General features: G+C 65.8%; 190 protein-coding genes, 2 tRNA genes, 3 pseudogenes and 1 riboswitch (1 of these 196 cut by a window edge). Of the genes and pseudogenes, 71 read left to right on the forward strand and 124 right to left on the reverse strand.

Annotated elements, in window-relative coordinates:
- Together CVV68_RS05895 and CVV68_RS05900 are read right to left on the reverse strand one after the other, a co-directional pair.
- On the reverse strand, window positions 1-412 hold a 412-nt coding region (locus tag CVV68_RS05895), incomplete at its 3' end, for an IS110 family transposase (protein ID WP_211320732.1).
- A gap of 282 nt (window positions 413-694) precedes the next feature.
- Window positions 695-1,183, reverse strand: a complete 489-nt coding sequence (locus CVV68_RS05900) for a transposase (protein ID WP_110500088.1) — start codon at window positions 1,181-1,183, stop codon at window positions 695-697.
- A gap of 15 nt (window positions 1,184-1,198) precedes the next feature.
- On the opposite strand from CVV68_RS05900, the pseudogene CVV68_RS05905 reads away from it, so the two are divergent.
- Both CVV68_RS05905 and CVV68_RS05910 read left to right on the forward strand, forming a co-directional pair.
- Window positions 1,199-1,990, forward strand: a pseudogene (locus CVV68_RS05905) (Na+/H+ antiporter NhaA); the annotation flags it as partial.
- A gap of 68 nt (window positions 1,991-2,058) precedes the next feature.
- The gene (locus tag CVV68_RS05910) at window positions 2,059-2,508 is read left to right on the forward strand and encodes a VanZ family protein (protein ID WP_110500090.1); all 450 of its coding nucleotides are present in this window, start codon (window positions 2,059-2,061) and stop codon (window positions 2,506-2,508) included.
- A gap of 53 nt (window positions 2,509-2,561) precedes the next feature.
- Here the strand turns inward: CVV68_RS05910 and sufU are convergent, their stop codons facing one another.
- The 3 genes from sufU to rfbA all read right to left on the reverse strand — a co-directional run bounded on the left by sufU (window position 2,562) and on the right by rfbA (window position 5,341).
- Window positions 2,562-3,035, reverse strand: a complete 474-nt coding sequence (gene sufU / locus CVV68_RS05915; protein ID WP_110500091.1) for a Fe-S cluster assembly sulfur transfer protein SufU — start codon at window positions 3,033-3,035, stop codon at window positions 2,562-2,564.
- 3 nt (window positions 3,036-3,038) lie between these two features.
- On the reverse strand, window positions 3,039-4,349 hold the full coding sequence (locus CVV68_RS05920; RefSeq protein ID WP_245933373.1) for a SufS family cysteine desulfurase: 1,311 nt from the start codon (window positions 4,347-4,349) through the stop codon (window positions 3,039-3,041).
- Between the two features lie 131 nt (window positions 4,350-4,480).
- Window positions 4,481-5,341: a glucose-1-phosphate thymidylyltransferase RfbA gene (gene rfbA / locus CVV68_RS05925; protein ID WP_110500093.1), complete on the reverse strand. Its 861-nt coding sequence runs from the start codon at window positions 5,339-5,341 to the stop codon at window positions 4,481-4,483.
- 52 nt (window positions 5,342-5,393) lie between these two features.
- On the opposite strand from rfbA, the gene rfbB reads away from it, so the two are divergent.
- From rfbB to CVV68_RS05970, 9 genes are all read left to right on the forward strand, one after another.
- A complete protein-coding gene (gene rfbB / locus CVV68_RS05930; protein WP_110500094.1) occupies window positions 5,394-6,428 on the forward strand; it encodes a dTDP-glucose 4,6-dehydratase in 1,035 nt (344 codons plus the stop codon).
- On the forward strand, window positions 6,425-7,846 hold the full coding sequence (locus CVV68_RS05935; protein ID WP_110500095.1) for a sugar nucleotide-binding protein: 1,422 nt from the start codon (window positions 6,425-6,427) through the stop codon (window positions 7,844-7,846). The genes rfbB and CVV68_RS05935 overlap by 4 nt, the downstream gene beginning before the upstream one ends.
- Window positions 7,843-9,048 (forward strand): L-2-hydroxyglutarate dehydrogenase, encoded by a 1,206-nt coding sequence (gene lhgD / locus CVV68_RS05940; protein WP_110500096.1) that lies wholly within the window; start codon window positions 7,843-7,845, stop codon window positions 9,046-9,048. Before CVV68_RS05935 ends, lhgD begins: the two co-directional genes overlap by 4 nt.
- Window positions 9,045-10,247 carry an EfeM/EfeO family lipoprotein gene (locus CVV68_RS05945; protein ID WP_110500097.1) on the forward strand — a complete coding sequence of 401 codons (1,203 nt, stop codon included), beginning with the start codon at window positions 9,045-9,047 and terminating at the stop codon, window positions 10,245-10,247. Before lhgD ends, CVV68_RS05945 begins: the two co-directional genes overlap by 4 nt.
- A gap of 13 nt (window positions 10,248-10,260) precedes the next feature.
- Window positions 10,261-11,478, forward strand: a complete 1,218-nt coding sequence (locus CVV68_RS05950) for a Dyp-type peroxidase (RefSeq protein WP_110500098.1) — start codon at window positions 10,261-10,263, stop codon at window positions 11,476-11,478.
- A 350-nt stretch (window positions 11,479-11,828) separates the two neighbouring features.
- Window positions 11,829-14,573 (forward strand): WecB/TagA/CpsF family glycosyltransferase, encoded by a 2,745-nt coding sequence (locus tag CVV68_RS05955; RefSeq protein ID WP_110500099.1) that lies wholly within the window; start codon window positions 11,829-11,831, stop codon window positions 14,571-14,573.
- Between the two features lie 274 nt (window positions 14,574-14,847).
- Window positions 14,848-19,866, forward strand: a complete 5,019-nt coding sequence (locus CVV68_RS05960) for a DUF4082 domain-containing protein (RefSeq protein WP_245933374.1) — start codon at window positions 14,848-14,850, stop codon at window positions 19,864-19,866.
- Window positions 19,867-19,888: 22 nt separating this feature from the next.
- A complete protein-coding gene (locus CVV68_RS05965) occupies window positions 19,889-21,313 on the forward strand; it encodes a glycoside hydrolase (RefSeq protein ID WP_110500100.1) in 1,425 nt (474 codons plus the stop codon).
- Between the two features lie 165 nt (window positions 21,314-21,478).
- Window positions 21,479-23,479, forward strand: a complete 2,001-nt coding sequence (locus tag CVV68_RS05970) for a DUF4082 domain-containing protein (protein ID WP_110500101.1) — start codon at window positions 21,479-21,481, stop codon at window positions 23,477-23,479.
- A gap of 238 nt (window positions 23,480-23,717) precedes the next feature.
- Here CVV68_RS05970 and CVV68_RS05975 read toward each other — a convergent pair whose 3' ends face one another.
- From CVV68_RS05975 to CVV68_RS06105, 25 genes are all read right to left on the reverse strand, one after another.
- Window positions 23,718-24,560, reverse strand: coding sequence for a chain-length determining protein (locus CVV68_RS05975; protein WP_110500102.1), 843 nt, complete (start codon window positions 24,558-24,560; stop codon window positions 23,718-23,720).
- Window positions 24,557-25,651 carry an O-antigen ligase family protein gene (locus CVV68_RS05980; protein WP_245933375.1) on the reverse strand — a complete coding sequence of 365 codons (1,095 nt, stop codon included), beginning with the start codon at window positions 25,649-25,651 and terminating at the stop codon, window positions 24,557-24,559. The genes CVV68_RS05975 and CVV68_RS05980 overlap by 4 nt, the downstream gene beginning before the upstream one ends.
- A gap of 326 nt (window positions 25,652-25,977) precedes the next feature.
- Window positions 25,978-27,252: a CgeB family protein gene (locus tag CVV68_RS05985; RefSeq protein WP_110500104.1), complete on the reverse strand. Its 1,275-nt coding sequence runs from the start codon at window positions 27,250-27,252 to the stop codon at window positions 25,978-25,980.
- Window positions 27,253-27,352: 100 nt separating this feature from the next.
- Entirely contained in the window at window positions 27,353-28,339 is a 987-nt protein-coding gene (locus CVV68_RS05990; RefSeq protein WP_245933376.1) for a glycosyltransferase family 2 protein, read from the reverse strand.
- Between the two features lie 202 nt (window positions 28,340-28,541).
- On the reverse strand, window positions 28,542-30,053 hold the full coding sequence (locus tag CVV68_RS05995; protein WP_110500106.1) for an oligosaccharide flippase family protein: 1,512 nt from the start codon (window positions 30,051-30,053) through the stop codon (window positions 28,542-28,544).
- Between the two features lie 82 nt (window positions 30,054-30,135).
- Window positions 30,136-31,203 (reverse strand): glycosyltransferase family 2 protein, encoded by a 1,068-nt coding sequence (locus tag CVV68_RS06000; RefSeq protein ID WP_110500107.1) that lies wholly within the window; start codon window positions 31,201-31,203, stop codon window positions 30,136-30,138.
- Entirely contained in the window at window positions 31,200-32,321 is a 1,122-nt protein-coding gene (locus CVV68_RS06005; RefSeq protein WP_110500108.1) for a DegT/DnrJ/EryC1/StrS family aminotransferase, read from the reverse strand. Before CVV68_RS06005 ends, CVV68_RS06000 begins: the two co-directional genes overlap by 4 nt.
- A gap of 1 nt (window position 32,322) precedes the next feature.
- Complete coding sequence (locus CVV68_RS06010; protein WP_110500109.1) at window positions 32,323-33,000, reverse strand: acetyltransferase; 678 nt, start codon at window positions 32,998-33,000, stop codon at window positions 32,323-32,325.
- A gap of 5 nt (window positions 33,001-33,005) precedes the next feature.
- The gene (locus CVV68_RS06015) at window positions 33,006-34,178 is read right to left on the reverse strand and encodes a DegT/DnrJ/EryC1/StrS family aminotransferase (protein ID WP_245933377.1); all 1,173 of its coding nucleotides are present in this window, start codon (window positions 34,176-34,178) and stop codon (window positions 33,006-33,008) included.
- Window positions 34,175-35,185 carry an NAD-dependent epimerase/dehydratase family protein gene (locus tag CVV68_RS06020; RefSeq protein ID WP_110500110.1) on the reverse strand — a complete coding sequence of 337 codons (1,011 nt, stop codon included), beginning with the start codon at window positions 35,183-35,185 and terminating at the stop codon, window positions 34,175-34,177. Before CVV68_RS06020 ends, CVV68_RS06015 begins: the two co-directional genes overlap by 4 nt.
- Window positions 35,182-36,285, reverse strand: coding sequence for a Gfo/Idh/MocA family protein (locus CVV68_RS06025; protein WP_110500111.1), 1,104 nt, complete (start codon window positions 36,283-36,285; stop codon window positions 35,182-35,184). The genes CVV68_RS06020 and CVV68_RS06025 overlap by 4 nt, the downstream gene beginning before the upstream one ends.
- A gap of 52 nt (window positions 36,286-36,337) precedes the next feature.
- Entirely contained in the window at window positions 36,338-37,729 is a 1,392-nt protein-coding gene (locus CVV68_RS06030; RefSeq protein WP_170133098.1) for a sugar transferase, read from the reverse strand.
- A gap of 785 nt (window positions 37,730-38,514) precedes the next feature.
- Window positions 38,515-41,259, reverse strand: coding sequence for a helix-turn-helix transcriptional regulator (locus tag CVV68_RS06040; RefSeq protein ID WP_110500114.1), 2,745 nt, complete (start codon window positions 41,257-41,259; stop codon window positions 38,515-38,517).
- Window positions 41,256-43,871 carry a LuxR C-terminal-related transcriptional regulator gene (locus tag CVV68_RS06045; protein WP_170133099.1) on the reverse strand — a complete coding sequence of 872 codons (2,616 nt, stop codon included), beginning with the start codon at window positions 43,869-43,871 and terminating at the stop codon, window positions 41,256-41,258. The genes CVV68_RS06040 and CVV68_RS06045 overlap by 4 nt, the downstream gene beginning before the upstream one ends.
- Window positions 43,872-44,143: 272 nt before the next feature.
- Entirely contained in the window at window positions 44,144-44,728 is a 585-nt protein-coding gene (pth, locus tag CVV68_RS06050) for an aminoacyl-tRNA hydrolase (RefSeq protein ID WP_110500116.1), read from the reverse strand.
- 10 nt (window positions 44,729-44,738) lie between these two features.
- Window positions 44,739-45,317, reverse strand: a complete 579-nt coding sequence (locus tag CVV68_RS06055; protein ID WP_110500117.1) for a 50S ribosomal protein L25/general stress protein Ctc — start codon at window positions 45,315-45,317, stop codon at window positions 44,739-44,741.
- Window positions 45,318-45,599: 282 nt separating this feature from the next.
- Window positions 45,600-46,580, reverse strand: a complete 981-nt coding sequence (locus CVV68_RS06060; protein ID WP_110500118.1) for a ribose-phosphate diphosphokinase — start codon at window positions 46,578-46,580, stop codon at window positions 45,600-45,602.
- Window positions 46,581-46,619: 39 nt separating this feature from the next.
- Window positions 46,620-48,068: a bifunctional UDP-N-acetylglucosamine diphosphorylase/glucosamine-1-phosphate N-acetyltransferase GlmU gene (gene glmU / locus CVV68_RS06065; protein ID WP_110500119.1), complete on the reverse strand. Its 1,449-nt coding sequence runs from the start codon at window positions 48,066-48,068 to the stop codon at window positions 46,620-46,622.
- Between the two features lie 192 nt (window positions 48,069-48,260).
- A tRNA-Gln gene (locus CVV68_RS06070) sits at window positions 48,261-48,332 on the reverse strand.
- 413 nt (window positions 48,333-48,745) lie between these two features.
- Window positions 48,746-49,582, reverse strand: coding sequence for a putative endonuclease domain-containing protein (locus tag CVV68_RS06080; RefSeq protein ID WP_110500121.1), 837 nt, complete (start codon window positions 49,580-49,582; stop codon window positions 48,746-48,748).
- Between the two features lie 391 nt (window positions 49,583-49,973).
- Window positions 49,974-51,752, reverse strand: coding sequence for an ABC-F family ATP-binding cassette domain-containing protein (locus CVV68_RS06085; RefSeq protein WP_110500122.1), 1,779 nt, complete (start codon window positions 51,750-51,752; stop codon window positions 49,974-49,976).
- Between the two features lie 24 nt (window positions 51,753-51,776).
- Window positions 51,777-52,850 carry a 4-(cytidine 5'-diphospho)-2-C-methyl-D-erythritol kinase gene (locus tag CVV68_RS06090; protein ID WP_245933378.1) on the reverse strand — a complete coding sequence of 358 codons (1,074 nt, stop codon included), beginning with the start codon at window positions 52,848-52,850 and terminating at the stop codon, window positions 51,777-51,779.
- The gene (rsmA, locus tag CVV68_RS06095) at window positions 52,851-53,729 is read right to left on the reverse strand and encodes a 16S rRNA (adenine(1518)-N(6)/adenine(1519)-N(6))-dimethyltransferase RsmA (RefSeq protein ID WP_110500124.1); all 879 of its coding nucleotides are present in this window, start codon (window positions 53,727-53,729) and stop codon (window positions 52,851-52,853) included.
- Window positions 53,730-53,849: 120 nt separating this feature from the next.
- Window positions 53,850-55,022 (reverse strand): resuscitation-promoting factor, encoded by a 1,173-nt coding sequence (locus CVV68_RS06100; protein WP_110500125.1) that lies wholly within the window; start codon window positions 55,020-55,022, stop codon window positions 53,850-53,852.
- A 242-nt stretch (window positions 55,023-55,264) separates the two neighbouring features.
- Window positions 55,265-56,248, reverse strand: a complete 984-nt coding sequence (locus tag CVV68_RS06105) for a TatD family hydrolase (RefSeq protein ID WP_110500126.1) — start codon at window positions 56,246-56,248, stop codon at window positions 55,265-55,267.
- Window positions 56,249-56,408: 160 nt separating this feature from the next.
- Between CVV68_RS06105 and CVV68_RS06110 the strand changes: the two genes are divergently transcribed.
- The 3 genes from CVV68_RS06110 to CVV68_RS06120 are packed head-to-tail and all read left to right on the forward strand — an operon-like array spanning window position 56,409 to window position 61,437.
- Complete coding sequence (locus CVV68_RS06110; RefSeq protein ID WP_245933379.1) at window positions 56,409-57,530, forward strand: AAA family ATPase; 1,122 nt, start codon at window positions 56,409-56,411, stop codon at window positions 57,528-57,530.
- Complete coding sequence (locus CVV68_RS06115; protein WP_110500127.1) at window positions 57,530-58,936, forward strand: DUF58 domain-containing protein; 1,407 nt, start codon at window positions 57,530-57,532, stop codon at window positions 58,934-58,936. The genes CVV68_RS06110 and CVV68_RS06115 overlap by 1 nt, the downstream gene beginning before the upstream one ends.
- Window positions 58,933-61,437, forward strand: coding sequence for a transglutaminase TgpA family protein (locus tag CVV68_RS06120; RefSeq protein ID WP_110500128.1), 2,505 nt, complete (start codon window positions 58,933-58,935; stop codon window positions 61,435-61,437). Before CVV68_RS06115 ends, CVV68_RS06120 begins: the two co-directional genes overlap by 4 nt.
- Window positions 61,438-61,443: 6 nt before the next feature.
- Here the strand turns inward: CVV68_RS06120 and CVV68_RS06125 are convergent, their stop codons facing one another.
- Window positions 61,444-62,940 (reverse strand): NAD-dependent succinate-semialdehyde dehydrogenase, encoded by a 1,497-nt coding sequence (locus tag CVV68_RS06125; RefSeq protein ID WP_110500129.1) that lies wholly within the window; start codon window positions 62,938-62,940, stop codon window positions 61,444-61,446.
- Window positions 62,941-63,519: 579 nt separating this feature from the next.
- On the opposite strand from CVV68_RS06125, the gene CVV68_RS06130 reads away from it, so the two are divergent.
- Entirely contained in the window at window positions 63,520-64,977 is a 1,458-nt protein-coding gene (locus CVV68_RS06130; protein ID WP_110500272.1) for a catalase, read from the forward strand.
- Between the two features lie 35 nt (window positions 64,978-65,012).
- Here CVV68_RS06130 and rsmI read toward each other — a convergent pair whose 3' ends face one another.
- On the reverse strand, window positions 65,013-65,963 hold the full coding sequence (gene rsmI, locus CVV68_RS06135; RefSeq protein WP_110500130.1) for a 16S rRNA (cytidine(1402)-2'-O)-methyltransferase: 951 nt from the start codon (window positions 65,961-65,963) through the stop codon (window positions 65,013-65,015).
- 46 nt (window positions 65,964-66,009) lie between these two features.
- On the opposite strand from rsmI, the gene CVV68_RS06140 reads away from it, so the two are divergent.
- The gene (locus CVV68_RS06140; protein ID WP_110500131.1) at window positions 66,010-67,701 is read left to right on the forward strand and encodes a dolichyl-phosphate-mannose--protein mannosyltransferase; all 1,692 of its coding nucleotides are present in this window, start codon (window positions 66,010-66,012) and stop codon (window positions 67,699-67,701) included.
- 279 nt (window positions 67,702-67,980) lie between these two features.
- On the opposite strand, the gene CVV68_RS06145 is transcribed toward CVV68_RS06140, so the two are convergent.
- From CVV68_RS06145 to CVV68_RS06160, 4 genes are all read right to left on the reverse strand, one after another.
- Window positions 67,981-68,280: a helix-turn-helix domain-containing protein gene (locus CVV68_RS06145; RefSeq protein ID WP_110500132.1), complete on the reverse strand. Its 300-nt coding sequence runs from the start codon at window positions 68,278-68,280 to the stop codon at window positions 67,981-67,983.
- A complete protein-coding gene (locus CVV68_RS06150) occupies window positions 68,277-68,666 on the reverse strand; it encodes a type II toxin-antitoxin system RelE/ParE family toxin (RefSeq protein ID WP_110500133.1) in 390 nt (129 codons plus the stop codon). Before CVV68_RS06150 ends, CVV68_RS06145 begins: the two co-directional genes overlap by 4 nt.
- 350 nt (window positions 68,667-69,016) lie before the next feature.
- The gene (locus CVV68_RS06155) at window positions 69,017-70,345 is read right to left on the reverse strand and encodes a TIGR01906 family membrane protein (protein WP_245933380.1); all 1,329 of its coding nucleotides are present in this window, start codon (window positions 70,343-70,345) and stop codon (window positions 69,017-69,019) included.
- An 86-nt stretch (window positions 70,346-70,431) separates the two neighbouring features.
- On the reverse strand, window positions 70,432-71,424 hold the full coding sequence (locus tag CVV68_RS06160) for a stage II sporulation protein M (RefSeq protein WP_211320734.1): 993 nt from the start codon (window positions 71,422-71,424) through the stop codon (window positions 70,432-70,434).
- Window positions 71,425-71,490: 66 nt separating this feature from the next.
- Between CVV68_RS06160 and CVV68_RS06165 the strand changes: the two genes are divergently transcribed.
- Window positions 71,491-72,279, forward strand: a complete 789-nt coding sequence (locus CVV68_RS06165; RefSeq protein WP_110500134.1) for an RDD family protein — start codon at window positions 71,491-71,493, stop codon at window positions 72,277-72,279.
- A 31-nt stretch (window positions 72,280-72,310) separates the two neighbouring features.
- Here CVV68_RS06165 and CVV68_RS06170 read toward each other — a convergent pair whose 3' ends face one another.
- The 6 genes from CVV68_RS06170 to CVV68_RS06195 all read right to left on the reverse strand — a co-directional run bounded on the left by CVV68_RS06170 (window position 72,311) and on the right by CVV68_RS06195 (window position 77,667).
- Window positions 72,311-73,555, reverse strand: a complete 1,245-nt coding sequence (locus CVV68_RS06170) for a L,D-transpeptidase (RefSeq protein WP_110500135.1) — start codon at window positions 73,553-73,555, stop codon at window positions 72,311-72,313.
- 358 nt (window positions 73,556-73,913) lie between these two features.
- Window positions 73,914-74,180: a type II toxin-antitoxin system RelE family toxin gene (locus CVV68_RS06175; protein WP_110500136.1), complete on the reverse strand. Its 267-nt coding sequence runs from the start codon at window positions 74,178-74,180 to the stop codon at window positions 73,914-73,916.
- Window positions 74,177-74,446, reverse strand: coding sequence for a type II toxin-antitoxin system Phd/YefM family antitoxin (locus CVV68_RS06180; protein WP_110500137.1), 270 nt, complete (start codon window positions 74,444-74,446; stop codon window positions 74,177-74,179). Before CVV68_RS06180 ends, CVV68_RS06175 begins: the two co-directional genes overlap by 4 nt.
- A gap of 124 nt (window positions 74,447-74,570) precedes the next feature.
- A complete protein-coding gene (locus CVV68_RS06185; protein WP_110500138.1) occupies window positions 74,571-75,473 on the reverse strand; it encodes a diacylglycerol/lipid kinase family protein in 903 nt (300 codons plus the stop codon).
- The gene (locus CVV68_RS06190) at window positions 75,470-77,047 is read right to left on the reverse strand and encodes a glycerol-3-phosphate dehydrogenase/oxidase (protein WP_110500139.1); all 1,578 of its coding nucleotides are present in this window, start codon (window positions 77,045-77,047) and stop codon (window positions 75,470-75,472) included. Before CVV68_RS06190 ends, CVV68_RS06185 begins: the two co-directional genes overlap by 4 nt.
- Entirely contained in the window at window positions 77,044-77,667 is a 624-nt protein-coding gene (locus CVV68_RS06195) for a TetR/AcrR family transcriptional regulator (protein ID WP_110500140.1), read from the reverse strand. Before CVV68_RS06195 ends, CVV68_RS06190 begins: the two co-directional genes overlap by 4 nt.
- Window positions 77,668-77,684: 17 nt before the next feature.
- Here CVV68_RS06195 and CVV68_RS06200 point away from each other — a divergent pair, with 17 nt between their 5' ends.
- Together CVV68_RS06200 and CVV68_RS06205 are read left to right on the forward strand one after the other, a co-directional pair.
- Complete coding sequence (locus CVV68_RS06200; RefSeq protein ID WP_110500141.1) at window positions 77,685-79,361, forward strand: FAD-binding oxidoreductase; 1,677 nt, start codon at window positions 77,685-77,687, stop codon at window positions 79,359-79,361.
- The gene (locus CVV68_RS06205) at window positions 79,358-80,191 is read left to right on the forward strand and encodes an SDR family oxidoreductase (protein WP_110500142.1); all 834 of its coding nucleotides are present in this window, start codon (window positions 79,358-79,360) and stop codon (window positions 80,189-80,191) included. Before CVV68_RS06200 ends, CVV68_RS06205 begins: the two co-directional genes overlap by 4 nt.
- On the opposite strand, the gene CVV68_RS06210 is transcribed toward CVV68_RS06205, so the two are convergent.
- From CVV68_RS06210 to CVV68_RS06225, 4 genes are all read right to left on the reverse strand, one after another.
- On the reverse strand, window positions 80,175-81,092 hold the full coding sequence (locus CVV68_RS06210) for an MBL fold metallo-hydrolase (protein ID WP_110500275.1): 918 nt from the start codon (window positions 81,090-81,092) through the stop codon (window positions 80,175-80,177). The genes CVV68_RS06205 and CVV68_RS06210 overlap by 17 nt on opposite strands.
- 39 nt (window positions 81,093-81,131) lie before the next feature.
- Window positions 81,132-82,640: an adenosylhomocysteinase gene (ahcY, locus tag CVV68_RS06215; RefSeq protein WP_110500143.1), complete on the reverse strand. Its 1,509-nt coding sequence runs from the start codon at window positions 82,638-82,640 to the stop codon at window positions 81,132-81,134.
- A 91-nt stretch (window positions 82,641-82,731) separates the two neighbouring features.
- Window positions 82,732-82,911 carry a hypothetical protein gene (locus tag CVV68_RS06220; protein ID WP_110500144.1) on the reverse strand — a complete coding sequence of 60 codons (180 nt, stop codon included), beginning with the start codon at window positions 82,909-82,911 and terminating at the stop codon, window positions 82,732-82,734.
- 150 nt (window positions 82,912-83,061) lie between these two features.
- Window positions 83,062-83,472: a DUF3499 domain-containing protein gene (locus CVV68_RS06225; RefSeq protein ID WP_245933381.1), complete on the reverse strand. Its 411-nt coding sequence runs from the start codon at window positions 83,470-83,472 to the stop codon at window positions 83,062-83,064.
- Window positions 83,473-83,547: 75 nt separating this feature from the next.
- Here CVV68_RS06225 and CVV68_RS06230 point away from each other — a divergent pair, with 75 nt between their 5' ends.
- Window positions 83,548-84,069 carry a metallopeptidase family protein gene (locus CVV68_RS06230; protein ID WP_170133100.1) on the forward strand — a complete coding sequence of 174 codons (522 nt, stop codon included), beginning with the start codon at window positions 83,548-83,550 and terminating at the stop codon, window positions 84,067-84,069.
- A gap of 563 nt (window positions 84,070-84,632) precedes the next feature.
- Here the strand turns inward: CVV68_RS06230 and CVV68_RS06235 are convergent.
- The 3 genes from CVV68_RS06235 to CVV68_RS06245 are packed head-to-tail and all read right to left on the reverse strand — an operon-like array spanning window position 84,633 to window position 90,671.
- Window positions 84,633-86,636, reverse strand: a complete 2,004-nt coding sequence (locus CVV68_RS06235; protein WP_110500147.1) for a DUF5719 family protein — start codon at window positions 86,634-86,636, stop codon at window positions 84,633-84,635.
- Window positions 86,629-90,102: a glycosyltransferase family 2 protein gene (locus CVV68_RS06240; protein WP_110500148.1), complete on the reverse strand. Its 3,474-nt coding sequence runs from the start codon at window positions 90,100-90,102 to the stop codon at window positions 86,629-86,631. Before CVV68_RS06240 ends, CVV68_RS06235 begins: the two co-directional genes overlap by 8 nt.
- A gap of 29 nt (window positions 90,103-90,131) precedes the next feature.
- A complete protein-coding gene (locus CVV68_RS06245) occupies window positions 90,132-90,671 on the reverse strand; it encodes a WhiB family transcriptional regulator (RefSeq protein WP_110500149.1) in 540 nt (179 codons plus the stop codon).
- Between the two features lie 396 nt (window positions 90,672-91,067).
- Here CVV68_RS06245 and CVV68_RS06250 point away from each other — a divergent pair, with 396 nt between their 5' ends.
- Entirely contained in the window at window positions 91,068-91,982 is a 915-nt protein-coding gene (locus tag CVV68_RS06250) for a TIGR03089 family protein (RefSeq protein ID WP_110500150.1), read from the forward strand.
- A gap of 120 nt (window positions 91,983-92,102) precedes the next feature.
- Here the strand turns inward: CVV68_RS06250 and CVV68_RS06255 are convergent, their stop codons facing one another.
- Window positions 92,103-92,606 carry a GtrA family protein gene (locus CVV68_RS06255; protein WP_110500151.1) on the reverse strand — a complete coding sequence of 168 codons (504 nt, stop codon included), beginning with the start codon at window positions 92,604-92,606 and terminating at the stop codon, window positions 92,103-92,105.
- Window positions 92,607-92,804: 198 nt separating this feature from the next.
- On the opposite strand from CVV68_RS06255, the gene CVV68_RS06260 reads away from it, so the two are divergent.
- The 5 genes from CVV68_RS06260 (at window position 92,805) to CVV68_RS06280 (ending at window position 98,602) form a co-directional block, all read left to right on the forward strand.
- Complete coding sequence (locus CVV68_RS06260) at window positions 92,805-93,959, forward strand: 5-(carboxyamino)imidazole ribonucleotide synthase (protein WP_110500152.1); 1,155 nt, start codon at window positions 92,805-92,807, stop codon at window positions 93,957-93,959.
- 19 nt (window positions 93,960-93,978) lie between these two features.
- On the forward strand, window positions 93,979-94,533 hold the full coding sequence (purE, locus tag CVV68_RS06265; RefSeq protein ID WP_110500153.1) for a 5-(carboxyamino)imidazole ribonucleotide mutase: 555 nt from the start codon (window positions 93,979-93,981) through the stop codon (window positions 94,531-94,533).
- A 9-nt stretch (window positions 94,534-94,542) separates the two neighbouring features.
- Complete coding sequence (locus CVV68_RS06270; protein WP_110500154.1) at window positions 94,543-96,156, forward strand: LCP family protein; 1,614 nt, start codon at window positions 94,543-94,545, stop codon at window positions 96,154-96,156.
- A gap of 49 nt (window positions 96,157-96,205) precedes the next feature.
- Window positions 96,206-97,468, forward strand: coding sequence for a mannose-6-phosphate isomerase, class I (gene manA, locus CVV68_RS06275; protein ID WP_110500155.1), 1,263 nt, complete (start codon window positions 96,206-96,208; stop codon window positions 97,466-97,468).
- A gap of 141 nt (window positions 97,469-97,609) precedes the next feature.
- Window positions 97,610-98,602, forward strand: coding sequence for a hypothetical protein (locus CVV68_RS06280; protein WP_110500156.1), 993 nt, complete (start codon window positions 97,610-97,612; stop codon window positions 98,600-98,602).
- Window positions 98,603-98,659: 57 nt separating this feature from the next.
- Here the strand turns inward: CVV68_RS06280 and CVV68_RS06285 are convergent, their stop codons facing one another.
- Window positions 98,660-99,667 carry a lipid II:glycine glycyltransferase FemX gene (locus tag CVV68_RS06285; RefSeq protein WP_110500157.1) on the reverse strand — a complete coding sequence of 336 codons (1,008 nt, stop codon included), beginning with the start codon at window positions 99,665-99,667 and terminating at the stop codon, window positions 98,660-98,662.
- A gap of 641 nt (window positions 99,668-100,308) precedes the next feature.
- The gene (glpX, locus tag CVV68_RS06290) at window positions 100,309-101,346 is read right to left on the reverse strand and encodes a class II fructose-bisphosphatase (RefSeq protein ID WP_245933382.1); all 1,038 of its coding nucleotides are present in this window, start codon (window positions 101,344-101,346) and stop codon (window positions 100,309-100,311) included.
- A gap of 197 nt (window positions 101,347-101,543) precedes the next feature.
- On the opposite strand from glpX, the gene CVV68_RS06295 reads away from it, so the two are divergent.
- The 6 genes from CVV68_RS06295 (at window position 101,544) to CVV68_RS06320 (ending at window position 107,631) form a co-directional block, all read left to right on the forward strand.
- Complete coding sequence (locus CVV68_RS06295; RefSeq protein ID WP_110500159.1) at window positions 101,544-102,164, forward strand: DUF4245 domain-containing protein; 621 nt, start codon at window positions 101,544-101,546, stop codon at window positions 102,162-102,164.
- A 32-nt stretch (window positions 102,165-102,196) separates the two neighbouring features.
- A complete protein-coding gene (locus tag CVV68_RS06300; protein ID WP_110500276.1) occupies window positions 102,197-102,820 on the forward strand; it encodes a carbonic anhydrase in 624 nt (207 codons plus the stop codon).
- A 116-nt stretch (window positions 102,821-102,936) separates the two neighbouring features.
- Complete coding sequence (locus CVV68_RS06305; protein WP_110500160.1) at window positions 102,937-104,367, forward strand: class II fumarate hydratase; 1,431 nt, start codon at window positions 102,937-102,939, stop codon at window positions 104,365-104,367.
- A gap of 437 nt (window positions 104,368-104,804) precedes the next feature.
- The gene (locus CVV68_RS06310) at window positions 104,805-105,479 is read left to right on the forward strand and encodes a TetR/AcrR family transcriptional regulator (protein ID WP_211320736.1); all 675 of its coding nucleotides are present in this window, start codon (window positions 104,805-104,807) and stop codon (window positions 105,477-105,479) included.
- Window positions 105,476-107,158: an MDR family MFS transporter gene (locus CVV68_RS06315; RefSeq protein WP_110500162.1), complete on the forward strand. Its 1,683-nt coding sequence runs from the start codon at window positions 105,476-105,478 to the stop codon at window positions 107,156-107,158. The genes CVV68_RS06310 and CVV68_RS06315 overlap by 4 nt, the downstream gene beginning before the upstream one ends.
- A gap of 107 nt (window positions 107,159-107,265) precedes the next feature.
- Entirely contained in the window at window positions 107,266-107,631 is a 366-nt protein-coding gene (locus tag CVV68_RS06320) for a hypothetical protein (RefSeq protein WP_110500163.1), read from the forward strand.
- A gap of 56 nt (window positions 107,632-107,687) precedes the next feature.
- Here the strand turns inward: CVV68_RS06320 and CVV68_RS06325 are convergent, their stop codons facing one another.
- The gene (locus CVV68_RS06325; RefSeq protein ID WP_110500164.1) at window positions 107,688-108,158 is read right to left on the reverse strand and encodes an NUDIX hydrolase; all 471 of its coding nucleotides are present in this window, start codon (window positions 108,156-108,158) and stop codon (window positions 107,688-107,690) included.
- A 43-nt stretch (window positions 108,159-108,201) separates the two neighbouring features.
- Window positions 108,202-108,564, reverse strand: a pseudogene (locus CVV68_RS06330) (citrate:proton symporter); the annotation flags it as partial.
- Between the two features lie 96 nt (window positions 108,565-108,660).
- Here CVV68_RS06330 and CVV68_RS24885 point away from each other — a divergent pair.
- A pseudogene (locus CVV68_RS24885) lies at window positions 108,661-108,720 on the forward strand (hypothetical protein); the annotation flags it as partial.
- A gap of 125 nt (window positions 108,721-108,845) precedes the next feature.
- On the opposite strand, the gene CVV68_RS06335 reads toward CVV68_RS24885, so the two are convergent.
- Window positions 108,846-109,358 (reverse strand): prepilin peptidase, encoded by a 513-nt coding sequence (locus CVV68_RS06335; protein WP_110500165.1) that lies wholly within the window; start codon window positions 109,356-109,358, stop codon window positions 108,846-108,848.
- 68 nt (window positions 109,359-109,426) lie between these two features.
- Between CVV68_RS06335 and CVV68_RS06340 the strand changes: the two genes are divergently transcribed.
- Complete coding sequence (locus CVV68_RS06340) at window positions 109,427-110,215, forward strand: hypothetical protein (RefSeq protein WP_110500166.1); 789 nt, start codon at window positions 109,427-109,429, stop codon at window positions 110,213-110,215.
- A gap of 74 nt (window positions 110,216-110,289) precedes the next feature.
- Here CVV68_RS06340 and CVV68_RS06345 read toward each other — a convergent pair whose 3' ends face one another.
- The 4 genes from CVV68_RS06345 to CVV68_RS06360 form a co-directional block, all read right to left on the reverse strand.
- A complete protein-coding gene (locus CVV68_RS06345) occupies window positions 110,290-111,264 on the reverse strand; it encodes a DMT family transporter (RefSeq protein ID WP_110500167.1) in 975 nt (324 codons plus the stop codon).
- A 161-nt stretch (window positions 111,265-111,425) separates the two neighbouring features.
- The gene (gene phoH2 / locus CVV68_RS06350) at window positions 111,426-112,754 is read right to left on the reverse strand and encodes an RNA 5'-3' helicase PhoH2 (protein WP_110500277.1); all 1,329 of its coding nucleotides are present in this window, start codon (window positions 112,752-112,754) and stop codon (window positions 111,426-111,428) included.
- Between the two features lie 166 nt (window positions 112,755-112,920).
- A complete protein-coding gene (locus tag CVV68_RS06355) occupies window positions 112,921-113,541 on the reverse strand; it encodes a YoaK family protein (protein WP_245933383.1) in 621 nt (206 codons plus the stop codon).
- A gap of 53 nt (window positions 113,542-113,594) precedes the next feature.
- Window positions 113,595-114,377, reverse strand: coding sequence for an isoprenyl transferase (locus CVV68_RS06360; RefSeq protein ID WP_110500169.1), 783 nt, complete (start codon window positions 114,375-114,377; stop codon window positions 113,595-113,597).
- Between the two features lie 155 nt (window positions 114,378-114,532).
- On the opposite strand from CVV68_RS06360, the gene trhA reads away from it, so the two are divergent.
- Entirely contained in the window at window positions 114,533-115,180 is a 648-nt protein-coding gene (trhA, locus tag CVV68_RS06365) for a PAQR family membrane homeostasis protein TrhA (protein WP_110500278.1), read from the forward strand.
- A gap of 57 nt (window positions 115,181-115,237) precedes the next feature.
- On the opposite strand, the gene CVV68_RS06370 is transcribed toward trhA, so the two are convergent.
- From CVV68_RS06370 to mca, 3 genes are read right to left on the reverse strand one after another with little or no spacing between them, the layout of a single operon-like run.
- On the reverse strand, window positions 115,238-117,493 hold the full coding sequence (locus tag CVV68_RS06370) for a thioredoxin domain-containing protein (RefSeq protein ID WP_110500170.1): 2,256 nt from the start codon (window positions 117,491-117,493) through the stop codon (window positions 115,238-115,240).
- Between the two features lie 21 nt (window positions 117,494-117,514).
- Window positions 117,515-117,874 (reverse strand): hypothetical protein, encoded by a 360-nt coding sequence (locus CVV68_RS06375; RefSeq protein ID WP_110500171.1) that lies wholly within the window; start codon window positions 117,872-117,874, stop codon window positions 117,515-117,517.
- 58 nt (window positions 117,875-117,932) lie between these two features.
- Window positions 117,933-118,835, reverse strand: a complete 903-nt coding sequence (mca, locus tag CVV68_RS06380; protein ID WP_438502615.1) for a mycothiol conjugate amidase Mca — start codon at window positions 118,833-118,835, stop codon at window positions 117,933-117,935.
- A gap of 145 nt (window positions 118,836-118,980) precedes the next feature.
- Here mca and CVV68_RS06385 point away from each other — a divergent pair, with 145 nt between their 5' ends.
- Window positions 118,981-119,418 (forward strand): DUF4307 domain-containing protein, encoded by a 438-nt coding sequence (locus CVV68_RS06385; protein ID WP_170133102.1) that lies wholly within the window; start codon window positions 118,981-118,983, stop codon window positions 119,416-119,418.
- Window positions 119,419-119,613: 195 nt separating this feature from the next.
- Window positions 119,614-120,105, forward strand: coding sequence for a transcription elongation factor GreA (greA, locus tag CVV68_RS06390; RefSeq protein ID WP_110500174.1), 492 nt, complete (start codon window positions 119,614-119,616; stop codon window positions 120,103-120,105).
- 85 nt (window positions 120,106-120,190) lie between these two features.
- Here the strand turns inward: greA and ilvA are convergent, their stop codons facing one another.
- From ilvA to CVV68_RS06405, 3 genes are all read right to left on the reverse strand, one after another.
- On the reverse strand, window positions 120,191-121,429 hold the full coding sequence (gene ilvA, locus CVV68_RS06395) for a threonine ammonia-lyase (protein WP_110500175.1): 1,239 nt from the start codon (window positions 121,427-121,429) through the stop codon (window positions 120,191-120,193).
- A gap of 50 nt (window positions 121,430-121,479) precedes the next feature.
- Window positions 121,480-122,781, reverse strand: a complete 1,302-nt coding sequence (locus CVV68_RS06400) for an AI-2E family transporter (protein WP_110500176.1) — start codon at window positions 122,779-122,781, stop codon at window positions 121,480-121,482.
- Between the two features lie 68 nt (window positions 122,782-122,849).
- On the reverse strand, window positions 122,850-123,782 hold the full coding sequence (locus CVV68_RS06405) for an aldose 1-epimerase family protein (RefSeq protein WP_110500177.1): 933 nt from the start codon (window positions 123,780-123,782) through the stop codon (window positions 122,850-122,852).
- Window positions 123,783-123,866: 84 nt separating this feature from the next.
- On the opposite strand from CVV68_RS06405, the gene CVV68_RS06410 reads away from it, so the two are divergent.
- From CVV68_RS06410 to galK, 3 genes are read left to right on the forward strand one after another with little or no spacing between them, the layout of a single operon-like run.
- Window positions 123,867-124,766, forward strand: a complete 900-nt coding sequence (locus CVV68_RS06410; RefSeq protein WP_146238839.1) for a DeoR/GlpR family DNA-binding transcription regulator — start codon at window positions 123,867-123,869, stop codon at window positions 124,764-124,766.
- Window positions 124,763-125,917, forward strand: coding sequence for a galactose-1-phosphate uridylyltransferase (gene galT, locus CVV68_RS06415; protein ID WP_110500178.1), 1,155 nt, complete (start codon window positions 124,763-124,765; stop codon window positions 125,915-125,917). Before CVV68_RS06410 ends, galT begins: the two co-directional genes overlap by 4 nt.
- Window positions 125,914-127,149, forward strand: coding sequence for a galactokinase (gene galK / locus CVV68_RS06420; protein WP_110500179.1), 1,236 nt, complete (start codon window positions 125,914-125,916; stop codon window positions 127,147-127,149). The genes galT and galK overlap by 4 nt, the downstream gene beginning before the upstream one ends.
- 121 nt (window positions 127,150-127,270) lie before the next feature.
- Here the strand turns inward: galK and CVV68_RS06425 are convergent, their stop codons facing one another.
- The 10 genes from CVV68_RS06425 to eno all read right to left on the reverse strand — a co-directional run bounded on the left by CVV68_RS06425 (window position 127,271) and on the right by eno (window position 138,200).
- Window positions 127,271-128,458, reverse strand: a complete 1,188-nt coding sequence (locus tag CVV68_RS06425; RefSeq protein WP_110500180.1) for a TerC family protein — start codon at window positions 128,456-128,458, stop codon at window positions 127,271-127,273.
- Window positions 128,459-128,588: 130 nt separating this feature from the next.
- Complete coding sequence (locus CVV68_RS06430; RefSeq protein ID WP_110500181.1) at window positions 128,589-129,434, reverse strand: Bax inhibitor-1/YccA family protein; 846 nt, start codon at window positions 129,432-129,434, stop codon at window positions 128,589-128,591.
- Window positions 129,435-129,572: 138 nt separating this feature from the next.
- Window positions 129,573-129,645 (reverse strand) — tRNA-Leu (locus CVV68_RS06435).
- 65 nt (window positions 129,646-129,710) lie between these two features.
- Window positions 129,711-130,211, reverse strand: a complete 501-nt coding sequence (locus tag CVV68_RS06440) for a GNAT family N-acetyltransferase (RefSeq protein ID WP_110500182.1) — start codon at window positions 130,209-130,211, stop codon at window positions 129,711-129,713.
- Window positions 130,212-130,739: 528 nt separating this feature from the next.
- On the reverse strand, window positions 130,740-132,191 hold the full coding sequence (locus tag CVV68_RS06445) for an NAD(P)/FAD-dependent oxidoreductase (RefSeq protein WP_110500183.1): 1,452 nt from the start codon (window positions 132,189-132,191) through the stop codon (window positions 130,740-130,742).
- 260 nt (window positions 132,192-132,451) lie between these two features.
- Window positions 132,452-133,993, reverse strand: a complete 1,542-nt coding sequence (locus CVV68_RS06455; RefSeq protein WP_245933384.1) for a S8 family peptidase — start codon at window positions 133,991-133,993, stop codon at window positions 132,452-132,454.
- A 32-nt stretch (window positions 133,994-134,025) separates the two neighbouring features.
- On the reverse strand, window positions 134,026-135,000 hold the full coding sequence (locus CVV68_RS06460; RefSeq protein ID WP_110500184.1) for a Ppx/GppA phosphatase family protein: 975 nt from the start codon (window positions 134,998-135,000) through the stop codon (window positions 134,026-134,028).
- 102 nt (window positions 135,001-135,102) lie between these two features.
- Window positions 135,103-135,843 carry a DUF501 domain-containing protein gene (locus CVV68_RS06465; RefSeq protein WP_110500185.1) on the reverse strand — a complete coding sequence of 247 codons (741 nt, stop codon included), beginning with the start codon at window positions 135,841-135,843 and terminating at the stop codon, window positions 135,103-135,105.
- Between the two features lie 225 nt (window positions 135,844-136,068).
- Complete coding sequence (locus tag CVV68_RS06470; RefSeq protein WP_110500186.1) at window positions 136,069-136,800, reverse strand: FtsB family cell division protein; 732 nt, start codon at window positions 136,798-136,800, stop codon at window positions 136,069-136,071.
- A 119-nt stretch (window positions 136,801-136,919) separates the two neighbouring features.
- A complete protein-coding gene (eno, locus tag CVV68_RS06475) occupies window positions 136,920-138,200 on the reverse strand; it encodes a phosphopyruvate hydratase (RefSeq protein WP_110500187.1) in 1,281 nt (426 codons plus the stop codon).
- 435 nt (window positions 138,201-138,635) lie between these two features.
- Between eno and CVV68_RS06480 the strand changes: the two genes are divergently transcribed.
- Window positions 138,636-139,481, forward strand: coding sequence for a PadR family transcriptional regulator (locus tag CVV68_RS06480; protein ID WP_110500280.1), 846 nt, complete (start codon window positions 138,636-138,638; stop codon window positions 139,479-139,481).
- An 88-nt stretch (window positions 139,482-139,569) separates the two neighbouring features.
- Here the strand turns inward: CVV68_RS06480 and CVV68_RS06485 are convergent, their stop codons facing one another.
- From CVV68_RS06485 to CVV68_RS06545, 13 genes are all read right to left on the reverse strand, one after another.
- On the reverse strand, window positions 139,570-140,400 hold the full coding sequence (locus tag CVV68_RS06485; RefSeq protein WP_110500188.1) for a MazG nucleotide pyrophosphohydrolase domain-containing protein: 831 nt from the start codon (window positions 140,398-140,400) through the stop codon (window positions 139,570-139,572).
- Window positions 140,387-141,541, reverse strand: a complete 1,155-nt coding sequence (locus CVV68_RS06490) for an adenosine deaminase (protein WP_110500281.1) — start codon at window positions 141,539-141,541, stop codon at window positions 140,387-140,389. The genes CVV68_RS06485 and CVV68_RS06490 overlap by 14 nt, the downstream gene beginning before the upstream one ends.
- A 34-nt stretch (window positions 141,542-141,575) precedes the next feature.
- Window positions 141,576-142,691, reverse strand: coding sequence for a DedA family protein (locus tag CVV68_RS23810; RefSeq protein ID WP_245933385.1), 1,116 nt, complete (start codon window positions 142,689-142,691; stop codon window positions 141,576-141,578).
- Between the two features lie 370 nt (window positions 142,692-143,061).
- Window positions 143,062-144,381, reverse strand: a complete 1,320-nt coding sequence (locus CVV68_RS06500; RefSeq protein WP_110500189.1) for a thymidine phosphorylase — start codon at window positions 144,379-144,381, stop codon at window positions 143,062-143,064.
- Entirely contained in the window at window positions 144,378-144,863 is a 486-nt protein-coding gene (locus CVV68_RS06505) for a cytidine deaminase (protein ID WP_110500282.1), read from the reverse strand. Before CVV68_RS06505 ends, CVV68_RS06500 begins: the two co-directional genes overlap by 4 nt.
- An 18-nt stretch (window positions 144,864-144,881) precedes the next feature.
- Window positions 144,882-146,177 (reverse strand): ABC transporter permease, encoded by a 1,296-nt coding sequence (locus CVV68_RS06510; protein WP_110500190.1) that lies wholly within the window; start codon window positions 146,175-146,177, stop codon window positions 144,882-144,884.
- Complete coding sequence (locus CVV68_RS06515; protein WP_110500191.1) at window positions 146,174-147,382, reverse strand: ABC transporter permease; 1,209 nt, start codon at window positions 147,380-147,382, stop codon at window positions 146,174-146,176. The genes CVV68_RS06510 and CVV68_RS06515 overlap by 4 nt, the downstream gene beginning before the upstream one ends.
- On the reverse strand, window positions 147,379-148,971 hold the full coding sequence (locus CVV68_RS06520) for an ABC transporter ATP-binding protein (RefSeq protein ID WP_110500192.1): 1,593 nt from the start codon (window positions 148,969-148,971) through the stop codon (window positions 147,379-147,381). The genes CVV68_RS06515 and CVV68_RS06520 overlap by 4 nt, the downstream gene beginning before the upstream one ends.
- A 149-nt stretch (window positions 148,972-149,120) precedes the next feature.
- A complete protein-coding gene (locus CVV68_RS06525; RefSeq protein ID WP_110500193.1) occupies window positions 149,121-150,251 on the reverse strand; it encodes a BMP family lipoprotein in 1,131 nt (376 codons plus the stop codon).
- A gap of 154 nt (window positions 150,252-150,405) precedes the next feature.
- Window positions 150,406-151,425: an NADP-dependent oxidoreductase gene (locus CVV68_RS06530; RefSeq protein ID WP_110500194.1), complete on the reverse strand. Its 1,020-nt coding sequence runs from the start codon at window positions 151,423-151,425 to the stop codon at window positions 150,406-150,408.
- Window positions 151,422-151,856, reverse strand: coding sequence for an organic hydroperoxide resistance protein (locus tag CVV68_RS06535; protein WP_110500195.1), 435 nt, complete (start codon window positions 151,854-151,856; stop codon window positions 151,422-151,424). The genes CVV68_RS06530 and CVV68_RS06535 overlap by 4 nt, the downstream gene beginning before the upstream one ends.
- A 24-nt stretch (window positions 151,857-151,880) precedes the next feature.
- On the reverse strand, window positions 151,881-152,396 hold the full coding sequence (locus tag CVV68_RS06540) for a MarR family winged helix-turn-helix transcriptional regulator (RefSeq protein WP_110500196.1): 516 nt from the start codon (window positions 152,394-152,396) through the stop codon (window positions 151,881-151,883).
- A gap of 1,013 nt (window positions 152,397-153,409) precedes the next feature.
- Window positions 153,410-154,609, reverse strand: coding sequence for an amidohydrolase (locus tag CVV68_RS06545; RefSeq protein WP_110500197.1), 1,200 nt, complete (start codon window positions 154,607-154,609; stop codon window positions 153,410-153,412).
- A 111-nt stretch (window positions 154,610-154,720) separates the two neighbouring features.
- Here CVV68_RS06545 and CVV68_RS06550 point away from each other — a divergent pair, with 111 nt between their 5' ends.
- A complete protein-coding gene (locus CVV68_RS06550) occupies window positions 154,721-155,026 on the forward strand; it encodes a hypothetical protein (protein WP_110500198.1) in 306 nt (101 codons plus the stop codon).
- A gap of 27 nt (window positions 155,027-155,053) precedes the next feature.
- Here CVV68_RS06550 and CVV68_RS06555 read toward each other — a convergent pair whose 3' ends face one another.
- Window positions 155,054-156,199, reverse strand: coding sequence for a mannose-1-phosphate guanylyltransferase (locus CVV68_RS06555; RefSeq protein ID WP_110500199.1), 1,146 nt, complete (start codon window positions 156,197-156,199; stop codon window positions 155,054-155,056).
- 288 nt (window positions 156,200-156,487) lie between these two features.
- Between CVV68_RS06555 and sdhC the strand changes: the two genes are divergently transcribed.
- From sdhC to CVV68_RS06575, 4 genes are all read left to right on the forward strand, one after another.
- The gene (gene sdhC / locus CVV68_RS06560) at window positions 156,488-156,880 is read left to right on the forward strand and encodes a succinate dehydrogenase, cytochrome b556 subunit (protein WP_110500200.1); all 393 of its coding nucleotides are present in this window, start codon (window positions 156,488-156,490) and stop codon (window positions 156,878-156,880) included.
- Window positions 156,881-157,348: a succinate dehydrogenase hydrophobic membrane anchor subunit gene (locus tag CVV68_RS06565; RefSeq protein ID WP_110500201.1), complete on the forward strand. Its 468-nt coding sequence runs from the start codon at window positions 156,881-156,883 to the stop codon at window positions 157,346-157,348.
- 97 nt (window positions 157,349-157,445) lie between these two features.
- Window positions 157,446-159,245 (forward strand): succinate dehydrogenase flavoprotein subunit, encoded by a 1,800-nt coding sequence (sdhA, locus tag CVV68_RS06570; RefSeq protein ID WP_110500202.1) that lies wholly within the window; start codon window positions 157,446-157,448, stop codon window positions 159,243-159,245.
- A complete protein-coding gene (locus CVV68_RS06575) occupies window positions 159,245-160,042 on the forward strand; it encodes a succinate dehydrogenase iron-sulfur subunit (protein WP_110500203.1) in 798 nt (265 codons plus the stop codon). The genes sdhA and CVV68_RS06575 overlap by 1 nt, the downstream gene beginning before the upstream one ends.
- Window positions 160,043-160,170: 128 nt before the next feature.
- Here CVV68_RS06575 and CVV68_RS06580 read toward each other — a convergent pair whose 3' ends face one another.
- From CVV68_RS06580 to CVV68_RS06600, 5 genes are read right to left on the reverse strand one after another with little or no spacing between them, the layout of a single operon-like run.
- Window positions 160,171-161,265, reverse strand: coding sequence for a YihY/virulence factor BrkB family protein (locus tag CVV68_RS06580; RefSeq protein WP_146238841.1), 1,095 nt, complete (start codon window positions 161,263-161,265; stop codon window positions 160,171-160,173).
- Window positions 161,243-161,800 (reverse strand): 2'-5' RNA ligase family protein, encoded by a 558-nt coding sequence (locus tag CVV68_RS06585; protein ID WP_110500205.1) that lies wholly within the window; start codon window positions 161,798-161,800, stop codon window positions 161,243-161,245. The genes CVV68_RS06580 and CVV68_RS06585 overlap by 23 nt, the downstream gene beginning before the upstream one ends.
- A 2-nt stretch (window positions 161,801-161,802) precedes the next feature.
- Complete coding sequence (trpS, locus tag CVV68_RS06590) at window positions 161,803-162,831, reverse strand: tryptophan--tRNA ligase (RefSeq protein ID WP_110500206.1); 1,029 nt, start codon at window positions 162,829-162,831, stop codon at window positions 161,803-161,805.
- Window positions 162,832-162,847: 16 nt separating this feature from the next.
- Window positions 162,848-163,699, reverse strand: a complete 852-nt coding sequence (locus CVV68_RS06595) for an exodeoxyribonuclease III (protein ID WP_438502614.1) — start codon at window positions 163,697-163,699, stop codon at window positions 162,848-162,850.
- 27 nt (window positions 163,700-163,726) lie between these two features.
- Window positions 163,727-164,338 (reverse strand): hypothetical protein, encoded by a 612-nt coding sequence (locus CVV68_RS06600; RefSeq protein WP_211320738.1) that lies wholly within the window; start codon window positions 164,336-164,338, stop codon window positions 163,727-163,729.
- Window positions 164,339-164,802: 464 nt separating this feature from the next.
- Between CVV68_RS06600 and CVV68_RS06605 the strand changes: the two genes are divergently transcribed.
- Complete coding sequence (locus tag CVV68_RS06605; RefSeq protein ID WP_110500208.1) at window positions 164,803-165,831, forward strand: M12 family metallopeptidase; 1,029 nt, start codon at window positions 164,803-164,805, stop codon at window positions 165,829-165,831.
- 228 nt (window positions 165,832-166,059) lie between these two features.
- Here CVV68_RS06605 and CVV68_RS06610 read toward each other — a convergent pair whose 3' ends face one another.
- A complete protein-coding gene (locus tag CVV68_RS06610) occupies window positions 166,060-166,932 on the reverse strand; it encodes a bifunctional methylenetetrahydrofolate dehydrogenase/methenyltetrahydrofolate cyclohydrolase (RefSeq protein ID WP_110500209.1) in 873 nt (290 codons plus the stop codon).
- Between the two features lie 4 nt (window positions 166,933-166,936).
- The gene (gene glyA / locus CVV68_RS06615) at window positions 166,937-168,223 is read right to left on the reverse strand and encodes a serine hydroxymethyltransferase (RefSeq protein WP_110500210.1); all 1,287 of its coding nucleotides are present in this window, start codon (window positions 168,221-168,223) and stop codon (window positions 166,937-166,939) included.
- Between the two features lie 175 nt (window positions 168,224-168,398).
- Window positions 168,399-168,487, reverse strand: a riboswitch (ZMP/ZTP riboswitch).
- Between the two features lie 40 nt (window positions 168,488-168,527).
- Between glyA and purU the strand changes: the two genes are divergently transcribed.
- The 6 genes from purU (at window position 168,528) to CVV68_RS06645 (ending at window position 176,032) form a co-directional block, all read left to right on the forward strand.
- A complete protein-coding gene (purU, locus tag CVV68_RS06620; protein WP_110500211.1) occupies window positions 168,528-169,403 on the forward strand; it encodes a formyltetrahydrofolate deformylase in 876 nt (291 codons plus the stop codon).
- A gap of 328 nt (window positions 169,404-169,731) precedes the next feature.
- Window positions 169,732-170,724, forward strand: coding sequence for an aldo/keto reductase (locus tag CVV68_RS06625; protein WP_110500212.1), 993 nt, complete (start codon window positions 169,732-169,734; stop codon window positions 170,722-170,724).
- A 176-nt stretch (window positions 170,725-170,900) separates the two neighbouring features.
- Window positions 170,901-171,659: a LamB/YcsF family protein gene (locus CVV68_RS06630; protein WP_110500213.1), complete on the forward strand. Its 759-nt coding sequence runs from the start codon at window positions 170,901-170,903 to the stop codon at window positions 171,657-171,659.
- The gene (locus CVV68_RS06635) at window positions 171,656-173,437 is read left to right on the forward strand and encodes a 5-oxoprolinase subunit B/C family protein (protein ID WP_110500214.1); all 1,782 of its coding nucleotides are present in this window, start codon (window positions 171,656-171,658) and stop codon (window positions 173,435-173,437) included. Before CVV68_RS06630 ends, CVV68_RS06635 begins: the two co-directional genes overlap by 4 nt.
- On the forward strand, window positions 173,437-175,203 hold the full coding sequence (locus tag CVV68_RS06640; protein WP_110500215.1) for an ATP-binding protein: 1,767 nt from the start codon (window positions 173,437-173,439) through the stop codon (window positions 175,201-175,203). The genes CVV68_RS06635 and CVV68_RS06640 overlap by 1 nt, the downstream gene beginning before the upstream one ends.
- A gap of 130 nt (window positions 175,204-175,333) precedes the next feature.
- Window positions 175,334-176,032, forward strand: a complete 699-nt coding sequence (locus tag CVV68_RS06645) for a GntR family transcriptional regulator (protein ID WP_110500216.1) — start codon at window positions 175,334-175,336, stop codon at window positions 176,030-176,032.
- Window positions 176,033-176,035: 3 nt separating this feature from the next.
- On the opposite strand, the gene CVV68_RS06650 is transcribed toward CVV68_RS06645, so the two are convergent.
- The 4 genes from CVV68_RS06650 to CVV68_RS06665 all read right to left on the reverse strand — a co-directional run bounded on the left by CVV68_RS06650 (window position 176,036) and on the right by CVV68_RS06665 (window position 181,475).
- On the reverse strand, window positions 176,036-176,848 hold the full coding sequence (locus CVV68_RS06650; RefSeq protein WP_110500217.1) for a putative hydro-lyase: 813 nt from the start codon (window positions 176,846-176,848) through the stop codon (window positions 176,036-176,038).
- Between the two features lie 34 nt (window positions 176,849-176,882).
- Window positions 176,883-178,103 (reverse strand): NRAMP family divalent metal transporter, encoded by a 1,221-nt coding sequence (locus CVV68_RS06655; protein WP_110500218.1) that lies wholly within the window; start codon window positions 178,101-178,103, stop codon window positions 176,883-176,885.
- A gap of 225 nt (window positions 178,104-178,328) precedes the next feature.
- Complete coding sequence (locus tag CVV68_RS06660; protein WP_245933386.1) at window positions 178,329-179,978, reverse strand: flavin monoamine oxidase family protein; 1,650 nt, start codon at window positions 179,976-179,978, stop codon at window positions 178,329-178,331.
- A 3-nt stretch (window positions 179,979-179,981) separates the two neighbouring features.
- Window positions 179,982-181,475 carry an amino acid permease gene (locus CVV68_RS06665; protein ID WP_245933396.1) on the reverse strand — a complete coding sequence of 498 codons (1,494 nt, stop codon included), beginning with the start codon at window positions 181,473-181,475 and terminating at the stop codon, window positions 179,982-179,984.
- A gap of 446 nt (window positions 181,476-181,921) precedes the next feature.
- On the opposite strand from CVV68_RS06665, the gene CVV68_RS06670 reads away from it, so the two are divergent.
- Window positions 181,922-183,529: a PucR family transcriptional regulator gene (locus CVV68_RS06670; protein WP_110500220.1), complete on the forward strand. Its 1,608-nt coding sequence runs from the start codon at window positions 181,922-181,924 to the stop codon at window positions 183,527-183,529.
- Between the two features lie 76 nt (window positions 183,530-183,605).
- Here CVV68_RS06670 and CVV68_RS06675 read toward each other — a convergent pair whose 3' ends face one another.
- Entirely contained in the window at window positions 183,606-184,406 is an 801-nt protein-coding gene (locus CVV68_RS06675) for a nitrilase-related carbon-nitrogen hydrolase (protein WP_110500221.1), read from the reverse strand.
- 196 nt (window positions 184,407-184,602) lie between these two features.
- Here CVV68_RS06675 and CVV68_RS06680 point away from each other — a divergent pair, with 196 nt between their 5' ends.
- The 6 genes from CVV68_RS06680 to CVV68_RS06705 all read left to right on the forward strand — a co-directional run bounded on the left by CVV68_RS06680 (window position 184,603) and on the right by CVV68_RS06705 (window position 191,830).
- On the forward strand, window positions 184,603-185,121 hold the full coding sequence (locus CVV68_RS06680; RefSeq protein WP_110500222.1) for a gamma carbonic anhydrase family protein: 519 nt from the start codon (window positions 184,603-184,605) through the stop codon (window positions 185,119-185,121).
- A gap of 94 nt (window positions 185,122-185,215) precedes the next feature.
- Window positions 185,216-186,421: an ROK family transcriptional regulator gene (locus CVV68_RS06685; RefSeq protein ID WP_110500223.1), complete on the forward strand. Its 1,206-nt coding sequence runs from the start codon at window positions 185,216-185,218 to the stop codon at window positions 186,419-186,421.
- Window positions 186,422-186,606: 185 nt separating this feature from the next.
- Window positions 186,607-188,151, forward strand: coding sequence for a multiple monosaccharide ABC transporter ATP-binding protein (gene mmsA / locus CVV68_RS06690; RefSeq protein WP_110500224.1), 1,545 nt, complete (start codon window positions 186,607-186,609; stop codon window positions 188,149-188,151).
- Between the two features lie 27 nt (window positions 188,152-188,178).
- Window positions 188,179-189,447, forward strand: a complete 1,269-nt coding sequence (gene mmsB / locus CVV68_RS06695) for a multiple monosaccharide ABC transporter permease (protein WP_110500225.1) — start codon at window positions 188,179-188,181, stop codon at window positions 189,445-189,447.
- Between the two features lie 52 nt (window positions 189,448-189,499).
- Window positions 189,500-190,600, forward strand: coding sequence for a substrate-binding domain-containing protein (locus CVV68_RS06700; RefSeq protein ID WP_110500226.1), 1,101 nt, complete (start codon window positions 189,500-189,502; stop codon window positions 190,598-190,600).
- A gap of 132 nt (window positions 190,601-190,732) precedes the next feature.
- The gene (locus tag CVV68_RS06705) at window positions 190,733-191,830 is read left to right on the forward strand and encodes a Gfo/Idh/MocA family protein (RefSeq protein ID WP_110500227.1); all 1,098 of its coding nucleotides are present in this window, start codon (window positions 190,733-190,735) and stop codon (window positions 191,828-191,830) included.
- A 279-nt stretch (window positions 191,831-192,109) separates the two neighbouring features.
- On the opposite strand, the gene CVV68_RS06710 is transcribed toward CVV68_RS06705, so the two are convergent.
- The 6 genes from CVV68_RS06710 to CVV68_RS06735 form a co-directional block, all read right to left on the reverse strand.
- Window positions 192,110-192,823: an ABC transporter ATP-binding protein gene (locus CVV68_RS06710; RefSeq protein ID WP_110500228.1), complete on the reverse strand. Its 714-nt coding sequence runs from the start codon at window positions 192,821-192,823 to the stop codon at window positions 192,110-192,112.
- Window positions 192,810-193,691 (reverse strand): ABC transporter ATP-binding protein, encoded by an 882-nt coding sequence (locus CVV68_RS06715; RefSeq protein ID WP_110500229.1) that lies wholly within the window; start codon window positions 193,689-193,691, stop codon window positions 192,810-192,812. The genes CVV68_RS06710 and CVV68_RS06715 overlap by 14 nt, the downstream gene beginning before the upstream one ends.
- A complete protein-coding gene (locus CVV68_RS06720) occupies window positions 193,688-194,905 on the reverse strand; it encodes a branched-chain amino acid ABC transporter permease (RefSeq protein ID WP_110500230.1) in 1,218 nt (405 codons plus the stop codon). Before CVV68_RS06720 ends, CVV68_RS06715 begins: the two co-directional genes overlap by 4 nt.
- On the reverse strand, window positions 194,902-195,912 hold the full coding sequence (locus tag CVV68_RS06725) for a branched-chain amino acid ABC transporter permease (protein WP_110500231.1): 1,011 nt from the start codon (window positions 195,910-195,912) through the stop codon (window positions 194,902-194,904). Before CVV68_RS06725 ends, CVV68_RS06720 begins: the two co-directional genes overlap by 4 nt.
- Window positions 195,913-196,044: 132 nt before the next feature.
- On the reverse strand, window positions 196,045-197,262 hold the full coding sequence (locus CVV68_RS06730) for a branched-chain amino acid ABC transporter substrate-binding protein (protein WP_245933388.1): 1,218 nt from the start codon (window positions 197,260-197,262) through the stop codon (window positions 196,045-196,047).
- Between the two features lie 252 nt (window positions 197,263-197,514).
- Complete coding sequence (locus CVV68_RS06735) at window positions 197,515-199,734, reverse strand: NADP-dependent isocitrate dehydrogenase (protein WP_110500233.1); 2,220 nt, start codon at window positions 199,732-199,734, stop codon at window positions 197,515-197,517.
- 171 nt (window positions 199,735-199,905) lie between these two features.
- Between CVV68_RS06735 and CVV68_RS06740 the strand changes: the two genes are divergently transcribed.
- Window positions 199,906-200,412, forward strand: coding sequence for a ferritin (locus CVV68_RS06740; protein WP_110500234.1), 507 nt, complete (start codon window positions 199,906-199,908; stop codon window positions 200,410-200,412).
- Between the two features lie 84 nt (window positions 200,413-200,496).
- Here the strand turns inward: CVV68_RS06740 and CVV68_RS06745 are convergent, their stop codons facing one another.
- The 3 genes from CVV68_RS06745 to purH form a co-directional block, all read right to left on the reverse strand.
- On the reverse strand, window positions 200,497-200,910 hold the full coding sequence (locus CVV68_RS06745) for a hypothetical protein (RefSeq protein ID WP_110500235.1): 414 nt from the start codon (window positions 200,908-200,910) through the stop codon (window positions 200,497-200,499).
- A 9-nt stretch (window positions 200,911-200,919) separates the two neighbouring features.
- Window positions 200,920-201,099, reverse strand: a complete 180-nt coding sequence (locus CVV68_RS06750; protein WP_110500236.1) for a hypothetical protein — start codon at window positions 201,097-201,099, stop codon at window positions 200,920-200,922.
- 301 nt (window positions 201,100-201,400) lie between these two features.
- Window positions 201,401-203,068, reverse strand: coding sequence for a bifunctional phosphoribosylaminoimidazolecarboxamide formyltransferase/IMP cyclohydrolase (gene purH, locus CVV68_RS06755; protein ID WP_110500237.1), 1,668 nt, complete (start codon window positions 203,066-203,068; stop codon window positions 201,401-201,403).
- Window positions 203,069-203,143: 75 nt separating this feature from the next.
- Between purH and CVV68_RS06760 the strand changes: the two genes are divergently transcribed.
- On the forward strand, window positions 203,144-204,781 hold the full coding sequence (locus CVV68_RS06760; RefSeq protein WP_110500238.1) for a glycoside hydrolase family 3 protein: 1,638 nt from the start codon (window positions 203,144-203,146) through the stop codon (window positions 204,779-204,781).
- A 317-nt stretch (window positions 204,782-205,098) separates the two neighbouring features.
- On the opposite strand, the gene CVV68_RS06765 is transcribed toward CVV68_RS06760, so the two are convergent.
- Window positions 205,099-205,983, reverse strand: coding sequence for a MurR/RpiR family transcriptional regulator (locus CVV68_RS06765; protein ID WP_110500239.1), 885 nt, complete (start codon window positions 205,981-205,983; stop codon window positions 205,099-205,101).
- Window positions 205,984-206,113: 130 nt separating this feature from the next.
- Between CVV68_RS06765 and murQ the strand changes: the two genes are divergently transcribed.
- From murQ to CVV68_RS06790, 5 genes are all read left to right on the forward strand, one after another.
- A complete protein-coding gene (gene murQ / locus CVV68_RS06770) occupies window positions 206,114-207,157 on the forward strand; it encodes an N-acetylmuramic acid 6-phosphate etherase (RefSeq protein ID WP_245933389.1) in 1,044 nt (347 codons plus the stop codon).
- Window positions 207,158-207,180: 23 nt separating this feature from the next.
- Window positions 207,181-208,257, forward strand: a complete 1,077-nt coding sequence (locus tag CVV68_RS06775) for a serine hydrolase domain-containing protein (protein WP_110500241.1) — start codon at window positions 207,181-207,183, stop codon at window positions 208,255-208,257.
- 15 nt (window positions 208,258-208,272) lie between these two features.
- Window positions 208,273-209,625: an MFS transporter gene (locus tag CVV68_RS06780; RefSeq protein ID WP_110500242.1), complete on the forward strand. Its 1,353-nt coding sequence runs from the start codon at window positions 208,273-208,275 to the stop codon at window positions 209,623-209,625.
- A 139-nt stretch (window positions 209,626-209,764) separates the two neighbouring features.
- Window positions 209,765-210,067, forward strand: coding sequence for a hypothetical protein (locus tag CVV68_RS06785; protein WP_110500243.1), 303 nt, complete (start codon window positions 209,765-209,767; stop codon window positions 210,065-210,067).
- A 129-nt stretch (window positions 210,068-210,196) separates the two neighbouring features.
- Window positions 210,197-210,820, forward strand: a complete 624-nt coding sequence (locus tag CVV68_RS06790; RefSeq protein ID WP_110500244.1) for a DedA family protein — start codon at window positions 210,197-210,199, stop codon at window positions 210,818-210,820.
- Between the two features lie 105 nt (window positions 210,821-210,925).
- Here CVV68_RS06790 and purN read toward each other — a convergent pair whose 3' ends face one another.
- From purN to moaA, 9 genes are all read right to left on the reverse strand, one after another.
- Complete coding sequence (purN, locus tag CVV68_RS06795; protein ID WP_110500245.1) at window positions 210,926-211,489, reverse strand: phosphoribosylglycinamide formyltransferase; 564 nt, start codon at window positions 211,487-211,489, stop codon at window positions 210,926-210,928.
- A gap of 34 nt (window positions 211,490-211,523) precedes the next feature.
- Window positions 211,524-212,834, reverse strand: a complete 1,311-nt coding sequence (locus CVV68_RS06800; protein ID WP_110500246.1) for a cell division protein PerM — start codon at window positions 212,832-212,834, stop codon at window positions 211,524-211,526.
- Window positions 212,835-213,033: 199 nt separating this feature from the next.
- Window positions 213,034-213,237 carry a cold-shock protein gene (locus CVV68_RS06805; RefSeq protein ID WP_038467205.1) on the reverse strand — a complete coding sequence of 68 codons (204 nt, stop codon included), beginning with the start codon at window positions 213,235-213,237 and terminating at the stop codon, window positions 213,034-213,036.
- 415 nt (window positions 213,238-213,652) lie between these two features.
- Window positions 213,653-215,353, reverse strand: coding sequence for an acyl-CoA dehydrogenase family protein (locus CVV68_RS06810; RefSeq protein ID WP_110500247.1), 1,701 nt, complete (start codon window positions 215,351-215,353; stop codon window positions 213,653-213,655).
- Between the two features lie 48 nt (window positions 215,354-215,401).
- Entirely contained in the window at window positions 215,402-216,112 is a 711-nt protein-coding gene (locus CVV68_RS06815) for an alpha/beta fold hydrolase (RefSeq protein WP_110500248.1), read from the reverse strand.
- 192 nt (window positions 216,113-216,304) lie between these two features.
- A complete protein-coding gene (locus tag CVV68_RS06820) occupies window positions 216,305-216,889 on the reverse strand; it encodes a hypothetical protein (RefSeq protein WP_211320739.1) in 585 nt (194 codons plus the stop codon).
- Between the two features lie 84 nt (window positions 216,890-216,973).
- Window positions 216,974-219,289: an FdhF/YdeP family oxidoreductase gene (locus CVV68_RS06825; protein ID WP_110500249.1), complete on the reverse strand. Its 2,316-nt coding sequence runs from the start codon at window positions 219,287-219,289 to the stop codon at window positions 216,974-216,976.
- Window positions 219,290-219,514: 225 nt separating this feature from the next.
- Window positions 219,515-221,047 carry a GntT/GntP/DsdX family permease gene (locus CVV68_RS06830; RefSeq protein WP_211320744.1) on the reverse strand — a complete coding sequence of 511 codons (1,533 nt, stop codon included), beginning with the start codon at window positions 221,045-221,047 and terminating at the stop codon, window positions 219,515-219,517.
- Between the two features lie 242 nt (window positions 221,048-221,289).
- Complete coding sequence (moaA, locus tag CVV68_RS06835; RefSeq protein ID WP_110500250.1) at window positions 221,290-222,330, reverse strand: GTP 3',8-cyclase MoaA; 1,041 nt, start codon at window positions 222,328-222,330, stop codon at window positions 221,290-221,292.
- A 562-nt stretch (window positions 222,331-222,892) separates the two neighbouring features.
- Here moaA and CVV68_RS06840 point away from each other — a divergent pair.
- From CVV68_RS06840 to CVV68_RS06850, 3 genes are all read left to right on the forward strand, one after another.
- Entirely contained in the window at window positions 222,893-225,307 is a 2,415-nt protein-coding gene (locus CVV68_RS06840) for a DEAD/DEAH box helicase (RefSeq protein WP_245933390.1), read from the forward strand.
- Window positions 225,270-225,587 (forward strand): type II toxin -antitoxin system TacA 1-like antitoxin, encoded by a 318-nt coding sequence (locus CVV68_RS24890; protein WP_110500252.1) that lies wholly within the window; start codon window positions 225,270-225,272, stop codon window positions 225,585-225,587. The genes CVV68_RS06840 and CVV68_RS24890 overlap by 38 nt, the downstream gene beginning before the upstream one ends.
- A 715-nt stretch (window positions 225,588-226,302) precedes the next feature.
- Window positions 226,303-226,965: a DNA alkylation repair protein gene (locus CVV68_RS06850; RefSeq protein WP_110500287.1), complete on the forward strand. Its 663-nt coding sequence runs from the start codon at window positions 226,303-226,305 to the stop codon at window positions 226,963-226,965.
- An 84-nt stretch (window positions 226,966-227,049) separates the two neighbouring features.
- Here CVV68_RS06850 and CVV68_RS06855 read toward each other — a convergent pair whose 3' ends face one another.
- Together CVV68_RS06855 and CVV68_RS06860 are read right to left on the reverse strand one after the other, a co-directional pair.
- Window positions 227,050-227,487, reverse strand: a complete 438-nt coding sequence (locus CVV68_RS06855; RefSeq protein ID WP_211320740.1) for a MarR family winged helix-turn-helix transcriptional regulator — start codon at window positions 227,485-227,487, stop codon at window positions 227,050-227,052.
- A 120-nt stretch (window positions 227,488-227,607) separates the two neighbouring features.
- Window positions 227,608-228,684 carry an alkene reductase gene (locus CVV68_RS06860; RefSeq protein WP_110500253.1) on the reverse strand — a complete coding sequence of 359 codons (1,077 nt, stop codon included), beginning with the start codon at window positions 228,682-228,684 and terminating at the stop codon, window positions 227,608-227,610.
- Between the two features lie 172 nt (window positions 228,685-228,856).
- Between CVV68_RS06860 and CVV68_RS06865 the strand changes: the two genes are divergently transcribed.
- Window positions 228,857-229,819, forward strand: coding sequence for an aminoglycoside phosphotransferase family protein (locus tag CVV68_RS06865; RefSeq protein ID WP_110500254.1), 963 nt, complete (start codon window positions 228,857-228,859; stop codon window positions 229,817-229,819).
- On the opposite strand, the gene pcp is transcribed toward CVV68_RS06865, so the two are convergent.
- Both pcp and CVV68_RS06875 read right to left on the reverse strand, forming a co-directional pair.
- On the reverse strand, window positions 229,791-230,429 hold the full coding sequence (gene pcp / locus CVV68_RS06870) for a pyroglutamyl-peptidase I (RefSeq protein ID WP_110500255.1): 639 nt from the start codon (window positions 230,427-230,429) through the stop codon (window positions 229,791-229,793). The genes CVV68_RS06865 and pcp overlap by 29 nt on opposite strands.
- Window positions 230,430-230,598: 169 nt before the next feature.
- Window positions 230,599-230,686: the end of a hypothetical protein gene (locus CVV68_RS06875; protein WP_110500256.1), read on the reverse strand. 1,478 nt of this gene lie beyond the right edge of the window; only the last 88 of its 1,566 coding nucleotides appear in the window; the start codon falls outside the window, past its right edge; it ends in the stop codon at window positions 230,599-230,601.

The following is a 230,686-nucleotide window of genomic DNA, read 5'->3' on the forward strand; positions in this document are numbered from 1 at the left end:
TGCTGCCCAAAAACGCCAAGCCACCAAAAATTGAGATCCAACCGCTCACCAAACCGGATCGGTGGAATGAGGCTAAGACGGCCGCGAAGGCAACCACGCAAGCAGCCGCCGCGCTCGCGACAGTGTGCAAGCCCCTCACTGCGCAGCCAACCAACACCTTCCCCGGAACCACCGTTGTGGCCTGGGCCACGGCGACGGGCAGGGCGCCGATGGTGGAGGGCTGGTCCACGACCAGCAGCACGGTGCCCTTGCCGGCGACGGCCTTGATGATGGAGCACAGTTTCGCCTCGTCCTGGGGCAGTGCCCGGTCGAGAGGTTTCTTGCCCTTGCGGTCGATGGCGTCGGCGTGGTGATTGCTCTTGCCGACGTCGACACCGATGAAAATGTCAACTTGTTCGTGGTCCTTGATCAACGCAAACCTCCCAGAAATTGTGTTGTGCAATTCGGTGTTGGCTTGTCCTGCGGCGGCAAGGCTCGGCATCTTTCGTTACGGCTGACCTACACGGTGTTTCATTGTGCTGGTCCGGTCCCCATTAGCGATATCCCTGGCGCCTGGCGAATCCCGGTGACAACACCCCCCGGATCATTGATGACTGGGGGACTTAATCATGCCGGGACCGACAGGCCAACAACCCCAATTCATACTCGTTTAGGGGCTACTTAAAAAACATCTGATGGGGCTAGGACGTCAAGATTACGTCGTTTGGGAAGTCGTGGGGAATGCTGCTTCTTCCGAATAGGGGACGCGGTTCTGCAGGCGGTAGTGCAGACATCCCAGGAGCCTGTTGTAGAGGTTGCGTTGGGCGGCTGTATGGGTGTCGCCTCGCTTCTTGCGTCGATCGTAGTGGGCGCGAGCACCGGGTGATGCCGTGAGCGCAGAAAACGCCCAGACATAGCCGGCTGCAGCGAGCCGGTTATTCTTGACCCGGCAGGCGATGACAGCATGGCTTTTGCCACTGGCCCTGGTGACTGGTGCTGCTCCCGAGTAGGCCTCCAGCGAGGAGGCGTTGGAGAACCGGTCAGGGTCGTCACCAATTTCTGCCAGAATGCGTGCTCCGGTGGCGTTGCCTAAACCTGGCATGCTGGTAATGATCGTGGCGTCCGCATGCCTCAGGAAGAGCTGTTCGGTTCTGCGGGTCAGGTCATCAACGGTCTCCCTGGCTGCATCCATTTCTCCCAGCATTGCGGTGAGCTGGGGGCCGTGGTGGACGACCTCATCGCCATCGCCATCATCGCCGTCTTCTACCCCGGCGAGCTGCACCTGCAATTCCTGGCCCTGACCGCCCTGCCGCTGCTGGCGTTCACGTGGCTGGTGCAAAAGCGCATCCACTCCTGGTACCTGCTGCTCCCGCTGGCCCTGGCCGCCTGGGCCCTGGTGCACGCCTCGGGCATCCATGCCACGGTGGCCGGCGTGCTGCTGGGCTTCGCCGTCCCGGTGGTCCGCTCCGCCAAGCGCGGCGGCCCCGATGCCGGCCCCGGCCTGGCCGAACACTTCGAGCATTTGGTCCGGCCGCTGTCCGCCGGGGTTGCCGTGCCGCTGTTTGCGTTCTTCTCCGCGGGAGTGGCGCTGGGCGGGCTGTCCGGGCTGAAGTCCGCCTTCACCGACACCGTGGCGATCGGCATTGTGGTGGCGCTGGTGGCAGGCAAGTTCATCGGCGTCCTGGGTTCCACGTGGCTGGTCACCAAGACCACCAAAGCCACGCTCGATGACGGACTGGCCTGGATCGATGTGGCCGGCCTGGCGCTGCTGGCCGGGGTGGGCTTCACGGTGTCCCTGTTGATCAGCGAGCTCAGCTTTGGTGACGGCAGCCCCCATTTCAACCACGCCAAAGTCGCCATCCTGGCCGGATCCGTCATTGCGGCGCTCCTGGCCTCCGTGGTGCTGCGCATCAGGAACAAGCACTACCGGCGCCTGGCACTGCTCGAATCAGCCGATGACGACGGCGATGGCGTCCCCGACGTCTTCCAGGTCGACGGGGACGGCAGCTGAGCCAGCCGACACGGAGGTTTAGTTTGTCGAAACCCCGCGGCCGCACACGAGACCCTACACTGGGGATTGTGAAGCCCTCCCGCCACCACGTGACCATGGTTCTTGCCGTGCTGTACTTCATGGCCCTTGCGGCCATGGTGTTTTGGCCGTCCCCCGTGGACCGGCCAGTTGACGGTGCACTAATGCAGGTCATTGCCTGGTTGCACAGTCACGGCCTTCCCCAGTGGTTCATCGGCTACCGGAAGGTTGAATTTGCGGCGAACATCCTTTTGTTTGTTCCATTTGGCTTCATAATCGCCGTACGGCTGCACCGCATATATTGGTGGGTGGCCGTGGCGGCAGCAGCGGTGGTGTCCGGCCTAATTGAACTGACACAGGCAATGCTCCTGCCCGAGAGAGTCCCTGCATGGAGCGACATCGTGGCCAACACCTCAGGGGCACTAATCGGCGCAGTGCTCGTCCTCACGCTGCGGGCGGTCTTCACCCGCAGCAACAAGCGGGCAGACGCCCGACAGTAAAATTCTCTAATCTCGGCACCGCCGAGCTAACGCTCGGCGGTGCCGATTGGCAGCTACCCCGTCTGGTTCAGTGCGTCCTCTGCCGCCACCCAGGCGAGCATGGCGCACTTGACACGGGCCGGAAACTTGGAGACCCCGGAGAGCGCTGCGGCGTCGCCGAGCACCTCCTCGTCGGCTTCCAGCTTGCCGCGTGAGCGCATCACCTCGCGGAAGGAGTCGATGAGCCCCTGCACTTCACCGGCGCCCAGTCCCACCACCAATTCACTGAGGATGGACGCGGAGGCCATCGAGATGGAACAGCCATCCCCCGCCCAGTGGATCCCGGAAACCGCCCGCCCCGAACCGGTGCCGGCCGTTTCCACCCGGAGCGTGATCTCATCCCCGCAGACCGGATTCAATTGGTGGCACTGCCCCACACCGGCCGGCAGATGCAGGCCCTGGAGCTGGTCGTCGGCCAGGTCCGCGCCCGTGCGGGTCTTGGCCTGCTCAAGGATGATTTGCTGGTACAGCGAATCCAATGCACTCATTTTCTAGGCTCCGGTAATTCCAAAGTAGGGGCGCACCCCGGCCACTGCGGTCAGGAACGCATCCACCTCATCGGTGGTGTTGTACAGGTACGTGCTGGCACGGGTGGAGGCGCTCAGCCCCAGCCTCCGGTGCAGCGGCTGCGCGCAGTGATGGCCCACGCGGACGGCGATGCCGGAAGCGTCCAGGAACTGGCCGACGTCGTGCGCGTGGACGCCGTCCACCTCAAAGGCGGCCAGGCCGGCACGGGCCGTGCCGGCCGAAGGGCCCAGGACACGGATCCCGGGAATGTCCTCCAGCCCGGCGACCATGCGCTGGCCCAGGGCCGACTCCCACTGGTGGATCCGCTCCATGCCGGTTTCGCTAAGGTAGTTCACTGCGGCGGCGAAGGCGGCGGCTTGGGAGATGGCCTGGGTGCCGGCCTCAAAACGCTGCGGCGACGGCAGGTATCCCGCGCGCTCCATGGTAACGGTGGTGATCATTGAGCCGCCGGTCAGAAACGGCGGCATGGCGTCCAGGAGTTCCGCGCGCCCGTAGACGGCGCCGATCCCTGTGGGCGCCAGCATCTTGTGCCCGGAGAACACGGCAAAGTCCACGTCCAGGGCCTTCACGTCCAGGACCAGGTGCGGCGCGGACTGGCAGGCGTCGAGCACCACCAGGGCGCCGACGTCGTGCGCCATGCGGGTCAACTCCACGACAGGATTGATGACGCCGGTGACGTTTGAAACGTGCGTGAACGCGAAAACCTTGGTGCGGGAGGTGAACAGTGCGGCCGCCGCCTCCATGTCCAGCAGGCCGTCCTCCATGATGGGGATGAACGTCAGCGTTGCCCCGGTGCGCCGGCACAGCTCCTGCCACGGGACGAGGTTGGCGTGGTGCTCCATCTCCGTCACCAGCACCTCATCCCCGGGCCCGACGGCGAACTGCCGCGCTTCGGCGGGGACGTCGCCAACGCTGGCGTTGCCGAAGGAGTAGGCAATCAGGTTCAGGCCCGCGGTGGCGTTGGCCGTCCAGACAAGCTCGTTTTCGGCCGCCCCGATAAAGGCGGCCACAGTGGCGCGGGCGTCCTCAAAGACGTCGGTGGCGGCCACGGCCAAGGTGTGGGCGCCGCGGTGCACGGCTGAGTTGCGCTGCTCATAGAATTCCTGCTCGGCTTCCATGACGCTGACGGGCTTTTGCGAGGTGGCCCCGGAATCCAGGTACACCAGCGCATTGCCATTGACCTGTTGGTCAAGGATGGGGAAGTCGTTGCGGATGCGGCGCACCTCCACGTCCGTCAACGGTCCGTCATGGAAGTGGTCAGCGGATTTCAACACCAAAACGCATGCTCCTTGCTTGCTGTGCCGGGCCGGGGCCGGCCGGGCCATTGAATTGGACAAATAAGTCACATTCAATGCACTTAATTATCGCACCGATTGAACGCGTCCCTGTCCGTCGCGCGGTCCGTTTAGCCCAGCAACTGGAGCAGGTAGCTCCCGTAGCCGCTTTTGACCAGTTTTTCGGCGCGCTCGCGCAGCTCGTCGTCGCTGAGGAATCCCTGCCGCCAGGCAACCTCCTCCGGCGCACCGATCTTCAGGCCCTGCCGGTTCTCCACCGTGCGCACAAAAGTAGACGCGTCATTGAGGTCGCTAAACGTACCGGTATCCAGCCAGGCCGTGCCACGCGGCAGCAGTTCTACGTGCAGGTCACCGCGCTCCAAATAAGCCCGGTTCACATCCGTGATCTCCAGCTCCCCGCGCGGGGACGGCCTGAGCTCCTTGGCGATGGTGATGACGTCATTGTCGTAGAAATACAGGCCGGGCACGGCGTAGTTGCTGCGGGGGTTCGCCGGTTTTTCCTCGAGTGAGACCACCTTGCCGGCGGCGTCGAAGTCCACCACGCCGTAGGCGGCGGGGTCCTTGACCCAGTAGCCGAAGATGGAGCCGCCGGTGAGGTATTCATGCTTTTGCAGCTGGGTGCCCAGGCCCGGGCCGTAGAAAATGTTGTCGCCGAGCACCAGGGCCACGGTCTGGTGGCCGATATGCTCCTCGCCGAGGATGAAGGCCTGGGCCAGCCCGTCAGGGGATGGCTGCTGCCGGTACGTGAGGTTGACACCGAATTGCGACCCGTCGCCCAAGAGGCGCTGGAACTGTTCGGCGTCGTGCGGGGTGGTGATGATCAGGATGTCCCGGATGCCGGCCAGGATCAGCGTGGAGAGCGGGTAGTAGATCATCGGCTTGTCATAGACGGGCACCAGCTGCTTGCTGATGCCCAAGGTGATCGGGTGAAGCCGCGAACCGGTGCCCCCGGCAAGAATAATTCCGCGCATTTGTTACCGACCTTTCCCGGCCCCTGGGCAGCTCGGCGCTACGCTGGGGTTCATGCAGAGACTTTTGGTGACCGGCGGGGCCGGTTTTATTGGGTCCAACTTTATCCACTATGTCATGGCCCACACGGATTTTGCGGTGACGGTGCTGGACAAGTTGACGTATGCGGGGAACCGGGCGTCGCTGGCGGGGCTGGACGCGGGCCGGTTCACCCTGGTGGAGGGGGACATTTGCGACGCCGCCCTGGTGGATTCGCTGGTGGCGGGGGCGGATGCTGTGGTGCATTACGCGGCGGAGTCCCATAATGACAACTCCCTGGCCGATCCGTCGCCGTTTGTGCAGACAAACCTGGTAGGGACCTTCACCCTGTTGGAGGCGGTGCGCCGGCACGGCACCCGTTTCCACCACATCTCCACCGACGAGGTCTACGGGGATCTGGAACTCGATGACCCGGAACGGTTCACCGAATCGACGCCTTACAACCCCTCGAGCCCGTATTCGGCCACGAAGGCCGGCTCGGACCTGCTGGTGCGGGCCTGGGTGCGCTCCTTCGGGATCGAGGCGACGATCAGCAACTGCTCGAACAACTACGGCCCGTTCCAGCACGTGGAGAAGTTCATCCCGCGCCAGATCACCAACGTGATCGACGGGATCCGGCCCCGCCTATACGGGGCGGGTGCGAACGTGCGGGACTGGATCCACGCGGACGACCATTCCTCGGCCGTGCTGGCCATCCTGGACAAGGGCGCGGCCGGGGAGACATACCTGATCGGGGCCGACGGCGAGCACAACAACAAGGACGTGATCGAGCGGATCCTCACCGTCATGGGCAGGGACGCCGGCGACTACGACCATGTCAGCGACCGTCCCGGACACGACCTTCGCTACGCGATCGATCCGACCCGGCTGCGCACCGAACTCGGGTGGGTCCCCGCCCGTGCCGATTTCGACGCCGGACTCGCCGCCACCATCGACTGGTACCGGGCCAACGAGCCCTGGTGGCGGCCGCAAAAAGCCGCCACCGAAAACAAATACGCGACCCAGGGCGAACACGTCCAAACACCCGCCGGTGGGACGGCCCGCCGATGAATTCCCTGGAGTTTTCCAAGCCGCTCGGTTCCCGCCCGACGCCGATTCCCGGCATGGTGCTGTTTGACCTGCCTGTTCATGGGGACAACCGGGGCTGGTTCAAGGAGAACTGGCAGCGGGAGAAGATGGCGGGCCCCGGGCTGCCGGATTTCGGGCCGGTGCAAAACAACATCTCCTTCAATGAAACCGCCGGGACCACCCGAGGCATCCACGCCGAACCCTGGGACAAGTTCATCTCCGTCGCCACCGGGTCCGTGTTTGGCGCTTGGGTGGACCTGCGCGAAGGGGACACGTTCGGGACCGTTTTCACCGCCGTCATTGACCCCTCCACCGCCATCTTCGTCCCGGCCGGGGTCGGCAACGCGTTCCAAACGCTGCAGGACAACACCGCCTACACGTACCTGGTCAACGCCCACTGGTCCACGGAGGCGACTTACACTTTCCTGAACCTGGCCGATGAAACCGCCGCCATCGCCTGGCCCATACCGCTGGAGGTCGCGGAGGTCTCCGAAAAGGACCGCGCCCATCCCCGCCTCGCCGACGTGGAGCCCATGCGCGGGAAGCGCACCCTGATCCTGGGCGCCAACGGCCAGCTCGGCCGGGCTCTGGAGAAGCTGTACCGGGGCGACGCGGACGTGGACTTTCGCACCCGGAGGGAACTTGACCTCGCCGCTCCGGAGCCTTTCGCCGGGATTGATTTCTCCCGCTACGCCACGGTCATCAATGCCGCGGCGTACACCTCCGTCGACGCAGCCGAAACCCCGGCCGGGCGCGCGGCGGCGTGGGCCGTGAACGCCACCGCCGTCGCCACGCTGGCACGGGCCTGCACCGTCCACCGCACCACCCTGGTCCAAGTCTCCAGCGACTACGTCTTCGACGGCACCATCGAAGTCCACGAGGAGGACGAACCCCTCTCCCCCCTGGGCGTGTACGGCCAGTCCAAGGCCGCCGGGGACACCGCCGCGGCCACCACGCCCAGGCACTACATCCTGCGCACCAGCTGGGTCATCGGGGAGGGCAGCAACTTCGTCGCCACCATGGCCAACCTCGCCGGCCGGAACATCCGCCCGGCCGTGGTCAACGACCAATACGGCCGGCTGACCTTCACCGAAGACCTCGCCGCCGCCATCCACCACCTGCTCACCACCGGGGCACCCTTTGGCACCTACAACATCTCCAACACCGGACCCGTCCAGACCTGGGCAGACATCGCCGGGGACGTCTACGAACTCCTCGGCCGCCCCCGCGACCACGTCACCGGCATCCCCGCCGCCGAGTACTTCGCCGACAAACCCGACACCGCACCCCGCCCCACCCACTCCAGCCTCAACCTCACCAAACTCCAGGACACAGGATTCATGCCGCCCCCGGCGCGCGAACGCCTCGCCCAATACCTCAGCGCACGGCGGGAACCGTGAGGACGGGCAGGGCCGCCGTCGTCGGAGGAGGCATCATTGGCACCGCCGTTGCGAGGGAACTCCTGCTGGGCGGTACGGCGTCGGAAGTGACCTTGTTTGAAAAGGAAGCCGAGCTGTCCTATCACCAAACGGGGCACAACAGCGGGGTGGTCCATGCCGGACTCTATTACGAGCCCGGCGGGCTGAAGGCCACGCTGTGCCGCCGCGGCGTGGGCCTGCTGCGGGACCTTGCGTCCCGGCGGGAGGTCCCGTTTGAGGAATGCGGGAAGGTGGTGGTGGCCCGGGACGCGGTGGAACTTCAGCGGCTGCAAGCCATCTTCCAGCGTGCCGTTGCGAACGGGGTGCCGGACGTCCGCATGGTTGACGGCAGGGAACTGGCCGACATCGAGCCACATGCCGTGGGCGTCGCCGCGCTTCACTCCCCCACCACCGCCATTACCGACTACCGTGCGGTCACCGCTGCCCTGGCAGGTGAGTTCACGGAGGGCGGCGGGGTAGTCCGGCTGAACAGCCTGGTGCGCGAAGTGGTGGAATCCGGCAACGGGGTGCAGGTTGAACTGGATTCCGGGCTGGAGGACTTTGACCTTGTCATCAACTGCGCGGGGCTGCAGTCGGACCGGCTGGCGAAGAGCTCAGGGGACGCCAGGGAACCCCGGATCGTGCCGTTCTTTGGCGAGTACTTCCTGCTCCGGCCCGAACGGAGCAGTCTGGTCAACGGGTTGATCTACCCGGTGCCCGATCCGCGGTACCCCTTTCTGGGCGTTCACCTGACCAAGCGCGTGGACGGGGCCGTCATGGTGGGCCCCAACGCCTTCCTTGCTGGCGGGCGTGAGGCCTACCGCGGCCTGCAGTTCTCCCCGGGCGACCTGGCCGACGTGGCCGGATTCCCCGGATTCTGGCGCTTCGCCGCCGGAAACGTGCCTGCCGCGGTCCGCGAGATGCGCACCGTGCTGAGCAGGCGCGCCTTTGTGGGGGCGGCCAGGGCCTATGTGCCGGAGCTGGCCATGGCCGACGTCGTTCCCGGCCACCGTGGCATCCGCGCCCAGGCGATGAACGCCGACGGCAGTCTGGTGGACGACTTTGTCATCACCGGAAGCAGGCGCATCCTGCACGTGCGCAACGCCCCGTCGCCGGGGGCGACGTCGTCGTTGGCGATCGCGGAGCACATTGTGCGGCAGGCCACGGCGAGGCTGGTCGAATGAACCAGGAAGTGACGCTCCGCCGGCAATGGATCGCGACGGGCGTGGCGGTGGTTGCCTCCGCCGCTGTCATTGCCATTGCTGCGACGGGAGCCCGGTCAGAGCCTCCCGCCACCCCTGAACAATCCACGGCCGTAGTCAGCGTGAGCGACGCGGCGTGCGGTTCCGGAGCCGGGGCACGATCCGCGGGACCTGTAACGTTCACGCTCCGGAACGATTCCAAATGGCCGACGGAGGTTTACCTCGTCAAGCAGCCTGGCCTCGGCACCTTGTTTCGATCGGTGATTCTTGGGCCCGGCGTCTCCTTGAATGAACGCGCCGTGCTGGGTCCCGGCAGCTATTCCTTCCAGTGCCTTCAGGGAGGCCAGGTTCGCTCAATCTCCCTCCCCTTCGCCGTCACCGGCGAGGTGTCTTCGGATGATACTCCTGCCATCAAGCAGGCCTCCTCGGGTGAACTGCAGCAGTCCAACAACCTTTATCTCCGGTATGCCTCGCAGACGCTTGGGACCATGGCCCCGCAGTTGCGCGGGCTCACGGCGGCCCTGGCATCCGGCAACCTTGCTTCCGCCCGCCTTTATTGGCTGGACGCACGCCAAACCTGGGCTGGACTCGGCGCAGCATATGGCAGTTTCGGTGACGCCGGGGACAACATACAGGGCGTTCGCAATCCTGCACTGGCACCGGCGAACGATCCGGCTTTTACCGGCCTGGGACGCATCGAATACGGGCTCTACCATAGGGACTCCGCACAGGCACTTAAAGAGGCGGCGGTCAAATTGGACAAAGATGTGGCCGCCCTTGCCGGGCAGCTGCGCACGCTGCCGCTTGTTCCCGGCTCGCTGCCGCTCCGTGCCCACGAAATCCTGGAAGACACTTTGCGTGACACGCTGTCGGGGCAGGACGACCAAGGAGCCGGTATGGCGTTCGCGATCACGTCGGCGGATGTGTTGGCCACCCGCGCAACGGTCGCGGACTTGGCCGGACCTCTGGAGTCCCGCCGCCCCGGCATCACGGCCACGATCAACACCACGCTCGATGCCGTCAACACCGCTCTGGCACCACTCCACAGGAACAATTCCTGGATCACGCTCGCCGACGCCACGCCGAGCCAGCGCCGGTCCGTCAACGCAGCGGTTTCTTCCGCCCTTGAAGCACTGGCGGACATACCCCAATTACTCGCACTGCCACAAGGCAGTGAATAGGAAGGGCTCAGGCATGTCACCGGAATCCATACCCTCCCGGCGCAGGGACTTCCTGCGCGGCGCGTTAACCACGGGAACGGCGGCTGCCGCTGCCGCAGCAATTGCTGCGGCAGCACCCCCAGCACACGCAGTCGGTGCCACGGCAGCATTTCCCTTTGAAGGGGAACACCAGGCCGGGGTGTATCTTCCGGCCAAACCACAGGCTGCCTCTACTTTCGCCGTCTTCGCATTGACTGCCACGGACAAGGCAGGGTTGAAGGCGTTGCTGCAGGCCGTCACGGACCGTGTCCGGATCCTCACTGCGGGCGGCACTCCAACTCCTGCCGGTTCGGGCGCGCCACCAGCGGATTCCGGCGTGCTCGGACCCGCCATGCCGTCTGACGGGCTGACGGTGACCGTCGGGCTGGGCCACGGCGCCTTCGACAGCCGGTTCGGCCTCGCATCGATGAAACCGCAAGGTCTGGGACCCCTGCGCATCTTCCCGGACGACGTTGCCGACCCTGCCTGGCTGGGCGGAGACGTTCTCCTGCAGATCTGTGCCAACTCACCGGATACTGTGCACCACGCCCTCCGGGACATCACCCGGCACACCCGTGCCTGGATCCAGCCCCAGTGGCAGATCAACGGCTTTGTCTCGCCTCCCCGCCCATCCGGTACCCCGCGAAACCTGTTCGGCTACAAGGACGGGATCGCGAACCCCTCCGAGCCGGATGGGCTTGTGTGGATCACGCCTGGTTCCGGGCAGCCGGAGTGGGCCGTCGGCGGCACCTTCATCGTGGTCCGGCTCATCCGCATGCTCGTCGAATTTTGGGACCGCGTTTCCGTCAACGAGCAAAACACGATGATCGGCCGTCGCCGCGACTCCGGAGCGCCCCTGGACGGCTCCTTGGAAAGGGACACGCCACAGTATGCAAAAGACCCCAACGGCGTTGTCATCCCGCTGGCCGCGCACATTCGGCTGGCCAATCCACGGACGCCCGCGTCTGACGGCACCAGGTTATTGCGCCGTGGGTACAACTATGTCCTGGGCCAGGACCCGACGGGCAACCAAAACGTGGGTCTCATCTTTGCGTGCTACCAGGCCAACATCCAAAAACAGTTTGAGGCGGTTCAGGAGCGGTTGGCTGGCGAGCCGATGACCGACTACATCCAGGCATTCGGCGGCCAGTACTTCATCGGCCTGCCCGGAGTCACCGGCAATGGCTTCCTGGGTGCGGGCCTGTTCAGCTGACACAAAAGTAAAAACCCCGGCACCGGAGGCGGTAGCCACGGCGTCGAAGGGCGTTGCACGGCAGGCCGTGAGAGGCAACGGCCTGGGGGTGGGAACCTGCGGTGGAGGTACAACCGAGTACTCCGGACCCAAATCCAAGTACCCGCCGGTGTTTGCAAGTAGTTCACCACTCTGGCGCGGCCCATCCGGAATCCCTAGGATCGAGATCACCAGGGTCGGCTCGGGATCGTCGCTTGCGCGGCTTGTCCACACGACCCTGGCCAGGCAGTGCTGCACGGATCTATGAGGAAAAACCTAACTCGGGGGGGTGGCATGTTTCACGACATCCATGGCTGTTTGGCGCCGTCAGCATGAGTGGCCGGCAAGAATCCGGGAACACCGCCCTGCTGACGGAGCGTGGAAATGCCGTCACCGGCAGCCCGTACAGCCGTCCGGCCCGGGCGATCCTGGGCGGGACCAATGTTGACCTGCGCGGTTTCGATGACGCCGTGGCGGAAATCATCTCGGCCGCCAGGCGCCGCCACGGGAATCCCCTGGCCGTGGTGTCCGCGAACCTTGACCACGTGTTGCACTTCGGGACGGGCGGCCGATGGGGCGGGACCCTGGAAAAGGCCTCCGCCTTGGACTGGCTCACCTTGTTGGACGGGGCGCCCCTGCGGGCCAAGGCCACCGCATTGACAGGCCAATCCTGGCCCCGGCTGGCGGGCAGCGACTTGATCCACCCGCTATTGGATGAGGCCGAAGCCAATGGATTGCGGGTGGCCTTTCTTGGGGGCTCCGCCCATACCCACCAGTTGCTGAAGAAGCAGCTGCAGGACACCAGGCCGGCGCTGCGGGTATCCGGCTGGTGGGCCCCCAACAGGGCCGAACTGACCGCCCCGGAGTTCTCCGAGCGGCTGGCAGGGGAGGTGGCACAGTCCGGAACCGACATGCTGGTGGTGGGGTTGGGCAAACCCCTGCAGGAACTGTGGATAGGGCAGTACGGCGCCTTGACCGGAGCCCCCGTGATGCTGGCTTTCGGGGCCGTGGTGGATTTTCTGGCCGGCCGGATCAAACGTGCTCCGCAGTCCGTTGCCAATGCCGGAATGGAATGGGCCTGGCGCTTGGCCCTGGAGCCGCGCCGACTGGCCAACAGGTATCTAGTGCAAGGACCCGAAGCCTATATGCGCATGAACCGGCACAGCAGCCTTTACGAATCCAAGGCAACACCGGCGCAGGGCCTCCCGGCACCGGTTGTTGCGGCCGCCGGCCAAACTGTACCCGCCCGGGAGAACAGGGCGGTCCGGCAACCGGGCACCTTCGTCGCCCTAGCGGACCTGGCAGATGTCACAGCGGTGCTTGTCACCTACAACAACGCCGGGGACATCGACCCGCTGCTTCAGTGCCTGCGGGGCGAGGCGGCCACCCAGTCATTGAAGGTGGTCATTGCCGACAACGGTTCAACGGACGGAACGCTCGAACGGGTCGGTGCCCATGCCGACGTCGTCCTGGTGAAGACCGGCGGAAACCTTGGCTATGCCGGCGGCATCAATGCCGCCCTTCGCAATGCCGGCGCCCACGGGGACGTGCTGGTCCTAAACCCCGATCTTCGCATCGTCCCTGGCGCCATAGCCGCCCTCCGGCGCAGACTAGCGGAGTCCGGAGTAGGCATCGTGGTGCCCAAGCTGTTGGATGATGACGGCACCACCTACCCGTCGCTGCGGCGCGAGCCCGGCACCTTAAAGTCGATGGGCGACGCCCTCATGGGCCAACGGCTGCCGGGACGCCCCGACTGGCTTTCGGAGATTGACTACAACACCGAAAGCTACCATTTCCCCCACACCCTCGACTGGGCCACAGGCGCCGCCTTGCTGATTTCCGCTAACGCCGTGGCCGACGTCGGCGACTGGGACGAAAGGTATTTCCTGTATTCGGAAGAAACAGACTACTGTCGCCGGGTGCGCCAAACCGGCCGCACCATTTGGTTTGAACCGGCAGCCGTCATGTCACACAGTCGGGGAGGTTCCGGGGCGTCCGCCGACTTGGTGGCACTCATGGCCGTCAACCGTGTTCGCTATGCCCAGGCACATCATTCCAAGGCGTACGCCCGAGCCGTCAGGACCATTGCGGCCGCCGGGGAATTGGCCCGCATTTACAAGCCCGGAAACCGCAAGGCATTCCTGGCGCTCACGGGGCTGCTTCCTTGGTCTCGGCTCCCCCGCGCCGTTTCGGCGCCAGTCCCGGCGCAAGGACACCCTTCCGTGCAGGCTGCCGATTTCCCTCCCGGTGCCGTGATCATTCCCGCGCACAACGAGGCCGCGGTGATCGCCAGGACACTGCAACCCCTCGCGGCCCTGGCAGAATCGGGCGCCATCGAGGTCATCGTGGCCTGCAACGGCTGCTCGGATGACACCGCCGCCATTGCCGCACGGTTCCCCGGCGTCTCCGTGCTGGACCTGCCCGAACCATCCAAGACGGGTGCCCTGAATGCGGCCGACGCCATGTGTTCGCGCTGGCCCCGCTTGTATCTGGATGCCGACATTGAGATGACCGCCGGTGCACTCGCCACGGTGTTTGAGCATTTGGCCGGCCCGGGCGCGCTGGCGGCCCGGCCGGCATTCCGCTACGACACCAGTGGCGCGGACCCCATCGTACGGGCCTACTACCGGACCCGGCTGCGAATCCCGGACATGAGCGAACATCTTTGGGGAGCAGGGGCCTACGGCGTCAGCGCCGAAGGCCACAGGCGCTTCGGGCAGTTTCCCGCGGCCACCGGGGATGACGCCTACGTGGACTCGCTGTTTGGTCCCCACGAGAAGGCCATCCTGGCGACAACTCCCGTGGTGGTGCGAACCCCCAAATCGGCACAGGAATTACTGAAGACCCTGCAGCGCGTTTACCGCGGAAATCGCGATCTTCAACTGGGCCAAAGCCGTGGCTCGGCCCTCGGAACTCTGGCGAGAACGGCCACCGGGCCCCAGGCTTTGGTGGACGCCGGAATCTATGCCTCCATTGCGGTGCTGGGCAAATTGCGGAATGGAAAATCATTGACAACATCCGGTGGTTGGGACCGGGACGAAAGCAGCCGTGGAGCCCTTGATCGCGAAACCAAGTAATCCAAATAGCAATCCAAGTAGCGGTTTCCAAAAAATTGCGTAGGCCACCACTCTGGTGGGACTCCGCATGTCAGCTTAGAGTCCAAAGTGTCTTTTCGCAGTTGTGATGATTGCGCACCTTGCAGGCATTGCCCATGTTCGGAAGGCCGATATGAGGTTCCGGGACAAGGGAATAACAAAGCTTTTTTGAGCACGAAAATGCGTTGCCGAAACCGTTCAGTAATTGGGTCTCGACTTACGTTTGGCAGAAGCTAATACGATTTAGGGGTCAATAATGAGGGTGCCAAGAATCCTTGCCGGGTCCAAACTGATTCGGCATGCCGTCCTACCCACCATTCTGGCGATGCTGCTGGTGGGACTTCCGGCTGTGGCAGACCACGGTCTTGGCACCATCACAGTGGCCCAAGCGGCCGCCGATCCGTGCGCCCCCCTGTTGAATGCAGTCGCCTGCGAAAATTCCAAGGCGGGCTCCCCAAGAAGCGAGTGGACCGTATCCGGGGCAGGAGACGCAACGATCCAGGGCTACGGCGTTGCTATGAGCGTCAATGTCGGGGAAACCGAACAGTTCAAGGTCAAAACGACGGCGGCAGCCTACCGCATCGACATCTACCGGCTCGGATACTACCAGGGGCTCGGTGCACGCAAAGTGGCCGCAGGCATCCTGCCGACGGCAACGCTGCCCCAAACCCAACCCGCGTGCCAACAATTCTCCGACACAGGACTCGTTGACTGCGGCAATTGGGCGGTTTCGGCATCGTGGACGGTCCCGTCAACGGCTGTGTCCGGCGTTTATCTTGCCCGTCTGGTCCGGACAGATAACAGTGGCGCCTCCATCATCCCCTTTGTGGTTCGCAACGACGCCAGCACCTCCGACGTCGTCTTCCAAACCTCCGACGAGACGTGGCAGGCCTACAACACCTACGGCGGCAACAGCCTCTATCAATGCACCGTATCCTGCCCGCCGGGTAATCCGGAGGCCTACAAGGCCGCATTCAAAGTCTCCTACAACAGGCCCTTCAACTCGGCAGCCGACGATCAGGACCGAAGCTGGGTCACCTACGCCGAAATTCCCATGATTATGTTCATGGAACAAAACGGTTACGACGTCAGCTACATTTCGGGGCTCGACACCGGCACCCGCGGGAACCTGCTTCTGAACCACAAGACGTTTCTTTCCGTGGGACACGACGAATATTGGTCGGGCCAGCAACGCACAAATGTGGAGAACGCCCGGGACCACGGCGTGAACTTGGCGTTCTTCAGCGGAAATGAAGTCTTTTGGCGAACACGTTGGGAACCCAGCAAGGCCGGGACGGTCACGGCCAACAGGACCTTGGTGGCCTACAAGGACACCCACTTCAACGCGCCCACTGATCCCGTCGAGTGGACGGGATCTTGGGTTGACCCTCGATACGGAACCGCAACGGGCGGCGGCAACCCGCAAAATGCCCTCACCGGCCAGCTATTCCTGGTGAACACCGGGACGACCGACATCGTGGTCCCGGCCGACTATGCCAAGCTGCGCTTGTGGCGTTCCACGGACATCGCCAACTTGACCGGAACCCAGAGCAAGACCCTGGGAGCCGGGCTTGGGACCCTTGGTTATGAGTGGGATGTTGATGCCGACGACGGATTCCGGCCAGCCGGCTTGATCCGCATGTCATCAACCACCTTCACCGCACCGGAGGTGTTTACGGACTATGGCTCCAACGTGGCCCCCGGTACGGTGACACACAACCTGACCCTGTACAAGGCAAACAGCGGGGCATTGGTATTCGGGGCCGGAACCGTCCAGTGGTCGTGGGGGCTGAACAACTTCACAACAGGTGGCAACACCGACCTGAACATGCAACAAGCAACCGTCAACCTCTTCGCAGACATGCAGACCCAGCCGGCAACGCCCATGGTCGGATTGGTCCTGAGCGGACCCTCCACCGACACGGTGGCACCAACGTCCACAGTAACCTCCCCTGCCGCCGGCAGCGCCATCGCGGACGGTGCCACCATAACAATCACTGGCACCGCCACAGACACCGGCGGCGGCGTGGTTGCCGGCGTCGAGGTCTCCACCGACGGCGGAACAACCTGGCACCCGGCCACCGGCACGACAAATTGGTCATATAAATGGGACGCCGCGCACGGCTATCCCGGAACCACCATCAAGGTCCGGGCCTCAGATGACAGCGGCAATGTGGAGCAACCGGGCGCAGGACGTGCCTTGGGCGTCAACTGCCCTTGCAGCCTCAAGGGCCTCGGAGCAACCCCTGCCGTCCCCGATTCCGGCGACACGAGTGCCACCGAGGTCGGTGCCAAGTTCACCTCTGACGTCAATGGAACCCTGTCCGGTGTCCGTTTCTACAAGGCGACAGCCAACAAGGGCACCCACATTGGAAATGTCTGGTCCTCCTCGGGCGCATTGCTGGCCACTGCCACCTTCACGGGAGAATCGGCCAGCGGCTGGCAAACGGCGACGTTCAGTAAACCGTTGGCCGTCACGGCAAACACCTCCTACGTGGTTTCCTACTTCGCGCCCCAGGGGCACTACACGCAGGACTCCGGATACTTCTATCCAAACCCGTCACCATTTCCTGCCGGCAGCGGCAGCGTGGACAGCCCACCCTTGCATTTCCCCAGGAGCACGTCGTCCAACCCCAACGGTTTCTACGCTTACTCCAGCTCGTCAAGGTTCCCCGACAGCGTTTATCAGGCGGAATATTACTGGGTGGATGTGATCTTCAACCCCACTGTCGCGGCAGCCCCGGCAGTCTCGACCACCGCCCCGGCCAGCAACGCAACGGGAGTGGCCCTGGCAGCCCAGGCCGCGGCAACCTTCAACCAGGCCGTGACCGCATCAAGCGTCACGTTCACACTGAAGGACCCCACGGGTGCCTCCGTGCCCGGAGCCACCAACTACACCGCAGCCACCAACACCGCCACCTTCACCCCGACTTCGGCGCTTGCCTACAGCACCGCCTACACGGCCACGATCTCCGGCGCCACCAACGCCACCGGCCAAACCATGACAGCACCCTATTCGTGGACCTTCACCACGGTGGCACCGCCACCACCACCCACCGTCACCACCACGACACCGGCAAACAACGCAGGAAACGCCGCCATTGCCGCACCTGCCACAGCAACCTTTAGCCAGGCCGTGACAGCTGCCAGCGTCACGTTCACACTGAAGGACCCCTCGGGTGCCTCCGTGCCCGGAGCCACCAACTACACCGCAGCCACCAACACCGCCACCTTCACCCCGACCTCGGCGCTTGCCTACAGCACCGCCTACACGGCCACGATCTCCGGCGCCACCAACGCCACCGGCCAAACCATGGCTTCTCCCTACAGTTGGACATTCACCACGGTGGCACCGCCACCACCACCCACCGTCTCCACCACGACACCGGCAAACAACGCAGGAAACGCCGCCGTCTTAACGACGCCCACAGCGGTCTTCAACACCAGTGTTGTCGCCGCAAGCATCTCCTTCACGCTCACCGACCCTGCCGGCGCCGCCGTCACCGGATCGGGCAGCTACACCACAGCCACCAACAGCGCCACCTTCACGCCGTCTGCTGCGCTGGCTTACAGCTCCACCTACACGGCCACGGTCTCCGGCGCCACCAACGCCACCGGTCAATCCATGGCTTCTCCCTACAGTTGGACATTCACCACGGTGGCAGCACCACCACCGCCCACCGTCACCACCACGACGCCGGCAAACAACGCGACGGGGGCCACTCCGGCTACGGCACCGACAGCCACCTTTAGCCAGGCAGTGGCATCCAACAGCGTGGTGTTTACGCTCAAGGATCCTGCAGGGGTTTCCGTACCGGGCACCACCAGCTACGTGGCCGCAACGAACACCGCCACATTCACGCCATCGGCTGCTTTGGCTTTCAGCAGCAGCTACACGGCAACCATTTCCGGCGCCACAAACACCACCGGCCAAACCATGACTTCTCCCTACAGTTGGACATTCACCACTTCTGCGGCCTCAGTCTGCCCGTGCAGCATCTTCAGCAGTACGGCGACACCTTCGACTGTCAATACTGCTGACGGAAGCGCTGTCCAGCTCGGCATGAAGTTCCGCTCCGACGTCCCGGGAAACGTCACCGGCATCCGCTTCTACAAAGGCAGTTCCAACACCGGCTCCCACACCGGCTACCTCTGGTCGGGCACCGGCTCCCTGCTTGGCTCCCTGACGTTCACCAATGAGACGGCCAGTGGTTGGCAGCAGGCGAACTTCACGTCCCCTGTCGCGATCGCAGCGAACACCACATACGTTGTGACGTACTACGCACCCAACGGTTTCTATTCTTCCAACGGCAACTACTTTGCCGCCGCCGTCGACAAGGGTCCCCTTCATGCCCTCGCGGATGGCACGGACGGGGGCAACGGGGTCTACAGGTACGGCAATGCTGCTTTCCCAACGGCTACGTGGAACAAAACCAATTACTGGGTGGATGTCGTCATGACCGCCACATCGCTTCCAGCGCCAGCCGTCACCGATACATTGCCTGCGAACAATGCGGTTGGAAATTCCTCGAGCACGACCCCGACGGCGACATTCAACCAGGCTGTGACTCCGTCCAGCTTGACCTTCACCCTGAAGGACGCCGCAGGGACAACCGTGCCCGGAACGACTTCCTACCTCACGGCCACCAACACCGCGAAGTTTGCCCCGTCGTCGGCCTTGGCGTTCAACACCACCTACACGGCCACGGTCTCCGGTGCCACCAACAGCACCGGGCAATCCATGGCCGCACCCTACAGTTGGTCATTCACCACCACCGCGGCCGAGCTGTGCCCCTGCAGCGTGTTCAGTTCAACCGAGGTCCCGGACACGATTGCAGATGGTGATCCCCAGGCCGTGCAGGTGGGCATGAAATTCCGTTCCGACGTCGCCGGCCTGGTTACGGGTGTCCGCTTCTACAAGGCCGCCAGCAACACCGGGGTGCATACGGGCTACCTGTGGTCGGGAACAGGCTCGCTCCTGGGATCCGTGACCTTCTCCAATGAAACGGCCACAGGCTGGCAACAGGCCAGCTTTGACACGGCCGTGCCCATCGCGGCCAACACCACCTACGTGGTCTCCTATTTCGCCCCCGCCGGCCACTACTCTTCCAACGGCGCGTTCTTCACCACGGCCGTGACCAACGGGCATCTCCAAGGACTGGCCAACGGAACCGACGGTCCCAACGGCGTGTATCGCTACGGCGATTCCGCATTCCCCACGGGCAGCTACAACAGCTCCAACTACTGGGTCGACGTCACGATGGCAGCGGGCTAGGGCCCAAGGTCCGGTTCAGGAGATGAGAAGATTCGCCACCGGGAAGCGGCTGTTGGGGGTTCTCATTGTCATCGCAATGATCCTGCCCGGGTGTTCAGCGCAGCGGCCCTCCCCGCCTTCTGAGGAGTCTTCCGCCTCCCAGGACAAGCGTGCCCAGGCCGACCCGGAAATCCTGCAGGCAGTGGACGGATTGGGAGTGAACGCCAACGTCCACAGCTGGAACAACGGTGAACTCAAACCGGCAATCGACACCATCGCGCAAATGGGGCCTCTAACGTGGCGGGTCATTGTCGAACGGGCCGACTGGGAGCCCGTGAGGCATGGCACGGACGCTTCGGTATTTGATTGGGACTACTATGAAAAGATCTACACCGCCGGCAAAATGGCCGACCTTTTCAGCACGATCGCCTACATCAATTCCAAACCGGGCCAAAAGGTCAGCGTCAACGTCATGGGTGGCGTGCCGCAGTGGATGGGAGGCACCGAGATCAAGCCCGAGTTTGAAGACTACTGGGTGCGAATGATCGCCTCCATGGTGTATTTCGCTCGCGAAAACCGCAAGTTGGACTTCACCTTGCTAAGCCCCTTGAACGAGACGGACTTGAATGGGATTGAGGGTCCCCTGGTCGGCCCCGAACAGTATGTCCGCCTCATGCACAAGCTCTCGGATGCTCTGGACAAACTAGGCCTTTCAGACATCCGTTTTGTCGGACCGGACACCGCAAATGCGGACAAGGCCGTCCAGGAGTATTTGCCCCCCATGTCCAAGGACCGCGTTGTCATGGACCGGACAGTGCATTTTGGCATCCACAGCTATGACGGTACGACCGCAAACGCGGCGAAACCGTTGGGCAACGCCGCCTCGTCCCCGACCAACGTGTGGGTTACCGAATTTGCCGGACCGTGTCCGGGGTGTGACGACGGCGCGCCCAATCCGGGGAACTGGGACACAGCCCAAGACACTGCAGGACTGGCTATCAGCTTGCTCCGCAGCGGCGTGTCGGGACTTCAGTTCTACGACGCATGGGATGGCTACTATGAACACCATGGAAGCGTCGGATACTGGGGGCTGCTGGCCTACGATGAAGCGTCGCACAGCTACTCACCCCGAAAGAACTACTATGTCCTGCGCCAGCTCTTTGAGTTCGTCCGTCCAGGTTCACATCTCATCGACTGCACCAGCAGCGTGCAAGACGTGCAACTTGTCTGTCTACTGGAGCCCGGCACCTCGCAGCTGGTTATCTATGGATCCAACGCTGGCAATCGGAAGGCCACAGTCCAGATAAGTGCGCCTGCCGCGGATGCGGCCGCGGACGTGTCCTTCTCCCAGACCGATGCAACATCGAACTTGGTGTCGAATCCCAATGTCGGCTTCGCCAACGGAAGCACCAGCGTCGTCGTCGCTCCCCGCAGTGTCTTCACCTTGGCAAGCCAACCGGGCCGCTAGTCCCAGAGCAGCACTCGACGTGCGCTGTTCGTGCGGAGGCCCGCCTGTTGCCCAGGGGAAATCAACCATCCAAATGTGACGGTGGGCACACCACCACATGTTACGATTTGATCACGGGGGGATGCTGCCTAGGTCTAATCGACTACCACTCAGGACAATCCCAAAATGCAAAAAAAGTCTGCAAAACCGGAGCGCCAGTGGCCATCACACGGCCAGGGACGCAGCGGTCGAACTACAACCGCCATCGTCGCCGTCGCGGCGTTGGCCCTCCTCGTGCCATTTTTGGTCACCACAACCAGCTCGTATTCGCCCAGCGCCGCGGCAAGCGTGACAGTTCTGGGCAATGAAGTGCCCAAGACCCTTGTTGACCCTGACAGGGCTTCCGTGGAACTTGGCGCCCGATTCTCCACCACTGAGGATGGCACCGTCACCGCCATCCGCTTCTACAAGACCCGTTCAAATAGTGGCCCCCACGTTGCCAATTTGTGGTCACCCCAAGGGAAGATCCTTGCTACGGCCACATTGCCCAGCGCGGAAGAAACGACTTCCGGGTGGCAAACTGTGGTGCTGCCGGTACCCGTAAAAATCGACAAGGGCCAAAAGTACGTGGCCTCGTATATAGCACCACGAGGCCGCTATTCGGCAGACGATCACGGCTTGGACAATGCCAAGACAAACGGGCCGTTGACAATCCCCGCAGGCGGCGGCGTGTACGCCTACGGCACGGGCGGAACATACCCGAACAAGAACTACGAGAACTCAAACTACTTCGTTGACGTGACGTTCGAACCGTCAACAACCTCGGGCACCACTGCGCCCCCAACGTCCACGTCCACCCCGACGACGATGCCGACTCCCACAGCCACCACCACGGCCGTTCCCACCCCGACTCCGACGGAACCGAGCCCCACTCCATCAGCCCCACCAACCACACTGCCGCCTACCACTGCCCCCCCGACTGGCACGCTGCCATCTGGCGTGACGGTTCGTGCCGTTGACGGCGGTGTCGGCTACTACAAGAAATTCAACAATCCATTGCCGAGCACCATGGACTACTTCCCGGTAGGCGTTTGGTACGAAAGCGTCGTGGAGCCATCAGACACGGTCAAGGACACGGCCGCCGGCATCAACACCTACGTCGAGCTCACCGAGGATTCCAATGTGAACCAGATCCGGCAAGCTGGAATGAGCCTCATACCCAGCTGGGCCAACCCCTTGGCCTCGGGAACGTTGCTCCCTGACGAAGCCGACATGTGGGGCGGGCCAGGAACAGCAGCCTGGACGGGAAATTGGCCCGGCCAAGGCGACATCTGCTCTCCGGCACAAGCCCAATGCGGATACACAATTATGGCTCAGCACAAGGCAGAGGCCCCCGCAGGAAACATGCTCTTGGCCAACTATGGCAAAGGCGTGACGTTCTGGGAATCTGACAGCCAGGCGGCAAAATTCGTCAACGACTACCCGCATGTCATCTCCGATGACAACTACTGGTTCACTGACCCCTATATCTGTGGCATTAGCGAGGGAGGAACGCTCGTATCGCCGCAGCGTCAGCTGACAAAGGACGAGTGCCGACGAGCTTCCAACTACGGGTGGACTGTCGAGAAGGTCCGTTCATTGGTCAGCCCCAAGGGCTCCAAACCCGTGTGGGGCTTTGTTGAGGTTGGGCACCCCTTCACGGACAACAGTGCACCCACCAACACCGGCCCCCAAATCAAGGCTGCCGTCTGGAGCAGCATCATCCATGGGGCTCGTGGGATCATCTATTTCAACCACAACTTTGGCGGAACGTGCATATCCCAACACGTACTCCGTGACCAGTGCGGGACCCAGGTGCTGCCCTACGTCACGGCTGTGGATGCCCAAATCAAGTCCCTGGCGCCAGTATTGAACTCGCCGTTCCTGGACGGCGCGGCGACATCGACCGGGGCCGTCGACACGAGCGTGAGGGTCTATGGCGGAAACCTATATGTCTTGGCCGGATCCGCGAAGAACACGAACCAGCAGGTGACACTTTCAATCAAGTGCAGCAATGCCACCTCTGCCGCCGTACTCGGGGAAAACAGGTCGGTGTCGGTGACCAACGGGGTCATCAGTGACGTATTTGCGGACGGAAATGCGGTGCATATCTATCAATTGAACGGCACGAACACCTGCGGATTGTGAGGACTAATGCCTCGGTCTCTCCTGGGATCGCCAACTTGACGCTAAAATCCCATCCGGCCGGATAACGGAGGCCTTTGCTGGAGGGCGGTTGGACCGGCCATGCACGCTTGGCTGGTCCAACCGCCCTTCAGGGCCCGTGAGGGAAACCCAACAGCTATCCGCTCTAGCCACCATCGCCCATCCAACCCGCAACCGAGGCCCCCCGTCGCCTCACATGGACGTGAGAAAGCCTCACATCCTAATCTGCGAGCTCCCTGGAGCCCCTCCTGCTGCCGACTCGAGCCAGTTGTTCCTCGCCACTGTTCTTGAGCTTGTGGCCATTTGTGCGCATGGCGCTGGAAATGTCGATAGGTCCGGTCTGATCCGCAGACGATCCAGGATGGCGGGCCGGGTCTCCGCCGGGTCCAACGGCGCTCAAGGGCTTGGCGGCTAACTCCCGTTTTTTGTCCCTTCCCCGTTCAAATGCGCGTGCGGCCGAAACGGCACCAAACATCAATACGGCGCCGCCCAGAAACACCACGACAAGCGAGCGCAAGCGACTGCTGAACTGTTCAACCGCTTGGTCTGGCGACACGACGACCAACGAAGTATAAGTGTATTGATCCGAGGCGCCGTTTACCTTTTGCAGCTCATAGAGGTTCGTTTCAAGCTCTTTCCCCAAGGCCCTTGCCGTGGCGACAGACCCTGCCGGAGTCGCGGCCGTTCCGACAATGTCAATCAAAAATGAACTTTGGCCGGAAACGCTACGAGTCACGGTGTACTTGGGACTCAATCCTTCGGCGACAAGCTTTTGCCCCATGACCGGATCGTTCAGCCTGGTAATGACCACCTGCACGATCAACGAAGGGTCCGAGGAACGCAGGTATGGATTGTTGCTATTTAGCTTGCCAAGCTTTGGATCCTGGAGAATCTGGTCCTGGGACGGGATGCTTGGGTTGATCAGGGCATACGTCATGGTGGAATCGTATGATCGCGGCGCGAATTGAAAGACGTACACGCTCGCAAGCAGGGTGAGGATGACGACTGGCAGGGTAATTATCTTGTGACTCCAAAGAGTCTTGAGAACAGCAAGCGGGCTCATGACCCACCCTTTCCTTGAGACCGGTTTTTGAAATTTGTTGCTGCTATTTCTTCGCTTGCATTAAGCGACATCTCCTTCTTGACAAGAATCCAGCCGGCGCCTCCGAGCCCGACCAGTACAGGGTAAACCATGGCGAATGTTGGGAAGGCCAATGAATCAAAGGTCAACGAGCAAATGCCCGCAGCCACGCAGCCTCCCGCCAACGCTCCGACCAGGCTCCTGAGGCTCTCCCCCTTGGCCGCCCGGGCGGCCAATACGCTGGTCAGGCCCGGAAACATGAGGTAAACCACGATGCACACGAGTCCTATAGCGCCCATTGAAACCACGACATTGAGATACTGGTTGTCCAAAATATACAGGGCGTTGTCCGGCAAGTAGGTGCCGGGTCCGGTGCCCACCCATGGATGATTGACGAACATTCTGGCCACCCGGGGATAGTTGTCTGTCCGGGTGGTGATTGAGGGATCCGAATCGCCTGCCGTGAAGGAGCTGGTGAGTGTGCTGATCAATCCGGGAATGGCCAAGAACAGCCCGCAGAGCGCAATAGGGGCGACAACCAGGGCCCACCGCCTTGCGTTGAGCGGCAGGAAGGGGATGAAAATACCTACGGCAATGACCAAGGCAAGTATTCCCGATCGCGACACTGTCGATGCGACGGCGAAAATCAGGAGCGCTGTGCCTGTCCAGTGAAACCATTTCCGGCCGGTCTTGTCAAAGATTCCGCGCCAGATACTCAGTGGCAGGAGAATGGCCGAGACCACGGCCAATTCAATGGAGTGGAAAGTGCTGCCTGCCACCCTCACCATGAACCCACGGTTCTGAAACGGGGTGGCTCCCCCGTTGTCCGTGAAACCTGGCATCACGGCCTGGATCCATTCCATTGGATTGATCCGCAGGAAGAACTGGATGACGGCCACAATGCTGCAAAAGAAAGCGCCCAAAAGGATGATCCGCACAACTTCCATGGCGTCGTTCATCGACTTGACTGCTTCAGTGATCACCAGAATTAGCGCTGACGACCCCATGAGCAGGATCATCCAGCGATCGGCCGATGCACGCCCTGCAACGGTGCTCCCGCCCGTCAGGCCCATGTAAAGAGCCACGTAGCTGATGCAGGTGCCCACCCAGAGGACCCCAATGCTGAGTCTTCCGGGATTGCGGTATCCGAGAGGGTCGTGCAAGCCAAAAAGGACCGAACAAATCCACAAGCAAAACAAGATCACGGCCAGGATAAGTGGCACCGTCCCCGCCGCACCAAGCGGCTTCAGCACCATGTTGTGGGGAAAGACAAAAATGCTTACAATCACAAACAGCAAATACTTGGACACTCTCGGAGGCGCGTTGAAGTCCAGCACGAACTCATCCGGGCCGGCGTGCCGCACCCACCCGATGCCTTTGGTCACGAACCCCTGATCGCTCATGGTTGCCCAACCCGTCCCCCCACAGTCGGCGGATCCTCCATGGAACAGGAGTCCTCAATGACCCGGCAGAGCAATTCCGAAGACTCCTGCCAACTAATTTGTACACTCGCAGCGGCGGCCTTCGCCCTGGCCGCAATATCCGGATAAGCAATCGCTGCCTCCAGCGCAGAGGCGAGGTGGTATGGGGTGGCTGTCGCCCACACGGCGTGGGGACTGTCCAGATCCAACCGGGCCAATGCCGAGTCATTCATGACAGGAATATTGCCAGCCGAAATCAGCTCCCCCGCAACTAGTGAAATGTTGGTGAATGACATGACCAAGCTTGCCACGGTGGTGTTGTAGAGATCGTTGAGTTCCCCTGGCGGCAGGTTGCCGTGACTGACCACTGGAACGTCCCACCCGGCGACATTGTCACCATATACATGGATCACCTGGCCTGGATTGTTTCGCCCGAATATCTCCAGCGCTTTTTTCCCCAACAAATATCCGCGCCTATCGGCGGATTTCTTCGCGTAGAAAACCACGCCGTTTCTCGCACCACCATTGGCCGGCCGGGGAGTCGCATGGTAAATGTGGTTGTCGCAGCCAAATGGCACCGTGGCGTGAATAGGGGCACCGCATTCGCTCCGGATGGAACCGGCAACCATGTCACCCAGCGCGATGTTTTTGAACCCAAATCTATAAGTGTCCTCGGCCAACGCGTAGAGAGCCCCCCTGGGGTAGAAATAGGGCTCAAAGTCTTGGATGAAATAAAATTTGTGTGGAACGGCACTCATCCGCGACGCCACAACGTGTGCCGATTGCCAAGAGCTGGCAATGACTACGTCAAGAAAGCCAGTCGGAGCTGTTGCACTTAAAACGTCGGCACCCAGCCACGGCCAACCATTTCGAATTACCCCTTCATGATGACTTACGTCATCAGAATTCTTGTCGTATAAAAGGATGGTGCAATGATGCCCTTGCTCCATCATGGCGGCGATCATTCGAAATAGGGTTGTGTGCCCCCCTGACCCTTGTTGCGGCGGGGCGCAAACCCACCCAATATTGAGCTTGCCGCCGGCACCACCCCCCGCTTCTTTGGCGCCCAAATCAGGGAAAGCCATCATGCCAGAATCCGCCACGTCGCCGTCCCTCAGTGGGAAGTCGAGTTCGCCCAGCTGCAATCGGTCTGCCAACCTTTCAATGCTCCGTTTACAGACGCGTCGGGCGACGCTGCCCGTTCCGTGCAGGCGCAGCTGATCAACCAACCGACCTAAGGATTGCTTGGCCATTCCAAAGCTCCATCCATTCAAGAAGATACCCAAACTTGTTCAACATTCCCCGACCCTTGGCCTGCTCCACCACTGACGCGGGGCAGGCCACGGCTGCCTGCTAGAGGCCGGTGGCCTTCCATCGGAATCGCCGATAGTCGTTTCCCAACCGATACGCTGCGGCCCGGGCGAGCAAGACCGGCGAACGCCTTGAGCCGCTCGCCCCCAATTCCAGTGATCTTTGGAGGGTTGGACCATGTGGCAACCGGGTCAGGTCGCCGGCAATCGTGTGGGCAAACTCCAAATATCCGCGAACTTCGGCCGAGTCACCGCGGCCCCTGACAAAAGCTTGGCAGGCCCGCGCCACGGCTTCGTTGGCGACAGCGTGCAGAGACGTCTCCAGCCTCCTCGAAGCCGTTGCCTGGTGCCCTTCACCATCCGTGAAGAGCATTCGGAAGGCGGCGGCCCGCTCGTCAAGGTCAGTCATCAAGTCGACCTTCCTTGCGGACAAGCTGCCCGAATGTTCCCGGTGCCACGCCTGGTCCGCGCCGTCTATCCACCCGACGTCGGAGGCTCGGGCAATCCTCAACCACATTTCCATGTCATGGGTGTGCGCCAACTCTCGCTGGCCGCCGACGTGGCGAACCACGGAAGTTCGCATAAGCACCTCGGGCGATGTAATGCAGTTCACGCCCAGAACGCAGCGGTAGTCCAGCCAGCTTTCCCCGGCCCAGATAATCCACGAGCGAACCTTCCGACGGAACCAGGGGCGGCGAAGCTCACCTTCAAAGTGGATTGGGTGTCCATACACCAAGCCAACCCGTGGAAATGCCTGCGCAAGGTGGACGGCACGGGCGAGGGATCCCGGGGTCAAGACATCATCGGCGTCCAGGCGAACGAGGAATTCTCCTGTTGCCACAGCCAGCCCATCATTGAAGGTGCCTACCGGGCCGGTGTTCTTCACGTGGCCCAAAACGCGTACCCGGTTGTCCTTCCTTGACAATGCCTGCGCCTGCGCCAGCGAATCGTCGGTGGAAGCATCATCGACGATGATCACCTCTACGTTCACGCCGGACTGTTCCAGGGCACTATTAACTGAGAAGGGCAAGAATCTCGCGTAATTAAAGCAAGGAATAACGACGCTTACCGTAGCTGCGCCCGGGAGCATGGGTGGAATGTCCCTGCTTCGTACTTGTGCCATCGGCGCCGGTGCACTCGCCGGTTGAAAAATGCTCATGAGACCAGCCACGATTCACCACTCCCCCAAAGGAACCGAATTTCGAAATTCTTGGTCAAAAAGGACAAATAACCTACTGGGAAACGTCAAGATCGGCCTTCCTTTCAACGAGGGATTCGGATGAATCGGCTACGTCGGGGACCAAAATTTCCTGAATCCTTCCTGCTTCCGCTGTGGCGTTGGCGATCTTAAGGAACCACCGGCCAATCAGCAAGGCATAAAGGCCGCCTCCTGCGAGTCCCCCCACGATCAGAGAAACGACAGGATAATGAAACATTCCGGCAACGAAGTACCCCGCCAAACCTGCTGGAAATGCTGCCAACAGCGGCGGCCAAATAGCGCCCCATAGAACCGCATACCTCACTCTTACAGACCGAAGGGCAATTAGGTAGGCCGGGAGAACCACAAAAATTCCAATGGCCACATGTGCCCAGCCGCCGCCGACTATGCCATAAGAATGTGTTCCCACTATCATCGTCGGGATCAGTGCCGCGAACCAGACAATTTGCACCGTCAGCACTTGCCCGGATTTGCCCCTGGCAAGCAGGAACGAGGCGACGACATCGAAGAGTAGTCGCAGGGCGCCGAACAACCCAAGCGCCGCAAGAACCGGACCGGCTGTACCCCATTTTTCACCGTAAACGAAGACAATCAAGGGTTTGGCCAGTACGGCAAGGAACAGCCCCGCCGGCAGTCCAATGCCCCATGTCAACGCGAGGGCGGTCGCCAGGTTATCGCTGTCCCGGCTGGCTGAGCTGCGTGAAAAAACGGGCAGCGTCACAGACCTGATGACCTGTCCCAAAGCGCTCATCGGCCAATTTGAAATATTGAAGGCCAGAACATAGAAGCCCAGGGCCAGGGGACCGGCCCAATGGGCGATGACAACATTGTCCACGCTCAACAGTGACCACGACAGTAGATTTGCGGCAGCGACGGGTATTCCAAACCTGAGCACGGGGCCAACCAGCGACCTGTCAATGCCAAATTTGACCTTTTGGCGCGCAAGAACATACTGGAGAACCAAGGCGCAGCTCTGAGCCAATATTCTGGAGTAGGCCAGGGATATGACTCCCATGCCAAGGTTGAGCAAAACCAGGGTGGAAACCGTGTTGACAACAAAGTCCACCATTGAAACAAGGAATAGCTTCTTCTGCTCAAGATTTCGCTGCAATTTTGCAAAGGGTACTATCCCGACGCCGCTCAGCAGCAAGGTGAACGACAAGATGAATATGACATCGACCGCTTCAGGACTTGCCAAAGAATTCGCTACGGCACGACTGGAGACAGCCATGCTTGCCGCGAAGGTCAGACCCGTGATCAAGCCAAGTGTCGCCACCGTCGGTGCACGTTTTTCCGGGTCCTCGCATCGGATGAGGTCTGCGCTCATGCCGAAGTCTGCCAGGGTCATGAGCGCCGTCTGCACTGTCAGGGCAACTGCGTAGACACCGAACTCTTCAGGAGAAAGTATGCGAGCGAGCACGATGCCCATCGACAACGTTCCCAGCCGCATGACGAGGTTGCTGACGCTGCTCCATGCGAGGGCATTCTTGACTGTGGGCACCGACGGAGCTGGCTTACGGTTCATTTGGGACCGCACTTAAGGACCAGGTTGCCGGTTGCCAACAACAGGCGCCTGCTAATGCCAGCGCGCAGATCCGTGGATTCACTCATATCCCGTACCGCCGCCACAGCCTCCACCGCATGGACCACCTGAGCCGGTCCATTGCCAAATATGATTTGCGGGCAAGCGGGTGGGGCCCTTTGGCTTGGCCCTGCCCTCGGCCGGGCAGCCACGCCAATCGTCGGATTTCCGCCCCGCCGTCGTTGAAACCCGCAGCGAGAGCTGCCAGCTCTCGCTGCCCGGCGCCCCCATAGGCGCCCCCGGAGTGAAAGGCGACTGCCGCCGTCCGGGACGACTCGCGGGCCAGGGCCGAGCGGACCTTGGCTTTCATCTTGGGTTCGTTGTGCAGTTGGGAACCGTAGGCCGAAAAGAACGCTTCGAACACCCCCGACCTGCCTTGGAAATCAGCCACGATCCCCTTGAAGTCAGTCATGTGCATGTTGTTTCCATGCACCCGGTAAAAAGCTTGGTCCGGGCCGTTGACTCGGCCAACGGAACCGAACATGGCGGCCTGCATCCACAGCAGCATGTCTGCTGCGTGCGGGTGTTCTGCGTCATAGCCAACCAGGTGATCCATGACGTCCCGCCGGATCATTGCCTCGGGATTGACGATGAGGTTTGTGCCCCTGGTGCAGATTCTCTGAACCCATTCCTCCCCCTCCCAAATTGTCCAGCTACGAACGCGGGTGCGTGCCACGGGGGCGTGTGACTCAAAGGATGGGGCATAGCCATAGACAAGTCCAACTTCGGGGTGGGCCTGCATTAGGGCTGCAGAACGCCCCAACGATCCCGGCGCCAGGATGTCGTCCGCCGAGAGCAGCACAACATAGTCACCCAACACACGCTTGAGTCCGTCGTTGTACGTGGCAATGTGGCCTTGGTTGGCCTCATGCGCAACCACCGTGATCCTTGAATCGGCGGCCTCAAGCTCCCGTGCAATCTGGACGCTGCCGTCTGGCGACGCGTCGTCGACGATAATGATCTCAACGTCGACTCCTGGCTGGGCCAGGACACCTGCCACGGCATCAGGGAGAAAGTGTCCATAGTTGTAACAGGGAATGACCACTGAAATCAGGGCCTTGGACGTGGCGGACTGGGGGCGGACGATCTTCATGGCCTGGCCTCCGTCCTTATCGCCTGCGCGAGCGTCCCGACAACCCGTTCCTGCTGCTCCGCGGTGATGTGCGGAAAAATCGGCATCGACAGGATCCGGCCAGCGGCAGCCTCGGCTACGGGGAAGTCGCCGGTTCCGCGGCCCAGGTAGGAGAAGGCCTTGGTCAGGTGCACGGGTGTCGGGTAGTGGATGCCGGCGCCGATTCCCTCCGCATGCAGGGCATCGAGCACGGCATCCCGGTTGTCGACCTGCACCACATACAGGTGCCAAACATCTTCATTTCCCGGCGCGGACGCCGGCACCGTGACCCCGGGCACGTCCACGAGAAGCAGGCCGTAGCGGGCTGCCGCCCCACGGCGCAGCGCATTCCACCCGGTCAGCTTCCGCAGCTTGGCGCGCAGGACCACGGCCTGGATCGTGTCCAGCCTGGAGTTCATGCCGACGACGTCGTGCACGTACTTGCTGGAGCTGCCGTGCCCGCCGAGCATCCGCACCTGGGCGGCAATGTCCGGATCCGACGTCGTCACCGCACCCGCGTCTCCGGCGGCCCCCAGATTCTTGCCCGGGTAAAAACTGGTGGCTGCGGCTCGGCCAAAGGATCCTGACACCTGCCCGTTGCGGCGGGCACCCTGCGACTGTGCAGCATCCTCCACCACCACAGCGCCGCACAAGTCGGCGATTTCCAGGATCCGCTCCATGGGTGCCAGCTGCCCGAAGAGGTGCACCGGCACAATGGCCCGCGTCCGGGGGGTGACGGCGTTGGCAACACGGTCCGGGTCGATGAGCAGGTGTTCCGGGTCAACGTCCACCAGCACCGGAACGGCGCCTATCCGGGCCACTGCCTCCGCGGTCGCCACGAAAGTGTTGGCCGGCAAAATGACCTCGTCCCCGCCCTTCACCCCACAGGCGCGCAGCGCCAGCTCCAGCGCATCCGTGCCGTTGCCGGTGCCGATGCAGTGCCCGGTGCCCGTGAAGTCCGCGTATTCCTGTTCAAACCGACCCACCGCCGGCCCGCCGATGAAGGCCGCCGACCGCAGGACGTCCTCAATTTCGTCGCGGATGTCATCGAAAATATCGGCCTGCTGGGCTTGCAGGTCCACCAAGGGAATGGTTTCCATGTCAGGCCTTCCCTTCCATGTCCACGGGCACGCGCCTTGCCGTGCCCGGGGGGTTCATCAGGCGGGCCGGTACGCCCACCCAGGTTTCGCCGTCGGGCACGTCCTGCACGACGGCGGCTCCCATGCCCACCGTTGCACCCGCACCAATGCTGCACTCTTCACGCACACTGGCGTTCATGCCGAGGTAGGCCCCTCGGCCGATCCGGACGCCGCCGCCCAGGGATACCCCCGCGGTGAGCGTGGCGAAGTCGGCCACCTGATTGTCATGGGTAAACGTCACCTGGGGCATGGCCACCACGTGCTCTCCGAGCCGGACGCCCGCCGTCAACACCACATTGGCCAGCAGGATGCTTCCCAGGCCTATGACCGAGCTGTCGGAAACCACTGCCGTTCGGTCTATGACCCTGGCATACCTGTCCGCGCCGACCCCCAAGTCCTCAAGCCTGCGCACGATTCCCTCCCGGGAGGCGCCCTTGCCGGCACAGACGACGAACTTCTCCTCCGGGAAGGCGGCCGCGTCGTCGATCCGGCCCAGCACGGGCACACCGTCAGGCGCCGTGCCGGCCAGTGCCGGATCATCGTCCAGGTATCCGCGGATGGAATAGCTTTCGCCTCCGTGGATCGACGCGATCACTTCGCGGGCCAATCCGCTGGCCGCAACCAAAATCAATTCAGTCACCGTGGTCAGTCCCTTCCCGCGGAACGGACGGCGTCGATCACGCGGTCCTGCTCGTGGTTGGTCAGCTGATGGAAAACGGGCAGTATCAGCGTGTTGTCGGTGAGGCGCTCGGTCACGGACAAATCAGCGTCCCCTGTATCCACCCCGGCGTAGGCAGGCTGGCGGTGGGACGCCATGATGCCGCGCCGCGCGGAGATGCCGCACTGCGCCAGGTGCGCGAGGACGTCCTCGCGTCCACTGCCAAACTCCGGAAGCACCTCGAGCCAAAACGATTGGAAGTTGCTGGTTCCGTGGTCCGGGTCGCGGGAGAGCCGCAGTCCGGGAACGTCAGCCAGCCCCGCCGAGTACCGGGCCACGATCTCACGGCGCCGCTGCACCGCGACGGCCAGCCTGCCCAGTTGAACAATTCCCACTGCCGCCTGCATGTCCGTCATGCGATAGTTGAAGCCAATTTCCGTGTATTCCTCCTGCGGTGCCAGCACGGAGGAATGCCGCTCCTTGGCCGAGGCACTCATGGCGTGCTCGCGCAGCTTCGAGGCCCGCTTTGCCCAGCCTGCGTGGACCGTGGTGAGCATCCCGCCCTCGCCCGTGGTGAGGATCTTGCGCGGATGGAAAGACCATGCGGCCACACTTGCCCCCGCACCCACTGCCAGCCCATGATAGGTGGAGCCGGCCCCGCAGGCGGCATCCTCGACAACCTCAATTCCGAGAGGGTCGCACAGGGCACGGATGGGATACAGGTCAACGGGCATGCCACCCTGATCCACCACGATCACCGCCCGCGTCGCGGGTGTGAGCGCCGCGGCGATGGTCGCCGCCGTGACGTTGCCCGTTTCCGCGTCCACGTCCGCAAAGACCGGGCGCGCCCCCACATATGTTGGCGCATTGGCCGTGGCGATGAAGGAGAAGGAGGGAACGACTACGTCGTCCCCCGCCTGAACGCCGGCCACCACCAGGGCGAGGTGCAGCGCCGTGGTGCAGTTTGAGGTGGCGACAGCGAATGACGCGTCCTGCGCCTGCGCGAATTCCGCCTCAAACTGGGCAACCTTGGGCCCCTGCGCCACCCAGCCGGACGCTATGACCTGGGCAACGGCGTCGGCCTCCTCCATGCCGAGCCAGGGCTTCATGACATTGATCCGCGGCAGGGCGGCGACATCTGTGGTGCCGTGCGCGGTCATCGCGAACCCGCCGCCCCGGCGGCCACCGGACGGCCGGCCGCGATCTCGTCCCGCAGCGGAAGCCACCAGTCAACCAGGCTGCGCAAGCCGTCTTCCAGCCCCGTGGTCGCCTGGAAGCCCAGGTCCCGCCGGGCCGCCTTAACATCGGCGAGCCGCCGGGCAACGCCGTTGATGGCCCGTTCGGGACCGTGCTCGACCCCGAGGGGCGAATCCATGGACCGCAGCAGCGCCTCTGCGAGGCCAAGGAGGCTGGTCTCGGTACCGCTGGCAATGTTGTAGGCGCCTTCGGTGATGCCGCTGCCGGCGGCAAGGATGTTGGCCCGGGCAATGTCCTCGGTGTACACAAAGTCCATGGTTTGCTGCCCGTCCCCGAAAATCAGCGGCGGCATGCCATCGACGATGCGCTCCATCCAGCGCACCAGGACCTCGGTGTAGAGGCCGTGGACGTCCATCCGCGGGCCATAGACGTTGAAGTACCGCAGCAGGACGTAGTCCAGGCCGCTCATGGCCTTGAAGCTTCGTGCCATGCCTTCGTTGAAGGACTTGGCTGCGCCGTAAAAGGTGTCGTTGTTGTGGTGGTGGTGGCGTTCGGTGGTGGGAAATTCCTCCGCCATGCCATATACGGAAGCACTGGAAGCGACAATGACCTTGTCCACCTTGTGCTCCGCGGCGGCCTCAAGCACCGTGAACGTCCCGTCCACCAGCACCTCCAAGGCCAGCCGAGGCTCCTCGGCGCACTGGGTGATGCGGATCGCCGCCTGGTGGAACACGATATCCTTGCCGCGCGTGAGGTCGTGCACGGCATCGCGGTCCCGCAGGTCCGCATCGACCAGGCTGACCCGGCCCGAGGCCAGAGCCGCATCCAGGTTGGCCCTGCGTCCGCGCACCAGGTTGTCCAGGACATCCACATGCTCCGCCCCGGCGTCGAGCAGTTGGTCAACAATGGTTGAGCCGATGGTTCCGGCCCCTCCCGTCACCAGTACGGTTGCCCCTTGCAAATTGCTCATCGTGTTCCCTCCAGTTGAACGTCGCTGTTTGCAACAAAACTTTTCTCGCCGTCGTTTTCCAGGCTGCGGCTGGCGGCCTCCAGGACGTTGAGTACGCGCAATCCCGCAATACCGCTGGTCCGGGACGGCCTGCCTTCCCGGATGCTGGCGGCAAATTCGGCCACCATCAGTCCAAGGGCTTCCTTTTCCGGCAGCGCAGGCGACCAGGTGTCCCCAAGCCGGTAGGAAATAGCCTGTGCAGTGCGCTGGGCGGCGGTGGTGGACGCTTTCTCAAAGTTGACGCCACGGTCATAGACGCTGATGCGCTGCTGCGGGTTCAGGTCGTCCCACACCAGCGTCCGCTTGGTCCCGCCAATGACCATCTGGCGGATTTTCGTGGGGCTGAGCCAGTTGACATTGATGTGTGCCATGGCGTTGTTGGGAAGCGCGAACGTCAGATGGCCCACACAGGACTTGCCGGTGCCCAGCGGGTCGGCGCCGTGGGCGGCCACCGACTCCGGTTGCAGCCCGCCGGGCATGATGAAGTCAATGACCGAAAGGTCGTGCGGGGCCAGGTCCCAGAAGACGTCGACGTCTGGCTGGACCAGGCCAAGGTTGATCCGCACCGAGTCAATGAACAGGATGTCCCCCAGCTCGCCGTCTTCAACGAGCTGGCGGATCTTGATGGCGGCCGGCGTGTAGCAGTAGGTGTGGTCCGCCATGAGCGTCAGTCCGCGGGCCGCTGCCAGGTCCACCATCGCCAGCCCCAGCTCTCGGCTTGCCGCCAGGGGCTTCTCCACCAAGACGTGTTTTCCGGCGTCGAGTGCCTGCAAGGCCACCATGTGGTGGGTGCGGGCGGGCGTGGCAATGGCGACAGCGTCGACGTCCGTGCCAGCCAGCAGCTCGTCCAATGAGGAAAAGACGGGAACATCACCGAGCGGGCCGGCGATCTTCAGTGCCCGGGACACGTCCATGTCCACAATCCCGGACAATTCCCAGTCCGGGCTTGCTTTGAAGTTCCGGGCAAGGTTCGGGCCCCAGTACCCTGCGCCGATGACGGCGACTTTCAGGCGGGACCCGCCCTTCCGGTTCTGTTGCAGGGAATCTGTTGCTGAGACCATGACACTATCCATTTCTTTTTTGTGGGTGATACCGCAGGGAGGGGCGCGCAGCCTAATAGGCTCCCTCGGACGCACAGACTGCCTTGGCCGTGCGCCACAGAATGATGAGGTCGCCGGTCAGCGACCAGTTCTCCACGTAGTAGAGGTCCAGCCGGACAGCTTCGTCCCAGGCAAGGTTGGAGCGTCCGTTGATCTGCCACAGCCCCGTGATCCCCGGCTTGATCAACAGACGGCGGTGGGTGGGGGCCTGGTATTGGGCAACCTCCGTGGCCAGTGGAGGCCGTGGCCCCACAAGGCTCATGTTGCCCACCAACACGTTCCAAAACTGCGGCAGCTCGTCGAAGGAGAACTTGCGCATCCAGCGACCGCACTTGGTGATGCGTGGATCCGCCGCCATCTTGAACAGAAGCCCGGCGCCCTGATTGCTGCCGGCCAGTTTTTCAAGCTGCGCATCGGCGTCGACCACCATGGACCGAAACTTGATCATTTTAAAGGTTTCGCCGTTGCGGCCAATGCGTTCCTGGTGGAAGAGAGCCGGACCGCTGCTGTCCAGCCGGACAACGATGCCCAGCACCAGCAGGAGGGGGGCCAGAACCAGGAGAGCCATGGAAGACAGGAACACATCGGCGACCCGCTTGTAAACATGCTTTCCCCCCGAATACTGGGGCATTTCCACGTGCATGAGGGGGAGTCCTTCCACTGGGCGGAAATGGACGCGGGGGCCTGCAACATTGGTCAGGCTCGAGGCCAAGACCAATTCCGTGGCCAGGTCTCCGAGCCTCCACCCAAGTTCCTGAATGGTCCTAGGCCCACCGGGCAGGTTGCCGGCCACGATGACGGTGTCGGCTTCGGAAAGTCGGATAACCCTGGCGATGTCCGCCAAGTTGGAGTGCACGGGCACGCGGTACCAGGACTGGTCAATTTCGGTGTCCAGGTCAAGGGAGGTTACAGCCACGCCCGCCACCCGGTATCCGGTGGAAAGATTTGCCTGGAGCTGCGAGATTACGTACCGGACATCGTCCGTGGAGCCAAGGACCACGGCATTGGAAAGGTACCCCCCCACGGCACGCTGTCTGGCAATCCAGCGGCGCCACAACCAGCGGGCCAAAACCAAAAGCGCCATGCCCAGCGGCAAGGCAATCGCGAAGAATCCACGGACAACGTCGAGCTGAAAAACCACCATGATGATGGCCAGCAGCCCAAATGACCTCAGGGCCGACTGCATCACGCGCTTGTATTCGGTCGCCCCGGCGCCAAGCACCTGCCGCTCACGTGTCCGGAACAAGGCCAGGTCCGCATTCCAGAGAATAAGGATCAACAGGCTGATAGCTGCGTACTCGAAGGGCGGCACCTGCGCGGCGATGCTGTTGCTGTCCATGCCGAAGCGGCCAAAGTAGGCAATTGCCACCACCAGGGCCGTGACGGCCATATCCGTAACGCGCAAGCCGCGCGCATACACTGCAGGCCAATTTGCCCCCATTTTCCCGGCCAAGGCGGGGATGTTCTGAGGCTCTTTCTCCCATGCGGTGTGCTTGGGGCGTTCCTTGCTTCCAGTGGTGGATGGAACGTGCGCCGGAGACAGCGCGGACCGTGACTTCCCTACGGTCGGACGGCTTCTGAGATCGCTCACAGGTTCCTCGCTGCCATGTCCACGGCGACAAGTGGAACCGCCTGCTGGTGGAAATTTGGGGGAGCCGACGGCGGCTGGGGGAAAGCCTTGGTCTCAGAAGGCTTATCCGCCGCCGACTCCGAATGTGGAGCTTGATGGTTTACATCAAGCAGTGTGACCGACCGGGAGGTCGACAAGGCGGCTGAAGCCCCGCGGTGCCAGTTGGCCCCCAGTTCGATCCGGCCCATGGAGCGGCCGGGCAGTTCAAAGGATTCACCAAGGTTCAAAGAAGTTTTCGGCCGCATGGCCTTGGGGAAGATCGTCAATGCCTGCGCGTACACCGAAACCGGAGCGGCCGTTCCCGGCCGACTCGGTACTGCGAACGTGGTGGATTGAGACCCGTCCATGGTGAGACCTTCTTTGTGTGAGACCTTTGATTGCTGTCTCCAATTCAAGTCCAGCCAAGAACGTTCCACACGAGTGTCCAGTACTCGAATCTTGGCATTTCATTTATGCAAGTACCCACGTACTACTCAGGTAGCACCCTGGTACCACTCGGTAGTACTTGACTTCAGCAGCAAGGCCCGGGCGGCAGGCCGTCGTGGCGTCACCCCCTGGCGTCACCCGATGGCGGAGGGCAGCTCATCGCGGCTTGAAATGCCCAATTTCCCATACGCCCGGTAGAGGTGTCCCTCCACGGTGCGCAATGACACCATGAGTTCTTCGGCAATCTGCCGGTCACTCAGACCTGCCGCCGCCATCGAGGAGACCTCACGTTCACGGCGGGTCAGCTGGACAGCCTGCCGGCCGTCCGGGCTCGAAGCCTGGGCAGTTACTATGCCGTTGCCGGGGACTTGCACACCCAGGCCCTCCGCCACTTTTCGCAGGCTGGCGCGGGCGCTGCGCACTTCATGGCGCGATCCCGAGGAGCCCAGCAGCGGGACCGAGCGTTCCAGCGCCTGCTCGGCAAAGCCAAACAATCCCGCCGCACCCAGTGTCTCGCCGGCCGCGGCCAACAGCTGTCCGTCCCCACTTTCGAGTGCCCGGGCATACTGGCCCAGGGCCGTGGCCCATGGCCCTTCAACACCCGCAGCCACCCTCCCCAGCCTAGGCACCACGCCTTCATCCCCCAGTTCCAGGGCGATGGCCAGGGCGTTCAGTTCCAAGGTGGTCGAACCGCCGGCGAGCGCCGCATCGGCAAGACCGACCAGCTCAGCCGGCGCTCCGGCGTCGTGCCCCAACAAGTACCGCGCACCGGCCATGTATGCCCTTTCGTCGGACAAGACCAAAAACATGCCGGCGCCTTCCACATGGGCGTCCACAAGCTGCTGCGCCAGCTGCGAATTACCGAGCCTCGCGGCCGCGTAGGCGGCCATGGCGGTGCAAAATCCCAGCAGCTGCTGGGGATCGCTGAGCATCAGGGCGTCAACCCCGGCGCGTAGCACGTCCAGGGCATCGGCGGTCTTGCCGCCACGCAACAACGCCATGCCGCGGACCACGCTGGCACCGCCGCCAAAGGAAAACACCACTGGACCGGCGTCGACCGAGAATTCCTCCAACACCCCTGCCGCCGCCTGCCAGTCCCCGCAGAACATGGCCGCGGCAACAAGGCGGAGCATGATGGTCTCCGGAAGGAAGAACACGTCATTTTCCTCCGAGTGCTCAATGGCGTAGGCCTCGGCGGCCCGCTCCATGCCCTGTTGCGGAAAGCCCTGGGCCGTGAGCCGCTCGGCGTCCATGGTCAGCGCCATGGCACGGTTGAGCCGGTGCGATGCGGGCGAAAGCCCGTCAGCCGTTGCCAGCAGCTGTGTCAGGCCGACCATTTCCGAGTACCGGCCTTCACGCGAAAAGGCCATGAGTTCCAGCAGCAGAGCCCCCGATTCAGTGTGGGACCTGATGGAGGCGCCCTCCCTGGGATTCGCCAGCGCCAGCGCCGCGCCCCTGCTTCGCAGAGCGGCGGCATCGGCGGCGACGGCCGCCACAGGCATGCCCAGGGCGTTCCTGGTGACGGAGCGCAACAAGCTGCCGAACATCAGGTCCTCAAGGTTGTCCGGTTCCTCCGGCAGCGTTTCCATGTGGGAAAAGGCACCCTGGTAGTCGCCAAGGTTGAATTTGGCGCGGGCCCTGACCATGGCTGCCCGGAGCCTGTATTCCTCGTCATGGATGCGGTCTGCGAGTTCCAGGGCCGTGGCGGACTGGTACAGCTTGGTGGCAAAGATGGCTGCGCGGAGCACTTTCTCACTCGAGACCTCCACTCCGATTTCCGCTGCCCAAAGGACCCGCCGCAGCAGCGCCTCCTTGCTGAGCGAACCCTCGTCAAGCTTGCTGATGAGCCGCTCGTGGAGCAGGCGGCTTTGCGCCAGGGGCACCATGCCGCGGATGACTTCCCCGTAGATGGGGTTGGCCAGGACAAGCACCCGTGACGGGGGCGCGAGGTAGCTGACCAGCCGCCACTCCAGCAGCTCCTGGACGGCGGGCCGGCCCACCAGCTCCTCGATGGTGAAAGCAGCCATGGGCTCGGAAAGCGCCACCAGGTTCAGTGCGTCCTGCCCTTCGCGTGAGAGCCCCCGCAGCTCCCTCCGGACGGCCTCATTAAGGTCGTGGCTGTGGGTTGGCGCGTTTTGGTCCCCCACCCAGATGCCGCGCCGCTTCACCAGGAATCCGCGTTCCACGGCTTCGGTGACCAGCAGCCGCAGGAACAGGGGGTTTCCCGCGGACCTCGACCAGTAGTGCCAGCTGCTTGCCGGCAGGACGGGACCGCCGAGCATCGCCTCACAAAACGCATGCGCCCGGTTCTGGTCAAGGGGCAGCAGCACAATGTTTTCGGCCATCCCCGTTTCCCACAATTTGGGCAGGGGTTCCGGCAGGCTGTGCCTGCTGGAGTGGGAAGCAACCAGGTTGACCATGCCCGATTGCACCAGGCTGACCATCACCTCGGCCGTCGCGGCGTCCATGGAATGGGCATCGTCAATGACGACAATGGGCAGTTCCTGGCTGCCGGCGCCGTCCGGGACAATGGCATCCTGCATGCGCTGAAGCTGCGCAAAAACGCACCGCAGCACCACCATCCTGGGACTGACCTCCCCGGCGCCGGCACCGGCCAGGAACGGGGCCATGACACCGAAGGGCACCTTTGCCAGCGACGTCGAGCCGTGGATGGACAGGACCGGCACCCGGTCCCTTGCTGCGGCAGTGAGTTCATGCAGGATCGTTGAGGCGCCCAGCCCGCTGTCGGACGTCAGGAAGACAGCCCGGCCCTCCCCGGAACGCAGGGCGGAGGTAATGTCCGCCAGCTCCTCCTCCCGGCAGAATGGCGGTTGCAGCAGTGCCCCCTGGCTCGGACGGGGCCCGTTGGGTCCCGTCACAAATTCATCTCCCGCTCCAATTCTGCCCGTGAAGCAATGCCCATTTTCGCAAACACCTGGTACAGGTGCCCCTCCACCGTCCTGACGGAGACCCCGATCCTGGAGGCAATGTCGCGATTGGCCATTCCTCGGACCGCCAGCCCGGCGACCTGGCGCTCCCGCGCGGTCAAGGGAACCACCCCGTGGTGCGGCACAATGGGCAGGACCGGCACCTCCGGCATCAGCAGGTCCAGCCGGTGCTGTGCCTCGCGGGCCAGGCGCATCTCGCCCGCGTTCCGGGCCAGATCCAGGGCCACCACCGCGCAGCGGGATTCCACGGCGGACAGTTCCAGCGCGTGCGCGCCTTCCGCTGCCTGCAGCGCCAGCGCCGCGCGGCCCTCCCGATGCGACCGGGCCAGCGCAACATTGACGGCAGCCATGGGTCCCTGGCGCTTGAGCGAGGACTCCTCCAGAAGCCTGTACTGTTCGTTGTTGCCATGGGTCGTGGCGCCGAAAAGGTTGATGGAGGCCGTGGTGAACCGGCCCTTGGCAATGTCGATTTCCGCACTGGCCACCAGCTGTGCCGCGGCGGTGGGATCATCGAGCCAGCGCAGTGCCATGAGCTGGAAGAACTCGGCCATGGAGCGGTTCATCCACAGCGTGAAAACCGCGGATTCCCGGGCCTTCGCCAGATACCGCCGGGCGTTCGCGACGTCATTGGTTTGCGCAAAGGCCAACGCAAGCGCTGAATAGGCCAGCTCCAGGCTGTTGTACGTGTCGCGGACCTCCAGCTGGGCCGCCGCAGTCAGCAGCACGTCCGCCGCCTGGGTTCCGCGTCCGGCGTAAGTGTAGGCAATGCCCAGGGCCAGTTCGATTGCACCGCCGCGGTATTGGGCCACGCCGGCCGAAAACTCGACGGCCTGCTTCAAGACCGCCTCACAGCTCCGCCACTGCCCACTCCACGTCAGCGCCAGGACCATGCCCTGCCAGTGCCAGTCGCCCATGCGAAGGTCCAGTCCGTGCTCTTCAACCTCGGCCTCTATGGCAGCTGAAAGTTCCACGGCGTCGAGCTCGCGTCCCGTCGCAGCCAAGGTGAGGGCCAGCAGGCTGGAACAGTTGAGACGGTATTCCCGGTCCGTTGGGTCGTTGCTGCCGGATTCAAGCTCCTCTGACACCTGGGCAAACTCCCCGCGGTGCACCTGGAACTCAAAGCGGGCCAGGTTCAGGTACTTTTCCGCCTGGACCGTTTCTTCCCCTGCCGCACTTTGAATGCGCCATGCCACCTCGGCGAGGACTTCCTCAATGCGCGAATAGCCATCGGGCACCCACAGCAGCGCCCTTGTCAGTTCCATGGCCCACGAAGCGTAGTCTGACGGGCTCAGCGCGGACAGGAGTTCCGGGCCAACGGAGTCGAGCGCACTGACGGCCCTGGGGTAGTTGGCAAGGAGGTAATAGGTCCGGCTGCGCGCCTGGGCAGCGGACACTTCCAGCCGGTGTCCGCGGGGGATCTGTGCACAACAAGCAAGGGCAAGCTGGGGGTCAAAGAAGTGGACTGCCGCTTGAGCCGCTGCCAGCGCCACCTCGGGTTCAAGGACCATGCCGGCATCGTTCACCCATCCGGCAAATGTTAGCAGTTGCTGCTTGTCCATGGTGGCCGGGTCCAACGCCAACACCCCGGACATCTCCTGAAAGTATCCGGCCTTTTCAGCGGCCGTAAGCCGATTCCTGATGGTTTCACCCATGTACGGTTCCGCCAGGGCGACCATGTTGTTGCTGCCGAGGCCAATGGCGAGGAACCCGCGTTCCTCCAGTTCGGTCACCGACTCCGGGCCCAAGGCGCGCATGGCAACAGAGAGAGGCACCTTCCGCAGGAGGGAGAATTTTTCAAGGCCGGTCCGCACGGATTCCGGCTGGCGGGCCATCCGCGATTCCACCAGTTGCTCCAAAAGGCTCCCGGAAGAGACGTTCTGGTGCCCGCCCAGCACCCAAATGCCCCCGTGCCGGCGCAGCGCGCCGGTGTTGAGGTGTTCACTGACCAGCGCCTGCAGGACCAGCGGGTTGCCGGAGCTGGACGCATAAAAAACGGCGACCACGGACTCCGCGACGGCGCCTTCCAAGGCCCGTGCCAGCAGGGCCCGCACTTCCGCCCGAGAAAAGACGTCAAGCCGCTGCGTCGCCAACAGCCCGTCCTTGACCATCCACACCAGGTCTTCCGGCAGGTCGGCGCTGGTGCGGGCCAGGACCAGCAGCTTGGCCGTGCCGCTGAGCACCAGCTGCATCAACACGCCCATGCTTGCCGTGTCGATGCCGGGCAGTTCGTCCAGGACGATGACCGTGGGCCGCCCCTTGGCGTCCTGCCTGACCAGCTCGAGCAGGCCATGCAGGACAGCAGCCGGTGATTCCGTCTGGTGGTCGACCAGCCGCGCAAGGTGCATGCTGAAGATGCCGTACGGGACTTCTGAGTCATTGCTGGCACCAAAAACCCGCACCACATGTGTTGTGGCGGAAATCCGCGCAGCGACCGCCCGTGACAAGGTGGTTTTCCCCACGCCGCGGGGACCAATGACCGCCGCACCGTGGAGGCCGGGATCCTCAAGGTGTGCAACGACGGCGTCCACGGGCTCCTGTCGCACCAAGGAAGACCACCTGTGCCTTTCCCCGGCACCCATGGCTCTTCTCTGAGACCGCCGCTCCCCCCAAAGACCCGGCTGAGGCGAAGCGTCTCCCCGCACGCTTGTCATGCTCACACATCCCCTAAGTCACGCAGCACCCGCATGAGATGGAAATCATTTCACGCGGCGGTGATTTAGCCTGATTATAACAGCGATGTGGGCTCGACTGGAGAATCGGTGACGTCAAATAGGCCCGCCGCCGGCGCGCAGTGCCGCGCCGGGGCTCGTTCCGGTCAGGGTTTGGCGTCGTGGAATTTCTGCTGTGTGGCCGCCAGGCCCTCCGTGATGAGCAGTTCAGTGGCATCCGCCACGGCGTCGATGAGGAACGGCAGGTCCTTGGCCTCGGTGGAGGAAAAGTCCCGCAGCACATGACTGGCCGCATCCGCGCGCCCGGGTGGGCGGCCCACGCCGGCCCGGATGCGGTAGTAATCCTTCGTGTCCAGCGTCCGGGAAATGTCGCGCAGGCCGTTGTGCCCGCCTTCGCTTCCGCCCTGTTTTAACTTGACCGTGTTAAAGGGGATGTCGATTTCATCGTGGATGGCGACGACATGGTCCGGAGGCAGATTGTAGAACTTGGCCAGCGACGCCGTCGGGCCTCCGCTGAGGTTCATGAAGACGGTGGGCTTGGCCAGGATGAGCTTGGCGCCGCCCACGCCGAGCCGGCCGGTGGCGACGAGCGCACGCGCCTTGTGGGTCTTGAACGTGGCGCCGAGGCGGGATGCAAGTTCTTCAACCACCATGTAGCCAATGTTGTGCCGGTTGCGGCTGTAGCCGGGCCCGGGATTCCCGAGCCCGACTACAAGCCAAGTGTCGTCCATGTGCAGGAGACTACTCTGCGGCAGCTGCTTCGGTTTCTTCGGCCTCGGCCACGACGGCGGGCTCGGCCAGGTGCACGATCAGCAGCGAGGGGTCGGTTAGCATCTCGACGTTGGCCGGCAGGACCAGGTCGGCGGCGTGCACGTGCTGGCCGGCGGTGCGTCCCGTCACGTCAACCTCAACGCGGACGGGCAGGTGCGTGGCGTCGGCGGAGAGGCTGACAACCACTTCCTCCTGGTTCACGACGACGGACGGTGCCGGCTCGCCAACGATGACGACGGGGACGTCAACGGTGACCTTCTCGCCCTTCTTCACGGTCAGCAGGTCAATGTGCTCGACGATCTGCAGGACCGGGTCACGCTGGACGTCCTTGACCAAGGCCAGGTGTTCCTTGCCGTCAACCGTGATGGTCAGCAGGGCGTTGGCGCCGCGGATGGCGCGGACGGTGGAACGCTCCGGCAGGACGATGTGCAGCGGTGCGGCGCCGTGGCCGTAAATGACCGCGGGGATCTGGTCGGCGCGGCGGATGCGGCGGGCAGCGCCCTTGCCGAATTCGCTGCGGACTTCAGCGGTGAGGTTCAAGTCAGACATGAAAAAGCTCCTTCTATTCTTTGGTGTGGGCGTGGACTAAACAGGTCAACACAATCCGTCAAAGATTCAGGAGCTGTGGGACCCAGTCGATCACGGACGCTTTAAGGGCGTCCCTCGCCAAGGTTTACTGTGCAAGTTTAGCAGGTTCCGGTGGTCGAGGCTGGCGGAAACCGAGTCGGCCCGGATCTGACACCCTTCACTGGACAGTAGTGGCGGCTTTGGCCGCTGAAAGCAGCCACTACTGTCCAGTCGCGGCAATTGTGGCCGGACCGCTGCCGAATGTTAGGCGTTGCCGTCGAAGAGGCTGGTGACCGAGCCGTCCTCGAAGACTTCCTTGATGGCCCGGGCCAGCAGGGGCGCAATGGAGAGCACCGTCAGCGTGGGAAACCGCTTCTCCGCCGGGATGGGCAGCGTGTCGGTGACCACCACTTCCCGGGCGCCACAGTTGGCGAGGCGCTCGGAGGCCGGGGCGGAGAACACGGCGTGGGTGGCGGCGATGATGACGTCCTTGGCGCCGGCGTCCTTGAGCACGCGCACGGCGCCTGCGATGGTGCCGCCCGTGTCGATCATGTCGTCAATGAGCACGCAGGTGCGTCCCTTGACCTGGCCCACCACGGTCTTGGAGACGGCCTGGTTCGGCACCGTCAAGTCGCGCGACTTGTGCACGAACGCGAGCGGCGCGCCGCCCAGTCGTTCGGCCCACTGCTCAGCCACGCGCACGCGTCCCGTGTCGGGCGAAACCACTGTGACGGCGTCGTCCCCCACCATTTTGCGGATGTGTTCGGCCAGCAGCGGGATGGCGAACAGGTGGTCCACGGGTCCGTCGAAGAAGCCCTGGATCTGGGCGGTGTGCAGGTCCACGCTCATGATGCGGTCGGCGCCGGCGGTCTTGTAGAGGTCCGCGACCAGGCGGGCGGAGATCGGCTCGCGGCCGCGGCCCTTCTTGTCCTGGCGGGCGTAGGGGTAGAACGGGGCCACCACCGTGATGCGGCGGGCCGAGGCGCGCTTCATCGAGTCCACCATGATGAGCTGTTCCATGAGCCAGTTGTTCAGCGGCGCCGGGTGGGCCTGGATGATGAACACTTCCTTGCCGCGCACGCTCTCCCCCGAGCGGACGTAGATCTCACCGTTGGCGAAGTCGTAGGCGGACATGGGCAGGAGCTCCGTGTCCAGGCAGCGCGCCACTTCCTCGGCCAGCTCGGGGTGGGCGCGGCCGGACGCCAACACCAGTTTCTTGTCGCCGTTGTAGCTAAGTTCGCTCATGGGATCGCTTTCTCGCGGTGGTGGGGTCGGTGAGAAGTCTTAGTTGGATTTTGCGGCCGCAGCCGCCGAAACGCTGCCGGGGCGGTGCGCCTCGGTCCAGCCCTCGGCGTTGCGCTGCGGGGCCACCGTCAGCGTCAGCGCGCCGGCCGGGACGTCCTTGCGCACAATCGCGCCGGCCCCGGTGAATGCGCCGTCCCCCACGGTCACCGGAGCCACGAAGACGGTGTTGGAACCGGTCCGCACGCCCGAGCCGATCACCGTGCGGTGCTTGTTCACGCCGTCAAAGTTGGCGGTGATGTTTCCGCAGCCAATGTTGGTGTCCTCGCCAATTTCGGCGTCGCCGGCGTACCCCAGGTGCGAGAGCTTGGAGCCGCGGCCGATCGTGACATTCTTCGTCTCGTAGAAGGCGCCGATCTTGCCCTCCGCGCCCAGGACCGTGCCGGGACGCAGATATGTGAACGGGCCCACGTGCGCGCCCGCACCGATGATGGCGCCGGAACCGTGCGTGCGCGTGACCTCTGCCCCTTCGGCGATTTCGACGTCCGTGAGCGTTGAATCCGGACCGACGACGGCGTCGCGCGCCACCGTCGTTTTCCCGTGCAGCTGGGTGCCGGGCAGGATGGTGACGTCCTCGTCAAGTTCCACGGTGGAGTCGATCCATGTGGTGGCGGGGTCGATGACGGTGACGCCGCCGCGCATCCACGATTCGACGGTGCGGCGGTTGTGTTCGGCGCCCAGCGCGGCGAGCTGGACGCGGTCGTTGGCGCCCTCCACCTGCCACCGGTCCGTGGTGACCACGGCGGCAACGCGGCCGCCGCGCGCCCGGGCCAGGCCCAGCACATCGGTGAGGTACATCTCGCCCTGGCTGTTGTCCGTGGTGACGCCCCTGAGCGCTTCGCGGAGCACCTTGGCGTCAAAGGCGTAGATGCCGGAATTGATCTCCCGGATGCCGCGCTCTTCTTCGGTGGCGTCCTTGTGCTCACGGATGCCCAGGACGGTGCCGTCCGTGGTGTCGCGGAGGATGCGGCCGTAACCGGCGGCGTCGTCCAGTACTGCCGTGAGGACGGTCACGGCATTGGTGTCCCTTTCGTGCGTGGCGGTCAGCTCTTCGAGAAGACCGGTGGTGAGCAGCGGCACGTCGCCGTAGGTGACCACCACGGTTCCTTCGGTTTCCGCTTCCGCGTCCAATGCTGCCAGCGCTGCCTGGACCGCGCGGCCGGTGCCGGGGATTTCGTCCTGGTCCACGATCAGTGCGGTGTTGTCCAGCTCTGCGATATGGGCGGCCACCTGGTCGCGCTCAAACCGGACCACCACGGCCAGACGTTCCGGGTTCAGGCCCTGCGCCGCGGCCAATGCATGGCCCACCATGGATATGCCGCCAATGGGGTGCAAAATCTTGGGTAGGCGGGACTTCATCCGGGTCCCGGCGCCGGCTGCCAGCACAATGACTGCGGCGGGATTGGATGAATTGGTGTCTTGGGGGCTCACTAAGTGGCACTCCTGCCCGGACCATGTCCGTGATCAAACCTACGCAAATGGAAACAAGTCCATGCTACCCGTTCACGCAGGGGTGCCCGTTCACTGCCCGTTAACATCCCATGCAGGGAAAGGCCACGGCGGGGAAGGAACCCGGCGCATGGCATCCGGTGTCAGGGATGGCCGGCTGCCGGCTTCAGCGTGTTCCGCCCATAGGATTCGAACCTATACTCCACAGCTCCAAAGGCTGGGGTGCTGCCATTACACCAGGGCGGAATGTGCGCCGCTGCCATTACGCGCAGCCCACGAGAATATAGTGTGCCACGGCGGGGACATATTTTGCGACTTGGGCCCTTCTATCGGCTGCATTGTCCACCGCGCCGCTGGAGGAATATGCACAAGCTGACATCCTCGCCCGTAGCCATTTATTCCCCCGCCAGAAGGATTCGAGGCGGCATCACCGTCGCGCATGCGCCAGACCTATCGCAGGTTTCGCGCATGGGCAAAACCTCGTACGACAGCTTCAACCATGCACCAGACTCGGTGTGGGTTAGGCGCATGATTACCTCTGCGCAGAACTGGAAGTGAGTTTCACGCCGGTGCAAAGCGGACCTTGGGTGTGCGCTAAATTCGTGCACGAGTTCGACGCAGACGTGCAGCGTACTCATTGCGAGCGCCAAACTCACCCTTCAATTTTGCGCACCTTGGATTCTGTCAAGCGCCTGGCTGATCCAATTCATCATGATGTCCGGCCGGTGAAGCACAATGTACGCCGGTATGCGCAGGCACCACCGCCCCTTGACCACCAGCAGATTGTCACGTCGCAGGTCCTCTTCCCACCCTTCAGGCGTATTGTGGTACGTTTCGCCATCCGTTTCTACGCCCAGAATCCCTTCCACCAGCAGGTCCAGGTGCCCCACGTCCTTGACATGAAACTGCCCCTGCACGTTGTAGCCGGCTTTCCGCATGTAGTAGCGGCCCACTGTTTCGGCGATCGATTGGGACTGGGGATCCATCATGTCGATGATGGCGCGGGCTGCAGTGTCTTCACGGCCCGAAAATTCCTTGCGGAGCTCGGGGATGGTGCACTTGCCAAGCACCACCGCAGATTCCAGAACTGCCAGGGCTTCCACCTCGGTCCCACATTTCACGCACTGGCGGAGGATGTCCATGAGGGTTTGACCGCCCCGGACCCGATGGACGACGCAGCCTGGCACCGGCCGGCCGTGGGCCACGGCAACGTGGGTCTGCTCGGGTTCCCTGATGACCCACAACCCGATCTTCTTCGCCTTGTTTAGGCAGGTCCGCCGTCCTTGGTGCTGGGCCAGGAAGACGTCCAGCGGATCTGCGTGTGGAAGGCCGAAATGGCCCGGTGCAACAGTCTTGATGCGCCCCTGCAGCTCTGCCTGCCGCAGTTCCCAGTCGGTACATCCGGCGGCTACCAGGTCCTTGCGCCGGGCCACGGTTGCGAACGTGGCCTTGATGTACTCTTCCGGGCTCTTTTTCTTTGGGTCTTGGCTGCTCATGCCTCAATTTTGGCCGCGGCGTCAGGCCGCAAGCCGTCCGACGGGCCGAATGTGGACGCTTCGCCGGGCGTTGCCCCCTGTGGAGGGATGTTGACCACAGCCATGCGCACAACTGCGTGCCACATCATGCGCTCGGGAAAAGCCGGACCGCCGCAACGTCAGACAGGCGCAGGACTCATGGCGGGTTCTGCGCGGGAGATACTCTGCGCAGGACTCATGGCGGGTTCGGCGCCTGCGCCAAGAGCACCAAATTCCACTCCTGGCCGCTGCTTGGGCACTTCGGAGGCCTCCAGCCATTCCAGCTCGAGCGCCACTCCGGCTCGAGCGCCACTTCAGAAGTGGCGCAGCGGCGAGCGCCCACCCTGCGCAGCTTCAAAGTTGGGCGTATTTGCTACTCGAGCACTTCGGAGGCCTCCAGCCATTCCAGCTCAAGCCCCGCCTTTTCGCCGGCCAGCGCAGCCAGTTTCGCGTTCAGCTCGTCCAGGGCATCGTACTCGCCCACCTTGGACGACATCTGCGAGTGCACCTTGGCCTCGGCGGCGGCCACCTTGCCCAGCTGGCGCTCCACGCGGTTCAGCTTCTTGCGGGCATCGCGCTTCTCGCCTTCCGACGGCCCCGACGCGGCACCGGACCCGGCAGTGGCCGGCTTGGAGGCGGCGGACAGCGCCTCCTCGCGCAGCTGCAGGTACTGGTCCACGCCGCCGGGCAGCCCGCGCAGCTTTCCGTCGCCCAGCATCGCCATCTGGTGGTCGGTGACACGCTCCAGCAGGTACCTGTCGTGAGAAACCACCACCAGGGTCCCCGGCCAGCCGTCCAGCACGTCCTCCACCGCGGCCAGGGTGTCCGTGTCCAAGTCATTCGTGGGCTCGTCGAGCATGAGCACGTTTGGTTCACCCACGAGCAGGCGCAGCAGCTGCAGGCGGCGGCGCTCACCACCGGACAAATCACGCACCGGCGTCCACTGCTTGTCCTTCGTGAAGCCCAGCTGCTCCACCAGCGCCCCGGCGCTCATGTCCTTGCCGCCCACCTCGAAGGAGCGCTTCTCCCGCTCAATGACCTCCAGCACGCGCAGGTCCAGGACGTCGTCCAGCTCCCGGACCTCCTGCGTCAACACGGCCGTCTGCACGGTCTTGCCGCGCTTGAGCCGGCCGGACGACGGCTCAACCTCGCCGTTGAGCAGCCGCAGCAGGGTGGTCTTGCCCGCACCGTTCACCCCGACCAGCCCCAGCCGCTCCCCGGGCGCCAGCCGCAGGGTGATGTCCTTGAAGATCTCCTTGTCGCCATAGGACAGTGAGACGTTTTCCAGGTCGAGCACGTCCTTGCCCTGCCGGGCCGTGGCCATGCGCGACAGCGCCACGGTGTCCCTTGGTTCGGGGACGTCGGCAATGAGGTCATTGGCCGCCTCGATGCGGAACTTCGGCTTCGCCGTGCGGGCCGGGGCTCCGCGGCGAAGCCACGCCAGCTCCTTCTTGACCAGTTGCACGCGCTTGGATTCAATGACGGAGTTCATGCGGTCACGTTCGGCGCGGGCCAGCACGTACGCGGCATATCCGCCGTCGAACGGGTCAATGATGCCGTCATGGACCTCCCAGGTGCGGTTGCAGACCTCGTCGAGGAACCAGCGGTCGTGGGTGACGACGACGAAGGCGCCCTCGTTGGCCCGCCAGCGCTGCTGCAGGTGCTTGGCCAGCCAAGCCACACCCTCCACATCCAGGTGGTTGGTGGGCTCGTCCAGCATGATGACGTCGTCGCCGCCGATGAGCAGCTTGGCCAGGGCCACGCGCCGCTTCTGCCCGCCGGAAAGGGAATGGATGTTCGCGTGCCAGTCCACCTCGCCCACCAGCGCGCCCATGATCTCCCGGATTTTCCGGTTGGATGCCCACTCGTGGTCGGCGGCCTCGCCCACGATCGCGAAACCCACGGTACTCTCGCCGTCGAGCACGTCCGACTGGTCCAGGTAGCCAATGTGCACGCCGGCGCGGACGGTCACGCGCCCGGAATCCGCCGTTTGCCGCCCGGCCAGCAGGCGCATCAGCGTGGATTTGCCGTCCCCGTTGCGGCCCACGATGCCGATGCGGTCACCGTCTTCGAGCCCCACCGTGACACTGTCCAGGACAGTGCGGGTGGCAAAGGCGATGCTGAGATTTTCTCCACCAAGGAGGTGTGCCACGTCAAACCACTTTCATTAAGGTATTCATGCGTCAACAATTCGTTGTGCCCCGTGCACGGGCCCTTCCACGGCTTGTGCGTCAAGGCCGTCGCCCGCCAGCTGCGCCACCAGCTCCAGCGCATGCGCCGGGTCGCGGGCCAGCATGGCCACCGTCGGCCCCGACCCCGAGACCAGGGTGGCCAGCGCACCCAGCCGGGTCCCGGCGTCGAGCACGTCCGCCAGGCCCGGGGCCAAGTGCACGGCGGCGCGCTGCAGGTCATTTTCCAGGCACGGAGCCAGCAGGGCCGGGTCCGCCGCGCGCAGGGCCGCCAATATCCGCGGATCAACCTGGTCCGGCTCGACCGGATCCTCCCCCGCACGCAGCGAGTCAAGGGTGCCGTAGACCACGGGGGTGGACAGGCCAAAGTCGGACTGCACCAGGACCCAGTGCAGCGGTTCCGGGGCCAGGGCGGAGGTGAGCCTGTCCCCCACCCCAAGTCCGACGGCGGCACCCCCCAGCAGTGCGAACGGCACGTCCGCGCCGAGCTCGGCCCCGAGGAGGGACAGCTCCTCGCGGGAGAGGCCCGTGTGCCAAAGCGCGTCGCAAGCCACGAGGGCCGCTGCCGCGTCCGCCGAACCCCCGCCCATGCCGCCGGCAATGGGCACGTGCTTGCTGATTTCCAGGTGCACCCCACACGCGTTTTCGCTGATGTCCGCCACGAGCAGGGCGGCGCGGACCGCCAGGTTCCTCCCGTCCAGCGGAATGCCTGCGAGGAGCTCCGGGGCAAGTGAGCTGCCGGGGCTGATGCTGACGGTGACGTCGGAGGGCGGCGTGCCGGGCTTGGCAGTGGCCTGGACTTCCTCGTACAGGGACACGGCCAGGTAGGTGCTGGCCACCGTGTGGTAGCCGTCGTCGCGCAAGGGTCCGACGCGGAAGGAGGCGTTGATCTTGCCGGGGGCCTGGACCCGGACGTGCTTGGGCCGGCCCGTCCAGTCGTATTCGGCGCCGAGGGATTCTGGGAAGACGTCCGCCGGGCCGGGCCGTCGGCCCGCATTGCCCCGCCGGCCTTCCGCGGCGCCGCCAGCTGAGCTGTCCCTGCCCGGGTTCATTGCTTCCATTTACGCCGTCATGGGAAGCTTGGCCTCGGCGATGCGGGCAAAGGCCGCCACGTCGATCACTTCGCCGCGTGCGGTGGGGTCCACGCCGGCCACGCGCAGGAAGCGTTCGGCCTCGGCCGCGCCGCCGGCCCAGCCCGCCAGGGCCGCCCGGAGCGTCTTGCGGCGCTGGGCGAACGCCGCGTCGATCACGGCGAACACCTGCTCGCGGCTGGCGCGGGTGACGGGGGGTTCACGGCGGACAAATTCCACCAGCCCCGACGAGATCTTCGGCGCCGGCCAAAACACGTTCATGCCAATGACGCCGGCCTTGCGCATCTGCGAATACCACGCACCCTTGACCGATGGCACACCATAGGTCTTGGACCCGGGCCCGGCCACCATGCGGTCTGCCACCTCATCCTGGACCATGACCAGCCCGTGCCGCAGCGACGGGAAGTGTTCGAGCAGGTGCAGGACCACAGGCACGGCCACGTTGTACGGCAGATTGGCCACGAGGGCCGTGGGCTCCCCCGGAAGCTCGGTGATGCGCATCGCGTCGGAAAGCACGACGTCGAGATTTCCCGCTTTTTCGGGGCGGAACGCGACCACGGTTTCGGGGAGCCGTGCGGCCAGGACGGGGTCGATCTCCACGGCCACCACGCGGGCGGCGGCGTCGAGCAGCCCCAGTGTCAGGGACCCCAGTCCGGGGCCTACCTCCAGCACTGTTTCCGCCGGGTCCACCTTGGCGGCGGCCACGATCCGGCGGATGGTGTTGCCGTCAATGACAAAGTTCTGGCCCAGCGTCTTGGTGGGGCGAACACCGATTTCCTCCGCAAGGCGGCGGATCTCGGTGGCACCGAGAAGCGGCTGGGTCGCGGGGCTGGGTTGGGGGGAGGTCACTGCACAATCGTATCCGCTCCCGGTGCTGCGTCCCGTCGAGGCAGTTGAACCGCCGTTAATGAAAGCGCCCCCACAGCTTTGGGAGCCTGCGGGGAGCACTGTGAAGAGAAGGAGAAGGTGCTATCCGGCGGCGCCGGCGCAGCCCCACGGGCCCAGGCCGCGCTCGGCATAAACCTTGTTGGCAATGGCGATCTGCTGTGCCTTGGTGGCCAGGCTGGCGTTGGGCGCGTAGGCGCCGCCGCCGGCACCGATCCAGGTCTGGATGTCGAACTGCAGGCCGCCGTAGTAACCGTTTCCTGTGTTGATGGCCCAGTTGCCTCCGGCCTCGCACTGGGCAATGGCATCCCACATGGCCGTGTTGGCCATGGCCGGGGCCTTGGCTCCGGTGTTGGCGGCCGCGGCGGGGGCCGGGGCCGGGGCGGGGGCCTTCGGTGCGGGGCGGGCCTTGCTTCCCACGGTGACCTGTGCGGCAACCGGTTCAGACAGAACCTTGGCGCCGGTCTTGCTGCGGTTGACCACAGTGCCGTCAACGGACACGGTGCGGAACGTCGTTTCCAGCATTCCCGCCGCGCCGGCACGGACCGTCTTCTTCTGGTCCTTGAACATGGCCGGGTCGAGCGTCTGCACCGTCTGGAACGGGAGCGCCGACTTTTCGGATGCGGTCCCTGAGTTGTTGACGCGGGAAACCTTGATCACCATGTTCTCCACCACGTTGGCCACGGCGGGCGCCGAGACCAGGTCCGTGGCGGCAACCTTGACGCCGGATTCCGACAGCACGCCCGAGACGGTCCGGGCGGTGGTGGTCTTCACGGTCTTCTTGCCGTCGGCAACGACGGTGACCTGCTTGGGGGTGATGATGCTGATGTCGCTGGCGCTGGCCAACAGGGCATCGGCCGGAGCCGAGACGCGGGCGTTGGCGGCGATCCCTAGCTGGTTGATCAGGCCGCTGATCTTGTTCGAGGTGGTGGTGACCGTGCGCTCCGTGCCATCGAGGTTCACTGTGATGTCCTTGGCCGTGTCAACGCTTATGGTCGTGCCGTTTTCCACCTGTGAGTCCAGGGCCGGGGTGACCCTGTCCTTCGGGCCGACCGTGACGTGGGCCTTATCCAGGACATCCGCCACGGAGCCGCCAAAGGTGGAAACTGAACTTGCCGAGCCGTCCACCGTGAGGCTGATGGACTTGTTGGCGCTGATGAACGTCATGAGCCCGGCCACGAGGGCCAGGAGCACTGCGGCCTGCCCGGCAATCTTCAAAAAGTTCAGCTTGCCATTGGTGGCGAAGAGGTTGGTCACTTGTTCCCGTTACTACTAGAGCACCCGGGCACGGGGAGTGGCGGAGCATTTTTGCACGGTCCTGCCCTTGCGTCAGGTGCACTGCAAAAATGTCCGTCGCGAACGGTTGCGGCAGGATCCAATTGAACGGTGGATCCCGCTGCTTCTCATCCGTAGGCCTTCCCCGACCCCGGCTAATAGTCCCCCAGCGTAACCTGATCGTTACCAATAAGACAAGGTTTGGTAACGCTCAGAGGTCCTTCTCACACGTTCCAGGAGCCATAAACGGCCTCCGTGTTGGCCCGCAAAAGCTGGCCGAGGCTATCCAGTCCCCGGCCCATCAATTGTCCCATGCTTTGCACCGTGTACGGCAGCATATAGCTGGCGTTGGGGCGTCCCCTGTGCGGATGCGGCGTCAAAAATGGGGCATCGGTTTCCACCAGGAGCAATGCCGGATCGGCCACCACAAGTGCCTCGCGCAAATTCCCTGCATTTTTAAAGGTTAGGGTGCCCGAAAACGACATGTACCAGCCGTTATCGTTACAAATTTTGGCCAGTTCGGCGTCCCCGGAGAAGCAGTGAAAAACCACGCACGACGGCGGCCCCTCCTCCCTTAAAACCGCCACCACATCGCTGTGGGCGTCGCGGTCGTGGATCTGCAGCGCCAGGCCGCGCTTTTTGGCAATCTCGATGTGGCGGCGGAATGAATACAACTGACTGGCAATGCCGTCGGGCCCGGTCCGGAAATAGTCCAGGCCCGTCTCCCCGATGGCCCTGATGCGCGGGTGGGCGGCGAGGGCGTCAATCTCCTCCAGCGCGGCGTCCAGCGCGGTGGTCCCGCCGCCGGCGGGACCACCGCCGGCAGTCCCTCCGCCAGCTCCGCCCGCACCGCCGGCGCCGCCGCCTGCCAGGCCGGCCAGGCCCGGCGCGTCGTTGGGATGGATGGCCACGGCGCCCAGGACGCGGGGATCCAGGTCTACGGCCCGCACGGTGAAGCGCGACGATTCCAGGTCGCAGCCCACCTGCACGGCACCGGCAATGCCGACCTCCTCGGCCGCATCCAGGGCATCCTTCAATGCGACGGGCGAGTCGCCAAAGTCAAAGTGCGTGTGGTTGTCATACACCGGCACGGGCAGCGGCGCCGGGGCGGGCGCGAACCCCGGGCGCCGTTTTCCGGCGTCGGGCGTGCCGTCCTGGGCGGGTGATTCGTCGCGGCGATAGGGGCGGGGCACGTCAGGGGAGCACATATTTGGCAATTTTACCCATGTTTATGCACGGGCTGGCGGTCATGTCCGGCGCAAACCCGGCATACTAGTAGCGTGGGTCACAGGCAGACACACACTGGCTCCAACGACCACTTCGGTCACACGGGCCTGACTCTGGTCAGACGGACCTGAAAGGTTGGGCATGCACCCGCGAGAGACTCTGACGGCGGCAAAAACGTCCGGCTCGGACACGGCCGGGATGCCGGGCACGGCCCCACAGCAAAACCACCAGGACCGGCAGCCGGCGCAGCCCACCACGCCGCCACGGCAGCAGGCCATGGACGCCGGCAGGTTTGCCGGGCTCAGCCGGGACATCATGGCGGCCATGAACACCGTGATCGACGGCAAGGAAGAGGCCGTGGAGCTGGCCTTGACAGTGCTGCTGGCACGCGGGCACCTGCTGCTTGAAGATGTGCCCGGCGTCGGCAAGACCCTCCTGGCCAAGACGCTGGCCCGCACCGTGGACTGCACGGTCAACCGCATCCAGTTCACCCCGGACCTGCTTCCCAGCGACATCACCGGCGTGTCCATCTACAACCAGTCGGCACAAAGCTTTGAGTTCCGCCCCGGCGCCATCTTCGCCAACCTGGTCATTGGCGACGAGATCAACCGCGCGTCCGCCAAGACCCAGTCGGCGCTGCTGGAGTCCATGGAGGAGCACCAGGTCACGGTGGACGGGACGTCGTACCGGCTGGCGGAGCCGTTCATGGTCATCGCCACACAGAACCCCATCGAGATGGAAGGGACCTACCCTCTCCCCGAGGCGCAGCGGGACCGCTTCATGGCCCGCATCTCCATGGGCTACCCGGATACGACGGCGGAACTCGCCATGCTGGAAACCCACCAGTCCGTCAACCCACTGGAGGCGGTGCGGGCCGTGGCCACCACAGCCGATGTGGCGGCGATGCTGGACGTCGTGGCGTCAACGCATGTTTCCAGTGCCGTCAAGGAGTACACCGTGGCGCTGGGCCAGGCGACCCGCAGCAGCGACCAGCTCCGGCTCGGCGCCAGCCCGCGCGCGCTGCTGCAGCTGCTGCGGGCGGCCAAGGCGTCGGCGGCCCTGGCCGGCCGCGGCTTTGTCCTTCCCGACGACATCCGCAACCTGGCCGAGCCCGTCCTGGCCCACCGCCTGATCGTGGAGCGCAAGGCCGCGAGCATGGGCACCACGGCGGCGCACGTCATTGCCGACGCGCTCGCCCGGATCCCGGTCCCGGCACAGCCCGGCACGGCACAGCCCGGAAAGAGCAACGGCGCGGCACCGTGATGAGCTGGATTCCGGAGCGGATTTTCCGGCCCCGCGGCTGGGTGATGATGGCCATGGGCCTGCTCGCCCTGCTGCTGGCCCAGTGGCTGGGCCGCCGCGACCTGCTGGTGGTGGCCGTGTTCCTGCTGGCCCTGCCGCCCCTGGCCAGCGCGGGCCTGCGCCTGCTGGCCCCCGGCTTCAGCGTCAAGCGCCGCTTTTCCCCGGCCTTTGTGGAGGCAGGCACGACGGCGTCCGTCACCCTGGAGGTGCACGGCACCACCCCCGGCGGGGCGAGCGCGCGCATCACCGAACAGCTGCCCGCCCACCTCATCGACGTCCCGCGCTTTGACTACCCCAGCCCGGTCAGCCCGCGCAGCCTGCTCAGCCGCTACAGCTACAACCTGCACCCCACCCGCCGCGGCGTGTTCACCATCGGCCCGCTGACCGCCAGGTTCGGCGACCCGTTCGACGTCGCCCTGCTCACGCGCGACCTCGACCCCGGCGAGTTGCTCACGGTGGCACCGGCCGCCGTCGTGCTGCCGGAAATCTCCCTGACCGGCGGCCGCGGGCAGGACGGCTCGCGGATGACCCGCCAGCAGGCCAACCCGAGCGACGACGACGTCATGACCCGCGAATACCGCCACGGGGATCCGCTCCGGCGCGTGCACTGGCCCGCCACGGCCCGGCAGGGCAAGCTGATGGTCCGCGCCGAGGAGTCCGTGACCACCCCGGAGGCCGCCCTGGTCCTGGACCAGCGCATGTGGGCGTATGGCGGCGCGGCGAAAATGCCCCGCAGGGCGGACACCCTGGCCAGCACTCCGGCGTTTGAATGGGCGGTGACGGCGGCCGTCTCCATTGCCGTGCACTTGGTGGAACGCTCCTACTCCCTGAGGGTGCTCGACGACCAGGGCCGCCCCGGCTTCCAGTCATCCCGCTCGGCCAACGAACCCGACCGGGAAGATTTTTCCGGCCAGTCCGGTGCCCTCGCCGTGGCCCAGTCGCTGGCCGCGTTGGAGCTGGCGGTCCCTGCCCGCGCCGAGGAGCAGGCCCCGCTGGCCGACACGCTGGCGGACAAGCTCATCCAGACCCGCCGGCGCGGTCCGGTGATTGCCGTCACCGGCCTGCTCACGGACGCCGACGCCATGGTCCTTGCCGCCGCCGTCGAAGCCGCCGAGGGCGCCTATGCCCTGGTGGTCTGCCCGGACCCCGCTCAGATGTCCGGGCCGCTGAACATTTTGCGCCGGGCCGGCTGGCAGGCGCTGGCGCTCACGCCGAACACCCCGCTCTTGCAGGCGTGGGTGGACATTGACGCGCCGGAGCCCCTGCCGTCACCCTCCACGGGCAGCCTGCACCACGTCCCCGCCGCACCGCGGCCGGCCGTTGGCGCAACATCCGCCGCCGCACCGTCCCCGGGGGCCAAGCCGTGACCGGCACCGTCGCGGGGACCCACCCTCCCCACGGCACGCACGACGGCGGCCGGCCGGGTTCCGGCCCCGGCGGCGGTCGGGAGCGTGGCTGGCGGTCCGCCGTGCACAGCTTCCTGGGCCGCCCGGAAACCGGGCCCGCCCGCTGGGTGCTTGCCGTGGCTGTCCTTGGCGCGGTCATGGGCACGTCGCTGGGCTTCCGCAACGTCATGCTGGACTTCAGCTGGCTGCCCAAGGCCTTCCTGGTCGCCGCGCTGACCGTCCTGCTCCCGGCCCTGGTCCGCCGCTATCCGCGGCTGGCCGCCTACGCCCCCATCGCTGCGCTGCTGGGCTGGTTCATGGGGCTGACGCTGGCCTTCTTCCCCGGCACCGCCTACCTGGGAGTGATCCCGTCCACGCGCACCGTGGGCGCCGCCGTGGACCTGGCAACGGAGGCCTCGGCCACCATCATGGTGAACAACACCCCCGTGCCGCCGGACACCGGGCTGGTGTTTGTCATCTGTGCCGGCGTCGGATTCGCCGCGCTGCTGGTGGACACACTGGCCGTCACCGTTGCCATGCCCGCCGCCGCGGCCGCCGGGCTGGTGCTGCTGCTGCTGCCCGGGTCGCTGACCACGCAGGACGGGATCGGCACCTCCGGATTCATCGGCGCGGGGGCGGGCTACCTGCTGCTGCTGGGGTGCTGCCGGTGGTACGCGCCGGACGGCAAGCTGCGGCCCGCCGCCAACCGGGCCAGCAGCGGGACCCTCACCCGGGCAACCGTGCTGGGGACCGCCGTCGTACTGGTGGCGATGGTGCTCCCGGCCGCCATCCCGGGCTTCGACCAGGGCTCCTTTCCGCAGGGCTCGCGCCTGGGTTCGCCGGGGAACGTGGCCGGGCTGGATCCGATGATTTCCCTCGGCAACGACCTGAGGGCGCAGTCGGGCGCGGTGAACCTGACGTATTTGAGCAACTCGGACGTGCCACTGTACGTACGGATGAGCACGCTGGAGGACTTTTCGGGCAAGACCTGGAAGCCTTCCGCGGTCCCGAAGGGCCTGTCGCCGGTGCTGAGCGGGCTTCTGCCCAAGTTTGGGCCCAACCCGGCCGTTCCCGTGGTGCAGACCAAGACCTGGGTGGACGTGGTAAACCTGTCCAGCACCTGGCTGCCGGCGCCGCTGAGCACCACGGAGGTAGTGGACCTGCGCGGGGAGTGGACGTGGAATCCGTCCACGCAGACCATTAACGCCGACGGCAGCAGCACGCGGAGCCAGTCGTACATGGTCACCAGTGAAATGCCCGTGCTGACGCCGGCCCTGCTGGAGGCCGCCACCCAGAAGCCCGACGCCGGCCTGGACCCGGTCTTCACCGCGCTGCCCAACAACGTCCCGTCCATCATCAAGAAGACGGCGGAGGAGGTCACGAAGGGCAAGTCCACCCCCTACGACCGCGCCATGGCCATCCAGGACTACCTGCGCTCCAGCGTCTTTAGCTACAGCGAGAAAACGCCCGTGGACAAGGGCTATGACGGCGCCGGCATGAACGTCCTGGCCAAGTTCCTGGAAGTCAAGGCCGGCTATTGCGTGCACTTTTCCGCCACCATGGCCGTCATGGCCCGCGAGTTGGGCATCCCGTCGCGCATCGCCGTCGGCTACGCCCCGGGCGACCGGACCACGGAAACGGCCGTGGTGGACGGGCAGTCGCTGCAGGGCTACCAGGTGGCCGGCCGCGACGCCCACGCCTGGCCCGAGCTGTACTTCGAGGGCCTGGGCTGGGTGCCGTTTGAGCCGACGCCCTCACGCGGGGCCGTGCCGTCCTACGCGCGCGACGACACCTCCAACACGTCAAATCCCGGACGCAATGACTTCCTCAACGGCGCCAATGCCAATCCCACCGCTGCCGCAGCGCCGACCGCTGTCGCCACGGCTTCCGGCACCGCCGCCGCCGCGGCACCTGTGGCCCCGACCCCGCGGCCGGCCCGGATCAGCGCGACGCTGGTGGGCGTGCTGCTGGTCCTGCTGGCGCTGGCCTCCCCCGCCTTCACCCGCATCCAGGTACGACGCCGGCGCCTGGCCCTGGTGCGGGGGTCCGGGAGGCGGGGAACCGGGAGCCGCGGTGCCGGCGGGCGGGGGTCCGCTGCGGACCCGCGGGACGCGCCGGAGTTGCTGGCGTGGCGTGAATTCATCGACGCGGCCGTGGACCATGGGTACAACCATGACCCGTCCCTGACACCGTCGATGCAGGCCGCGGGGATTGCCCGGCTGGCCGGCCTTGACCCTTCGGATTCCGGTGGTGGCGCAGCGTCCGGCCCCAGAGTCCTTACCCTGACGGCCGCCGACGTGCTGCGCAACGCCTATGAAAACGCCGTCTACGGACCCCCGGCCGCTGCAACGGGCGGCACCGGCCGGGACGACCTCGCAGACGCCCTGGAAGATGTCGGCGGGCGCCTGAAAAGCCGGGCCGACGCCTGGACGCAGGTCCGCGCGGTCCTGCTCCCGCCGTCGCTCTTCAGGAAGACCCGTTGAAGGCGGTCAGGCGTTGTCCGGGTTCGGGAAGCCGATGTACTGGGTGTACTGGTATTCCTCGATGCCTTCCAGGCTGCCCTCGCGGCCCAGTCCGGACTGCTTGACGCCGCCAAACGGTGCGGCGGCGTTGGAGATGACGCCGGCGTTCAGGCCCATCATGCCGGTCTCGATGCGGTTGGCCATGCGCAGTCCGCGGGCGTAGTCCCGGGTGAAGACGTAGGCGACCAGGCCGTACTCGGTGTCGTTGGCCAGGGCCACCGCCTCGTCCTCGTTTTTGAACGTGACGATCGGGGCCACCGGGCCAAAGATCTCCTCGCTCAGGATGCGGGCGCCGGGCTCCACCCCCTGCAGCACGGTGGGCTGGTAGAAGTAGCCGGGGCCGTCCACCAGCGCCCCACCTACGACGGCGCGGGCGCCGTCGGCAATGGCATCCGTGACGAGGGAGTGGACCTTGTCGCGGCTCTTGGCATCGATCAGCGGCCCCACCTTGGTTTCCGGCTCGGTGCCGCGGCCAACCGCCGCCCCGGCCATCTTTGCGGCGAACCTGGTGGCGAATTCCTCCGCGACGGATTCGTGCACCAGGAAGCGGTTGGCGGCGGTGCAGGCCTCGCCCATGTTGCGCATCTTGGCGGCCATGGCGCCCTCGACGGCAGCGTCCAGGTCGGCGTCGTCAAACACCACGAACGGGGCGTTGCCGCCGAGTTCCATGGAGGTGCGCAGCACGTTGTTGGACGCGTCGGCCAGCAGTCGGCGGCCCACAGGCGTGGATCCGGTGAAGGAGAGCTTGCGCAGGCGCGTGTCCTGGATCAGCGGTCCCGTCACGGCTCCGGCGGTCGAGGTCGCGATCACGTTGAGCACCCCGGCCGGCAGTCCGGCGTCGAGCAGGATCTGGGCGAAGAGCTGGCTGGTCAGCGGCGTGAGGTTGGCGGGCTTGAGCACCATGGTGCAGCCCGCGGCGATGGCTGGCGCGATCTTGCGGGTGGCCATGGCGAGCGGGAAGTTCCAGGGGGTGATGAGCAGGCAGGGGCCCACGGGCTTTTTCTGCACCAGGATCTGGGCGGTGCCTTCCGGGTTCCCGGAATAGCGGCCGAAGGAGCGCACGGCCTCCTCGGAGAACCAGCGCAGGAATTCGGAGCCGTACTTCACCTCGCCCGCGGACTCGGCCAGCGGCTTGCCCATTTCCAGGGTCATCAGGAGCGCAAAGTCGTCGGCGCGGGCCGTGACCAGGTCAAAGGCGCGGCGCAGGATCTCGGCGCGTTCGCGGGGCGCGGTGGCGGCCCATTCATCCTGGACAGCGACGGCGGCATCCAGGGCTGCGGCGCCATCCTCGGCCCCGGCATCGGCGAGCGTCAGCAGGACCCTGCCCGTGGACGGGTCCTCGACGTCGAAGGTCTTGCCGGAGGCGGCCGCGCGCCATTCCCCGTTGATCAGCAGCCCGGTGGGGACGCCTGCCAGCAGGGCGCTTTCGCGTTCGGTCAGTTCGGTGGCAGCGGTCACGGTCATGATGACTCCTTCGTCTGTCGGCTGGCCCGGGCTTGGTGCGCGGGGCAGCAGCGTGGTGCTATGAGGTTCACGGTAGTTCTCCTGCGCCAACGGTGTCTACGCATGCGCGCACTACTGGACAGCCGCTGACTGTGCATTTGTCCAACGACCGGTGGATGGTTTCACGCCCACGGAGTGGAGACCCTCGGTGAACTGTGATTTGAAGCCGGCGGGCCGGACGAACATGCTGCCTCTCAAGATGACCATTCAAGATGACGGCGGGCAAGCGATTCAGTCTGCCCCCGATCCCTTCCACCGGTCCGCACCAGGCCGACCCCACAAATCACCACGGCGGGATATTGCCAAGTCCGTCCCGAAAGGGTCCGCGAAACGGATGGTCCTTTCACTCATTCAATGGATTTTCGAATGCTGCTCGAAGGCTCGCCGCGCACTCTTGACCGGCAACCGAAAAGGGAGAAAGGTGGGCCTTGGCGTCTCATCGACGATTGCCTGAGCCCGCCAGCCTGATTCCATTTTGAATCGTGTGACCCACCAACGGACCAACCAGTCTCTAAGCATCAGCCAAAATTAGGGATGAGCATGACTGACGAAAATTTCACCACCAACAATGCCGGCATTCCGGTTGAGAGCGACGAGCATTCCCTCACGGTGGGACCTGACGGACCGATTCTCCTGCAGGACCACTATCTCCTCGAAAAAATGGCGCAGTTCAACCGTGAACGTGTGCCCGAACGGCAGCCCCACGCCAAGGGCGCCGGTGCTTTTGGCACCTTCGAGGTGACCGCGGATGTCAGCGCGTACACGAAGGCTGACCTGTTCCAGCCCGGCCGGAAGACGGAGTTGCTGGCCAGGTTTTCCACCGTGGCCGGGGAGCGTGGCAGCCCTGACACCTGGCGTGACCCCCGCGGCTTTGCCATCAAGTTCTATACGAGCCACGGGAACTACGACATGGTGGGCAACAATACACCGGTCTTCTTCATGCGCGATCCCATGAAATTCCAGGACTTCATCCGGTCCCAGAAACGCCGTGCGGATACCAACATGCGCGACAACGACATGCAGTGGGACTATTGGACGCTGGCGCCTGAATCGGCCCATCAGGTGACGTGGCTGATGGGCGACCGGGGCATACCCAGTTCCTGGCGGCACATGGACGGGTTCTCCAGCCATACGTACATGTGGGTCAATGCCACCGGTGAAAAATTCTGGGTCAGGTACCACTTCAAAACCGACCAGGGAATCGGGTTCCTCTTACAGGAGGAAGCGGACCGGCTGGCCGGCGTCGATGGCGATTTCCATACCCGAGACCTGCACGATGCGATTGCGCGCCAGGATTTTCCCAGCTGGACGTTGAAGATGCAGGTCATGCCGTTCGAGGAGGCCAAGACCTACCGCTTCAACCCATTTGACCTGACCAAATCGATTTCACAGAAGGACTACCCGCTGATCGAGGTGGGCAAAATGACGCTGAACCGGAACCCGGCCGACTTCCACACGGAGATCGAGCAGGCGGCCTTCGAGCCCAACAACATGGTGCCGGGCATCGGGCCAAGCCCGGACAAAATGCTGCTGGGCCGGTTGTTCTCCTACGCGGATGCGCACCGCTACCGCATAGGGACCAACTACAACGAGTTGCCGGTTAATTCCCCTCATGCGGCACAGTTGCGCAGCTATTCCAAAGACGGGAACATGCGGCACCACAATCCTGGCGACCCTGTCTACGCCCCAAACTCGAAGGGCGGCCCCAGCGCCGACACCGAACGGTATGGCGAGCCTGCCGGCTGGCAGTCGGACGGCGGCATGGTGCGCGCCGCGGCCACACTGCATGCTGAGGACGACGACTATGGCCAGCCGGGAACGCTGATCCGGGAGGTTCTTGACGACGCGGCCAGGGAACGGCTGGTCAACAACATCGTGGGTCATCTGCTCAATGGGGTCAGTGAGCAGGTGCTGCGCCAGGCCTTTGACTACTGGCACAAGATCGACCGGGGTGTCGGCGACCGGGTGGAAGCGGGAGTCCGCAGTCAGCAAAAGTAAAAGTGGTTATCCATTTCGTGGACCCTCAACGGACGCTACCCGCGGGCGGCGAGCACGGCGCTGTACAGCTCGCGCTTGCTGACATGGACGTCGTGGGCGATGACCGCCACGGCTTCCTTCATGCGCATTCCCTGGCCCATCAGCTCGTTCACGGCAGCCACGTGGTCCTCGGCCGTGCCGGGATCGGAGGCGGGGGCGCCCGCCACCACAATGGCAATCTCGCCGCGGATCTCCGCGGCCTCCGCCCATTCCAGCAGGCCCGAAAGCGGCTTGCGGATCACTTCCTCATACGTTTTGGTCAGTTCCCGGCACACGGCTCCCCGGCGTGCCGGGCCGAACGCGGTGTGCAGCGCGCGCAGCATGGTTTCCAGGCGGTGCGGTGCCTCAAAAAACACCATGGTGCGCGGTTCCAGGGCAAGGTCGTGCAGCCGCGACGCGCGCTCCCCTGACTTGCGCGGCAGGAATCCCTCAAAGCAGAAGCGGTCGGTGGGCAGGCCGGAGAGGGCCAGCGCCGTCAGCACGGCGGAGGGTCCGGGCGCCACAGTCACCCGCACGCCGGCGGCGACGGCGGCTTCCACCAGCCGGAAGCCGGGATCGGACACGGAGGGCATGCCGGCGTCGGTCACCATGAGCAGGACCTTGCCGGCCTGCACCTGGGCCAGCAGCTCGGGGGTCTTGGCAGCCTCGTTGTGCTCGTGGTAGCTGACAATCCGACCGGAGACGGTGACGTCCAGCGAGGTGACCAGCCGGTGCAGCCGGCGGGTGTCCTCGGCCGCCACGATGTCCGCGTTTCCGAGCCAGGAAACCAGCCGGGCGGAGGCGTCGCCCATGTTGCCGATGGGGGTGGCCGCCAGGACGATGTAGCCCTCCCCTTGGGCCGCTGCGGGTGCAAGCGACGAATCCAGCGCCGCATCGGCCAAGGCGTCCGCCGAAGCATCCGGCTCCGTGTCGGTGCCGGCAGGTTCCAGATCCAGGTTTTCTTCCATAACACCAGCGTAGTTGGCCCGGGCAACTGCCACTCACTTGGGTACCATGGGCAGGGTGCACAACATTGCCGCGGAAGCCGACGCCCCCGCCCCGGAGCTCCCCGCAGCATCCCCCGAGCCGCCTGCCCCGCGCTGGCTCCAGGACCCCGCGCAAGCGTTCACGCAGACTGCCCTGGCCCGGAGGCTGAGCGGCATCCGGGCCAGCTTCCACCAAACACCGGCAAGCCTGCGCCTCTGGTTTTGGCTCGCCCCCGCACTCGCCGCCCTCATCGGCGGTGTCCTGCGCTTTGTCCGCCTCGGCCAGCCCCACTCCCTGGTTTTTGACGAAACCTACTATGTCAAGGACGCCTACAGCTACCTGCAAAGCGGCTACGAACGCAACTGGGCGGAGAAGGCCAACGACCTCTTTAACAAGGGCGACTTCAGCGGCCTGCAAAACACGCCGGAGTATGTGGTGCATCCGCCCGTAGGCAAGTGGATGATCGCGTTCGGCATGTGGCTGTTTGGCCCGGACAGCACGTTCGGCTGGCGGTTCTCGGCGGCGCTGGTGGGGACCCTGTCCATCTTCCTGCTCGCACTCATCGCGCAAAAGATGTTCCGCTCAACCATCCTGGGTGCCGTGGCGGGCCTGCTCTTCGCCGTCGACGGGCACGCCATTGTCCAGTCGCGCACCTCCCTGCTGGACATCTTCGTCATGTTTTGGGCGCTGGTGGCCTTTGGAGCCCTGCTGATGGACCGTGATGACGGACGACGCCGGCTGGCCGCCCGCCTCGCCCGCCTCACCTCCCCGGACGGCCGGGTCCCGGGGAAGCACCTGCTGTACGGTCCGTGGCTGGGCATGCGCTGGTGGCGGCTGGCGGCCGGAATCTCACTGGGCCTGTGCACGGGCACCAAGTGGTCCGGGGTGTTTTTCCTGGCAGCCTTTGGCCTGATGACCGTGGTGTGGGACATGAGCGCCCGGCGCATCGCCGGGATCAGGTACTGGGTCACGGGCGCCATTGTCAAGGACGGCGTTGTCGCCTTCGCCAGCATGGTCCCGGTTGCCGCGGCCACCTACCTGGCCACGTGGACGGGCTGGTTCCTGTCCAAGGACGCCTACGACCGCAACTGGGCCGCCTCCAACCCGAGCGAAGCGTGGGGGTGGGTTCCGGCGTCGCTGCGGTCCTTGTGGCATTACCACCTGACGGCCTACAACTTCCACACCGGGCTCGAGACGGACCACCCGTACAAGGCGAATGCGTGGTCGTGGCTGGTCATGGGCCGCCCCACGTCCTTCTACGCGCAGTATCCGCTCAAGGGCGAGTCCGGCTGCACCGTGGACAAGTGCGCTGCCATGGTCACGAGCCTCGGCAACCCGCTGATCTGGTGGGGCGGCACGCTGGCCCTGCTGTTCCTGATCGGTATCTGGGCCGGCCGGCGCGACTGGCGTTCCGCCGCCATCCTGGTCGGCTTCGCCGCAGGCTACGTGCCATGGCTGCTCTACGCGGAACGGACCATCTTCTTCTTTTACGCCATCGCGTACGAGCCCTACATGATCCTTGCCGTCACCATGGTGCTGGGCATGATCATGGGCAAGGCGGGTGATCCCCCGTGGCGCCGGCAGCAGGGCGCGCTGCACGCCGGCATCTTCGTGGTGCTGGCAGTGGCCCTGAGCGCCTACTTCTACCCCCTGTGGTCCGCCGAGGTCATCCCCTACGAATACTGGCGCCAGCACATGTGGATGCCCAGCTGGATCTAAGTCCGGTGGTCGAGCCGGCCGGGAACTCGACTTGCGTCTGCGTTGATCTCAGCATCTCCAGGCAACGGCGACACGCCCGCCTGCAGAAACCTTTCCCCTGGATTACTTTCCACTCAGATGATGGATAGCGAAAGTTTGCGGAAGAGGTGGTAGCAGCTGCTGGCGGCTGCGCTGCCAATGACAGCCATACCAAAGGCAGGACCATGACAGGTACAAGCTGGACCAAAGTGGCCGTATTTGGTAGTTCGTGATCCCGATCGCTGGCTGGATCGTCCAGGTTCACGCCGCAATTCGCAGCGTGCCCCCAAGGGCGTGGGCTATCCTCGCCAGCATGACGCCGCCCGGGGCCTGGGCGCCGTTCTCAATGGCGGAGATAACCGCCTGGCGGGTGCCCGCACGCCGCGCCAGCTCAGTCTGCGACAGGCCGGCCGCTGTGCGGGCGTTGTAGACCAGCTCGGCGAGCTCCAGCCGGGCCTCCGCCTCGACGGACGCGGCATCGTACGCCGCCCGATCCGCGCGGCTCATGGCGGACAGGGAATCGTCCCGGACCTGATCCCAGGGTGTTGTGGGCTGAGTCATAGTTTCTTCCTTCCCTTCCTAGCGGTGCCCTCTTGTGGTGCGGTCGTGGCGTCCTGTGCTGCAACGCGGGCTGCCTCGTGGGCAGCCTGCGCCCGCCGGGCCCGCAGGATCTCCGCCCGCTCGTTCATACGCTGCTTCCGGAACGTTGTCAGTGTCACAGCCTGGCGTTCCGGATCGAGAACGTAAGTGATGCGGCGGGCAATGTTCTCGGCGGTGAACCTCAGCTCAAGCAATCCCTCGCCCAATGGCTTTGCGTGCGGCATCCGCAGCATGTGCCCTTGAAGTGCCAGTCGTTCAAAAATCCTGTCCGTTGCTGCCTTGCCCGCCGGGGACAGCCCTAGGTGCCAGGTGCGGACTTCGCCGGACAAGAGAACAGTCCATCTCATACACCGAATATATCATAAAGAGACTATCTGACATAGAAGATATTCGACGATGAAAAGGACTCCGTGACCACCTATTTAAGGGTTCCAAAGGCGGTGGCTCGGCGGCCTCGCATGAGACCCGCACGGTCCTGATGGCGTTTGCGGACGTGGATATCGCCGCCCCTGCGACATTCGTTGGCGGGGCGAGCTCGCAGTCATGTGGGCCGACTCCGACGTGAACACGGGCCGACGCCGGCACGACTTTGGCAGGGGAAAATGCCGCCGTTTTTCGCATTTTGCCGCCGCTGAAACGGCGGCATTTTGCGGGAGCGGCGGCATTTCCCGCATTGGCAGGCCAGGCTCGGGGCGGCTTACTGCGCGGCTGCCCTCCGGCCGGGGCGCTTGGCCCGGGTCACTGCCTGGCGTCGGTCCTTGGTGGGCCAGGTGAAGGCCAGGGTCAGGGAGGAAACCACCAGCACAAATGCGCCGATGAAGATTCCACCGTCGGACCAGAACTGGCTTGGGAAGAGGCGGATCAACGTGTCGTCCGTGTAGAACGTCCAGGTGCCGTTGGCGAAGAAGACCTTGTGGAAGTCGGTGAAGAACGTCTCCCAGCCCATGAGCGCCAAAACACCCAGGGCAATGATCAGCACCAGCGTGGCGATGGAGCCGGCAAACAGGCCCCGCCGGACCCCGCCCACGCTCCGCCGGGACAAGTAGATGATGCCAATGACCATGACGATGGCCAGCACCAGGCCCAGCAGGAAGGCAAGGTCGATGAGCGATTTAACGTCCGCCATGTGTGCCACTTCGCGTTCCAGGAACAGCGGGACACCCTTGTCGTTGACCAGCCCGCCCAGGTACCGCGGACCGGCAAAGTTCAGCAGGTAGTCAACAGTGTACGAGCCGTAGGTGAGGCGGTCGTCCGTCGAGAAACCAAACGAATCCGCGGGGAAGCCCGGGCGGTGGTATTCCACCCACAGGAAAGCATTGGTGGTGACGAGCCTGATGGCCAGCACCAGCAGCACCACCGGGTAGAAAACCGCCAGTAGCACCTGGAAAACGCGGGGCAGCACGGGCTTGGTGTTGGCGGCCTGCTCGCGGGCGGCCACGCGGCGGTCCACTTCCTCCTGCGGCGGGCGGACCTGCAGCATGGTGGTGGGCGACTGCTCAACGAAGACTTCCGGCTTCGCTTCGGCAACAGGGCCGGCCTTGGCAGCGGGCCCAGGCTTGGCAGCGGGGGCGCTGACGGCAGCCGGGGCAGGCTTGGCGGCTTGGGTGGAAGGCGCGGTCACCGCGGCAGCAGCAGTTGTCGCAGCGGGCTCCGCCTTCGCGGCGGAGGGCGAAGCAGCCGCCGCAGGGGTGCTTGACGCCGCAGGTTCCGTCTTGGCAGCGGCAGTTGAGGCAGTGGGCCCGGTCTCGGCAGCAGACCCGGACTCAGCCTCCGAAGGCCACTTGGGCATCCGCGTGGCCGGGCGCATGGGCTCGGGATCCCCGTCGGCGGGCATGTCGATCTTGATTCTGCTGCCGGCGGGCTTCTCGGAGTAAGGGGCACCGCCAACGCGTGGACCGCCGTCGGCCGGGGCGGGCGCCCCCTCCGGCGCGGCAACTGAAGCAGCGCCCGACGGCGCGGCTGGCATGGCAGCGGTTGCGGGTGTTGCTGAGGCGGGTGGCACTTCCGGGTGCTGGTTCTCTGTCACACCGGCAAGAATACCGGCCGAAGCTGACCGGGGGCTGCTGCCACCCCGGGCAGTGGCCAAACTGACACCGCGCTCAGAGGTGGGGTTCAGGCGGAAATCGCGGCAGCACCGGCGTCGTCCGCGGAAAGGTCCCCGCGCTCCCCGCCCAGCCAGGCACGGCGTCCCAGCACCAGGGTGTAGGCCCAGTACGCGGTCAGGACTAGTGCGCCAATGCTGATTTTGACCCAGACGGGCAGCGGGCTGGGGGTGACGTAGGCTTCCACCAGCCCGGAGATGAACAGGACAAAGACCAGTCCGACGGCGGTGGTCACCAGGGAGCGGCCCTCCAGTGCCAGGGCGTCGAGCCGGCGGCGGGGGCCGGGGCTCACCCAGGCCCAGAAGATGCGCAGGCCCGCGGCGGAGGCGATGAAGATGGCGGTCATTTCCATGAGGCCGTGCGGGAGGATGTAGCTGAAGAACGTGTCGGCGCGGCCGTAGGCGAACATGACGCCGGCGGTCATGCCCACGTTTTGGGCGTTCATGAACAGCGAGTACGGCACGAACACCCCCGTGATGCCCAGGGCGACGCATTGGGCGGCGATCCAGGCGTTGTTGGTCCACACGGAACCGGCAAAGGAGGCGGCGGGGTTTTCGGAGTAGTAGTCGACAAAGTCGTGGTTGACCAGCTGCTCGAGGCGGGCGTCGCTGCCCATGGCCGCGAGCACGGCGGGGTTCCCGGCCGCCCACGCCGCGAAGAGCGCAGCGATGACCATGAAAACAGCGCCCACAATGACGGTCAGCCAGCGCAGCCGGTAAAACGCCGCCGGCAGGGAGATGGCAAAGAAGCGGGCCACGTCCACAAACACATTGGACTTCGCCCCGGTGAACCGGGTGCGGGCGTTGGCCAGGATGGCGGAGAGGGAAGCGGAGAGGGCGCTTTCGGCGGCCAAGGAGCGGATCAGGGACAGCTGGGCGGAGGTGCTTTGGTACAGCTCCAGGAGTTCATCCGCTTCGGCACCGGTGAGCCGGCGTTTCCGGGCAAGGGCATTCAGCCGCTCCCATTGCGGGCGGTGCACTGCGGTCAACGCGTCCAGGTCCACCCCGCCAGCCTACCGGGAAAGGCGAGCGGCGGCCCGCGGCACGGCCGGGCTTACTAGACTTGCCTTATGTCCGCGATTATCACCGGCGAGGCCGTTGTCCTGGAACTTCGCCCCGCGTCGTTTGCCGCCAGGTCGCTGGGTTCAGCCATCGACGTCCTGGTGACCATTGCGCTGATCATCGGCGCCGTGTTCGTGATGGGCGCGGTGCCGAACTTCCTGGACCTGGCCGCGGCCCGCGCCATTGTCCTGGTGACACTGGTGGGCATTGTGGTGGTGCTGCCCATCGCCGTGGAGACCGTTACCCGCGGCAAATCCGTGGGCAAGCTGGCCATGGGGCTGCGGATAGTGCGCGACGACGGAGGCTCCATCCGCTTCCGGCAGGCCTTGATCCGTGGTCTCCTGGCGGTGTTTGAGATCTACATGTCCCTGGGCTCCGTGGCATTCCTGGCGTGCCTGTTCAACGACAAGTCCAAGCGTCTGGGCGACATGATGGCCGGTACGTACGCCATCCGCGACCGGGCGCCGAAGTCCCTGCCGCTGCAGGTGCACACCGTGCCGGCCCTGGCATCGTGGGCGCAGCTGGCGGACATCGGCCGGCTGCCGGACCCGCTGGCGCGCCGCATTTCCGTGTTCCTGCGCCAGGGCGGGCAAATGGCCGCCGCATCGCGCTCATCCATGGCTGTTGCCTTGGCCAATGAGGCTTCTCCCCACGTGGCGCCGCTGCCGCCGGCCGGCACTCCCCCGGAGGTCTTCCTGGCCGCTTTGATTTCCGAACGTCGGGACCGGGAGTTCAAGCGGCTTTCGGCCGCGGAGGAGCAGGCCACGCGGTTGCGCGCCCGGATCAACGCCGGCTGATACCCGCCGGACGCGTTTCCGGCATTGACTGTTACTTGTTGCCGTACTGGGCGAACGGGATGTTCCAGTCGCCGAAGCCGTCGGTGGGCGCGATGGTGTTGGTGGGGTCCGGCGTGCCGACCATGTGGACGAGGTCGCCGGGCAACATGTTGTTGAACACCCAGGAGGCGCCCTCACGGTCAAGGCCGATGCAGCCGTGCGAGAGGTTGACCTTGCCCAGGTACGGGATGGCCACGGGCGCGGCCAGGTGGATGAAGATGCCGCTGTTGGCCAGGCGCGTGGCGTATTCGACGTCGAGCTTGCCATAGTAGGCGGGGTCACCCGGCTTGAGCCCGATGGTGGAGGCGTCGAAGGTGGCGTACCGCTGCTTGTCCGCCGTGAGCACCAGGAAGCCGGCGGCCGAGGGGAAGCGTTCGTCGCCCATGGACGCCAGGAACGTCCTGGCCAGCTTGTCGTTGACGAAGATGTTGACCGTCTTGGCCGTGGCGTCCGCCTCCATGACGACCTTGTCGCCAATGTTGATGGTGTTGGTCTTGTTGAAGTTGCCGATCATGCCGTTGCCGTAGTCGACGCCGAACAGCTTGATGTCAACCTTGAGCGCGGAGCCGGCCGGCCAGTAGTCGGCGGCGCGGTAGCGTGCCATGGTGTCCGAATACCAGTGGAACGAGCCCTTCTGTCCGGCGGCGGAAGTGATTTTGATGGCCTTTTCGACGGCGGCCTTGTTGGTCACCGGTTCGCTGAAGTGAAATTCCAGCGGCTGGGCCACGCCCACGGTGGAGTCGGCGGCCGGATACATCCACATGTCGGCTTCGTGCGAGTCAGGGATGGTGGCGAAGGTGCTGACGTCGGTGGACAGGTTGCCGTTGTCATCCATGGTGGTGACGCTGAACGTGTAGTTGGTGTTGAAGGCCAGTGCCGAGCTGGAAATCCACTTGCGACCGCTGACGAACAGTTCGCCGTCCGTTGTGGCGCCGGTGTCCGTTTCCTTCAGGATGGCGCTGTACACGGTGCCGGTCTTGACCTCGGCCACCACGGGCACGGCAGGGTTGTAGTTGGTGGCGCCTGCCTTGGGTGCCACGGCCAGTTCCACTGGCGCGGCCGGCGGGGTTGTGCTTGCGACGGCCGAGGGCTTCGGGGTGTTCGCGGCGTCCCCGGGAAGCCACGAATTGGCGGTGGCCGCACCTACGCCGCCCACGCCGATGGCCAAGGCGACCACGGAGATCACTGCGATCTTCCACCCCTTGCGAGGCTTCCTGGCAGTTCCCAACTCCGGCATGCATTCTCCCCAATTCGGTGGACTAACCCCACGATGGCAGCACGTGACCTTACACGGCTAATGACCGATTTTACGCCATGGTGCCGCCGCGGACGGTTAAGCAGTGCCTCCGGGTGGTTGCGATTGCGTAACCACTGGCACGGTGGAGGTCAGTAGCGGGAACCGCGGCACCCACCTGACCAAGCAGGTGGCGCCCTCCAAAGATGGCCATATTCCTCCGAGGAGGTGCTCCTTCACCCATGATGGTCAATCCCCTATTTCGCGGCGGTTGGGCACGATCGCATCAAGTTCTTCCCGCCTGTCATCTCGGCACCAGCGAAACATGGCGTCATGCACGTTTGTCGGTCCCCCACTTCCTTCAGCGCCCTCTGTAGACCTCGCGTCGATGTGCTGCGCGAAAGATCACGACGAGGAGTTTGCCGTCGTGGATCTCGTACAGCACCCGGTAGTCTTCGATTCGGATCCGCCAGGCATTTTCGTCTCCGGCAAGCTTCTTCACACCGTCCGGCCGCGGATTCTCCTCCAGAAGGGTGATGGCGGCCAGGATACGGCGCCGAAGAGGTTTATCTGGCTTGTTCAGCTCCTTGAGGGCGGCCCTGGTGAAGTTAACGGTGCATCGACTCAACGGGTGATGCCGTTCGCCGCCAGCACATCGTCCAGGCTAATCCTTTCGCCGTCATCCTCCTCGCGGGCGTGGCGAAGGGCAGCCAGGTCCTCGCGATCATCCAACCGTTCCAACATCTCCAGGTCCTCCGGACCGATGAGAATGGCCGCGACCTTCCCGCGGCGCGTGATGCCGATGCGCTCGTGGCCGAAGGTGGCCCGGCTGATGGCATCGGAGAGGCCGGCGCGCAGTTCGGCAACGCTCATGGAGCTGGAAGTCTCAGTCATGCCTCTAGAATACTCCTAAACGTACAAACCGACCATAGTTGTGGCTTTGTTCATCTAGAGGGAGGGCTGCCCATTCCAGCTGGCCGTCGCTGCCGGAGGTCTACGCCCTGCAACGGATCCCCGCTTACCAAAAAACCGGCGAGTCCGCCGGCACCAGGACCTTGACCGCCAAGGGCGCGATCCCCACCGTCACGGGCAGGGATGCCACCCGCTCGCCGTCGGCGTAGACGTTCAACGGCCTGTTGGCGCTGATCGTCACAGTGCTTCCGCGCGTGAAGCTGACATTCGCCTGGCCCAGGTGTCTGCCCCGGTAGGACCGCAAAAATGTTGCCGCCACGGCCAGGATCGACGCGCGTCCCAGGGAGACCACGTCCAGCCGGCCGTCGTCGGCCAAGGCCAGCGGGCAGATCCGCAGCCCTCCCCCGTACTGGCCCACGTTCCCCACGGCCACAAACCACCCGGGGAAGGTCGTCTCGCTGCCGTCCACGGACAGCGTGAACGTCACGTCCTTCCACTCCAGGAAGGCCTTGAGCCCGCCGTACAGGTACACGAACGGCCCCAGGTTCAGGCGCGCATTGTTGCCGTACTCGTTGGCGAGCCCGTCGAAGCCGACGTTGGCGACACCGAAGTACGGACGCCCGTTGACCAGCCCGAGGTCGAGTTCCCGGACCACCAGCCCACCTATGTTCCCGACCACCTTGACGGGGTCAAGCCCCAGACCGAGCCGGCGCACCGTGTCATTGCCCCGGCCCCCTGCCAGGGGAAGGACGACGGCGCCGGACTCCCGTGCCCCTGCTGCCGCGGCCCCCAGGAAGCCGTCCCCGCCCAGCACGGCCACCAGGCTTCCCCCGGCGGCGGCGCGCGCCTGCGCCGTGGCGTCCGCCAGGCCCGCGGTGATGGAAACCGTGGCCTCAAATCCAGCTGCCCGCAGCGCCTCGGCGGTCCGGTGCAGGAACCGCAGCCCCCGGCCGCGGCCCGACGTCGGATTGACCAGCAGCAGCGCCGGACCTTTCGCCAGCGCGCTCACTCCGCGTCCCCGTCGCCAAAAGTGCCTGCGAGCGCCAGGATCTGTTCGGCCCGCCCGCGCGCCTTGGCCGCGTCGGCGGGCACGAAGGCCAGCCGGGTGCGCCGTTCCAGCAGATCCGCCACGCTCGACGCCCCCTCGGCGCGCACCGCAAACAGCAGCTCGGCGCCAGTAATTTCGGTCCCCTCGAACAACGGCTGCGCCAGGAGCGGGTCCTGCCGCTGGAGCGACTGCACTTCAGCGGCCTCCGTCCCGTACTTCTCCACCAGCCGGGCCGGCGCGTCATCGGCTTCAAGCTCCCGGACGGAGGCCGCCCCCACCAGCGGCAGCGTCCTGGTCCGGCACGGGGAATCCACCCCGAGCCGCGCGGTGACGGCATCCACCGCGTCCTGGGCCATCCGCCGGTAGGTGGTCAGCTTCCCGCCCACCACGGTGATGGGCGCACCGGGAACGTCACGGACCAGGTGCCGGCGCGAAATGTCGGCTGTGCCGTCGGGGCCGCCAGGGCCGTGGCCGTGCGCGGCAGTCACCAGCGGACGCAGCCCCGCAAAGGATCCGACCACGTCGCCGCGCGCCAGGGGCACCGCCAGAATGGTGTTGACAATGTCCAGGAGGAAGTCGACGTCGTGCTCCGGAACCGGCGGGTGATGGCCGTCCGCGCCGTGGTCCTCCTCGTCCGTGAGCCCGATGTACACGACGCCGCCGGGTTGCGGCAGCACAAAGACGTACCGGCCGAAGTGCCCCGGCACCGCAACGGTGTGCGCTGCGTGGGGGTTGCCCAGCCGCTCGGAACGGACCACCAGATGCGTCCCACGGCTGGGAGTCACGCTCAGCTGCGGCTCAAAATCGGCCGACCACACACCGGTCGCGTTCACCACCACCTTGGCCTTGATGCCCACCGGCGCTCCCGTCCGGGTGTCGACGGCGTCCACGGTGGTCGCGGTCAGGCCCGTGGCCTTCACGTCGCGCAGCACGTGCGCGCCAAGCGCGGCAGCGGTCCGGACGACGCCGAGCACCAGCCGTGCGTCGTCCACCGCCTGCCCGTCCCAGTACAGGATGCCGCGCCGCAGCGCGTCGGTGTCGAGGGCGGGCACCAGGGCTGCCACGGCCTGTCCGGACAGCAGCTGGGGCCGGGGCAGCACCTTGCCGCGCAGCCCGGAGAGCCTGCGCAGCACGTCATAGATGACCACGCCTGCCCCTGCCGCCAGGCCCTCCCAGGCCGGGGCGCTGCGGACGTCGGGGATGACGAAACCGAGCGGGCGGACCAGGTGCGGGGCGATCCTCTCCATCAGCCAGCGCCGTTCCACGGCCGATTCCCAGGCCACGGCGAAGTCCATCTTGGCCAGGTACCTCAGCCCGCCGTGGATGAGCTTGGAGCTGTAGCCGCTGGTCCCGGACGCAAAGTCGCCGCCCTCCACCAGGGCCACGCTCAGCCCGCGGCTCACGGCGTCCAGGGCCACTCCGGCCCCCGTGATGCCCCCGCCCACCACGGCCACGTCCACGGAGTGCCCGGCCAGGTGCTCCAGCGAGCGCCGGCGGGAATCGTCATTGATCCAGCTCGGATTTGGCACGCTCATGCCACCACCCCATTCGCTCCAGCTTTCGACGGCGTGGCGCCCGACGGCGCGAGATACCGTTCCAGCATCTTCTTCAGTTCCGCCAGGGACGCCTCGAAGGCATTCGTCTTCAGCAGAACCCGGGAGGACAGTGCCACGCCCTGGAGCGCGAGCAACAGCGTGACCGCGGTACCCTCGGACGCCTCGATGCTGCCGTCCGCCATTCCGGCGTCGAGCAGCGCGCGCAGCTGGTCAAGGATCAGCTCCTGGCTTGCCCCGAACCTGTCCGTCACATACGGGATGAGGAATTCCGGGTCGCGCTCGGCAATGGAGGCCAGCAGCTCCGAAGTGGCGAACACCCGCACGCTTTCCACCGCGAAGTGCACCAGCTGCTCGCGGCCGGTGCCGGTGGGCGTCCCGGTCCGCACGGTGCCGGCACGGGACCGGAATTCCTGGGTGAGTGTCTGCAAAACGGCGTTCTCCACCGACCCCATCCGGCGGTAGAACGTCATGCGGGAGATCCCGGCGCGCTCGGCAATGTCGTTGGCCGTGGTGCGCCGGACGCCGTGGAGCACCACGGCGTCCCGGGTGGCGGCGATGAGCTCTTCATCTGCCCGCATGGTGGTACGTTGTGACTTCATGTGTCACACTGTATCCCATGGTGACCCACTTCACAGAAGAAATTTCCCCTTCGGTCTGGTACGGCTGGGGCGACCCGGCGCGGGCCAAGCCACTGGCACCCGGCGCCCTGGAGTTTCTACGCCGCACGCTCCGGCTCGCCAGCGTCGAAGCAGTCCACCCGCCTGTTGACCTCGCCAACGTCCGCGTGGGTCCCAGCGCGCTTGACGCCATGGTGCTGGCGGAACTGGGCGCCATCACCGGGGCCGGGCACGTCTCCACGGAAGCGGCGGAACGCATCCTCCACGCCGGCGGGAAGAGCACCCCGGACCTGCTGCGCCGCCGCAGCGGCGACGCACTCGACGCCCCGGACGCCGTCGTCTTCCCGGGCAGCAGCGCGGAGGTGGCCGAGCTCCTGGCCCTGTGCGCGAAGCGGCAACTGGCAGTGGTCGCCTTTGGCGGCGGAACGTCCGTGGTGGGCGGGGTGGAGCCGCTGCGCGGGCGGTTCGCCGGCGTCATCACCCTCGACTTGCGCCGCATGAACCGGCTGCTGCACGTTGACCCGCTGTCCCGCACGGCCACCTTCGAGGCGGGCATCAGGGGCCCTGCCATCGAAGCCGCCCTGGCGCCGCACGGTTTCACGCTGGGCCACTTTCCCCAAAGCCACCAGGAGGCGACGCTGGGCGGCTACGTGGCCACCCGCTCCGCCGGCCAGGCCTCCACCGGCTACGGGCGCTCGGACGATCTGGTCAAGTCGGCCCACCTGGAAACCCCGGCGGGGCCGTTCGACGCCGGCTCGCTGGCGCCCGGCACCGCCGCCGGACCCAAGCTGCTCGACGTCGTGGTCGGCAGTGAAGGCACCCTGGGCGTCATCACCCGGGCAACACTTAAGGTGTCCCCGGCCCCGGCAGCCAAAGTGTACGGATCATGGTCCTTCCCGTCCTTTGCGGCCGGGGCCGACGCCCTGCGCCGGCTGCGCCACGACGGCGTCCGCGGCGACATGCCGCATGTGTGCCGCCTCAGCGACACGGATGAAACGGCGTCGACCTTCAAGCTGGGCGGCTGGAAAACCGGTGCACTGTCGCGCTACCTCTCGGTCCGCGGCCAAAAGACGCCGGCGCTGGCACTCTTCGTCTGGGAAGGCGACGGACGCCAGGCCCGGGCCCGCAGGCGGCGCAGCGCACGGATCCTGCAGCGGGCCGGCGGCATCCCGCTGGGGCCGGTGCCGGGAATGTCCTGGGAGCACGGTCGGTTCAGCGGCCCGTATCTGCGCGACGAGCTGCTGACCCGCGGCGTATTCGTCGAGACACTTGAAACGGCCGCCACCTGGGGACGCGTCGAGGACACCTACGCCAGCGTGCGCCGGGCCATCCTGGACGCGCTGGAAGTGAACGGCGCCGCAGCCTACGTCCAGACGCACATTTCCCACGTCTATTCCGACGGCGCCTCGCTCTATTTCACCTTCCTGTCCGGGCTGGAGAAGGACGCGCTGGCGCAAAACGCCCGCGTCAAGGCGGCGGCCTCGAACGCCATCGTCGCGGCCGGCGCCACCATCACCCACCACCACGCCGTCGGGATCGACCACGCACCCTACCTGGGCGCGGAAATCGGGGACCTGGGCATCAAGGTCCTGGCGGGCATCAAAAACACGCTGGACCCCGAAGGCATCATGAATCCCGGCAAACTCATCCCCATCGACACGGAGGAAACACCATGACCGGCACCATCGAATCCCTCACCGGCTCGACCGTCCTGATCACCGGCGCCGCCATGGGCATGGGCAAAATGTATGCCCACCTCGCGGTGCGCGACCACGCCGCGCATGTTGTCCTCTGGGACATCAACGGCGAACTGCTGGAGGCGGCCGCCGCCGAGCTGGGCGGCCGGGGATCGGAGATCCACACATACGTGGTGGATGTCAGCAAGCTGGAGGCGATCGAGCAGACGGCGGAAATGGTGCGCAACGACGTCGGCACGCCGGACATCCTGATCAACAACGCCGGCATTGTGCGCGGCAAGTACTTTTGGGAGCACGAGCAGCGCAGCGACATTGCGGCGACCATGGCGATCAACACGCTGGCCCTGATGCATATCACCCGGGAGTTCCTGCCCGCCATGATCGACGGCGGTCGGCCGTCCCGGATCGTCAATGTGGCCTCGGCGGCCGGGCTGCTCGCCAACCCGCGCATGAGCGTCTACTCCTCCTCCAAGTGGGCCGTGATCGGGTGGAGCGATTCCCTGCGGCTGGAACTGAAGCAGGCCGGCCACCGCCACATCAAGGTCACCACCTTCTGCCCCTCCTACATCAAGACCGGCATGTTTGAAGGGGCCCGCGGGCCGCTCATGACACCGCTCATGGAACCCGCCGCCGTGACGGAGCGCGTGTGGCGGGCCATGAAGGAGGGCACGCCGATGCTCATGATGCCCTGGACCGTGAAGCTGAGCACGGCGCTGCGCGGAGTCCTGCCGATCGCCGCCTGGGACGTGGTGGCCGGGCGCGTTTTCGGTGTCTACAAATCCATGGAGCACTTCACCGGCCGGAAGTAGGTCCGCGCAGATAGTCCAGCTGCGCCTCGACTGAGAGCCGCGCGGCGCCCTGGAGATTGGCCGGCACGTCCGCATAGACGACGGCGGTCACCGCTCCTGCGGTGGCGGCCGTGCCGTCCCTTTCCAGAAGTACGACGGCGGCACTCACCTGGGCCAGCCGCTCCCGCCGGTGTGCCAGGTAGGCGGCGGCGATTTTGGCCAGGTCCGGAAGCACGGGGCCGTGGCCGGGCAGCACGGCGACCGGGGCGCCGAGGATTTCAGCAGCCTGCCTTTCGCCGGCCTGCGTGTCAGCGAACTGGCTGCCGGCGTCTTGGCCCGAAGCAGCCCGGCCCGCAGCGGTTCGGCCTCCGTCGTTCCCGGCGCCGAGGGCGCGCAGCTTTTCAAGCGAGTCCAGGTAGTCGCCCAGGCGGCCGTCCGGGTAGTCAAGCACCGTGGTGCCCTGGCCCAGCACGGTGTCGCCGGTGAGCACCTGGGAGGTGCCGGCGTCGTCCGTCAGGGAAGGCTCCTTCAGGGCAGCGTCCATCATTGCCGGGTCCGTCAGGACAAAGCACACGGAATCGGAGGTGTGGCCGGGGGTGGCCAGCACTTCAATGTCCACCCCTGCGGCACGGATCAGCTCGCCGTCGCGCAGCGGCTCTCCCCCTTGGCAGAAGTCCGGGTGGGCGGCGCGGACCGGGGCACCGGTGAGCTCGCGGAGGCGGGCGCTGCCCCCGGTGTGGTCTTCGTGGTGATGCGTGATGAGGATCAGCTCCACGTCGCCGGCCCCGGCCAGAGCGCCCAGGTGCTCCTCGAGCAGCGGGCCCGGGTCAACCACCACCACGGTGGCGGATCCGGGGGCGGCCAGCACATAGCTGTTGGTGCCGTCCAACGTCATAGGCCCGGGGTTGTCCGCGCGCAGCATGCGGCTGAGCGGGCCGGTCTCCTGCCAGTCCACCACGGTTTAGTACCGGTAGTGGCCGGGCTTGTACGGGCCCGCCGGGTCCAGGTCAAGGTAGGCGGCCTGCTCCGCGGTGAGCTCGGTCAGCTCCACGCCGAGGGCGGCCAGGTGCAGGCGGGCCACCTTCTCGTCCAGGATCTTCGGCAGCACATACACATCCTTGCCGTACTCGCCGTTGCCGATCTTTGCTGTCCCAGCCTTCGTGAAGATCTCAATCTGCGCGATCACCTGGTTGGTGAAGGAGTTGGACATGACGAACGACGGATGGCCCGTGGCGTTGCCCAGGTTCAGCAGGCGGCCCTCGGAGAGCACGATGATGGAGCGGTCAGGCTCTCCCGTGGCCGGGTTTCCCTTGTCGAAGACCCACTCATGGACCTGGGGCTTGATCTCCACCTTTTCGACGCCGTCGATCCTGGCGAGGCCGGCCATGTCGATCTCGTTGTCGAAGTGGCCCACGTTGCCCACAATGGCCTTGTTCTTCATCTTCAGCATGTCCGCGGCCGAGATGATGCCCAGGCCGCCGGTGGTGGTGATGAAGATGTCGCCCTGGCCAAGCACGGACTCCAGCTTCGCCACCTGGTAGCCGTCCATGGCGGCCTGCAGCGCGCAGATGGGGTCGATCTCGGTGACGATCACGCGCGAGCCCTGCCCGCGCAAGGCTTCCGCGGCGCCCTTGCCGACGTCGCCGTAGCCGCAGATGACGGCCACCTTACCGCCGAGCAGCACGTCGGTGGCGCGCATCAGCCCGTCAGGCAGGGAGTGGCGGATGCCGTACTTGTTGTCGAACTTGGACTTCGTGACGGAGTCGTTGACGTTGATGGCAGGGAAGCGCAGCTTTCCCTCGGCGGCCAGCTGGTAGAGGCGGTGCACGCCGGTGGTGGTTTCCTCGGTGACGCCGTGGATCTGCGCGGCGATGCGCGTCCACTTCTGTCTGTCATTTTTCAGTGATTCGCGGAGGGCTGCAAGGAAGATGGCGCCTTCCTCGGAGTCGGCGTCCGTGGTGTCCGGGACCCGGCCCGCGGCCTCAAACTCGGCGCCCTTGTGGACCAGCATGGTGGCGTCTCCGCCGTCGTCCAGGATCATGTTGGCGCCCTTTTCGGGGTCCTCGTCCGCACCCGGCCAGCTGAGGATCTGCTGGGCCGCCCACCAGTAGTCCTCCAGGGTCTCGCCCTTCCAGGCAAAGACGGGGACGCCCTGCGGGTTCTCCGGGGTGCCGCTGCCAACCACGATGGCCGCGGCGGCCTCGTCCTGGGTGGAGAAGATGTTGCAGGACGCCCAGCGGACCTCCGCGCCAAGCGCCGTCAGCGTTTCGATCAGCACGGCAGTCTGGACGGTCATGTGGAGGGAGCCGGCGATGCGGGCACCCTGCAGCGGCTGGCTGTCCTTGTACTCCTTGCGGAGGCTCATCAGCCCCGGCATCTCAAATTCGGCAAGGCGGATCTGGTGCCGGCCGGCGGCGGCCAGGCTGATGTCGGCAACCTTGTAGTCCGATGTGCTGAGGGTGGTGCTCATGGGCGTGTCCTTTAGGGGGCTCGGGGCGGCGGGAGATGTGGCGCATCTGCCGGTGCGGGCCGTGCCCGCGCCGGATCGTGTGCGGGTGGGGTCAGGAAGCCAGCTGGTTGGGACGCAGCAGCAGGGCGATGCCCTCGTCGATGGCATAGCGCAGCGGGGTGCCATCCGGGCCGGCGGTGGTGCTGAGAAGTTCGTCGCCCTCCTGCACCAGGGTGGATCCCGTCACCGGGCAGCGCAGCACTGACAGCAGCTCGTCGCTCATTTTCGCCATGGACTTCTCTTTTCCTTCGGTATTAGCCTTCGCCATTGGTCCGGGGGCCTTGGCTGACCAGTCTAGTCGGGGCGGCTGAGGTGTGGCGGTCCGTTGCGCCCGCTCCCCCAACGCCGTATCACCGTTGGCGCAAAAACGCGCAACGCCGTATCAGTCGCGCAAGACGCGCAGGTGGCCGCGGCGGCCGGAACCTTGGGAATCCTGCTGCGCGCCGGCCGGCGGCATGTTTGGCCGCTCCAGCGTTGGGCGGGAATCGCGCTGGGCTTGGGGTCCGGCGTCGTGCGGTTCAGCGTTGGCGGCCTCACGCACTGCGTCGACGAGGGCCAGAAGGTCGTCGGGTCCGGGCGGCGGGGGTGTGTCCGATCTGGCCAGCCGGATTACGTCCCAGCCCAGCGGCACCGTCAGGCGCGCCGAGTGCTTTGAGCAAAGATCGTAGCAATGGGGCTCGGCAAAGGTGGCCAGCGGGCCAAGGACGGCGGTGGAATCGGCATAGACGTACGTCAAGGTCGCGACGGCCGACTCACGGCAGGCGGATCTGGTGCATTGACGAAGGGTTCCCACGATTCCCAAGATTACCCGTGTTTGACGCATTTTCCCGCCACGGCGCATCTGGTCCGCGTGAACTAGAGTGAAATGATGCAGTCCAATGCCCAGGAACCAGGTTTCAGCGTAACGTTCAACGAAGGCCCTTCCGCGCCCGTGCGTTCCTTTGTCCAGCGCCGGCGCAACCGCCACGGCCGCGGGCTGCGCGGACCCCTCCTGCTGCCGGGGATGCCGGCGGCACGGACACGCAGCGAAAAGTTTGAGGACCTGGTGGTGGACTCCGCCGAACGCCTGAGCGAACTGTGGAGTGCGCAACTGGCCGATGTGGAGTATCTGGTGGAGGAAGTCCCGGACAACCTGGAGGCCCTTATTGCTTCCGGCGCGCAGGCTCCGCTGGGCAAATACTCCGCAGCCGTGCCGTCGGGGTCCATCTCCGCGACCACGCATCCGCTGATTGTGATTTACCGGCACCCTGTGGAGGCCCTGTGTGATTCCCCGGGCCAGGTGCGTGAACTCATCCACGAAGTCCTCATTGAGCAGGTGGCGGGGCTGCTGAACATCGACCCGGACAGCGTTGACCCGCTGTTTGGCCGCTTCCGGCACGGCGGGACCTGACGGGCGTTGAGGTTCGGGATCATGACCCGCCCGTTGAGCTCATGCGTGGCGTCCCCGTGCCAGCGCAGTCCCCACGGGGGGTTCCCGGCTCAGGAATACGTCTGCTGGCGCAGCGTGGCTGACACTCCTTATAACGAACATTTGGACACTACGTCTGGACGCGTTTCTACTTCTGCCATTCGCAGGGTGCGCCTGCAGCGCTGCGCATAAACTTTCGGACTTCCGACATGCGCAACGCTGGTCGGGCGTGCTGCGCATATCGGCGGGCTAGTTTCTTCATGCGCACGCTACTGCTCCAGCACTGCGCAGCTCGAGCTGTGGCGCAACGCGAGCACGGCGCGCTGCGCATAAACGTTCGGACTTCCGACATGCGCAACGCTGGCCGGGCGCGCTGCGCATAAACGTTCGGACTTCCGACATGCACAGGATTGCCCTGCGGGTTGCGCGCACGCGGACCGGGTTCCAGCATCGGGCCAGGTCCCCAAGGCCAGGGCCCGGCTGTGGATCGGCCACCGCGGCTTCGGACGTCACGGGCTAAAAAGTTCAACCAAGGAGGGGCGGCGTCAGTACCCCGTCGTGATCTCCAGTGAGTGGGAGTCAGCGCCGGTTCCCGCAAACGGCAGCACGGCGATGTTTGCCGAACCCTTGCTGCCCAACAGCTGCGTTCCGTACACCGGATCGCCCGACGCGGACACCAGCACGGCCGCGGCATCCTTGCCCACCAGCGTGGCGGGGTCCACCACATTTGTGACACCGGCCCTCAACTCCACGGTTTTCGCCGCACCCAACACGCCCGCGCCGGACACCGGCACCAGTGTCACCGTGGCAGGGCCGGCCGGCGCCGTGAAGGCGAAGCTGGAGTCCACTCCCCCGGGCAGTGTCGTCAAGTGATTCACGCCCAGCCGGCTGCCGGACGGGGCAAAGGCAAGGTCGACGGCGGCGCCCGGCTTGGTTGAATTGGCCAGCTTGACCCCGGCAACGACGGCGGAATCCGACGTCACACTGAGCGCGTAGGTACCCTGTGGCAGCCCGGCGAGTGCAAGGGAACTGACCTTGCCCGCCGGTGCGGTGAACACGCCGCCGTCCGGAAGCGCGGCCTGACCCGACGGCCCGTAGGCCTTCACTTCAACCACCGCGTCCGTGGCACCCGGGACCGTCACTTCAAGGGCGGTGGAGGCATCGGCGTAGCCGCTCTGCGAGGTGATCTTGGCGGAGAATGCCGGGTCCTGGACGCGCACACCGGCAATGACCGATGTCGCGACCGGCGCCTGAACCGGCTGCAGGAAATCCACGCCGCCGGGCGTGAGCCCGCGCAACACAGACTGCTGGATGACACCCGTAACGGCGCCACCGGCGCTCTTGACATGCACCGAAAGCTGCTCCTGGTCCGGTGCCAGCCCTGACAACACCACGGCCTGCGACGACCCGGGGGCAATCACCAGGGCCTTGCCGCCGGGCGCCTGGACGGGGCCATTGGTCCCAAACAGCTCAAGCGACACAGTGGCCGGGCTCTTGGTCGAATTTGCCAGCGTCAGCACAGCGGTGCGGCCCACGGTGGTGCTGGCGCCTGCCAGCCAGAGATCGTTCGAGGGAGCCTGGCACGTCGCCGCCGCCAGCCCCTGGAGGTCGCCGTCGCCGGCGCTCACCACAACGGAACCGGCACTGCGCGCACTTTGACCGGCGAGTGGCAGGGCGCGCAGCACGGATGTGGCACCCATCTCCTTGTCGCGCACGACGGCGGCCTTCGCCTTTGCTTCGCCCGTCAAGGGAGCCAGCGTGGCCGGGGCCGAAGAGCTTCCGGGGGATGCGGTGGGGGCATCCTTGGGTGCCCGCGAAATGGTGAATAGCGGAGTGGACTTGGCATTCATGGCATCAATGGCGGCCCCCGGCAAAATGCCGTCCGAATTGCTCAGCGCGAGGGCATTGAGCAGCGTCTTCGTCGAGGAAGCGCCGGGTGAAAATTCCGGGTCGGCACCAGCGGCCGAACCGGACAGCAGTTGTGTTGGCCCCACACAGTTGGCCAACGATTCGCCGACCGGCAGCACCTGGGCTTCCGGTGTGATCTGGGCCGTGGCATCGACGCCAGGCAGCACCGTGCCGGCGGCCACGGCGACAACAGCCAGAACTGCCGTCGCTGAACCGGCCAGCACCGCCGGCCAGCGGCGCGGCCGGGTCCGCGTCTTGCGTCGCGGCCCACGTGCAGCTTTCCCTGCGGTGGCAGCGTCACCGGCAACTTCTGCCTTGGCAGGCTTTCCAGGCTTGGCGGTCTTCTCCGCCTTGGCGGGCTTGGCCGGCCTGGTGGACTTAGCCGGCTTGGGGCTCTTGGCCGATTTGGCACCCTCGGGCTTCACAGGGCCGCTCTTTCCAGCTGCAGCCTTGGCAGCGTCAGCCGTTCCTGCCAGGGCAGGCTTGCCGTCCGGTGCAGTCCTGCCTGGCTTGTCTTGCTCGGCGGCAGCGTTATCTGAGGGAGCGTTACCCCCAACCATCCCCGAATCTGAGGGAGCGTCAGCCTTCCCGGCCGCCGCGTCCTGCGCATCGTGGCCGTTCTTCTTCTGGTCCTCAGACACCTCTACCTACCTTGTGCAATGACGCCTCGTCCCGGTATGCGCCGGTCCGCCCGCGCCGTGCCCGTACCGGGATGGCCAGCAGCAAGGTCAGTCCCAGCAGGACGATCTGTGCCAGGCCCATCACGGCGTTCCAGGGCTCGTCATAGTGGATTTCAAGTTTTCCGGCGGCGGCGGGCAGCTCAAACGCCTGCGCCCAGCCGTCCTGCACGGCCGGCAGCTCCCTGCCGTTGAACCGCGCGGTCCAGCCCGGGTCAAAGCGTTCGGCCAGGACCACGCGGCGGCCCGCATCACCGGCGGGCACCGCGGCGTCAACGCCCAGCCTGTTGGACGCCACAGGCGCCACTGCGGCCCCCTTGGCATTGACCAGCCGGACCCTGTTCACCACATCGGTGGCGCCAGCCTTCTGGTACGTGGGCTGCACGCGCCACAGCCAGCCGGATTCGGTAGGGCCAACGGTGTCCAGCCCGGGGACGGCTTCAAGTTCACCGGCCACGAGTTCGGCCGCGGTGTCGCCGTTCTGCAGCACCACAAATCCCGCACCCAGCTCCATGAGCTCGGGCCGCGGGTCGACGCCGGACTTGGCCATGAGCGCAGCGACGGTTTCGCGCAGCATGGCTGTGGCCGCATCCGGCTTGCGCACCGCCTCCGCACCCGGGGCGCCCGTGACGTTGGCGGCCGACGCAATGATGGACATCGCATCCAGCGTGGTCCCGGCCCCCTGCATCAGTATGGCCTGCACGCCCCCGCCCGGGAGTACGCGAAGCACAATCGTGCGGCTGGCCTCCGGGCCGGTGCCGCGGTCGGCCGCCGTGGCGGGAATGGTCCCGGCGGCCACCGGGGCCACCAGTGACGCCCCTGCCAGCCCCGGGGCATTGCCGCCCAGGCTGTTGGCGGTCCACAGGCCAAGGCTGACAATGGGTGCCGCCACCATCAACACTGAAAGCACGACGGCGGTGGCCCGGCTGCCGCGCCTGGGCTGCCTCCCGCGGTCGGAGGGGTCGTACGCGCGGTGGTAAACGGCGTCGTACCCCAGGAGCGCGGCAGCCAGGAGGGCGAACAGCGCAACGGACACGGCGGGGCCGTTAAAGGGTGTGGCCAGCGTGGTGCCGTCCAGGGACACGGCAAGTAACTTGGTGCAGTAGGCGACGGCCAGGGCCAGCAGGGCCACCAGCCACAGGGTCCGTACAGTGCCGGCGCGGCGCAGGGGCGCCAGCAGGGCCAGGAACGCCGCGACCACCACCGGCGCGCCGACCAGGACCACGGCAGTCCACATCCAAATCGGCCCGGTGGCCGCCACAGTCGCGCCCGGCAGGTTTTGTGCGGGAACCACCGCGTTGGGGAATCCCAGCAGCTGCTCCCACAGCGGACCGGGGCTGCCCGCCAGCGGCACGCCGGGATCGCCCAGCAGCGCCCGCGGGTTGGCCCGGGCGGACCAGGCGAAGGGCAGGAACACGGCAATCGGGGGCACCAGCGACCACCACATGGTCCTGCCGCGGCGGCCCAGGAATATCGTGGCCAGCACCACGGCCACCACGGCCGGCGGGAACAGGCTGGGTGCGGCCGCCGTGACGGCTGCCAGGGCAAGGCCGGCTGCGGCGGCGGCCGTCCACGACGGGTTCCCGTCCACGCCGGGGCGGCCGAGCTTCACAGTGGAGTGCGCCGTGCCGTCGGACTTCTGAATGGAGGGATTCACGCGGGCGGTAACAGCACCGCCGGCGGCCCGGACCAGGCCCAGCACCACCAACGGGATCAAGACGTGCGCCAGCAGCGCACCGAGACGGCCCTGGCCCAGCGCCGTCTGGAGCACCGGGGCCCCGGCCCAGACCAGGCCGGCCACCAGCCGGGGCCAGCGGTGGCGGGAAAACGCACCCGCGGCCAGCCAACCGGTGAATGCCGAGAGCGGGACGGCCAGCAGGACCAGCCACAGCGTGGCGGCCGAACCGTTGCCGAGCCCCAGCACGGCCAGCAGCCAGAGCACATAGTTGAAGGGATCGCCGCGGCCCGGCAGGCCCGAGCCCAGGGATACCCACCAGTCGGTGGCATGGTGCCAGACGCTGCCCAGCTGCTCCGAGACGGGCAGCAGCCCGCCGCCGGTCAGGGCAGAGGCACCGAGGAAGCGCCCCAGGACCACCATCGACAGCACCACCAGCAGCAGTACCAGGCCAATGATGCTGACAACGGGTGCTGTCCGTCCGGCTGCCATGGGGGTGACGGCCTCGTGGTGGATGTCGCCGGTGGGCTCCAGGATGGAGGGGCCGGATTGCGATGGCTCGGCCGCTTCCTCATCCGGGCCTACCGCCTCGCGCAGCGCCTTGAGCTGGTTGCGGGCCTCGGCCGGGGTAGCCAGCAGGCCCTTGTGTGCGGACCGTGTCTGCACCCGCGTCCGGGCCAGGGAGCGGCGGCTGCGGGCCAGTGCCAGGGGGTGGAACAGGCCGGCAAAGGTAGCCGCGAACATGCGCACCGCATGGCCGGGCGCCTTGAGCAGGAAACCGGCAAAGAGCCAGTAGAGGGCCGAGACCACGGCGCCAACGGCAAGCAACGGAACCTGCCAGGCAGGGGCGTGCTTGAGCCGGATGAAGATGGTGGCCTTGCGGGTGGCGGTGGGTGAGCCCAGCGGGTTCGCGCGGTCCACCACGTGGAAGATCCTGGCAGCCGGAACCACCAGAACACGGTGCCCGGCCAGGCGGACCCGGGCGCAAAAGTCGATGTCGTCACCGGGTCCGGGGATGGCGGGGTCAAAGCCGCCCAGGCGTTCCCAGACGTCGCGCCGCACCAGCATCCCGGCAGCGTTCACTGCAAAAAAGTCGGTGCGGCCGTCGTACTGGCCCTGGTCCAGCTCGTCGAGGTTGACCATGGCAAAACGGTCAAACCACTTGTTGGCCTTCAGCCCCACGTCGACCAGCTTGCGCGGCTGGTCCCAGTCAAGCTGCTTGCAGCCGGCCACGGTGGCCGTGGTGGAACGCTCCACCGCTTCCAGAAGCCGTTCGAGCGTGTCCGGCGCGGGGGCCGCATCGTCCTGCAGCAGCCAAATCCACTCGTGGGAGGCCGCCGTTGAGGCGGGCGTGTCGGCATCGGTGCGACGGGCACGCTTGTCGACATCGGTGCCGGCGGCGGGGCCCGCGGAGCCGTGCAGTGCGTCACGGGAGGTCCCCGCGGAGGGGGATCCGTCGTCGTGCAGGGAAGGTTCGGGGGTGGCGATTCCTGCGCCAACGGCGACAGTAACGGCGGAGGGGGCACTGGAACGCGTCCGCTGATAGTCGAGCACCGCATTGACTGCGGCGCCGTAACCGCCCCTGTGGGCGTCGAAGCTGATGACGTTGCGTTCGCCCAGATCCTTGCGCAGCAGTTCCCCGGAGTTGTCCGTGGAGCCCACGTCGGCGGCAAGGATGGCGGTGGCCGGGCGGGTCTGGGCCGCCAGGGCACTTAAGACCGTGGGAAGGTAGGCACCGCCGTTGTGGGCAACCAAAACGGCAGTGACTTTTACTGCTTCAAGAATTAGACCGCTCGTTTCCGCAGCCGCCGGCGCTCACGCTCGGACAGGCCGCCCCAGATTCCAAACCGCTCATCGTTGGCGAGAGCGTATTCCAGACACTGTGCCTTGACATTGCAGGCGCCACACACCTTTTTGGCATCGCGGGTGGAGCCGCCCTTTTCCGGGAAGAACGCTTCCGGATCGGTCTGTGCGCACAAAGCATCCGTCTGCCAGCCTAGTTCACCTTCGTCGCTGAAGTCGTCAAGGCCGGGCCGGAATCCAATCCACACAGGATCGGCCACGGTGTTGCCCTCCGGCGCGGCGCCGGGTGCCAGCAGTTCCTGTTCATCGCTCTCGTGCGCGATTTCATGCGCCGTCAGGAATGCGGTGGCCGCGTCCTCCAGCGAATCGCGGCTGGCCTGCTCGTGGTCGGCCGCGGCCTGCGGGTCCGCCGGATCAACAAACCAATCGGCCGGCACTCCCCTTAGCCGGTACTGCTCCGCGGCCTGAACCTGCACAGACCCTTCGCGGTCGTTCTTCACACTCAGCTGCGCCTGACCCATGATCGTCCTCCTGAATGTTGCCGTCTTGGCTGCCACGGCCGGGGCGTTTGCCAATTTGCGTCCCCTTGCGCCTTTGGCAGCGGTTCGTGGGTCTAATTACATCCGTGTAAGTCTCCTTTCGTCAAGCGGGCGGGAGATCATATCCAGTTACCTGCACGTATATCGGCCACGCCACGCCCGGCAATTTCATACCAATAGGTGCGCCGGTGCGGCGATCCTGGTCCCCAGACTGGGAATTTCCTGACAATTCTGGCGGTATCTGGCGAATTTTAGGTTTCGGGCCGTGACGCCTTTGTGACGCAACTCACGGTCCGATTTGCAATTTATACAATCGAAGGAAATATTTCCGCGGCCCGGGTGGCACGGTTCCGCTCTGCTCGTGGAAAGATCGTTTTCATGGCCCAGCTTCCCAGCACCGTTCCCCAGCTCCTCCAAACCCTGCGCACGCTGAATCCCACCGCGCCGCGCCTGACGTGGTACGGGCCCGATTCCGAACGCGTCGAGCTCTCCGGCCGCGTCCTGGACAACTGGGTCGCCAAGACCGCCAATTTCCTGGTGGACGAGCTCGACGCCGCACCCGGCACGGTTGTTGCCGTGGATGTGCCGGTGCACTGGCGGTCCCTGGTGTGGCTCCTCGCCACGTGGGCCGTGGGCGGGACGGCCCTTGCCGGAGACCGCGCCGCGGCGGCGGCTTTTGCCGCCCCGGATGGGGAGACCGGCACCCCTGCCTCCGCCATGGGCGCGGACGACGCCGGTGGCGCACGTTTTGGCTGCGGGCGCGCGGACATTGTGGCGACGACGGAGCCGGCTGCGGCCGCCGCCGGCCTCGCTGCAGCGCGCACCGCCGGTGCAGGCCGGAATCCGTTTCTGGTGGCCGTTGCGCTGCCCGCCCTGGCCATGCGCTGGATGGGCGAACTGCCCAACGGTGCGGTGGACTATTCCGGCGAAGTGCGCGCCCACGCCGATGTCTTTTTTGCCGACGACGCGCCGGCTGGGGACGCCACCGCCTGGGAAACGCCGGCCGGCCAGGTAACTTTTGCGCAGCTGCTGGCTTCTCCCGCAGCGTCGCCAGGCTCCTCAGGTGCAGCATTGCCGGAGGACCAGGCCACCTCAGGTGGAGTGGCCCCGGAAAAGCAAACTTCCGCCGGTGCCGGCCCGGGGCGGGTGCTGCTGCAGGCGCGGGACGGTTGGAACGGCGTCGTACGGGAAGCGCTGCATATTTGGGCCGGCGGCGGATCCGTGGTGCTGCTCGATTCCTCCGTGACAGCGACAGACCACTTGCGCGGCACCGAAAACATCACCCGCGGATAGAAGACGCCGGCCCTCCAGGCAGGGTCAGACGGAGCACGGCCGAGGGCAACGCTGCCCGCCGTCCCGCTCGGCGTCCCGCCGTCGTACTCGGGCAGATTGCCCGCAGCACCGACGGGAGGATCAGGCCTGCGGGTCGGTTTCGAGGAGTTTGCGGTCGTCCTCGAAGCCGGGCTCCGCGTCCAGTTCCTCGGTGAAGACCCAGAAACGGTAGGCAAAGAACCGGAAGATGGTGCCCAGGACCAGGCCCACCACGGAGCCGGCAATGAAGTCGGCCGTGGTGGATTCAAAGCCGAGCACCCAGTGCGAGACGTAGACGCAGGCGCCCGCGATGACGATGCCGACGCCGTTCATGATGACGAACATGGTCACCTCGCGCAGCACATTGGCCTGGCGTCGGTGGCGGAACGTCCAGTACCTGTTGGCAATCCAGGAGAAGAAGGTGGCCACCACGGCGGAGATGATCTTTGCCTTGGTGGGGTGCCCGGCCATGGAGCCGTTAAGCAGCCAGAGGTAAATGCCGGAGTCTATGACAAAGGCCACGCCGCCCACGACGCCGAATTTGGCCACTTCACGCCAAAACAGGCCGAACAGGCCCTTGATGCGTGCCGTGATTGCCTTGAACATGGTCCTCCGAGATGCCTGTGCCGCCTGAAAATGGCGCTGAAAACCAGGGGAACACCCCCGGGCACGTTAAATTCTACGGCGCACCGGGCACCCGGCACGCACCAAAGCGCCCCCGGAAAGCTGGCAGAATGCCGGGAGTCCGCCTCGGAGGAGGCGCAAAGGCAGGTTTCCCCGCACTCTTTCGGTACGCTGGGGACTGTGACTTTTCCTGTAATCGGCGTTGTGGGCGGCGGCCAGCTGGCCCGCATGATGGCCCCGGCAGCCGTAGCCCTTGGTTTTCATTTGCGCGTTTTGGCCGAGGCGCCGGACGTGTCCGCCGTCGATGCCGTGGCCAACGCGCCCGTGGGCGACTACCGGGACCTTGACACCCTTCGGCAGTTTGCCCGCGGCGTGGACGTGCTGACCTTTGACCACGAACACGTGCCCGGCGAGCACCTGCAGGCGCTGATCGCCGAAGGCGTGAACGTCCAGCCACGCCCCGATGCCCTCATCAACGCCCAGGACAAGCTGGTGATGCGCCGCGCCATCGAACGGCTGGGCCTGCCCAACCCTGTCTGGGCCGCCGTCGCCTCCGTCGCGGACATCACCGCCTTTGGCGAGGCCAACGGTTGGCCCGTGGTGTTGAAGATGCCCCGCGGGGGATACGACGGCAAAGGCGTGAAGGTACTGCGCAACGCCGGGGATGCCGCCGCGGCCTCCGACTGGTTTGGGTCCATGAGCCCGCTGCTGGTCGAGGAAATGGTCGAGTTTTCCCGCGAGCTCTCCGCCCTCGTGGCCCGCACCCCGTCCGGCGAGGCAAAAGCCTGGCCGGTGGCCGAATCCATCCAGGTGGCCGGCGTGTGCGACGAGGTCATTGCCCCCGCCCCGGGCCTGCCGGCGGATGTCGAAGCCGCCGCGGAGGCCGCCGCGATGGGCATTGCCGAAGCGCTGGGCGTCACCGGCGTCATGGCCGCCGAACTGTTTGAAACGCCGGGCCGGGCCCCCGGCTACCTTATTAATGAACTTGCCATGCGCCCCCACAACACCGGCCACTGGACGATGGACGGCGCCGTGACCGGTCAGTTTGAGCAGCACCTGCGCGCCGTCCTGGACCTTCCTCTGGGTGCAACCGACGCGCTCAGCGACATTGTGGTCATGAAAAACTTCCTGGGCGGCGCCAACCAGGACCTCTACGGCGCCTACCCCAAGGCCCTGGCCGCGGAGCCCACCGTTAAGGTGCACAGCTACGGAAAGTCGGTGCGTCCGGGCCGGAAAATAGGCCACGTCAACGTGATCGGCGCCAAGGACGACGACGTCGCAGCCGTCCGTGCCCGCGCCTCCACAGTGGCAAACATCATCCGCGACGGACAGTAAAGAAGGCAGCGAAACAACCATGAATGAAAATTCCGCGCCCCTGGTGGGCCTTGTGATGGGGTCGGACTCCGACTGGCCCGTCATGGAAGCGGCCGCCGCGGCACTGTCCGAATTTGGCATCCCCTTCGAAACCGATGTGGTCTCCGCCCACCGCATGCCCGCGGAGATGATCGCCTACGGCCAGAACGCTGCGGGCCGGGGCCTGCGCGTCATCATCGCCGGGGCCGGCGGGGCGGCCCACCTGCCCGGCATGCTGGCCTCCGTCACCACATTGCCCGTGGTCGGCGTGCCCGTGCCGCTCAAAACGCTCGACGGCATGGACTCGCTCCTGTCCATCGTGCAGATGCCCGCCGGTGTCCCGGTGGCCACCGTGTCCATTGGCGGCGCCCGCAACGCCGGCCTGCTGGCCGTGCGCATGCTGGCCTCCGGCACCGATGAGCTGGCCGCGTCCCTGGCACAAAAACTTGCCGCCTTTGCCCGCGCGCTCAACAGCCAGGCCTCCGCCAAGGGTGCCGCGCTCCGCGCGAAGGCCGGCGCCGACTACCCGCTGGCCGTCATGCCGGAACAGCTTTAAGGGACCCACATGAGTTTCAGCAGCCCGAAGGTGTCCCGCACCTCGAACAAGCCCCCGGTGTTGACCAACCCGGTCCGCTACCCGGAAGCAGCCTCGGCCCCCATGCGCTCCAAGCGGGCCTGGATGCTGCTGGCGCTGACCCTGGTGGTCCCCGGCAGCGCGCAGATCGTGGCCGGCAACAGGCGCCTGGGGCGCCTGGCCCTGCGCTGCACACTGGTGGCCTGGGCATTGGTGATTGCCGCCGTCGTACTGGCACTGCTGAACCGGGAGGCGTTCCTGAACCTCTTCACCAGCCCCTTGACGTCGCTGGCCGTGGTGGTGCTTCTGGCCGCGGCGGCCGTGGGGTGGGCCGTCATGTTCCTCAACACGCTGGCGATCATCCGGCCGGCGCTGTTGGCGCCGGGCATGAGGGGCCTGGTCGGCGGCGCGCTGGTGGTGCTCATGGTGCTGACCAGCGGATCCCTGGGGTACGGGGCGTACCTGTTGAACACCGGCCGCAACGCCATCGGCAGCATTTTCGCTTCCGGACCGGACATGAAGCCGGTGGACGGGCGCTACAACTTCCTGGTCATGGGCGGCGACGCAGGAGCGGAGCGGATTGGGCGCCGGCCCGACTCGATCATCGTGGTCAGCGTGGATGCGAAGACCGGCCAGGCCGCCACCATCAGCATTCCCCGAAACCTGCAAAACGCGCAGTTCTCCCCCGATTCGCCGCTGTGGAAGGCCTACCCAAAGGGCTACAACTGCGGCGATAACTGCATCATCAACTTCCTGTACACCGATGTCACCGAAGATCACAAGGACCTGTATCCGCATGCCGCTGACCCCGGGGCGGAGGCCATGATGGACGCGGCCGGCGGCATCCTGGGCCTGCAGGTCCAGGGCTACGTACTGGTGGACATGGCCGGCTTCGCCAAGCTGGTCGACGCCCTGGGCGGGGTGAAAATCAACGCGGGCGGCTGGGTTCCGATGACCGGTGCGGACATTCCCGGCACCACGTCGCACGAACCCCCCATCGGCTGGATCCATCCGGGCGTGCAAAAGCTGAACGGCAACCAGGCACTGTGGTATGCCCGTTCCCGCCAGTGGGTGCTGGAGTACTCCCGCAGCCAGCGCCAGCAGTGCATCCAGCAGGCCATGCTCGCACAAATGGACCCGGCCACGGTGCTCACCAAATTCAATGCCATTGCCGACGCCGGCACCAAGGTCATCGAATCCGACCTGCCAGCGCAGCAGCTGGGCAGCTTCGTCTCGCTGGCGCTGAAGGCCAAGAGCCACGACCTCAAGCGCCTCACGATCGGCCCGCCGGACTTCCCCGTCGAGTTCTCCACCTACCCGGACTTTGGCGTGGTTCACAAGCGCGTGCAGGCCCTGCTAAACCCCCCGGCCGCCACGCCCGCCGCTCCGAAGAAGTCCGCTGGGAGTTCTCCCGCCAAGGCTCCCGCAGCCCCTGCCGCTCCGGCGGCACCGGCCACGACGGCGGACCAGGCACCCGCCGCACCCGCGACGCCGTCGGACACCCCTGCCGTCACCCAGCAATACCTGCAGCAGCTGGCCATCAACGGCGACGACGAAATGCTCACGGCGCTGCTGGCCAACAACGGCACCTGCTCCCCCGGCTAGCCCGGCGCAGCGTCGATCCGCCACAGACCCGCCACCAACAGGAGTGAAAATGTTTGCGCTTACCAACGTCATGCGTGACTATCCGTGGGGATCCGCCACAGCCATCGCCGAGTTGCTGGGCAGGGACCCCAGCGGCGGCCCCGAGGCGGAGCTGTGGATGGGAGCGCATCCGGATTCCCCGTCGCTGGCGGACACCCCTGACGGCTCTGTGGCGCTGGATGCGCTTATTGCCGCGCATCCTGGCGCCATGCTGGGCTCCGACGCGATGGCGGCTTTTGGCGCCAGGCTGCCATTTATGGCCAAGCTGCTGGCTGCCGGCCAGGCGCTGTCCCTGCAGGTGCACCCCACGCTGGAGCAGGCACGCGAACGCTTTGCCGACGAGGAAGCCGCTGGAGTGGCCAGGGACGCCCCTGACCGCAACTACAGGGACGACAACCACAAGCCCGAAATGCTGTTTCCGCTCAGCAACTTCGAGGCGCTGTGCGGCTTCCGGCCGTGCGCCGAGGCAGCGGAGCTGTTCCGTGCCGTGGCGGAGGCTATTGCTGCCACCGGGGCGGACGTGCCCGAGCTGCTCAAGCAGCTTTCGATGACGCTGAACTCGCGCATGGCCGCACCGATGGTGATCCGCAGCGCTTTTGAGACGTTGATCGGCGGCGGGGAGGCGGCCCGCGAGCTGGTGGAGCTCTCCGCTGCGGCGTTGGCCCGGCAGGGTGCCCAAAATGGGGACACCGCGGGCGGGCTGAACCCGCCCCTGCGCACCGTCGTCGAACTGGCGAAGCAGTACCCGGGTGACCCCGGCGTGCTGATTTCGCTGCTGCTGAATCGGGTGTCGCTGACGCCGGGGCAGGCGATCTACCTGCCTGCCGGCCTCATCCACGCGTACCTGTCCGGACTGGGCGTTGAGGTCATGGCGTCCTCGGACAATGTGTTGCGGGGAGGACTGACCGGCAAGCACGTGGACGTGCCGGAGCTGCTGGCCACCGTTGATTTCAACTCCTCGGACGTGCCGTTTGTGCCGACCAGGACCACGGGGCTGGGACAACAGGTGTGGGAGCCGCCGTTTGCGGAATTTGCGCTGCAGCGGGTGGAACTTTTGCCCGACGGCGAGCCCGTGCCGCTGGTGCAGAACGGACCGCTGCTGGTGCTGGCCGTGTCCGGCGCCGTGCTGCTCGATTCCCCGCGCGGCGACATGGTCCTCCCCCGCGGCGGCTCGGTTTTTGTGCCCGCCGCCGAGAACCCGGTCATGGTCCACCCGCATGTGGCTGCCGCAGGGCAGGCCTCGGTGGTCTTCGCCGTGACGGTGGCCGGGTAGCCGCCGTGACTGGACATTAGTGGCTGCTCTGGGCGGTCTAAGAAGCCACTAATGTCCACTCGCCACGCGAGATATCCACAGATTTCCCGATCCGGTGGGCAACGGCCCCAACCGCCGATGTTAATTGGCGGTAATGGATGTATGAGACGTCCACGACCGCTGCCCGGCCACCTCGCCAACACCCCGTTCACCGTGGAACAGGCCAGCCAGTCCGGGGTGTCCAGGGGCAGGACGAGGGCGTCCGACATCGTGGCGCGGGGCCGGGGCATTCGGGTCTCGAAATCTGCCGTGTTTCTCCCCATTGACAGTTGCAGGGCGTTGACCCAAGCGACGCCGGGAAGCTTCATCAGCCACCTGACGGCCGCGCAACTCCACGGACTGTACCTCTCCGCCCGATTCAATGACTTGCCCCAGCTGGATTTGGCCCGGCAGCTCGGCACGGGACGGCCTCGACGGCGGAACGTGCACGGCCGGGAGCTCAAGCTGGGACGGCGGGACATAGTGGTGATCGCGGGCGTACCAACAACGTCGGTGCAGCGGACACTGGTGGACATTGCGCCGTTGCTCACAGTTGACGAACTCGTGGTGATTGCCGATCAAATCGTGTGCGCCCATAGTGGCAGATGCGTGCCCCTGAAGCTGCCGCGGGTGGAAATCTCCGATTTGGCGGCCTATATTGCCCAACATGGAGGCAAAAGGGGCATGAGGAAGCTCAACGCCGCCATGGAACTGGTGCGGGTTGGCTCCGATTCACCACCTGAAACCCGGCTCAGGCTCCTCATCTCCAGGTCGCAGCTTCCCGCGTTCCAGCACAACATCGAACTCAAGGACGCGAATGGATTCCCGCTGGTTCAGCCGGACCTCAGCTGTGAGGAGTACAAGACCTGCACCGAATATGAAGGCCTGCACCATTTCACCCCGGAACAGCAGGTCAAGGACCATGACCGGGATTTTGTCACGAAGTCCGCTGGCTGGAACCAGGTGCTCATCAACAAGGCGGACATGCGCGCCGGGGAACTGGTGGTCATCGCCAAGATCGCACGCATGTTGAAGCTTGGAGGTTGGCGGGACCCCCAGAATTTGGCTGGCAGGTCATTTCTGGGGCGTCTGGACTCACGCAAGGACTTCGGCTGAGCCGTGAGTGGGCATTAGTGGCTGTCTTGACAGCTCAAAGCGGCCACTAGTGCCCAGTCACCGCTTGAGCAGCCCGCGGGCCTTTTTGGCGGCCTTGCGGGCCAGCGGCAGCGCCTTCGCAAACACGGGGTACAGCGGTGAGAGTCCCTTGTCCCAGGTGCCGGCCAGCATGTTCTCGTGGTCCGCGAAGCCAAACTTGAACTTGGAGACGCCGTCGTTGAGCAGGCCGTTGAAGTCGTAGCGGGTGATGCCGCGGGCCTTCATCTCCTGGATGGCGAGCCACTTCAGCGAGAAGTTGGCGCGCAGGTTGCTGCCGGCGTCGGTCATGCCGCCGTAGAGCTCAAAGGCGGTGGAATCGCTGGCGGCGAGCCACAGGAACGAAACCACGCTGTCGCCGTCGAACGCACCATAGACGGGCGAACCTTCGCCCAAGTTGCTGAAAATGTCCAGGTAGTAGGCGTCCGCGTGGATGCCGAAGCCGGCGCGCTGTGCGGTTTCCTTGTAGACGGCCAGGCATGCGGGCAGCTCGGCGGCCGTCACGGCGCGGTATTCCAACGCCTCCCGGCCGGACTTTCGGATGTACTGCCGCGTCTTCTTGGACATCGCCGCCAGAAGCTCATCCTCACTGCGGCCCAGGTCCAGGATCAGCGTCCGCGGGATCAGGATGGTGCTCTCGCTGCGCCGCCAGCCAGCCGCCGGCAGCGACGCGGTGGAGACGGCTGCTTCGTCCCAGTCCGGTTCCATGCTCAGCGCCACGGACTTGTGCACGGCCTTCACGTGATGTGCGACGGCGGCCAGTACCTCGATCTCACGGCCCGCCGCCGCCTGTGGTCCCCTCGCCAGGTAGGCCAGCGACCGGAACGGAAAGGGCAGCTTGCGCAGCAGGATCTGGGCCGAGCCGACGAGCTCCCCTGATGCGTCCCGGACCATCACGCGGTCCACGCTCCAATTGTGCGCGGCCTTCGTTTCGCCCCAGCCCCACAACTGCATGGGGTGCCCCTGCTGGCTGTTGACGGCGGAATCCCACTGCTCGCGGACATGGCAAGGCACAACACTCAAAGTCATGCTTCAACCCTACCGGCTGGCGGGCGCCGGCCCGGATCCGGCGGGCTGCCCGCGGTGCCCCCGGTGATCGACAGTACGGCACGGGCGGGCTGAAGACCTGGCCCGGGCGCCTGTTGTACAGTTCAGGCGGGTCGGCGGCAGCAGAGTCCGCCAGAACTGTACAACAGCGGCGTTGCCGGGACCAAGGGCCCGCCCTGCCAGCCGGCGGCCGCCAAAACTGCACTATTGCAGCGGGAATCGGGGACCTCCCGCAGCACCGAGAACGGGGCATTACGGCGGGGCGTTTCGTGACGGCGGGGCCAACGCGCGAACGCCCCGACAAGATACACCGCCGGTGCGGGTTGGCCCCGCCCGCGGTGAACCGAGCAGCGGTAGGTCGCCTCCGCCGGCGTACCCGCCGGCGTCCGCCCGGTCCGCGACGCCCTGGGAGCCAAGGCGGCGGAGCCGGCATTCCCGTATGCCGCGCCAGGGAGGCCGAGGCCGCCCGCGGCCGATTGGCCGGAAAGCGGCCGAGGGAATGCGGGTCCGCGGCCGGACCCAGCCGACCTCCGGGGGTCTCGCTCCCTAGCCTCCTACCTCGGCCTGGGAGCCCTGCGGGCGTGGTCCCGACAGGCTCGCCCACCGACCACCTCGTCCAGCGGTTAGGACCGGCGGGCGTAGGTCTCCCACTTGTGTGCCTGGTGCTCGCCTTCGACAAAGCGGACAGTGCCGGACTTCGAACGCATGACGATCGACTGCGTCATCACGCGGCCCTTGTCGTAACGGACGCCCTTGAGCAGGTCGCCGTCGGTGATGCCGGTGGCCGCGAAGTAGCAGTTGTCGCTCGTGACGAGGTCGTTCGTGGAGAGCACGCGGTCCAGGTCGTGGCCGGCGTCGAGCGCCTTTTGCTTCTCGTCGTCGTCGGTGGGCCAGAGGCGGCCCTGGATGACGCCGCCCAAGGTCTTGATGGCACACGCGGCAACAATGCCCTCGGGCGTGCCGCCAATGCCCATGAGTGCGTCAACTCCGGTGCCGGTGCGGGCTGCGGCGATGGCGCCGGCCACGTCGCCGTCGAGGATGATCTTGGTGCGGGCGCCGGCGTCGCGGATTTCCTGGATGAGCGGCTGGTGGCGGTCGCGGTCCAACACCATGACGGTGAGCTGGTTGACCTTGACCCCCTTGGCCTTGGCGATCAGGTGCAGGTTTTGCTTGACCGGCAGGCGCAGGTCCACCATGTCGGCTGCTTCCGGGCCGGTGACCAGCTTTTCCATGTAAAACACGGCGGAGGGGTCAAACATGGTGCCGCGCTCGGCCACGGCCAGTACGGCCAGGGCGTTGTTGATGCCCATGGCGGTCAGGCGGGTGCCGTCGATGGGGTCGACCGCGACGTCGCACTCCGGACCGGAGCCGTCACCGACCACTTCGCCGTTGTACAGCATGGGGGCTTCGTCCTTTTCGCCCTCACCGATGACCACAACGCCGTTGAAGTGGACCGTGGAAAGCAGTGAACGCATGGCGTCGACGGCGGCGCCGTCGGCCAGGTTCTTCTCGCCAAAACCAACCCAGTGGCCGCCGGCGATGGCGGCGGCCTCGGTGACCCGGACCAGTTCAAGGGCCAGGTTGCGGTCCGGTTCGTCGTCGCCCACCGCCAGGTTGGGCGAGAGCTGTGAATAGTCCAGTTGTAACGCTTTTTCAGCCACGTGAAACCTCATTTTTCAAGTAGGAATAGGGTCACTGCGTGCGACGGTGCACGCCCCTGCCGTATGGTCACCTACTCCATCAATCATAGGTGCACGGCCGCCCGGGCGCCCCTGTGTAACATCGCATTACCTGCACGGGGGCTGGACGTGAGCTGCGCCACGGCGCAGGGCGCCGGCATTTCTGGGACAATGTACGCGTGAGTGAATCCCCCCAGAACACCCCGGTCAAGCCTGTCATTGCCGCTGCGGCCGCCAAGCGCGCCAACGCCTCCGTGATCGGCATGCTGCTCGCCATGCTCGCCACGCTGGCCATTGTGCTGACCATCGTGTGGCTGAACCCGCAGCGCACTGCTGAAACCTACCGCCAGCCGGTGGATGTTGCCGCCATTTCCGCCAACGCCGCCGGAACGGCAGGGTTTACTCCGGCCGCACCCAAGCTGCCGGCCGGCTGGTACGCCAACTATGCGCGCTGGAACGGTGCCGGGGCCGACGGCGTGGCCTTCTGGGATGTGGGCTTCGTCACCTCCGCCAACACCTTCATCGCCCTGAAGCAGTCCGCCAACGCCAACCCCAGCTGGATTGCCACCCAGGCGGAGGACGCCCCTGTGACGGGGACGCGCAACATTGCGGGGCACGACTGGGAACTGCGTGATAAACCTAAAGGGGACCGCAGCCTGGTACTCAAGGATGGTGCAACCACCATCGTCCTGACCGGGCAGGCCGAATTCAAGGAATTCGATGCCCTGGCCGCCGCAGCAACCGCTGCAACCGGCGCCAAGGCCTCCCCCTCCACCACGGCAGCAAAGGGCACAAAATAATGACTGGCGGCGAAGACGGCAACATCAACGCAATTTCCACCCCGCACACTCCCGCGGAAGCATGGACAACGCTCATGTCGGGCAACCGGCGCTTCGTGGAGGCCAGCGCATCGCACCCCAACCAGGATGCCGTCCGCCGTGCGTCCCTGACGTCCACCCAGCATCCGTTCGTCATGATCTTTGGCTGCTCGGACTCCCGCTTGGCCGCGGAAATCATCTTTGACTTAGGCCTGGGCGACGCCTTTGTGGTCCGCACCGCCGGACACGTCATCGACAACACCGCGCTCGGCTCGCTGGAGTACGGCATCGAGTACCTGGACATCCCGCTCATCGTGGTCCTGGGCCACGACAGCTGCGGTGCCGTCACGGCCACCAAGGGTGCCGTGGAGACCGGGGCCATGCCCGCCGGGTTTGTCCGCGACCTCGTTGAGCGCATCACGCCCTCGGTGCTGGCCTCCCTGCGCAAGGACAAGGACAGCGACGTCAACGCCATGGTGGAGGAGCACGTCAAGCAGACCGCCGCCCGCCTGGTGGAAAACTCCCCCATCATCGCCGGCGCCGTCGCACGCCAAAAAACCGCCGTCGTCGGCCTGACCTACCGCCTCAACGAAGGCCGCGCGGACCTCGTCTACAGCAACGGACCCATCGGCCTCTAAGCCAGCCACACCGCAGGGGCGGACGACGGCGGAACCTAAGGTTCCGGCGTCGTCCGCCCCTTTAAGCGGTGGCACAGGTTTTTGAGAGCACGAGGCGGCGGCGATATGGTGGAAGCATGACTGACACTGCCGCGGCCACCGCACAAGAGTTCCGCATTGAACACGACACGATGGGTGAAGTCCGGGTCCCGGCCAACGCCCTGTACAGCGCCCAGACACAGCGCGCCGTGGAGAATTTCCCGATTTCGGGCATGACGCTGGAGCGGGCCCACATCGAGGCGCTGGCACGGATCAAGAAGGCGGCCGCCACCACCAACGCCGAGCTGGGGGTCCTCGATGCTGAGCTTGCGCGCGCCATTGAAGCCGCCGCCGACCTCGTGGCGGCAGGCAACTTTGACGGCGACTTCCCGATCGATGTGTTCCAAACCGGTTCGGGCACCTCCTCAAACATGAACATGAACGAGGTCCTGGCCTCCCTGGCCAACAAGGCCCTCGCCAAGGCGGGCAGCGAAAAGACCGTCCACCCTAACGACCACGTCAACGCCTCGCAGTCCTCCAACGACGTCTTTCCGACGTCCGTGCACGTGGCCGCGACCTCCGCGCTGATCAATGGCCTCATCCCGGCCCTGGCCCACCTGGCCGAGTCGCTGGAGCGCAAGGAAGCCGAATTCGCCACCGTGGTGAAGTCCGGCCGCACGCACCTGATGGACGCCACGCCCGTCACGCTCGGCCAGGAATTCGGCGGCTACGCCGCGCAGGTCCGCTACGGCATTGAGCGCATCGAATCATCGCTTCCGCGCGTGGCCGAGGTTCCGCTCGGCGGCACGGCCGTGGGCACCGGCATCAACACCCCAGCCGGCTTCCCGCAGCGCGTCATCGCCCTGCTGGCCCAGGACACCGGCCTGCCGCTGACCGAGGCCCGCAACCACTTTGAGGCCCAGGCCAACCGCGACGGCCTCATCGAGGCGTCCGGGCAGCTGCGCAACATCGCCTACTCGATCATGAAGATAGCCAACGACCTGCGCTGGCTCGGCTCCGGCCCCAACACGGGCCTGGGCGAAATCTCCATCCCCGACCTGCAGCCCGGCTCCTCGATCATGCCCGGCAAGGTCAACCCCGTCATCTCCGAGGCGGCCATCATGGTCGCCGCCCAGGTGATCGGCAACGACACCACCATCGCCCTGTCTTCCACCAACGGCGCCTTCGAGCTGAACGTTGGCATCCCGGTCATGGCCGCGAACCTGCTCCAGTCCATCCGGCTGCTGACCAACACCTCGCACGTCATGGCCGAGAAGATGATCGACGGTCTGACCGCCAACGTGGAGCGCGCCCGCTTCCTGGCCGAGGCCTCGCCGTCCATCGTGACGCCGCTGAACAAGTACATCGGCTACGAGAACGGGTCCAAGATCGCCAAGTACGCCATCAAGGAGGGCCTGACCATCCGCGAGGCCGTCCTGGCCCTCGGCTTTGTGGAACGCGGCGAAATCACGCTGGAGCAGCTGGACAAGGGCTTGGACGTCCTCGCCATGACCCGCGCCCCGCAGTAACGCCTCCCCTTCCGTCGAGGTTGGAGATGATGCCCCTATGAGGGACGAATAGGGGCATCATCTCCAACCTCAACGTCCCCGAACGACGGCGGTGGACCGGTTGCGACAGGCCGGAGCGGCGGCATTCGTCGCACCGGGCGGCCGGCAGCGCTCCAGGGCTCCCGTCTTTGAAACCCATGGCCCGCCCGCATTGGGGGGCGCTGCGGCCAATTTTCAGGGCCGCGGGGGTGGTTGTTGCCATTCGCTGCCGGTGCAACGGGGGCTAATGGCAACGGCTACCCCGTGAACCCAAAGCATCCCCGCCTGCCCGCATTTTTGCCCCGGATCCGGCACCTTGGGGAGGTTGCCCGTGGCGTGCTGATCTCAAACGGAGCTGTGACGAATGCCACGCATTGAAAACTTTGCACTCTGACGAAAATAGTGCAAACTTTTACTTTTTGACTGAAAGTGCAAAATCCTGTGCGGTCCATGGACTTCGTGAACGCAAACGCGAGGCGACCCGGTCCGCCATTACGACGGCGGCCAGGCTTGCGACCGCCAAAAAAGGCTTGAACGGCTTCACCATCGAGCAATTGTGCGAGGAAGTAGGCGTCTCGCGCCGCACGTTCTTCAACTACTTCCCCTCCAAGGAAGACGCCATCGTGGGGCACCTGCTCGATGAATTCCCCGCGGACGCGCTGGCCGCGTTCCTGGCCGGCGGCACCGAATCCGGGGTGGAACGCGACCCCAACGGGCTCACCACCACGTTGCTGCGGGACTTGTTTGAGCTCAGCTGTGCCTCGGCGGACGAAATGAACTTCACCAGGGACCACATTCACGACCTCATTGCCGCAATGAAGGTGGAACCGCAGCTCATGATGAAAATGGTGGGCAGCGCCGAGTCCCGCGAACACGAGTTTGCCGCCATCATCGCGCAGCGCGAGAACCTGCCGCCGAAAGACCCCATCGCGATCCTGGCGGCCACCGTGATTGGCACCTTGTCCCGGCTGGCGGGCCAAGCCTTCTTCTCGGAACAAAACACATTAAGCTACCGCGAAATCCTGGCCAACAATCTCTGTACGGCCCAACAACTCTTTGTTTTTTCCCCCTTACCCCTCGAAGGATCTCGATGAGTACAGCCTTAAAGGCAGGGCAACCGCTCCTGTTGACCCAAAAGAGGATCTGGATCATCTTCTCCGCGCTCATCGCGGGCATGCTGCTTTCCAGCCTCGACCAGACCATCGTTTCCACTGCCATGCCCACCATTGTGGGCAAGCTGGGCGGAGTGGAGCACCAGACGTGGATCAACACCGCGTACCTGCTGGCCACCACGATCGTGATGCCCATCTACGGCAATTTGGGCGACATGCTCGGGCGCCGGAATCTGTTCCTCGCCGCCATTGCCATCTTCACTCTCGCCTCCATCGGCTGCGCGTTTGCCACGGACTTTTGGGGCTTCGTGATCTTCCGCGCCATCCAGGGTCTCGGTGGAGGTGGCTTGATGATACTCTCGCAGGCCATCATCGCCGACATTGTCCCCGCCAACGACCGCGGCAAGTACATGGGCCCGCTGGGCGCCATCTTCGGCTTGGCCGCCGTTGCCGGCCCGCTGTTGGGCGGCTACTTTGTGGACCACCTGACGTGGGAATGGGCCTTATACATCAATATCCCGATCGGCATTGCAGCATTCGTCGTCGCGTTCTTCGCCTTGACCCTGCCGAGTAAAAAAGCCACCCAAAAGATCGACTACATGGGCGTGGTTTTCCTGTCCATCGCCACGACCTGCCTGATCTTCTTCACCGACTTTGGCGGCAAGACCGACGGTTGGACTTCCCTCACCACCTGGACCTGGGGCGCGGGCCTGCTGGCCGCCGTCGCACTGTTCATCTTTACCGAATCCCGCGCACAGGATCCCATCATCCCGCTGTCGCTGTTCCGGAACCCGATCTTCCTGAACTCCACCGCGATCGGTTTTGTGCTGGGCATGGGCATGTTCGCCGCCCTGGCCTTTGTGCCAACCTTCCTGCAAATGTCCACAGGCACGTCCGCGGCCGTCTCCGGCCTGCTGATGCTGCCCATGATGGTGGGCCTGATGGGCACCTCCATCTGGTCCGGTATCCGCATGTCCAAGACCGGCAAGTACAAGTCATTTCCGATCATCGGTTCCGTGCTGACAGTCCTCGCCATGCTGTGGATGACCACGCTGTCCGCCGAAACCCCCATCTGGGTCATCTGTGCGCAGCTGTTCGTCTTTGGCGCAGGCCTTGGCTTCATCATGCAGATTGTTGTCATCGTGGTGCAGAACTCGGTGCCGCCCGCCCAGCTGGGAACGGCCACCAGCACCAACAACTACTTCCGCGAAGTGGGTTCGGCCCTGGGCGTGGCAGTGTTTGGCGCCATGTTCACCACGCGCCTGGCCAAGTCACTCACTGAGGTCTTCACTGCCGGCGGGGCCTCCCCGGAGCAGGCCGGCAGTGCCATGTCCTCCCTGGATCCGCAGGCACTGCACCAGCTGCCGCAGGCCATCCAGGACGGCATCATCAACGCCTACGCCGATTCCCTGGCACCGGTGTTCTGGTACCTGATCCCGTTCATGGCGATCGCACTCGTGTTGGCCATCTTCATGAAGGTCATCCCGCTCTCCGACACCGCCGGCATGGTGGCCCGCGGCGAGGCCATTGGCGGCGAGGAGGCCATCCGCCTGGAAGCCGAGCGGGCTGCGGGCGTCACCGCCGTCGAGGCCGCCGTCGAGGCCGGGCGGGAATGCACCGACACCTTGCTGCTGACGAAGGAAGACCCGGAGCAAAAGTAGCCGGAGAACCTCAAGGCGCGTGCCCCCGAAAGTACCTGCAAGTACGACGGCGGCACGCGCCTTTTGAGTTTAAAGTAGACTCTGGGGCTGGCCGGGAAGGGGCGGAATTGGACTACGACACGACTGAAATGGCGGTGGGCGCAGCCTTGGTGCTGCTCCCCATTGCAGGGCTGGTGGCGGCCGGCCTGTGGTGCATGAAGAAGCCGCAGGCGCGGATGCCCTGGTTTTTCTTCCTCGGGCCGGCCGCAGCACTTGCCTATGGCTGGTTTGCCGGGCAGCTTGCCTTGACAGCGTTCCCGCCGCCGTTTGACCCCGCCTTCGCCGGCGGCCGCGGGCTGGATTTGCGCGGCATGATCATTGTGCTTTGCGCCATGGCCGGTGGTGCCGCCGGGATGGTGATCTCCGTGGTCTTTTGTTGCGTGAACCTGGTTCGCAGCCTGGTGCAACAGCGCAGGGATGTCCGGGTGCCCTGAAGCAATCCAGTGTGAGCGGCTGGGCCGGTGTGAGCGGCTGGGCCGGTGTGAGCGGCTCAGCGCTGGAAGTGGGGCTCGCCGTCGAACGCCAGTGCGCGCTGGATGCAGGCGAGGTGGCCGGGGCGCAGCGGCGGCAGCTCGTCGATGGAAAACCAGCCCACGGCGGTCGACTCGTCGTCATTGACGCGTGCCGTGCCGCTGACGTGGCGGGCGATGAACTCGATGTTGAGGAAGTCGCAGACGTCGCCGTTGGGGAACGTCACCGGCCCGACGGCGGCGATGCCGAGCAAGTGCTCGATCTCGGCCACGATAGCCGTTTCCTCGAAGATTTCCCGCAGCATGCCCGGCCCCGGTTCCTCCCCAGGCTCCAGGATGCCGGTGATCAGTGCCCAGCCGCCGGTGTCGGAGCGTTCCCCCAGCAACACCCGGCCGGCGTCGTCGAACACCACGCCCCGCACGCCCGGTAGCCAGAGCGGATCGTGGCCAATTTTCTTGCGGAGGTTGACGATGAAATCCGGTGAGCCCATGAGTCCAGCCTATCCGGGCAGCTGCCACACGGGTGGCGTGGGATCAGCCCCAGGGGATGGCGCCGACGCCGATCCCGACGCCCAGCATCACCAGGGCCACGACCAGGGCACGCCACAGCGTTTTCTTGTGGTGGTCGCCCAGCTCCACGCGGGAGAGCGAAACCAGCAGCAGGATGGCCGGCACCAGCGGGCTCTGCATGTGCACCGGCTGGCTGGCGATCGAGGCGCGGGCCATGGCGGCCGGGTCGATACCAAAGTGGGCGGCCGTTTCACTCAGGACCGGCAGGACGCCGAAGTTGAAGGCGTCGTTGCTCATGAAGAACGTCATGGGAATGCTCAGCAGTCCGGTGATGACGGCCATCATCGGGCCCATTGACGTGGGGATGACGCTGACCAGCCAGGCGGCCTGACCCAGGGCCGGCTCGAGAGCGCCTGGCAGGCGCTGCTTCCCGGCGACACGGCCGCTGCCGGCCCAAGGGCAGGCTCGGCCACCGAGGCAGCCGTGCTGGCCGCACTTGCCCAACGCGCGGGCCAGTCGACTGCGGAAGTCGCCACGTCCGTGGGCATCTCCCGGACCACCGCCCAGCGGTACCATTCCTCGCTCGCCGACGACGGCGGGCAACCAGCGGCCGGAGCGAACACCGGGGTTTCAACGAACTGCCGCCGAAGTCCTGGCCGGGACCCCGTTCAGATGGCGGGGACCAACAGCATGACGGCCAGGGCGCCGGCCAACATGGACGGCCCGAACGGGATGTGGGACTTTGCCGTGCCCCTGCGGGCGGCGATCAACGCCACGCCCCACAGTCCGCCGGCCACGAAGCCGGCCGCCGCACCCAGCAGGACGTGGTTCCAGCCCAGAAAGCCCAGGTAAAGGCCCAGCACACCCGCCAGCTTGACGTCGCCAAAGCCCATGCCCGCCGGGTAGACGGCCCATAGTATCCAGTACAGGGCACCCAAGGCCAGCAGCCCGGCCAAGGCCCGCCACAAGTGGGCGGGTTGGCCGGAAAGCAGTGCCGCCGCACCCAGAAGTATCCCGGCCACCGGGTAGGCGGGGAGGACATGGCGGTCCGGAAGGGTGTGGGTGCGGATGTCAATGATGCTCAGCACAACGGCGAGACCGAGCAGGTAGAGGCACGCCGCCACCACGCACAGTAGCGCCACGGGGTACTCGTCCCACAAGTCCGCCACCCGGGTCACCATAGCGTGATGCTACGCCATCGCCAGACGCTTTGGGGCGGGACCGCGGGCTTCCAGCGTAAGCTGTGGATATGAATGGCCTGCCCCTGACTCCCGACTCGTTCCGGCACTTGTGCCGGTCCTCGCCGTGGCGCTGGCAAACGCTGCGATTCGAGCTCCACAGGCGCGATTCCGCCGCCGTACGGGAGGGGCGCGCCCAAGCCGGCAACCCGGCGTCGGGCGCGGACGTGGCGGCCATGAACTGCTGGGTCAGGCGCCCCGGCGCGCTGCGCGTGGAGACGCTGGACGGGGCGCTGCTGGCCAGCACCACCAAGATCAATGAGTCCAAGGATTCCGTTTTCATCAGCGGCAACCGCAAGCCGTGGCTGCTGCGGCCCAGCCTGGTCAACCCCGTGAAGGACGCCGACGGCTTTGTGGTCCGCCGGCCGGAGGCCCTGTACGGCGAACCCGCCTACGGTTCAGGCCGCTTTGCTTCCGCGCTTGACCCGGTGGAGCTGGCCGGGGAGCGCCCGGTTCCGCTGGAGGCGCCGTTTGCCAACGTGGCCGAAATAACCGATGTGGCCATGGTGGAGCACCACGGGCGCGCCGCCGTGGACGCCATCCTGACGCCCAATCCCTCCTACAAGCCCCTCTTCCCTGCCGCCCCCCTGCTCTACCCGGGGCGCACCGCCGTGCGGATCGACCTGGAAACGGCCGTGTGCGTCGCCAGTCAGTCGCTCGACGGCGACTCCTCGGGTGCGGGCCACGCCCTGGTGCTTCGGGGCATTGACGAATACATGCTGGACGACCTTTTTGAGGAAGTCAGCATGGGCCTGACCGATGTCCGCTCCCACATCCCGTGGGACCTGCCCGGCTCGTAAGCGGCCCTTACCGGTAAGCGGCCCTTGGATTGCACCCAGCCATCCCAGCCAGGGCACGCCGCCAGCCGCCGGCTCTAGCGCGTTCTTGCGACAGCGCGCGCCGGCGCCGGGTTCCTTCGCCACGGCGTCGCAGCGACAGCAACGGCGAGCAAAGTCAGGGCAGTGCCGAGCACAGTGGTGACGCCGACCGCCGTCGCCGGTGTCGGGAAGGCCAGATCGAGCAGCAGGGAGCCGAGCAGTTGGCCTGCGACAGTGCCCAGTCCAAGCAGCAGGACGCCGATCCGGCGCACCAGCGCCGAACTGAGGAAGACCACGATTACGCCCAACGGTCCGGCGCCATAGAGCCACCATTCGTGCGGCAAGGCGTAAGCCGGCGAGCCAAATGGCAGCTTGATCAGCCATGCTGCCAGCAGTACCACCGTGCCGGCCGCAAAGTTGGTCAGGGTGGCGGTCAAAGGTGTACCCGCCGCGGCGGCAATCCGCCCGTTCATCGCCTGTTGGAAGCCGTAGAACAAGCCCGCCGCCAAAGGCAGGAGCAGCAGAGTGAGTGCACCGGGACCGAACGCGGTAAATTTCGCGGAGACTGCCCAGACCACCGCCACGACCGTCAGCACCGAGCCTGAAAGCCGCGGCATGGTCAGCCGCTTCCGCCCGCCCGGGCCGAAGCCCACCCTGTCCACCAGCAACCCGCTGATGGTCTGCCCGGCCACCAACGCAATGGTGAAGAGCGCGACACCCACTACGCCCACCGTGACACCCTGGGCGAACACCACCGAGGCGCCGATAATCCCGGCCGCCAAATACCAGTACGGCAGTTCGCGCCGCGCCAGAACGTCCCGCAAGGTGGCCAGCCCTGACCGTCCGGCGCGGGTGCCCAACGTCAGCAAGAGCATCAGCAACAGCCCGCAGCCGAAGCTGACCAGCGCGGCAGCAAGTCCGTCGCCCATCCGCAGGCCCATGGTTCCGGTGATTCGGGACTGCATGGCGAGGGCCAGACCGGCAACGATGGCCAGGCCGAGTCCGGCCGGGATGGGAAGTTGTCGGGGCATAAAGGTGAGTCTAGCGCCCAGCCTGCCTCGCCGTATCTCCTGGAAGCGTCTCCTGACAGTGTCTCCGGGTAGGGGCCGGCCCCATCTTCGGGCCAACGACCCAAGCGCGACACCGGCCACCCCGCGAACGGGACGGCCGGCATCGTCCGCGATGCGAAACGCTAGATTTCGGCGCGCTCCAGCATCTCCGTCACCAGCGCCGCGATGGGTGAACGCTCGGAGCGGGTCAGGGTGACGTGTCCAAAGAGCGGGTGCCCCTTGAGCGTTTCGACGACAGCGGCAATTCCGTCGTGGCGGCCGACGCGGAGGTTGTCACGCTGGGCGACGTCGTGGGTGAGGACAATCTTGGAGTTTTGGCCGATGCGGCTCATGACCGTCAGCAGCACGTTCTTCTCCAGCGACTGGGCCTCGTCGACGATCACGAACGAGTCATGCAGCGAGCGGCCGCGGATGTGCGTGAGGGGCAGGACCTCGAGCAGGCCGCGCTCCATGATCTCGTCCATGACGCGGTCGCTCACCACTGAACCCAGCGTGTCAAAGACGGCCTGCGCCCACGGGTTCATCTTCTCGCCCTCGGAGCCGGGCAGGAAGCCGAGTTCCTGCCCGCCCACCGCGTAGAGCGGACGGAAGACGACCACCTTGCGGTGCTCGTTGCGCTCGAGCACGGCCTCCAGCCCGGCGCACAATGCCAGTGCGCTCTTCCCTGTGCCGGCGCGGCCGCCCAGGGAGACGATGCCGACTTCCGGGTCCATGAGCAGGTCCAGGGCCAGCCGCTGCTCGGCGGAACGCCCGTGCAGCCCAAACACCTCGCGGTCCCCCTTGACGAGGCGTACCTGCTGGTCGGCACCAACCCGGCCCAGGGCAGATCCGCGGTTGCTGGTCAGCACCAGCGAGGTGTTCACGGGAAGAATGGCCGCTTCGGGGATGGCCACAGGCTCGTGGTTGTAGAGTGCCGCCATCTCCTCCTCGGTGGCGTCCAGCTCGGCGACGCCGGTCCAGCCGGAGTCCCTGACCAGTTCGTTGCGGTATTCGTCCGCCGCCAGGCCCATGGCGGAGGCCTTCACCCGCATGGGCACATCCTTGGACACCACGGTCACGTTCCTGCCCTCATTGGCCAGGTTCATGGCAACGGCCAGGATGCGGGAGTCGTTGTCCGAGCCGCGGATGCCCGCCGGAAGCACCTGCGCGGAAACGTGGTTGAGCTCCACACGGAAGGTCCCGCCGTCGTCCCCCAGGGGAATGGGATTGGCCAGGCCACCGTGCTTTTCACGCAGCTCGTCCAGCAGCCGCAAAGCCGTGCGGGCAAAGTAGCCCAGCTCGGGGTCATGGCGCTTGGATTCCAACTCGGAAATCACCACGATCGGCACAATCACCTCATGCTCGGCAAACCGCAGGATTGCCCGGGGATCCGAAAGAAGCACAGATGTGTCAATGACGTAACTGCGCAAATCGGTGGGCGCAGCATCCGGTGCGTGCTGTTCGAGTTTCATCGTCTCAACCACGTCGGCTCCAGCCTTTCCGGGCTGGCGGTGCACCCGGAATTCAATAGGTACGGCGAGCGGAGTTGCCCTCCGTTACTGCCAAAGTACCCGCGTCGCGGGGAGGAACTGGTGAGCCACGCGCAACGCGGTGCTGAACTTGGCATGAACAGTTGGGCTACGCGTTTTCCGGCACCCGTGAGCGGGCATTGAAAGCCAGGACCACCACGAAAATGCCCACGGACACCCACAGGGCATTGAGGTTGAGGGCGAAGTAGGCGAACCCGCCCACGATCGAGCCCAGGGTCAGCGACAGCCACAGAAACAGGTAGCGCACCCAGCCCAGCCGGTTGCCGCCGGTCAGGGCGGCCGCCATCTGCTGGCCCATCTTCACCAGGGTGCCGGTCATGTAGGTCAGGCCAATGCTGACCTCGCCATCGCGCTCAAAGATCACGTTTAGCGCGCCCATGGCCAGCGCCATGACGGGCGGCGCCAGCCACACTGCCACGTTCAGGTCAAACAGTACGACGGCGAGCCCCAGTGCCGCCGTCACGTACAGCAACACCCACATCCGCTTGCGGAACGGAACCAGGCGCCGCAGGATCGACGCGGAGATGACTCCGGCCGTGAATGCGGCCACCAGTCCCATCGCCAACATGAAGCCCAGCGGGTTGCCCTCGGCCAGTGCGGCCCCCGCGCGGGTGGAGTTGCCGCTCATGAAGGAGACGAAGTAGCCGCCCAAGTGGATGAAGCCAACCGCGTCAACGAAACCGGCGGCCAACGACAAGGCACCGGCCATGATGATTTCATTTCTGTGGTGACTATGCATGCTGTACCCCGGCCAGCTTTTGGCTAGCTGCCGAACCGCCGGCTGCGGCCGGCATAGTCCCGCAGGGCGCGCAGGAAGTCGATCCGACGAAAGGCCGGCCAGAGGGCCTCGCAAAAGTAAAACTCGCTGTAGGCGCTTTGCCACATGAGAAAGCCCGAGAGCCGCTGCTCGCCCGAGGTCCTGATGACAAGGTCCGGGTCCGGCTGGCCGCGGGTGTAGAGGAACTTTGAGATGTCGTCCACGGTCAGGCTGTCCGCCACGTCCGCCATGGTGCGCCCCTCGGTGTCGGCGTCGTGCAGGAGCTCGCGGACGGCGTCGACAATTTCACGGCGGCCACCGTAGCCGATGGCCAGGTTGACGTGGATGCGCTCCTTGGCCGGCACCCGGGTGGTCAGTGAGGACAGCCGCTGCGCCAGGTAGTCAGGGAGCAGTTCCGGGGCGCCCATGGCGTGGACACTGATGTCAGCGTCGGCGTCGAGCAGGTCAAGGGTGTTGGCGATGATGCCCATGAGCTCGTCGAGTTCCTCGGGCGAACGGCTCATGTTGTCCGTGGAGAGCATGTAGAGCGTGACCACCTTGATGCCCAGGTCCTGGCACCAGCCCAGGAATTCCAGGATCTTGTCCGCACCGGCCTGGTGGCCCTGGCCGGTGGGGGCGTTGAACTGCCTGGCCCAGCGGCGGTTGCCGTCCACCATGACGCCGATGTGGCGGGGGACGCTGCTCAGGTCCAAGGACCTGCCGAGCCTGCGCTCGTAATAGTTGTACAGCAGTTTCGGCTGGCGAAAGGGCCCGGAGAACAAATGCATGGGAGTGCGCCAGACCTTCCGGATCGTGGCCAGGCGGCCGGGGAAACTTGCTAGTCCTAGGGTACCTGCCGGTGCCAGAATTTGCGGACAGGCCGCCACCCCCCCCCCATATTACCCGGCAGTAACTTCCGGCCAGGGCTACTATGCTTTTGATCATGACGTCCCCTCTATTTCTAGAACCAAAGCCCAGCTGGCGGGGTTGGTTGCATGCGGGAACGGCCCCGCTGGTTTTGATTGCCGGGACCATCCTGGTGGTGCTGGCCCCGGGCGCGACGGCCAAGGTCACCACTGCGATCTACGCCTTCACCGGGGTATTGCTTTTTGGTACAAGCGCGCTATATCACCGCTTTGACTGGCAGCCCCAGACCAAGAGGGTGTTGAAGCGGCTGGACCACAGCAACATCATGCTGGTCATAGCAGGCTCCTATACGCCATTGTCTGCCCTGATGCTGCCGCGACCCACGGCCACCCTGCTGCTGTGGCTGATCTGGACCGGGGCGGTCCTGGGAGTACTGTTCCGCGTGCTGTGGGTCGGCGCCCCCCGGTGGCTGTACGTTCCCATCTACGTACTGCTGGGCATCACGGCTTTGTTCTTCCTGCCCCAATTTTGGGCCGCCGGAGTGCTGCCAACCCTGCTGATCTGCCTGGGCGGGGTGTTCTACATTGCAGGGGCCGTCGTTTACGGCATCAAGAGGCCCAATTTCAGCGTCCGGCATTTTGGTTTCCACGAGCTGTTTCACGCCTTGACAGTTCTCGGTTTCGCGTCACATTTTGCGGCAGCCGTCCTTGTGGTTTTCGGCTAACTCCGCCACGCACCGACGCTCCCACAGAATAGCGTCACTATGCCCCGACGCGGCCGCTCAGAGCAGCCGGCCGAGTTCCCCGACTGTCGTGACCGGGCGGGCGCACACCATGTTCCGGCACACGTAAGCCAACGGCGGTACGTCGGTGCCGGCGTCGTCCTTCAGGGAACGGCCCTCAAGCAAGGGCAGGGGGGCAGCACCCATACCATCCCAGACAGCGATCACCATGCCCGGCGACGGCGCTGCCCACGCCCGCCGGGCCAGCGCGTCGCGGCCGGGACCTGGCGCGCCAACAATGGCCGTTTCCACGGGCCCGGCCGTCATGGCCTGGGCCACGGACAGCAACCCGCCGGCGGAACGCGGCGCGCGCCTGGCCAGGTCCGGCAACGTCCCCAGCAGGTTTTCTGCCAGCACCCGGCGCTCCGTGGAGCCCGTATACGCAGCGAAGGTGACCAGTGAACCAGCCAGCAGGGCCACGGGGCCGGCCGTCGCGTTGTCGAACGGGTCGGCATACCGGGCACCGGCGGGGGCACCACCCACCGCCGCTGAACCGCCGGCACTGTTGAAGACCGTGCCGTCCTGAACAAACCGTTGCGCGGCCGTCAGCAGCTCGGCGGCAAAGTCAAACCACTGTCCGTCGCCTGTTGCCGCGTAGAGCGCAAAATAGCCATCGGCGCACGCCGCATAATCCTCCAGCAGCCCCTCGATGCCCCTCGCCCGGCCCTCATGTGAAACCCGGCGCAGCACCTCGCCGTCCCAGTGCACCCTGCGCAAATACTCTCCCAGCCCGACGGCGTGGACCAGCCAGTCTGGCTTCCCCAGCACCATGGCAGCCTCCGCCAGCGCCGCCAGGAGCATTCCGTTCCAGGATGCCACCACTTTGTCGTCCCGGGCGGGCATCACCCGCGCAGCCCGCTGTTCCCGAAGGCCCGGAAGCAGACGCTCCCACGCAGCACGCTCGTCCTGGGCCAGCGCCCGGCCGGGGTGCAGTGGTGCCGCGCCCGCAACGGGGATGCCCATGAGGTGCGCGACGACGGACACGGCTTCCGCGCCATCCCCGCCTCCCGCGCGTTGCAGCTGCCGGCGCGTCCAGTGGTAGCTGAGACCCTCGTGGTGGACCCCGTCAATGACGGTGTCGGCGTCCAGCGACGAGGCAAATGCCCCACTGGGAAGGAGCAGCTCCTCCGTCAGCCAGCCAACGGTCCCTTCCGCCGCTCTCCGGGCATCGGCAAGCGACAGCGGCACGGGCCTGGTGGTGTCGTGGATGTGGTGGACCGGCCCGGCGGGCCCCGCTGCGTACAGCGACTCAAGTGCTTCCGGCCGCGCCTCCGCCAGCCGCACCCAATGCACCAAAATGCGCAGCAGGCCGGCGTTGTCGTATAGCATCTTCTCGTAGTGGGGCTGGGCCCAGTCGGCCGTGACGCTGTAGCGGGCAAAGCCGCCTCCGACCTGGTCAAAAAGTGCTGAATTCACCATGGCGCCAAGCGTCCGCCCGGCCAGGCCAAATGCCGAGCGGGAGGAATCCCCCTCGCCGGCCGCGTGCCTGATCAGGAACTCCAGCCCGGGCGTGGGCGGGAACTTGGGGGCCGTGCCCAGTCCGCCGTGGGTCCGGTCTTCAGCGTCGGCCATGGCGTTGACAGCGCCCACCGCGGAGACGAAAAGGGACCGGGCCCAGTCCGAGACAGCCGGGGCCTCCAGCGAAACGCCGCCACCGGTCACAGCCGCGCTGCCGGAATCAGCCCCGTGGGGGGAGGCAGCACCGCCCGGAGGGGCGGCTACACCATCGGCGGCAGCACCGTCCGTGCGAATCCGCCACACCGGATCGGCCAGCGCAGCCGCCACGGCACCGGCAGTGGCCAGGACTTCCTCGGGACGCTGTGTCCAGGCCTCGACCACCGCCTCCAGGACCTGCCTGAAGGACGGGCGTCCGGAGACCGGCTGCGGCGGGAAATAGGTTCCCGCAAAAAAAGCCTGGCCCGACGGGGTCAGGAAAACACTCATGGGCCAGCCGCCCTGGCCGCTCAGGGCCTGGGTCGCCGCCATATACGCATCGTCCACGTCGGGACGTTCCTCGCGGTCCACCTTGATGGCAACAAAGTGCTCCCGCAGGTAGGCCCCGATGGCCGGGTCTTCAAAGGATTCACCGGCCATGACATGGCACCAGTGGCACGCGGCGTAGCCCACGGAAAGGAATACCGGAACATTCCGCTCGCGTGCTTCGGCGAAGGCCGCGTCATCAAAGGGCTGCCAGTCGACCGGATTTCCGGCATGTTGGCGCAGGTACGCGCTTGGTTCGCCGGCCAGCCGATTCATGGGTGCCCCTTAGCTGTTGCCTTATTTCTTGTCGGTGTCCGGCTCCGGCGCTTCCGGGTCCTGCTGTTCCAAGGTGTCGCTGCCGGTCGCACTTGCGGAACGGCCGGCGTCGTCCCTCACGATGGGAATGGCCAGGTATTCGGCGTCCGGGCCATGGGAACCGCCCATGGCAGCCTCCTGGACCTGGGAGCGGTAGCGGACGCGGCGGATCCGCTTGACCATGTCGCGGATCAGGAAAAACATGATCACCACAATGAATGCCATGGCCAGAAAGCCCAGGAAGCCCGGGCCGATCTGGTCATCGGTCAGTCCCGCGCGCAGGGTCGGCACCGCCGGGCTTGGCGGAGGAGTGGTGGCGGCGAGCAAAAACAATGAGTGCACAATTCGTCTTTCGTTTCATCCCCGGAAGGCTTGGCGCGCTGCGGGAAACGTCCACTGTCTATCGTAGGCCAGCAAACAGGTCGTTTTCGGGCACGGAGGTGGGAACGCGGGATTCGATGAGCGAATAGTCCTCCCACGGCCACACCTTGCGTTGCATCTCCGGGCTGACGGCAAAGAAGAAGCCGTCTGGGTCCACCTGCGTGGCATGGGCACGCAGGGCGTCGTCGCGCTTCTCAAAGAACTCGCCGCAGTCAACCTGCGTCGTGGTCGGGTGGCTGCCCGCCGGAGGGGTGTGGCCTTCCGTGTCAGCCTCCAGCCACGCCGCGAGACGCTGCGCGTACGGCGACGCCAGACCTGCTTCCTGAAGGGCAAAGTGCAGGGCGCGGAAACGCTGGGGATTGAACGCGAGGTCGTAGTACAGCTTTTGCGGCTCCCACGCCTCCCCCGTGCCCGGATACTTCCCCGGGTCCCCGGCTGCATGGAAGGCTTCCACGGCCACCTTGTGCGCCATGATGTGGTCAGGGTGCGGGTAGCCGCCGTTTTCGTCATAGGAGACGACCACGTGCGGGCGGAAACGGCGCATCAGGCGGACCAACGGGGCGGCAGCGATCTCCAGCGGCTTCAGCGCGAAGCAATTGTCGGGCAGCGCCGGCAGGGGGTCGCCCTCGGGCAGGCCCGAATCGGCGAAGCCCAGCCACTGGTGCTCGATGCCCAGTACCTTGGCAGCACGGGCCATCTCGAGCCGCCGGGCACCGGCCATGTCGCGGGCGGAATGGGCGTCCCCGACCATGGCCGCGTTTTGAATGTCGCCGCGTTCGCCGCCCGTGCACGTGGCCACCATGACGCGGGCACCGGCAGCCACGTAGGAAGCCATCGTGGCCGCACCCTTGCTGGCTTCGTCATCGGGATGGGCATGCACGGCCAACAGGCGAAGTGGTTCGGCAGTATGCCCCTCATTGATGGTCACGTTGGCTACCTTCGATTCTTAGTGCAGTGTGGGCGAAAAACGTGTGCAGGAATAAACGCTAAACTCATACTGTCCTTAACGCCCATGCATGGGCGGCCAGCCCCCGGCCCAGCCGCGGATCAAGACACCAGTGGATGCAGTGACAAATTCTGAATCTCCCGCAGCTACCAGCGTAGCCAATCGATACGGCACCCCCAAGCGGACGCTGTCCAAAACGCGAAGGATAATTGTCCTTGCCGTGGTGGGAGTCCTGGCAGTCACCTGGATTTTGTGGGTCACTGTGGGCAACAACACGGGGATCTCGAACAAGCTGATCAGCTACAATGTGGTCGATCCCACACTGTCCACGGTGGACGTGGCAGTGACCAAGGACCCTGCCGCCACCGCCAAGTGCGCACTGCAGGCGCTGAACTCCTCCTACGCCGTGGTGGGCTATAACGTGATCACCATCGGTCCCAACGGCACGGGCGCCGGCGTCGATTCCGGACGGACGACGACGGTGCGCGGCGAGGTGCGGACGGACTCCCTCGCGGTGACCGGCGTCGTCGAAGATTGCTGGATTGTGCGGCAGCCGTAACACGCAAACACCCGATTCTTGGGTTTATCCGTCTTATTGACTAAACTTGTCATTATTATCTTCACCCCGCTTGGACTACCGTGGTTTTCCGCGCATGGATGGTGACCGTCGCCCGATGGGCACACCAGCTGTGGATCACCATTGGAACCACCGTTGGCGGGGTCTTTGCTTTTATGTACCTTCGAGGAGAACTCCGTGCCTACCATTAACAGTGCGTCCGCTGCCTGGCTGACCCAGGAAGCCTTTGACCGTCTCCAGACAGAGCTGACTCAGCTTTCCGGGCCCGGCCGTGCAGAAATCGTCAGCAAGATCGAGCAGGCCCGCTCCGAGGGCGACCTGAAGGAGAACGGCGGCTACCATGCCGCCAAGGACGAGCAGGGCAAGATCGAGGCCCGCATCCGCCAGCTGAGCGAGCTCCTTCGCAGCGCCCATGTGGGCGAGGCCCCCGCCGACGACGGCATTGTGGAACAGGGCATGGTGGTTGGCGCCACGATCGCCGGCGACAATACGACCTTCCTTCTCGGCAGCCGTGAAGTGGGCGCCGGGGACATGGAGGTCTTCAGTGAACGCTCCCCCCTGGGCAAGGCCATCATGGGCCACAAGATTGGCGACAAGCTCAGCTACGTTGCACCAAATGGCAAGACAATCGACGTCGAGATTCTCTCCGCCAAGCCGTACCAGAGCTGACCTCTTCACCAACTGTGTCGCAGTTGTTGCTGGAATTCCACGGAACTCCAGCAACAACTGCGACACAGTTGCTTAAAGAGCCCTTTTAGTGGACCACGATCGGCTGGAAGCCCTCCGCCCGCAGGGCCGTCAGAACCAGCTCGCAGTGTTCGTGCCCCTTGGTTTCCAGATTGACGGTGATGGACACATCGCCCATCGAGATGGAGCCGCCCACGCGGGTGTGGTCCACGCCGGTGACATTGGCGTCGTTCTCGGCGATGATGCGCGAGATCGTGGCCAGCGAACCGGGCCGGTCGTTGAGCATCATGCGCACCGTCATGAAGCGTCCTGCCGCTGCCAAGCCCCGCTGGATGACCTTGAGCATGAGCATGGGGTCGATGTTTCCGCCGGAGAGGATCACGGCCGTGGTGCCGGGGTTCTCAATCTTGCCTTCCATGAGCGCCGCAACGCCCACGGCACCGGCCGGCTCCACCACCATCTTGGCCCGTTCCAGCAGGAAGATCAGGGCACGGGCCAGCGAATCCTCGCTGACGGTGATGACGTCGTCGACCAGTTCGCGGATGATGGAAAACGGCAGCTGGCCCGGACGGCCCACGGCGATGCCGTCGGCCATGGTGGAGACCCTCTTAAGCGGCACCAGGGCATCGGCGGCCAGGGAAGGAGGGTAGGCGGCCGCATTTTCCGCCTGCACGCCGATGACCCGGATCTCCCGGCCCAGCTCCTTGGCACGGGCCTTCACGGCCACGGCCACCCCGGCAAGCAGGCCGCCGCCGCCAACACCCATGATGATGGTGTCCACGTTGGGCACCTGCTCCAGGATCTCCAGGCCGATGGTGCCCTGGCCCGAGACGACGTCCACGTTGTTGAAAGGGTGCACAAACACCGCGCCGGATTCATTGGCGAAGCGTTCGGCCTCGGCCAGCGACTCGTCCACGTTGTAGCCGTGCAGCACCACTTCCGCGCCGTGGCCGCGGGTGGCCGCCAGCTTGGGCAGCGCCACGCCCACGGGCATGTAGATGCGGGCCTTGATGCCCAGCGCCTTCGCGGCGACGGCCACGCCCTGCGCATGGTTGCCTGCCGAGGCCGCCACCACGCCGCGGGCGCGCTCCTCGGGCGACAGCCGCGCCATGCGCACATACGCCCCGCGCACCTTGAACGAGCCGGCCCGCTGCAGGTTCTCGCACTTGAGGAACACTTCCGAGCCCGTCATCCTGCCCAGCGCCCGGGAACTTTCAATGGGGGTGAGAGCAATAATTTCCTTCAGCAGCTCCCGTGCGGCTTCAACATCGGCAAGGGTTACGGGCAACTCGCTGCTTGCGTTCACGATACTGTTCTCTTTCTTCGTTGTTGCGGGGAAAAATTGTGGCAGCCGGCCTATGGCTGCGTGGCCACAGCAGGTCCGGACGACGCCGTCCCTTCCGTTGCGCCGTCGGCCGCACCTTCCTGCATGGCCCGGGCGCGCGTCCCCCCTGGTACCGGAGCCGCGTCCGGCCCCGGCGCGTCCGGCCCCGGCGCAAGGGGGCCATCCGGCGTCGTGCCTGCCGGTGGATCATGCGGCAGGCCGTATATGTCGGGAAGGTTGGGATCGTTGTCCCAGCCGCGTCCGGCAATGTAGCGGATGAAGGAATTGGCAACGGCCAGCAGCGGCACCGCGAACAAGGCACCAAGGATCCCTGCGATGGAGGAGCCCGCGGCCACGGCCAGGATGACGGCGACGGGGTGCAGGGACACCGCCCGGCCCATGATGAACGGTTGGAGCAGGTGGCTCTCCAGCTGCTGGACGAGCAGGACAATGCCCAACATGATCAGGGCGTTCACCCAGCCGTTGGCGACCAGGGCCAGCAGCACGGCCACGGCTCCCGTGACAAGCGCACCGACCACGGGGATGAACGACCCCACGAAGACCAGAACGCCCAGCGGCAGGGCCAGCGGAACCTGGATGATGGCGGCGCCGGCGCCAATGCCCACGGCGTCCACGGCGGCAACCAGGATCTGCACGCGCACGTAGTTGCCCAGCGACAGCCAGCCGCGGAGACCGGCGCCATCGATCGCGGGGCGGGCACGGCGGGGAAAGAAGCGGACCATGAAGGCCCAGATGTTCTCCCCTTCAAGGAGGAAGAAGATCAAAATGAACACCGTCAGCAGGAGCCCGATGGCAAAATGGCCAAAGCCAGTGCCGATGCCCAGCGCACTGGAGAGGATGGCGCTGCTGTTGTTTTGCAGGGCGTCGAGGGCCTCGTGCAGGTATTTGTCGATCTGGTCGTTGCTCAGGCCCAACGGGCCTGACGTCAGCCAATCCTGAATCTGGATCAGGCCTGTGACGGCCTGCCTGCTCAGATCCGCAATGCCGGAGATCATCTGGCGTCCCACCAGGAACAGCCCACCAAACACCACCACGATCAGGCCCACCAGCGTGCCGCCAACGGCCAGCCATTGAGGCAGGCCAATCGCGCGCAGCTTGTTGACCACGGGCCGCAGCAACGCACCAAAAAGAGCCGCCACCATGAGCGGGATGACCAGCACGCTCACCTGGGCCAGCAGCCACAACAGCATCGCCGAGACCACCAGGACCAGGCCGACCCGCCAGGCCCACGCGCCAGCCACCTGCATGCCGAACGGGACCACGGACTGCCCAGCCTGAAAGGGGCGCTCTGGTTGCTGCTGCATTGGCGTCATAGACCAATAATTCCCCATGCGGCAAAAATACGTAAAACGAGGTCCACGACAGGCGCGGCGCGGACGCCCTACAGCTCCGAGTCGACGCCCCAGTTCATGGTGAACCGCTCCCCCGGCGCCAGCCATTTGAGGCCGTCGCCGGAGTTGAAGGCATTCGCCGGACCCGTCATTGGCTCCAGGGCGACGGCCAGTGGCCGCCCCGGAAAATCCGAGGTGATGAACACGTGCACGAAGCTGACGGAACGGTCGTGCCACAAGCTCACGCTGCGCCCGTCGGGGGCCGAAAGCGTCTGGCGGGCAACGCCGTCGTCCGCGGCGGTGCCGCCAAACCCGAGTGCGGTGAATGCCGTGTCCATCTGGACCTCGGGCAGCAGGCGTCCGCGCCGGAGGTCGTATATCCCCTCCACCGGCAAGGTGTCAGTGGGGATCATGCGGTCGTTGGCGGCGAGGTAGCTCCCGGCATGCACCGTGACGGTGAGCTGTTCGGCGGGGGTGTCTCCCAGCCGGAAGTACGGGTGCGCGCCCAGCACAAAGGGTGCCGGCTTTGGGGAATCGTTGATGAGGGTTTGGGCAACCCTCAGGGCGCCGTCGGCGGTGAGCCCGTAGCGTACCTGGTGTCGGGCCAGGAACGGGTAGCCGTGCTGCGGGTAGATGACGGCTTCCAGCAAAACGTGGTGCTCCGATGATTCCAGCGCGGCATAGCCGGTGTTGCGCAGCAGGCCGTGGATGGCGTTGTTGCGCGGGACCTCGGTGATGTCCAGCTGCTGGGCCTTGCCGTCCAGCTCCCACCGGCCGCCCTCCACACGGTTGGCAAAGGGTGCCAGCGTGATGCCGGCGGCTCCCGGGGCGGTCTCGCCGGCACCGTAGCCTTCCACCAACGCCACGCCCGAGCGGTCGTAGTGGCGCAGGCCGGCAGCCAGCGAGGCAATGACGGCCGTGGCATCGTTGCGGCGCAGTGTGAACTGCGGACCGGATGCCGCACGGGCTGTGGGGTTAGTCATAGGCCAACGTTACAGGCTGCCGTGCGGCAAAACCGCTACATCCGGCTGGCATTGTCGCCGGAGCGGCGCAAATAATGTAAGATTTTGTTTGAAAGTATTGTTTTTTACGTCCTCGCCATTGCCGAGGCCAGAGGGCAGGGGTCTTCCATGTTGGCACCGGAACGCCAGGCGCGCATCCTGAAGGAGCTCCAACTCCATGAGGCGGTGCGGGTGGCGGATATTGCCGCCACCCTGAACGTCAGCGAGATGACCATCCGGCGCGACATCGAGGCGCTGGATGCGAACGGGCTGGCCCGCAAGATCCACGGGGGCGCCATGCGGCTGGCCCGGCTCAGCGCCCTGGAACCGGGCTTCCTGCTCAACGCTGACAAGGAACTTGACGCGAAACTGGCCATCGCCGGCGCGGCCCTGAAGCTGATCAAGCCGGGCATGACCCTGGCCCTGACGGGCGGCACCACCACCTACCAGCTGGCCGTTCACCTGGCCGCCGTCCTTGAACAGCTGCGGGAGCTGACGGTGGTCACCAACTCGCTGAAGGTCGCCGAGCTGCTGTACCGCCAGCAGGGCAATTCCTCCTGCACGGTCATTGTCACCGGCGGGGAACGCACGCCGTCGGAGGCCCTGGTGGGACCGGTGGCGCGCCTGGCCCTGCACAGCCTGAACACCGACCTCTGCTTCATGGGCGTGCACGGCCTTGATGCCGAACGCGGGCTGACCAGCCCCAACCAGTTGGAGGCGGAGACCAACGCCGCCTTCATCGAATCAACCGGACGCCTGGTGGTCCTCGCCGACAGCACCAAGTTCCAGGTCCGTTCGCTGGCCACCATTGCCCCGCTCTCCGCCGTGGACACGCTCATCACGGACGACGGCGCCAGTGCGGCCACGCGCGAAATGTTCGCCTCCCGCGTGCCCACGTTCACGGTGGCACCCGCCGCCGACCCCAGGCCCGGGCCCGCCAGGAATTCGACCAGGAAGTCCTCATGACCATTCCCACAAGCACCCGCCTGGCCGACGGCCGCGAGCTGATCTACTTCGACGACGGCGCCACCGCCCACAGCCACACGGCCGTGGACACCCGTCCGCTGGACCCCCGGAGCGGGGACAACACCGGCGAGCTGCGCTTTGACGCGCTGACCGGCGACTGGGTGGCCATCGCCGCCCACCGCCAGACCCGCACCTACCTGCCCCCGGCGGACCAGTGCCCGCTGTGCCCGACCACCGGCGCCAATCTCTCGGAAATTCCAGACTCCGGCTATGACGTGGCAGTGTTTGAAAACCGCTTTCCCTCGCTGGGGCCCGCCGTGGGCCTGGTGCCGGAAAACCCGACGTGGGGCACCAAAGGACGCGCCTTTGGCCGTTGCGAAGTGGTGGCCTTCACTCCGGAACACACGGGATCCTTTGGCGGACTTTCCACTGAGCGTGCCCGCACCGTCATTGACGCGTGGGCACACCGCACTGAGGCGCTGAGTGCGTTGCCCGGCATCAAGCAGGTATTCCCGTTTGAAAACCGCGGCCAGGACATCGGCGTGACGCTGCACCACCCGCACGGTCAGATCTACGCCTATTCCTATGTTCCCCCGCGCAGCGCCGTCATGGCCGCAGCGGCCTTGTCCCACCTCCAGGCCAGCGGCGGCCGCGAGACCCTGCTGGGCACCATTGTGGCGCAGGAGTCCGAATCGGGCGAGCGGATGATCGCCCAGGGCGAGTACTTTAGTGCCTATGTGCCCTTTGCCGCGCACATGCCGCTGGAAATCCACATCACCCCACACCGGCATGTGCCGGACTTCGCTGCGCTCAACGATGCCGAACGCGACGAGCTCGCTGCCATGTACCTGGACGTCCTGCGCCGCCTGGACAACCTGTACGGCACGCCCACCCCTTACATTTCTGCCTGGCATCAGGCACCGCTGGATTCCCTGCTGCGCCCCGCCGGTCGCTTCCACCTGGAGCTGACCTCCCCGCGCAGGGCTGCCGACAAGCTGAAGTTCCTGGCCGGCTCAGAGGCCGCCATGGGCGCCTTCATTAACGACACCACCCCGGAACAGACCGCTGCCGTGCTGCGGGCAACCTCGGCCGAACCCCGGCCCGCCGCCACAGCTGCCACCGCATCCGCGCAGAAAGCCGCCATCTCATGACCGAACCCCGGCAGCCTGAATTCCCGGCACCCGAAACAACAACGACCCAACCCGCGGCTCCCGCCGGCCCGGCTCCCGGGGCACTGAGTCCCGAAGAGGTTTCCGCACGGTTTACGGACATCTTCGGAGCGGCGCCGGACGGTGTCTGGACCGCACCCGGACGCGTCAACCTCATTGGCGAGCACACGGATTACAACGAAGGCTTTGTGCTCCCGTTTGCCATTGACCGCTCCGCCGCAGTGGCCGTCCGCCTCCGCGACGACAAAACCGCCCGGCTGTTCTCCAGCTACGGCGACCAGGGCGTGGTTGCCGTTGACCTCACCACGCTGTCCCACGGCACCATGCGCGGCTGGACGGCCTATCCCCTGGGCGTGGTGTGGGTGCTGCGCCAGATGGGCGTGGAAATCGGCGGCTTCGACCTGTTCCTGCACTCCACGGTGCCAACAGGCGCGGGCTTGTCCTCCTCGGCAGCCATAGAGTGCGCCGTGGCGTCGGCCTTCAACGACTTGTGCGGCGCCGGGCTGACTGCCAACGAGCTGGTGCTGGTGGGCCAGCGGGCCGAGAATGAGGTGGTCGGGGCGCCCACGGGCATCCTGGACCAGTCGGCCTCGCTGCTGTCCACTGACGGCCACGCCGTCTTCCTGGACTGCCGCACCCAGGAATCCAAGCCGGTGCCGCTGGACCTGGCCGCCGAGGGACTGGTGGTCCTGGTGGTGGACACGAAGGTCTCGCATGCGCACGCCACCGGCGGATATGCCGCACGCCGCGCGTCCTGCGAGCTGGGCGCTGAGGTGCTGGGCGTGCAGGCGCTGCGCGACGTCACCGAGGCTGAACTGCCGGAGGCTGCCGGCCTGCTGGACTCCGAGACCTTTCGCCGCGTGCGGCACATTGTCACCGAGGACCGGCGCGTCCTGGACACGGTGGCCGTCCTGGCCGACGCCGGGCCCTCCGCCATTGGCGCGCTCCTCACCGCCAGCCATGCCTCCATGCGCGACGACTTTGAAATCTCCTGCCCCGAACTGGACCTCGCCGTGGACACTGCGCTGGCCAACGGCGCACTGGGGGCGCGAATGACCGGAGGCGGCTTCGGCGGCTCGGCCATTGCGCTCATCCCGGTGGCCGAAGAGGCCAAGGTGCGCGACGCCGTCGTACGCGCCTTTGCCGGCGCCGGCTTCACGGCCCCGGACATCTTCGCCGTCTCGCCCGCGCAGGGCGCCCGCCGGGTCGGTTGACGGGAGGGCGGATACGCCGTCGTTCTTCTGAAAAAAGTAAGACGCACTAGCTGCTGAAAAACCTTGCGGAATCAGCAACTAGTGCGTCTTACTTTTTTTCAGAAGAAGGGTGGGCCGCCGGCTACCGGCCCAGGTACTCCTCGTGCCGCCGGTGCGCCAGCGCAAGCTGCTCGCGAATTTCCCCGGCGTCCTTGTGCTTGTTCCGGTGCTTTTCTGTCATGCCCTGGATCTGCTGTTCCTCTTCCATGAGCATGCCGTAGATCCGTTCACGCTCGCCTTGATCAGCCGTGTACCCCAGGTCCAGATAGTTTTCGGCATGGCGCCGGGCATTGTTGAGCGCCGTCTGGGCCTTGCCGGACTTGCTCACCAGGGAGGCAAGGACGGTGATGGCCAGGACGCCGATGATCACGGTCAGCGACAGCCCGGTGCTGATCTCAACCACGTTGATGTGCTCGCCGCCGTTGATGAACGGCAGGTTGTTCTCGTGCAGGGCGTGCAGCACCAGCTTGACGCCAATGAAGGCAAGGATGGCGGCCAGGCCGTAGGACAGGTAGATCAACCGATCCAGCAGGCCGTCAAGGAGGAAGTACAGCTGGCGCAGGCCCATCAGGGAGAACGCGGTGGCGGTAAAGACGATGTAAACATTTTGGGTGAGCCCAAAGATCGCCGGAATCGAGTCTAGGGCGAAGAGCAGGTCGGTGCCGCCAATGGCCACCATGACCAGCAGCATGGGCGTCAGGGCCTTCTTGCCGTTGACCACCGTGAACAGCTTGTCGCCGTCGTAGTGCTCGGAGGTGTGCAGGAAGCGCTTTGCCAGCTTGATGATGAAATTATCCGCATCATCGCCCTCGCTGTCCTCCTCCTTGAGCAGGTTCCCTGCCGTGACCAGGAGGATGATGCCGAAGATGTAGAACATCCAGGACCAGGTGTTGATGAGCGCGGCGCCGGCGAAAATGAAGCCGGTGCGGGCGATCAGGGCAAAGACGATGCCGAAGAGCAACACTTTCTGCTGGTCTTCGCGGGGAACCTTGAAGCTGGCCATGATGACCAGGAAGACAAAGAGGTTGTCAACGCTGAGGGCCTTTTCGGTGATGTAACCGGCAAAGTATTCCCCACCCATGGTGGATCCGCCGAAGACGAAAACAACGATGCCGAAAACGACGGCGAGCCCCACATAGATGGAGGACCAGATGGCGGCCTCGCGCAGCGTGGGCACGTGTGCCTTGCGGATGTGGAAGAAGTAGTCAAAGGCCAGCAGGGCGAGAATGACAACAATGGTAATGCCCCAAATAAGCGGGGAGACGTTCATGGATTACTTTCTGTCGTGGCGCGGCGGCAGACTAATCCGGAAGGCAAACTATCCGAAAGTTACGTCCGTGATGCAGTTGGTTATGCAGTTGCAGGGCGGGCGGTGGAGCTGTTGTTGCCTGTTCGCGGGTCTAGTCGTTGCCGCGGAGAATGGCCAGCAGGCGCAGGATCTCCACGTAGAGCCATACGAGCGTCACTGTCAGGCCAAAGGCGGCCGTCCAAGAGTACTTGGCGGGCAGCCCGTTTTGGACGCCCTTTTCAATGGAGGTGAAGTCCACGATTAGCGAGAACGCGGCCAGGCCGATCGCCAGCAGGCCCAGGACGAAGCCAAAGGGAATGCTCGTGCCGGGGATGTCCATGCCGCGCAGGCCCCACGGGTTGCTGGTGGCACCGAACATCATCAGACCCAGGTTGATCAACGAGAACAGTGCATACCCGCCAAGTGCGATCATGAAGAAACGTGTCATCTTCGGCGTGGCGCGGACCTTGGCGTTGCGGAACAGGACCAGGGTCACGGCGAACACGCTCAGTGTCCCGATGACGGCCTGGACCACGATGCCGGGGTACATGCCTTCAAGGAGCTTGGAGATGCCGCCTAGGAACATGCCTTCAAACGCGGCATAGCAAAGGATCAACGCCGGCGACGGCTGCTTCTTGAAGGAGTTGACCAAGCCCAGAACGAGGCCGATGATCACGCCGGGCCACATGAGGACCGGGAAGATCCAGCCGAGCGCGGCACCTGCCAGGACCATGGCGAGCGTGCCCACGGTCTTCATGATGACGTCGTCATACGTCATGCGGCCGGTCTGCTGTGCATTGGCGGACGGCTTGCTGTACAGCTCCTGAAGCTGCCCGGCGGAAAGGGTGCCCTGCGCGGCCATGGTGTCGGCCCCGCCGCTCAGGTAGCCGCGCCGGACGGCGGGGCTGTCCTTGAAGTTTTTGTTGTTGGCAAAGACCGGGTTTCCACCAAGCGCCATGGTGTTGATTCCTCCAAATTGGGGGTAGATAATATTTCAATCCTACCAACAAAGGACGAATGGCCGCCAAGTTTGGTTCCCTGCAGCTGTCCGGGCCACCCACACGCAGCCGCCCGGACCGTGGCGGAGCTTTGCCGGTACCCCAGGTCGGACTCGAACCGACACTTTGCAGATTTTAAGTCTGATGCCTCTGCCATTGGGCTACTGGGGCGGGAAGCGGCGCGGGGACGCTTGCCGCGTTAACAATACTGGACTTTGGCGGTCCACAGCCAACAGTCACAGCTTGCTGAACGGCGCCGCGTAACGAAAGTGCCCGCGGATGCCGGAGTGGAAGCCGGACAGCGGCAGCGCCATAAAGTGCGATCCCCATGACGGGTCCGGGGAGGCAATCCCCACCGAGTCGGCCGGCACAAAGCCGAAGCGCGGGTAGTAGTCGGTGCTGCCGAGCAGCACGATGGCTGGTTCCCCCTGGGCCCGGGCCGCATCGATCGAGGCATGCATGAGCGCGGCGCCGATGCCTTGGCGCTGCCGGGCCGGCAGCACGCCGATGGGCCCCAGTCCCACGGCCGGGGTATCGCCAATCCAACCGCGCGTGCTGATCACGTGGCCCAGGATCTCGGCGTCGGCGGATTCCGCCACGATGGACAACTCCGGCAGATACTCGCGGGAGGCAAACAGCTCACGGAGCAGCCTGGCCTCCACGGATTCCGGAAAGGCAGCCTCGATGAGGGCAAGGATTTCCGGCCTGTCCGGGGCCTGCTCACGTCGAAGGATCATCACGCAAGTCTATTCCGCGCAATGGGGCCCGAACACTAAACCAGACGTCGAGCCTGCGGGGCCCCGGCTGTCGAGCCTGCGGGGCCCCGGAGGTCGAGCCTGCCGGGCCCCGGAGGTCGAGCCTGCCGATTGAAGATACAGCTGATGCGGGTTATGGCACTTTGTCACGATTGAAGATACAGCAGATGCGGGTGTGGGGCCCCAACACCCGCATCTGCTGTCTTTTCAATCAGCACCACCGGCCAACACCCGCATCTGCTGTCTTTTCAATCAGCACCACCGGCCAACACCCGCATCTGCTGTCTTTTCAATCAGCACCACCGGCCAACACCCGCATCTGCTGTCTTTTCAATCAGCACCACCGGCCAACACCCGCATCTGCTGTCTTTTCAATCAGCACCACCGGCCAACACCCGCATCTGCTGTCTTTTCAATCAGCACCACGAGGCAATCAACAATTAACCGCCGACGGCGGCGGCCCTCCCACAAGTGGGGAGGGCCGCCGTCGGAGGAGGCAGGGAGTGCTGACTACTTGGAAGCAGCGGCCTTTTCCTTGGATTCAGCCTTGGCCGGCTCTGCGGCCTTTGCGGGTTCCGCCGGAGCCGCAGCGGCGGGCTTCGGCTTCGGGGTTGCTGCGGACACAAACGTGCTGCGAGGTGCCTGGAGGTTTTCCAGCTGGGCCAGGTCGCGGCCGGTGATCATGGTGACGAACCAGTCCGTGAGGACGCGGATCTTGCGCTCCATGGTGGGCATCGCCAAGCCGTGGTAGCCGCGGTGCGCCAACCAGGCCGGGGCGCCCTTGAGCTGGATGCCCATGATCTTGGCAACGCCCTTCCACTGGCCGAAGCCGGCCACGGCGCCGAGGTTCTTGTGCTTGTAGCCCTTCAGCGGCTTGTTGAAGCGGCTGGCCCAAAGGTTCTTGGCCAGCCGCTTGGACTGGCGCAGCGCATGCTGGGCATTGGGGACACAGGTGCCATCGGGCAGGCCGCCGGTGACATCCGGAACAGCCGCCACGTCGCCGGCAGCCCAGGCGTTCTCAATGACGCCGAACTCACCGCTGACCTGCAGGTTCACGTTAACCGACACGCGGCCGCGGGGCTCGATCGGGAAGTCGGTGGAGCGCACCATCGGGTTCGCCATGACGCCTGCGGTCCAGATGAGGGTCTCGGCGTCGAATTCCTGGGCAACGCTCTTGTCCGGCAGGTTGATGAGCTTGATGTTCTTGTTCTCGGCATTGTCCAGCGAGGTGTTCAGCAGGACCTCGACGCCGCGGCTGCGCAGGTGCTCGACAACCCAGAGGGCCTGGGATTCGGTCACCTCGGGCATGATGCGGCCCATGGCTTCAACGAGGACAAAGCGCAGTTCGGACTGGTCAACGCGGTGGTTGAGCTTGACGGCGTCGCGGGCCATGTCCTCAAGTTCCGCGATGGTCTCGATGCCGGCAAAGCCGCCGCCGACAACCACGAAGGTCAGGGCGCGCTTGCGCTTGGCCGGGTCGGTCTCAGTGGAGGCCTCTTCGATCAGGCTGAGCACCTGGTTGCGCAGCGCAACGGCTTCCTCGATGGTCTTCAGGCCGATGCCGGTCTCGGCCAGGCCCTTGATGGGGAAGGTGCGCGTGATGGCACCTGCGGCCACAACGACGTCGTGGTAGGTCAGTTCAAAGTTGTCCCCGCCGTCGGCCGGTGCAATGACGGCCGTGCGGTTTCCGTGGTCAATGCTGGTGACGGAGCCCTGGATCAGCTCGGTCTCCTTCAGGTGCCTGCGGTAGGAAACCACCGCGTGGCGCGCCTCGATGTTGCCACCGGCCACTTCGGGCAGGAACGGCTGGTACGTCATGTAGGGCAGGGGATCAACAAGGGTGACGATGCCCCCGGACTTTGCGATCTTCTTCTGCAGGTTGAACGCCGTGTAGAGGCCAACGTAGCCGCCGCCTACAACAAGTACGCGCGGCCGATTCGAAAGTGTGGGAATGAGTGCCATGCCTCCATGATACAACTCTTTGTGAAAACATTCACTAACGCGTTACAGGCAGACTTAACACTTCCCTTCTGGGTTTGTTCCACCCTTGGTTCCACCCGTGGAAGCACGACGCCGGACCCCGGCCTGGGCGGGCACCCCACCGGTGATTCCGGCCTGGTTCGAGGCGTGTTCTGCGGCCTGGCCTCCCCGGTGCGGCCCGGCGGGGGTTCCGGAGCATGGCGGCCCACCGGCCGGTTGGGTCAGTGCCAGCGCCGGGTGGGTCAGTGCCTGTGGCCGGGTGCGGCGACGTCCTTGGCCGCAGCGCCACCCGCGCCGCTGCCACCGGAACCCAAACTCCCGGAGCCGGAACCGGAGCCAGGGCTGCCGCCGGAATTCGAACCACCGGAGCCCGACTCCGGGCCGCTGCCGCCGGAACCGGAACCGCCCGAGCCGGAGCTGGAACCGGAGCCCGAGCCGTCGGGCGCCGCCAAGCGGCGCCGGGCCAGCAGCAGGTGTGTGCCGCCTGCTGCCAGGACGACCACCAGCAGCACCAGGAACCCGAGCACGATGACGGCAGGCTCGCCGCTGGTGAGCTCGGCGGCCGCCAACGGCTTGGGGGCCGCCCGGTCCGCCAGCGTCGTCTTGGGCATGGGCGAGGTGGTCACGGTGGAACCGCCGGCACCCTTGGGCGGGACCACCTGGCCGCGGCGGTGGACGCGGATCCAGTCGGCGATGCTGCCCAGCGGGTTGACCTTGACCAGGGGGACGTCGGCGGTCAGGGCGGCTTGGGCGTCGAGAATCCCGTAGCCGTAGATGGCATTGGGTGTGCCCGCGCCCTTGGGCTTCGCGGTGGAGATGATGCGGTTGACCACCTGCGCAGCGGACATGTCCGGATACTTGGCCCGGATCAGCGCAGCCACCCCGGAGACGATCGGGGCCGCGCCGCTGGTACCGCTCCACCGGGCGTAGCCGCCGCCGGGCAGGCCGCCGGCCAGGTCCTCGGCCGGTGCGCTGACGCCAATGCTGATCCCCTGCGAGGACGAATCCACGCTCGCGGTGCCGTCCTTGTCCAGCCCGCCCACGGCCAGCACGCCGGGGATGGTGGCAGGGGCTCCCACTTGTTCGCTGCCGGTCTTGCGGTTTCCGGCGGCGGCCACAATCACCACGTCTTTGGCCTCGGCGTAGGCAAAGGCGTCGTCCCAGCTTTGCGGCCAGGCCGTGGAAGAGCTGCCCAGGGACATGTTGATGACCTTGGCGCCGTGGTCCACGGACCACTTCACCGCGGCTGGTATCTGGTCGTCAATGTTCTTCCCGGACGGGTTGTCGCTGCCCAGCCAGACGGAAACGCTGAGGAGTTCAGCCTTCGGCGCCACCCCGATGACCCCGTCCGGACCGGCGCCCACTTTGGGGGCCGGGGACGCCGTCGCGCCCTTCTTGGCGGAGGCCGAGGCGTCCGCGTGCCCGCGGCCGGCCAGCATGGTGGCCACCAGGGTGCCGTGCTCGGGCTCGGCGCCCACGCCCTTGGTGCCCTTGGAGTTTCCGGAGCCGGACATGTCCGCGCCGCCGGCAATGGCGCCCTTGAGGTCGATGTGGCTGGCGTCGATGCCGCTGTCAATGACGGCGACCTTGACGCCTTCGCCCTGCGAGATGTCCCAGGCCTTGGTGATGCCGGAGGCGTCCAGCCAATATTCCCTGTTGCGGATCTCGTCGGCGGAGGCCGCAGGTGCCCCGGCCAGCGCCATCGATGCGGCCATGGCAAGCGCGAGTGCGGCGGCGCCGATGCTGCGCAGCCGTGGTTTGGGCGGCCGTGTCACTAACGGCATGGAGGCTCGTTTCCGTCGAGGGGCGCGCAGGATCAGTTGGGTCCCCCCGCGGCGCCCAGGGCGATTCCGTCCAGAATATCGTGTTCGCTGGTGGTTGCCGATTCCAGCCGCCCGTGTGTCAGCACGGCAAGCCTGCGCAACACGGTGCGCCAAATCAGCGAGCCCGCGCCGATCACATCCACGCGGCCCGGGTGCATGAAGCCCAGATCGGCCCGCTCCGCCCGGGTCATGGCGAGCAGGTCCCCCGCCGCCTTGTCAATGCTGCCCAAAGGTACGACGGCGGCATGAATCGCCTCCCGCTCGTAGCTCGCCAGCCCGAGGGCCTGCGCCGTGATGGTGGTAATGGTGCCGGCCACCCCCACCACCTTGGTGACACTGCCCAGCGGGACCTCGGCCAAAACGTCGTCAAGCTTGGCTTCGATGGCGGCCTCGGCTGCGGCAATTTCCGCCTTCGTGGGCGGGTCACTCTTCAAGTAGCGTTCGGTGAAGCGCACGCAGCCCATGTCCGTACTCACGGCGGCCTGCACGCCGGCGGCATTTCCGACGACAAATTCGGTGCTGCCGCCACCCAGGTCCACCACCAGGACCAGTTCGCCGCCCAGGGCCGGGAGCACGCTGGTGGCGCCGGCAAAGGACAGAGCTGCCTCCTCCGCACCGGAGACGACTTCCGGTTCCACGCCCAGGCGGGCCTTGATTCCCACAACGAACTCGGCCCGGTTCCCGGCGTCGCGCGTGGCGCTGGTGGCAACAAACCGGACCCGCTCCACGGCCCTGCCCCCGACGGCGCAGCCTCGGATCGTCTCCGCGTAGTCCTGGGCCGCGGCAAACGTGCGCTCCAGTGCTTCCGGGGCCAGCATGCCTGTCGCGTCAACGCCCTGCCCCAGCCGAACCACGCGCATTTCCCGGTGGACGTCGGTCAGCATCACGCTGCCGTCGGCGGCAGTGGTGACATCGGCGATGAGCAGGCGGATGGAGTTTGTTCCGCAGTCAATGGCGGCTACGCGCATAAAATGAACCGGACCTTTTCTCGTCACTGGTAGGGGGCTGTTTGCGTATGGAATTCAATGGCCGTGGAGACACCCGCCGGGGTGCAACTGTCGTGGCGGGCTTTAGCCGGCCCGGTCGGTGCGGGCGACGTCGGCGGCGGCGTCAGCGGCGGCGGCTTCGGCGCCATCCTGCTTGGCTGCCGCAGCCGGCGCCACGTCGGGCTGCACTGCTTGGGCCTGCGTTTCTTCGGCTGCCAGGGCGTTGAGGTGCTTGACGTGCCGGCTGAGGTCCTTGATGGGCACCGGTGCCTGATCGTCCCAGGCGCCTTCGCACTGGCACGCATCCGCCGTCCACCACTGTGCCAGGGCGGCCAGGGCCTCGTCCCCGAGCGGATTGACGCCGGGGCCGGCAGCCAAGGCGTGGCCGACCAGTACGTGCAGGCACTTCACCCGTGTGGGCATGCCGCCGGCGGAGATGCCGTTGATCTCCGGCACGGGTCCGGTGCCGGCCCGCTCACCGATGGCCGTGCGAGCCGCAATGTACGACTCGTGGGCCCGCTGGTAGCCGGCGGCCAATTCCGCATCCACGGCCAGGCGGTCCGTCATCTCGGTCATCAGGCCGGAAGCTTCCAGGCGCGACGCCGCTGCTGTGAGCACCGGGTGCGTCAGGTAAAAAGTGGTGGGAAACGGGATGCCGTTGCCCAGCCGCGGCGCGGTGGCTGCCACGAGTGGATTGCCGCACACGCAGCGGGCAGGGATTTCAACGACGTCGCGGACGGGGCGGTTGAGTTGGCGGCTCAGCGTGTCCAGATCGTGCTGGGTGGGCACTCGCGCGCCTTCGGCGGTGGTTGCTGATGCGGGCACCGGCGTCCTTCCTTACAAGTCTTTGTTGTACCTATGTCCCACCGCATCCCCGGGCGGAGGGGCGGTGCGGTGGTGGGGCACGGCCGTGAGGCAGTCCTGTTCAACACACCATTTTAGCGTGCGGGCGGGCAGGAAATTCCCTGGGCCTGATTATGCAGGCGGTGCCGGAGGCCCTTGCAGCTGTCCACGATGCGCGCCCGGACCCATTTTTTGGTTCCCTGTGACCTATTTTGTGGTTGTCTTGGGCTTCGGCGTGGCGGGTGCCGCCGGCTTCACCGCAGCGGACTTTTCCACCGCCTGCCACAGGCTGTCGACCCAGGGCTCGGTGGTGACCGTCGTGGCCTTCTTAGCCGATTCCCCGGCCGCTGCCTTCGCCGCTCCCGACGTGCCGGCTGCGGTATTTGACGGGCCGGCCGGACTTGCACCGTACACCCAGTAGCCGGTCTCCCCCGGCATCAGCATGCTCACCCTGTCCCGGGCCTGCTGCTGAACGTACGCGGGGTCGTCCCAGCGGGCCAGTTCAGATTGGAAAGCACTCTGCTGCGCCGATTGCACCGCGATGTCCTGCTTCAGGGTTGAAATCTCGGCGCGTTGTTCCATGAAGGTGTGAATGTTGGGGGCCAGTGCCACCGTGACGGCGGCCATGGCCAGGCCAAGAACCAGGAGCCGGCCGTTAAACGACCGGGCAGGAATGGGCTTGCCGCCGTCGTTTTCGTCGCTGTCTTCGCCATGGCGCAGGCGCCCGCGGGAGCCCTTCGCGCTGGTTTCGGCGCGGGAGTCCGCCACTGTCCGGCGGCCGCCCGCCGCGGCACCTCGGGCCGTCGATGTCCCGCGCGCGCCAGGAGTGGTGCGGTGCGCGCCTTCAGCGGGGTCCGGCGTCGTGCCTGAATCAACAGGAACTTTCTTCGCCCCGGCACTGAACTGTGCACTGGGCACTTTGGGACGACGCGTTGCCATGGTTCTCCTGATACTTCTCCCGCGGTCTCCGGGGCTTAATGCCGAAGGGCCGGTGGCTGGCTGGGTGTGTAGTCCACCTTAGCCAACCGCCGGCCCAACAGCAGTCAAGGACGCGCCGTTTATGCCTTGAAACGGGGGAATGCGCCGCGGCCTGCGTAACGTGCCGCATCCTCGAGGTCTTCTTCGATCCGCAGCAGCTGGTTGTACTTGGCAACGCGCTCGGAGCGTGCCGGGGCACCCGTCTTGATCTGCCCGGCGTTGGTGGCCACGGCGATGTCGGCGATGGTGGTGTCCTCGGTTTCGCCGGAGCGGTGCGAGGTGATGGTGGTGTAGCCGGCGCGCTGGGCCATGGACACGGCGTCCAGGGTCTCGGTCAGCGAACCGATCTGGTTTACCTTCACCAGCAGGGAGTTTGCCGTCTTGGACTCGATGCCGCGGGCCAGGCGCTCCGGGTTGGTGACGAAGAGGTCGTCACCAACAATCTGGACCTTGTCGCCGATGGCCTCGGTCAGGGTCTTCCAGCCCTCCCAGTCGTCCTCATCCAGGGGATCCTCGATGGAGACCAGCGGGTAGTCTCGGACCAGCTCTTCGTAGTAGGCGCTCATCTCGGCGGCGGAGAGGGACTTGCCCTCGAACTGGTACGTGCCGTCCTTGAAGAACTCGGAGGAGGCAACGTCCAGGGCCAGGGCAACGTCCTTGCCGGCCTCGTAGCCGGCGCGCTTGATGGCTTCCAGGATCAAGTCCAGGGCGGCACGGTTGGATGGCAGGTTCGGCGCGAAGCCGCCCTCGTCGCCCAGGCCGGTGGAAAGGCCCTTTTCCTGCAGGACGGCCTTGAGGTTGTGGTAAACCTCAACGCCCCAGCGCAGGCCTTCGGAGAAGGTGGAGGCACCGAGCGGAACAACCATGAATTCCTGGATGTCGACGTCGGAGTCGGCGTGCGAGCCGCCGTTGAGGATGTTCATCAGCGGTACCGGCAGGACGTGCGCGTTGGGGCCGCCCAGGTAGCGGTACAGCGGGAGGTCCGCGGATACGGCGGCGGCGCTGGCCACGGCCAAGGAGACGCCGAGGATGGCGTTGGCGCCGAGCTTGCCCTTGTTGGGCGTACCGTCCAGTTCGATCATCATGGAATCGATCAGGCGCTGTTCGGTGGCGTCGATGCCCTCAATTTCCGGGGCGATTGCATCCAACACGGCCTCGACGGCCTGCAGCACACCCTTGCCCTGATAGCGGGCCTTGTCGCCGTCGCGGCGTTCAACGGCCTCAAAGGCGCCGGTCGATGCACCGGAGGGCACACCTGCGCGGCCTACGGAACCGTCGGCCAGCAAAACCTCGACCTCAACGGTCGGGTTTCCCCGGGAATCCAAAATTTCGCGTGCGTGAATGGCTTCAATAAGTGCCACGTATTGCTCCTTTTTTGAGCTTCGAGCGGATATAAGTCGACCTCGCTGTCGGCTCAATCCTAGCCGGTCGGCGTGATCGGGCACTCATTAATACACGGACGGACTTCCCCTGCCGTCCAACCTGCAGCGAACTTGCACTCATGCCGCAGCCCGGAACGGATTTCGGGGCCGCGCGGCGTGCGGCATTGCACATGCGCCGCATTGAGCAGCGAGTCGTGCTCGGACCGGAAGTTGCCCACGTGCGGAATTGCACATGCGCCGCATTACTCCTTGTTTCCCGCGCACCGCGATTCCAGCTGCCGTGGACACTGCCAATTGTCTGGGAATTTTGGGTTTAGGCCTTGACTGCCGAATATAACGATATATCGTTAAGTATCGCGATGTTCCGGTATGCAACCGGACGCCACCACAAAATTCAACGAACAGGCAATGACAATGAACACGTTTAACAATCCACATCCGCGCAGCGGCTCCCCCGAACGGGACGAACGCAACCACCACGATCACCACTCCCCCGACGCCAACGGCGACTTCCCCACACCCGGGAACGACGGCGGCGACCTCCCCGGCAATGCAGGTCACGACGACCGGCACGGCCCCCGCCATGGCCGTGGCTCCGGACCGCACCGCGGCGGGCCGGACTGCGACCCGGACAACAACGACGGCGCGGAGGCCGGAGACCGCGGCCCGCGTGGGTTCGGTTCCCGCCGGGGCGGCCCACGGGGCGGGCCAGGCGGCTTTGGCCCTGGCTTCGGGCAAGGATTTGGCCCTGGATTCGGGTCCGGATTCGGTCCAGGCATGGGTTTCGGCCCCGGACTCCGGGGCGGCTTTGGCCGTGGCGGGCGTGTCCGCAAGGGCAACGTCCGCAGCGCCATCCTGTCCCTCCTCGGTCAGCACAGCTACAACGGCTACGGCCTGATCGGCGCGATTGCCACCCACACCGACGGCGCCTGGCGGCCCAGCCCCGGGTCCATCTACCCTGCGCTGGCCGCATTGCAGGCCGAGGGCCTGATCGAGTCAACGGGCAACGGCAAGCGAACCGAGTTTGGGCTGACTGAAGCCGGCAGCGCCTATGTCGCCGGGCACCCGGAAGAGATGGCGGCGGTCTGGGCCGACGTCAATGAGGAAGCCGGCGCCGGCACGGACTTGCGCCAGAGCATGGGCAAACTGGCCGGGGCCGTGCAGCAGATCGGCATGGCCGGGACGGAGGACCAGGTCAAGGCAGCCACCGGGGCGTTGGACACCGCACGCCGTGCCATTTATAAGCTGCTCGCGGACTAAGCCGCCCAGCCACAGCGCGGGGGCCGGTCAGGTCATTGGCAGCAGGTAGACCTGCTGACAATGACCTGACCGGCCCCTTGTTCGTACCTCACCCCGCGGAAGTCTGCGCCGCCTGAAAGTGGCGGACTGCCGAGCGGAGTGCGCGTTCGGCATCCAGGCCCCGTGACTGCGCCGCACGCACGACGTCGAACAGCAGCTCCCCGAGCTCGTCCTCCGAATGCGGAGCGTTGGCAGCGGCTGCCGGATCTCGACGGGTTCGATCACCGGGATCAACGGCATCCTGATCTCGATCCCCACCGGCGCCCACCGCTCGCAGGCTCGCACCGGCGCCCACCGCTCGCAAGTCCCCACCGGCGGCCTGATCTCGACGAGCCCTTTCACCGTGGCCGTCTGCGGCCTCAGCACGTTCGAGCGTCTTCGCGGCCAGGGCGAGAGCGGGCAGGGACGCCGGCAGCGAATCAAACACCGATTCCGAGCCCGAACGCTCCCGGCCCTTTTCCGCTGCGTAGTTGCGCTCGATCTCCGCGATCGAGTCCGGGAACCCATCCCGCAGTGTCCCGTCGGGGTGGAACACGTGGCTGTTGCGGCGGATCAGCTTCTCGCGCAGGTGGTCCGCCACGTCGGCTAACGTGAACCCGCCGGCTTCCGCCTGCAGCCGGGTGTGGAGCATCACCTGGTAGAGGATGTCGCCCAGCTCGCCCTTGAGCGCCTCAACGTCCAGGGCGCCGGGCGACTCCACGACATCGGCCAGCTCGTAGGATTCCTCCACTAGATAGGTGATCAACGACCCGTGGGTCAGCGCCGCAGTCCACAGGCAGTGCTCCCGCAGCTCGGAAATGACCGCGGCCAGGCGTTCAACAGCCGCGGCTGCGCCAACTGCGGTGCCGCACGAGGGTTCCGGTGGATCAGTCCTCGTCATCACCGTCCATGACGTCGTCGTAGCACTCGATGATGTAGTCGGCCAGCTGCTCGCGCGCCTCGATCGGCAGGAAGGCGGCATGGACGGCATTGAGCGTGAGCTCCAGGATGGTCTCCAGGTCGTAGCCGAACGTGTCGGCGAGCAGTTCAAACTCGCCCGTCAGCGTAACCCCGCTCATCAACCGGTTGTCCGTGTTGACCGTGACGTTGAAGCCCAGCTGGTGCAGCAGGTCGATGGGGTGCTCGCCAATGGTGGTGCCAAAGGCGGCGACGGCCCCGGTCTGCAGGTTCGATGACGGGCACAGCTCCAGCGGGATCTGCCGGTCCCGGACCCACTGGGCCAAATCGCCCAGGGAGACGGTGCCGACGTCGTGCCCGTCCTCTTCCTGGACGTCCAGGTGGATGTCCTCGGCGATGCGCACGCCATGGCCCAGGCGCAGTGCCCGGCCGTGGACCAGCGCGTCCTGGATGCTGTCCAGTCCGGCTGCCTCGCCGGCGTGTACGGTGGCCGGGAAGTTGTTCTCGGCCAGGTAGGTGAACGCCTCGGTGAAGCGGGAGGGCAGGAAGCCGTCCTCGGCGCCGGCAATGTCAAAGCCCACCACGCCATTGTCGCGGTGGCGCACGGCCAGCTGCGCGATCTCGGAGCCGCGGTCGGCATGGCGCATGGCGGTAACCAGCTGGCCCACCTCGATGTAGCCGCCGGCCTCGTCCACGGCGTCCATGCCCTCCTCCAGGCCTTCCTGCACGGCCTCGACCACCTCGTCGAGCGTCAACCCCTTGGTGAGGTGCTGCTCGGGCGCCCAACGCACCTCGCCGTACACCACGCCGTCGTCCGCCAGGTCCTCGACGAACTCGCGGGCCACACGCACCAGGGCGTCGTGGGTCTGCATGACGGCAATGGTGTGGTCGAACGTTTCCAGGTAGCGGACCAGGGAGCCGGAATCGGCGGAATCCAGGAACCACTGGCGCAGTTCCTCCGGATCAGTGGAGGGCAGTTCATGGCCCGCCTCGGCGGCCAGCTCAATGATCGTGGCCGGGCGCAGACCGCCGTCAAGGTGGTCGTGCAGGGACACCTTGGGCAGGGACTTCAGTTCCACTGCGGGCACGGATTCGGGATGCTGGTCTGTAGTTAGCTTAGTCACAGAACCCACTTTAGGGAGGTAACAGGGGTGCGCGCTACTTCTTGCCGCTTCCGTGCGCTAAGGGCGTATCCCGTGCCCCGTCGGTGCCCCCATGTACGACGCCGGCTGCCCGGGTTCCTGCCCCGGGGGCGCCTTGGGTGCCTGGCCCGGGGGCGCCTTGGCTGTCTGGCCCGGTGGTGCCTTGGCTGCCTGGCCCGGTGGCGCCTGCCTGGGCTCCGTGGCCCGCCGCCGCGGCCGGAACGGCCGCGGACGTTGCGGCAACCGCAAAGGCGGCGGCAGCAGCGGTGCCGGCCGCGTGAGCGGTCCCGGCTGCGTGAGCGGCGGTACCGGTGGAAACAGGGGTGCCGGCGGTACCGGTGGAAACAGGGGTGCCAGCGGTACCGGTGGAAACAGGGGTGCCGGCCGCATCAGCGCCGTCAGGGGCCGCCTTCCCGGCCGCCACCTCGGCGGCGGAGTCCGGCTCAGCCAGTGCCTGGGCTGCAAGATGAGCTGCCACGGACCCGGGCTCCGGGCGGGGCGCCAGTTTGCCGCGTTTTTCCAGGTATCCATGCAGGAGCTTCATGGAGTGGTCCACGATGAAGCCAATGACGATGGCAAAGCCGATGGCAATGCCGACTCCCAGCAGCGGGTTGTGGTGCACCCAGCGGCCGGCAAAGGTTCCCACGGCCACTGAATAGCCTGCCCAGGTCACCACGGCGATGCCGTCCAGAAATACGAAGCGGCGCCACGGGAAGTGTGTGGCGCCGGCCGTAAAGTTCACGGCAATGCGGCCCACGGGAATGTAGCGGGCGGTGAAGATCAGCATTGCACCGCGTTTTTCCAGTTCACGGCCGGCCCAGGAAAACGCCTTTGCACCCCGGGGCTTGCGCATCCACTTGAACCGCGTGGTGCCGAGCTTGTTGCCCAGGAAATATGCGATGTTGTCGCCAATGACGGCGCCAATGATAGCTCCGGCCATGAGGAGCCAAATGTTGGGGGAACCGGTGCGCAGCGAAATGGAGGCCAGTGCCACAATGGCTGTTTCGCTCGGCAGAAAGAGAAAGAAGCCGTCGATCAAGCAGAACAAGCTCACCATGGGGATGACCCACCACTGCGCGGACGAATGCGCAATGACATAGTTGATCTGATCGATGATGTGCAAAAAATCCACCGGGGATGGTTCCTCTCCTCTGGCGGGATGTCACTCACTAGTTTCCCACGTCTGCTGGGGTCCGGCATCCATCTTGCGGCCTACATTTGACCGGGTCCCTCACACCATGGGATGAGCCCCCAACGCCGTATCACTCTTGGCGCGCCATAGCCCGACGCCGTATCACTCTTGGCGCATCCCGGGCCGACGCCGTATCACTCTTGGCGCATCCCGGGCCGACGCCGTATCACTCTTGGCGCGCCATAGCCCGACGCCGTATCACTCTTGGCGCGCCATAGCCCGACGCCGTATCACCAAGCGTTCGCGAAAAGCCTGCCAAAGGTGATACCGCGTCGGCGAAAATGGCGCCAAAGGTGATACGGCGTCGGTACTAGCTGATGCGGTCGATGATCAACCTCGACGCCGGCCGCGAGCCTTCCGGGGCGATGGTCACCGCGTCCGCCAGCGCCTCGCGGGCACGGACGAACTTCTCCGGGGAATCCGAAAGGAGCGTCATGAGCGGTTCGCCGGCACGGACCAGGGCGCCCGGCTTGGCGTGCATGCGCACCCCGGCCCCCGCCTGAACGACGTCTTCCTTGCGGGCCCGCCCGGCGCCGAGGCGCCAGGCGGCCACGCCCACGGCCATGGCGTCCAGCCCCACCAGGACGCCGTCGGCCGGGGCGTAGACCACCTCGGACTCCCGGGCCACGGGAAGTGCCGCGTCCGGGTCGCCACCCTGGGCGGAGATCATGCGCCGCCACACGTCCATGGCCCGGCCGTCCCGCAGCGCCGCTGCGGGGTCCGCGCCGTGCACGCCCGCGGCTTCAAGCATCTCCTCCGCCAGCCTGACTGTCAGCTCGACGACGTCTTCCGGACCGCCGCCCGCAAGCACCTCCACGGATTCCTCCACTTCGATGGCGTTGCCTGCGCTCAAACCCAGCGGCGTGGACATGTCAGTCAGCAGGGCCACGGTGTTCACGCCGGCATCCTTGCCCAGCGCGACCATGGTCTCGGCCAGTTCGCGCGCCATGTCCACGCTCTTCATGAAGGCGCCGGAGCCCACCTTGACATCCAGGACCAGCGCGCCGGTGCCTTCGGCGATCTTCTTGCTCATGATCGAGGACGCAATCAGCGGAATGGCCTCCACCGTGCCGGTGACGTCGCGCAGGGCGTAGAGCTTTTTGTCGGCGGGTGCCAGGCCCGCGCCGGCCGCGCAAATCACGGCACCAACCTCGGAGAGCTGGCGCATCATCTCCTCATTGCTGAGGTCCGCCCGCCAGCCGGGGATGGACTCCAGCTTGTCCAGCGTTCCGCCGGTATGGCCCAGGCCGCGGCCGGACAGTTGCGGGACGGCCACGCCGAACACGGCCACCAGTGGCGCCAGTGGGAGGGTGATCTTGTCCCCGACACCGCCGGTGGAATGCTTGTCGGTGGTCGCCATGGGCACGCCCGCCGGGGTGCGCAGGGAGGCGAACGCCAGGCGCTCCCCCGAGTTGATCATGGCCGTGGTCCACTGCGAGATCTCGGCCCGGTCCATGCCATTGAGCAGAATGGCCATGTTCAGGGCGGCCATTTGTTCGTCGGCGATGGTGCCGCGCGTGTAGGCGTCGATGGTCCAGGCGATCTGGTCGGCGCTGAGCGTGCCGCGGTCCCGCTTGGTCCGGATGATGTCGACGGCGTCGAAGTCCGGTCCGCTGTAGATGGTGGTCATGCCGGTGTCTCCTTTTCGAGGTTGTCCGGACCAAAGGCATCCGGCAGGACTTGGTCCATGGTCCGGATTCCGCTGCTGGTCATCAGCACCATGCCCGGGGCCCGGAATTCGTATAACAATTGGCGGCAGCGCCCGCACGGCATGAGCACCGTGCCGGCCGCGTCCACGCAATAGAAGGCGCGAATCCGCCCGCCGCCGCCCATCTGCAGCGCGCCCACCATGGTGCACTCGGCACACAGGGTCAGCCCGTAGCTGGCATTTTCCACGTTGCAGCCGGAGACCACGCGTCCGTCCTCGAGCAGGGCGGCGGCACCCACGGGGAACTTCGAGTACGGCGCGTAGGCGCGGCCCATGGCAGCCGTGGCAGCCGCGTGCAGCACATCCCAGTCAGCCTGGGCGATGCCGCCGCCCAAGGCACCCAGCGGGGATCCGGCGTCGGACGCGGAACCCGGGGATCCGGCGTCGGACGTGGTGTTGTCCATGGTGTCCACCTGCTTCCCCTAACCCTTGATGTACGGTTCGCCGTCGGCGGCGGGCGCCCGGGACTTGCCCACAAAGCCTGACACGGCCAGGATGGTCAGCGCGTACGGGAGCATCGCCAGGAACTGCCCGTCAATGGGCGTGCCGGCAAGGGAGAGGATGCTTTGGAGGTTGCCGGCGACACCGAACAGCAGTGCGGCCAGGGCCGCGCCGATCGGGTTCCAGCGGCCAAAGATCAACGCCGCCAGGGCGATGAAGCCCAGGCCGCCGGTCATGTCCTTGCTAAAGCTGCTCACGGCCACCAGGGTGAAGTAGGCACCGCCAACGCCGGCGATGGCGCCGCCGGCCAGCACGTTCAGGAAGCGGGTGCGGTTGACGTTGATGCCCACCGTGTCCGCCGCCTTGGGGTGCTCCCCCACAGCCCGTATGCGCAGGCCCCAGCGGGTGCGGAACAGCCCGAACCAAATCGCCGCCACCAGGATCAGCATCAAATAGCCGATGATGGACTGGCGGAACAGCATGGGCCCCAGAATGGGGATCTCGGACAGGAACGGGATGGGAAGGTCCGGCAGGTGGACGGGCTGGTTGTAGATGGTGACGCCGTCGACCTTGGTCTTCATGATCTTTTCAAACAGGAAGCCTGTCAGCCCGGATACCAGCACATTGAGCACCACGCCGACGATGATCTGGTTGACCACATACTTGATGCTGAAGGCGGCCAGCAGGAAGGAGACCAGCATGCCGGCCACGGCCGCGGCAAGCAGTCCGGCAAACGCGTTCTGCGTGATGGAGGCAACCAGCGCCGCCGTGAAGGCGCCGGCCAGCAGCTGCCCCTCGATGGCGATGTTGACCACGCCGGAGCGTTCGCACAGCACGCCGGACAGCGAGCCAAAAACCAGCGGGGTGGTGATGAGCATGGCACCGGTGAACAAGCCCACCAGGGTGATGTTTTGCGTCTTGGTGCCGCCGATGATCCACACCAGCAGGCCGACCACAAAAACGACGGCGAAGGCCATGGTCACCCATTTGGCAATGCGGCCTTCCTGTTTCATCTGGCGGTAGGCCGTGACGGCGAGTCCCACGCACAGGAGTGCAACGACAATGCCAAACACCTTTGTCGGCAGCACCAGGTTGGGCACCTGCCAGACGTCGCTGTCCTGGGAGATGCGGAAGGTGGCGTCCCCGGACGGTCCCAGCAGGGCAAAGACGACGACGGCAAACAAGGCCAGGACACCCAGCAGGATGGGGTTTTTCCAGCTGCGGATGGCGACGCGGTCCACTGCCTTCGAGGGTTTGATGTTGGCTGTGACGCTCATGCGCTGGCTCCTTCACGGCGAACGGCCTTGATCCTGAAGATGGAACGGATCAGCGGCGGGGCGGCGATGAACAGCACGATCAGTGACTGCACCACCGCAACGATGTCAATGGAAACGTCGGCGTTGACCGCCATGGAGGTGCCGCCGGCCTTGAAGGCGCCAAACAGCAGGGCGGCAAAGAACGTCCCCCACGGCTTGGAGCGGCCCAGCAGTGCCACGGTGATGGCGTCAAAGCCGATCGAGCCGGCAATGTCCGAATCAAGGGTCTTTTCCGTGCCGGCAATCTGGGCCACGCCCGCCAGCCCGGCCAGTGCGCCGGAGATCAGCATGACGGTGGTGTAGCCGCGCGAGACAAGCATGCCCGCCGTCCTGGCCGCCTTCGGGTTGGCACCGATGGCACGGTATTCAAAGCCGAGCGTGGAGCGGTTGAGCAGCCAGGCCACGACGATCACGGCAAGGATGGCAAGGATGAACCCCGCGTTGAGGCGGAAGTTCGGGCCCAGCAGCAGCGGGAACAGGGCGGTGTCGTGCATTTGCGCGCTGATGGGGTTGGTGCTGCCGGGCGCCTTGAGCTGGTTCTTCAACAGGTACAGCACCAGGGACACGGCAATGTAGTTGAGCATGATCGTCACGATCACCTCATGTGCCCCGGTCCGGGCCTTGAGGAATCCGGCAATGCCGCCCCAGATGGCTCCCCCGATGGCACCGGCCAGGATTACGGCCAGCAGGTGGATGACCGGCGGCAGCTGCATCTGGAAGCCGATGATGCCGGCAAAGGTCGCACCGAGGAGGATCTGGCCCTGCGCGCCAATGTTGAACAGCCCGGCCCGGAAGGCCAGCGTAACGGCCAGTCCGGAGAGGATCAACGGGGTGGCGAAAGTCAGGGTTTCAAAAATGCCCAGCTGGCCCTGCCACGTGCGTGCCGTGGGGTCGTAGGTGGCACCGCGCCACAGCGCGCCATAAGCCTCCGAGACTGCGGACCAAACGGCGGAGAGCGTGGCACCCGGATCCGCAAAGAAATAGCCGGAGGACGCGGAGACACGGGGGTCGGTGACGGCAATGAGGATGCCACCGATCACCAGTGCCACGAACACTGCCAGGACGGAAATCATGGCGCTGCCGCTCATGATCTCGCGGAACACCTGCGAGCCCTGGCTCTCCTTGGCCGGGGGCGTGGGTTCCTTCACTGTCTGCGTCTCGCTCATGAGCGCTCTCCTTCGGTGTCTCCGGCGGGGGCAACGTCTCCGGCACCGGAGCTGCCTGCGGCGGGTGCGTCCAATTGTGCCTGTGCCTCGTCGGCGGGCAGCCCCGCCATCATCAGGCCCAGCAATTCGCGGCTGGATTTCCCGGGCACAATGCCCATGAGCCGGCCAGCGTACAGCACGGCGATACGGTCTCCGAGCTCGAGCACCTCGTCAAGTTCGGTCGAGACGATGATGACCGGCGTGCCGCCGTCGCGCTCGGCCACAATGCGCTTGTGCAGGAACTCGATGGAGCCGACGTCCACGCCGCGGGTGGGCTGGGAGGCGATGAAGAGCTTCAGCGGCCGGGACAGTTCCCTGGCCAGCACCACCTTCTGTTGGTTTCCGCCGGACAGGGTGTCCGCGGCGTCCTGGGACGATTGGGTCCGGACGTCAAATTCGGCCACCTTTTCCTTGGCATTTTTGGCGATCACGGCCCGGTTCATGGAGCCCCACCGCGAGTACGGTTCCTGGGTGTACAGGTCCAGCACCAGGTTCTCGGCGATGGAGAACTCGCCCACCAGGCCGTCGTCCTGCCGGTCCTCGGGGACAAAGCCGACGCCGGCGTCGAGCACCTGGCGGACGCTGCGGCCCACCAGTTCCCTGCCGTCGAGCATGATGGAGCCCTGGATGTGCTTGTGCAGGCCCAGGACGGCCTCGGTCAGTTCCGTCTGGCCGTTGCCCTGGACTCCCGCAATGGCGAGAATCTCGCCGTCGGCCACGGAGAAGGAGATGTCGTTCAGGAGCCGCTGGCCGGCGTCGTTCATGACCGTCAGGTTGCTGACCTTGAAGGTGACTTCCCCGGGTTCGGCGTCGGCCTTGTCCAGGGTGAGGCTGACGGCGCGGCCCACCATCATGGAGGCCAGCTCGGTGGTTGCGGCGCCGGGATCGGCCGAGCCCACCACCTTGCCGCGGCGGATCACGGTGATGGTGTCGGAGACCGCCTTCACCTCGCGCAGCTTGTGGGAAATGAACACGATGGAGGTGCCGTTGGACTTCAGCTGGCCCATGATGTCCATGAGTTCGTCGGTTTCCTGCGGGGTGAGCACGGCCGTGGGCTCGTCCAGGATCAGGATTTTGGCGTTGCGGACCAGCGCCTTGATGATTTCCACGCGCTGCTGCACGCCCACGGGAAGTTCGTCCACGAGCGCGTCGGGGTCCACATCGAAGCCGAAGCGGGCAGATATTTCGCGGATCTTGCGGCGGGTGTCGTCCAGGTTCAGGATGCCGCCAAAGCCAGTGGTTTCCCCGCCCAGGGCCACGTTTTCGGCCACGGTGAAGACGGGGACCAGCATGAAGTGCTGGTGGACCATGCCGATGCCGGCGGCCATGGCGTCGGCGGGACCTGCGAACATTACGGGTTTGTCGTCGATCAGGATTTCGCCGGCCGTGGGTTCGTACAAGCCGTACAAAACGTTCATCAGGGTGGATTTGCCGGCGCCGTTTTCGCCCAGAAGGCTGTGAATCTCACCCGATTCAACCACCAGGTCTATGTGGTCGTTGGCCACGAGGGCACCAAAGCTTTTGGTGATGCCCCTGAGTTCAAGTTTCAAGGTTTTAACCCGTCTTGTAAAAAGTTGCGGAAAGCCGGTGCGGGCCCCGCCGCCGGCAGGTCATGCCGGGCGGACGGCGCCCAACCGACTGTGCGCCGCACCGGCAGCCCGGGTGGGCTGTCGGTACGGCGCAGCAGGTGGTGGACGTCTTACTTGGGGCTGGACTTCGAGGGGACCTTGATGGAACCGTCGATGATGCCCTTCTTGATGGTGTCGAGCTGGCTCTTCGTGTCCGCGCTGACGGCCGAATCCAGGTCGTGGAACGGGGCCAGGGCCACGCCGCCGTTGTCCAGGGTGCCGATGTACGGGGCCGGGTCAAACTTGCCGGCCAGGTCGTCCTTGACGATCGTTTCCACGGCCTCGCCCATGGTCTTGACGACGGAGGTCAGCAGGATGGACTTGTAGGTGGGGGCCGTCAGGTAGCCGTCGGAGTCGACCCAGACCAGCTTGACGTCCTTGCCGTCCTTGTTGGCGGCCAGGATGGCGTCGCCGGCACCCTTGCCCAGCGGGCCGGCAACAGGCATGACGACGTCGGCGCCGTCGCCGATGAGGTTGTTGGTGGCCTTGGTGCCCTCCTGGATGATGTCAAAGGTGTTCGCGAACAGGCCCTGCTGGGTGTCCACGTTCCAGCCGAGGACCTTGACATCCTTTGACTGCTGCTTGTTGTAGTACGCCACGCCTTCGGCGAAGCCGTCCATGAAGATGGTGACCGTGGGAATGTTGATGCCGCCAAAGGTGCCCACCTTGCCGGTCTTGGAGACCGAGGCCGCCGTGTAGCCGGCCATGAAGGCGGCCTGGGCCGTGTCGTAGACCACCGGCTTGACGTTGGGCGCCTTGATGGAGTTGTCATCGATGATGGCGAAGTGCAGGTCCGTATTGGCGGCGGCAACCTTCTTGGTGGCATCCGCCAGCAGGAAGCCGACGGTGAACGTGAGGTTGCAACCGGCATTGGCCATCTGGTTCAGGTTCGGCTCATAGTCGGACTTCGTGGAGGACTGGGCTTCCTTCATCTTGATGCCCACGTCCGTGACCGTCTTCTTCATGCCCTCATACGAGGACTGGTTGAAGGACTGGTCGTCAAATCCGCCGGCGTCCGAAACGATGCAGCCAAGGTAGTTGGCTGCGGCGGCGTTGCCGCTGGTGCTTCCGCCGCCGCCGGCGGGTGCCGGGGCCTGTCCACAACCGGTGAGCAGGAGCGCCATTGCTCCCAGGGCCACGGTTCCAACGGTGGCCCCGCGCTTAAACGTGCCCGAGATGTTGTTTTTCAAAGGTTCCTCCATAAGGTGATAATTGCGCGGCCACCCCCGGCCTACTGCGCAGTGTTAGACAACACACTAATGGCAGTTGCTACCGCCCGGTAGCCGGATGCCCGCCGCAACGGGGCATCGTTGGGGAACCGTTACCAATCCGTGTCCCTGCGGCGGGTCCGCACCCCTATGGCAGGGTGACCAGCATCTTTCCGGTGTTGGCGCCGCGCATGAGGTCGATGAACGCCTGCGGTGCGTTCTCCAGCCCTTCCACGACGGTTTCGTCAAAGCGGACCGTTCCCGCCGCCAGCCAGCCGGACATCTTTGCCGCGAATTCGCCGGCCAGGTCCTGGTGTGCCCCGACCAGGAAGCCGCGAAGCGTGAGCTGCTTGCCGATGGCCGTGGCCAGGTTGCGCGGCGCGGTGGGAGCCTCCGTGCTGTTGTACACGGAGATGGCGCCGCACAGGGCAATCCGCCCAAACGGATTCATCACGGCAATGGCGGCCTCCAGCTGTTCGCCGCCCACATTGTCAAAGTAGACGTCAATGCCGGCCTGCTCCCCCAGCGCCCCGCGCAGCAGTTCCTTGGCCGGGCCGTCATGGTAGTTGAAGGCTGCGTCAAAGCCGAGCTCGAGCAGGTGCGCCACCTTTTCCGGCGACCCGGCGCTGCCAATGACCCGGGCGGCACCCATGGCCTTGGCGATCTGGCCGACCAGCGAGCCCACGGCGCCGGCCGCACCGGAGACAAACACGGTGTCCCCGGGTGCGAAGTCGGCCACCCGCGTCAGTCCCGCATAGGCTGTCAGGCCGGTCATGCCCAGTGCGCCGAGAAAGGCCGTGGGCCGGGCCAGGGAAGGGTCCACCTTTTTGGTGGCAGCAGCCGCCAGTACTGCGTAGTCGCGCCAGCCCAGGCCGTGGACGACGACGTCGCCCTTCCGGCGCTCATCGCTCCTGGACGCAACCACCTCACCCACGGCCCCGCCGTCGAGCGCGGCATCCAGTGCAAAGGGGGCACTGTAGGATTTCACGTCATTCATCCGCCCGCGCATGTACGGGTCAACGCTCATGGCCAGGTTCCGGACCAGGACCTGGCCCTCCTCGAGCTCGGGAACCCGGGTTTCCGTCAGCCGGAAGTTTTCCGGCACGGGCCAGCCGTGGGGGCGGGAGGCGAGCTGGATTTCGCGGGAGGTCAGCGGGGCGGCGCTCATGCGGCCACCCCCGCGGCAGCCAGGGTGAGCTGGACGTCTACATTGCCGCGCGTCGCGTTGGAGTAGGGGCACACCTGGTGGGCGGCGTCGACCAGGGTCCGGGCCTCTTCCGCGTCAAGTTCGGGCAGCGAGACCTCCAGCCGGACGCCGATGCCGAACGCGCCGCTGCCGATGGAGCCGAGGTCGACTTCGGCGCGGACCGTGGAGCCTGTGACGTCGGCCTTGGCGCGGCGGGCGACCACGCGCAGGGCCGAGTGGAAGCAGGCCGCGTAGCCGGCGGCAAAGAGCTGCTCGGGGTTGGTGCCGTTGCCGTCGCCGCCCATCTGCGCCGGTGAGGCCAGGTCGACCACCAGCTTGCCGTCATCCGTGCGGGCCTGGCCATCACGGCCGTCTCCGGTGGCGAGGGCGCGGGCGGTGTACAAAACATTCATGGAAGTGTTCCTTCGGTGGTTTGATTAGTGGTTGCTTGGGGTGCCCGCGGTGCCGGGGCTGCTTCCGGCTGCGTCATTTCCGGCTGGGGAGCTCACGGCGATGCCGCCGGCGGCCGCATGGAGGGCGCCGGTGACCTTGGCCAGCGTGTGGTTCAGCTGGTTCAGCTCGGCGGGCGTCAGGCCTGCGGCCGCGGCAATGTGTGCCGGAACGGCTGCGGCCTGCTGCCGGAGGGACCCGCCGCTGGCGGTGAGGTGGACTGCCACCCTGCGTTCGTCGTCGGGCTCGCGCCGGCGTTCCAGCAACCCGGCCGACTCAATGCGCTTGAGCAGCGGGGAGAGGGTACCGGAATCGAGTTCCAGCTCCTCCCCCAGTTCCCGCACTGAGACGCCGTCGCGTTCCCACAACAGCAGCATGACCAGGTACTGCGGGTAGGTCAGCCCCAATTCCTGGAGCATGGGCCGGTACACGGCAGTGGCTGCACGGGAGGCCGCATACAGGGAAAAGCAGACCTGGTGCTGGAGGATGGTTCTTTCGGACATGTAGGAAGCCTACCCCTGAATTAGATTGTGCACAACTCGATTGTGCACAATACGCATCACCGGCTCGGCTCCGGCCGTAGATCCGCTCCGCCACTTGGTGCCGGCTCCGGACCGGAAAACGAGCAGGCGCCGTACTTTTTGGGTGCAGGGGGTAGCCGGGGTCATTCGCCCCCGGTGCACCGTGCGCGAATGGTAATAACCGCCCCCGGTGCACCGTGCGCGAATGGTAATAACCGCCCCCGGTGCACCGTGCGCGAATGGTAATAAGCCCCCGCAATCACCAGGGAGTGTCCGCAACGCCAGCGAATGACCACAACGCCCCCCTGCCCCACACTTTGACGGCTTCAGGGCACACGCACCAGACGACGAACCGCCAACCATGGCCAAGCAAAACACTCACATCACCTCAGACACATGGACCGCCACTATACGCACATCGGATTGTCCAGCCCTGGGCATCGCTGAAGCGAGGTTTCCTTATGCGCCGCCGACATGCCCGGTCCTGCGCATGCCGGAATTGCAGAAACTTTATGCGCAGCGCAAGCCAGTCAGCCCTGCGCAGCAGGGCAACATGCGCCATGCCGGCACCTGGGGCTGCGCATACAGAAACTGGAATTTCCCTACGCGCGCCACTGCCCCTGGGCGCGGCGCATAACAAACGGCGGCGGAGCCGGAATTTTTTCCAGGACGGCGTCAGTCCACAGGTCCTCCCCCTGCTCGCAAACTCGCCGCGGTTCCGTCGCGTTTGCGGGCCCTGGCCGGAGGCCGCCCGCGACCGAGGCTCCGAAAGTCTTCGAGCCCTCCAATTCCTTGCAATCTCACCGCGGGTTGTTCGCTCCCGGGGCCTCGGACCCCGTGGACCGAGGAGGAAAAAGTCGGCCCGACGCCGGGTACCCGCATGGGTCTCGAAACGACGCAGCCGCCGGGTCCTGCCCGACGTGCTGAGGGCGGCCGCGTCCGACGGGCCGAGGGCGGCCGCGTCCGACGGGCCGGAAAGTGCCGCTCCGCCGGGGTTAGGCGCTGCGCAAGGTCCGCAGGGCGGCGGCGCACAGCACGCGAATCCCCACGGACAGGGCCCGTTCGTCCACAATGTAGTCGCCGCGGTGAAGGTCGTACTCCTCGCCGCCGGGAGCATGGGTGCCCAGGCGCATCAGCGAGCCGGGCACGCCCTGCAGGAACCAGGCAAAGTCCTCTCCGCCCATGGACTGCGGGGCCAGCACCACCGAATCCTCGCCGAGCTCGGCACGGGCCGCAGCCTCAATGAGTGCGGTTTCGTGTTCGGAGTTGACCACCGGGGGCACGCCTCGGGTGTGTTCCAGGTGGACGTCCACACCGTAGGGCGCCGCCACCTGCTGCACCACCGCATCCAGCAGTTCCCCCGCCGAATGCCAGGCCTCCCGGTCCAGGCAGCGCATGGTCCCGCTCATGATGCCGTGGCCGGGGATCGCGTTGGGTGCCGAGCCGGCGCTGATCTGGCCCCACACCATGGACACGCCGCTGCGCACATCCACGCGGCGGGACAGCACCGCGGGGACGTTGATGGCAATCTGGGCCAGCGCAAAGACGAGGTCCTCGGTCAGGTGTGGGCGGGAACTGTGGCCACCCCTGCCGGTCAACTCAATCTTGATGGTGTCCGACGCGCTGGTGATGGGGCCGATCCGGGTGCCGATCCTGCCCACTTCGATGCGGGGGTCGCAGTGCAGGGCCATGATGCGCGGCACACCGTCCAGCACACCCTGGTCGATGCAGGCCAGCGCCCCTCCGGGCAGTGTTTCCTCGGCGGGCTGGAAGATGATGCGGATGGTGCCGCCCAACGGCTTGTCCGCGTGCATCCTGGCCAGCACCAGGGCAATACCAAGCATCGCGGCCGTGTGAAAGTCGTGGCCGCAGCCGTGGGTTACCCCGTGATTGCGGGAGGCAAATGGCAGCCCGGTCTCCTCAATGATGGGGAGGGCGTCGATGTCCCCGCGCAACGCCGTCGTAATGGGGCCTTCGCCAACATCAACAACGACGCCGGTGCCGTCCAGGCGGCGGGGGGAAAGCCCGGCGGCGGTGAGCCGGTCGTAAATGGCGGAGGTGGTGCGGTGCTCCTGAAAGGAAAGCTCGGGGTGGGCATGCAGGTCGCGGCGGAATTCGATGACCTGCCCGATCAGCGGCTCCAGCCAGGGGCTGACCAATTCCGTGGGTTCTGTTTCCAGCGAGTAATTGCGCACAGAACAAACCTTAGCCATGTCGTGGCGCTGGGGCGTCATTGGCGAACGCCGCATTACGCGGTCCCCGGGCGACATGGCACGGGCACTGGGCCCACGCGCCGAGCCTGCGAGGTGCGGGAGCGGCTGGGGAGGAACGAGCTTAGGGTGCCGGAGCGGCTGGGGAGGAACGAGCTTAGGGTGCCGGAGCGGCTGGGGAGGAACGATGTTAGGGTGCCGGAGCGGCTGGGGAGGAACGATGTTAGGGTGCCGGAGCGGCTGGGGAGGAACGATGTTAGGGTGCCGGAGCGGCTGGGGAGGAACGATGTTAGGGTGCCGGAGCGGCTGGGGAGGAACGATGTTAGGGTGCCGGAGCGGCTGGGGAGGAACGATGTTAGGGTGCCGGTGGATGGGCCCACGCGCCCGAGGGGCCCCGGCTGAGGGATGAAGCTGGGGAGGGCGCGGGGACTACAACACGTCCATGTCGCCCTGAGCCTTGAGCCCGTCGACGGCGCGCTTGACCAGTTGGGAGTGGGCGCGTGTGGTGACGAGCAGGGCATCCGGGGTGTCCACGACCACCACATCCTGGATGCCGATCAAGGCGATGACACGCTTGGTGTCGGTGACCACGATGCCTGTGCTGTCCTCGGTGAAGACGCGGGCGCCCTCGCCAATGACCTTGACGTCCTTGACTTCCTTGGCACTGCTGAGCCGGGCGATGGCGGCAAAGTCGCCCACGTCGTCCCAACTGAAGTCCGCGGGAATCATGGCGACGTCGCCGGCGTCCGCGGCAGGTTCAGCCACGGCGTAGTCGATGGCGATCTTGGGCAGGGTGGGCCAGATCCTGTTCTTCACCGCAACCCGGTCCGGGGTGTCCCAAGCCATGGCAATTTCCATCAGCCCCTCATATAGCACGGGCTCGTTGGCCTTGAGGTGGCGCAGCAGCAGCTCCACGGGGGCCACGAACATGCCCGCGTTCCAGCTGTAGTCCCCGCTTTCCAGGTACTGTTCGGCGATCTCCTGGCTGGGCTTCTCCACGAACTGCGCCACCTCGTGCGCGCTGGGGGCGCCGTCAACTTCAAGCGCGGCCCCCATCCGGATGTAGCCGAAGGCGGTGGACGCGTGCGTGGGCTTGATGCCAATGGTGACGATCTTGCCGGTGGCCGCGGTGTGGATTGCCTCGCGGACGGCGTCCTGGAACTTGTCCTCGGGACTGATCACCTGGTCCGCGGCGAAGGAGCCCATGATGGTTTCGGGATCGCGGACGAACAGGATGGCGGCGGCCAGGCCGATGGCGGCGCCGGAATCCTTCGGTTCGGTCTCCAGCACCAGGTCGTCGTCCGCCAGTTCCGGCAGCTGCCGGCACACGGCCTCGCGGTGGGCCTCGCCGGTCACCAGCAGGATGCGGTTGCCGCTGATGGGCAGCAGCCGGTCATAGGTGGCTCGGATGAGCGTGCTTCCGCTGCCCGTGAGGTCATGCAGGAACTTCGGCGCGGCCGCCCGGGACAGGGGCCACAGCCGGGTCCCGACACCCCCGGCCGGAATCACGGCAAAAAACTTGTCGAGCGGGCTGGTTCCGGACGGGGCGGACGCGTCCGAGTTTTGCGTATTCATCACTGCCCACCCTAAGCGATGGGCGGCAAAACACCTTGCTTTGGCGGGAAACTTCAGCTCGGCGGCGCGGCTGGGGCACACCGGCGTCGTGCTGGGGGATGATGCGGACACCCCCTACACCTCCTTGCCGGCAAGGCAGTGTGATATGTCGCATAGGGCAAGGAGTGCCTAAGTTGAATATGCTGTAAGCGAAGCCTAAGTTTAGGCAAAGTTATGAGTGCTCACGCCGTGTGCGTTTCCCCGCGTGGAACCACGCCAGCGTCACGGTGATGCAGGAAGGTTTATTCAGTGCCGACAAAACCAGCTGGCACTCTGTACCGCGGCCGTGAAGGCATGTGGTCCTGGGTGGGACACCGGATTACCGGTGTAGTGATTTTCGTTTTCTTGTTGGTGCACGTCCTGGACACCTCCCTGGTGCGGGTGTCCCCGGAAGCGTACACAGCAGTCATTGGGGCGTATAAGAACCCCATCATGGGATTGGGCGAGGCCGCACTGGTCGCGGCAATTGTGTTCCACGCCTTCAATGGCCTGCGCATCATTGCCATCGACTTTTGGAAAAAGGGCCCCAAATACCAGCGGCAGATGCTCTGGACCGTCCTGATCGCCTGGGTTGTGGTGATGGTTCCGTTCCTGATCCGCCACCTCACCATTGTCTTCTCCAATTTCTTCGGGGGGCACTAAATGAGTTCCAAGGTTATTGACGCGCCGCGTTCCAACAGCGCGGAGACGCCCAAGTACAAGCGCAACAAGTCCTCGCACTCGAGCTTTGAGATGGTCGCTTGGCTGTTCATGCGTGTCTCCGGCGTGGTGCTGGTGGTGCTGATCTTTGGGCACCTGTTCGTCAACCTCATGCTCGGTGACGGCATCCACGCCATCGACTTTGGCTTCGTGGCCGGCAAGTGGTCCAGTCCGTTCTGGCAGATCTGGGACCTGGCCATGCTGTGGCTGGCCATGCTGCATGGAACGAACGGCGTGCGCACCATCATCAACGACTACGCCGAACGCAACGGCACGCGCATGACGCTCAAGACGGTGCTTTACATCGCCTCGGCCGTCATCATTGTGCTGGGCACCCTGGTGATCTTCACGTTTGATCCGTGCCCGGCCGGTGCAGTCATCGACCTTCCGTCCTTCTGCCCCGTCCCGTAACTTTTATTACAGGATGGCCGCCCGGCCCGCTCAGGTCCGGGGCGCAGAAGTGAACACCAGCTTTTTTGTAGCAGTAAAGAGAGAAAGAGCATCCAGTATGCAGGTCCACAAATACGACGTCATCATCGTCGGGGCCGGTGGCGCAGGAATGCGTGCCGCCATTGAAGCCGGACAGAACGCCCACACGGCGGTACTGACCAAGCTCTACCCCACCCGCTCGCACACCGGTGCGGCCCAGGGCGGCATGTGTGCCGCACTGGCCAACGTGGAGGAAGACAACTGGGAATGGCACACCTTTGACACCGTCAAGGGCGGTGACTACCTGGTTGACCAGGACGCCGCGGAGGTCATGGCCAAGGAGGCCATCGACGCGGTGATCGACCTGGAAAAGATGGGCCTGCCGTTCAACCGCACGCCCGAGGGCCGCATCGACCAGCGCCGCTTTGGCGGCCACACCCGCGACCACGGCAAGGCCCCGGTCCGCCGGTCCTGCTACGCGGCCGACCGCACCGGCCACATGATCCTGCAGACCCTGTACCAAAACTGCGTCAAGCACAACGTTGAGTTCTACAACGAGTACTACGTCCTGGACCTGCTGACGGTGGAAGAGGATGCCACCCGCGAGGACGGCACCCCCTACAAGCAAAAGCGCATTGCCGGCGTCGTCTCCTACGACCTGGCCACGGGCGAACTGCACGTGTTCCAGGCCAAGTCCGTCATCCTGGCCACGGGCGGCGCGGGCAAGGTCTTCAAGACCACCTCGAACGCGCACACCCTGACCGGCGACGGCATGGGCATCGCGTTCCGCAAGGGCATCCCGCTCGAAGACATGGAGTTCTTCCAGTTCCATCCGACAGGCCTGGCCGGCCTCGGCATCCTGCTTTCGGAGGCAGCCCGCGGCGAAGGCGCCATCCTGCGCAACTCCGAGGGTGAACGCTTCATGGAGCGTTACGCGCCCACCATCAAGGACCTGGCCCCGCGCGACATCGTGGCCCGTTCCATGGCCAACGAGGTCCGTGAAGGCCGCGGTTGCGGCCCCAACAAGGACTACGTCCTGCTGGACCTGACCCACCTGGAGCCGGCGCACATCGACGCCAAGCTCCCGGACATCACCGAGTTTGCCCGCACGTACCTGGGCGTGGAGCCCTACACCGAGCCCGTCCCGGTGTTCCCCACGGCCCACTACGCCATGGGCGGCGTCCCCACGAACATCTCCGCCGAGGTGCTCCAGGACAACGACACCATCATCCCGGGCCTGTACGCCGCCGGTGAGGTTGCCTGCGTTTCCGTCCACGGCTCCAACCGCCTGGGCACCAACTCGCTGCTGGACATCAACGTCTTTGGCAAGCGCGCCGGCATGGCCGCCGCCATCTACGCAAAGACAGCCGAATTTGTAGAGCTGCCGGAATCCCCTGAGGCGTCCACCGTGGCTCTGCTGGACCACGTGCGCACCTCCGACGGCGGCGAAAAGGTGGCTTTGATCCGCAAGGACCTGCAGGACACCATGGACGCCAACATGCAGGTGTTCCGCACGGCCGAATCCATTGACCGGGTGCTCGCGGACATCGCCACCTTCGAGGAGCGCTACTCCCGCATCACTGTCCAGGACAAGGGCAAGCGCTTCAACCTTGACCTGCTCGAGGCCGTGGAACTGGGCTTCCTGCTGGAACTGGCCAAGGTCATGACCGTTGCTGCCCTGCACCGTCAGGAGTCCCGCGGCGGACACTACCGTGAAGACTTCCCGGATCGTGACGACGAGAACTTCATGAAGCACTCCATGGCCTACAAGGATGCAGCAGTGTCCGTTGAGAGTTCCGCGGAGCACATCGCCGGCATCCGCCTGGAGACCAAACCCGTCGTCGTCACCCGCTACCAGCCGATGGTGAGGAAGTACTAATGAGCCCCATTGAAACCGCCGAGACAGCTCCCGAGCCGGCGTCAAAGATCGAACTTCCCGCGCACGTCGGCGGTGGCGGGGAGATCCCCACCTTCGACGTCACCCTGCGGGTGCGCCGCTACAACCCCGAGTACTCGGAGGAGTCGACCTGGGAGGACTTCTCCATGACCATGTACGGCACCGACCGCGTGCTGGACGCCCTGCACAAGGTCAAGTGGGAGCAGGACGGTTCGCTGTCCTTCCGCCGCTCCTGCGCCCACGGCGTGTGCGGCTCCGATGCCATGCGCATCAACGGCCGCAACCGCCTGGCCTGCAAGACGCTGCTGAAGGACCTGGACACGTCCAAGCCCATCACGGTGGAGCCCATCAAGGGCCTGCCGGTGGAGAAGGACCTGATCGTGGACATGGAGCCGTTCTTCCAGTCCTTCCGCGAGGTCATGCCGTTCCTGGTGAACCGCGGCCACGAGCCGGCCAAGGAGCGACTGCAGTCCGCCGAGCAGCGCGAGCGGTTTGACGACACCACCAAGTGCATCCTGTGCGCCGCGTGCACGTCGTCCTGCCCCGTGTTCTGGACCGACGGCCAGTACTTTGGCCCGGCCGCCATCGTCAACGCGCACCGCTTCATCTTTGACTCCCGCGACGACGCCGGCGACATGCGCCTGGAGATCCTCAACGACAAGGAAGGCGTGTGGCGCTGCCGCACCACCTTCAACTGCACCGAAGCATGCCCCCGCGGCATCCAGGTCACGCAGGCCATCGCCGAGGTCAAGCAGGCCATCCTGGCCCGCCAGGTCTAGTTTCACAGCTTTAAAAAGGCGCCGTCTCCCTCGCGGGGACGGCGCCTTTGCCTTTCCCGGTACCGCCTTTCGCCGAAGTCAGCCGGAGCACTTCCGGGGCAGGCGCAACGCCACGGCAGCGGACCGGGTTACACGGCGCGGCGTCCACGTGGGCGAAGGTCCGCGGCCCGTACTGCGGCGATGGCCGCGGCCATCAAGTAGACCTGGCTGAGCAGGAAGAACCAGACAAAGAGTCCCAGGATCACGGCAAAGGGTGCCAGCAAGGCATTGCTGGTGAGTCCGTTGAGCAGCATGGCGCTGAAGAAGCGCAGGATGGTGGCTCCGGCGCCGGAGAATACCGCTGCCAGCAACAGGACCCGCCGGGGCATGCGCACCCTGGAGGCGAGGCTGAACATCACCACCGCCACGGCCACGTCGAGGATGAACATCAGCACCACGGAGCCCACCCGGGCCCAGATGCCCGTGAGGAAGTCGCCCCAGCCAAGCCAGCCGCTGATGCCGCTCACTGCGGCGGTGCTGACCACGCCCAGCGCGCTGGTCAGCACCAGTGCCACGCCCAGCACAAGCAGGGTGCCGGCGTCGCGCACCTTGGACAGAATGGGATTCGTGCGGTCCCGGGCCAGGCCCAGCAGGGAGCGGATGCCTTCCCGGAGCCCGTTGATCCAGCCGAGGGAGGTGATAATCAGCGTGACGAGCGAGATGAGCAGGGTCAGCCCAAAACTACCCTTACCCAGCAGCTGTTCCGGCGTGGCCAGGCCACCGCCGCCGGTGTTGATGAGCCCGGGGGTGCTCTCGGCCACCAGGTTGATCACGGCGTTGCGCAGCAGCGGGTTGTCGGCGGCAAACATGCCCAGGATGGCAAATCCGGCCACCAGCATGGCGCCGACGGAGAAGAACATGAGATAGGCGTTGCCGGCAGCCAGCAGCTGCCCCCGGCGGCGCGTGTACAGGTTCCACACGCGCAGGGGGAACAGCCTGCCGCCCCGGGCCGAGAGCCACTGCGCCCCGGAGGACACGCGCGCCACAATCTTCCCGCCGTTCATGGCCGTGACAAATTCGGCGTGCCTGGAGTCGGACCAGGCCTGTAGGGCGCGGCGGTCCAGCGGGCTGGGCGGAGGCACCGGAGGCGCGGCCAGGGAACGCTTGGCCACCACTCCGGGCGCCACGGTGCCGGGAAAGTGCGCCGCCTCCACACCAGCCCTACGGCTGGGCTTCTCCCCCAAGAGTCAGCTCCTCGTGCAGGGCCCAGCCGCCTTGCGAATAGTCGTACAAGCCGATGCTGGTAACCTCAAGCTCGGCCTCGAAGCCTGCCATTTCCGCCTTGGCGCGGGCCATCGTGGCGGCGTCGAGGTCATGGGCCATGGTCAGGTGCGGATGGAACTCAAAGTTGAGCACGTGCTCCACAGGCCCGTCAAGGAGCTCCTTGTGTAGTTCCCTGCACTGCCCGGCGCCCTGTTCCAAATTCAGGAAAACCACCGGGGAGACGGGGATAAAGGTCCCCGTGCCGCGCAGCGAGATGGTGAAGGGGGACGCCTGCCGGGCAACTTTTCGGACGTGTTCGGCGGCCTCGCCCCAGGAGCTCCTGGCCCGTCCGGAAACGAGGGTGATATGGGCAGGCACGATGCCGTCGTCCGCGCCTGCGAACGATTCCCGCCAGGAGCCCAATTCCGCCGCGAGCGCGGGCGGCATCGTGATGATGACGCCCAAGCTGTCCGGATGCGGCGCCGGGGATTCCCCGCTCTGGCCAATGCCCGGCATGGTTATGCAACCGTCCCGAGTGGCGGCAGGAAGCCCACCTTGCCGTATGCGTCCGACAGTGTCACGGAAGCAATTGCGCGGGCCTTGGCCGCACCACGGGCCAACAGCCTGTCAAGCTCCGCCGGGTCGTCCAGGAGCTCCAGGGTCCGCGTGCGGATGGGCTCAATCCGGGCCACGACGGCGTCCGCCACGTCCACCTTGAGGTGGCCGTACATCCTGCCCTCATAGTCAGACACCAGGGTCGCAATGGGCTTGTCCGTCAGCGTCGAGAGGATTTCCAGGAGGTTGGTCACGCCGGGCTTGTTCTCCCGGTCGTAGGCGATCACGGTGTCCGTGTCCGTCACGGCCGACTTGATGCGCTTGGCGGTGACCTTGGGATCGTCCAGCAGGTTGATCAGCCCGTTGGGACCGGAGGCGGACTTGGACATCTTCGCCGTGGGATTTTGCAGGTCGTAGATGCGAGCCCCCTCCTTCTGGATGAAAGCCTCCGGGATGGTGAACGTCTCGCCGAAGCGGTGGTTGAAACGCTTGGCCAGGTCGCGGGCCAGCTCCACGTGCTGGCGCTGGTCATCCCCCACCGGCACACCTTGGGGGCGGTAGAGGAGGATGTCCGCGGCCATCAGCACCGGGTAGGTAAACAGGCCCACGCTGGCCATTTCCTGCCCGCCCTTTGCCGTCTTGTCCTTGAACTGGGTCATCCGGGACGCCTCGCCGAAACCGGTGATGCAGTTGAGGACCCAGGCCAGCTGCGCGTGCTCGGGTACGTGCGACTGCACAAAGAGCGTGGACTTCTCCACGTCGATGCCGCCGGCGATGTACTGCGCGGCGGTCTTGCGGGTCCGCTCACGCAGCTCCGCGGGATCCTGCGTGACGGTGATGGCGTGCATGTCCGGGATGAAGAACAGCGTCTGGTAGTCATGCTGGGTCTTCACCCAGTTCACAAGAGCTCCCAAGTAGTTGCCCAGGTGCAGGGAGTCCCCTGAGGGCTGCATGCCGGAAAGGACGCGGGGTCGGGTTGGGGTTTCACTCATGGATGCGAAAAATCCTCTAGAACTTGTAGTCGACGACCAGCGGTGCGTGGTCGGAGAAACGGGACTCGTACGACTCGGCACGGTCCACCACGGCCTGCTTCGCCAGGGCAGCGAGGCCGGGCGTGGCCATGTGGTAGTCAATGCGCCAGCCGGTGTCGTTCGTGAACGCCTGCCCGCGGTTGGACCACCAGGTGTACGGTCCATCGACTTCGCCGGCCAGTTCCCGGGCCACGTCCTTGAAGCCAATCTCCCCGCCAAAGAACCTGTCAAAGTAGGCGCGTTCCTCGGGCAGGAAGCCGGCACGCTTGACATTGCCCCGCCAGTTCTTGATGTCCAGCTTCGTGTGCCCCACGTTCAGGTCGCCCACGACCAGGGCGTGGTCGCTCGCAGCGGCGAGCTGGGGAAGGCGGCTGATCATGGTGTCCAGGAAACGGTACTTGTCCACCTGTTTGGGCGTGTCCGCCTCGCCGGAGTGCACGTAGGCGCTGACCACGGTCAGTGTGGCGTCCTTGCCGGCGGAGTCCTTGAGCACGTAGTCCGCCTCGACCCAGCGGCCGGTGGTGGCAAAGTAGTCCTCGCCGATCCCGACGCGCGTTGCGGTGGGTTCCAGGGAATCCTTGCGGGAGGCGATCAGAACGCCGGCCCGGCCCTTGGCCTCGGCCTCGGCGTGCTGCAGGTGCCAGTCCTCCCCGAGGAAGCCCTCCACAACGGCGTCCGGCGCGCGTACTTCCTGCAGGCACAGGATGTCCACCTCGCGTGCGGCCAGCCAGTCTGCCATACCGTGCTTGTAGGCGGCGCGGATGCCGTTGACGTTGACGCTGGCGATTCTCAAATGACCGTTTTGGGTTCCGTTGCTCACCTGATCCACCTTACCCGTTTCGCTCCTCCCGCTGCATTAGTCAAGAACGACGCCGGACACGGGCTCTTCGTCGTCGGGACCCTTGGTGCCTGGCTGGGTTTCGGCCGCACGGGCGACGTTCTTTTTGGCCATCGCCGCGTCCATCTTCGCTTCCTGGGCTTCCCAGTTCGGGTTGACCATGCCGCGTCCGTTGCGGGCCGTGATGTCGATGGTTTCCAGGGCGCGGGCCACCATGGCCTCATCCTTGCCCAGATATTCGTTGACCACGCCGATCTGGACGCTGATGATCTTGAAGGAGTGCTCCAGTTTCAGTTCCCGTGCCTTGGCGGCCGAGCGGGAGCCGGCGTCGTCGGACACGAGGTGGGTCCCGCCGTCGGCCGGGGCGCTGGCGCTGTTGCGCTGTGCCATCTCGGCCTGGGCCAGCTTCACCTGGCGGGCGCCAAAAGAGGCGGCCTTGTGCACCCCGACGTAGACGAGGGTGGAGAGCGCCAGCCAGCCGAACGCTATGACGGCGATGACCCAGCCCAGCACGGTGCTGTTGTTGGCGGCAAACACAATGGCCACCAGGAAGACGATGGCCAGCACAATGGTGCCAAGGCCGGTGAACTTGCTGGGTTTGGTCATTTTGCCAGGTCCTGGGGTAGTCATGGTTCCATTCTCTCAAACCGCGGCGGGTGCGGGGCCGCCTTCCACCACCGGCGAACGCCCCGACGTTCCCTCAGAACCGGGCCGTTTTGCCCCGACGCTCCCGCAGCGTCCATCCCACCACCACCCGTACCGGTCACAAGGCATGTGCCACCATGAGCCTGTCTGAAGCGCTCCCCGGCCGCGGCACCCGGTAGCGGCCGCGGCACCCGGCATCCGGCACAGAGTTTTTAAGTCCAGAAGGCGAAGGGCGCAAAGCAAGCTGCAGTCAGTGGTCTGTTCCAGGTTGAAGCGAACGCGCTGCCTGCCGGCCGCCGGGCCCCAGGCCCTTCAGGTGTCCTCCCCCTCCCAGAATGTCCGTGGCCCCCACTAGGCTGAACGCAACAGTTCCATGGGGGTATTGGCCCCCTCGGGCGACACCGGTGCCCGCCCCTGCAGGCGCCGCCCCCTGATCAAGGAGGATCAGCATGAGCGCCATCAATGCCCGCCCCGTGTGCAAGGCCGGCCCCCGGGTGCCGCGGCTTTTCCCGCCCGGGCTCGCCGACCGCCGGGCCAGACTCATCCGCCAGATGGACGCCCAGTGGGTGAACGGCACAGTGCTGCACTACTGGTTCTTCGACGGCCCGGAGCCTCAAAAACAGGCCGTCCGCGACGCCTTTGCGCACTGGAAATCCCTGGGCATCGGGCTGGAGTTCACCGAAACGGCGACCCGCAGCGAGGCCGAGGTCCGCATTGATTTTGACCAGGGCGACGGCTCGTGGTCGTACATTGGCCGGGACATCCTGGGCATTGCCAACACGGACGTCACCATGAATTTTGGTTGGGACCTGACCGACGACTACGGCCGCACCACCGCCCTGCATGAGATCGGCCACACGCTGGGCATGCCGCACGAACACCAAAACCCATTTGCCGGAATTGTTTGGGACGAGCCCAAGGTGTACAGCTATTTTGGCGGCGCCCCGAACAACTGGCCGCGGTCCCAAACCTTCCAAAACGTCCTCAAGAAGCTCAACTCACAGGAAGTGGAGGGATCGGACTGGGACCCGGACTCCGTCATGGAGTACTGGTTTCCGGCGGGGCTGATCCTGCGGCCCGAGCAGTACCGGGAAGGGCTGAACCCGCCCGGCGGGCTCTCCGCCCTGGACGTGGAATGGGTGATGAGGTTTTATCCCGCTCTGCCGATCGCCCCCCGGAGCCTGAGCGCATTTGCCTCGGCCCCACTGGTGCTGCATCCGGGTGGGCAGGCCAATTTTACGATCGTCCCCGAAGAGACCCGGAGCTACCGGTTCGCCACCTTCGGCACGGCGGACACCGTCCTGGTTCTGTTCGAGGAGGTGGACGGCCAGCTGCGCCATCTGGAATCGGACGACGACGGCGGTGAGGACCGCAACGCAACGTTCAAGGTGAAGCTGTTCAAGGGCCGCAGGTACGTGGCGAGGGTGCGGCTTTACTGGGCAGGCCAGTCCGGGCAGACGGCGCTGATGTACTGGTGAGAACTGCCGGCCCGGCTGTGGGGCCCGGCCCGGCTGTGGGGCCCGGCCCGGCTGTGGGGCCCGGCCCGGCTGTGGGGCCCGGCGCGGATCGGAAAAAGGGGGCTGGCGCGTGCGGATGGGTCCCGACGCCCGAGGGTCCCGCCGCGGTCTTATGAGCGTTGGGAGGACGACGGCGGAACTTGCGTTCCGGCGTCGTCCGCCCCATTTCCGTGAAGCGCCACCGTAGGCTCAGGAGCGCTCGGCGGCCTCGACCACGTTCGCCAGCAGCATGGCACGGGTCATCGGGCCCACGCCGCCCGGGTTCGGCGAAATCCAGGACGCCACCTCGTGGGCGGCCGGCTCCACGTCGCCGGTGACAACCGCCTCGCCGTGGCCGTCGTCGACACGGGAGACACCGACGTCGAGCACAATGGCGCCCGGCTTCAGGTCTGCCGCCTTGATCATGTGGGGCTGCCCGGCGGCGGCGATGACGACGTCGGCCCGGCACAGTTCCGCGGCCAGGTCAACGGTGCCCGTGTGGGCCAGGACCACCGTGGCATTGATGGATTTGCGCGTGAGCAGCAGCCCCACGGTCCGCCCGATCGTGACGCCGCGGCCCACCACCAGGACAACCTTGCCCTCGAGGTCGATGCCATGGCGCAGCAGCAGCTCCACGCAGCCTTTGGGCGTGCAGGGCAGGGGGGAGGTCATGGGCCGGTACACGTTGGCCACCAGGCGGCCCAGGTTCATCGGGTGCAGTCCGTCGGCGTCCTTGGCCGGGTCGATGGCCTCGAGCACCACGTCCGTATCGATGTGCGCGGGCAGCGGCAGCTGGACGATGTAGCCGGTGCAGGACGGGTCCTCATTGAGCCGCCTGACTGCGGCGAGGACCTCCTGCTGCGTGGCGGTGTCCGGCAGGTCGATGCGGATGGAGTTGATGCCCACCTCCGCGCAGTCCTTGTGCTTGCCGGCCACGTACCACTTCGAGCCGGGATCCTCACCCACCAGGACGGTGCCCAGACCGGGGGTGACGCCGCGGGCAGCCAGCACGGCGACCCGCTCCGTCAGCTCGGCCTTGATGGCAGCCGCGGTGGCCTTGCCGTCCAGGATTTGTGCCGTCATGCGCCTACCACTGCTCCTGGCCGGGGTACAGCGGGAAGTCGGCCGCGAGGGCCTTGACACGGGCGCTCAGGGCGTCGACGTCGGCGTTGCCCTTCAACGCCGCGGCGATGATCTCGGCAACCTCGGTGAACTCCTTGGCGCCAAAGCCGCGGGTGGCCAGGGCGGGGGTGCCGATGCGCAGGCCGGAGGTGACCATCGGGGGGCGGGGGTCGAACGGGACGGCGTTGCGGTTGACCGTGATGCCAACGCTGTGCAGGAGGTCCTCGGCCTGTTGGCCGTCCAGTTGCGAGTTGCGCAGGTCGACGAGCACCAGGTGGACGTCGGTGCCGCCGGTGAGCACGGACACGCCGGCCTCGGCCACGTCGGCGGCGTTCAGGCGGTCCGCGATAATCTTGGCGCCCTCCAGAACGCGCTGCTGGCGTTCCTTGAATTCCTCGCCGGCGGCGACCTTGAACGCCACTGCCTTGGCGGCGATCACGTGCATGAGCGGGCCGCCCTGCTGGCCGGGGAACACTGCGGAGTTAAGCTTCTTGGCCCACTCCTGCTTGGCCAGGATCACGCCGGAGCGCGGGCCGGCCAGGGTCTTGTGGACCGTGGAGGTGACGACGTCGGAGTACGGCACGGGGCTCGGGTGCAGGCCGGCGGCAACGAGGCCGGCAAAGTGGGCCATGTCCGTCCACAACAGCGCGCCCACCTCGTCGGCGATGGAGCGGAACGCGGCAAAGTCCAGCTGGCGCGGGTAGGCGGACCAGCCGGCGATGATGACCTGCGGCTTTTCGGCGATGGCCTGTTCACGCAGCTTGTCCATGTTGATCCGGAAAGTGTCCGGCTCCACCTGGTAGGCAGCCACGTTGTATAGCTTGCCGGAGAAGTTCAGCTTCATGCCGTGGGTCAGGTGTCCGCCATGCGCCAGGGACAGTCCCAGGATCTTCTCGCCGGGCTTGATCATGGCCGCGAGCGCGGCGGCGTTGGCCTGTGCGCCGGAGTGCGGCTGGACGTTCGCGTACTCGGCGTCGAACAGGTCCTTCACGCGCTGGATGGCCAGGTTCTCGGCCACGTCCACGAATTCGCAGCCGCCGTAGTAGCGGCGTCCGGGGTAGCCCTCGGCGTACTTGTTGGTCAGCACGGAGCCTTGGGCTTCAAGGACGGCGCGCGGGGCGAAGTTCTCGGAGGCGATCATTTCCAGCGTGTCGCGCTGGCGGCCCAACTCGTCCTTCAGGACGGCGGCAATCTCGGGGTCCAGCTCGGCGAGCGGGGCATTGGTCACGGACTGTGTGGGGGTAAAAGACACGTAAAGACTCCTGGGTGGACAACACGAAAAAACTCTTCTAGGCCAGATTATCCGGTGAACACGTGCACCGGCTGGGCGCTTCGTTGTGTGAAGCGGCCACGGATCCGGCACAGTTGTGCTTTTTCCGTTGGGGCGCGGCATGTCCACCGCCAAATCCCTGCATTGGCAGTCGTGACCCCGCGTCCCAGGCGTACGATCCCAGGGGTCCAAGCTCGTGCTGCTCCCCGGTGGTGTCCCACCTCATCGCCAGTCGCAACACTTAAACTGTAGTACAGGCTCACCGCGGGACGGTAACGTTGAACGGGTGACTGAACCGAACTCCCCCTCCGCGCACGCCCCCGGCGGATATGTCCTGACGCTCTCCTGCGCCGACCAGCCCGGAATTGTCCACGCCGTCTCCGGTTCCCTGCTGGAGGCCGGCTGCAACATCACGGACTCACAGCAGTACGGCAACCCGGACACCGGCACGTTTTTCATGCGGGTCGCCGTGGAAACCACGACGTCGTTCAGCCGCGTCCGCGAGCACCTCGACGGCGTGGCCGAACAATTCAGCCTCAATTGGCAGCTGCACCGCGCCGGCTCGCCCGTGCGCACCCTGATCCTGGCGTCCAAGGCCGCACACTGCATCAACGACCTTTTGTTCCTGCAGCGCTCCGGCACACTGCCCATTGAAATCCCGGCGATCGTCTCCAACCACCGGGACCTGCAGCCTCTTGCCGAGTTCTACGGCATCCCGTTCTACTACATTCCCGTCACGCCCGACACGAAGGCCGAGGCGGAGGCTGCACTGCTGGAGCTGGTGGCCGAGCACGAGGTGGAGCTGGTGGTGCTGGCCCGCTACATGCAGGTGCTCTCCGACGGCCTCTGCCGCCACTTGGAAGGACGGGCCATTAATATCCACCACTCGTTCCTGCCGTCGTTCAAGGGGGCAAAGCCGTACCACCAGGCCCATGCCCGCGGCGTGAAGATCATCGGTGCCACCGCCCATTACGTCACGGCCACCCTGGATGAAGGCCCCATCATTGAGCAGGAAGTGATCCGCGTGTCCCATGGGCACTCGGCGGAGAAGTTCGTCTCGGTGGGCCGCGCCGTCGAGGCCCGAACCCTGGCGCAGGCCGTGCAGTGGCACGCCGAACACCGCGTCCTCCTGGACGGCACCCGCACGGTCGTCTTCGACTGACGTTTCGCTGGGCCCTCGACCTTGCCGGCGGTCGGGTTTGTCCCGGCCGTTTAACCCCGCCCAAGGTACAGCTCCGGCGGCCCACACCCGCGTCGGGCCACCAGAGCTGCGCCCTCGGCGCCCACTGGACCGACAAATACCCTGAAGTCACAGCTCCGGCGGCCTCCCGAACAACGCCGAGTCCAAGTCCGGCGCATGGCGGATGGCGGAGTCCGGCGCATGGCCGTGGCGGAGTCCGGCGCATGGCCGTGGCGGAGTCCGGCGCATGGCCGTGGCGGAGTCCGGCGCATGGCGGATGGCCCCAGGCGAATTTGGCTAGGCTGGCAGCATGCAAACTCACATTTTGGGAAAAACTGGCCGCAGCGTCTCTGGGATCGGCCTTGGCACCTGGCAGCTGGGCGCCGACTGGGGCGACGTGCCGGAACATGAGGCGCTGGCAGTCCTCGCGGCATCCGCCGATTCCGGTGTGACGTTTTTTGACACCGCCGACGTTTATGGCGACGGCCGCAGTGAACAAATCATCGGCAGGTTCCTGCGGGAGCGTGGAGCCGGCCACGGCATCACGGTCGCCACCAAAATGGGCCGCCGAATGGACCAAATCCCGGAAAACTACGTCATGAAAAACTTCCGCGCATGGACGGACCGCTCCCGGAAAAATCTGGGCGTGGACACGCTGGACCTGGTCCAGCTGCACTGCCCGCCCACCGCGGTCGTCACCTCCGACGCGGCATATGACGCCCTGGACACATTGGTCGAGGAGGGCGCCATCGCCAACTATGGCCTCAGCGTCGAGACCTGCGACCAGGCCCTCGCCGCCATCGCCCGCCCGCACGTCGCCACCATTCAAATCATCCTCAATGCCTTCCGACTCAAGCCGCTGGATGCAGTACTGCCCACCGCCCTCGAGGCCGGCGTCGGGATCATCGCCCGCGTGCCCCTTGCCAGCGGCCTGCTCACCGGGAGGTACACGGCGGACACCAAGTTCGCTGCCAACGACCACCGCAACTACAACCGCGACGGCAGCCACTTCGATGTGGGCGAGACGTTCTCCGGCGTCGACTACGCCGTGGGGCTGGAGGCCGCCGGCCGTTTTGCCCAGCTAGCCCAGAGCCTGGACGGCCCGACGACGGCGCAGGCGGCACTTGCCTGGGTGGCCCAGATCGACGGCGTCAGCTCCGTCATTCCGGGCGCCCGCTCCACGGCCCAGGCGGCTGCCAACGCGGCTGCAGGTTCCGTGCCGTCGCTTGGCCCCGATTTCAACGACGGCGTCCGGGGCATCTACGACGAGCTCCTGCGCGAAAGCATCCACCCCCGCTGGTGACCCCCAGTGCGGGCCCCACGCGGGCGGGCCCCCGTGCCCGCACCGCAGCCCGCCTGCCGGGGGGCCGGCGACACGAAGGGGCCAGGCGGCTTCGACCAAGCCCGGGCGATTATTGTTGAACAATCTTGTGAATTAGGGCATTCTTAGAGAACCACTTCACGAGACCGGGATCACACATGCCTTTCATAGACCTCAATTCAGACGTCGGCGAGTCCTTCGGCAACTGGACCATGGGTGACGACGCCGCCATCTTCACCTCCGTCTCCAGCGCCAATGTCGCGTGCGGCTTCCACGCCGGGGATCCGAGCACCATCGCCCGGACGTGCCGCGAGGCCGTGGCAGCCGGGGTCACGGTCGGCGCCCACGTGGGCTACCGGGATCTGGCCGGGTTTGGCCGCCGCTTTCTGGACTGCTCCCCCACCGAGCTGGCCGACGACGTGCTGTACCAGCTGGGCGCCCTCTCGGCGATGGCGCGCGCAGCCGGAACCGCCATCAAATACGTCAAGCCCCACGGCGCGCTCTACAACACCATCGTCCACCACGAAAAGCACGCCCAGGCCGTGGTCGACGCCGTGAAGGCCTTTGGCACGGACCTTCCCCTGCTGCTGCTGCCCGGCTCGGTGGCCTTGGCCCGGGCCGAGACCGCCGGGCTGCGTGCCGTGGCCGAGGCCTTCGCCGACCGCAGCTATACGCCCGAGGGCACCCTCGTGTCCCGCCGCGAGGCCCACGCCGTGCTGCACGACCCCGCCCAGGTCGCCGCCAACATGGTCCGGCTGGCCACCGAGGGCACCGTGACCGCCGTCGACGGCAGCGTCATCCCCATGCCGGCGGAAAGCATTTGCGTCCATGGCGACACCGCCGGCGCCGTCGCCATGGCTGCGGCCGTGCGCGCCGCGCTGGAACAGGCCGGCGTGCAGATCAAGAGCTTCACGTGAGCGTCACCGCCACCCATTTCGCCGGAACCCGCGCCGTCCTCGTGGAACTTTCCGGGCTGGAGTCCGTGCTGGCGCTTTCAGCCAGGCTGACGGAATCACCCCTGCCCGGCCAGCTCGACGTCCTGGCCGCCGCCGAAACCGTGCTGGTCAAGTTCGATTCCCGCGCTGCAGCGAGGTCCGGGGCCGGCGCCGTCAAGGCACTGCCGCTCGGGACCGCACCCGAGGACACCGGCAAGCTGGTGGAGATCCCCGTGCACTACGACGGCGCCGACCTCGCCGCGGTTGCCGGGCTCACGGGACTGAGCGTGGAGGCCGTGGTCGCCGCCCACTCCGGCCAGACCTGGCTTGCCGCGTTCGGCGGCTTCGCCCCCGGCTTCGCCTACCTGCTCGGCGAAAACAACACCCTAAACGTCCCGCGCCGGAGCACCCCGCGGACCAACGTCCCCGCCGGCGCCGTCGCACTTGCCGGCGGCTACTCCGCCGTCTACCCGCGGCAGTCCCCCGGCGGCTGGCAGCTGATCGGCCACAGCGACGCACTCCTGTGGTCCCTTGAACGTGACAGCCCGGCCCTCATCCGCCCGCGGGACCGGGTCCGTTTTGTCCCCGCACGTCCCCGCTTGAGCGTGAAGCACGACGCCGATCCCGGCTCGGGAGCGACGGCCGCCGACACCCGCTCCACCGACGGGCACGACAGCGGCCCCGCCCTGGGCGATCTGGCCGTGCCCGGTGCGCAGGAAACCGCCGCGTCGGCCCCCGGCGCGCCTGACGCACAGGGCACAGCGCCGCAGGGGGCCGGCGCCCTGGAGGTCATCTCCCCCGGGCTCCAGTCACTCATCCAGGACCTGGGCCGCCCCGGCCTGGGCGAGTTGGGCGTGTCCGCCGCCGGCGCCGTCGACACGGCCTCGGCACGGCAGGCCAACCGCCTCGTCGGCAACCCGCCGGGAGACGCCGTCGTCGAAAATCTCCTGGGATCCCTGCGCCTCAAGGCGGACATGGACCAGGTCCTGGCCGTCACCGGCGCCCGGACGGAGCTGACAGTCACCTCTGCCGGCCACCCGGAACGCCACCCCGTGCAGGACGCCCCGTTTGCGCTGCTGGCCGGGGAAACCCTCACGCTCCAGCCAGTGGCCGAAGGGCTGCGCTGCTACGTCGGCGTGCGGGGCGGCATCGATGTGCCCGCCGTTCTGGGCAGCCGTTCGACCGACCTGATGTCCGGAATCGGCCCTGAACCGCTGGCGGTCGGGAGCAGGCTCCCGACAGGACAGGTCCGCGGCGCCCGCGTCGTCGGGTACCCGGAACCGCCAACACTGCGCGCTGCCGCACCGGACGGCGCCACCGGGCTGCGCATCACGGCAGGGCCGCGCGAGGACTGGTTCGGTCCGGCGGGGCTTGCCGCGCTGACCCGCCACAGCTGGCTGGTCAGCGCGGAATCAAACCGGATCGGCGTCCGGCTGGCACTGGATGCCGGCGGCACGCCCCTGCACCGGGTCCGCGAGGGCGAACTGGCCAGCGAGGGCGTGGTCTGGGGCGCGCTGCAGGTGCCGCCGTCGGGCCTTCCCATGCTGTTTCTTCCCGACCACCCGGTCACGGGCGGCTACCCGGTCATCGCCGCCGTCATTCCCCAGGACCTGCCGGCGGCCGCACAGCTGCCCCCGGGTTCGCGCGTGCGCTTCAGCCTGGTGGACCCCGACACCTTGGCGCCGCTGCCGACGGCACCACCCGAAAATCCGGCCCTGCCGGGCCACCGCCGGCCCAGCAGCCACGAAGGAAGCCACTGATGAAAAAAGTACTGATTGCCAACCGCGGTGAGATCGCCGTGCGCGTGGCACGCGCCTGTGCCGACGCCGGTCTTTCCTCCGTTGCGGTGTACTCCGAACCGGACGCCGACGCCCTTCACGTGCGCCGCGCCGACGACGCGTATGCACTCAACGGGCGCAGCGGCGCCGACACCTACCTGAATATCGGCAAGCTGATCGATATTGCCGTCCGGTCCGGGGCGGACGCTGTGCACCCGGGGTACGGTTTCCTGTCCGAGAACGCCGACTTTGCCCAGGCCGTCCTGGACGCCGGGCTGACGTGGATCGGACCGCCGCCGCAGGCCATCCGGGACTTGGGCAACAAGGTCACGGCGCGTGAAATTGCCGTCCGCGCCGGCGCCCCCCTGGTGCCCGGCAGCGACGGCCCGGTCGGCACCGGCGCCGAGGTGCGCGCCTTCGCCGAGGAACACGGCCTGCCGGTGGCCATCAAGGCCGCCTTTGGCGGCGGCGGACGCGGCCTGAAGGTTGCCCGCACCATGGAAGAAATCGACGACGCCTTTGACTCCGCCGTCCGGGAGGCCACCGCCGCCTTTGGGCGCGGGGAATGCTTTGTGGAACGCTTCCTGGACCGGCCCCGCCACGTGGAGGCGCAGGTCCTGGCCGACCGGCACGGGAACGTGGTGGTGGTGGGCACCCGCGACTGCTCTTTGCAGCGCCGGCACCAAAAGCTCGTTGAGGAGGCCCCGGCACCATTTTTGGGTGAGGAGCAGCGGGCCAGGATCCATGCCTCGGCCAGGGCCATCGCTCTGGCGGCCGGCTATGAAGGGGCGGGCACGGTGGAATACCTGGTGGCCGACGACGGCACCGTTTCCTTCCTCGAGGTGAACACCCGCCTGCAGGTGGAGCACCCGGTCACGGAGGAAACCACGGGCGTGGACCTGGTGGCCGAGCAGTTCCGCATCGCCGCTGGCGAGCCGCTGCGCTTCACGCACGACCCCCTGCCCATCGGCCATGCCTTCGAGTTCCGGCTCAATGCCGAGGACCCGGCGCGCGGCTTCCTGCCGGGTCCGGGCACCGTCACGGCCTTTGAGCCCCCGACCGGTTCGGGCATCCGGGTTGATTCCGGCGTACGCAGCGGATCGGTTGTACCCGGCGACTATGACTCGTTGCTGGCCAAGCTGATCGTGCACGGAGCCGACCGCGCGCAGGCCCTGCGACGGGCACGGGTGGCCCTGGACGAAATGGTCATATCCGGCCTGCCCACCGTGCTGCCATTCCACCGCGCCGTGGTCCGCGACCCCGACTTCACCAATGCCGAACGCTTCGGCGTCCACACCACCTGGATTGAATCGGAGTTCGCCGCCACGCTGGCCGCTTCGGACGAGATCGCCCGTTCAGAGCCCGGTGCCGAACGCGAGGAAATCACCATTGATGTCGATGGCAAGGCCTTGCGGATCGGACTTCCGGCCCATCTGCTGGCCGCACTGCGCCATGGCGGCGGGACAGACACAGCCGGCGCCCCGGGCGCTGTCCGGGCGGCTGCCGACGTCGGCGGTGCTGCTGCTGCTGACGACGGTGCGGAACTGGCTGCACCAATGAACGGCAGCCTGGTCAAGTGGGCGGCCGACGATGGCGCCACTGTCTCTGCCGGAGATCCCATTGCGATCCTCGAGGCCATGAAAATGGAAACCACGATCTCCGCACACCGCTCCGGCACCGTGGCGCGAGGTCCGCAGGCACCCGGCGACGAAATTGTGCGCGGCGAGGCGGTGTGCCGGATCGAATAGGCCGGCCGGGCACACATCACCGGACAGCCCGGGCCTCAACCCCGAGAATCCGCCCTACCCGGCGCGCCTGCCCCACTCCGACGAGCCCCGCCCGGCGTGGGAGCCCCGCCCGGTTCGATAGATTGGAGCCATGCCAATGAATGCTGCCCTCGATGACCTGTCCCGGCTCGACCCGGCCGCCCATGCCCACACCGGCGAGTGGGTGGCGTCGGTGCTGCGCGCCAGGATCGCTGACGGCCAGCTGCATCCTGGCAGCAAGCTCTCCGAACTCGCCCTCGCCGCAAAGCTCGGCGTCTCCCGCAACACGCTGCGCGAGGCATTCACCGTGTTGGACGGTGAAATGATCATCACCCGCATCCCCAACCGCGGCGTGTTCGTCGCCGCCCCCGGCCGGGAAGAGATCCGGGAGATCTACCGGGTGCGTCGCATGCTCGAGCCCGCCGCCGCCCTGTGGGGGCCGGACCTGGACGTTGACGCCTTAAAGTCCGTGGTGGCCGACGCCCGGCGGGCTCTGGCCCGCGGCTCGGTGGCGGACATGGCCAGCGTCAACCAGCGCTTTCATGAGGTCTTGATCCGGGGCACCGGAAGCCAGGGCCTGGAGGAAATGATGACCCGGGTCCTGGCCCAGATGCGCCTGGTGTTCCACGCCATGAGCGGCGCACCGGACTTCCACAGCCACTATGTTGAGCTAAACGCCGCCCTTGCGGAGCTGCTGGCTGCCGGGCGCCGGGCAGAGGCGGCCCAGGCCCTCCGCGACTACCTTGACCGCGCGGAAGCGGAACTGCTGGCCCACTTGGCAGCGGACGCGCCGCAGCCGACGGGGAAGTAGCGGTCAGGGGACCAGGTACCGGCTGTCCCGCGCATCGGTGATGAGCATGTGGCCCGGTGCATGGCCGATCGCCAGGGCGGGCCGTGACTCCATGATCGCGGCCTGGGGAGTAACACCGCAGGCCCAGAACACCGGGAGGTGGCCCGTCGGGATTGACACGGGGTCCCCGAAGTCCGGCCGGCCCAAGTCGGCAATGCCGATTTCCGCCGGATTGCCGACGTGCACGGGCGCACCGTGCACAGCAGGGTAGCGTGAGGTGATGCGCACGGCGTCGGCCACCTGGGACGCCGGAACCGGACGCATGGAGACCACCATTGGTCCCGAGATCGACCCTGCCGGCGCACAGCGAATGCTGGAGCGGTACATGGGCACGTTGACGCCCTGGTCGATGTGGGCAATGCTGATGCCGCCGTCCTGGAGCGCCGCCTCAAAGGTGAAGCTGCAGCCCACGATGAAGGTCACCAGGTCCTCGCGCCAGTAGCCGGAGATGTCGACCGGTTCGGCAACCATCGTCCCGTTCTCGTACACGGTGTACCGGGGAACATCCGTGCGGATGTCCCCGCCGGCCAACAGCGGCCCGCTGGTCTCACCGGCGTCGAGCACTCCGAGGATGGGGCAGGGCTTGGGGTTGCGTTGGGCAAAAAGCAGCACGTCGAAGGCCAGCGCCTTGGGCACGATGATCAGGTTGGCCTGGGCAAAGCCTCGTGACCAGCCCGCGGTGGGCGAGACCAGCCCGGCCCGGAAGAGCGCGCGGGCGGCAGCGGGGGCCAGCTGCCCGGGCTCTCCCGGCAGTGCGGGGGTGCCTGTTTTGGTCATCGTCGGGTCCTTCGTGTCGCGTCGGCCGTGGTCTTTACGAGGTCCAAAGAAGCGCCAACCCGGTCAGCGACTTCCAACCCAGAAACAGCGTCAGCAGCCAAGTCAGGGCGCCCAGGACCAGCAGCCACTTCGGGTACACGTAGCCGTGCAGCAGGTCGCGGCGGCGCAACGCCACCCAGAGCAGGATGGCGAACCCGACCGGCAGGATCAGGCCGTTGAAGGCGCCGGCGAAGATCAGGAGCTTTTGCGGGGCCTGGCCCAGCAGGACATAAATGACAGCGCAGACGGCGATGAAGACCACAATCAACAGGTTGCGCTTGCGCTGCGAAGTGGTGGACTTCGTGATGAAGGAGACCGAGGTGAAGGACGCGCCGATCACGGACGTCAGCGATGCCGCCCAGAGAACCACGCCGAACATCCGCATGCCGATCTGGCCGGCGGCGGCGCCAAAGGCCTCGGCCGCCATGTTGTTGCTGGTCAGCGTCACCCCGCCTGCCACGACGCCAAATATGGCCAGGAACAGCAGGACGCGCATGATGCCGGTGACGATGACGCCCAGGATGGAGCTGCGGGCAATGTCCTTGACATTTTCGACACCGGTGACGCCGGAGTCGAGCATCCGGTGCGCCCCGGCATAGGTGATGTAACCGCCGACGGTGCCGCCGATCAGCGTGGTGACAATCAGGAAATCAATCTTGTCCGGCAGGATCGTGTTTTTCAGGGCCTCGCCCACTGGAGGGGCTGCGACGATCGCCACGTACAGCATGAGCAGGATCATCACGGCGCCGAGGAGAACCACGATGCGGTCCAGCGCCAGGCCGGCCTTCTTGGAGAGGAAGATCAGGATCGCAACGGCGGCCGAGATGGCGCCGCCAATTTTGGGGTCCATCCCGAGCATGGCATTCATGCCAAGTCCGGTGCCGGCAATGTTGCCAATGTTGAAGACCACGCCCCCGATGAACACCAGGGCTGCCAGGAACCAGCCAACGCCCGGCAGCACCTTGTTCCCCAGCTCCTGGGCCCGGAGGCCGGACACCCCCACCACGCGCCAGACGTTGAGCTGGACAACGACATCCACCAGGATCGAGAGGAAGATCGCGAAGGCGAACGCCGCACCCAGCTGGACGGTAAACACCGTGGTTTGCGTGATGAACCCGGGGCCGATGGCGCTGGTAGCCATGAGAAACATGGCACCCAGCAGGGCTGTCCTCCGCGAAGGGGCTCTCAGTTTGGGCTTGGTGCCGGTCTTGGCCATGGTTCCATCCATCAGGGTTTGGGTGACCGCAGTCACAAAGGTGATGGACAGAACACTACAGGTTGTTGAACAATCATGGCAAGAAGGTTGTTCAACAATTTTTCCATCGGAGCCTGACTTTGACGCTGCGCATGGTTGCCGGCCAACTGTGCGCCACTTCTGAAGTGGCGCACCACCAAGACTCAACCGTGCGCAGCATCAAACCGCGATCACGGCACCGCCGCGTCAGTCCAGGGAGATCGGGCCATACTCGGACAGCAGTTCGCCCGGGCCCGGATTGCCGGGCGCGGACAAGCCGCCAAGGTGGCGCACCACGCCCCAGACGGCATTCAGCGCGGTGGTGACGGCGCCGTCGGCCCAGCCGGCCGTCCAGGAAACGTCGTCGCCGGCCAGGAAGATGCCGCGCTGCGAATCCGGCAACCCGTCCTGGTCAAAGTGCGTGAACAGGCGCTGCTGGTAGCGGTAGTGGCCGGGCAGGTTGGCCTTGAACGCGCCCATGAAGTTGGGGTCCGCCTCCCAGGACACAGTGATGGGCGCGCCCACAATGTGGCTGGCGATGTCCACGCCCGGATAGATCTGCGCCAGTGAGTGCAGCATCAGTTCCACCCGCTCCTCGGCGGAGAGCGCCAGCCACTTCAGGGCGTCGTCGTTCCAGGTGTAGGAGAGCAGGATGACGGCTGGCTTATCGGGGCCGTTGTCGAGCAAATAGGTGGCGCGGTTGAGCCGGTCGGTCAGCGTCATGGACATGGTTTCGCGGCCCGTGGCGGGGTCGATGTCCTTCCAAAACGGCCGGTCCACCATCACAAACGTCTTGGACGACTGCATGTAGTGCGAACGCTCAATGGCCGTCCACATGGGCGCCGCAAACAGCGATTCCTCCGTGTTGATGCGCGTGGACAGCAGCCACGACTGGCAGCTGCTGACCACGGCCGCAAACCGCCGAACCCTCCCCCACCGCTCCGTAATCTCGATCGAGCCGTCGTCGGCCCGGACAATTTTCGCCACGGCTCCCCGCGGCGAGCCAGCGTGCAGCGAGCTCAGCGAGGTGCCCTCCGGCCAGAATTCCATGCCCGACGGCGCGTCCCGCCAGAGTGTCTCGGGGAGCCTTTGTGCCCCGCCCACAATGCTGCGGTGGCCGTCGTCGGCGTCGGTGTAGACCACCCGCAGGATTTCCAGGATGGAGTTGGGGAAGTCGGTGTCCCACCCGCCCGTGCCAAAACCCACCTGGCCAAAGGCCTCCCTGTGGCCGAAGCCGGCCTTCCTGAAAGCGGCCGAGCCGGCAATGAAGCCGTAAAATGTCTCCTCGTCCAGTTCCGGGACCAGGGCGTTCCACAGCTCCTTGATGCGCTTGGTGTCCCGGGCCCGGATGGCGTCCTGCATCTGTGCAAATGCCGCCCCGTCGTTAACGGCGTCCTTCCAGGCGGCCGCCACCTCGCGGAAAAACTCCGGCAGCTCCGCCCCGGTGGCGGCGTAGTGGCGCTCCCCCGCCAGTTCAATGACGGTGCTGGAGGTGGCGTCCGCCAACGGGTTGGGGAACGCCTCGGTGGACAGCCCCAGCAGGTCCACGTAGTGGTAAAACGCGCGGCCGGAGACGGGGAAGCGCATGCCGCCCAGATCCGCGGTGACGTCGGGGGCCCCGGCAAACGTGGCAGTGCGCAGCCGCCCACCCAGCTGGTCCGCCTCAAAGAGGACGGGCTTGAGCCCCATTTTCATCAGCTCGTACGCGGCAACCAGGCCGGAGAGGCCGGCACCGATGACGGCAACTTCGGTGCCGTATGCCGCGGCCGGGACGCTGCCCAGGCCGGCCGGGTGCGCCAGGTAGTGGTCGTAGCTGAACGGGAAGTCCGGGTTCAGCATGGTGATGTCCTCAGTCATTGCCTATGGGGCCTTCGTGTCGGGTGAGGTGGTCGCCGGGGCCGGGGACCCGGCGTCGAACATGTCAGTGGATTCGAGGGACAGGGCGGAGAGCTCCCGGTATTCGGCGTCGCTCAGGGCGGCCACGCGGGAGTGGCGGCGGCCGTAGCCGAAGTAGGCCAGCAGGCCCACCAGCATCCAGGCCACAAACACCACCCAGGTGATGCCGCCCAGGTTGACCATCAGGTAGATGCACATGAGCGAGCCCAGGATGGGGGTGACCGGGTAGAACGCCACCCTGTACGTGCGCTTGAGGTCGGGGCGGTTGCGGCGCAGGTAGATCACGGCCACGTTCACCAGGGCGAAGGCGAAGAGCGTGCCGATGCTGGTGGCGTCGGCGAGCGCGCCCAGCGGGATCAGTCCGGCGGTCAGTGCGACGGCGATGCCCACGATCAGCGTGCCGGCCACCGGCGTGCCGCGCTTTTCAGAGATGCGGCCGAAGATCTTCGGCACCAGGCCGTCGCGGGACATGGACATCAGGATGCGGGTCTGGCCGTAGAGCACCGTCAGGACGATGCTGGCGATGGCGAGCACGGCGCCCACGGAGAACACCAGGCCCATCCACGGCTGGTGCGTGATTTCCAGGAGGATCTGGACCAGGGCGGCCTGGGTTCCTTCAAACCAGGTCCACTGGCGGGCGCCGACGGCGGCCACGGCCACCAGCACGTACAGCGAGGTGACGATGACCATGGAGAGCATGATGGCCCGGGGCAGGTCGCGCTGGGGGTTTTTCGCCTCCTCGCCGGCGGTGGAGGCGGCATCGAAGCCGATGTAGGAGAAGAATACGCGCGACGCCGCCGCCGAAACGCCGGCGGCGCCCATGGGCATCAGCGGGCTGAAGTTCCCGGCGTGGAAGGCGGTGAACGCGATGGCGCAGAAGAACAGCAGGATGATGATCTTGACAAACACGATGACGGTATTGATCCACGCGCTTTCCTTGGCGCCGCGCACCAGCAGGAACATGGCCAGGAGCACAATGGCCATGGCCGGCAGGTTCAGGAAGCCGCCGGAACCCGGTGGCTGGGAGATGAAGTCCGGCAGCGCCCAGCCGAAGCTGGCCACCGCCTCGTTGATGTACTGCCCTGCGCCGACGGCCACGGCCGCCACCGAGACGGCGTATTCGAGCACCAGGCACCAGCCGCAGATCCAGGCCATGCCCTCGCCCAGGGTGGCGTAGGTGTACGAGTAGCTGGAGCCGGAAACCGGAACCATGCCTGCCATTTCCGCGTAGGAGACGGCCGAAAGCAGGGCGGCGATGCCGGCAATCAGGAACGAGATGAACACGGCCGGGCCCGCCAGCGGCACGGAGTCGCCCAGGATCACCAGGATCCCCGTGCCCAGGGTGGCGCCGACGCTGATCATGGTCAGTTGCAGGACGCCGAAGCTGCGCACCAGCTTGCGGCCGTCGGAGCCGTTGCCGGCCTCGTGGAGCATCTGGCCCAGCGGTTTGCGGCGCATGAGCTGGGTGCCCAGTCCGACGGCGGGTCCGCCCCGGGTGCCGCGCTGCGGGCCGGGCTGTCCGTCGCCCTGCGGGCCACTGGCGGTCGCCTTTGACCGCGGGCCGAGCTGATCACGTAGTGTCATCCTCTAAATCCAATTCTTTTCGTGTCCTGCCGGTGCAGGCGGGCTTTCCCCTCACACAACAATAGGGCTGTGACGCCCGTCTCAAATTGTGCAAAACGTCCTGTACTGTTTTTGCATGAGACAAAATGCACCACGGGCCACCGCTGCTTTCAGCTTCACAGGCGGTACCGCCGGCGTGGACCCGGCTGTGATTCGGGCCAAGCTGTCCACCGCCCGAAACCCCGCCGGGCCAGGGCAGCCACCGGCCACGGTTAAGGCTACCGCCCATGGCCGCAGAACTCTTCACGGAGCCGCGCCGCACACGTCGCTGCGAGCCACCCATGGCGGCTGACGGCGCCGAGGGCCGCGTGCGGGCCCTGCCGCTCTCCGACGAGGAGGTGGAATCCCGCTTCCGCTCCGTCACCCTGGGGCAGTTCCTGGCCGAGCTCCCCTCCGAGTTGCTCATCCTGCACGAGGGCGACCTTGACGCGCGCCTGCGCTGGGTGGAACCCAGCGAGCTCGAGGATCCCACCCCCTATCTGATGGACGGGGAGTTTGTCCTCACCGCCGGGCTCCCCCTGATGGCCGACGGCGGATCGGCAGATGCGATTGAGGCGTACGTTGGGCGGCTGGCCGGCGCACGCGTGTGTGCCCTTGGCTTTGGCCTGACCCCCTACCACGACGAGGTGCCCCCGGCCCTGGCCGCGTCCTGCCGGCGCCACGGGATCACGCTGGTGGAGGTGCCGCCGTCGGTCCCGTTCGCGGCGATCGGCCTGCAGTTTGCGCAATTGCTCGAATCCGACTCCGCCAAGGTGTTCCGCAGCCTGGCGGAAACTAATCGGCTGCTCATGCGTTCGGTGCTGTCCCCGCGGCCGGACCAGGAGGTTCTGGGCACGCTGGTGCAGCGGGTGCCGTGCTGGGCCGTGCTGGTGGGGGCCGACGGAAAGGTGCGGGCCCGCGCCGGGGCCAACCCGGCCGACGTCGTCCTGCTGGGGCCACTGCTGGAGCGGCTGTTCCAGGGGTCCGGGCCGCGCGTGGAGGTGGACAGCCATCCCGCGCCGGGGTCCGAATTTGTGGTGGGCCACCCGCTGCGCAGCAACCGGGACGTCAACCTGGGCGCGCTGGTGATTGGCTCGGCGGAGCGGCTGGCGCCGGCGCACAACAACATTGTCTCGGCCGCCGTCGGGCTCCTGGAACTGCTCTCCCGGCAGCGCACCAGCGGATCCCTGGCCCCGAGCCAGCTGGCCACGGCCCTCCTGCTGCATCCGGAGACACTCGCCGGCGGGACGTCGCGGCAGGTATCGGCGGCCAAGGACCTCATGGCGCAGAGCCTGTCCTCGACCCGCTCCGCGCCCATGCGCGTGGTGCAGGGCGTCAACGTGGACGCGCCGCAGTGGCGCAGCACCGACAGCCCCGTGCGCGAGCTGCTGCAGTGGCGGCGGATTTTCGACACCAAGCTCGTGGAGATCACCGAGTACGGTTTCGCCGCGGTGACCCGGCTGAAGGTGGACGATTCCGCGGTGACCGAGGTGGAGCGGCTGGGCTGGCGGCTGGTGATCGGGGATCCCGTTGAGCCCAACGACCTCCCCGCCGCCTACCAGCGGGCGGGGTCGCTGCGTGTCCGGGCGCGCTCCACGGCCCAGACGCTCCGCGTGGATTCGGTGACGTGGTCCGTCACAGGGCTGCTGGGGCGTGAGGCCGGGACCATGCTGGCCGGGCAGGTGCTGGGGCCGCTGCTGGAGCTCGAGCCCGAACGCCGCGAGGTTTTGGTGGACGTGCTGCGCGCCTGGCTGGCCCACAACGGCAGCTGGGATGCCACAGCCAAGGCGCTCACGCTGCACCGCAACAGCGTCCGGCGGCATATCGGCACGGTGTTCGATCTGCTCTCCCGCGACCCCAACGACGCCCAAACCCGCGCCGACCTCTTGATCGCACTGCAGTATCTCTGACCCGCATCTATGTTGCAGATAATCGACCGGGAAGCGCTTTCATTCAGGGTTTCGGGCCAAGATGTGCAACACAGATCTAGGCTTGGCGGTCCCAATCGCGGTACAGCTCGGGGCGCCGCTCGGCCAGGTACGGCACGTCCCGTCGGCTGCCCCGGATGGCGTCCGCGTCCAACTGCGCGTAGAGCAGTTCGGCGCCGGGGCCCGCTGTGGCCAGGAGTGTCCCGCCTGGCCCGGCGATGACGCTGCCCCCGCCAAAATCCACCCCGGATTCAGTGCCGCAATGGTTCGCGTAGCCGATGGCCACGTGGTTTTCCAGCGCCCGTGCCCGCACTATCACCTGCGGGACCTCGGCAAAGCCGTGCGCCAGGGCCGTGGGCACCAGCACGACGTCGGCCCCCCGCACCGCCGCCGCGCGCACCGTTTCGGGGAATTCAACGTCGTAGCAAATCACCAGGGAAACGTTCAGCCCCTTGAAGTGCACGACACCGGGCGGCCGGGTTGCTCCGGTAAATGCCGTCCGCTCGTGCACACCAAAGAGGTGCACCTTCCCATAGCTGAGCAGTTCAGCCCCGGCCCCGTCGAGAAGGGTGGCCGAGATGTTCAGCCCGGTGCCGCCGTCGTGCATGGGAAGGCTGTAGACCAGCCCGATCCCGTGGCTGCGGGCCGTCTCGGCCAGTTCGGTCCGGATTTCCGGCAGGAGCGCGGGGTCAAACTCGGCGTGGATGCGCAGGGGGTCGTAGCCAAGCGGGAACAGTTCCGGTGTCAGGAGCACGTCCGCACCCGCGGCCGCAGCGTCCCTGGCGGCGTGGCGGATGGTGTCCAAGTTGGCGGCGACATCCAACGGGGCGGCGTTGGCCTGCAACAGTGCCAGCAGCATTCTTGCGGCTCCTCAATCAAGTGGCGTTTATTCCACAGTAGTGCCGGGAGCTCGGGGCTAACGGGGCGGAAACCACCACGGAGCGTCAAAATTGGGATGAATTACCCGTTGCCCGGGCCGCACGTTGGTCGCCAGGTTCGGTAGCATCGGCTGTACCGGTGCTGTTCGCGCCACACTGCAACGAATTGGAGCCCCCATGAAGCAGCTTCTCACCTTTGACGGCCACACGCCGTCCGTCCACGAAACCGCCTTCGTGGCGCCGTCCGCCACGATTATTGGCGACGCCTCGCTGGGTGCCAACTCCAGCGCGTTTTACGGCGTGGTGGTCCGCGGCGACACCGCCACCATCACCGTTGGCAACGGGACCAATCTGCAGGACAACGTGGTGCTGCATGCCGACTTCGGCTTCCCCACCACCATCGGCGACGGCGTCAGCGTGGGGCACAGCGCAGTGGTGCACGGCTGCACCATCGAGGACAACTGCCTGATCGGCATGAGCGCCACCGTCATGAACGGCGCGGTGGTTGGCGCCGGATCGCTGGTGGCCGGCGGCGCGGTGGTGCTGGAAGGCGCCGTGATTCCGCCCGGTTCGCTGGTGGCCGGCGTCCCGGCCAAGGTCCGCCGCGAACTGACGGCGGAGGAACTGGTGCACGTGAAGGAAAATGCGTCGCACTACGTGGAGCTGGCCCGCAAGCACAATGCCATCCACGCCTAGGCTGACCGAATGCTGGATACACCGACTTAACGCAAATCAATATTTGTTCGTTAAATTCTTGACCTCAAGGTCTTGATGGGGCACTCTTCTAGTTATGTTCGACGACGAAAGCAGCCCGCGCCGCAGTGCCGGCAGTTCCACCAAGCCCGGATCGCAATCGGCCCTGCGCAGGCGCAACGAGCTAAGGGTGACCGAGCAACTTCTCCGCGGCGGACCTGCAACACAGGCCGAGTTGTCCCGGCTGACGGGCCTGTCCACCGCGACGGTCTCCAACATTGTCAAGAGCATGCAGCAGGCCGGACTGGTCACGCTGACCGCCACGACAAGTTCCGGGCGGCGCGCCCACTCGGTCCGCTACATCGGTGACAGCTCCATCGCGGCCGGAATCGATTTTGGCCGAAGCCACGTCCGCGTGGTCCTGGCCAACAGGTCGTACCAGGTGGTTGCCGAACGCCAGATCCCCCTTCCGCTGGGGCACGACGCCACAGTCGGCATTGCCGCGGCCGCCAAGCTGCTGGACGAACTGCTCGTTGAAGGGGGAATTTCCCGCTCCTCGCTGGTAGGTGCGGGGGCCGGAATCCCCGGTCCCATCGACCGGCGAACGGGGAAGGTCATCCAGGGTGCCATCCTGCCCGAATGGGTGGGCATCAATCTCCATGAACGGCTCAAGTCCGCCCTGGAGCTGCCCGTGTTCATTGAAAATGACGCAAACCTCGGAGCCTTGGCCCAAATCACGTGGGGGGCCTACTCCGCCGTCCCCAACCTGGTGTTCGTCAAGATCGGCACGGGCATCGGTGCGGGCCTGATTGTCAATGGCTCGCTCTATTCAGGCAGCATCGGCGTCACGGGAGAAATCGGCCACCTTACCATCAACGAATCCGGATTGATCTGCCGCTGCGGCAACCGCGGCTGCCTCGAAACAGTCGCCTCGACGGCAACCATGATCCAGCTCCTCAGCCGGGACAAGTCGCATCCAATGGATGCTGAGGACATCGTCCGCCACGCCAAGGCGGGCGACTCCACCACCCTGCGTGTGCTCGAGGATGCCGGCACCGCCGTCGGCCGTGCACTGGCCACCATTTCCAACCTCATGAGCCCTGACGTCATTGTCATCGGCGGGCCGCTGGCAACGTTGGGCGAGCTTTTACTCTCACCCATCCGGCGCGGGCTTCTCCGCCACGCAGTGCCGGTTGTCGGAGAAAACACCACCCTGGCCACGTCGTCGCTCGGTCCCCGATCGGAAGCGTTGGGAGCCGTGTCCCTGGTCTTCCAAAGTGATCCGGCCAAGCAAACTACTTAAACCGTTACCATCCCGTTGCGTTAAAGGCTTGACGCCAACCGTTCAACCGAGTTGAATCTCCTAAGTACCAATTTTTTGCTCCACCGCGTCCCAGGCCCGGCGACGGCAGTGGCCACGTCGAACTGGCCCGTCTCCGCAACTGCGACGCAACGACAAAGACGTCTGTCTTGGAAAGCGATACGCACATGCCGTCCGCAAACCCCATCATTCTCCAGATGCGATCCATCACCAAGGAATTCCCCGGCGTCAAGGCGCTCTCGGATGTCTCCATCACCGTCCGGGCCAGCGAGATCCACTCCATTTGTGGCGAGAATGGCGCCGGCAAGTCCACGCTCATGAAGGTTCTTTCCGGCGTATACCCCTTCGGCAGCTATGAGGGAGAGATCGTCTTCCAAAATGAAGTTTGCGAGTTCAAGGACATCCGCGCCAGCGAAAATGCCGGGATCGTGATCATCCACCAGGAACTGGCACTGATCCCGGAATTGTCCATCACCGAGAACATCTTCCTGGGCAACGAACCCACCAGGTTCGGCGTGATCAACTGGGACGAGGCACGGCAGCGGTCGGTAGAGCTGATGGCCAGGGTCGGTTTGAGCGAGGACCCCAACACCCCGGTGAAGGAAATTGGCGTCGGCAAGCAGCAACTGGTGGAGATCGCCAAGGCCCTGAACAAGTCGGTCAAGCTGCTCATCCTCGACGAGCCCACCGCGGCCCTGAACGAATCCGATTCCCAGCACCTCCTGGACCTGATCCGGGGGCTGAAGGGCAAGGGCATCAGCGCCATCATGATCTCCCACAAGCTCAACGAGATCGAGCAGGTCTCCGATTCCATCACCATCATCCGGGACGGCAAGACGATTGAGACCCTTGATGTCAAGGCCGACGGCGTCGATGAGGACCGGATCATCAAGGCCATGGTGGGCAGGACCCTGGAAGCCCGGTTCCCCGACCACACGCCCAAGATCGGTGAAGTGTTCTTCGAGGTCAAGAACTGGACCGTGGGACACCCGCAGATCGCGGACCGCCTGGTCTGCAAGCATTCCAGCTTCAATGTCCGCCGCGGCGAGATTGTCGGGTTCGCCGGCCTCATGGGTGCCGGGCGCACCGAGCTGGCACGGTCCATCTTCGGCCGCTCCTACGGCAACTTCAAGTCCGGGCAGATCATCAAGGACGGCAAGGAGATCACGCTCCGCAACGTTCCCGACGCCATCAAGCACGGCCTCGGCTACGTCACGGAAGACCGGAAAACCCTCGGGCTGAACCTGCTCGACGACATCAAGACGACCACCGTTTCCGCCAACCTCAATGCCATCTCGACCCGCACCGTGGTTGACGTGGACAAGGAATATGCCGTCGCCGAGCAGTACCGCAAGCAGCTGCGTACCAAGGCCCCCAGCGTGGACGAGGGCGTTTCCAAGCTCTCCGGTGGAAACCAGCAAAAGGTGGTCCTGGCCAAGTGGATGTTCACCGACCCTGACCTGCTCATCCTTGACGAACCCACCCGCGGAATCGATGTCGGCGCCAAGTACGAGATCTACGGAATCATCCAGGCCTTGGCCGACCAGGGCAAGGGCGTCATCGTCATCTCCTCCGAGCTGCCGGAACTTCTTGGCATCTCAGACCGCATCTACACCATCTTCGAGGGCGCCATCACCGGTGTCCTCAATAAGGACCAGGCCAGCCAGGAATCGTTGATGAAGCGCATGACCGCTGCCAGGAAATCTGCCTAAACACAGGGAAGAAAACAGGACCCCACCATGAACGCCATCAAACAACTCTTCGGCGGCAACACCCGCCAATTCGGGATGATCTTCGCACTCGTCGCCTTGGTCCTCTTCTTTCAGTGGAAGACCGGCGGGGTGATCCTCACTCCCGACAACGTCATTAACCTGATCAACGGCTACTCCTACATCCTCATCCTCGCCATCGGCATGGTGCTGGTCATCATCGCCGGCCACATTGACCTTTCCGTTGGCTCCGTCGCCGCGTTCGTCGGCATCGTCGTGGCCCTCACCATGCGTGACTGGGGCCTGCCCTGGTACATGGGCATCGTCGTCGGCCTGGTCCTGGGCGCGCTCATCGGAGCTTGGCAAGGCTTTTTTGTTGCGTACGTCGGCATCCCGGCGTTCATCGTCACCCTAGCCGGCATGCTGCTCTTCCGTGGCGCCAACCAGTACTTCGGCAAGTCACTCACGGTCCCCGTCTCCACCGACTTCCAGTACATCGGGGCCGGCTACCTGCCCGAAATCGGCCCCGACACCGGCTATAACAATTTGACGCTCCTGCTCGGTTTCATCGTCGTGGCCGCCCTCATCTGGGGCGAGCTGCGCAGCCACCGCAAGGCCGTGGCCCTGGGCGCAGACGTCAAGCCGCTCTGGGTGACCATCGTCAAGCTCGTCGTCCTGTGCGGCGTGGTCCTCTACGCCACCTACCTTTTCGCCACCGGCCGCCCCGGCACGTCCTTCCCGATCCCCGGCATCATCCTCGGCGTCCTGGTCCTGGCCTACGGCTTCATCTCAGCCCGCACCACTCTTGGACGCCATGTGTACGCCGTCGGCGGCAACAGGCACGCTGCCGCCCTCTCCGGCGTCAAGAGCAAGCGCACCGACTTCCTCGTCATCCTCAACATGGCCGTGCTGGCAGGGCTCGCCGGCATGATCTTCGTGGCCCGCTCCAACGCCTCCGGCCCGTCCGACGGTGTCGGTTGGGAATTGGACGCCATCGCCGCCGTCTTCATTGGCGGCGCAGCAGTCACCGGCGGTGTCGGTACCGTGGTGGGCTCCATGATCGGCGGCCTGGTCATGGCGGTGCTGAACAACGGGCTCTACCTGATGGGCGTCGGCTCGGACATGTCCCAGATCATCAAGGGCCTGGTCCTGCTTGCCGCGGTGGTCTTTGACGTCTACAACAAGAGCCAAGGCAAGGCGTCCTTCATCGGCCTGATGATGAAAAAACTCGGCGGCCGGGACAATCCGGATCTGGCAGTGGCCGAGCCACTCAAGGACGCCGTCAGGATCGAATCCTAGAAACTTCCCTTCAGAGCAGCACTTCACGAAACCCAACAGAAAGCGGACAACAATGTTCAAGCTCAACAAAGCCGCCAAATCCATGGCGGTAGTCCTGGCGGTCTCCGCCCTGGCGATCACAGGGTGCGGCCGCGCGGAAACTCCCGCAGCTTCCTCCAGCGGCGCGCCCGCCGGCTTCGCCGCAGACTCCACGATCGGTGTGGCCCTTCCCCAGAAAACCAGTGAAAACTGGGTGCTTGCCGAAAAGCTGTTCAATGACGGTCTCACCCAGGCCGGCTTCAAGGGCGACGTCCAGTTTGCCAACAACGGTGTTGCCGAACAGCAGAACCAAATCAGCGCCATGATCACCAAAGGTGCCAAGGTCATCATCGTCGGAGCCATCGACGGCGGCCAGCTCGGCACGCAGCTCAAGCAGGCCAAGGATGCCGGGGCAACCATCATCGCCTACGACCGCCTGCTGCTGAACACGCCCAACGTGGACTACTACGTGGCCTATGACAACTTCAAGGTCGGCGAGCTGCAGGGCCAGGCCCTGCTGGATGGCATGAAGGCGAAGAAGCCGAGCGGCCCGTACAACATCGAGCTTTTTGCCGGCTCCCCGGATGACGCCAACGCCAAGGTCTTCTTTGACGGCGCCATGAAGGTTCTCCAGCCCAAGATCGACGACGGCACGCTCAAGATCGTCTCCGGCCAGAAGTCGTTTGAGCAGGCCGTGACGCAGGGCTGGAAGGCAGAAAACGCGCAGAAGCGCATGGACTCCCTCCTGGTCGGTAGCTACGGTACCGCTGCACTGGATGGCGTGCTGTCCCCGAACGACACCCTGGCACGTGCCATCATCACCTCCGTGAAGGCCGCGGGCAAGCCCGTTCCCACCGTCACCGGCCAGGATTCCGAGGTTGAATCCGTGAAGTCCATCATGGCCGGGGAGCAGTACTCCACGATCAACAAGGACACCACGGCACTGGTCAACCACGCCATCGACATGGTCAAGGGCCTGCAGAAGGGCACCAAGCCGGAGATCAACGACCCCACCTCCTACAACAACGGCACCAAGGTTGTTCCGGCGTTCCTGCTGGTTCCCAAGATCGTCACCAAGGCCAACGCGGCCGAGCAGTACGCCAATGACAAGGTCCTTGGCCCGCTGACCAAGTAGTCCGCGCCCAGGGCAGCATCACTGCCAAAGGCCCCTTCCGGCGTCGTACATCACGGCGCCGGAAGGGGCCTTCGCCATGTCCCACTTCGTCACTTCCCCGTGCCATCACGCAGTTGCTGGCAGAATGACGCCATGACCATTCCCCGTTTTGTCGGCCGACCCGACTGGTATTCCACCATCAACCCCGAGACCCTGGCCGCCACGGGCGCTCCCCTGCGCTGGGGCGTGGTCGCCACCGGCGGCATCGCCAAGACCGTCACCGCGGATCTGGCACTGCTGGAGGACGCGGTGCTGCAGGCCGTCAGTTCCCGCAGCGATTCCAGTGCGGCCGGCTTTGCGCATAAATTTGGTTTCGCATCCTATTATTACGACGGCGGACAGGACGGCCTGGGTGCCCCGGGTTACGTCCAGCTGGTGCATGACCCGGACGTGGACGTGGTCTACATCGCCACCCCGCACGCCCAGCACTACGACATCGCCAGGGCCGCCCTGGAGGCCGGCAAGCATGTGCTGTGCGAGAAGGCATTGACCATTACGGCCGCAGAAGCCCGATCGCTGATCGATCTGGCCCGGGCCAGGAAGCTGTTCCTCATGGAGGCCGTGTGGGCCAGGTTTGTGCCCGGCTTCCAGCGTGCCCTGGAGATCATCGCCTCGGGCGAGATCGGCGAGGTGAAGTGGGTCCGCGCGGACCTTGGTTTCGCCGCCCCGCAGGACGACTCCGCCCGCATCTGGGCGCCGGTCGACGGCGGCGGTGCGCTGCTGGACATCACCGTGTACCCGCTCCTCTGGGCATGGGCCACCCTGGGGAAGCCGGCCTCGTTGACCGCCACTGGCGAGCTGACGGCCCTGGGTGTGGACGCGCAGAACGCGCTGACGCTCGGCTATGACAACGGTGCACAGGCCCAGCTGATCAGCTACCTCGGGGCACAGGGGCCGCGGGCGGCCTCAGTTGCCGGGACCACGGGCTTCCTGGAAACGGTGGGCTCGGTGAACAACCCGAAGGCCCTGCGCATCTCAACGGATGCGGACGGCGAACGCACGGAAACCTTCGAACACCCGGGCCGCGGCTACACCTACCAGCTGCGCGAGGTGACCCGCTGCATCCAGGCAGGGCTGACCGAAAGCGCCACCATGCCGCTCGATGACAGCCTCGCCATCATGGAGCTGTTCGACGAGGCCCGCCGCCAGCTCGGCGTCACCTACCCCAACGACTCCCGCACGGACCTCTGACTCACACACCTCCCCACCAACGCAGTATCACCTTTGGCTCGTTTTTCCCCGACGCGGTATCACCGTTGGCTCGCTTTCTCCGGACGCGGTATCACCAAGTGATACAGGGTCCGCAGAAATGTCGCCAGCGGTGATACCGCGTCGGTCGTTAAGGCGGCAACGGTGATACCGCGTCGGTCGTTAAGGCGCCAACGGTGATACCGCGTCGATTGAGGGACGACGGCGGGTGGTCACCCTTCCTTGGAAAGGTGACCACCCGCCGTCGTGCTTGGGGGCAGCTTAGCCGACGCCCAAGTACGCCTCCTTGATGGCCGGGTTGGCCAACAGCTCCTTGCCGGTGCCGCTGTGCGTGATTTCCCCGGTTTCCAGCACGAACGCCCGGTGCGCCCGGGCCAGGGCCTGGTTGGCATTCTGCTCCACGAGCAGCACCGTGGTGCCCTGGCCATTGATCTCGGTGACGATCTTGAAGATCTGCCGGATGAACTGCGGGGCAAGCCCCATGGACGGCTCGTCCAGCAGCAGCAGCTTGGGCCGGGACATCAGTGCCCGGCCAATTGACAACATCTGCTGCTCGCCACCGCTCATGGTTCCCCCGAACTGCTTTTCACGTTCCTTCAGCCGCGGAAACAATGTAAACACACGTTCGAGATCGTCGCTGACGCCGCTACGGTCCTTGCGGCCAAAAGTGCCCATGTCCAAGTTTTCCAGGACCGTCATGGCCGGGAAAATCCCGCGTCCCTCCGGTGCCTGGGATATCCCCTGCACCACCCGGATATGGGCTTTCATCTTCGTGATGTCCTCCCCCATGAACGAGATGGAGCCGGCCGAGGCGTTCAACAGGCCGGAGATGGTCTTCATGGTGGTGGTCTTGCCGGCACCGTTGGCACCAATGAGGGAAACGATCTCCCCTTCCTCCACCGTGAAGGACATGTCCTTGATTGCCTGGATTCGCCCGTAATGCACGGAGATGTTTTTCAGCTCAAGCAAAGTCATCTTCGGGCTCCCCCAGGTAAGCGGAAACGACCTTGGGGTCTTCCCTGATCACTGATGGCACGTCGTCGGCAATTTTTTTGCCGAACTCCAGCACCACAATTCTATCGGTCACTCCCATGACCAGTTTCATGTCGTGCTCAATCAGCAGCACGGTGTAGCCGTCGTCCCGTACGGTCCGGATGAGCTGCATGAGCTCTTCCTTTTCCGCCGGGTTGAAGCCGGCGGCAGGCTCATCCAGGCACAGCACCTTGGGATCGGTCGCCAGCGCCCTGGCAATCTCCAGGCGGCGCTGGCTGCCGTAGGGCAGGTGCCGGGACAGCGTGGCGGCCTGGTCGGCGATGCCCACGAATTCCAGCAGGGCCATGCCCCGTTCGATCGATGACTTCTCCTCCCTGACGTGCCGCGGCAGGCGCAGGAGCGCCCCGACGACGGATGTCTTGTGGCGGGCGTCCAGGCCCACCACCACGTTTTCCAGTGCGGTCATCTCGCCAAAGAGGCGGATGTTCTGGAAGGTGCGGGCCAAGCCCGCCCGGGTGATCTTGTGCTGCTTGAGGCCGTTAAGCACCCGGCCTTCGAGCAGCACCTGGCCGCTGGTGGGCTTGTACACACCGGTCATGGCGTTGAAACAGGTGGTCTTGCCGGCACCGTTGGGCCCGATCAAACCGAGAATCTCCCCGCGTTTGATGGTGAAGCTGACATTGTCCAGTGCCAGCAGGCCGCCAAACTTCACGGTGAGGTTCTTGACCTCAATCAGGTCGTCGCCGACCTTGACGGCAATATCTCGTTCCGCTGCCGCAGCCTCGGCCACGTCCGCGTCCACACCGGGGATGCCGGCATGGCGCCCTGTTTCTTCAGTCGATTCGGTCATGATGCGGCCTCCTTCCCTGGTCCAGTCTTGGCCTTGGCGGCCTTGGCATCCGAGGATGCCTTCACGGCGGCATAAGCCTTCTGCCCATAGGCCAGCAGCTGTTGCCGCGCCGCCAGAAGGCCGTGCGAGCGGTAGATCATTACCACCACAAGCACCAGCCCAAAAATGAGGTACTTGTACTCGGCGATCGAAGTGAAGCGCAACGGAATGTAGGCCACTAGGGCGCCACCCAGAATGGCACCCACCTTGTTGCCCGCCCCGCCCAACACGACTGCTGCGACGAACAGGATGGAGGTGACGACGTCGAACTTGGCGTTGCTGACAAAGCCGACCTGCCCGGACATAAGTGCCCCGGACAGGCCGCCGACACCGGCGCCGATTGCGAACGCCCACACCTTGTATTTGAAAGTGGGGACGCCCATGGTCTCGGCGGCGTCCTCGTCTTCGCGGATGGCGATCCAGTTGCGGCCCACCCGGCTGCGTTCCAGGTTGCCGGCCAGCAGCAGCACGATTATCAATATTGTCAGGGTGAGCCAATACCAGGGCGTGCCGTTGGAGTTGGAGAAAATCGGTATGCCGCTGGCATCGGTCCCCGGTGGGTGGCCGATGTTTTGGAAGCCCACCTGGCCTTTTAGCGCGGGGATGATGGTGGCGAGAATGCGGACAATTTCGCCGAAGCCCAGTGTCACGATGGCCAGGTAGTCGCCGCGCAGACGCAATGTCGGCACGCCGAGCAGCACGCCAAAGAACATGGTCACCGCCATGGCCACCGGAATGGTCCACAGGTAGGGGATCTTCAGGAAGGTGGAGTCGGGGCTGGTCAGCATCGCCGTCACATAGGAGCCGACGGCAAAGAAGGCGATATAGCCCAGGTCCAGCAGGCCGGCATAGCCGATCACTATGTTCAGGCCCACGGCCACGAGTGCCCAGACCGCCATGGTCTGGCAGGCCAAGGGGAAGTCGTTGCCGGGTTCGGTGGAGATCAAAGGCGGGTTGATGATGGGCAGCAGGTACGCCAGGATCACCACAAGAATCAGGAATAGCCATTGTTTCTGCCGGGGCAGGGCCTGCCATTTCTCGCCCAGGCCACCAAACCAGCCAGAGCGGCGTGCGGCGGCACTGGAGCCGGGCGGGGTGCCAACGGCCCCGCGGTCCTCCGCCGCCTGGTCCGCCTTGGCCGTGTGGAGGGGGGTGGGTCCGTCTACCATGCTCATGCCTTGCTCCTTCCCAGCGACGTGCCCAGGATGCCCTCGGGCCGCACCAGCAGCACCAGCACCAGCACCAAAAACGCGACGACGTCAGTCCACTGGGAATTCCCCAGCAGGATTTGCCCGTAGTTGCCAATAAGACCGAGCAGCAGCCCGCCGAGCAGAGCCCCGCGGACGTTGCCGATGCCGCCCAGGACTGCTGCGGCAAAGGCCTTGATGCCCAGGATGAAGCCTCCGTTGTACTGGACGCCGGAGGGGATCTTCATGACGTAGAACAGGGCGGCGGCGCCGGCAAGGATGCCGCCGATCACGAAGGTGGTGATGATGATTTTCTCTTTATTCACACCCATGAGGGTGGCGGTGTCAGGGTCCTGGGCCACGGCGCGGATGCCGCGCCCGGTGCGGGACTTGCTGATGAAGCGTTCGGTGATGACCATCATGATCACGGCCGCGATGACGATGATCAACTGCTGGTCGTAGATGAAGGTGCCGAAGACCTCAAAGATGGGATTCGACTTGAACATGGTCAGCGCCGGCTCCGGGTTGGGGCCGCGGACCGCGAAGATCGTGTACTGGATGGTGAAGGAGGCGCCAATCGCCGTGATCAGGAAGACCAGGCGGGGTGCATTGCGTTTCCGCAGGGGTCTATAGGCCAGCCGCTCCAGCAGGAATGCAGTGAGGGCCGAAGCACATATGGCCACGACAAGCGCCAACAGCAGGTTGGCGATGATCGCGCCGACGGACAGATTCGGTGCGGAGGGGCCGAAGCCTAGGTAACTGAGGGTGAAGAACACCCCATAGCAACCCATGATGAACACTTCGGAGTGGGCAAAGTTGATGAGGTTCAGCACGCCGTAAACGAGGGTGTAGCCGAGGGCCACCAGGGCGTAAATGGAGCCAAAGGTCAGCCCGTCAAAGGTGGCGGACCAGAAGTTCTGCATCAGCGACGGGATATCGAAGGTGATCCAGGTGCTGTCATCTGCGGGGAGCATGGTTAAGAGGGTGGGAATCATACGGACATCCTGATCTTGGCAGCGCCCATGGCTTCGGATGGGCCGGCGGCTGCCGGTAGAGCGAACGGGATAAAACGGCACGCAAAGGCTGTGGGCCGGGGGTCCCCGATCCCACAGCCAGCTGCGCTCAGATCACTCGCCGATGGCGCCGATCGGAACGATCTTGCCGTTTTCAACCTTGTAGCCGTAGACGGTCGGGGCCTGGAGTTCGCCCTTGTCATTCCACTTGTAGTGCTTGCTCAGGCCGTCCTTGTCGTAGCTCTTGACCCAGCTAAGGAGCTTGGCCCGGTCCTGGTTGCCGGCGTCAATGCCCGCCAGGAGCACGGTGGCGGCGTCATAGCCCTCAATGGAGTACGTCCCGGGTTCCATGTTGTTGGCGGCCTTGTAGGCGGATTCGAAGGTGGGGATCAATTCACCGGGAATGCACGGGCAGGTGAAGAATGCGTTGGAGGACGCATCGCCGGCCTGCTTGATGAACTGGTCATCCTTGAGCCCGTCCGGGCCGATGAACGTTCCGGTGAAGCCCTTGGCCACCAGCTGCTGGTCGAAGGGGGCGCCTTCAGCGTAGTAGCCCGAGTAGAACACCGCGTCGGCCTTGGAGTTCATGATCTTGGAGATCGTTGCCGAGAAGTCCTTCTGGCCGGTGGTCACCTTGTCCGTGCCGATCAGGGCCGACCCCAAGCCGTCCGAGGTGGTCTTGCCCAGGCCGATGCCGTAGTCGGAATCATCCTGAACGAGGTAGACCTTCTTGGCGCCAAGCTTGCCGGTGATGAATTTCGCGGCCGCCGGTCCCTGGACAGCGTCGTTGCCCAGGCCACGGAAGAACGTGGTCCAACCGTTGTCGGTCAGTGTCGGGTTCGTGGCCGCAGGGGTGATGTGGACCAGCTTCTGCTGTTCGAAGATGTTGCCCGTGGCCTTGGACTCGCCGGAGAACGGCAGGCCGACGACGCCGATGATGCCGGCTTCCTTCGTGGCCTGCGTGACGGGGCCGGTGGCCTTGTTCGGGTCGCCTTCGGTGTCAAACTTCTTGAACTGCACCTGGCAGCCGGCGTTGGCCTTGTTGTGCTGGTCGATTGCCAGCTGGACGCCGTTGAAGATGTTGATGCCGAGCTGTGCGTTGGCGCCGGTTTCCGCGCCGATGTACGCCAGCGTGGTGGTAGCCGCGCAGGTGGCCTTGCCGTCGCCTGCGGGGAGCACCGCATCCTTCGGGGTTTCAATCGAGGTCAATGCGGGAATGTTGACGGCGGTGGAGCCTCCCCCGCCGGCGCTGCTGCTGCTTTCCGGTGCAGCCTGATTGGCGCAACCTGCCATGAGCATGCCAAGGGTTGCGGCAGCTGCGAGAGTCGTCATGACTTTCTTACGGTACATAGATTCGCCTTCCGGGCTATGTCGCAAGGACCGGCGGACGTCTTCGTCCCCGGATTTCCTTGCTCTTCACGAGAACTGACATTACCCTGCCAAATGTGGCGAGGGACACATTTAGCGTAAAGATCTGATAACAGAAGAAGATTTTGCGGCGAACGGTACGACGGCGGCGCCCAGGGACAATAAAAACCCGCCTCCTGTGGGAGGCGGATTTAAATTGTTGCCGGCGGCCGGATGTCAGCTGAGCGTGTCGATGGCCTTGTTCAGCGTGGCGGACGGGCGCATGATGGCGGCAACCTTGGCTGGATCCGTGCGGTAGTAGCCGCCCAGGTCAACCGGCGATCCCTGCACGGCGAGCATCTCGGAAATGATGGTTTCCTCGTTGTCCGTCAGGTCCGCAGCGACAGCGGCAAAGGCGGCTGCCAGCTCGGCGTCGGCCGTCTGGGCGGCGAGTTCCCTGGCCCAGAACTTGGCCAGGTGGAAGTGGCTGCCGCGGTTGTCGATCTCGCCGACCTTGCGCTTCGGGGACTTGTTCTCCAGCAGGAAGGTGCCGGTTGCGCGGTCAAGGGTGTCGGCCAGGATCTGTGCCCGGGCGTTGCCCTTGGAGACGGCCAGGTGCTCAAAGCTGACGGCCAGTGCCAGGAACTCGCCCAAACTGTCCCAGCGCAAGTGGTTTTCCTTGATGAGCTGCTGGATGTGCTTCGGGGCGGAGCCGCCGGCGCCGGTCTCAAACAGTCCGCCGCCCGCGATCAGCGGGACCACGGAAAGCATCTTGGCGCTGGTGCCCAGTTCCAGGATCGGGAACAGGTCGGTCAGGTAGTCGCGCAGCACATTGCCGGTGACGGAGATGGTGTCTTCGCCGCGGCGGATGCGTTCCAGGGTGAAGGCGGTGGCCTTCTCCGGTGACATGATCCGAATGTCCAGGCCCTCGGTGTCGTGGTCCTTGAGGTATTCGGTGACGTTCCGAATGAGGTTGGCGTCGTGGGCGCGGGTTTCATCCAGCCAGAACACGGCAGGGGTGGCCGATGCGCGGGCCCGTGTGACGGCCAGCTTGACCCAGTCGCGGACGGGAATGTCCTTGACCTGGCAGGCGCGCCAGATGTCGCCGGCGTCGACATTGTGCTCAATGAGGACGTCGCCGGCGGAGTTGACGATCTGCACCGTGCCGGTTTCGCTGATCTCAAAGGTCTTGTCGTGGCTGCCGTATTCCTCGGCAGCCTGGGCCATGAGGCCCACATTGGGGACCGTGCCCATGGTGGTCGGGTCAAACGCGCCGTGGGCGCGGCAGTCGTCAATGGTCACCTGGTAGACGCCCGCGTAGCTGCTGTCAGGCAGGACGGCGAGGGTGTCGTGCTCCTGGTTGTCGGCGCCCCACATATGGCCGGAGGTGCGGATCATGGCGGGCATGGAGGCGTCCACAATGACGTCGGAGGGGACGTGGAGATTGGTGATGCCCTTGTCGGAATCGACCATGGCCAGGGCGGGGCCGTCGTCGTACCCTTTCTTGATGGCTGCCTGGATGCCCTCACGGACGTCGGCGGGCAGTGCGTCCAGGCCGTTAAGGATGGACGCCAGGCCGTTGGCGGGGCTGAGGCCGGCCTTGGCCAGGGCGTCGCCATAGTTGGCAAACAGCTCCGGGAAATAGGCCTTGACGACGTGGCCGAAGATGATGGGGTCCGAAACCTTCATCATGGTGGCCTTAAGGTGCGCGGAGAGCAGGATGCCTTCGCCCTTGGCGCGGGCCACCTGGGCGGCCAGGAACTTGTCCAGGGCGGCGGCGCTCATGAGCGTGCCGTCAATGATCTCGTCCGCCAGGACCGGGAAGTAATCCTTGAGCACACCCACGGTGCCGTCGGAAGCGACAAACTGGATCTTGACCTTGTCGTCCTTGGCAATGACCACGGACTTCTCGTTGTGGCGGAAGTCGCCCTCGGCCATGGTGGCCACGTTGGTCTTGGAATCGGCACTCCAGGCACCCATGCTGTGCGGGTTGGCCCTGGCGTAGTTTTTCACCGACAGCGGGGCGCGGCGGTCTGAGTTGCCTTCACGCAGCACCGGGTTCACGGCGCTGCCCTTGATCTTGTCGTAGCGGGCGCGGACGTCCTTTTCCTCGTCGGTGGAGGGGTCGTCCGGGTAGTCCGGAAGCGCAAAGCCCTGGCCCTGAAGTTCGGTGATGGCCGCCTTCAGCTGCGGGATGGAGGCACTGATGTTCGGCAGCTTGATGATGTTGGCATCCGGGTCCTTGGCCAGGGCGCCAAGCTCGGCCAGCGCATCCTCGATCCGCTGGTCCTCGGCGAGGTAGTCGCCAAAGACGGAGATGATGCGGCCGGAGAGCGAAATGTCGCGGGTTTCGATGTCGACGCCTGCGGTCGAGGCAAACGCCTGGACGATCGGCAGGAGTGAATACGTGGCCAGCATGGGCGCTTCGTCGGTGTGGGTGTAGATAATCTTTGCCATGGGTGAGGCGTCTCCTACGAAAATTCTACGGATATCTGCGAAATTGCTTTCGATTTCGTTCCCCTCCAACTTACCCGAACGGGTCGCTTTGCCGGGTATCGGCCGGGGCGGGGGCCCCGCCATGTGACCGGGGAAGCTGACAGAAGCGTTGACAATCAGTAGCGTGGAACCATGAAGCTCACCGGAAAACTAGAAAAAGCCATCAATGCCCAAGTGACCATGGAATTCGAGGCGGCCGTTGTCTACCGGCAGCTCGCCATTGAAATGGATGTCCAGGACCTGCCGGGCATCTCCCAGTGGTTCTTCGCCCAGTCCGACGAGGAGCTGGTGCACGCCCACAAGTTCATCAGCCACATGACGGACCGGGACGCGCACCCAAAGATTGCGGCCATGCCGGCCCCGGGGCTGGAAATCGCGACCGTCCTGGACGCGTTCAAGGCGGCCCTGGCCAACGAGGAGAAGGTTTCCGAATCCATCCGAGGCCTGTACCGGCTGGCGCAGGAGGAGGGCGACATTGACGCCCTGCCGCTGCTGACCTGGTTCATCAGCGAGCAGCTTGAGGAAGAGTCCACGGTCTCGGAGATCATTGGCCGCGTGCAGCTCATTGGCGAAGACGGCAACGGCCTGCTTCGCCTGGATGCAGAGCTTGGCACTCGAGTTCCCGGCGCCGCAGAGTAAGGCTTACAGGAGAGAAATTTGAAGGGGCGGGCCACCGCGGTGATCCGCCCCTTTTCGTTGTGTGGCGACGTCCCCGTTGTGTGGCTACGTCCCCGGCGGGAACTGCTGCTGGTTGGTCATCTGCTGGTTTCGCTGCATCGCCTGCTGAACGGCCTGCTGGTGCGCCGCATTGTGCATGTCCAGCCCCGCATTCCGACCGATGCCCATGCCGCGCATCGCCACGGGCCGCATGGTGCCGTCGTCGTCCACGGACATCATGACGTATCGACGCCCCTTGCCCCGGAGCAGCATGACCACGGTGGTCACGATGCCCGCGGCAATCAGCACCGCCACCACAATGAAGAACACGGCAAAGAACGAGCCTGAAAACAGTACGCTCTCCAGCCAGCCGCCCAGACCGCCTCCGGTCGGACTTCCTGGCACAAAGTCGCCCTGCACACCATTGCCCGGCGCCGCATCGGGCGGGAAAGGGACCGGGGCGTCATCAAAATGGAGCATGGCCCCGGCCTACCGTGAACCGGTGGGCGGAATGGATTCGCCGCGCGGGTGCGGGACGAATTCCGGCGGTCCCGCGTCCGGGTCCGGCACCCTCCCGCGCAGCCGCCCCACGACCAGCAGCACCACCATCGCCACGATGACGAGCGCAAACACGCCCACTGCCACCACTACCCACACTGCACCCGACATGGTTCCACTCCCCCTGCATGATTGCTGCCCCCGTGTTCCGTTCAGCCAACCATGCCATCCCGGGCGGCATTTGCCCACCATTTGCGCGCTTAAAGTACGACGACGGGGTGTCGCCTTCACAAGGCCGTTTCACCTTTGGCCAGTGGTTCCCAAACGCCGCCCCACCCGGCGATACGGCGTTCGCCGATAAGGCACCAAAGCTGATACCGCGTCCCCCCAAAAGGGACCAAAGGTGATACGGCGTCGGTTAACGGACGGCGGCGGGCCAGCTGATGGCGACCCGCCGTCGTCGTGCTTTTTCCTAGTGGAAGAAGTGGCGGGAGCCGGTGAAGTACATGGTGACTCCAGCGGCGTTGGCGGCGGCGATGACTTCCTCGTCGCGGATGGACCCGCCGGGCTGGACCACGGCGCGGACGCCGGCGTCGAGCAGTATCTGCAGGCCGTCGGCAAAGGGGAAGAACGCGTCGGACGCAGCGACGGAACCGACCGAGCGCTTCTCGGAGACGGCGCCCTTGGCACCCGCGGCGCCGCCGGCGGCGTCAACGGTGGAGGCCACGGCAACGCCGAGCGTGTTGGCGCGCTCCACGGCCAGCTTGCAGGAGTCGACCCGGTTGACCTGGCCCATGCCGATGCCGACGGTGGCGCCGTTGTTGGCAAGGAGGATCGCGTTGGACTTGGCGGCGCGCACTGCGGTCCAGGCGAAGGCGAGCTCGGCCAGCGTCGCGTCATCGGCGGCGGGGCCGCCGGCGAGCGTCCAGTTGGCGGGATCGTCGCCGTCGGCGTCGATCCGGTCGGCCATCTGCACCAGCATTCCGCCGGAGACCTGGCGGACCTCGGCCGGGTAGCGGCCGTAGCCCTCCGGCAATGCGAGCAGGCGGATGTTCTTCTTCTTGGAGAGGATCTCCACAGCTTCGGGCTCAAAATCCGGGGCGATGACAACTTCGGTGAAGATGTCCTTCACGGTCCGGGCCATGCCGGCGGTCACCGTGCGGTTGGCGGCAATCACGCCACCGTAGGCGGAGACGGGATCACAGGCGTGGGCCTTGCGGTGGGCGTCCGCGATGGGGTCCTCTGCGTCCACGGACGCAACCGCGACACCGCAGGGGTTGGCATGCTTGACCACGGCAACGGCCGGGCCATCGAAGTCGAAAGCGGCGCGAAGCGCGGCGTCGGCGTCGACAAAGTTGTTATAGCTCATGGCCTTGCCGTGCAGCTGGTCGGCCTGGGCGATGCCCGACGGGGCTGCCTTGTCGACATAGAGCGCGGCCTGCTGGTGCGGGTTTTCGCCGTAGCGCAGCACCTCGGAGCGTTCCAGCGAGTAGCCTGCGTAGGACGGCCAGTCGATGACGCCGTCGCCGTCCTCGTCCAGGAACTGGGCGGACGTCCAGGCGGCCACGGCGTTGTCGTACGCTGCCGTGTGGGCAAAGGCGGCGGCGGCCAGGCGCTGGCGGGCCACCAGGGTGAAGCCGCCCTCGGCTGCGGCAAGCACCACATCGGCGTACTTGGCGGGGTCCACCACCACGGCCACGGACGGGTGGTTCTTGGCTGCGGCGCGCACCATGGACGGTCCGCCAATGTCGATCTGCTCCACGACGGCGTCCTGTTCGGCACCGGACTTCACGGTGTCCACGAACGGATACAGGTTCACCACCACCAGGTCGAAGGGCTCCACGTGCAGTTCCTCCAGCTGGCGGACGTGGTCCGGCAGGCGGCGGTCGGCCAGGATGCCGGCGTGGACCATGGGGTGCAGCGTCTTGACGCGGCCGTCGAGGGCCTCGGGAAATCCGGTCAGCTCGGAAACCTCGGTCACGGGGACGCCCGCGGCCGCAATCCTGGCGGCGGTGGAACCGGTGGAAACGATTGAAACACCGGCGGCGTGCAGGCCGATGGCCAACTCCTCCAGACCGGTTTTGTCGTAGACCGAGATCAGGGCCCGGCGGATGGGAACACGGTTAAAAGAGCTGGTCACAGAATTTCTCCAGGGGTTGGTCGATGATGGCGACACATTGAGTTTATGCCACTACCAATCGGTAGGCTTTCAGCCATGACTCCCCGAGATCACTCCCCCGCGCCCGTTGTGGACCCGGCCGGCGCTGCGGCCCCGGTGTCCGGCCCGTCCGCCGAGCAGCCGCCAGAGCTGTCCGCCGGCGTGCCGGCGGAGCTGCCGCGCCTGGTCAATTCCGTCATCTGGCCCGGCTTCGTGGGCACCACGGTGCCGGAGTGGCTGGACCGGGCACTGCGCAACGGGCTGGCGGGCGTGGTGTACTTCAGTCACAACATCGACCCCGACGCCCCCGAACAGGTGGCGGCGCTCTCTGCCGCCATCCGGGAAGCCAACCCGTCCGCCGTCGTCGGCGTGGACGAAGAGGGCGGGAACGTCACCCGCCTGCAGGCGCGCGACGGTTCCACCATCCCCGGTGCGGCGGTGCTTGGCACGCTGGACGACCCGGCGGTGACGGCCGCCGCCGGCCGCGCGATCGGCCGCCTCTGCCGGGCCGCCGGGGTGAACCTGGCCATTGCCCCCGTGGCGGATGTGAACACGAACCCCCTGAACCCGGTGATCGGCGTGCGCGCCTTTGGTTCCTCCACGGAGCTGGTCAGCGTGCACACCGCGGCCGCCTTGGCCGGGATCCAGTCGCAGCGGGTCGGCGCCTGCGCCAAGCACTTCCCCGGCCATGGCGACACCGTGGCGGACTCGCACCTGGACGTGGCCCGGGTGGAGCTGACCCTGGAGCAGCTTCGCGAACACCACCTGCCGCCGTTCCAGGCCGCGTTCGACGCCGGGGTGGCCGCCGTGATGAGCGCGCACATCATCGTCCCGGAGCTGGGCAGCGCGCCGGCCACCCTGAACCCCCGCGCCGGGGCGCTCCTGCGGGACCTTGGATTTGAGGGGCTGCTGATCACCGACGCGTTGGACATGGCTGCCGTCCGCGCCACCGTCGGACCAGGTGAAGGCGCCGTCCTGGCCCTGCTGGCCGGGGCGGACCTGCTCTGCGTGGGCAACCCGCTCAACGCCTACACCTCGGGCCTCGACGACGAATCCTGCTATGCCGAGGTGTTTGGCGCTGTGTTCGACGCCGTTTCCTCCGGGCGCCTGCCGGTGTCCGTACTGCGCCGCGCGGCCGGGCGGGTTGCGGCGTTTGCGCAGTGGTCCCAGGGCGTCCCCGATGACGCGTTGGCTGACAGCGCGGGCGGCTCCGACGGCCTGGACAGCGCGGATTGGGTGGATGTCGCCGCCCGTGCCTGCCGCGTGGACCGGGGATCCGGCGCCGTCTCGCTGGGCGGCCCCGACGCGGTGGTCACGCTGCTCGACGCCCGCACAGGGCACAACATGGCGGCCGGACCCACGGAAAATTTCATAGCCACAGCCTTGCTGGAGGACTACCAGGTCTTCGTGCCGGCAGTGTCCCTGCTAAGCCCGGAGGACCTGTCCGATCTGGTTTCCGCCGCCGCCTCACGAGGGGAATCAGTACTCGTCATTGTTGATTCACTCTTGTCACCGGACCAGCAGGCAACTCTTGCCGCGGTGGCCGCCGTCGCACCCCGGGCGCTGTGCATCAACGCCGGCCTGGCACCGGCCCCGGGGACCGCAACCGGCACCGCGTTGACCACCATCCATTGCCATGGATTCAGCCGTGTCAGCGCGGAAGCCGTGGTCAGCCTCCTCACCCCTGGCAGCTAAAACCCGCCGCTCCCTTGCGGATCACACATGCGCGCCACCACGCCCGCCCCGTGCGCATTCCTAGAGTTCAGTTTCCCCATGCGCCGGGCCAGCCACGAGTGTCGCGCATGACGAAAGTGGCTTAACGTATGCGCAAGACCGCACACGCGTGCTGCGCCCACGGAACGTGAAGTTTCCGCATGCGCACGACTCAGCCCGAATCTTGCGCGGAGTAGCTTATGCGCAACCTCCGGACCCCGGCCCTGCGGATGCGCGAAGCAGCCGCAGCCCCTGCGCAACATTCAGGCCGAACCCTGCACATAAGCGACGTGCCAGGGTCAGGCGCGGGAGGTGCCCGTGTCCGCGCCCGGGCCGGTGACCGCCTGGTGGGTGGCGCCAAGGGCGGCCACTGAGCGGTCGTACTGGCGCTGGGCCACGGCCACGAACAGGCAGTCGACCACCGCCAGCTGGGAAATTCGCGACGCCATGGCCCCGGCCCGGAATGCCGTCTCACGCACCATCGTGGCCAGGCACAGCGCAGCGTCGGCGCCGGCCGGAGACTCGGGTGCGTTGGTCACCAGCAGGGTCGGCGCCCCGGCCGCCCGCGCCAGCCGGAGGAATTCCACGACTGAGGCCGTCTTCCCGCCGTGCGAGAACACGACGGCGACGTCGGCGGCCGTCATCAGCGACGCACCCATGAGGGCGTTGTCCGCATTGCCAAAGGCAGAAACGTTCAGTCCAATGCGGAACAGCTTGTAGCGCAGGTCCTCGGCCACCACGGCCCCGGCGCCCACGCCGTACACATTGATGCGCCGGGCCGCCGCAATCAAGCCCACGGCCCGTTCAAGCACGGTCAAATCCAGGTTCTTGGTGGTTTCCTCAAGGCCCAGCACCTCGGAAAAGCGTATCCGGTCCACCATGTCCGCCAGGCTGGCGCCCGGGCTGATGTCGTCCCCAAACCCGGGGTCCCGGGCCTCGGCGGCGGCCGCACCTTCACGGCCCAGCTCCGTGGCCATGGCCAGGCGCAATTGCGCATACCCGGTCAGGCCGATGGAGCGGCAAAACCGGACCACGGAGGGGTCCGAGGTAGAGCCCAGCCGCGCCAATTCCGTCACAGTGTGCGTCAGGACCACGGAGGGATCGGCGATGATGACGTCGGCCACGCGCATGGCCGCGGGCGTCAGTGATGCCCGTTTGGCGTGGATGACTGACTGAATGCTCAACGAATCCTCCTGGCAAATTTCACCCAAGTCTATGGGTGCCGCGCCACAAATTCGTAAATAATTTACAATCGTTATAGACGGCTGGAATCCAAATTACCGGCCGCATCCAGAGCTGCAGGGAAGGCCCGCCTTGACCACCCCCATGAACGCCTCGAGGAACGCCCCGTCCACCCCCACGGACGCGCCAACGGACTCCCCAACGGACGCCGCCGTGAACACCGTACGCGGCACTCCCGCGGACGCCACTGTGGCCCTCCGTTCCGAGCTCGCCACACTGGTCACCGAGTCCGCCAATCCCCACTACCCGGATCTGGCCGCCCTCACCACCACGGAGCTCGCCGCGGCCATGAACACCGAGGACGCGCTGGTCCCCGCCACCATCCAACGGCACGTCCCCACCATCGCCGCCATCATCGACCAGGTCGCCACGCGGATGCAGGCCGGCGGCCGCCTCATCTACGTGGGCGCGGGCACCCCCGGGCGCGTGGGCATCCTGGACGCCAGCGAGTGCCCACCCACCTTCGGCACCGACCCCTCAAAAGTGGTGGGCGTGATCGCCGGCGGCAGCACAGCCGTCAACCAGGCCGTCGAAAATGCCGAGGACAGCGGGGAGGCCGCGCAACGGGACATGGCAGCCCTCAAGCTGACCAAAAACGACTCCGTGATCGGGATGGCCGCCTCCGGCCGCACCCCCTACGTCATCGCCGCCGTCACGGCCGCGCGCCAGCACGGCGCCTACACGGTGGGCTTCGCCTGCAACGAAAGCTCACCCCTGGGCAACGCCGCCGACACGGCCCTGGAGATTGTGGTCGGCCCGGAAATCCTCGCCGGCTCCACGAGGCTGAAGGCCGGCACCTGCCAGAAACTGGTCCTGAACATGATCAGCACCCTCACCATGGTCCGGCTCGGCAAGACGTACAAGAACTTCATGGTGGACCTCCGCGCCACCAACGCCAAGCTCCGGGCACGCAGCGAACGCACCCTGATGCGCGCCACGGACTGCGACTCCGCCACGGCGACCGCCACCCTCGAGGCCACCGGCGGCCACGTGAAGGCCGCGATCCTGGCCATCATGACGGGACTGCCGGCAACCCGGGCCATTGAGCTGCTCGAGGAGAACAACGGCTTCCTGCCGGCCGCCATCAGCGCCAACTCCACCACCGGAACCCACTGAAGTACGACGCCGGGAGCCCACCCATGCCTGCCACCCACCCACACCCGAGCACAGAAATACAACGCCTTCTGGACCAGGCAGTCACGGACGGCGTGGCACCCGCGGCAAGCTGCGCCGTCGTGCTTGAGGGGCAGGCACTGCCGGTGCTGACGGCAGGGACGGCAACGCCGGGGACGTTTTTCGACCTGGCCTCCGTGACCAAGCTGTTCACCGCCGTCACCATGCTGTCCCTGGTGGACGGCGGCGTGCTGGAGCTGGATGCCCCCATCGGGGAAAGGCTGCCAGCGTACGGGCGCGGGGAGAAGTCGCGGGTCACGCTGCGGCAGCTGCTCACGCACACCTCCGGCCTGCCCTCGGAGTGGCGCGGCTGGGAGCGTGCGCTGCGCGAAGGCCGGCCCTTTGACCGCGCCGCTCTGGTCAACGACCTCCTCGGCACGGACTTGGAAGCCGCACCCGGAACCCGGTTCGAGTATTCCTGCGCCGGATTCAATACGGCCATGGCGCTGGCCGAGCACGTGGCGGGGCAACCGTGGGCGTCCCTCGTTGCAGACAAGGTGCTGTCCAGGCTCGGCACGGACGGCATCACCGGAACACCGGAACCGGCCAAGTGTGCGCCGACCGAGAACCAGGCGGCGCTGGGCCGCGGCCTGGTCCGGGGCGTCGTGCACGACGAGGCGGCATGGTCGCTGGGCGGGCTCAGCGGCAATGCCGGCATGTTTGCCACCGCGGAGGGCCTGGCCCGCTTTGGCGAGGCCCTTCGCACCGGCCTGGAAGGAGTCCTCTCCCCCGGCCTCGCCAGCGAGATGTGGAGCAGCCAGCTTCCCGACATGCTGGGCAACAATTTCAACCCCCGCGATCCGGGCTTTGGCCACGGACTGGGGCTGCGCATCAACCAGCAGCCGTGGATGGGCACGCACGGCAGGGAGGCCCGGGGCCACGGCGGCTTTACAGGCACCTCGCTACTGATCGACAGGGAAAACGGCATCACCATTGCGCTGCTCACCAACCGCGTCAGCCCCAGCCGCGACGGGGATGACGCAACGGGGCTGCGCAAGGCCATGTCCGACGTCGTCTATTCTGGTAAAAATGACTCGAACTAACCAGGGACAGGCACCATGGGCACGAACACGGCAATGATCACCGGCGATGCGGTGGTTCAGGAACTGCCGTGGCGGTGGCGCGTGCAGGGCAGCATCTTCCTCATTGGCGGGCTCGGCTTCATGTTCGACGCCTGGGACGTGACGCTCAACGGTTTCCTCATTCCGCTGTTGTCAAAGGAGTGGGGGCTGGCGCCCGGGCAGGCGGCCTGGATCGGCACGGCGAACCTGATCGGCATGGCCGTGGGCGCGTTTGTGTGGGGTTCCATCGCCGACGTGATCGGGCGCAAGACGGCGTTCACACTGACGCTTCTGATCTTCTCCCTCTTTACGGTGCTGGGCGCCTTCTCCAACGACATGGTGCTGTTTTGCGTGTTCCGCTTCGTGGCCGGTTTTGGGCTGGGCGGGTGCATCCCGGTGGACTACGCGCTGGTGGGCGAGTTCACGCCGCGCAAACACCGCGGCCGGGTGCTGACGGCCATGGACGCGTGGTGGCCCATCGGCGCGTCGCTGTGCGGCGTGGTCTCTGCGGTGTTGATGGCGCAGTTCGGGAACTGGCGCCTGCTGCTGCTGGTCCTGGTGCTGCCGGCGCTGCTCGTGTTCTGGGTGCGCACGCACGTCCCGGAGTCGCCGCTGTTTCTGGTGCGGGCGGGGCGGCCGGAGCAGGCGAAAGCCGTCATTGATGAGCTGATCAGCCGCACGAGTGCCGTGGTGGGACCATGGAAACTCCCGGATCCAGCCGATGTACCCAAGCTGTCGCTGGGCAAGGTCCGCGACCAGCTGGCGGGACTATGGCGCTTTAACTGGCGCATCACGGGTATTGCGTGGTCGTTGTTCCTGACCATCCTGCTGGTGTATTACGGCGCCTTGACGTGGATGCCGTCCATCCTGGTGGCCACAGGCTACGCACAAAACAAGGCCTTTATGGCTACGGCCTCGATGACGGCGATCGGCTTCCTCGGAGTGGTGGCCGCGGCGCTGCTCGTGGAGCGAGTGGGACGGAAATGGATCCTGGCCGTGACGGGCCCCGGCGCGGCGCTGTCGCTGGTCATCTTCGCGCTGGTCCTGGACGCCCCGGCCGCCGCCCAGCTGTGGCTGCTGGTGTTCGGCTTTGTGGTCCAGGTGGCCATCCCCGTGCTCTATACCTACGTTTCCGAGCTCTACCCCACGCACCTGCGCGCCACGGGATTTGGTTGGGCGTCCACCGTTTCACGCGTCGGCGCCGGCCTGGTGCCGCTCATTTTCGGTTCGCTGCTGTGGCCGGTGCTGGGCCTGCCGCTCACGTTTGCCCTGACCGGCGCGCTGGTGCTGCTGGCCGTGGTCTGGATGGCCGTCTCAGCTCCCGAGACGAAGGGCGCTGCGTTGCACTAAGGGCCAAACGCCCCGTGCACAGCCCCTGCCCCAAGCGCGACGACGGACCCCCCCCTTCGGGCACCCGGTCCTGTCAGCCTTTGCCCACCTTGGGCCGGTATCCTGGGCCGGAATCCCGTTTCACTTTTCAAGGAGAACCATGAGTTCGCTGCTGCCCACCATCTTCACCACCACCGGCCTGATCGGCGGCTTCCAGACCGCCCGCGCCACGAAGAACCGCCAGCTGGGTGGCGCCGTCCTCGCCGTTGCCGGCACGGCCGCGTTCCTGGCCTGGAGGAAGAACGCGGGCACCGGAACGGCCGCCGCCCTGACAGCCGCCTATGTGCTGGCCTTCGGCGCGTCCCACCCGCTGGCGAAGAAGATGGGTGCCTGGCCGGCCGTGTACACGGTCACCGCCGCCACCGCCGCGGCCTCATTTCTGCTGGGCCGCAAGCGCAGCTAGCCGCCCCGGCGCTGGCCCCCGGCGCAGCGCCCCGGCGCCCCGTCCACGGCCCGACAGCCGGCAGCCGCACCGTAAACTGGACGGGTGCCGGGCAATTCGCCCCGCCACCCGTCCAAGAGAAGGCCGTGCATGGATTTGGCGTCAGATTCCACCACCATCCTGGGCAGCCTGTGGTTGTACCCGGTCGGCGCGGTGATGGTGATGCTCTCGGCACAGATCCCGCCCATCCCGAGCACCACCGCCTTTGTTGCTCTCGGCGCAGTGGCCGGACTCGACGGCGGACCGAACGCCCTGCTGCTGGTGGCAGCCATGATGGCCGGGGCGATGGCCGGGGACCTTGGCACCTATGCGCTGACGCGGCTGTTCGGCCAGACGCGCTGGGGCAGCACGCGTGGACCCCGGCGCCAGCGGGCGGTGGACTCCGCCACCCGGCGGCTGCGTGAGCGGCCCTACATCTTCATCTTGACCTCACGGTTCATCCCGCTGGGCAGGCTCTCCTCCAACATTGCCGCCACCGTGGCGGGTTACCCCCTGCGCACATTCACGGGGTTTTCCCTGGCGTCGGCCGTGGTGTGGTCGCTGTATTCGGTGGGCGTGGGCATGGGCACCCGGTTCTTCCCGGGCCTGTCCACGCTGGCCGCCGTCATCATCGCCATCGTCGCGTCGATTGCACTGGGCTGGCTCATGGGCAAGGTCTCCACGTTCCTGCTGGACCGGAAGAACCCAAGGCCCGGGGCCGGCGTCGGACCTTAGGAAAAAGCTCCAGGCTGCGCGCCAAGATTCCATGTTGCAGCACTTGGACGGAAACCACCCGTTTTCGGTGAAATCCGTCCAACAACTGCAACACAGTTGCGCAGGTCAGGCGCGGGCCAGGTCCCCGAGGACCTTGATGAGCAGTTCGCGTTCGGCCACCTTGATGCGCCCGTGCAGCGATTCCTCCGTGTCCCCGTCCAGCACTGGTACCGGAGTTTGGGCGATGATGGGGCCGGTGTCCACGCCGGCGTCGGCAAAGTGGACGGTGCAGCCGGTGACCTTCACGCCGTACGCAAGTGCGTCGCGCACGCCGTGGGCGCCGGGGAACGACGGCAGCAGGGCCGGGTGCGTGTTGACGTAGCGGCCGTTGAAGGCTTCGATGAACGACGCCGAGACAATGCGCATGAACCCGCTGGAAACCACGTAGTCCGGCTGGTGCACGGCCACGGCGTCGCGCAGCGCGGCATCCCATTCGGCCCGCGAGGCGTACTCCTTGAAGTTCACCTCAAACGTCTCCAGGCCGGCGGCGGCGGAACGTTCAATGCCGAAGGTGCCGGGCCGGTCGGCGCCCACCGCGGCAATCTCCACGGCCAGCTCCCCTGCGGCAACGGCATCAATGACGGCCTGCAGGTTGGACCCTGTCCCGGAAACCAAAACAACTATGCGCATGCCCCCAATTTTAGGGGCACGCGCCGCGCGGGCCCTATTCGCCGCGTTTCACGAGGGGAACTTGGGCCCGGTCCGCTTCCAGCCACGGTCCTGCCAGGGATCCAAGCACGACGCCGGCCCCCACCTCCGCGCCGAGCCAGAGCGCCGCCGTGAGAGGGTTTGGCCCCACCTCGGTGAGCCGGCCCAGGCCGATGGAGCCGCCGGAGAGCCAGAACAGGATGCCGGACAGGACTGCCGCCACGACCCCGGCAGCCACGCCCAGGAACAAAGTGGAGCCGGGGAGGGACAGCCAGCGCCGGCGGACCTTAAGCGAGAGCCACTCGTCAAAGTGGTTCTCGCCGGCACGAACGAAGAACCAGCCGGCCAGCAGCCCGCCCAGCACGGGAATGACCATGGCGGCGAAGCCCCAGCCCAGGTTTCCGGCGGGCAGCGCTGCCAGCAGCGGAATGGGCGGCACGGGAGCGACGGCGGTTCCCAGCGGTGTGACGGTGGAGCCCACCCCCAGGTTAAAGCCGGCGCCGCTGGACCAGGCCAGGGACCACGCGGCCAGGTTGGGCACAAACCCGAGCTGGCCCAGGGTCAGGGCGGCGCCACCGAGGGCACCTGCGCGCAGGCCCTGGTACACGCCGATCACGTCGGTCCAGCGGGCGGCGATGTTGACGGCCAGCAGCAGCGAGGAAAGCGACAACGCAGCAACCAGGGCCACAAAGCCCGAGCGCACCACGGTCCAGGCGTAGGAGCCGGCCCAGCGCTGGTCCTGGCTGGTCTTGGCTATCCAGTCGGCCGCGTTAACGCCAATCAACCGCCCCCATGAACCGGCCTCGCGCCGGGCCCCCACCACCAGGCCCAGGCCGGCGGGAATGACGGGCAGCAGCATGCTGGGCAGCAGCGGCGCCTCCACACCGGGGATGCTGCAGACAAAGCCGGTGGCCAGGCCCGCTGCGGCGTACACCACGATGGCGCCAAACAGCGGCTGCCACAACTGGTCGGTGTAGGAAGCCCGGGCCAGGCGCCGCCCGGCACGCCAGGACAGGAAAAAGGGAATGAGCACCAGGCCCAGCGGCAGCAGGTTGAAGGTGCCGGTTTCCACGGAGGCGGAGCTGGGGCCGTTCGTGACGCTCAGGTGGAGCGGAACCCCGTGCATGACCAGCCAAGCCTGTCCGGCCAGCCGGGCGATGACGGACATGTCCTTTTCAGCAAAACCGCCGGAAAACCAGACGGCAGCCAGCGGCACAACGATCACCAGGGCGGAAATGACAAAGACCTGCGCGGCCTCAAAGGCCCCCTGCAGTCCCAGCGGCATGGGCAGTCCGTCGCGTTGGCCCCGGGCCGCTTTCGTATTCATCGTCTTCCATGGTGCCACACGGAACCGCGCAAGCCCGTGAGAAGCGCCGATGGAAGGCTGAAGCGGGCGGCCGGGTGCCGTCGGGCCTGGCGGTGAAAAACAGCGTTAACGACGAATAGGGCCCGGAATCCCGAACCCTATTCGCTCCAGCCCTATGGACTAAAGAGGTTGCGCGGTTGCCCGCACGGTTACTTTAGAATTAGATGGCCTGGATGTTGACTGCCTGAGGACCCTTCGGACCCTGCTCAACATCGAAAGAGACCTTCTGGTTCTCTTCGAGGGAGCGGTAGCCCGAGGAGTTGATCGCGGAGTAGTGCGCGAAAACATCCTGGCTCTGGTCATCGGGAGAGATGAAGCCGAAGCCCTTTTCAGCGTTGAACCACTTGACGGTACCTGTTGCCATTATTTCTGTTTCCTTCTGAAGTTGGAGATTCCGCCCGACCTTCGGGCCTCCTATTTTTACGGTGTAAGTCCGCTTCTCCAGAAAAGCGACGTAACCCCGAGGGGCCGCGTCGCTTCAACTACAAAAAACGCAACACTACAACTACGTCCAAGTATACATATCTAAATGCCGAATGCCAGTAATCGATGAGAGGTGCGTCACTCTCCGGAGTCCGTTCATCAATCTGGTGGGATAAACCGCTGAATTCTAGGGGTTTTCGGCGCTCTCCAACGTGATGCGTCACTCAAAGGGCACTTTAAGTTCATTGGGGCTTAATGTTCGACGCCGGAGCGCGGACCATGCTCATTCGCCGAAAGTGCACTCCCGGCGCCCTAAATGCGGATCAAGCCACCGGCACTGTGCACCCGGCCGCCAGCTAGGCCCGGCCCAGTATTCCCGGGAAGTCGGACGACGGCGGGAGGTTGCCGTAGTTGAAGCAGCGGTCCGGTCCCAGCCGGGAGACGACAAACGCGTCCGCCACCGCGGGCGGCGCGTACCGGATCAGCAACGACGCCTGCAACGCCAGCGCCATCTTCTCCACCAGTGTCCGTGCCACGCCGGCAAAATCCGCAGGTGCCGCCCTGACAGGGGCCACTGCCTCCTTAAGCCCTGCCGCGAAGGAGTCGAACAGCTCATCCGCCCCGGAGGCTGCTCGCAGCTCGGCAAAGAATGCGTCCACGGATTCCGGATCCGTGCCCATGGCCCGCAGAACGTCCAGTGCAATCACGTTCCCGGTGCCCTCCCAGATCGCCATGACCGGCTGCTCCCGGTAGCGCATGGCCAGCGGGAAATCCTCGATGTAGCCGTTGCCGCCCAGGCATTCCATGGCCTCATAGGCGTGGTTCGGCCCGCGCTTGCACACCCAGTATTTAGTGACGGCCGTGGCGAGGCGGCGGAATGCACGTTCGGAGGGACCGGCGTCGTCGTCAAAGGCGCGGGAGAGGCGCATGCCCACGGCAGTGGCGGCCTCCGACTCCAAGGCAAGGTCCGCCAGCACATTGCCCATGGCCGGCTGGTCGACCAGACGGGCGCCAAACGCGCTGCGGTGGCGGGCGTGCCACACGGCCTCCGCCACGGACTGGCGCATGCCCGCCGCCGTGCCAAGAACACAGTCCAGCCGCGTTTGCGCCACCATGCCCATGATGGCGCGCACGCCCCGGCCGGGTTCGCCGATCCGCCAGCCGTGCGTGTTCGCGAACTCCACCTCGCCCGAGGCATTGGACCGGTTCCCCGCCTTGTCCTTCAGCCGCTGGATCAGGAACGGGTTGCGGTCGCCGGCCGCGCCCGGCAGGACCCGCGGCACCAGGAAGCAGCCGAGCCCGACTCCTTCCCCGTCCTGGGCCAAGACCAGGAACGCGTCGGACATGGGCGCGGAGCAAAACCACTTGTGACCCGTCAGCAGGTGGTGGCCGTCAAAGGGAACGGCCCGGGTGGTGTTGGCACGCACGTCGGAGCCGCCCTGCTTCTCGGTCATCGCCATGCCGAACAGGGCTCCGGGCTTGCCCGCTGCCAGCTCCGGCGAATACTCCCTGGAGTACAGCCGCGGCAGCCACTCCCCGGCCAGTTCCGGGTTCAGCCGAAGCGGCTCCACCGCGGCATGGCTCATGGAAATGGGGCAGGCGTGGCCGGGCTCCACCTGCGCAAACAGCATGAACGCCGCGGACCGGGCGGCGTTTGCCCCTGCCCCCGGCGCGGCCCAGGCGGACGTGTGCGCACCCGCAGCCACCGCCTGCCCGACGATCCGGTGGTACGAGGGGTGGTACTCCACCTCGTCGATCCGCTGGCCGTATTTGCTGTGCGTGCGGAGGACCGGTGGGTACTTGTGCGCCAGCCGGGCGTCGTCCTGAAACTGCGCCGAACCGACGACGGCGCCCACCGCCTCAAGCTGCGACGTCGCCGTTGCGGCTGCCCCACCAATGCTGCGCAGATACTCCATGAGCGGGAGGTTCGCCGTGTACTCGTTGACGTCCGTGCGCGGCGGCGGCTGGTTGAACACCTGATGGGTGGGATAGCTGGCCGGGGCGGTGGCCAGTGGTTCTCTCGGTGCGGCTGCGGTGCCGGCTTCATCGACGGTCATGGCTACAGGCTACGCTGCCGCCGTCCTGCACCCACAGGTACTGTCTTTTCAACCAGCGAGGCTGGCACACGCCGTGTCCAGGAACGCCGCCACCTCGCGCGGGCGGGTCAGCACGGGCGCGTGGCTGGAGTCGATCTCGGTCACCGCCGCACCCATCCGCGCAGCCATTTCCCGCTGCAGGGCCGGCGGCACGGCCGCATCCCGGGTGGTGAGCAGATAGTGGGTCGGCAGGTCCAGCCAGGCCGGGCGGCCCACGGCCGCCCGGTCCAGGCCGATGCGCGTCAGCTTTTGCACTGCCGCGCCGATCGCAGCGCTTTCGGCGGAAAGCTCGGCCGCAATGACCTCGCCGAAATGTGCCCGGTCAATATAGGTGTAGTTGCCTGCAATGACTACGTGTTGCGGGATCAAGCTGCCCGGGTGCCGCCGGGACAACCCGGTCACGGATTCGCCCTCGGCCGGCGCAAACGCGGCAACGTAGGCCAGCGCCTTCACCTTGCCGGCACCGGCACCACCGGAACCTGCAACAGACTCCCGTGCGGCTTCCCCCATCACGGCTCCGCCGTAGGACCACCCGACGAGCAACACCGGCCCCTCCACGGTGGCGAGGGTCCGGCGCACGCTGGCCACGTCGTCGTCGAACGACTCCAGGCCCAGCTGCGCCGCCACGGGGTCGTGGCCCAGGGCACGCAGCTCGGCGATGACACGCAGCCAGCTGGATCCATCGGACCACAGCCCATGCACCAGCACAATGTTCGCCACCGGGTGCCTCGCCTTCCAAGAGTTGCTTCACTGTACCAACCACCGGGGTCCCGCCCTCCGGGCGCTACCAACGCCCGCAAGCTCGCGTCGGGTCCCGGGCGGCCGCGGCCGCGGCCGGACCCCCGGCAGCCGGCAGGGCCCGCCGGGCGCGCGAACGGCGGCCGATGGGGGCCGCCGTCGTGCCTGGAGAAATTACAGCGGAAGGGTCATGCCCAGGGAGAAGTTCAGCCCCGTGGCAAATGTCAGGTACATCAGCCAGAGGCCGGTGGCCAAGTGCCAGAAGCCCAGCGCCCGCTCGCCCCAGGCCAGCCCGATGCTGTGGAAGAAGTCGCTGATGTAGATCAACGTCAGTCCCACAAACAGCAGCCCCACGGGCCAGTCGCCGGCTGCGAAGAACACCACCAGGCCCAGCACCGAAATGATGGTGTACGCAACGCACATCCCCGCGTTGGGGCGCGGGTCGGTGCCCTGCCACCGGTTATAGCCAAGCGCGAACCAGTGGATGCCGTAGGCGGAGAATGCCAGGGCCGCCATGTAGAGCGGCGCGTCCTTGAACACCTGGAACCAGGTCAGGCCGATGAAGAGGATGATGCCGGTGACCAGCTGGCAGAATCCCGGCAGCCAGATGCCCCACACGCCCGTCGACTTGTCCACTGACTCATTCCGCTTGGGCCAGTGGAACAATTCCTGGGGACCGTAAATCAAATATCCTGTCCCCAACCCAAAAAAGCCCAGCGCCAGCGGTGCAAACGCCGATGACGCAAAGATCAAGTTCATTGCCCTACTCCTTTGCAGTCTGAAAAAGATGTTTCAGCAGGCAGGTTCATAGGCATGCACTTCCTCAGTCCCCCGTGGGCAACCTCAAGTGGCGGTGGCGTAGGCGGGCGCCGCGGCCTTTTCCAGGCGTACGACGACGGACTTGGACACCGGGGTGTTGGACCCTTCCGCTGTGTCATCAAGGGAGACAAGCACATTTGCTTCGGGGAAGTACGCGGCAACGCAGCCGCGCGCGGTGGGGTAGCTGATGATGCGCTGCTGACGCAGCACACGGTCCACGCCGTCGGGCGCCTCGCTGTGGATGTCCACGTAGCTGCCGTCGGCGATGCCCAGCTCGGCGAGGTCGGAGGGGTTGACGAACAGCACGTGCCGGCCCTTCTTCACCCCGCGGTAGCGGTCATTGAGTGTGTACATGGTGGTGTTGAACTGGTCGTGGGCGCGGACAGTCTGGAGCAGCAACCTGCCCTCGGGCACCTCCACGGTCTCGATCCCGCTGACTGTGAAGATCGCCTTGCCGGAGGGTGTGGGGAAAGTGCGGCTGTCCCGCGGCGGGTGCGGCAGGACGAAGCCGCCCGGGCGGCGGACCTTGTTGTTGTAGTCCTCGCAGCCCTTGCAGACGTGGGCGATGTGCTCGCGGATGGAGTCGTAGTTGGCCTCGAAGCCGGCCCAGTCAATGGGGTGGTCACTGCCCAGCACGGCCCGGGCCAGGCGGCTGACAATGGCCATCTCGGAGAGCAGGTTCGCGCCGACCGGCTCCACCTTCCCGTAGGAAGCATGGACCGCACACACGGTGTCCTCCACGGTGACGAACTGTTCACCGGAGGCCTGCCGATCGATCTCCGTGCGCCCCATGGTGGGCATGATCAGGGCCTGCTCCCCCACAAAGGCGTGCGAGCGGTTCAGCTTGGTGGACACCTGGACGCTCAGCGTCAGCTTTTGCAGGGCGGCCTCTGCCACGGCGGTGTCGGAGATGGCGCCCACCAGGTTCCCGCCCATGGCGACAAAGACCTTCAGCTTGCCGTCGCGCATGTCGCGGATGCTCTGAACGGCGTCCGCCCCGTTTTCCCGCGGCGGGTCGAAGTTGAACTCCTTGCCCAGGGCGTCCAGGAATGCGGGCGGCATCTGCTCCCAGATGCCCATGGTCCGATCGCCCTGGACGTTGCTGTGGCCGCGGATGGGCGATGGACCGGCGCCCGGCTTGCCGATGTTGCCGCGCAGCAGGAGCAGGTTGATGATTTCCTTGATGGTGGGCACCGCGCGCTTGTGCTGGGTTAGCCCCATGGCCCAGGTGACGATGACCTTGTCCGCCTTCAGGTAGCGGGCAGCCAGCTCGTCGATTTCGGCGGTGCGCAGGCCGGTGGCCGCCATGACCACCTGGTCATCCACCTTTTCCATGTGCGCCCGGTATTCCTCCAGTCCCTGGCAGTGCTCCTCCAGGAACGCGTGGTCCAGCACGGCGCCGGGAGCTGCCGCTTCGGCCCGGAAGACGCGCTTGGCGACGGCCTGCATGAGTGCCATGTCGCCGGCCAGGCGGATCTGCAGGAACTGGTCCGCCAGGTCGGTGCCCGTGCCCACCAGGCCACGGGGCTTCTGCGGGTTCCTGAAGTTGATCAGCCCCGCCTCCGGCAGCGGGTTGATGGCCACAATCTCCGCCCCGGCCTGCTTTGCCTCCTCCAGTGCCGTCAGCATGCGCGGGTGGCAGGTGCCCGGGTTCTGTCCCATGATGATGATCAGGTCCGACTTCGCAAAGTCCTCATAGGTAATGGCGCACTTGCCCACCCCGATGGTGTCCCCCATGGCCAGGCCCGTGGACTCGTGGCACATGTTGGAGCAGTCAGGCAGGTTGTTGGTGCCGAAGGCGCGGGCAAAGAGCTGGTATTGGAATGCCGTCTCATTGCTGGTGCGGCCACTGGTGTAAAACACGGCCTCGTCGGGCGACTCAAGGGCGTGGAGTTCCCGGGCCACAATCCGGAACGCGTTGTCCCAGCTGACGGGCTGGTAATGGTCGGAGCCGGCCGGTTTGTAGACCGGGTCCACGAGCCTGCCCTGCTGGCCCAGCCAGTACTCGCTGCGGTCCCGCATCGAGGAAACCGAATTGGTTTCCCAGAAATCGCGGGGAACCGTCAGCAGCCCGGCTTCCCAAGTGACCGCCTTGGCGCCGTTCTCGCAGAATTCCGCGATTTTGCGGTCCGGCGGGTCCGGCCAGGCGCAGCTCATGCAGTCAAAGCCGTCCTTTTGGTTCATGGCCAGCAGGGTCTTCAGGGACCGGACGGGGCCCATGGCGGACAGTGCCTGCGGCATCGATTCCGTTAGGCTGTGGATTCCGGCCGCCGCCCGCTTGGGCCTGCTGACCACCAAATCGGCGTCTGAGTCATCCTGGACCGGGGGCTTACTGCTCATGGCCTACACAACTTTCCACTTGAAGAAAGATCTCTCCAGAGTGAAGGATGGAGCCGATCACTCCGCTTCCATACACGGCCTTGTCCAAGTTGCCCCACAACCCGCACGCCCGCTGGCATGGAATTAGCTGCTACCTCCCGGTCTATCATCGGCCGTTGACAAAGGCAACGGACGCGGTGGGTGACGCGGCTCACATGGGACGTCGGGCCTCACACGCCGGTGCGGTTAAAGGATCGAGAACAGCAGCCACGTCAGCAGCAGGCCCATCACGGAGATGATGGTTTCCATGACGGACCAGGTCTTGATGGTCTGCCCCACGGTGAGGCCAAAGTATTCCTTGACCAGCCAGAATCCGGCGTCGTTGACGTGCGAGAAGAACAACGATCCGGCGCCGACGGCCAGCACCACCAGGGACAGGTGGACCGGGGTCAGGCCCGTGGCAAGCGGCGCGATAATGCCTGCCGCCGTCACCGTGGCCACGGTGGCGGACCCGGTGGCGAGGCGGATCAGTACGGCGACAATCCAGCCGAGAAGCAGTATGGACAGGCTCGCCGCCACGGCGACCTTGGCGATCGCCGTCCCGGTGCCGCCGTCGACCAGCACCTGCTTAAAACCTCCGCCGGCGCCAACGATGAGCATCACGCCCACAATCGGCAGCAGGCTTTGGCCGATCTTCTTCGTCAGGACCTGTGCAGAGAAGCCCACGCCCGTACCGAAGGTGATCATGGCCAGCAGGACGGCAACTGTCAAGGCCACCACCGGGTCACCGATGAAGTCCAGCAGCGGGTGGATAGGGTTGCCCTTGGCCATCCACACGTCGGCGGCGGCCTTGATCAACATGAGCACCAGCGGCGACAACAGGGTGACCAGCGTGATCGCAAACGACGGCGTGCCGGTGGCGTCCGGGTCCTGCGCCCTGCCATGGCCATCCGAGGCGGAACCGTCCTTGGCCCTGACCGAGGCGGAACTGCCGCCGGCGCCCGAGGCGGAACTGCCGCTGCCCTTGCCCAACGCGCGACTGGGGGTGTCCGCCGTCGAGCCTCCAGTAACGGCGAGCGCAGCACCTGCCGCGCCGATGGGAACCATGCGTGCGGCCAGGATGCCAAAAAGCGGTCCGGCCACGATCACCGTGGGGATCGCGACTATCAGGCCAAGGGCCAGGGTGATGCCGACGTTGGCGTGCAGGATGCCGATGGCGGCGAGCGGGCCCGGGTGCGGCGGGATGAAACCGTGCAAGACGGACAGGCCGGCCAGGGCTGGGATGCCGAGCCGCATGGCCGGACCGTTGGTGCGCCGCACCGCCAGCATGACGACTGGGATCAGCAGGACCAGGCCGATCTCGAAGAACATCGGGATGCCGATGATGCCGGCGATCAGCGCCATCTTCCAGGGCAGCGTGGCCGGCCTGCCGCGCAGGAGGGTCTCCACCACCTTGTCCGCCCCGCCGGAATCGGCCAGCAGTTTGCCGAGCATGGCGCCGAGGGCGATCAGGATTCCCACGTAGCCAAGGACGCCGCCCACGCCGGTCTCGTAGGAGCCCGTCACCTTGTCCAGGGCGATGCCGGAGCCGATGCCCACAAAAAGCGAACCGATGGTCAGTGCCAGGAACGCGTGCATCTTGACCCAGACAATGAGGAGCACCACGATGGCGATGCCGATGGCCGCGATCACCAGGACCCGGGTGTCGTGGCCGGTCCAAGGTGAGTTGGCGGTGTCTGCGGTGGATTGGACTGCCCTTACCGCGCCTGCGATTGCGATGTCCACGGTTCCCTCATTTCCGCCCGGCCGCCAAGGCCGCGCAACCCGTTTTCAGCTGTCATTCGCCACCCTAAACCCCCGCCGCGCGGTTGGCCAGAGGTGGGCGCTGGCGGCATTGGGCGGACAAAGTTGGATTTGGGCACGCTTGAGACCATGACGGCGCAAGGGGTGGGGGTTCCAGCGGGCGTCGGGTTCCAGCGGGCGTCGGGCACAACGGCCGCGGCAGCCCCTGACGATAAAGGCTAGCCGCCGATGTAGGACATCTCGATTTTCTCGCGCCCCTGCCGCAGTCCGGGCGTCGCGGCGCTTCGCAGCTCCGAGTACCGGTCCGTTCGGGCTCCCCACAGCGCTCCCAAAGCACCCGCCAGCTCCACATCCGTGGCGCCGCCGCGCAGCAGGGCGCGCAGGTCAGTGCCAGCGGTGGCGAACAGGCAGGTGAAAAGTTTCCCGTCCGCGGAGAGCCGGGCCCGCGTGCAGCCGCGGCAGAACGCCTGGGTGACGCTGGAAATGGCGCCGATCTCCCCCGCGCCGTCGGCATAGCGCCAGCGCCGGGCGGTCTCACCCCCGTAGTTCTCCTCCAGCGGCTCCAACGGAAAGACCTTGTTGATCCGGGCAATGACCTCCGCGGACGGTACCACCTGGTCCATCTTCCAGCCGTTCGAGTGGCCCACATCCATGTATTCGATGAAGCGCAGGATGAAGCCTGTGCCGCGGAAGTGCCGGGCCATTTCCACGATGCTGTGGTCGTTGAGGCCGCGCTTGACCACCATGTTGATTTTGACGGGGCCCAGCCCCGCATCCTGGGCGGCATCGATGGCGTGCAGGACCTTCGCCACGGGGTAGGAGACGTCGTTCATGGACTGGAAAACGGCGTCGTCCATGGAATCCAGGGACACGGTCACCCGGTCCAGGCCGGCCGCCTTGAGCGCCTCTGCCTTTTGGGCCAGGACGGAGCCGTTGGTGGTCATCGCCAAATCCGGCGGCTCGCCTTCCGGCGTCCGCAGCGCCGCGAGCATGCCGACCAGGTCCTCGATGCCGCGGCGCAGCAACGGTTCACCGCCGGTCAGCCGGATTTTGCGCACGCCGTGGTCCATGGCGATGCGGGCGAGGGTCGTGATTTCCTCGAAGGTGAGCAGTTGGTCGTGGGGCATGAACACAAAGTCGCGGCCGAAGATCTCCTTGGGCATGCAGTAGACGCAGCGGAAATTGCAGCGGTCCGTGACGGATATCCGCAGGTCCCTTAGTGGGCGCTGCAGCGTATCGGCCAGCAGTGGGGCAGCCATCTTTCAACCCTCCAATACGGGTCCGTTAGTCACCGAACCACTACTTCCACCATAGGCCCGCACGACGGCGGCGTCGAGGGTTGGGAGGGCAGGCTGCGGTTGGGTTGGGGGTTCCGTTGGGCTGCGGGCTCCTGCGGACTTTGAAGCTGCGCACGCTTCGGCGCCGGCGCTGCGCCACTTCGCAAGTGGCGCACCACAGGAGCCTGACCGTGCGCAGCTTCAGGGCGTTGGCCCGCGGCTCATGCAGGCGGCGCGACAAAGGTTGTGTGATGCGGCAGCCTGTTTTCCCATGCGCCGAACCGGGGTCGAGTTTCGCGCATGCTTTGGTGCCGGGGCAGCGTGTTTATCACTGCGCCGAACCGGCTTTGAGTTTGGCGCATGGTGCACTCCGCGCAAAACTCCGGTCAGGTTGTGCGCATGCGTAAGCAGCGGCTTTCGGCATGCGCTGAACTCGCCACGGGTTCTGCGCTGAGGACACGATGCGCATAACCGGACCCAGGTTCTGCGCATACAAAATGTCACAGTGCCGCCATTTGCCGCAGAACACGTCAGAATTATGGTTGTGAGCGACAACATCAGCCAAGATGACGGCCAGGAACCGCTGCCGGGCCTTGCCGCCGCACCCGACCAAGCCCTGGCCCGCGAACTCGACGGGCTCCGCATGGACAATGCCCGACTGCGGAAACTGATTGAGCTGAGCGAGGCCGAAGCCAAAGCCGCGCAGCAAGACCAGCCGGCGTTCGCATCAGTCACAACACCGATCGGGCCGGTGACGATGGATTCCCCTCCTGAAACGAAGGTGCGGTTTTACCAGGCCCTGTTCCACGCCCGCACCGACGCTTACGCAACGCGTTGGGAGAATGCCCGGGACGGGCGGGCGGGCTGGGTGCCGGCCGTCGCGGGAGGGTGGCGGAAGGGGACGTCGCGGGACAACGCCAGCTTCCTGCGTCTCACCCCGGCAACCATTGCCGATCACCTCCGCGGGGCACAACACATCGGCTTCTACCCGCTGTTGAAGGACGACACGTGCTGGTGGGTAGCCGCGGACTTCGACGGTGCCGTCGCCATGATGGACGCCCTCGCCTATGTGAAGGCGGCCCGGTTCCGCGGCATTCCGGCGGCGCTGGAGATTTCACAGTCCGGTCGCGGCGCGCACGCCTGGGTATTCTTCACCAAGGCCATCCCCGGGGAACGGGCCCGCCAGCTCGGCACCGGACTGATCCATGAAGCCATGGGATTGCGCGGCAGCATGAGCCTGTCCAGCTACGACAGGCTCTTCCCGTCACAGGATGTGCATTCGGGAAAGGGCATGGGCAACTTGATCGCAGCCCCGCTGAACGGAAAACGCCGCAAACACGGCACCACCCTATTCCTGGACACCACCACGCTGGAACCGTATGAGGACCAGTGGGCGTACCTTTCCAGCCTGGACCGGCTCACCCCGGCGGCCGTGTCCACACTCATTCGCCGCCTGCCAGCCGTTCGTCTCGGCCAGGACGTCAAGAGGCTGGAACTGCCGCAATCATCGAAAATCGTGCCGCGTCCGGCCTTGATCGTCCGGGCCACGTTTGCCGCCCGCCTGACCATCCATTCGGCGGAGCTGGGCCCTGCCATGATCTCCGCCGTCAAACATGCGGCATCCATGCTGAACCCGGAATATTATGAGCGCCAACGCCAGCGCCGCTCCACCTGGAACATCCCGCGCATCCTGCACTTCTTCGACGAGACCCTCGAGGGCGACCTCATCCTCCCGCGCGGGCTGCTCCCCCTGCTCAGGCAGCTTGTTGAATCCGCCGGCAGCACGCTTCGCATCGAGGACCAGCGCACGGAAGGCGCAGCGGCGGACTTGGCTTTTGCCGCGGTGCTGCGGCCCGAACAGCAGCAGGCGGTGGACGCGATGCTCGCCGCCGAACAGGGAATTCTCGTTGCACCCACGGGCGCCGGTAAAACGGTCATCGCCTGTGCAGCCATGGCCCGGCGCGGTGTCCCCACCCTGATCCTGATCGACCGCAAGGCACTCGCGGAGCAGTGGAGGCGGCGGATCCAAGAGCTCATGGATGAAAAGTGCGGCCAAATAGGCGGCGGACGCTCCAAGACGACCGGACGCATCGACGTCGCGCTCCTTCCCACGCTGGCCCGGCGCGACAACGTGGTGGAACTGACCGCCTGCTATGGCCTGGTCATCGCCGACGAATGCCACCACGTGCCGGCCGCCGCCTTGAGCCACGTGATGAACCAGATCCCAGCGCGGTACTGGCTCGGGCTCACGGCGACCCCGTACCGCCGCGACAAGCTGGACGCGCTCATGTACCACCAGCTCGGCCAGGTGGAGCACACCATCGCACCCGCGGCACCGCAGCAACTCCCCCGCCATGAACTCGAGATCCCCTCGCCCGCGCTGGTGCTGGAATTACACCGCACGCAGTTCGCCTACAGCGGCGACGCCGATCCCGGCGAACAGGGCTTCCACAGGCTGTTCAGCCAGGACATGTTTGCGGACCCGGCGCGCTTTGAGCAGATATACGACGACGTCATGGAGGCCCACGCAGCGAACTCACGCATTCTTTTGCTCACCACGTCGAGGGCGCACCTGGAGCATTTCCGCGAGCGGTTCGAGGATGCCGGATTGAAACCGATTGTGTTCGCCGGCGGGATGAAAGCGAAGGAGCGGGAAACCGCCGTCGAGCTGTTGGAAGCCTCGCCGGATGACCAGCCGTTGCTGGCCCTGGGCACCGGGCAGTACATTGGCGAGGGCTTCGACTGCCCCAAGCTGGACACGCTGTTCCTGGCTGCGCCGATCTCCTTCAAGGGCCGGCTGGTGCAATATGTTGGTCGGATCACCCGGCCGTATCCCGGGAAGACACGGGCCGTGGTGCACGACTATTGGGACGAGCTCGCCCCGGTTTTGGCATCGTCGCTGGTCAAGCGGGCGCCGGGGTATGTGTCGCTGGGGTTCCCGGATCCGCGGAGGATGTAGCTCCACGGCATTTGTCACCGATGCGGCCAGATTGCTGGGCGTCACGAAATCGACCTTCATTGCCGACTCTGCACGCCAAGCAGCGCAAAAGGCCATTGCCCGTTCTTACGTGATGGTGAGGGCGCCGGAGGTCTTCGATTCCATGATGGCATCGCTCTTAGCGCCGGATGAGTCCGCAGCCCGGGATGGTCTGTCAGGCGTCGCCGCCTCATCACCTGCTGGCGGTATCATCGTTCCGCATGACCAGGCTGACGACCGAATTCGATCTCGAACACTTTGATTGCGGTGAAGTCACCTATAACAGTTGGCCTACCTAAAACGCAGTCAAGGCGGTCGAATCTGGTTCCGGCATGGTCTCTCTCCTGCTTGAAAATGATGGAAGAAGCGTCTAAGGAGTCCGGGGATGCTTCGCCATATGCCAAACGCTGATTGTCCGCGAGGCGTACCTAAACACCTCCAGGGAGACCTACTGCACCAGGATCCCGCATGGTTGCTGGCCAACCAAGATGGCTCTAGATGGAAACTTTGCGCGGGGACAAGGACCACCCGTGGGGTTGGCAATTCCCGAGGGTTGGGAGCGCGGCGGGGGGGCCGAGGCCTGGTCCGGCTCCTGCGGACTTTGAAGCTGCGCACGCTTCGGCGCCGGCGCTGCGCCACTTCTGAAGTGGCGCAGCGCCGGGTCCTGCCTGGACGCAGCTTCAGGGCATTCGCGCGGCTCATGCAGGCTGCGCGACAAAGGTTGTGTGATGCGGCAGCCTGTTTATCCATGCGCCGAACTGGGGTCGAGCTTCGCGCATAGGGCACTCTGCGCAAGACTCCGGTCAGGTTGTGCGCATGCGTGCGGAGCGGCTTTCGGCATGCGCCGGACTGGCCTGCGGGTTCTGCGCCCGCGAGGAACAATCTCCGGGCCGGTACCGGCCCAGCCGCCCCGTCGCCCGTGCCCGCCCGGTAGGCTGGCTCCCAAACGGGAAGGACAGGAGACTGAAGTGGCGGAGATGACGATTGCCGAGGTGATGGCGGAGCTGGCAGCGCTCGAGGACCCGAAGGCACGCGCGGTGAATGAGAAGCACGGCGACGACCACGGCGTGAATCTGGGCAAGCTGCGCGCAGTGGCGAAGAGGCTCAAGACCCAGCAGGACCTCTCGCGGGAACTCTGGGACACCGGCGACACCGCCGCGAGGCTGGTGGCCCTGCTGATCTGCCGCCCCAAGGAATTCACGCCGGAGGAATTGGACGCCATGCTGCGTGACGCGCGGATTCCCAAGGTGAACGACTGGTTCGTGAACTATGTGGTGAGGAAGAGCCCACACGCGGAAGGACTGCGCGAGGCCTGGTTTGACGATCCGGATCCGGTGGTGGCCAGTGCCGGCTGGGCACTGACCAGCGAACGGGTGGTGAAGCGGCCCGACGGCATCGACCTCGAAGGCCTGCTCGACCTCATCGAAGCGCAGATGAAGGACGCGCCGGACCGCCTGCAGTGGGCCATGAACAACTGCCTGGCGCAAATCGGGATCGAGCACGCGGAACTCCGGGCCCGCGCCGTCGAAATCGGCGAGCGTCTGGGGGTGCTCAAGGACTACCCGACTCCCCCGAATTGCACGTCCCCGTTCGCACCCATCTGGATCGGCGAGATGGTCAGCAGGCAGCAGGCCAAGTAGGCAGCTTGCGCCCGTTCCACCATTCCCTCAGCACGTGGCAACTGATGCGAAGCGAGGTCCCGGAGACCATGGTCCGGCCGCCCCTCAGGGAAGGTTGGGCGCAATCTTCCGCGCCAACGCGACGAACTGCCCACGTTCCGTCGCAGTCAGACCTTCCGTGGTCTGCCGCTCCAGCTCGCCCCACGCCGCCATGGTCCGCCCCTGGAGTCCACGCCCTTCCGGGGTGAGAAAGACCAACGTCACGCGGCCGTCACGCGGGGATTTTTGCCGGGTGATCAGCCCGGCCGCCTCGAGACGGCGCAGGGACTTGGCAATGGTGGAATGGTCCAGCCTCTGGGTGCGGCCCAACGCCTTTTGCGACTGCCCGTCCTCGGCCCACAGCTGCATGAGGATCAGTTCCTGCCCGGGAAACAGGCCCAGGTCCCCCAGCAGCCCGCCGGCCAGTGTGCGGTGGGAGCGGGCCAGGGCGAAAATTGCCCAACTCACGGGGTAGTCGCGCACGCCGACAAGGTTTTCTTCCAAGACCAGGCCTTCCAGGGTTGATGTTTGTTCGCTCCGGCCCGCACTTACATGGCCGGCCACCCAAAACTAGCAGAATCGGCACGGACTCCGCCGCGACGGCGGAGTCCGTGCCCCTGGGCTTCAGCCCACCGGGGCAAGTGCGCCCAGCTGCGGGTAGTCCGTGTAGCCGGCGGCTCCGCCCGTGTAATAGGTGGAGCTGTCCGGTTCGTTAAACGCGGCTCGAGACTTCAAGCGTTCGACGACGTCGGGATTGGCCAGTGCCCAAGTCCCGATGGGCTCCATGTCGGCAAGGCCTGCCGCGACGTCGGCGCCCAGGTCCTCCCGGCTGCGCCCGGCCCGCAGCACGAGCAGTGCGTTGGGCCAGGCGGCGCGCAGGTCCCGGAGGAGCTCGTCGTCACCAAAGTGGAACAAGTGGACGTAGGCAAGGTCCAGCGTGGCCAGTTCGGGCACCAGGTAGCGATAAAGGTCGCCGTAGTCCGCACCTTCGTCCACGCCGCCGATGTTCAGGCCCGGCGACAACCGGATCCCCGTCCGGTCGGCACCGATCTCGTCCGCGATGGCGGCGGCGACCTCAATCGCCAGCCGCGCCCGGTTCTCGATGGAGCTGCCATATTCGTCGGTGCGGACGTTTGCGTTCGGTGAGAAGAACTGATGAAGCAGGTAGCCGTTGGCACCATGGATTTCGACGCCGTCGGCACCGGCGCGGATTGCTGCGGCCGCGGCGGCCCGGAAGTCGGCGACCGTCGCCTTGATCTCCGCGGCGGTCAGCGCACGGGGCACAGGGGCGTCCTGCGGTCCGGCGGCGGTGAACATCTTGATGCCGGGGGCAATCGCCGACGGCGCGACGGGCTGGCGGTGGTGCGGCGTGTTGTCCGGGTGGGACATGCGGCCGGCGTGCATCAGCTGGAAGTAGATGGACCCCTGCGCCGCATGGACGGCAGAGGTCACTTCACGCCATCCCTCGACGTGGGCGTCGGTGTAAATGCCCGGCGTCGTCAGGTAGCCCTGCCCGTCGTCGGAAGGCTGGACCCCCTCGGTGATCAACAGTCCCAGCGAGGCACGCTGGGAGTAATACTCGGCGGTGAACGGGCCAGGGGTGCCGTCGGCGTTGGCGCGGCTGCGGGTCATCGGTGCCATCGCCAGCCGGTGATCCAGCTCCAGACGGCCAACCTTGGTGGGGCTCCACAATGTGGTCATGATTGGTTCCTGTTCTTGAAAATAGTGCCGACCCATGATTTATGTGGTCGACCACTTACTCTAGCACAATTAGGTGGTTGGCAACATAATTTGTTCAATTGGCCGTCGACGCTGTTTTCCAGCACGTCACCGGACGGGTGCCGGCGTCGGACCCCCGCGGTACCGTGGGTTCATGCTGATCGAGAAGCTGCACGTGGACGAGGTGGACATCGACACGGACCGGGTCGCGGCCATGGTCGCCGACCAGGTTCCGGCCTGGGCGGGCAAAACGCTCGAACCCGTGTATCCGGCCGGCACCGACAATGTCATGTTTGTCCTGGACCGGCACTTTGCCGTCAGGCTGCCGCGCACCCCGGGCGCCGCCAAGTCACTGGAGAAGGAACTTCTCCACGCCCCGCGGCTGGCCCCCATGCTGCCCGCCCCGATCCCGTGCCCGGTTGGATGGGGAAAGCCCACGGAGTCGTATCCGTTCAGGTGGTCCATTCTGCGGTGGATTGAGGGCAGCAATCCCGTCCCCGGCCAGGCGCCGGGCCTGTATTCCGCCAACCTCGCTTTGGACGTGGCCCGGTTTATCCGCGCTCTCCACAGCGTGGTGCCGCCCGCACCAACGGAGGAGCTGTTTTCCTACCGCGGCGAAAGGGCGGTGCAGTCGCGTGAACTGGAAACCAGGACCGCGATCGGCAAGTGCGGGGACTTCTTCGACACGGGTGCGCTCCACCGCGCGTGGGACATTGCCCTGGAGGCGCCGGAAGGAAGCGGGGCACCCACCTGGATCCACACCGACCTCCACCCGGGAAACCTCATGGTGCAGCACGGCCGGCTTCAGGGCGTCCTCGACTGGGGCGGACTGGCCGTCGGCGACCCTGCTGTGGACTTGATTGTGGCCTGGAACCTGTTCGGTCCAAAGGAGCGGCAGGCGTTCCGTGCGGAATTGAAGGCCGACGACGGCACTTGGGCACGTGGCCGGGCCTGGGCCCTGTCGATCGGGCTGGTCGCCTTGCCGTATTACCTGGAATCGAACCGCGCCCTGGCAGCTGTTTCCTGGTACCAGATCGGGCAGGTCCTGGTCGAGATCCCCGAAACGCAAACGGCCAAGGCGCAGGACGTCAGTGCGTGGCGCCGGCCGCCAGCTTGATGTCCGCAGCCGTGGACAGCGCCGTCCTGGCAATGATTTCCAGGCCGTGCGCCATCAGGGAAACCTCCATGGACGGGAGCCGGCCGTCGGACACCTGCCGCGGAGCGTAGGGCACGTGGACGAAGCCGGCCCGCACACCCGGCGCTGCCGCAAGCTGGTGCATCAGCGCATAAAACACGTGGTTGCACACGTAGGTCCCGGCCGTCTGCGACACTTCCGCCGGAATGCCCGCGCGGTTGAGCGCCTGCAGGCACGCCTTGAGCGGCAGCGTACTGAAATAACCCACAGGACCACCCGCGGCCACGGGCTCGTCCACCGGCGCGTTGCCCGCGTTGTCGGGGATCCGCGCGTCGTCCACGTTGATGGCGACCCGCTCCAGCGACAGCTTGGGCCTCCCGCCCGCCTGGCCCACGGCAAGGACGAGGTCGTACGGTCCGGCTGCGAGCGCCAAGCGCAGCGCTTCCCCCGCCGCACCGAATTCCACGGGAAGTTCGACGGCGGTGGCCGGCAGTCCTGAATCGTTCAGTGCCTCCGTGGCCAGCCGGGCGGCGGACCACGACGGATTGGAAGTCCCGCCGCCAAAGGGTTCAAAACCAGTAATAAGAATCATGGTTCCAGCCTATGCGCCGCTACGTCGTTCACCGAAGGCCCCCCGGGCGCTGCGCAGGAAGTAATTCCAATTTCGCCATGCGCAGGCCCGCACGCCGGGCGCTGCCCAGGAAGCCAAGCTGCGCAAGGCGGAGGCCGTGCCGTTGCGCATGAAGTACGCGGCGGCCGCGCTACCCACACAGCAGCACGCCGGCGCGGTAGCCGTAGTCGGCTTCCAGCCGGGCGATGCCGTCGGGGTCGTATCCGGTGAGCGCTTCC

It is taken from the genome of Arthrobacter livingstonensis, assembly GCF_003219815.1.
Lineage (GTDB): Bacteria > Actinomycetota > Actinomycetes > Actinomycetales > Micrococcaceae > Specibacter > Specibacter livingstonensis.

What these genes read in the sequence shown, in the direction of transcription:
- CVV68_RS06440 (WP_110500182.1), bottom strand. Translation starts at nt 130,211, where the DNA reads ATGATCCTTCGACGTGAGCAGGCCCCGGACAGGCCGGAAATCCTTGCC.
- CVV68_RS06205 (WP_110500142.1), top strand. Translation starts at nt 79,358, where the DNA reads ATGACCGGCACCATCGAATCCCTCACCGGCTCGACCGTCCTGATCACC.
- CVV68_RS05960 (WP_245933374.1), top strand. Translation starts at nt 14,848, where the DNA reads ATGAGGGTGCCAAGAATCCTTGCCGGGTCCAAACTGATTCGGCATGCC.
- CVV68_RS06140 (WP_110500131.1), top strand. Translation starts at nt 66,010, where the DNA reads ATGGGCAGGGTGCACAACATTGCCGCGGAAGCCGACGCCCCCGCCCCG.
- CVV68_RS24890 (WP_110500252.1), top strand. Translation starts at nt 225,270, where the DNA reads ATGTGTCGCTGGGGTTCCCGGATCCGCGGAGGATGTAGCTCCACGGCA.
- CVV68_RS06670 (WP_110500220.1), top strand. Translation starts at nt 181,922, where the DNA reads ATGGCGGCTGACGGCGCCGAGGGCCGCGTGCGGGCCCTGCCGCTCTCC.
- CVV68_RS06370 (WP_110500170.1), bottom strand. Translation starts at nt 117,493, where the DNA reads ATGAATCGGCTGGCCGGCGAACCAAGCGCGTACCTGCGCCAACATGCC.
- CVV68_RS06810 (WP_110500247.1), bottom strand. Translation starts at nt 215,353, where the DNA reads ATGACCGTCGATGAAGCCGGCACCGCAGCCGCACCGAGAGAACCACTG.
- CVV68_RS06335 (WP_110500165.1), bottom strand. Translation starts at nt 109,358, where the DNA reads ATGGTGACCCGGGTGGCGGACTTGTGGGACGAGTACCCCGTGGCGCTA.
- CVV68_RS06725 (WP_110500231.1), bottom strand. Translation starts at nt 195,912, where the DNA reads ATGATTCCCACCCTCTTAACCATGCTCCCCGCAGATGACAGCACCTGG.
- CVV68_RS06700 (WP_110500226.1), top strand. Translation starts at nt 189,500, where the DNA reads ATGTTCAAGCTCAACAAAGCCGCCAAATCCATGGCGGTAGTCCTGGCG.
- CVV68_RS06000 (WP_110500107.1), bottom strand. Translation starts at nt 31,203, where the DNA reads ATGAAGATCGTCCGCCCCCAGTCCGCCACGTCCAAGGCCCTGATTTCA.
- CVV68_RS06480 (WP_110500280.1), top strand. Translation starts at nt 138,636, where the DNA reads ATGAACACGTTTAACAATCCACATCCGCGCAGCGGCTCCCCCGAACGG.
- CVV68_RS06505 (WP_110500282.1), bottom strand. Translation starts at nt 144,863, where the DNA reads ATGGACAACACCACGTCCGACGCCGGATCCCCGGGTTCCGCGTCCGAC.
- CVV68_RS06500 (WP_110500189.1), bottom strand. Translation starts at nt 144,381, where the DNA reads ATGACCACCATCTACAGCGGACCGGACTTCGACGCCGTCGACATCATC.
- CVV68_RS06555 (WP_110500199.1), bottom strand. Translation starts at nt 156,199, where the DNA reads ATGAATACGCAAAACTCGGACGCGTCCGCCCCGTCCGGAACCAGCCCG.
- CVV68_RS06015 (WP_245933377.1), bottom strand. Translation starts at nt 34,178, where the DNA reads ATGACCGCGCACGGCACCACAGATGTCGCCGCCCTGCCGCGGATCAAT.
- CVV68_RS06785 (WP_110500243.1), top strand. Translation starts at nt 209,765, where the DNA reads ATGAGTTCGCTGCTGCCCACCATCTTCACCACCACCGGCCTGATCGGC.
- CVV68_RS06485 (WP_110500188.1), bottom strand. Translation starts at nt 140,400, where the DNA reads ATGACGAGGACTGATCCACCGGAACCCTCGTGCGGCACCGCAGTTGGC.
- CVV68_RS06720 (WP_110500230.1), bottom strand. Translation starts at nt 194,905, where the DNA reads ATGAGCATGGTAGACGGACCCACCCCCCTCCACACGGCCAAGGCGGAC.
- CVV68_RS06210 (WP_110500275.1), bottom strand. Translation starts at nt 81,092, where the DNA reads ATGCTGCGCGCGGACAACCCCGGGCCTATGACGTTGGACGGCACCAAC.
- CVV68_RS06090 (WP_245933378.1), bottom strand. Translation starts at nt 52,850, where the DNA reads ATGGAAGCAATGAACCCGGGCAGGGACAGCTCAGCTGGCGGCGCCGCG.
- sdhA (WP_110500202.1), top strand. Translation starts at nt 157,446, where the DNA reads ATGCAGGTCCACAAATACGACGTCATCATCGTCGGGGCCGGTGGCGCA.
- CVV68_RS06585 (WP_110500205.1), bottom strand. Translation starts at nt 161,800, where the DNA reads ATGCCGGGCATTGGCCAGAGCGGGGAATCCCCGGCGCCGCATCCGGAC.
- CVV68_RS05945 (WP_110500097.1), top strand. Translation starts at nt 9,045, where the DNA reads ATGAACCAGGAAGTGACGCTCCGCCGGCAATGGATCGCGACGGGCGTG.
- CVV68_RS06645 (WP_110500216.1), top strand. Translation starts at nt 175,334, where the DNA reads ATGCCAATGAATGCTGCCCTCGATGACCTGTCCCGGCTCGACCCGGCC.
- CVV68_RS05935 (WP_110500095.1), top strand. Translation starts at nt 6,425, where the DNA reads ATGAATTCCCTGGAGTTTTCCAAGCCGCTCGGTTCCCGCCCGACGCCG.
- CVV68_RS06345 (WP_110500167.1), bottom strand. Translation starts at nt 111,264, where the DNA reads ATGCCCCGACAACTTCCCATCCCGGCCGGACTCGGCCTGGCCATCGTT.
- CVV68_RS06530 (WP_110500194.1), bottom strand. Translation starts at nt 151,425, where the DNA reads ATGAGCGCCGCCCCGCTGACCTCCCGCGAAATCCAGCTCGCCTCCCGC.
- CVV68_RS06515 (WP_110500191.1), bottom strand. Translation starts at nt 147,382, where the DNA reads ATGAGCGAGACGCAGACAGTGAAGGAACCCACGCCCCCGGCCAAGGAG.
- CVV68_RS06105 (WP_110500126.1), bottom strand. Translation starts at nt 56,248, where the DNA reads ATGTGCTCCCCTGACGTGCCCCGCCCCTATCGCCGCGACGAATCACCC.
- CVV68_RS06525 (WP_110500193.1), bottom strand. Translation starts at nt 150,251, where the DNA reads ATGGAGGAACCTTTGAAAAACAACATCTCGGGCACGTTTAAGCGCGGG.
- CVV68_RS06470 (WP_110500186.1), bottom strand. Translation starts at nt 136,800, where the DNA reads ATGGCAACGCGTCGTCCCAAAGTGCCCAGTGCACAGTTCAGTGCCGGG.
- CVV68_RS06775 (WP_110500241.1), top strand. Translation starts at nt 207,181, where the DNA reads ATGCCTGCCACCCACCCACACCCGAGCACAGAAATACAACGCCTTCTG.
- purE (WP_110500153.1), top strand. Translation starts at nt 93,979, where the DNA reads ATGAATGAAAATTCCGCGCCCCTGGTGGGCCTTGTGATGGGGTCGGAC.
- CVV68_RS06115 (WP_110500127.1), top strand. Translation starts at nt 57,530, where the DNA reads ATGAGCTGGATTCCGGAGCGGATTTTCCGGCCCCGCGGCTGGGTGATG.
- CVV68_RS05995 (WP_110500106.1), bottom strand. Translation starts at nt 30,053, where the DNA reads ATGAACCGTAAGCCAGCTCCGTCGGTGCCCACAGTCAAGAATGCCCTC.
- CVV68_RS06145 (WP_110500132.1), bottom strand. Translation starts at nt 68,280, where the DNA reads ATGACTCAGCCCACAACACCCTGGGATCAGGTCCGGGACGATTCCCTG.
- CVV68_RS06220 (WP_110500144.1), bottom strand. Translation starts at nt 82,911, where the DNA reads ATGGCGAAAATGAGCGACGAGCTGCTGTCAGTGCTGCGCTGCCCGGTG.
- CVV68_RS06170 (WP_110500135.1), bottom strand. Translation starts at nt 73,555, where the DNA reads ATGCCGGAGTTGGGAACTGCCAGGAAGCCTCGCAAGGGGTGGAAGATC.
- CVV68_RS06655 (WP_110500218.1), bottom strand. Translation starts at nt 178,103, where the DNA reads ATGGCCAAGACCGGCACCAAGCCCAAACTGAGAGCCCCTTCGCGGAGG.
- CVV68_RS06535 (WP_110500195.1), bottom strand. Translation starts at nt 151,856, where the DNA reads ATGAATGTTTTGTACACCGCCCGCGCCCTCGCCACCGGAGACGGCCGT.
- CVV68_RS06800 (WP_110500246.1), bottom strand. Translation starts at nt 212,834, where the DNA reads ATGAATACGAAAGCGGCCCGGGGCCAACGCGACGGACTGCCCATGCCG.
- CVV68_RS06250 (WP_110500150.1), top strand. Translation starts at nt 91,068, where the DNA reads ATGGCCCAGCTTCCCAGCACCGTTCCCCAGCTCCTCCAAACCCTGCGC.
- CVV68_RS06575 (WP_110500203.1), top strand. Translation starts at nt 159,245, where the DNA reads ATGAGCCCCATTGAAACCGCCGAGACAGCTCCCGAGCCGGCGTCAAAG.
- CVV68_RS06005 (WP_110500108.1), bottom strand. Translation starts at nt 32,321, where the DNA reads ATGGAAACCATTCCCTTGGTGGACCTGCAAGCCCAGCAGGCCGATATT.
- galT (WP_110500178.1), top strand. Translation starts at nt 124,763, where the DNA reads ATGACCATTCCCACAAGCACCCGCCTGGCCGACGGCCGCGAGCTGATC.
- CVV68_RS06230 (WP_170133100.1), top strand. Translation starts at nt 83,548, where the DNA reads ATGCAGTCCAATGCCCAGGAACCAGGTTTCAGCGTAACGTTCAACGAA.
- CVV68_RS06460 (WP_110500184.1), bottom strand. Translation starts at nt 135,000, where the DNA reads ATGCGCGTAGCCGCCATTGACTGCGGAACAAACTCCATCCGCCTGCTC.
- trhA (WP_110500278.1), top strand. Translation starts at nt 114,533, where the DNA reads ATGACGTCCCCTCTATTTCTAGAACCAAAGCCCAGCTGGCGGGGTTGG.
- CVV68_RS06605 (WP_110500208.1), top strand. Translation starts at nt 164,803, where the DNA reads ATGAGCGCCATCAATGCCCGCCCCGTGTGCAAGGCCGGCCCCCGGGTG.
- CVV68_RS06750 (WP_110500236.1), bottom strand. Translation starts at nt 201,099, where the DNA reads ATGTCGGGTGCAGTGTGGGTAGTGGTGGCAGTGGGCGTGTTTGCGCTC.
- CVV68_RS06255 (WP_110500151.1), bottom strand. Translation starts at nt 92,606, where the DNA reads ATGTTCAAGGCAATCACGGCACGCATCAAGGGCCTGTTCGGCCTGTTT.
- CVV68_RS06665 (WP_245933396.1), bottom strand. Translation starts at nt 181,475, where the DNA reads ATGCGCCGCAAACCGCTGGGCCAGATGCTCCACGAGGCCGGCAACGGC.
- CVV68_RS06735 (WP_110500233.1), bottom strand. Translation starts at nt 199,734, where the DNA reads ATGGCAAAGATTATCTACACCCACACCGACGAAGCGCCCATGCTGGCC.
- CVV68_RS05975 (WP_110500102.1), bottom strand. Translation starts at nt 24,560, where the DNA reads ATGAGCCCGCTTGCTGTTCTCAAGACTCTTTGGAGTCACAAGATAATT.
- CVV68_RS06270 (WP_110500154.1), top strand. Translation starts at nt 94,543, where the DNA reads ATGAGTTTCAGCAGCCCGAAGGTGTCCCGCACCTCGAACAAGCCCCCG.
- CVV68_RS06195 (WP_110500140.1), bottom strand. Translation starts at nt 77,667, where the DNA reads ATGAAGTCACAACGTACCACCATGCGGGCAGATGAAGAGCTCATCGCC.
- CVV68_RS06280 (WP_110500156.1), top strand. Translation starts at nt 97,610, where the DNA reads ATGAGACGTCCACGACCGCTGCCCGGCCACCTCGCCAACACCCCGTTC.
- CVV68_RS06305 (WP_110500160.1), top strand. Translation starts at nt 102,937, where the DNA reads ATGACTGACACTGCCGCGGCCACCGCACAAGAGTTCCGCATTGAACAC.
- CVV68_RS06630 (WP_110500213.1), top strand. Translation starts at nt 170,901, where the DNA reads ATGCCTTTCATAGACCTCAATTCAGACGTCGGCGAGTCCTTCGGCAAC.
- CVV68_RS06245 (WP_110500149.1), bottom strand. Translation starts at nt 90,671, where the DNA reads ATGGGTCAGGCGCAGCTGAGTGTGAAGAACGACCGCGAAGGGTCTGTG.
- galK (WP_110500179.1), top strand. Translation starts at nt 125,914, where the DNA reads ATGACCGAACCCCGGCAGCCTGAATTCCCGGCACCCGAAACAACAACG.
- mmsB (WP_110500225.1), top strand. Translation starts at nt 188,179, where the DNA reads ATGAACGCCATCAAACAACTCTTCGGCGGCAACACCCGCCAATTCGGG.
- CVV68_RS06610 (WP_110500209.1), bottom strand. Translation starts at nt 166,932, where the DNA reads ATGACGGCACAAATCCTGGACGGCAAGGCCACCGCGGCTGCCATCAAG.
- CVV68_RS06820 (WP_211320739.1), bottom strand. Translation starts at nt 216,889, where the DNA reads ATGAACTTGATCTTTGCGTCATCGGCGTTTGCACCGCTGGCGCTGGGC.
- CVV68_RS06165 (WP_110500134.1), top strand. Translation starts at nt 71,491, where the DNA reads ATGTCCGCGATTATCACCGGCGAGGCCGTTGTCCTGGAACTTCGCCCC.
- CVV68_RS06825 (WP_110500249.1), bottom strand. Translation starts at nt 219,289, where the DNA reads ATGAGCAGTAAGCCCCCGGTCCAGGATGACTCAGACGCCGATTTGGTG.
- CVV68_RS06865 (WP_110500254.1), top strand. Translation starts at nt 228,857, where the DNA reads ATGCTGATCGAGAAGCTGCACGTGGACGAGGTGGACATCGACACGGAC.
- CVV68_RS06445 (WP_110500183.1), bottom strand. Translation starts at nt 132,191, where the DNA reads ATGGCACTCATTCCCACACTTTCGAATCGGCCGCGCGTACTTGTTGTA.
- rsmI (WP_110500130.1), bottom strand. Translation starts at nt 65,963, where the DNA reads ATGGAAGAAAACCTGGATCTGGAACCTGCCGGCACCGACACGGAGCCG.
- CVV68_RS06685 (WP_110500223.1), top strand. Translation starts at nt 185,216, where the DNA reads ATGTTCGACGACGAAAGCAGCCCGCGCCGCAGTGCCGGCAGTTCCACC.
- CVV68_RS06650 (WP_110500217.1), bottom strand. Translation starts at nt 176,848, where the DNA reads ATGACCAAAACAGGCACCCCCGCACTGCCGGGAGAGCCCGGGCAGCTG.
- CVV68_RS06715 (WP_110500229.1), bottom strand. Translation starts at nt 193,691, where the DNA reads ATGACCGAATCGACTGAAGAAACAGGGCGCCATGCCGGCATCCCCGGT.
- CVV68_RS06425 (WP_110500180.1), bottom strand. Translation starts at nt 128,458, where the DNA reads ATGAACGTCTCCCCGCTTATTTGGGGCATTACCATTGTTGTCATTCTC.
- CVV68_RS05965 (WP_110500100.1), top strand. Translation starts at nt 19,889, where the DNA reads ATGAGAAGATTCGCCACCGGGAAGCGGCTGTTGGGGGTTCTCATTGTC.
- CVV68_RS06510 (WP_110500190.1), bottom strand. Translation starts at nt 146,177, where the DNA reads ATGAGCGTCACAGCCAACATCAAACCCTCGAAGGCAGTGGACCGCGTC.
- CVV68_RS06850 (WP_110500287.1), top strand. Translation starts at nt 226,303, where the DNA reads ATGACGATTGCCGAGGTGATGGCGGAGCTGGCAGCGCTCGAGGACCCG.
- mmsA (WP_110500224.1), top strand. Translation starts at nt 186,607, where the DNA reads ATGCCGTCCGCAAACCCCATCATTCTCCAGATGCGATCCATCACCAAG.
- CVV68_RS06025 (WP_110500111.1), bottom strand. Translation starts at nt 36,285, where the DNA reads ATGGTCTCAGCAACAGATTCCCTGCAACAGAACCGGAAGGGCGGGTCC.
- CVV68_RS06740 (WP_110500234.1), top strand. Translation starts at nt 199,906, where the DNA reads ATGAAGCTCACCGGAAAACTAGAAAAAGCCATCAATGCCCAAGTGACC.
- CVV68_RS06110 (WP_245933379.1), top strand. Translation starts at nt 56,409, where the DNA reads ATGCACCCGCGAGAGACTCTGACGGCGGCAAAAACGTCCGGCTCGGAC.
- CVV68_RS06430 (WP_110500181.1), bottom strand. Translation starts at nt 129,434, where the DNA reads ATGGCGCTTGGTGGAAACCCGGTCTTTGCCAACAACAAAAACTTCAAG.
- CVV68_RS06150 (WP_110500133.1), bottom strand. Translation starts at nt 68,666, where the DNA reads ATGAGATGGACTGTTCTCTTGTCCGGCGAAGTCCGCACCTGGCACCTA.
- rfbA (WP_110500093.1), bottom strand. Translation starts at nt 5,341, where the DNA reads ATGCGCGGAATTATTCTTGCCGGGGGCACCGGTTCGCGGCTTCACCCG.
- ahcY (WP_110500143.1), bottom strand. Translation starts at nt 82,640, where the DNA reads ATGAGCACCACCCTCAGCACATCGGACTACAAGGTTGCCGACATCAGC.
- CVV68_RS06625 (WP_110500212.1), top strand. Translation starts at nt 169,732, where the DNA reads ATGCAAACTCACATTTTGGGAAAAACTGGCCGCAGCGTCTCTGGGATC.
- CVV68_RS06340 (WP_110500166.1), top strand. Translation starts at nt 109,427, where the DNA reads ATGAATGGCCTGCCCCTGACTCCCGACTCGTTCCGGCACTTGTGCCGG.
- CVV68_RS06125 (WP_110500129.1), bottom strand. Translation starts at nt 62,940, where the DNA reads ATGACCGTGACCGCTGCCACCGAACTGACCGAACGCGAAAGCGCCCTG.
- CVV68_RS06360 (WP_110500169.1), bottom strand. Translation starts at nt 114,377, where the DNA reads ATGCATTTGTTCTCCGGGCCCTTTCGCCAGCCGAAACTGCTGTACAAC.
- CVV68_RS05970 (WP_110500101.1), top strand. Translation starts at nt 21,479, where the DNA reads ATGCAAAAAAAGTCTGCAAAACCGGAGCGCCAGTGGCCATCACACGGC.
- CVV68_RS06400 (WP_110500176.1), bottom strand. Translation starts at nt 122,781, where the DNA reads ATGACGCCAATGCAGCAGCAACCAGAGCGCCCCTTTCAGGCTGGGCAG.
- CVV68_RS05955 (WP_110500099.1), top strand. Translation starts at nt 11,829, where the DNA reads ATGAGTGGCCGGCAAGAATCCGGGAACACCGCCCTGCTGACGGAGCGT.
- CVV68_RS06315 (WP_110500162.1), top strand. Translation starts at nt 105,476, where the DNA reads ATGAGTACAGCCTTAAAGGCAGGGCAACCGCTCCTGTTGACCCAAAAG.
- CVV68_RS06805 (WP_038467205.1), bottom strand. Translation starts at nt 213,237, where the DNA reads ATGGCAACAGGTACCGTCAAGTGGTTCAACGCTGAAAAGGGCTTCGGC.
- CVV68_RS06060 (WP_110500118.1), bottom strand. Translation starts at nt 46,580, where the DNA reads ATGAGCGAACTTAGCTACAACGGCGACAAGAAACTGGTGTTGGCGTCC.
- CVV68_RS05980 (WP_245933375.1), bottom strand. Translation starts at nt 25,651, where the DNA reads ATGGGCCTGACGGGCGGGAGCACCGTTGCAGGGCGTGCATCGGCCGAT.
- CVV68_RS06325 (WP_110500164.1), bottom strand. Translation starts at nt 108,158, where the DNA reads ATGGGCTCACCGGATTTCATCGTCAACCTCCGCAAGAAAATTGGCCAC.
- CVV68_RS06860 (WP_110500253.1), bottom strand. Translation starts at nt 228,684, where the DNA reads ATGACCACATTGTGGAGCCCCACCAAGGTTGGCCGTCTGGAGCTGGAT.
- CVV68_RS06355 (WP_245933383.1), bottom strand. Translation starts at nt 113,541, where the DNA reads ATGGCCGGTGCCTTGTCGTTGGCCGCCGGTTTCGTTGACGCGGTTGGC.
- CVV68_RS06405 (WP_110500177.1), bottom strand. Translation starts at nt 123,782, where the DNA reads ATGACTAACCCCACAGCCCGTGCGGCATCCGGTCCGCAGTTCACACTG.
- CVV68_RS05985 (WP_110500104.1), bottom strand. Translation starts at nt 27,252, where the DNA reads ATGGCCAAGCAATCCTTAGGTCGGTTGGTTGATCAGCTGCGCCTGCAC.
- CVV68_RS05950 (WP_110500098.1), top strand. Translation starts at nt 10,261, where the DNA reads ATGTCACCGGAATCCATACCCTCCCGGCGCAGGGACTTCCTGCGCGGC.
- CVV68_RS06190 (WP_110500139.1), bottom strand. Translation starts at nt 77,047, where the DNA reads ATGAGCGTGCCAAATCCGAGCTGGATCAATGACGATTCCCGCCGGCGC.
- CVV68_RS06730 (WP_245933388.1), bottom strand. Translation starts at nt 197,262, where the DNA reads ATGACGACTCTCGCAGCTGCCGCAACCCTTGGCATGCTCATGGCAGGT.
- CVV68_RS06540 (WP_110500196.1), bottom strand. Translation starts at nt 152,396, where the DNA reads ATGTCCGAAAGAACCATCCTCCAGCACCAGGTCTGCTTTTCCCTGTAT.
- CVV68_RS06055 (WP_110500117.1), bottom strand. Translation starts at nt 45,317, where the DNA reads ATGTCTGACTTGAACCTCACCGCTGAAGTCCGCAGCGAATTCGGCAAG.
- CVV68_RS06660 (WP_245933386.1), bottom strand. Translation starts at nt 179,978, where the DNA reads ATGACTGAGGACATCACCATGCTGAACCCGGACTTCCCGTTCAGCTAC.
- CVV68_RS06565 (WP_110500201.1), top strand. Translation starts at nt 156,881, where the DNA reads ATGAGTTCCAAGGTTATTGACGCGCCGCGTTCCAACAGCGCGGAGACG.
- CVV68_RS06675 (WP_110500221.1), bottom strand. Translation starts at nt 184,406, where the DNA reads ATGCTGCTGGCACTGTTGCAGGCCAACGCCGCCCCGTTGGATGTCGCC.
- CVV68_RS06130 (WP_110500272.1), top strand. Translation starts at nt 63,520, where the DNA reads ATGACTGACGAAAATTTCACCACCAACAATGCCGGCATTCCGGTTGAG.
- sufU (WP_110500091.1), bottom strand. Translation starts at nt 3,035, where the DNA reads ATGAGTGCATTGGATTCGCTGTACCAGCAAATCATCCTTGAGCAGGCC.
- CVV68_RS06455 (WP_245933384.1), bottom strand. Translation starts at nt 133,993, where the DNA reads ATGCCGTTAGTGACACGGCCGCCCAAACCACGGCTGCGCAGCATCGGC.
- moaA (WP_110500250.1), bottom strand. Translation starts at nt 222,330, where the DNA reads ATGGCTGCCCCACTGCTGGCCGATACGCTGCAGCGCCCACTAAGGGAC.
- CVV68_RS06710 (WP_110500228.1), bottom strand. Translation starts at nt 192,823, where the DNA reads ATGACTTTGCTTGAGCTGAAAAACATCTCCGTGCATTACGGGCGAATC.
- CVV68_RS06705 (WP_110500227.1), top strand. Translation starts at nt 190,733, where the DNA reads ATGACCATTCCCCGTTTTGTCGGCCGACCCGACTGGTATTCCACCATC.
- CVV68_RS06780 (WP_110500242.1), top strand. Translation starts at nt 208,273, where the DNA reads ATGGGCACGAACACGGCAATGATCACCGGCGATGCGGTGGTTCAGGAA.
- CVV68_RS06680 (WP_110500222.1), top strand. Translation starts at nt 184,603, where the DNA reads ATGAAGCAGCTTCTCACCTTTGACGGCCACACGCCGTCCGTCCACGAA.
- rfbB (WP_110500094.1), top strand. Translation starts at nt 5,394, where the DNA reads ATGCAGAGACTTTTGGTGACCGGCGGGGCCGGTTTTATTGGGTCCAAC.
- CVV68_RS06640 (WP_110500215.1), top strand. Translation starts at nt 173,437, where the DNA reads ATGAAAAAAGTACTGATTGCCAACCGCGGTGAGATCGCCGTGCGCGTG.
- pth (WP_110500116.1), bottom strand. Translation starts at nt 44,728, where the DNA reads ATGGACGACACTTGGCTTGTAGTCGGGCTCGGGAATCCCGGGCCCGGC.
- CVV68_RS05900 (WP_110500088.1), bottom strand. Translation starts at nt 1,183, where the DNA reads ATGCTGGGAGAAATGGATGCAGCCAGGGAGACCGTTGATGACCTGACC.
- CVV68_RS06790 (WP_110500244.1), top strand. Translation starts at nt 210,197, where the DNA reads ATGGATTTGGCGTCAGATTCCACCACCATCCTGGGCAGCCTGTGGTTG.
- trpS (WP_110500206.1), bottom strand. Translation starts at nt 162,831, where the DNA reads ATGAGTGAAACCCCAACCCGACCCCGCGTCCTTTCCGGCATGCAGCCC.
- CVV68_RS06020 (WP_110500110.1), bottom strand. Translation starts at nt 35,185, where the DNA reads ATGAGCAATTTGCAAGGGGCAACCGTACTGGTGACGGGAGGGGCCGGA.
- CVV68_RS06745 (WP_110500235.1), bottom strand. Translation starts at nt 200,910, where the DNA reads ATGCTCCATTTTGATGACGCCCCGGTCCCTTTCCCGCCCGATGCGGCG.
- CVV68_RS06285 (WP_110500157.1), bottom strand. Translation starts at nt 99,667, where the DNA reads ATGACTTTGAGTGTTGTGCCTTGCCATGTCCGCGAGCAGTGGGATTCC.
- CVV68_RS06080 (WP_110500121.1), bottom strand. Translation starts at nt 49,582, where the DNA reads ATGAGCAGCCAAGACCCAAAGAAAAAGAGCCCGGAAGAGTACATCAAG.
- pcp (WP_110500255.1), bottom strand. Translation starts at nt 230,429, where the DNA reads ATGATTCTTATTACTGGTTTTGAACCCTTTGGCGGCGGGACTTCCAAT.
- CVV68_RS06760 (WP_110500238.1), top strand. Translation starts at nt 203,144, where the DNA reads ATGACTCCCCGAGATCACTCCCCCGCGCCCGTTGTGGACCCGGCCGGC.
- CVV68_RS06600 (WP_211320738.1), bottom strand. Translation starts at nt 164,338, where the DNA reads ATGACTACCCCAGGACCTGGCAAAATGACCAAACCCAGCAAGTTCACC.
- phoH2 (WP_110500277.1), bottom strand. Translation starts at nt 112,754, where the DNA reads ATGAAACTCGAACAGCACGCACCGGATGCTGCGCCCACCGATTTGCGC.
- purN (WP_110500245.1), bottom strand. Translation starts at nt 211,489, where the DNA reads ATGCGCATAGTTGTTTTGGTTTCCGGGACAGGGTCCAACCTGCAGGCC.
- manA (WP_110500155.1), top strand. Translation starts at nt 96,206, where the DNA reads ATGTTTGCGCTTACCAACGTCATGCGTGACTATCCGTGGGGATCCGCC.
- CVV68_RS06180 (WP_110500137.1), bottom strand. Translation starts at nt 74,446, where the DNA reads ATGACTGAGACTTCCAGCTCCATGAGCGTTGCCGAACTGCGCGCCGGC.
- CVV68_RS06200 (WP_110500141.1), top strand. Translation starts at nt 77,685, where the DNA reads ATGGTGACCCACTTCACAGAAGAAATTTCCCCTTCGGTCTGGTACGGC.